At 59.4% G+C, this 225422-nt stretch carries 224 protein-coding genes and 7 pseudogenes (1 of these 231 running past the window's edge); 118 read left to right on the top strand and 113 right to left on the bottom strand.

The genetic code is table 11. The features are described 5' to 3' along the window. Nucleotides 1-441 precede the first annotated feature (441 nt). From DR88_RS15515 to DR88_RS15485, 7 genes are all read left to right on the top strand, one after another. Nucleotides 442-1356: a LysR substrate-binding domain-containing protein gene (locus tag DR88_RS15515; RefSeq protein ID WP_004190428.1), complete on the top strand. Its 915-nt coding sequence runs from the start codon at nt 442-444 to the stop codon at nt 1354-1356. Nucleotides 1357-1524: 168 nt separating this feature from the next. Continuing rightward, nucleotides 1525-2784, top strand: a complete 1260-nt coding sequence (locus DR88_RS15510; protein WP_004148215.1) for a flavin-containing monooxygenase — start codon at nt 1525-1527, stop codon at nt 2782-2784. 24 nt (nt 2785-2808) lie between these two features. Beyond that, nucleotides 2809-3243, top strand: a complete 435-nt coding sequence (locus DR88_RS15505; RefSeq protein ID WP_004190423.1) for a RidA family protein — start codon at nt 2809-2811, stop codon at nt 3241-3243. Beyond that, on the top strand, nt 3240-3914 hold the full coding sequence (locus DR88_RS15500; RefSeq protein WP_016532663.1) for a DUF1028 domain-containing protein: 675 nt from the start codon (nt 3240-3242) through the stop codon (nt 3912-3914). The genes DR88_RS15505 and DR88_RS15500 overlap by 4 nt, the downstream gene beginning before the upstream one ends. Next, nucleotides 3892-5064, top strand: coding sequence for an acetylornithine deacetylase (gene argE, locus DR88_RS15495; protein ID WP_371920491.1), 1173 nt, complete (start codon nt 3892-3894; stop codon nt 5062-5064). Before DR88_RS15500 ends, argE begins: the two co-directional genes overlap by 23 nt. A 24-nt stretch (nt 5065-5088) precedes the next feature. Beyond that, nucleotides 5089-5907 carry a phytanoyl-CoA dioxygenase family protein gene (locus tag DR88_RS15490; RefSeq protein WP_025862295.1) on the top strand — a complete coding sequence of 273 codons (819 nt, stop codon included), beginning with the start codon at nt 5089-5091 and terminating at the stop codon, nt 5905-5907. Nucleotides 5908-5929: 22 nt separating this feature from the next. Further along, nucleotides 5930-6913 carry a zinc-dependent alcohol dehydrogenase family protein gene (locus DR88_RS15485; protein ID WP_004148217.1) on the top strand — a complete coding sequence of 328 codons (984 nt, stop codon included), beginning with the start codon at nt 5930-5932 and terminating at the stop codon, nt 6911-6913. A 2-nt stretch (nt 6914-6915) separates the two neighbouring features. On the opposite strand, the gene tynA is transcribed toward DR88_RS15485, so the two are convergent. Continuing rightward, a complete protein-coding gene (tynA, locus tag DR88_RS15480; protein WP_004148218.1) occupies nt 6916-9183 on the bottom strand; it encodes a primary-amine oxidase in 2268 nt (755 codons plus the stop codon). A gap of 476 nt (nt 9184-9659) precedes the next feature. Beyond that, nucleotides 9660-11705, bottom strand: coding sequence for a phenylacetic acid degradation bifunctional protein PaaZ (paaZ, locus tag DR88_RS15475; protein ID WP_004148219.1), 2046 nt, complete (start codon nt 11703-11705; stop codon nt 9660-9662). A gap of 286 nt (nt 11706-11991) precedes the next feature. Here paaZ and paaA point away from each other — a divergent pair, with 286 nt between their 5' ends. From paaA to DR88_RS15405, 14 genes are all read left to right on the top strand, one after another. Further along, nucleotides 11992-12921 (top strand): 1,2-phenylacetyl-CoA epoxidase subunit PaaA, encoded by a 930-nt coding sequence (gene paaA / locus DR88_RS15470; RefSeq protein ID WP_004176377.1) that lies wholly within the window; start codon nt 11992-11994, stop codon nt 12919-12921. A gap of 11 nt (nt 12922-12932) precedes the next feature. Further along, the gene (gene paaB / locus DR88_RS15465; protein WP_004224492.1) at nt 12933-13220 is read left to right on the top strand and encodes a 1,2-phenylacetyl-CoA epoxidase subunit PaaB; all 288 of its coding nucleotides are present in this window, start codon (nt 12933-12935) and stop codon (nt 13218-13220) included. Between the two features lie 7 nt (nt 13221-13227). Then, the gene (gene paaC / locus DR88_RS15460; protein ID WP_004224493.1) at nt 13228-13983 is read left to right on the top strand and encodes a 1,2-phenylacetyl-CoA epoxidase subunit PaaC; all 756 of its coding nucleotides are present in this window, start codon (nt 13228-13230) and stop codon (nt 13981-13983) included. Between the two features lie 11 nt (nt 13984-13994). Continuing rightward, entirely contained in the window at nt 13995-14492 is a 498-nt protein-coding gene (paaD, locus tag DR88_RS15455) for a 1,2-phenylacetyl-CoA epoxidase subunit PaaD (protein WP_009486374.1), read from the top strand. A 7-nt stretch (nt 14493-14499) separates the two neighbouring features. Beyond that, nucleotides 14500-15570 carry a 1,2-phenylacetyl-CoA epoxidase subunit PaaE gene (gene paaE, locus DR88_RS15450; protein ID WP_004148221.1) on the top strand — a complete coding sequence of 357 codons (1071 nt, stop codon included), beginning with the start codon at nt 14500-14502 and terminating at the stop codon, nt 15568-15570. Further along, nucleotides 15567-16334, top strand: a complete 768-nt coding sequence (gene paaF, locus DR88_RS15445; protein ID WP_032438501.1) for a 2,3-dehydroadipyl-CoA hydratase PaaF — start codon at nt 15567-15569, stop codon at nt 16332-16334. Before paaE ends, paaF begins: the two co-directional genes overlap by 4 nt. Before the next feature lie 2 nt (nt 16335-16336). Further along, nucleotides 16337-17125 (top strand): 2-(1,2-epoxy-1,2-dihydrophenyl)acetyl-CoA isomerase PaaG, encoded by a 789-nt coding sequence (paaG, locus tag DR88_RS15440; RefSeq protein WP_025862049.1) that lies wholly within the window; start codon nt 16337-16339, stop codon nt 17123-17125. After that, entirely contained in the window at nt 17126-18550 is a 1425-nt protein-coding gene (locus DR88_RS15435) for a 3-hydroxyacyl-CoA dehydrogenase (RefSeq protein ID WP_004148222.1), read from the top strand. It begins immediately after the preceding gene. Then, nucleotides 18540-18962 (top strand): hydroxyphenylacetyl-CoA thioesterase PaaI, encoded by a 423-nt coding sequence (gene paaI, locus DR88_RS15430; RefSeq protein WP_025862048.1) that lies wholly within the window; start codon nt 18540-18542, stop codon nt 18960-18962. The genes DR88_RS15435 and paaI overlap by 11 nt, the downstream gene beginning before the upstream one ends. Further along, entirely contained in the window at nt 18962-20167 is a 1206-nt protein-coding gene (gene pcaF, locus DR88_RS15425; RefSeq protein ID WP_004148223.1) for a 3-oxoadipyl-CoA thiolase, read from the top strand. Before paaI ends, pcaF (DR88_RS15425) begins: the two co-directional genes overlap by 1 nt. A 26-nt stretch (nt 20168-20193) precedes the next feature. Beyond that, on the top strand, nt 20194-21510 hold the full coding sequence (paaK, locus tag DR88_RS15420; protein WP_004148224.1) for a phenylacetate--CoA ligase PaaK: 1317 nt from the start codon (nt 20194-20196) through the stop codon (nt 21508-21510). Nucleotides 21511-21621: 111 nt separating this feature from the next. Further along, nucleotides 21622-22548: a phenylacetic acid degradation operon negative regulatory protein PaaX gene (gene paaX, locus DR88_RS15415; protein ID WP_025862046.1), complete on the top strand. Its 927-nt coding sequence runs from the start codon at nt 21622-21624 to the stop codon at nt 22546-22548. 9 nt (nt 22549-22557) lie between these two features. Next, nucleotides 22558-23154: a phenylacetic acid degradation protein PaaY gene (gene paaY, locus DR88_RS15410; protein ID WP_002902883.1), complete on the top strand. Its 597-nt coding sequence runs from the start codon at nt 22558-22560 to the stop codon at nt 23152-23154. 8 nt (nt 23155-23162) lie between these two features. Then, nucleotides 23163-23573 carry a GFA family protein gene (locus tag DR88_RS15405; RefSeq protein ID WP_024940864.1) on the top strand — a complete coding sequence of 137 codons (411 nt, stop codon included), beginning with the start codon at nt 23163-23165 and terminating at the stop codon, nt 23571-23573. Between the two features lie 36 nt (nt 23574-23609). Here the strand turns inward: DR88_RS15405 and azoR are convergent, their stop codons facing one another. Continuing rightward, on the bottom strand, nt 23610-24215 hold the full coding sequence (gene azoR, locus DR88_RS15400) for an FMN-dependent NADH-azoreductase (RefSeq protein ID WP_002902889.1): 606 nt from the start codon (nt 24213-24215) through the stop codon (nt 23610-23612). 204 nt (nt 24216-24419) lie between these two features. Here azoR and hrpA point away from each other — a divergent pair, with 204 nt between their 5' ends. Further along, a complete protein-coding gene (gene hrpA, locus DR88_RS15395; RefSeq protein WP_004148226.1) occupies nt 24420-28322 on the top strand; it encodes an ATP-dependent RNA helicase HrpA in 3903 nt (1300 codons plus the stop codon). Nucleotides 28323-28382: 60 nt separating this feature from the next. On the opposite strand, the gene DR88_RS15390 is transcribed toward hrpA, so the two are convergent. The 6 genes and pseudogenes from DR88_RS15390 to DR88_RS15365 all read right to left on the bottom strand — a co-directional run bounded on the left by DR88_RS15390 (nt 28383) and on the right by DR88_RS15365 (nt 34686). Continuing rightward, nucleotides 28383-29057, bottom strand: a complete 675-nt coding sequence (locus DR88_RS15390) for an O-methyltransferase (protein WP_004151576.1) — start codon at nt 29055-29057, stop codon at nt 28383-28385. Beyond that, a complete protein-coding gene (locus tag DR88_RS15385) occupies nt 29058-30437 on the bottom strand; it encodes an efflux transporter outer membrane subunit (protein ID WP_004148227.1) in 1380 nt (459 codons plus the stop codon). Beyond that, entirely contained in the window at nt 30434-31519 is a 1086-nt protein-coding gene (locus DR88_RS15380) for an HlyD family secretion protein (RefSeq protein ID WP_002902965.1), read from the bottom strand. Before DR88_RS15380 ends, DR88_RS15385 begins: the two co-directional genes overlap by 4 nt. A gap of 28 nt (nt 31520-31547) precedes the next feature. Next, nucleotides 31548-33200 (bottom strand): annotated as a pseudogene (locus DR88_RS15375) (efflux MFS transporter permease). Further along, complete coding sequence (locus DR88_RS15370; RefSeq protein ID WP_002902969.1) at nt 33200-33631, bottom strand: MarR family winged helix-turn-helix transcriptional regulator; 432 nt, start codon at nt 33629-33631, stop codon at nt 33200-33202. Before DR88_RS15370 ends, DR88_RS15375 begins: the two are co-directional and overlap by 1 nt. 107 nt (nt 33632-33738) lie before the next feature. Then, nucleotides 33739-34686 (bottom strand): LysR family transcriptional regulator, encoded by a 948-nt coding sequence (locus tag DR88_RS15365; protein ID WP_004148230.1) that lies wholly within the window; start codon nt 34684-34686, stop codon nt 33739-33741. Nucleotides 34687-34786: 100 nt separating this feature from the next. On the opposite strand from DR88_RS15365, the gene DR88_RS15360 reads away from it, so the two are divergent. Further along, nucleotides 34787-35785, top strand: a complete 999-nt coding sequence (locus tag DR88_RS15360; protein ID WP_004148231.1) for an aldo/keto reductase — start codon at nt 34787-34789, stop codon at nt 35783-35785. A 155-nt stretch (nt 35786-35940) separates the two neighbouring features. On the opposite strand, the gene DR88_RS15355 is transcribed toward DR88_RS15360, so the two are convergent. Together DR88_RS15355 and DR88_RS30600 are read right to left on the bottom strand one after the other, a co-directional pair. Then, a complete protein-coding gene (locus DR88_RS15355; protein WP_004151574.1) occupies nt 35941-37215 on the bottom strand; it encodes a Glu/Leu/Phe/Val family dehydrogenase in 1275 nt (424 codons plus the stop codon). A gap of 212 nt (nt 37216-37427) precedes the next feature. Further along, nucleotides 37428-37574 (bottom strand): hypothetical protein, encoded by a 147-nt coding sequence (locus DR88_RS30600; protein ID WP_032443864.1) that lies wholly within the window; start codon nt 37572-37574, stop codon nt 37428-37430. A gap of 169 nt (nt 37575-37743) precedes the next feature. Between DR88_RS30600 and DR88_RS15350 the strand changes: the two genes are divergently transcribed. From DR88_RS15350 to DR88_RS15325, 6 genes are read left to right on the top strand one after another with little or no spacing between them, the layout of a single operon-like run. Continuing rightward, nucleotides 37744-38949 (top strand): bifunctional succinylornithine transaminase/acetylornithine transaminase, encoded by a 1206-nt coding sequence (locus tag DR88_RS15350; protein ID WP_032443865.1) that lies wholly within the window; start codon nt 37744-37746, stop codon nt 38947-38949. 18 nt (nt 38950-38967) lie between these two features. Beyond that, complete coding sequence (gene astA, locus DR88_RS15345; protein ID WP_004140076.1) at nt 38968-39990, top strand: arginine N-succinyltransferase; 1023 nt, start codon at nt 38968-38970, stop codon at nt 39988-39990. Then, the gene (gene astD / locus DR88_RS15340; RefSeq protein ID WP_032443866.1) at nt 39981-41447 is read left to right on the top strand and encodes a succinylglutamate-semialdehyde dehydrogenase; all 1467 of its coding nucleotides are present in this window, start codon (nt 39981-39983) and stop codon (nt 41445-41447) included. Before astA ends, astD begins: the two co-directional genes overlap by 10 nt. Nucleotides 41448-41468: 21 nt before the next feature. Continuing rightward, nucleotides 41469-42809: an N-succinylarginine dihydrolase gene (gene astB / locus DR88_RS15335; protein ID WP_004148240.1), complete on the top strand. Its 1341-nt coding sequence runs from the start codon at nt 41469-41471 to the stop codon at nt 42807-42809. 10 nt (nt 42810-42819) lie between these two features. Continuing rightward, on the top strand, nt 42820-43815 hold the full coding sequence (gene astE, locus DR88_RS15330; RefSeq protein WP_025862301.1) for a succinylglutamate desuccinylase: 996 nt from the start codon (nt 42820-42822) through the stop codon (nt 43813-43815). A gap of 9 nt (nt 43816-43824) precedes the next feature. Next, on the top strand, nt 43825-45255 hold the full coding sequence (locus DR88_RS15325; protein ID WP_004148242.1) for an amino acid permease: 1431 nt from the start codon (nt 43825-43827) through the stop codon (nt 45253-45255). 205 nt (nt 45256-45460) lie between these two features. Here the strand turns inward: DR88_RS15325 and DR88_RS0125665 are convergent. Next, nucleotides 45461-46786: pseudogene (locus DR88_RS0125665) on the bottom strand (MFS transporter). Nucleotides 46787-47166: 380 nt separating this feature from the next. On the opposite strand from DR88_RS0125665, the gene DR88_RS15320 reads away from it, so the two are divergent. Further along, nucleotides 47167-47967: a YdcF family protein gene (locus tag DR88_RS15320; RefSeq protein ID WP_020316474.1), complete on the top strand. Its 801-nt coding sequence runs from the start codon at nt 47167-47169 to the stop codon at nt 47965-47967. Between the two features lie 61 nt (nt 47968-48028). On the opposite strand, the gene DR88_RS30605 is transcribed toward DR88_RS15320, so the two are convergent. Further along, on the bottom strand, nt 48029-48166 hold the full coding sequence (locus tag DR88_RS30605; RefSeq protein WP_004140057.1) for a hypothetical protein: 138 nt from the start codon (nt 48164-48166) through the stop codon (nt 48029-48031). On the opposite strand from DR88_RS30605, the gene aldA reads away from it, so the two are divergent. After that, on the top strand, nt 48165-49604 hold the full coding sequence (gene aldA / locus DR88_RS15315) for an aldehyde dehydrogenase (protein WP_025861995.1): 1440 nt from the start codon (nt 48165-48167) through the stop codon (nt 49602-49604). The two genes, DR88_RS30605 and aldA, sit on opposite strands and share 2 nt — an antisense overlap. A gap of 48 nt (nt 49605-49652) precedes the next feature. Here aldA and gap read toward each other — a convergent pair whose 3' ends face one another. Further along, a complete protein-coding gene (gene gap / locus DR88_RS15310; RefSeq protein WP_002903227.1) occupies nt 49653-50651 on the bottom strand; it encodes a type I glyceraldehyde-3-phosphate dehydrogenase in 999 nt (332 codons plus the stop codon). Nucleotides 50652-50933: 282 nt separating this feature from the next. Here gap and DR88_RS15305 point away from each other — a divergent pair, with 282 nt between their 5' ends. After that, complete coding sequence (locus DR88_RS15305; protein ID WP_002903230.1) at nt 50934-51092, top strand: YqaE/Pmp3 family membrane protein; 159 nt, start codon at nt 50934-50936, stop codon at nt 51090-51092. Nucleotides 51093-51126: 34 nt separating this feature from the next. Here the strand turns inward: DR88_RS15305 and DR88_RS15300 are convergent, their stop codons facing one another. The 4 genes from DR88_RS15300 to DR88_RS15285 all read right to left on the bottom strand — a co-directional run bounded on the left by DR88_RS15300 (nt 51127) and on the right by DR88_RS15285 (nt 53665). Then, a complete protein-coding gene (locus DR88_RS15300) occupies nt 51127-51519 on the bottom strand; it encodes a DUF1398 domain-containing protein (RefSeq protein ID WP_004224558.1) in 393 nt (130 codons plus the stop codon). A gap of 250 nt (nt 51520-51769) precedes the next feature. Continuing rightward, a complete protein-coding gene (gene yedF / locus DR88_RS15295) occupies nt 51770-52003 on the bottom strand; it encodes a sulfurtransferase-like selenium metabolism protein YedF (RefSeq protein WP_002903233.1) in 234 nt (77 codons plus the stop codon). Beyond that, complete coding sequence (yedE, locus tag DR88_RS15290) at nt 52000-53208, bottom strand: selenium metabolism membrane protein YedE/FdhT (RefSeq protein WP_004148247.1); 1209 nt, start codon at nt 53206-53208, stop codon at nt 52000-52002. The genes yedF and yedE overlap by 4 nt, the downstream gene beginning before the upstream one ends. Before the next feature lie 103 nt (nt 53209-53311). Next, nucleotides 53312-53665, bottom strand: a complete 354-nt coding sequence (locus tag DR88_RS15285) for a DUF1304 domain-containing protein (protein ID WP_002903236.1) — start codon at nt 53663-53665, stop codon at nt 53312-53314. A 197-nt stretch (nt 53666-53862) separates the two neighbouring features. On the opposite strand from DR88_RS15285, the gene DR88_RS15280 reads away from it, so the two are divergent. After that, entirely contained in the window at nt 53863-54381 is a 519-nt protein-coding gene (locus DR88_RS15280) for a hypothetical protein (RefSeq protein ID WP_004190341.1), read from the top strand. 69 nt (nt 54382-54450) lie between these two features. Here the strand turns inward: DR88_RS15280 and ydfZ are convergent, their stop codons facing one another. Next, on the bottom strand, nt 54451-54654 hold the full coding sequence (gene ydfZ / locus DR88_RS15275; RefSeq protein ID WP_004151566.1) for a putative selenium delivery protein YdfZ: 204 nt from the start codon (nt 54652-54654) through the stop codon (nt 54451-54453). A gap of 311 nt (nt 54655-54965) precedes the next feature. Between ydfZ and DR88_RS15270 the strand changes: the two genes are divergently transcribed. Next, nucleotides 54966-55994 (top strand): CorA family divalent cation transporter, encoded by a 1029-nt coding sequence (locus DR88_RS15270; RefSeq protein WP_004148250.1) that lies wholly within the window; start codon nt 54966-54968, stop codon nt 55992-55994. Between the two features lie 13 nt (nt 55995-56007). On the opposite strand, the gene DR88_RS15265 is transcribed toward DR88_RS15270, so the two are convergent. After that, entirely contained in the window at nt 56008-57180 is a 1173-nt protein-coding gene (locus tag DR88_RS15265) for a MalY/PatB family protein (protein WP_004148251.1), read from the bottom strand. Nucleotides 57181-57231: 51 nt separating this feature from the next. Continuing rightward, complete coding sequence (malX, locus tag DR88_RS15260) at nt 57232-58824, bottom strand: maltose/glucose-specific PTS transporter subunit IIBC (protein WP_004148252.1); 1593 nt, start codon at nt 58822-58824, stop codon at nt 57232-57234. A gap of 172 nt (nt 58825-58996) precedes the next feature. Here malX and DR88_RS15255 point away from each other — a divergent pair, with 172 nt between their 5' ends. Next, on the top strand, nt 58997-60025 hold the full coding sequence (locus DR88_RS15255; protein WP_004148253.1) for a Mal regulon transcriptional regulator MalI: 1029 nt from the start codon (nt 58997-58999) through the stop codon (nt 60023-60025). 39 nt (nt 60026-60064) lie between these two features. Here the strand turns inward: DR88_RS15255 and DR88_RS15250 are convergent, their stop codons facing one another. Beyond that, a complete protein-coding gene (locus tag DR88_RS15250) occupies nt 60065-61624 on the bottom strand; it encodes a YdgA family protein (RefSeq protein ID WP_004190339.1) in 1560 nt (519 codons plus the stop codon). A gap of 86 nt (nt 61625-61710) precedes the next feature. Beyond that, nucleotides 61711-62889, bottom strand: coding sequence for a mannose-6-phosphate isomerase (gene manA, locus DR88_RS15245; protein WP_002903312.1), 1179 nt, complete (start codon nt 62887-62889; stop codon nt 61711-61713). A 201-nt stretch (nt 62890-63090) separates the two neighbouring features. On the opposite strand from manA, the gene fumA (DR88_RS15240) reads away from it, so the two are divergent. After that, nucleotides 63091-64737: a class I fumarate hydratase FumA gene (fumA, locus tag DR88_RS15240; protein ID WP_004148257.1), complete on the top strand. Its 1647-nt coding sequence runs from the start codon at nt 63091-63093 to the stop codon at nt 64735-64737. Between the two features lie 339 nt (nt 64738-65076). Continuing rightward, nucleotides 65077-66477, top strand: a complete 1401-nt coding sequence (fumC, locus tag DR88_RS15235) for a class II fumarate hydratase (RefSeq protein ID WP_025861996.1) — start codon at nt 65077-65079, stop codon at nt 66475-66477. Here the strand turns inward: fumC and tus are convergent. From tus to rstA, 4 genes are all read right to left on the bottom strand, one after another. Next, complete coding sequence (gene tus, locus DR88_RS15230) at nt 66467-67399, bottom strand: DNA replication terminus site-binding protein (protein ID WP_004148259.1); 933 nt, start codon at nt 67397-67399, stop codon at nt 66467-66469. The genes fumC and tus overlap by 11 nt on opposite strands. 75 nt (nt 67400-67474) lie before the next feature. After that, nucleotides 67475-68776, bottom strand: coding sequence for a two-component system sensor histidine kinase RstB (rstB, locus tag DR88_RS15225; protein ID WP_004140030.1), 1302 nt, complete (start codon nt 68774-68776; stop codon nt 67475-67477). A 256-nt stretch (nt 68777-69032) separates the two neighbouring features. Then, nucleotides 69033-69395, bottom strand: coding sequence for a hypothetical protein (locus tag DR88_RS15220; protein ID WP_025861997.1), 363 nt, complete (start codon nt 69393-69395; stop codon nt 69033-69035). A 253-nt stretch (nt 69396-69648) separates the two neighbouring features. Continuing rightward, nucleotides 69649-70368, bottom strand: coding sequence for a two-component system response regulator RstA (gene rstA / locus DR88_RS15215; RefSeq protein ID WP_002903377.1), 720 nt, complete (start codon nt 70366-70368; stop codon nt 69649-69651). 128 nt (nt 70369-70496) lie between these two features. On the opposite strand from rstA, the gene DR88_RS15210 reads away from it, so the two are divergent. Further along, nucleotides 70497-70832 (top strand): GlpM family protein, encoded by a 336-nt coding sequence (locus tag DR88_RS15210; RefSeq protein ID WP_002903379.1) that lies wholly within the window; start codon nt 70497-70499, stop codon nt 70830-70832. Here the strand turns inward: DR88_RS15210 and folM are convergent. From folM to ydgH, 3 genes are all read right to left on the bottom strand, one after another. Further along, nucleotides 70829-71551 carry a dihydromonapterin reductase gene (gene folM / locus DR88_RS15205; RefSeq protein WP_015874751.1) on the bottom strand — a complete coding sequence of 241 codons (723 nt, stop codon included), beginning with the start codon at nt 71549-71551 and terminating at the stop codon, nt 70829-70831. The genes DR88_RS15210 and folM overlap by 4 nt on opposite strands. Nucleotides 71552-71587: 36 nt before the next feature. Next, complete coding sequence (locus DR88_RS15200; RefSeq protein ID WP_004148261.1) at nt 71588-72970, bottom strand: amino acid permease; 1383 nt, start codon at nt 72968-72970, stop codon at nt 71588-71590. Nucleotides 72971-73147: 177 nt separating this feature from the next. Next, entirely contained in the window at nt 73148-74098 is a 951-nt protein-coding gene (gene ydgH / locus DR88_RS15195; protein WP_002903384.1) for a DUF1471 family protein YdgH, read from the bottom strand. 521 nt (nt 74099-74619) lie between these two features. On the opposite strand from ydgH, the gene pntA reads away from it, so the two are divergent. From pntA to DR88_RS15180, 3 genes are all read left to right on the top strand, one after another. Continuing rightward, the gene (gene pntA, locus DR88_RS15190; protein ID WP_004148265.1) at nt 74620-76149 is read left to right on the top strand and encodes a Re/Si-specific NAD(P)(+) transhydrogenase subunit alpha; all 1530 of its coding nucleotides are present in this window, start codon (nt 74620-74622) and stop codon (nt 76147-76149) included. A gap of 10 nt (nt 76150-76159) precedes the next feature. Continuing rightward, nucleotides 76160-77548, top strand: coding sequence for a Re/Si-specific NAD(P)(+) transhydrogenase subunit beta (pntB, locus tag DR88_RS15185; protein WP_002903386.1), 1389 nt, complete (start codon nt 76160-76162; stop codon nt 77546-77548). A gap of 148 nt (nt 77549-77696) precedes the next feature. After that, nucleotides 77697-77885: a YdiH family protein gene (locus DR88_RS15180; protein WP_002903388.1), complete on the top strand. Its 189-nt coding sequence runs from the start codon at nt 77697-77699 to the stop codon at nt 77883-77885. Nucleotides 77886-77994: 109 nt separating this feature from the next. Here DR88_RS15180 and uspE read toward each other — a convergent pair whose 3' ends face one another. The 3 genes from uspE to ogt all read right to left on the bottom strand — a co-directional run bounded on the left by uspE (nt 77995) and on the right by ogt (nt 80543). Continuing rightward, nucleotides 77995-78942, bottom strand: coding sequence for a universal stress protein UspE (uspE, locus tag DR88_RS15175; RefSeq protein ID WP_004148267.1), 948 nt, complete (start codon nt 78940-78942; stop codon nt 77995-77997). A gap of 138 nt (nt 78943-79080) precedes the next feature. After that, nucleotides 79081-79833: a fumarate/nitrate reduction transcriptional regulator Fnr gene (gene fnr, locus DR88_RS15170; RefSeq protein WP_002903394.1), complete on the bottom strand. Its 753-nt coding sequence runs from the start codon at nt 79831-79833 to the stop codon at nt 79081-79083. Nucleotides 79834-80027: 194 nt separating this feature from the next. Further along, entirely contained in the window at nt 80028-80543 is a 516-nt protein-coding gene (gene ogt / locus DR88_RS15165; protein WP_004224598.1) for a methylated-DNA--[protein]-cysteine S-methyltransferase, read from the bottom strand. A gap of 292 nt (nt 80544-80835) precedes the next feature. Between ogt and DR88_RS15160 the strand changes: the two genes are divergently transcribed. Continuing rightward, nucleotides 80836-80994 carry a hypothetical protein gene (locus tag DR88_RS15160; protein ID WP_002903398.1) on the top strand — a complete coding sequence of 53 codons (159 nt, stop codon included), beginning with the start codon at nt 80836-80838 and terminating at the stop codon, nt 80992-80994. A 32-nt stretch (nt 80995-81026) separates the two neighbouring features. Here DR88_RS15160 and abgT read toward each other — a convergent pair whose 3' ends face one another. The 3 genes from abgT to DR88_RS15145 all read right to left on the bottom strand — a co-directional run bounded on the left by abgT (nt 81027) and on the right by DR88_RS15145 (nt 85428). After that, a complete protein-coding gene (gene abgT / locus DR88_RS15155; protein ID WP_002903400.1) occupies nt 81027-82553 on the bottom strand; it encodes a p-aminobenzoyl-glutamate transporter in 1527 nt (508 codons plus the stop codon). A gap of 119 nt (nt 82554-82672) precedes the next feature. Further along, nucleotides 82673-84118, bottom strand: coding sequence for a M20 family metallopeptidase (locus DR88_RS15150; RefSeq protein ID WP_032443867.1), 1446 nt, complete (start codon nt 84116-84118; stop codon nt 82673-82675). Further along, nucleotides 84118-85428 (bottom strand): M20 family metallo-hydrolase, encoded by a 1311-nt coding sequence (locus DR88_RS15145; protein WP_004148272.1) that lies wholly within the window; start codon nt 85426-85428, stop codon nt 84118-84120. The genes DR88_RS15150 and DR88_RS15145 overlap by 1 nt, the downstream gene beginning before the upstream one ends. A gap of 166 nt (nt 85429-85594) precedes the next feature. On the opposite strand from DR88_RS15145, the gene DR88_RS15140 reads away from it, so the two are divergent. Together DR88_RS15140 and smrA are read left to right on the top strand one after the other, a co-directional pair. Next, entirely contained in the window at nt 85595-86503 is a 909-nt protein-coding gene (locus DR88_RS15140; RefSeq protein ID WP_004148273.1) for a LysR family transcriptional regulator, read from the top strand. A gap of 101 nt (nt 86504-86604) precedes the next feature. Then, nucleotides 86605-87168 (top strand): DNA endonuclease SmrA, encoded by a 564-nt coding sequence (gene smrA, locus DR88_RS15135; RefSeq protein WP_004143055.1) that lies wholly within the window; start codon nt 86605-86607, stop codon nt 87166-87168. Here smrA and DR88_RS15130 read toward each other — a convergent pair. Next, entirely contained in the window at nt 87165-87971 is an 807-nt protein-coding gene (locus DR88_RS15130; RefSeq protein ID WP_032443868.1) for an IclR family transcriptional regulator domain-containing protein, read from the bottom strand. The two genes, smrA and DR88_RS15130, sit on opposite strands and share 4 nt — an antisense overlap. A 169-nt stretch (nt 87972-88140) precedes the next feature. Here DR88_RS15130 and DR88_RS15125 point away from each other — a divergent pair, with 169 nt between their 5' ends. The 6 genes from DR88_RS15125 to pcaC are packed head-to-tail and all read left to right on the top strand — an operon-like array spanning nt 88141 to nt 93205. Next, a complete protein-coding gene (locus DR88_RS15125; protein WP_025368161.1) occupies nt 88141-88827 on the top strand; it encodes a 3-oxoacid CoA-transferase subunit A in 687 nt (228 codons plus the stop codon). Nucleotides 88828-88837: 10 nt separating this feature from the next. Continuing rightward, on the top strand, nt 88838-89494 hold the full coding sequence (locus DR88_RS15120; RefSeq protein WP_004151559.1) for a 3-oxoacid CoA-transferase subunit B: 657 nt from the start codon (nt 88838-88840) through the stop codon (nt 89492-89494). A gap of 10 nt (nt 89495-89504) precedes the next feature. After that, a complete protein-coding gene (gene pcaF / locus DR88_RS15115; RefSeq protein ID WP_025368159.1) occupies nt 89505-90707 on the top strand; it encodes a 3-oxoadipyl-CoA thiolase in 1203 nt (400 codons plus the stop codon). 9 nt (nt 90708-90716) lie between these two features. Beyond that, a complete protein-coding gene (locus tag DR88_RS15110) occupies nt 90717-92069 on the top strand; it encodes a 3-carboxy-cis,cis-muconate cycloisomerase (protein ID WP_004148275.1) in 1353 nt (450 codons plus the stop codon). Further along, nucleotides 92059-92823, top strand: coding sequence for a 3-oxoadipate enol-lactonase (pcaD, locus tag DR88_RS15105; RefSeq protein ID WP_004151556.1), 765 nt, complete (start codon nt 92059-92061; stop codon nt 92821-92823). Before DR88_RS15110 ends, pcaD begins: the two co-directional genes overlap by 11 nt. Beyond that, nucleotides 92816-93205, top strand: a complete 390-nt coding sequence (gene pcaC / locus DR88_RS15100; protein ID WP_004143067.1) for a 4-carboxymuconolactone decarboxylase — start codon at nt 92816-92818, stop codon at nt 93203-93205. The genes pcaD and pcaC overlap by 8 nt, the downstream gene beginning before the upstream one ends. A 755-nt stretch (nt 93206-93960) precedes the next feature. On the opposite strand, the gene DR88_RS15095 is transcribed toward pcaC, so the two are convergent. The 3 genes from DR88_RS15095 to DR88_RS15085 all read right to left on the bottom strand — a co-directional run bounded on the left by DR88_RS15095 (nt 93961) and on the right by DR88_RS15085 (nt 98958). Beyond that, nucleotides 93961-95577 carry a mechanosensitive ion channel family protein gene (locus tag DR88_RS15095; protein WP_004148276.1) on the bottom strand — a complete coding sequence of 539 codons (1617 nt, stop codon included), beginning with the start codon at nt 95575-95577 and terminating at the stop codon, nt 93961-93963. 162 nt (nt 95578-95739) lie between these two features. Next, on the bottom strand, nt 95740-97392 hold the full coding sequence (fumA, locus tag DR88_RS15090) for a class I fumarate hydratase FumA (RefSeq protein WP_004148277.1): 1653 nt from the start codon (nt 97390-97392) through the stop codon (nt 95740-95742). A 54-nt stretch (nt 97393-97446) separates the two neighbouring features. Then, nucleotides 97447-98958, bottom strand: a complete 1512-nt coding sequence (locus DR88_RS15085; RefSeq protein WP_004148278.1) for an anion permease — start codon at nt 98956-98958, stop codon at nt 97447-97449. A 641-nt stretch (nt 98959-99599) separates the two neighbouring features. On the opposite strand from DR88_RS15085, the gene DR88_RS15080 reads away from it, so the two are divergent. Both DR88_RS15080 and DR88_RS15075 read left to right on the top strand, forming a co-directional pair. Further along, entirely contained in the window at nt 99600-102377 is a 2778-nt protein-coding gene (locus tag DR88_RS15080; RefSeq protein WP_032443869.1) for a flavocytochrome c, read from the top strand. Between the two features lie 67 nt (nt 102378-102444). Further along, the gene (locus DR88_RS15075; RefSeq protein ID WP_004148285.1) at nt 102445-103395 is read left to right on the top strand and encodes an FAD:protein FMN transferase; all 951 of its coding nucleotides are present in this window, start codon (nt 102445-102447) and stop codon (nt 103393-103395) included. Here the strand turns inward: DR88_RS15075 and dcuR are convergent. Together dcuR and DR88_RS15065 are read right to left on the bottom strand one after the other, a co-directional pair. Beyond that, nucleotides 103376-104095: a two-component system response regulator DcuR gene (gene dcuR, locus DR88_RS15070; RefSeq protein WP_004176303.1), complete on the bottom strand. Its 720-nt coding sequence runs from the start codon at nt 104093-104095 to the stop codon at nt 103376-103378. The two genes, DR88_RS15075 and dcuR, sit on opposite strands and share 20 nt — an antisense overlap. Continuing rightward, nucleotides 104092-105708, bottom strand: a complete 1617-nt coding sequence (locus DR88_RS15065; protein ID WP_023285090.1) for a sensor histidine kinase — start codon at nt 105706-105708, stop codon at nt 104092-104094. The genes dcuR and DR88_RS15065 overlap by 4 nt, the downstream gene beginning before the upstream one ends. 155 nt (nt 105709-105863) lie before the next feature. Here DR88_RS15065 and DR88_RS15060 point away from each other — a divergent pair, with 155 nt between their 5' ends. The 4 genes from DR88_RS15060 to DR88_RS15045 all read left to right on the top strand — a co-directional run bounded on the left by DR88_RS15060 (nt 105864) and on the right by DR88_RS15045 (nt 110308). Continuing rightward, nucleotides 105864-106220: a hypothetical protein gene (locus DR88_RS15060; RefSeq protein WP_004176301.1), complete on the top strand. Its 357-nt coding sequence runs from the start codon at nt 105864-105866 to the stop codon at nt 106218-106220. A 163-nt stretch (nt 106221-106383) separates the two neighbouring features. Next, nucleotides 106384-107304: an N-acetylmuramic acid 6-phosphate etherase gene (locus DR88_RS15055; protein ID WP_004179719.1), complete on the top strand. Its 921-nt coding sequence runs from the start codon at nt 106384-106386 to the stop codon at nt 107302-107304. Nucleotides 107305-107613: 309 nt separating this feature from the next. Continuing rightward, nucleotides 107614-109224 carry a malate dehydrogenase (quinone) gene (gene mqo, locus DR88_RS15050; RefSeq protein ID WP_230871204.1) on the top strand — a complete coding sequence of 537 codons (1611 nt, stop codon included), beginning with the start codon at nt 107614-107616 and terminating at the stop codon, nt 109222-109224. A gap of 157 nt (nt 109225-109381) precedes the next feature. Then, nucleotides 109382-110308: a LysR family transcriptional regulator gene (locus DR88_RS15045; protein ID WP_004148289.1), complete on the top strand. Its 927-nt coding sequence runs from the start codon at nt 109382-109384 to the stop codon at nt 110306-110308. On the opposite strand, the gene mdcH is transcribed toward DR88_RS15045, so the two are convergent. From mdcH to DR88_RS15000, 9 genes are all read right to left on the bottom strand, one after another. Beyond that, nucleotides 110298-111200 carry a malonate decarboxylase subunit epsilon gene (gene mdcH / locus DR88_RS15040; protein ID WP_002903633.1) on the bottom strand — a complete coding sequence of 301 codons (903 nt, stop codon included), beginning with the start codon at nt 111198-111200 and terminating at the stop codon, nt 110298-110300. The genes DR88_RS15045 and mdcH overlap by 11 nt on opposite strands. Beyond that, nucleotides 111200-111817 (bottom strand): malonate decarboxylase holo-ACP synthase, encoded by a 618-nt coding sequence (locus tag DR88_RS15035; protein ID WP_025862200.1) that lies wholly within the window; start codon nt 111815-111817, stop codon nt 111200-111202. The genes mdcH and DR88_RS15035 overlap by 1 nt, the downstream gene beginning before the upstream one ends. A 3-nt stretch (nt 111818-111820) precedes the next feature. Further along, entirely contained in the window at nt 111821-112780 is a 960-nt protein-coding gene (locus DR88_RS15030) for an AEC family transporter (protein ID WP_004148291.1), read from the bottom strand. A gap of 136 nt (nt 112781-112916) precedes the next feature. After that, nucleotides 112917-113717 carry a biotin-independent malonate decarboxylase subunit gamma gene (gene mdcE / locus DR88_RS15025; RefSeq protein ID WP_004224637.1) on the bottom strand — a complete coding sequence of 267 codons (801 nt, stop codon included), beginning with the start codon at nt 113715-113717 and terminating at the stop codon, nt 112917-112919. After that, nucleotides 113717-114550, bottom strand: coding sequence for a biotin-independent malonate decarboxylase subunit beta (locus DR88_RS15020; protein WP_004143105.1), 834 nt, complete (start codon nt 114548-114550; stop codon nt 113717-113719). Before DR88_RS15020 ends, mdcE begins: the two co-directional genes overlap by 1 nt. Beyond that, the gene (mdcC, locus tag DR88_RS15015) at nt 114543-114842 is read right to left on the bottom strand and encodes a malonate decarboxylase acyl carrier protein (protein WP_004143106.1); all 300 of its coding nucleotides are present in this window, start codon (nt 114840-114842) and stop codon (nt 114543-114545) included. Before mdcC ends, DR88_RS15020 begins: the two co-directional genes overlap by 8 nt. Before the next feature lie 17 nt (nt 114843-114859). Further along, a complete protein-coding gene (locus DR88_RS15010; RefSeq protein ID WP_004143107.1) occupies nt 114860-115702 on the bottom strand; it encodes a triphosphoribosyl-dephospho-CoA synthase in 843 nt (280 codons plus the stop codon). Next, nucleotides 115702-117357: a malonate decarboxylase subunit alpha gene (mdcA, locus tag DR88_RS15005; protein ID WP_025862197.1), complete on the bottom strand. Its 1656-nt coding sequence runs from the start codon at nt 117355-117357 to the stop codon at nt 115702-115704. The genes DR88_RS15010 and mdcA overlap by 1 nt, the downstream gene beginning before the upstream one ends. Nucleotides 117358-117581: 224 nt before the next feature. Beyond that, a complete protein-coding gene (locus DR88_RS15000) occupies nt 117582-118616 on the bottom strand; it encodes an AI-2E family transporter (RefSeq protein ID WP_002903679.1) in 1035 nt (344 codons plus the stop codon). A 243-nt stretch (nt 118617-118859) separates the two neighbouring features. Between DR88_RS15000 and DR88_RS31845 the strand changes: the two genes are divergently transcribed. From DR88_RS31845 to kpnF, 3 genes are all read left to right on the top strand, one after another. After that, a complete protein-coding gene (locus DR88_RS31845; RefSeq protein WP_463728799.1) occupies nt 118860-118940 on the top strand; it encodes a hypothetical protein in 81 nt (26 codons plus the stop codon). A gap of 118 nt (nt 118941-119058) precedes the next feature. After that, on the top strand, nt 119059-119421 hold the full coding sequence (kpnE, locus tag DR88_RS14995; RefSeq protein ID WP_002903681.1) for a multidrug efflux SMR transporter subunit KpnE: 363 nt from the start codon (nt 119059-119061) through the stop codon (nt 119419-119421). After that, nucleotides 119408-119737 carry a multidrug efflux SMR transporter subunit KpnF gene (gene kpnF / locus DR88_RS14990; RefSeq protein ID WP_002903683.1) on the top strand — a complete coding sequence of 110 codons (330 nt, stop codon included), beginning with the start codon at nt 119408-119410 and terminating at the stop codon, nt 119735-119737. Before kpnE ends, kpnF begins: the two co-directional genes overlap by 14 nt. A 43-nt stretch (nt 119738-119780) precedes the next feature. Here kpnF and DR88_RS0125695 read toward each other — a convergent pair whose 3' ends face one another. The 5 genes from DR88_RS0125695 to DR88_RS14980 form a co-directional block, all read right to left on the bottom strand. Beyond that, nucleotides 119781-119897, bottom strand: a complete 117-nt coding sequence (locus tag DR88_RS0125695) for a hypothetical protein (protein ID WP_002903685.1) — start codon at nt 119895-119897, stop codon at nt 119781-119783. A gap of 13 nt (nt 119898-119910) precedes the next feature. Then, nucleotides 119911-120723, bottom strand: coding sequence for a trypsin-like serine peptidase (locus DR88_RS14985; RefSeq protein WP_032443870.1), 813 nt, complete (start codon nt 120721-120723; stop codon nt 119911-119913). A gap of 786 nt (nt 120724-121509) precedes the next feature. Beyond that, nucleotides 121510-121593 carry a small membrane protein YdgU gene (gene ydgU / locus DR88_RS31850; RefSeq protein ID WP_049244021.1) on the bottom strand — a complete coding sequence of 28 codons (84 nt, stop codon included), beginning with the start codon at nt 121591-121593 and terminating at the stop codon, nt 121510-121512. Nucleotides 121594-121661: 68 nt separating this feature from the next. Next, entirely contained in the window at nt 121662-122081 is a 420-nt protein-coding gene (gene asr, locus DR88_RS0125710; protein ID WP_002903693.1) for an acid resistance repetitive basic protein Asr, read from the bottom strand. Nucleotides 122082-122245: 164 nt separating this feature from the next. Next, nucleotides 122246-123733 (bottom strand): carboxypeptidase M32, encoded by a 1488-nt coding sequence (locus DR88_RS14980; RefSeq protein ID WP_002903695.1) that lies wholly within the window; start codon nt 123731-123733, stop codon nt 122246-122248. 216 nt (nt 123734-123949) lie between these two features. Between DR88_RS14980 and DR88_RS31460 the strand changes: the two genes are divergently transcribed. Continuing rightward, nucleotides 123950-124042 carry a KPN_01571 family protein gene (locus tag DR88_RS31460; RefSeq protein WP_004206050.1) on the top strand — a complete coding sequence of 31 codons (93 nt, stop codon included), beginning with the start codon at nt 123950-123952 and terminating at the stop codon, nt 124040-124042. A gap of 30 nt (nt 124043-124072) precedes the next feature. Here the strand turns inward: DR88_RS31460 and ynfM are convergent, their stop codons facing one another. Further along, nucleotides 124073-125323, bottom strand: a complete 1251-nt coding sequence (gene ynfM, locus DR88_RS14975; RefSeq protein WP_002903698.1) for a multidrug efflux MFS transporter YnfM/SxtP(Kp) — start codon at nt 125321-125323, stop codon at nt 124073-124075. Between the two features lie 130 nt (nt 125324-125453). Here ynfM and ynfL point away from each other — a divergent pair, with 130 nt between their 5' ends. The 3 genes from ynfL to bioD all read left to right on the top strand — a co-directional run bounded on the left by ynfL (nt 125454) and on the right by bioD (nt 128523). Continuing rightward, nucleotides 125454-126356 (top strand): multidrug efflux transcriptional activator YnfL/SxtR(Kp), encoded by a 903-nt coding sequence (ynfL, locus tag DR88_RS14970; protein ID WP_021469331.1) that lies wholly within the window; start codon nt 125454-125456, stop codon nt 126354-126356. Between the two features lie 123 nt (nt 126357-126479). Then, nucleotides 126480-127700, top strand: coding sequence for a sugar metabolism global transcriptional regulator Mlc (mlc, locus tag DR88_RS14965; protein ID WP_002903701.1), 1221 nt, complete (start codon nt 126480-126482; stop codon nt 127698-127700). A gap of 127 nt (nt 127701-127827) precedes the next feature. Beyond that, entirely contained in the window at nt 127828-128523 is a 696-nt protein-coding gene (gene bioD, locus DR88_RS14960) for a dethiobiotin synthase (protein ID WP_002903703.1), read from the top strand. Here the strand turns inward: bioD and clcB are convergent. From clcB to DR88_RS14930, 6 genes are all read right to left on the bottom strand, one after another. Beyond that, entirely contained in the window at nt 128476-129771 is a 1296-nt protein-coding gene (gene clcB, locus DR88_RS14955; protein WP_004148305.1) for a voltage-gated ClC-type chloride channel ClcB, read from the bottom strand. The genes bioD and clcB overlap by 48 nt on opposite strands. Nucleotides 129772-129904: 133 nt before the next feature. Continuing rightward, a complete protein-coding gene (gene dmsD / locus DR88_RS14950; RefSeq protein ID WP_032443871.1) occupies nt 129905-130513 on the bottom strand; it encodes a Tat proofreading chaperone DmsD in 609 nt (202 codons plus the stop codon). A 41-nt stretch (nt 130514-130554) separates the two neighbouring features. Further along, nucleotides 130555-131412 (bottom strand): DmsC/YnfH family molybdoenzyme membrane anchor subunit, encoded by an 858-nt coding sequence (locus DR88_RS14945; RefSeq protein WP_032443872.1) that lies wholly within the window; start codon nt 131410-131412, stop codon nt 130555-130557. A gap of 1 nt (nt 131413) precedes the next feature. After that, nucleotides 131414-132031, bottom strand: a complete 618-nt coding sequence (locus tag DR88_RS14940; RefSeq protein ID WP_032443873.1) for a DMSO/selenate family reductase complex B subunit — start codon at nt 132029-132031, stop codon at nt 131414-131416. Nucleotides 132032-132041: 10 nt separating this feature from the next. After that, complete coding sequence (ynfE, locus tag DR88_RS14935) at nt 132042-134477, bottom strand: selenate/tellurate reductase subunit YnfE (protein ID WP_004148307.1); 2436 nt, start codon at nt 134475-134477, stop codon at nt 132042-132044. Between the two features lie 150 nt (nt 134478-134627). Next, nucleotides 134628-134897 carry a DUF1161 domain-containing protein gene (locus tag DR88_RS14930; RefSeq protein WP_002903714.1) on the bottom strand — a complete coding sequence of 90 codons (270 nt, stop codon included), beginning with the start codon at nt 134895-134897 and terminating at the stop codon, nt 134628-134630. Nucleotides 134898-134998: 101 nt separating this feature from the next. Here DR88_RS14930 and DR88_RS14925 point away from each other — a divergent pair, with 101 nt between their 5' ends. Beyond that, the gene (locus DR88_RS14925; RefSeq protein ID WP_004183934.1) at nt 134999-135709 is read left to right on the top strand and encodes a YnfC family lipoprotein; all 711 of its coding nucleotides are present in this window, start codon (nt 134999-135001) and stop codon (nt 135707-135709) included. Here DR88_RS14925 and speG read toward each other — a convergent pair. Beyond that, complete coding sequence (gene speG / locus DR88_RS14920; protein WP_025862255.1) at nt 135703-136263, bottom strand: spermidine N1-acetyltransferase; 561 nt, start codon at nt 136261-136263, stop codon at nt 135703-135705. The two genes, DR88_RS14925 and speG, sit on opposite strands and share 7 nt — an antisense overlap. 78 nt (nt 136264-136341) lie before the next feature. Beyond that, the gene (locus DR88_RS14915; RefSeq protein ID WP_025862254.1) at nt 136342-136683 is read right to left on the bottom strand and encodes a DUF1283 family protein; all 342 of its coding nucleotides are present in this window, start codon (nt 136681-136683) and stop codon (nt 136342-136344) included. Between the two features lie 108 nt (nt 136684-136791). Between DR88_RS14915 and DR88_RS14910 the strand changes: the two genes are divergently transcribed. The 3 genes from DR88_RS14910 (at nt 136792) to DR88_RS14900 (ending at nt 140268) form a co-directional block, all read left to right on the top strand. After that, entirely contained in the window at nt 136792-137154 is a 363-nt protein-coding gene (locus DR88_RS14910) for a YnfA family protein (RefSeq protein WP_072143281.1), read from the top strand. 113 nt (nt 137155-137267) lie between these two features. Beyond that, nucleotides 137268-138551, top strand: a complete 1284-nt coding sequence (locus tag DR88_RS14905; RefSeq protein ID WP_004148309.1) for an MFS transporter — start codon at nt 137268-137270, stop codon at nt 138549-138551. Nucleotides 138552-138804: 253 nt separating this feature from the next. Further along, on the top strand, nt 138805-140268 hold the full coding sequence (locus tag DR88_RS14900) for a mannitol dehydrogenase family protein (RefSeq protein WP_032443874.1): 1464 nt from the start codon (nt 138805-138807) through the stop codon (nt 140266-140268). Nucleotides 140269-140463: 195 nt separating this feature from the next. Here the strand turns inward: DR88_RS14900 and DR88_RS0125715 are convergent. Further along, nucleotides 140464-141161, bottom strand: a protein-coding gene (locus DR88_RS0125715) for an IS1 family transposase (protein ID WP_172458414.1) whose coding sequence is annotated in 2 segments (ribosomal slippage) — nt 140464-140912 and nt 140912-141161 — 699 coding nt in all. Because the reading frame shifts where the segments join, the coding sequence is not laid out codon by codon here. 147 nt (nt 141162-141308) lie between these two features. Between DR88_RS0125715 and DR88_RS14895 the strand changes: the two genes are divergently transcribed. Then, nucleotides 141309-141740, top strand: coding sequence for a universal stress protein (locus DR88_RS14895; RefSeq protein ID WP_002903728.1), 432 nt, complete (start codon nt 141309-141311; stop codon nt 141738-141740). Nucleotides 141741-141790: 50 nt separating this feature from the next. On the opposite strand, the gene DR88_RS14890 is transcribed toward DR88_RS14895, so the two are convergent. Next, nucleotides 141791-142477, bottom strand: a complete 687-nt coding sequence (locus DR88_RS14890; protein WP_002903730.1) for a GntR family transcriptional regulator — start codon at nt 142475-142477, stop codon at nt 141791-141793. A 91-nt stretch (nt 142478-142568) separates the two neighbouring features. Beyond that, nucleotides 142569-143318, bottom strand: a complete 750-nt coding sequence (ydfG, locus tag DR88_RS14885) for a bifunctional NADP-dependent 3-hydroxy acid dehydrogenase/3-hydroxypropionate dehydrogenase YdfG (protein WP_002903733.1) — start codon at nt 143316-143318, stop codon at nt 142569-142571. 130 nt (nt 143319-143448) lie between these two features. Between ydfG and dcp the strand changes: the two genes are divergently transcribed. Next, a complete protein-coding gene (gene dcp, locus DR88_RS14880; RefSeq protein WP_004148314.1) occupies nt 143449-145494 on the top strand; it encodes a peptidyl-dipeptidase Dcp in 2046 nt (681 codons plus the stop codon). A 77-nt stretch (nt 145495-145571) separates the two neighbouring features. Here dcp and DR88_RS14875 read toward each other — a convergent pair whose 3' ends face one another. Further along, complete coding sequence (locus tag DR88_RS14875) at nt 145572-145958, bottom strand: nuclear transport factor 2 family protein (RefSeq protein WP_004179737.1); 387 nt, start codon at nt 145956-145958, stop codon at nt 145572-145574. 99 nt (nt 145959-146057) lie between these two features. Between DR88_RS14875 and DR88_RS28065 the strand changes: the two genes are divergently transcribed. Further along, nucleotides 146058-146828 (top strand): AraC family transcriptional regulator, encoded by a 771-nt coding sequence (locus DR88_RS28065; RefSeq protein WP_223175053.1) that lies wholly within the window; start codon nt 146058-146060, stop codon nt 146826-146828. A gap of 50 nt (nt 146829-146878) precedes the next feature. On the opposite strand, the gene DR88_RS14870 is transcribed toward DR88_RS28065, so the two are convergent. Continuing rightward, nucleotides 146879-147553: an SOS response-associated peptidase gene (locus DR88_RS14870; RefSeq protein ID WP_032443875.1), complete on the bottom strand. Its 675-nt coding sequence runs from the start codon at nt 147551-147553 to the stop codon at nt 146879-146881. Between the two features lie 171 nt (nt 147554-147724). Here DR88_RS14870 and DR88_RS30625 point away from each other — a divergent pair, with 171 nt between their 5' ends. Together DR88_RS30625 and DR88_RS30630 are read left to right on the top strand one after the other, a co-directional pair. Continuing rightward, the gene (locus DR88_RS30625; RefSeq protein WP_004219446.1) at nt 147725-147853 is read left to right on the top strand and encodes a hypothetical protein; all 129 of its coding nucleotides are present in this window, start codon (nt 147725-147727) and stop codon (nt 147851-147853) included. 54 nt (nt 147854-147907) lie between these two features. After that, nucleotides 147908-148030 carry a small membrane protein gene (locus DR88_RS30630; RefSeq protein WP_004143611.1) on the top strand — a complete coding sequence of 41 codons (123 nt, stop codon included), beginning with the start codon at nt 147908-147910 and terminating at the stop codon, nt 148028-148030. Here DR88_RS30630 and DR88_RS14865 read toward each other — a convergent pair. The 3 genes from DR88_RS14865 to DR88_RS31675 all read right to left on the bottom strand — a co-directional run bounded on the left by DR88_RS14865 (nt 148027) and on the right by DR88_RS31675 (nt 149168). Further along, nucleotides 148027-148662, bottom strand: a complete 636-nt coding sequence (locus DR88_RS14865; RefSeq protein WP_023328604.1) for a helix-turn-helix transcriptional regulator — start codon at nt 148660-148662, stop codon at nt 148027-148029. The two genes, DR88_RS30630 and DR88_RS14865, sit on opposite strands and share 4 nt — an antisense overlap. A 67-nt stretch (nt 148663-148729) precedes the next feature. Then, complete coding sequence (locus DR88_RS30635; protein ID WP_004148318.1) at nt 148730-148852, bottom strand: hypothetical protein; 123 nt, start codon at nt 148850-148852, stop codon at nt 148730-148732. A 220-nt stretch (nt 148853-149072) separates the two neighbouring features. Beyond that, nucleotides 149073-149168, bottom strand: a complete 96-nt coding sequence (locus tag DR88_RS31675) for a YnaM/YnfT family protein (protein WP_271229884.1) — start codon at nt 149166-149168, stop codon at nt 149073-149075. Here DR88_RS31675 and DR88_RS30640 point away from each other — a divergent pair. The 4 genes from DR88_RS30640 to DR88_RS14855 all read left to right on the top strand — a co-directional run bounded on the left by DR88_RS30640 (nt 149128) and on the right by DR88_RS14855 (nt 150826). Continuing rightward, complete coding sequence (locus tag DR88_RS30640; protein WP_223174880.1) at nt 149128-149229, top strand: hypothetical protein; 102 nt, start codon at nt 149128-149130, stop codon at nt 149227-149229. The two genes, DR88_RS31675 and DR88_RS30640, sit on opposite strands and share 41 nt — an antisense overlap. A gap of 225 nt (nt 149230-149454) precedes the next feature. Then, on the top strand, nt 149455-149652 hold the full coding sequence (locus tag DR88_RS28075) for a hypothetical protein (RefSeq protein WP_071531369.1): 198 nt from the start codon (nt 149455-149457) through the stop codon (nt 149650-149652). A 22-nt stretch (nt 149653-149674) separates the two neighbouring features. Then, entirely contained in the window at nt 149675-150148 is a 474-nt protein-coding gene (locus DR88_RS14860) for an Hsp20 family protein (protein WP_004183942.1), read from the top strand. A 165-nt stretch (nt 150149-150313) separates the two neighbouring features. Further along, on the top strand, nt 150314-150826 hold the full coding sequence (locus DR88_RS14855) for a 2-oxo-tetronate isomerase (protein WP_002903810.1): 513 nt from the start codon (nt 150314-150316) through the stop codon (nt 150824-150826). Nucleotides 150827-150846: 20 nt separating this feature from the next. On the opposite strand, the gene DR88_RS14850 is transcribed toward DR88_RS14855, so the two are convergent. After that, the gene (locus DR88_RS14850; protein ID WP_004143607.1) at nt 150847-152064 is read right to left on the bottom strand and encodes a diguanylate phosphodiesterase; all 1218 of its coding nucleotides are present in this window, start codon (nt 152062-152064) and stop codon (nt 150847-150849) included. 400 nt (nt 152065-152464) lie between these two features. Between DR88_RS14850 and DR88_RS30645 the strand changes: the two genes are divergently transcribed. Beyond that, nucleotides 152465-152584 carry a small membrane protein gene (locus DR88_RS30645; RefSeq protein ID WP_004195995.1) on the top strand — a complete coding sequence of 40 codons (120 nt, stop codon included), beginning with the start codon at nt 152465-152467 and terminating at the stop codon, nt 152582-152584. Between the two features lie 30 nt (nt 152585-152614). Here DR88_RS30645 and kbvR read toward each other — a convergent pair whose 3' ends face one another. Then, nucleotides 152615-153205 carry a LuxR family transcriptional regulator KbvR gene (gene kbvR, locus DR88_RS0125745; RefSeq protein ID WP_227499851.1) on the bottom strand — a complete coding sequence of 197 codons (591 nt, stop codon included), beginning with the start codon at nt 153203-153205 and terminating at the stop codon, nt 152615-152617. A 331-nt stretch (nt 153206-153536) separates the two neighbouring features. Between kbvR and DR88_RS0125750 the strand changes: the two are divergent. After that, a pseudogene (locus DR88_RS0125750) lies at nt 153537-154464 on the top strand (helix-turn-helix domain-containing protein). A 26-nt stretch (nt 154465-154490) separates the two neighbouring features. Here DR88_RS0125750 and DR88_RS14845 read toward each other — a convergent pair. Genes DR88_RS14845 through ltnD form a run of 5 tightly spaced genes read right to left on the bottom strand, consistent with a single transcriptional unit; the run spans nt 154491 to nt 159492 of the window. Next, nucleotides 154491-155855, bottom strand: coding sequence for a GntP family transporter (locus tag DR88_RS14845; RefSeq protein WP_002903916.1), 1365 nt, complete (start codon nt 155853-155855; stop codon nt 154491-154493). Between the two features lie 57 nt (nt 155856-155912). Further along, nucleotides 155913-156695, bottom strand: coding sequence for an HPr family phosphocarrier protein (locus tag DR88_RS14840; RefSeq protein WP_032443876.1), 783 nt, complete (start codon nt 156693-156695; stop codon nt 155913-155915). Between the two features lie 4 nt (nt 156696-156699). Next, nucleotides 156700-157320, bottom strand: coding sequence for a 3-oxo-tetronate 4-phosphate decarboxylase (gene otnC, locus DR88_RS14835; protein ID WP_032443877.1), 621 nt, complete (start codon nt 157318-157320; stop codon nt 156700-156702). Then, the gene (gene otnK / locus DR88_RS14830) at nt 157313-158578 is read right to left on the bottom strand and encodes a 3-oxo-tetronate kinase (protein ID WP_004148325.1); all 1266 of its coding nucleotides are present in this window, start codon (nt 158576-158578) and stop codon (nt 157313-157315) included. The genes otnC and otnK overlap by 8 nt, the downstream gene beginning before the upstream one ends. Before the next feature lie 11 nt (nt 158579-158589). After that, entirely contained in the window at nt 158590-159492 is a 903-nt protein-coding gene (ltnD, locus tag DR88_RS14825; protein WP_004148326.1) for an L-threonate dehydrogenase, read from the bottom strand. A 261-nt stretch (nt 159493-159753) separates the two neighbouring features. Here ltnD and DR88_RS14820 point away from each other — a divergent pair, with 261 nt between their 5' ends. After that, nucleotides 159754-160515: a DeoR/GlpR family DNA-binding transcription regulator gene (locus DR88_RS14820; RefSeq protein WP_002210513.1), complete on the top strand. Its 762-nt coding sequence runs from the start codon at nt 159754-159756 to the stop codon at nt 160513-160515. Nucleotides 160516-160535: 20 nt separating this feature from the next. Here DR88_RS14820 and DR88_RS14815 read toward each other — a convergent pair whose 3' ends face one another. Next, nucleotides 160536-161396, bottom strand: a complete 861-nt coding sequence (locus DR88_RS14815; protein ID WP_001620095.1) for a broad-spectrum class A beta-lactamase SHV-1 — start codon at nt 161394-161396, stop codon at nt 160536-160538. 296 nt (nt 161397-161692) lie between these two features. Here DR88_RS14815 and DR88_RS14810 point away from each other — a divergent pair, with 296 nt between their 5' ends. Together DR88_RS14810 and DR88_RS14805 are read left to right on the top strand one after the other, a co-directional pair. Next, nucleotides 161693-161953, top strand: coding sequence for a hypothetical protein (locus tag DR88_RS14810; RefSeq protein ID WP_004176262.1), 261 nt, complete (start codon nt 161693-161695; stop codon nt 161951-161953). 86 nt (nt 161954-162039) lie between these two features. Then, nucleotides 162040-163128 (top strand): AAA family ATPase, encoded by a 1089-nt coding sequence (locus DR88_RS14805; RefSeq protein WP_025862028.1) that lies wholly within the window; start codon nt 162040-162042, stop codon nt 163126-163128. Nucleotides 163129-163158: 30 nt separating this feature from the next. On the opposite strand, the gene DR88_RS14800 is transcribed toward DR88_RS14805, so the two are convergent. Then, nucleotides 163159-164424: an MFS transporter gene (locus DR88_RS14800; protein WP_004176258.1), complete on the bottom strand. Its 1266-nt coding sequence runs from the start codon at nt 164422-164424 to the stop codon at nt 163159-163161. Nucleotides 164425-164478: 54 nt separating this feature from the next. Next, entirely contained in the window at nt 164479-167586 is a 3108-nt protein-coding gene (locus tag DR88_RS31295; protein WP_004148330.1) for a beta-galactosidase, read from the bottom strand. 196 nt (nt 167587-167782) lie between these two features. On the opposite strand from DR88_RS31295, the gene DR88_RS14790 reads away from it, so the two are divergent. Both DR88_RS14790 and DR88_RS14785 read left to right on the top strand, forming a co-directional pair. Then, nucleotides 167783-168847, top strand: a complete 1065-nt coding sequence (locus tag DR88_RS14790; protein ID WP_025862029.1) for a LacI family DNA-binding transcriptional regulator — start codon at nt 167783-167785, stop codon at nt 168845-168847. A 254-nt stretch (nt 168848-169101) separates the two neighbouring features. Continuing rightward, a complete protein-coding gene (locus tag DR88_RS14785; protein ID WP_004176252.1) occupies nt 169102-169542 on the top strand; it encodes a GNAT family N-acetyltransferase in 441 nt (146 codons plus the stop codon). Nucleotides 169543-169594: 52 nt separating this feature from the next. Here DR88_RS14785 and DR88_RS14780 read toward each other — a convergent pair whose 3' ends face one another. After that, nucleotides 169595-169810 carry a DUF4177 domain-containing protein gene (locus DR88_RS14780; protein WP_004205985.1) on the bottom strand — a complete coding sequence of 72 codons (216 nt, stop codon included), beginning with the start codon at nt 169808-169810 and terminating at the stop codon, nt 169595-169597. Then, complete coding sequence (ftrA, locus tag DR88_RS14775) at nt 169779-170876, bottom strand: transcriptional regulator FtrA (RefSeq protein ID WP_025862030.1); 1098 nt, start codon at nt 170874-170876, stop codon at nt 169779-169781. Before ftrA ends, DR88_RS14780 begins: the two co-directional genes overlap by 32 nt. A 67-nt stretch (nt 170877-170943) precedes the next feature. Between ftrA and DR88_RS14770 the strand changes: the two genes are divergently transcribed. The 7 genes from DR88_RS14770 to urtE all read left to right on the top strand — a co-directional run bounded on the left by DR88_RS14770 (nt 170944) and on the right by urtE (nt 178248). Continuing rightward, on the top strand, nt 170944-171342 hold the full coding sequence (locus DR88_RS14770) for a rhodanese-like domain-containing protein (protein ID WP_025862031.1): 399 nt from the start codon (nt 170944-170946) through the stop codon (nt 171340-171342). A 148-nt stretch (nt 171343-171490) separates the two neighbouring features. After that, entirely contained in the window at nt 171491-172594 is a 1104-nt protein-coding gene (locus DR88_RS14765) for a cobalamin-independent methionine synthase II family protein (protein ID WP_004148338.1), read from the top strand. A gap of 171 nt (nt 172595-172765) precedes the next feature. Further along, nucleotides 172766-174037, top strand: coding sequence for an urea ABC transporter substrate-binding protein (gene urtA, locus DR88_RS14760; protein ID WP_004176249.1), 1272 nt, complete (start codon nt 172766-172768; stop codon nt 174035-174037). A 61-nt stretch (nt 174038-174098) separates the two neighbouring features. Then, nucleotides 174099-175673: an urea ABC transporter permease subunit UrtB gene (urtB, locus tag DR88_RS14755; protein ID WP_004148339.1), complete on the top strand. Its 1575-nt coding sequence runs from the start codon at nt 174099-174101 to the stop codon at nt 175671-175673. Continuing rightward, complete coding sequence (gene urtC, locus DR88_RS14750; protein ID WP_004148341.1) at nt 175673-176746, top strand: urea ABC transporter permease subunit UrtC; 1074 nt, start codon at nt 175673-175675, stop codon at nt 176744-176746. The genes urtB and urtC overlap by 1 nt, the downstream gene beginning before the upstream one ends. Beyond that, a complete protein-coding gene (gene urtD / locus DR88_RS14745) occupies nt 176746-177543 on the top strand; it encodes an urea ABC transporter ATP-binding protein UrtD (protein WP_004148342.1) in 798 nt (265 codons plus the stop codon). The genes urtC and urtD overlap by 1 nt, the downstream gene beginning before the upstream one ends. Nucleotides 177544-177552: 9 nt before the next feature. Continuing rightward, nucleotides 177553-178248, top strand: a complete 696-nt coding sequence (urtE, locus tag DR88_RS14740) for an urea ABC transporter ATP-binding subunit UrtE (protein ID WP_025862032.1) — start codon at nt 177553-177555, stop codon at nt 178246-178248. Nucleotides 178249-178283: 35 nt separating this feature from the next. Here urtE and DR88_RS14735 read toward each other — a convergent pair whose 3' ends face one another. Both DR88_RS14735 and ydeE read right to left on the bottom strand, forming a co-directional pair. After that, the gene (locus tag DR88_RS14735; protein ID WP_002904389.1) at nt 178284-178766 is read right to left on the bottom strand and encodes a helix-turn-helix domain-containing protein; all 483 of its coding nucleotides are present in this window, start codon (nt 178764-178766) and stop codon (nt 178284-178286) included. 129 nt (nt 178767-178895) lie between these two features. Continuing rightward, complete coding sequence (gene ydeE / locus DR88_RS14730) at nt 178896-180092, bottom strand: efflux MFS transporter YdeE (RefSeq protein WP_032443879.1); 1197 nt, start codon at nt 180090-180092, stop codon at nt 178896-178898. A 195-nt stretch (nt 180093-180287) separates the two neighbouring features. Between ydeE and eamA the strand changes: the two genes are divergently transcribed. Next, nucleotides 180288-181187: an O-acetylserine/cysteine exporter gene (eamA, locus tag DR88_RS14725; protein WP_004143566.1), complete on the top strand. Its 900-nt coding sequence runs from the start codon at nt 180288-180290 to the stop codon at nt 181185-181187. Nucleotides 181188-181236: 49 nt separating this feature from the next. Here the strand turns inward: eamA and marB are convergent, their stop codons facing one another. The 3 genes from marB to marR are packed head-to-tail and all read right to left on the bottom strand — an operon-like array spanning nt 181237 to nt 182325. Continuing rightward, nucleotides 181237-181455 carry a multiple antibiotic resistance protein MarB gene (marB, locus tag DR88_RS14720; protein ID WP_002904394.1) on the bottom strand — a complete coding sequence of 73 codons (219 nt, stop codon included), beginning with the start codon at nt 181453-181455 and terminating at the stop codon, nt 181237-181239. A gap of 40 nt (nt 181456-181495) precedes the next feature. After that, on the bottom strand, nt 181496-181870 hold the full coding sequence (gene marA / locus DR88_RS14715) for an MDR efflux pump AcrAB transcriptional activator MarA (RefSeq protein ID WP_002904397.1): 375 nt from the start codon (nt 181868-181870) through the stop codon (nt 181496-181498). Nucleotides 181871-181890: 20 nt separating this feature from the next. Next, nucleotides 181891-182325 (bottom strand): multiple antibiotic resistance transcriptional regulator MarR, encoded by a 435-nt coding sequence (gene marR, locus DR88_RS14710; protein ID WP_025862033.1) that lies wholly within the window; start codon nt 182323-182325, stop codon nt 181891-181893. Nucleotides 182326-182414: 89 nt separating this feature from the next. Between marR and DR88_RS30665 the strand changes: the two genes are divergently transcribed. Both DR88_RS30665 and DR88_RS14705 read left to right on the top strand, forming a co-directional pair. Continuing rightward, nucleotides 182415-182543, top strand: a complete 129-nt coding sequence (locus tag DR88_RS30665) for a hypothetical protein (RefSeq protein WP_004217987.1) — start codon at nt 182415-182417, stop codon at nt 182541-182543. Nucleotides 182544-182586: 43 nt separating this feature from the next. Then, nucleotides 182587-183255 carry a MarC family NAAT transporter gene (locus tag DR88_RS14705; RefSeq protein ID WP_032443880.1) on the top strand — a complete coding sequence of 223 codons (669 nt, stop codon included), beginning with the start codon at nt 182587-182589 and terminating at the stop codon, nt 183253-183255. Between the two features lie 68 nt (nt 183256-183323). On the opposite strand, the gene DR88_RS14700 is transcribed toward DR88_RS14705, so the two are convergent. Next, nucleotides 183324-184520: a sugar transporter gene (locus DR88_RS14700; protein ID WP_004148349.1), complete on the bottom strand. Its 1197-nt coding sequence runs from the start codon at nt 184518-184520 to the stop codon at nt 183324-183326. 200 nt (nt 184521-184720) lie between these two features. Between DR88_RS14700 and DR88_RS14695 the strand changes: the two genes are divergently transcribed. Continuing rightward, nucleotides 184721-185512 (top strand): PhzF family phenazine biosynthesis protein, encoded by a 792-nt coding sequence (locus DR88_RS14695; RefSeq protein ID WP_021465467.1) that lies wholly within the window; start codon nt 184721-184723, stop codon nt 185510-185512. Between the two features lie 63 nt (nt 185513-185575). Here DR88_RS14695 and DR88_RS0125760 read toward each other — a convergent pair. Next, nucleotides 185576-185782 (bottom strand): annotated as a pseudogene (locus DR88_RS0125760) (SDR family oxidoreductase); the annotation flags it as partial. Here DR88_RS0125760 and DR88_RS29790 point away from each other — a divergent pair. After that, a pseudogene (locus DR88_RS29790) lies at nt 185751-185864 on the top strand (DeoR/GlpR transcriptional regulator); the annotation flags it as partial. The pseudogenes DR88_RS0125760 and DR88_RS29790 overlap by 32 nt on opposite strands. A 14-nt stretch (nt 185865-185878) precedes the next feature. Here the strand turns inward: DR88_RS29790 and DR88_RS14690 are convergent. Next, nucleotides 185879-186823: an L-lactate dehydrogenase gene (locus DR88_RS14690; RefSeq protein WP_002904491.1), complete on the bottom strand. Its 945-nt coding sequence runs from the start codon at nt 186821-186823 to the stop codon at nt 185879-185881. Nucleotides 186824-186967: 144 nt separating this feature from the next. Between DR88_RS14690 and DR88_RS14685 the strand changes: the two genes are divergently transcribed. Then, nucleotides 186968-187450, top strand: coding sequence for a GNAT family N-acetyltransferase (locus DR88_RS14685; RefSeq protein ID WP_002904493.1), 483 nt, complete (start codon nt 186968-186970; stop codon nt 187448-187450). On the opposite strand, the gene ptrR is transcribed toward DR88_RS14685, so the two are convergent. Beyond that, nucleotides 187404-188282 (bottom strand): putrescine utilization regulator PtrR, encoded by an 879-nt coding sequence (gene ptrR / locus DR88_RS14680; RefSeq protein WP_004143535.1) that lies wholly within the window; start codon nt 188280-188282, stop codon nt 187404-187406. The genes DR88_RS14685 and ptrR overlap by 47 nt on opposite strands. Before the next feature lie 101 nt (nt 188283-188383). Here ptrR and sad point away from each other — a divergent pair, with 101 nt between their 5' ends. The 7 genes from sad (at nt 188384) to DR88_RS14645 (ending at nt 195559) form a co-directional block, all read left to right on the top strand. Continuing rightward, on the top strand, nt 188384-189772 hold the full coding sequence (gene sad / locus DR88_RS14675; protein ID WP_004179780.1) for a succinate-semialdehyde dehydrogenase: 1389 nt from the start codon (nt 188384-188386) through the stop codon (nt 189770-189772). A gap of 59 nt (nt 189773-189831) precedes the next feature. Beyond that, on the top strand, nt 189832-190779 hold the full coding sequence (glsB, locus tag DR88_RS14670) for a glutaminase B (RefSeq protein WP_004143533.1): 948 nt from the start codon (nt 189832-189834) through the stop codon (nt 190777-190779). After that, a complete protein-coding gene (locus DR88_RS14665; RefSeq protein WP_002904598.1) occupies nt 190779-191147 on the top strand; it encodes a DUF4186 domain-containing protein in 369 nt (122 codons plus the stop codon). The genes glsB and DR88_RS14665 overlap by 1 nt, the downstream gene beginning before the upstream one ends. A 114-nt stretch (nt 191148-191261) precedes the next feature. After that, entirely contained in the window at nt 191262-192686 is a 1425-nt protein-coding gene (locus DR88_RS14660) for a GGDEF domain-containing protein (RefSeq protein ID WP_004148352.1), read from the top strand. Nucleotides 192687-192763: 77 nt separating this feature from the next. Continuing rightward, a complete protein-coding gene (locus tag DR88_RS14655; RefSeq protein WP_002904601.1) occupies nt 192764-193294 on the top strand; it encodes a GNAT family N-acetyltransferase in 531 nt (176 codons plus the stop codon). Between the two features lie 113 nt (nt 193295-193407). Next, complete coding sequence (locus DR88_RS14650; RefSeq protein ID WP_004148353.1) at nt 193408-194859, top strand: tagaturonate reductase; 1452 nt, start codon at nt 193408-193410, stop codon at nt 194857-194859. A 253-nt stretch (nt 194860-195112) separates the two neighbouring features. Continuing rightward, nucleotides 195113-195559, top strand: a complete 447-nt coding sequence (locus DR88_RS14645) for a GNAT family N-acetyltransferase (RefSeq protein WP_025861914.1) — start codon at nt 195113-195115, stop codon at nt 195557-195559. 210 nt (nt 195560-195769) lie between these two features. Here the strand turns inward: DR88_RS14645 and DR88_RS0125765 are convergent. Further along, a pseudogene (locus tag DR88_RS0125765) lies at nt 195770-195955 on the bottom strand (tautomerase family protein); the annotation flags it as partial. Between the two features lie 173 nt (nt 195956-196128). Here DR88_RS0125765 and DR88_RS0125770 point away from each other — a divergent pair. The 3 genes and pseudogenes from DR88_RS0125770 (at nt 196129) to DR88_RS14635 (ending at nt 197546) form a co-directional block, all read left to right on the top strand. Continuing rightward, nucleotides 196129-196846 (top strand): annotated as a pseudogene (locus tag DR88_RS0125770) (hypothetical protein). Between the two features lie 4 nt (nt 196847-196850). After that, nucleotides 196851-197045 carry a hypothetical protein gene (locus DR88_RS14640; RefSeq protein WP_002904612.1) on the top strand — a complete coding sequence of 65 codons (195 nt, stop codon included), beginning with the start codon at nt 196851-196853 and terminating at the stop codon, nt 197043-197045. An 18-nt stretch (nt 197046-197063) separates the two neighbouring features. Continuing rightward, nucleotides 197064-197546, top strand: a complete 483-nt coding sequence (locus tag DR88_RS14635) for an Hcp family type VI secretion system effector (protein WP_032443882.1) — start codon at nt 197064-197066, stop codon at nt 197544-197546. Between the two features lie 48 nt (nt 197547-197594). Here DR88_RS14635 and DR88_RS14630 read toward each other — a convergent pair whose 3' ends face one another. The 6 genes from DR88_RS14630 to DR88_RS14605 form a co-directional block, all read right to left on the bottom strand. Beyond that, nucleotides 197595-197975 carry a tautomerase family protein gene (locus tag DR88_RS14630; RefSeq protein WP_023341532.1) on the bottom strand — a complete coding sequence of 127 codons (381 nt, stop codon included), beginning with the start codon at nt 197973-197975 and terminating at the stop codon, nt 197595-197597. Next, on the bottom strand, nt 197966-198286 hold the full coding sequence (locus tag DR88_RS14625; RefSeq protein WP_004143517.1) for a carboxymuconolactone decarboxylase family protein: 321 nt from the start codon (nt 198284-198286) through the stop codon (nt 197966-197968). The genes DR88_RS14630 and DR88_RS14625 overlap by 10 nt, the downstream gene beginning before the upstream one ends. A 160-nt stretch (nt 198287-198446) precedes the next feature. After that, on the bottom strand, nt 198447-199208 hold the full coding sequence (tam, locus tag DR88_RS14620) for a trans-aconitate 2-methyltransferase (protein ID WP_025861915.1): 762 nt from the start codon (nt 199206-199208) through the stop codon (nt 198447-198449). A 208-nt stretch (nt 199209-199416) separates the two neighbouring features. Further along, nucleotides 199417-199707 (bottom strand): hypothetical protein, encoded by a 291-nt coding sequence (locus DR88_RS14615; protein WP_002904624.1) that lies wholly within the window; start codon nt 199705-199707, stop codon nt 199417-199419. 228 nt (nt 199708-199935) lie between these two features. After that, the gene (locus DR88_RS14610; RefSeq protein ID WP_004148359.1) at nt 199936-201123 is read right to left on the bottom strand and encodes an MFS transporter; all 1188 of its coding nucleotides are present in this window, start codon (nt 201121-201123) and stop codon (nt 199936-199938) included. A gap of 155 nt (nt 201124-201278) precedes the next feature. Beyond that, the gene (locus DR88_RS14605) at nt 201279-201701 is read right to left on the bottom strand and encodes a VOC family protein (RefSeq protein WP_021462571.1); all 423 of its coding nucleotides are present in this window, start codon (nt 201699-201701) and stop codon (nt 201279-201281) included. 207 nt (nt 201702-201908) lie between these two features. Between DR88_RS14605 and DR88_RS14600 the strand changes: the two genes are divergently transcribed. Then, nucleotides 201909-203066, top strand: coding sequence for a YbfB/YjiJ family MFS transporter (locus DR88_RS14600; protein WP_004148360.1), 1158 nt, complete (start codon nt 201909-201911; stop codon nt 203064-203066). On the opposite strand, the gene DR88_RS14595 is transcribed toward DR88_RS14600, so the two are convergent. Next, entirely contained in the window at nt 203063-203908 is an 846-nt protein-coding gene (locus DR88_RS14595; RefSeq protein ID WP_025861917.1) for a LysR family transcriptional regulator, read from the bottom strand. The two genes, DR88_RS14600 and DR88_RS14595, sit on opposite strands and share 4 nt — an antisense overlap. Before the next feature lie 89 nt (nt 203909-203997). Between DR88_RS14595 and DR88_RS14590 the strand changes: the two genes are divergently transcribed. Next, nucleotides 203998-205056 (top strand): NAD(P)H-dependent flavin oxidoreductase, encoded by a 1059-nt coding sequence (locus DR88_RS14590; protein ID WP_023285110.1) that lies wholly within the window; start codon nt 203998-204000, stop codon nt 205054-205056. A gap of 10 nt (nt 205057-205066) precedes the next feature. Here DR88_RS14590 and DR88_RS14585 read toward each other — a convergent pair whose 3' ends face one another. From DR88_RS14585 to DR88_RS14570, 4 genes are read right to left on the bottom strand one after another with little or no spacing between them, the layout of a single operon-like run. Further along, the gene (locus tag DR88_RS14585; RefSeq protein WP_021440109.1) at nt 205067-205726 is read right to left on the bottom strand and encodes a methionine ABC transporter permease; all 660 of its coding nucleotides are present in this window, start codon (nt 205724-205726) and stop codon (nt 205067-205069) included. Continuing rightward, nucleotides 205723-206514, bottom strand: a complete 792-nt coding sequence (locus DR88_RS14580; RefSeq protein WP_002904635.1) for a methionine ABC transporter ATP-binding protein — start codon at nt 206512-206514, stop codon at nt 205723-205725. Before DR88_RS14580 ends, DR88_RS14585 begins: the two co-directional genes overlap by 4 nt. Beyond that, nucleotides 206511-207317 carry a MetQ/NlpA family ABC transporter substrate-binding protein gene (locus DR88_RS14575; protein ID WP_004143504.1) on the bottom strand — a complete coding sequence of 269 codons (807 nt, stop codon included), beginning with the start codon at nt 207315-207317 and terminating at the stop codon, nt 206511-206513. Before DR88_RS14575 ends, DR88_RS14580 begins: the two co-directional genes overlap by 4 nt. 23 nt (nt 207318-207340) lie before the next feature. Beyond that, on the bottom strand, nt 207341-208369 hold the full coding sequence (locus DR88_RS14570; protein ID WP_004148362.1) for an isopenicillin N synthase family dioxygenase: 1029 nt from the start codon (nt 208367-208369) through the stop codon (nt 207341-207343). A gap of 282 nt (nt 208370-208651) precedes the next feature. Between DR88_RS14570 and DR88_RS14565 the strand changes: the two genes are divergently transcribed. The 3 genes from DR88_RS14565 (at nt 208652) to DR88_RS14555 (ending at nt 210180) form a co-directional block, all read left to right on the top strand. Further along, nucleotides 208652-208915 carry a VF530 family protein gene (locus DR88_RS14565; RefSeq protein WP_002904643.1) on the top strand — a complete coding sequence of 88 codons (264 nt, stop codon included), beginning with the start codon at nt 208652-208654 and terminating at the stop codon, nt 208913-208915. Between the two features lie 21 nt (nt 208916-208936). Then, complete coding sequence (locus tag DR88_RS14560; RefSeq protein WP_023283696.1) at nt 208937-209248, top strand: cupin domain-containing protein; 312 nt, start codon at nt 208937-208939, stop codon at nt 209246-209248. A 176-nt stretch (nt 209249-209424) separates the two neighbouring features. Continuing rightward, nucleotides 209425-210180 (top strand): VOC family protein, encoded by a 756-nt coding sequence (locus DR88_RS14555; protein WP_025861918.1) that lies wholly within the window; start codon nt 209425-209427, stop codon nt 210178-210180. A 9-nt stretch (nt 210181-210189) separates the two neighbouring features. Here the strand turns inward: DR88_RS14555 and DR88_RS14550 are convergent, their stop codons facing one another. Further along, complete coding sequence (locus DR88_RS14550) at nt 210190-211134, bottom strand: AraC family transcriptional regulator (protein WP_004148363.1); 945 nt, start codon at nt 211132-211134, stop codon at nt 210190-210192. Between the two features lie 105 nt (nt 211135-211239). On the opposite strand from DR88_RS14550, the gene DR88_RS14545 reads away from it, so the two are divergent. Then, nucleotides 211240-212448: an MFS transporter gene (locus DR88_RS14545; RefSeq protein WP_004148364.1), complete on the top strand. Its 1209-nt coding sequence runs from the start codon at nt 211240-211242 to the stop codon at nt 212446-212448. Here DR88_RS14545 and hpxE read toward each other — a convergent pair. Continuing rightward, nucleotides 212425-213399, bottom strand: coding sequence for a molybdenum cofactor-independent xanthine hydroxylase subunit HpxE (hpxE, locus tag DR88_RS14540; protein ID WP_032443883.1), 975 nt, complete (start codon nt 213397-213399; stop codon nt 212425-212427). The two genes, DR88_RS14545 and hpxE, sit on opposite strands and share 24 nt — an antisense overlap. Nucleotides 213400-213410: 11 nt before the next feature. Then, on the bottom strand, nt 213411-214448 hold the full coding sequence (hpxD, locus tag DR88_RS14535; protein ID WP_004148366.1) for a molybdenum cofactor-independent xanthine hydroxylase subunit HpxD: 1038 nt from the start codon (nt 214446-214448) through the stop codon (nt 213411-213413). Nucleotides 214449-214573: 125 nt separating this feature from the next. Here hpxD and hpxR point away from each other — a divergent pair, with 125 nt between their 5' ends. Beyond that, the gene (hpxR, locus tag DR88_RS14530; protein ID WP_002904781.1) at nt 214574-215497 is read left to right on the top strand and encodes a LysR family hpxDE operon transcriptional regulator HpxR; all 924 of its coding nucleotides are present in this window, start codon (nt 214574-214576) and stop codon (nt 215495-215497) included. Here the strand turns inward: hpxR and hpxO are convergent. Then, on the bottom strand, nt 215478-216632 hold the full coding sequence (gene hpxO, locus DR88_RS14525) for an FAD-dependent urate hydroxylase HpxO (protein ID WP_025861919.1): 1155 nt from the start codon (nt 216630-216632) through the stop codon (nt 215478-215480). The genes hpxR and hpxO overlap by 20 nt on opposite strands. Nucleotides 216633-216976: 344 nt before the next feature. On the opposite strand from hpxO, the gene DR88_RS14520 reads away from it, so the two are divergent. The 5 genes from DR88_RS14520 to DR88_RS14500 all read left to right on the top strand — a co-directional run bounded on the left by DR88_RS14520 (nt 216977) and on the right by DR88_RS14500 (nt 221011). Further along, nucleotides 216977-218356, top strand: a complete 1380-nt coding sequence (locus tag DR88_RS14520; protein WP_032411468.1) for a nucleobase:cation symporter-2 family protein — start codon at nt 216977-216979, stop codon at nt 218354-218356. Next, a complete protein-coding gene (gene uraD, locus DR88_RS14515; protein WP_025861920.1) occupies nt 218334-218834 on the top strand; it encodes a 2-oxo-4-hydroxy-4-carboxy-5-ureidoimidazoline decarboxylase in 501 nt (166 codons plus the stop codon). The genes DR88_RS14520 and uraD overlap by 23 nt, the downstream gene beginning before the upstream one ends. Next, on the top strand, nt 218831-219157 hold the full coding sequence (gene uraH, locus DR88_RS14510; protein WP_025861921.1) for a hydroxyisourate hydrolase: 327 nt from the start codon (nt 218831-218833) through the stop codon (nt 219155-219157). The genes uraD and uraH overlap by 4 nt, the downstream gene beginning before the upstream one ends. A 265-nt stretch (nt 219158-219422) precedes the next feature. After that, nucleotides 219423-219689, top strand: a complete 267-nt coding sequence (gene hipB / locus DR88_RS14505) for a type II toxin-antitoxin system antitoxin HipB (RefSeq protein ID WP_002904790.1) — start codon at nt 219423-219425, stop codon at nt 219687-219689. After that, a complete protein-coding gene (locus tag DR88_RS14500; RefSeq protein ID WP_004148372.1) occupies nt 219689-221011 on the top strand; it encodes a type II toxin-antitoxin system HipA family toxin in 1323 nt (440 codons plus the stop codon). Before hipB ends, DR88_RS14500 begins: the two co-directional genes overlap by 1 nt. 16 nt (nt 221012-221027) lie before the next feature. Here DR88_RS14500 and DR88_RS14495 read toward each other — a convergent pair whose 3' ends face one another. The 3 genes from DR88_RS14495 to DR88_RS14485 all read right to left on the bottom strand — a co-directional run. Beyond that, the gene (locus tag DR88_RS14495) at nt 221028-222320 is read right to left on the bottom strand and encodes a glycoside hydrolase family 10-like protein (protein ID WP_002904794.1); all 1293 of its coding nucleotides are present in this window, start codon (nt 222318-222320) and stop codon (nt 221028-221030) included. A gap of 141 nt (nt 222321-222461) precedes the next feature. Next, nucleotides 222462-223466 (bottom strand): fimbrial protein, encoded by a 1005-nt coding sequence (locus DR88_RS14490; RefSeq protein ID WP_004148373.1) that lies wholly within the window; start codon nt 223464-223466, stop codon nt 222462-222464. After that, nucleotides 223454-225422: the 3' portion of a fimbria/pilus outer membrane usher protein gene (locus tag DR88_RS14485; RefSeq protein ID WP_004148374.1), read on the bottom strand. The gene runs 533 nt beyond the window's last position; 1969 of the gene's 2502 nt are visible here — the last part of the coding sequence; its start codon lies beyond the right edge, outside the window; the stop codon is at nt 223454-223456. Before DR88_RS14485 ends, DR88_RS14490 begins: the two co-directional genes overlap by 13 nt.

Genomic DNA, 225422 nt, shown 5'->3' on the forward strand with positions numbered 1-225422 from the left:
GTGCCGTAATGGGGAGCCACCGGTATTCATCGTGCGAATACACTATGCTGGCAGGATGCTTTCAGAGGCAATTAGTAAATTTTTGGCCTTTAAGTTTAAAAAAACTATACAACGATATTAACGATATGGAATTTAAAGTGATTGCTGAGATACTTTGTGTAAACAATTTAAAAACAATGACAGTAATTCAATAACGCTATTTTGTGGGGGAAGGGTATTTTGCGCGAAACTGGGGCAGCTGCTGCCTGTCTGGCGTGCAGCGTGGCGCATGATGGTGCAACGGCGGAAATAAACCACGCGGGCGTAGAGCAATAATAAATATTGCCGCCCCTTGTCGGGCAACGCGCCGCTCTTTTCCGGGGGTGGCACGCGGATTGCTTGGGACTTAGAGGAAAACTATTCCCCACGTGCGCCGGACCATATTTTATCAATGGTGATGCTATGAACCGATTTACCCTGAAGCAGCTCAAATATTTCGTCACCGTGGTGGAGACGGAGAGTATCGCCGAGGCCTCCCGCCAGCTGCACATTGCGCAGCCGTCGATTTCGATTGCCATCAAGAATCTGGAGAGCACCTTCGACCAGCAGCTGTTTATTCGCCACCACGCGCAGGGCGTTTCGCTCACCTCCAGCGGTCGGCGGATCTACGATAAAGCGAAAGAGCTGCTGCGCCTGTCCTGGGAGTTCGAACAGAATTCGCGAGCGGATAAAGAGCTGGTTTCTGGCATGATCTCCATCGGTTGCTTTGAATCGGTGGCCCCGCTGTATATGCCGAAGCTGGTGGCCGGGTTTAAGAAATGCTATCCGGAAATCACCCTGCATCTGTACGACGGCGAACAGCATGAGCTGATGCATGGCCTGCACCGCGGCCGCTTCGACCTGGCGCTGGTCTACGATCTGGAGCTCGGCCATTCAATCAATAAAGAACGGCTCAATGCCCCGCATAAACCCTACGCGCTGCTGCCCGCCGCGCATCCGCTGGCGCAGAAGGCGCAGGTGACGCTGCAGGAGCTGAGCCGTGAGCCGATGATCCTCCTCGATGCGGTCCCCAGTAAAAATTATTTTATCTCCATCTTTAAGGAAAAGGGTTATCACCCGGAAGTGGCTTACAGTTCCCCCTCCATTGAAATGGTGCGCTGTATGGTGGGTCAGGGGTTGGGTTTTTCGGTACTGGTCACCCGGCCCTGCTGCGACATGACCTACGATGGTGAAAGAGTGGTGCAGCGGGATATTGCCGACGAGATGCCCGCCTCGACCTTAATTATGGCGCATCTCGCGAATAATGAGCCCACGCGGCCGACGCAACTGTTTATGGATTATTGTCGCAGCATCGAATTAACCCCAACTCACGCCTGAAATAACGCCTGTCGATCCGGCAGGCATTATTTTTTGTCGTCACTCAGCCTCGCAAAATTCTATTCAGTCGATCGTTTTATAATATTTTACCAATTCGTCACAGTTAAATAACCTGAAAGCCGTCAATTCCGGCGACGTCGTCGGCAACTGTGCTTGAAGGATAGCGAAATGACTGAACAGATTACCGAGATCGATACCCTGGTGGTGGGCGCGGGGCAGGCGGGCGTCGCCATGAGCGAGCATCTGACCCGGCTGGATATCCCCCACCTGGTGCTGGAAAAGCAGGGTATTGCCCAGGCCTGGCGCAGCGGACGCTGGGATTCGCTGGTCGCCAACGGCCCGGCCTGGCACGATCGGTTCCCGGGGATGGTGTTCCCGGACTGCCCGGCAGACAGCTTTGTCGGCAAAGAGCAGGTGGCAGACTATTTTGCCGCCTATGCCCGCAGCTTCAATGCGCCGATCCGTACCGGGGTGGAGGTTTTCAGCGCCGAACGCCTCGTCGGACGGCCGGGCTTTCGTATTGACACCTCGCAGGGGGGGATTGAAGCGCAGCGGATCGTAGCGGCCACCGGGCCGTTTCAGCGGCCAGTGATCCCGGCCATCGCCCCACAGAGTCAGGCTATTCAGCAGCTCCACTCCGCGCACTATTTTAACCCGCAGCAGCTACCGGAGGGCGGTGTGCTGGTGATTGGCGCAGGATCCTCCGGCGTGCAGATTGCCGATGAGCTACAGCGAGCCGGACGCGCGGTGTGGCTGTCGGTGGGAGCGCACGACCGCCCGCCGCGTCGCTATCGTCAGCGCGATTTTTGCTGGTGGCTCGGGGTGCTGGGAATGTGGGATGCCGCGGCCAATGCGCCGGGTAAAGAGCATGTCACTATCGCGGTGAGCGGCGCGCGCGGCGGCCATACCGTCGATTTTCGCCAGCTGGCGCATCAGGGGGTCACGTTAGTGGGGCAGACCCGCGGCTTTGACGGTGACAAAGCACTGTTTCACCCCGACCTGGCGGAGAATATCCGCCGCGGCGATGCCTCCTACCTTGCGCTGCTCGACGCCGCGGACGCGTGGGTGGCCCGCAACGGCATGGACCTGCCCGAAGAGCCCTCCGCCCGCGAATTTCTGCCCGATCCGGCCTGCGTTACCGACCCGCTGCTCAGTCTCAATCTGGCCGAGGCCGGGATCGGCACCATCATCTGGGCGACGGGCTACACCACTGACTATCGCTGGCTGAAGGTCAACGCCTTCGATGACGCACAGCGGCCACAGCATCACCGCGGCGTATCGACGGAGCCGGGCGTCTATTTCCTCGGCTTGCCGTGGCTCTCGCGGCGCGGGTCCACCTTTATCTGGGGCGTCTGGCACGATGCCAAATATATTGCCGACCAGATCGCCATTCAGCGCCAGTACCAGCGTTACCAGCCGTCCTGTTAACCGTTTTCCTTAAGGAGTGCTTTGATGCCAACTCATACCCGTATTCGCATGTTTAACACCAAAGAGACCTACCCGAACCAGGCGCTGAACAACGATCTGTGCCAGGCGGTGCGGGCCGGCAATACCGTCTACGTTCGCGGCCAGGTTGGCACCGACTTCGCCGGCAATCTGATTGGCCTCGGCGACCCGCGGGCGCAGGCGGAGCAGGCAATGAAGAATGTTGAACAGTTGCTGAAAGAGGCGGGAAGCGACCTCTCGCATATCGTCAAGACCACTACTTATCTGATCGATCCCCGCTATCGCGAGCCGGTCTATCAGGAGGTGGGCAAATGGTTAAAAGGTGTCTTTCCCATCTCCACCGGGGTGGTGGTGTCGGCCCTCGCGCAGCCGCAGTGGCTGATGGAGATTGACGTTACGGCGGTGATCCCTGACGACTGGCAGGGGGAGGCAGCAGAATGACTCTCTCTATTAGCGCCCGCTGCCCGGAATCAGGTCAGCTCGGCATTGCCATTAGTTCGTCGAGCATGGCCGTGGGATCGCGCTGTCCGTGGCTATTGCCCGGCGTCGGCGCGGTCGCCAGTCAGAACATAACCCTGCCGTCGCTGGGGCCGCAGATCCTCAGCGCGCTCGAAGCGGGGGCCAGCGTTGAGCAGGCCCTGAACCTGGCCCTGGCGGAGGATCGCTTCCGCGAATATCGCCAGGTCGCGGCGATTGACGCCAACGGCGACACGGCGGTGTTCAGCGGGGAGTTCACCCTCGGGATCGGCGGCGCCCTGGCGGGGGATAACTGCGTGGCGGCGGGTAACATGCTGGCCGGTCAGGGGGTAATCGCCGCGATGGTGGGCGCCTTTGAGGCCGCCACCGGAGAGCTGGCCAGCCGGCTGCTGGCCGGGCTGCGCGCCGGGATCGTCGCCGGGGGCGAGGCCGGGCCGGTCCACTCGGCGGCGGTGAAGGTGGTGGACGATTACCCGTGGCCGGTGGTCGACCTGCGCATTGACTGGGCGGAGGTGGATCCGCTGGCGGCCCTTGAGCAGCTGTGGCTGGCGTGGGAGCCGCAAATGGAGGCCTATATTACCCGGGCGCTCGACCCGCGAGAGGCGCCGGCCTATGGCGTGCCTGGCGATGAATAACACGCCGGGAGCGATCCTTGCCGCGCTGCTGGCTTTTGACACCACCAGCCGCCATTCGAACCTGGCGATGATCGACTGGATCGCCGATTTTCTCGCCGCCCGCGGCGTGGCGTCCCGCCGCTTTTATGACCCGTCGGGCGGTAAGGCCAATCTCTACGCCCGGCTGGGGCCGTCCGGCGGCGGTGGGGTGATGCTCTCGGGCCACACCGACGTGGTCCCGGTGGACGGCCAGGCCTGGAGCGTTCCGCCTTTCAGCCTGACCGAGCGCGATGGCCGCTACTATGGCCGCGGCAGCGCCGATATGAAGGGGTTTCTCGCCTGCGTGCTGGCGGCAGTGGATGACTTTCTGGCGGCGCCGCTGCATCTGGCCTTCTCCTATGACGAAGAGGTCGGCTGTCTCGGCGTGCGCAGCCTGGTGGATTTTCTGCAGGCCTCGCCGGAGAAACCGGCGCTGTGCCTCATCGGCGAGCCGACAGAGATGCAGCCGGTGTTCGGTCATAAAGGCAAACTGGCCATGCGCTGCTGCATCGAGGGGCAGGCCTGCCATTCGGCCTACGCCCCGCAGGGGGTGAACGCCATCCGCTACGCGGCCAGGCTGATCAACCACCTGGATCGGCTGGGCGTGCGTCTGGCCCGGCAGCAGGACAGCCGCTTTTCGCCGCCCTTCAGCACGCTACAGGTGGGCACCATTCAGGGTGGGGCCGCGCTGAACATCGTTCCGCAGTCCTGCCGCTTTGATTTTGAAATCCGCTACCTGCCGGGGATGCGTCCTGAAGCGGTCACCGAGGCGCTGGCGGCCTACGCCCGCCGCCGACTGCTGCCGGAGATGCGCCGGGTCGGCGGCGGGAGCGACATCCAGTTTCAGCTGTTGAGCCACTACCCGCCGCTGCTCAGCGATCCACAGTCCGACTTCGCCCACTGGCTGGCGCAGTGGTGCGGCAGCGATCGGTTTTCCACCGTGGCGTTCGGCACCGAAGGGGGACTGTTCGATGAGATGGGCGTCGCGACCCTGGTCTGCGGGCCGGGCAGCATGGCCCAGGGCCATAAGGCCGATGAGTACATCAGCATCGACCAGACCGAACGCTGCATGGCGATGCTGGGCCAGCTTTGCGCCTGGATGCGCGCCGAACCGGCGGAACCGCTTACCTGATCCACCCACACAGGAACCCAAGCGATGCACAATCAACACTCTCCCCATATCGATCAAGCGACTGTCGACCGCTGGCAGGCGGACGGCGTGGTATTACTGAAGGGCGTTTTTACCCACTGGGTCGAGCGCCTCGCCGAGGGGGTCACGGCGCTGATGGCCAGCCCCAGCGAATATGGTCATGCGCGCACGGTGATCCCCAAAGATGGTTCGCGGCCTTTTTTTCAGGATTACTGCAACTGGGCGCGGATCCCGGCGTTTAGCGAGTTTGTCTTCCAGTCGGCGGCCGCGGAGATCGCCGCGGCGCTTATGCAGTCGCAGACGGCGAAATTTTTCCATGAGCATACGCTGGTCAAACCCGCCGGGGGCAGCACGGTGACTCCCTGGCATCATGACCAGCCTTACTATTGCGTCTCCGGCAGGCAGAACGTCAGCTTCTGGATCCCGCTGGACCCGGTGGCGGAGGCGACCTCGCTGCGCTGCATTCGCGGGTCGCATCGCTGGGAGGCGGAGTACAGTCCTACCCGTTTCAATGGCACTAAGCTTTACGAGCACACCCGGTTCAGCGCGCTGCCGGATATCGACGCCCATGAGGACGAGTACGATATCGTCAGCTGGGCGCTGGAGCCGGGGGATGCGGTGGCCTTCCATTTTCGCACCGTCCATGGCGCCCGCGGCAACCCCGGGGCGCGGGCTCGACGGGTCTTCTCCGCCCGCTGGGTGGGGGATGACGCCGCGTTTGCCGACCGCGGCGGCGTGACCTCGCCGCCGTTCCCCGAGCTGACCCTGCGGGACGGCGACCCGCTGGATTCCCCACTGTTCCCCCAGGTCTGGCCACCGGCGTAAGCGGCTTCGGACGGGATCTGCTATGATCCCGACTTTCGTTGTCTGGAGCCAGTCGATGTTCAACGACGCCATTGTTTATGACCGCTACGGGCCGCCGTCCGCGGTGCTAACGCTGAAACGCCTGCCGCTGGCGCCGCTGGCGGGCGGACGGGTGCGGGTCAGGATGCGCTTTGCCCCGGTGAATCCTTCGGATCTGATCCCCGTGACCGGCGCCTATCGCCATCGCACCCGACTGCCGGCCGTCGCCGGCTATGAAGGCCTTGGCGAGGTGGTCGCCGCGCCATACGGCAGCCGGCTGTGCGCGGGCCAGCGGGTGCTACCTCTTCGCGGAGGCGGCACCTGGCAGCGGTTTATCGATCTGGATGAGACCTGGCTGGTGCCGGTGCCGCCGGCGGTTGACGATCTGCTGGCCGCACGCGGGTATATCAATCCGCTGACGGCTATGCTGATGCTCAAGCGCTGGCCGGTTGCCGGAAAACACCTCGTGCTGACCGCGGCATCGTCCTCCTGCGCCAGTCTGCTGGGACAGTGGGCGCTGGCGATGGGCGCCCGCTCGGTGAGCGGGATTATTCGCTCGCCGCAGCATCGGGCGCGCCTGGAACAGGTCGGGATCTATCCGATCCTCGATACCGACCGGGCGCTGATGGAGAAGGTCAGCCAGCACAGCGATCTGGTGTTTGACGCGGTGGGCGGCGAACTGGCGAATACGCTGCTGTCGGTGCTGCCCGGGTCGTCGACCCTGATCTCCTATGGGCTGTTATCCGGGCGGCCGCTGACCCAGACGAGCGGTAGCGCGACGGTGCGCAAGTTTCATCTGCGGGAGGCGCTGCCAACACTCAGCGTGGCGGCGTGGCGGGCAGCGTTCGACGAAATCTGGCAGCGCCTGCCGACGACCTCCCAGCCGCCGGCCCAGCGTATAGCGTTGAACGACTGGCGGGAGGCGATTGCCGCCGCCGGCCAGCCGGGAAGAGGCGGTAAGATCCTGCTGGATTTCACCGCTGGTTAAGATTACTTTTTCTTTTCGCCCAGAGTAGGGGTTTCGTCAAAGAAGTTCCACGGCTTGAGCAGCGCGTGCGCCCACTCGGTCGGCATGATCGGCCACTCTTCGGCGCGCGCCACGTGGGTGGTGCCGGTGGTGATCCACACGACGTCATCGTGGTTAGTCAGCGACTCATCATCCTTCGCGTACTGGCCCAGGCCGGTATCGTGGGCGGAACGGTTCGGGTATTTCCCTTCCGGATATCGCTCTGTCGGGTGGTAGCGCGTCACCCACAGCTGTTTATCCATAAAGCTCAGGCGATGATATATCCACTCGTCCGGGGCGAATTTGGCACCGGTCGCCGCCGGGTGCGTGCCGCCGGCGTAAGGGATAATCTGGTATGAGACCGGGTTGCCCATGCGGTTCTCTTTGCTGGTGTTGCTCAGCAGGCGGATAGTGCCCGGGTCGAATTTCTGCGCCGCTTTCTGCTCGCTATCGATTGTGTACTGATTCACCTGCATGGTGCTGGTGCGCGGGCCGCCGGCGGTGTTGGGCTTCACTTCAGGATCCATCGCCACCAGGGTGTTGTTCTCGCCGTCCACATCGAGGTCGAGGCGGAAGTTATAGATGTGCTGGTGAGTGGTGCCGACAATATTATGGTCGATCAACGTTCCGTAGCGGGTATCCTCTTTGGCACTGGGGTCATGCATGGTCTTCGCCAGCACGCCTTTCACCGCTTCAATGCCGGTGGCGCCGGCATCGATACCGATGGTGCCGTTGTCGTGGAACACCCAGTCAAAGATATAGTCGTAGTTGCCGACGGTGCTGATCCAGCGTACCACCAGTTCCCGGCGTTCGGTGCTGACGTTGGGTTTGCCCATCTCCAGGTGCTTATACTCAGGCCCGGCATAGCGTTCGAATATGGCCACCGCGCCTGGAATAGTGGTTGGTTTGCCGGTGTAATCGGCGATAGTTTCGTCCAGCAGTACCGCATTTGACGGCGCATCTTTACCGCGTACAATCGGCGAGGTCAGGGTGCCCATGCCATAATCGCCGGAGTCCAGATAGGCTTTGAAATACCAGCCGACGTCCGGGTCGCCGTAGGGGACGATCATCCCGCCCAGGGAACCTTCATACATCACCTGGCGTTTTGTGCCGTTATCGTTGTAAGTCACCGTTGAGAGGATTGGCCCGACGCGCGAGTTCAGGCGCAGATGAAAATCCCAGTTCTGCCAGTGAATGGTATCGCCGGTGATCGTGTAGTTTTTGCCTTCCGGTTCGGTTATCTCCAGCGGTTTCACCGCCGGGGCGTTGCGGTCGCGACCATCATACGGACGGGGCTCCATTGGGACCGGGATCACCGGACCTTCTTCGATTTTGATGATTTTCTTCGCTTCAAGGTCGACCACCGCCACCAGGTTTTCAATCGGGTGCGCCCAGTAGTTGCCGTCGCCGGTATCCAGATAACTGACCACCTTCAGCAGACGCGCATCCTGCTGCAGGCCATCTTTGCCATCAAAAAAGCCAACGGTGAGCGGGGTGGTGACCACTTTGCCAGGATCGGTAATACCGTGCTTTTTCAGCACCTCAGCGAATTCGCTGCTGATATTGATGATGTTCTGCACGCTGACAAAATCATCGAGCAGCACCATCCCGTGGGCGCCTTTGATCGGCGTCCAGGAAAGGATTTTTTTGTTTTGCAGATCGACCACGGCTTCAATGACGTGTTTGCCATCGAGCATCACCACATCGGCAGTGCGGGGAGCATCGACCGGCGTTCCCTGCAGGGCAAAGGCCCATACCGCCGCCTTGTCCGGCTCGTGTAAGGAAATCTCAGTAAAGCGGGTATTCGGCTGAAACTCCGGCGCGGTTTTGACAATGGTCACCGCTTCACTGATTTCCGCCGCCGAGAGCGAGTTTAACGGGTGCGGGCGCTTTTCCACCTGGAAGGTCTGATCGAGACCGGACTGGAAGACATCGTTGATAAAGGTATCGGAAACCCAGGCTTTACCTTCCTTCATTACCACAGGCACCTGTAGGTCAAGGGATTTACCGTTGACGATCGCCGTTTTGGCGCCGGGCTTTACTTTGACGTAAGCGCCGTCTTTTATCAGGGTGAACATTTGCGCGTAGTCATCCCACTGCACATCGGCGCCGAATTCCTGCAGCGTTTTATCCAGCGGTACCATGTGGGCTTCGCTACCGTGAGCGAAGACCGGTGATTGCCAGGCGCAAACCACCGCCACGGCCAGCGCCAGCGCGGTTTTACGAGGAGAAAATTTCAAGCCGTTTGCCATTGTGACCTCATCTTATTGTTGTGTTGTCTCTTGCCGCTGCGAATGTCGGCTTTGTCATCCTTAAGCTACCAGCCAGCGGCGCCGGGGCGTTTGTTTGCTTTTGCCAGCTTGTTTGTCAGTTTTGCCAGACGGGCGTAAAAAATGCCTCCGCAGAGGCATTGAGAACGTGCGCTGATTTTTTTGCCGGGTGGCGGCTGACGCCTTACCCGGCCTGGGGTCCGTGCGGCCTGCCGTTAATTTATTCACCATTCTTGCTGGCCCGAGCCCGGGGGTACAGGGGGCGGCGGCGACTGGCCGCCCCCTGTGCGCTCCCTGCGCTATGCCAGGCATAACGCAGACGATTAACCGGGAGCGCAATGTGCGCTGAAGCCACGGATAACATAAAGGACTTCCCGGGGCGAAACCGTTGCAAACCGATTGCAGTATCAATGGCTAAAGGGTCGGCCAACAGAGCGCCAGCGGTCTATTTTTCGCTATCACGCCGGGAAATCTCCCTGTTGACGCGCCACCAGGGTCAGAATGGAATACAGCGCCACCGCCTGCTGGTGCTGATTGAAAATCTCCACCGCCCATTCCACCACGCCGGTGGCTTTCTCATCGGCGCTGCGCTGACGTTTGACCGTTTTCCGCTTACAGGTGAGGCGAACCTGAATGGTGTCGCCCGGTTTGACCGGCTCAATAAAGCGCAGGTTTTCCATGCCGTAGTTGGCGATAACCGGCCCGACGCCGGCATCGACGAACAGCCCGGCCGCGGCGGAGATCAGGAAATAGCCGTGGACCACCCGCTCGCCAAAAATCGACTCGGCGGCGGCGATTTTGTCCATATGCGCGTAGAAATGATCGCCGCTCAGGCAGGCGAAGTTAACGATATCCGCTTCGGTCAGGGTTCGGCGCGGGGTTAATAAGCTGTCGCCAGGCTGAATCTCTTCGAAATATTTGCGGAACGGGTGAATACGGTCTTCGTTCACCTGGGCGCCGCGCACCCACTGTTGACCGATGGTCGCCAGCATCGTTGGGCTGCCCTGGACCGCGGTACGCTGCATATAGTGTTTCACCGAACGCAGCCCGCCAAGCTCTTCTCCGCCGCCAGCGCGGCCGGGGCCGCCGTGCACCAGCTGCGGCAACGGCGAACCGTGGCCGGTTGATTCTGCGGAGGATGCTTCATTCAGTATCTGAATACGGCCATGGGCGCGGGCGGCGCCGAGGATAAACTCACGCGCCAGCTCGCCGCTGGCGGTGACCAGCGTCCCCGCCAGACTGCCGCCGCCGGCGCGCGCCAGCGTCAGCGCATGCTGGCGGTCGCGATACGGCATCAGCGTCGCCACCGGACCAAAAGCTTCAATGGCGTGAACCGCCGGCGTTTCATCCGGCTGTGAGCAGTACAACAGGGTCGGCGGGAAAAATGCGCCGGCCGCGCTGAGGTCCGCCTCTCCACCGAGCAGTACTTCGCAGCCAGCGGCTATCAGCTTATTGACGCTCTCCTGTACGTCCTGACGCTGTTCGCTATTAACCAGGGCCCCCATCTTAACGCCCTCCTGCGCAGGGTCACCGACGGTTACTTTATGCAGGCGGGAGATCAGTGCATCGCTAACCGCATTAATCTGAGCCAGTGGCACAATGATTCTGCGGATAGCGGTACATTTTTGCCCGGCTTTCGCCGTCATCTCGCGGACCACTTCCCGAATAAACAGCGCGAATTCCGGTTGCTCCGGAGTGACGTCTTCGCCTAACACGCAGCAGTTGAGTGAATCTGCTTCCATGGTAAAGGGAATGGATTTGGCTACCAGGTTAGGGTGCGCCCGTAGCTGCTGGCCGGTGGCGGCTGACCCGGTAAAGGTAACCACGTCCTGGCTATCGAGGTGGTCGAGCAGATCGCCCGCGCCGCCGCAAATCAGGCTGATGGCGCCCTCCGGCACCAGGCCGCTGTCGACAATCGCTTTCACCATTGCCTGGGTGAGCTGGGCGGTAGCGGTTGCCGGTTTAATGATAGCCGGCATACCGGCAAGCCACGTGGGCGCCAGTTTTTCCAGCATTCCCCAGCAGGGGAAGTTGAAGGCGTTGATATGGACGGCGACGCCTGATTTTGATGTCAGCACATGACGCGCGGCAAAACCGCCCTGTTTGGAGAGCGGGATGAGCTCGTCTTCCGGCCACAGGATATCGTCCGGTAATTCTTGACTACCGAGCCCGGCATAGGTGAAAAGGGTACCGATACCGCCTTCAATATCCACCCAACTGTCGGCGCGAGTGGCGCCGGTTTGCGCGGAGATGGCGTAGAACTGGTCATTCTGCTCCAGCAGGTGTTTCGCCACCGCTTTCAGCATCGCGCTGCGTTCAATAAAGGTCATCGCCTGCAGGGCTTTACCACCGCGCTCAATCGCGAAGCGGCGCGCCTGCGCCATATCCAGGCCTTCACTGGTCACCTCCCAAAGCGCCGCGCCGGTGATGGCGTGATGGATAGTACGGGCGCGGCCCCGGCCGGTCTGCCAGGCGCCGGATAAGTAGCTGGCTAACTGCTGCATCGCAAATCTCCAAATGTGTTACGTGTGATATCTATAAATAGTTCTTTTATGAATCATAAAATGCAAGCCCGTATTTAATAAATTATTAACATTGTGATCGCGATGGCGTTACGTCTTATGCTTAACTTACTGTATTAATTGTGGTTTACAAAAGGTTTTGCGGAGATTATCACAAAAAGAGCAAACAAAATTTGTGGTTTTATTTAACCAATATGTAACCTTCAATAAACAAAGCGATTCACATAAATGTTTTTGTTGTGAATATCGGAATCATAAAGGTGATGACGTGACAGAAGAACAACGCTTTGACCAGCGCATCGCGCAGGAAACGGCCATCGAACCGCAGGACTGGATGCCGGATGCCTACCGTAAGACCTTGATTCGGCAGATAGGCCAGCACGCGCACTCGGAGATCGTCGGCATGCTGCCGGAAGGCAACTGGATCACCCGCGCGCCGACGCTGCGCCGCAAAGCGATCCTGTTGGCTAAGGTACAGGATGAGGCTGGACACGGGCTGTATCTCTATAGCGCCGCGGAAACCCTTGGCTGCGCCCGGGAAGACCTGTATCAGAAGATGCTCGACGGGCAGATGAAATACTCCTCCATTTTTAACTACCCGACCCTCAGCTGGGCGGATATCGGCGTGATCGGCTGGCTGGTCGATGGCGCGGCCATCGTCAACCAGGTGGCGCTGTGCCGGACCTCCTACGGCCCCTATGCCCGGGCGATGGTCAAAATCTGCAAAGAAGAGAGCTTTCACCAGCGTCAGGGATTTGAAGCCTGCATGGCGCTGGCGCAGGGCAATGACGCGCAGCGGCAGATGCTGCAGGACGCCATTAACCGCTTCTGGTGGCCGGCGCTGATGATGTTTGGCCCCAACGACGACAACTCGCCGAACAGCGCCCGCAGCATGGCGTGGAAAATCAAACTGCACTCCAACGACGAGCTACGTCAGCGCTTCGTCGATAACACCGTGCCGCAGGTAGAGATCCTCGGTATGACCGTCCCGGACCCGGATTTGCAGTTTGATGAAGCCAGCGGCCACTACCGCTTCGGCGAAATCGACTGGCAGGAATTTAACGAGGTGATTAGCGGCCGTGGCATTTGCAATCACGAGCGGCTGGCCGCCAAGCGTAAGGCCTGGGAAGAGGGCGAGTGGGTGCGCGAGGCCGCGCTGGCCCATGCGCAAAAACAGCAGGCCCGCAGCGCGGCATGAGGAGAGACAACATGAGCAAAGTTTACTGGCCGTTATATGAAGTGTTCGTTCGCAGCAAACAGGGGTTATCCCATCGTCACGTCGGCAGTCTGCACGCCGCCGATGATCAAATGGCGCTGGAGAATGCCCGCGATGCCTATACCCGCCGCAGCGAAGGCTGCTCAATTTGGGTGGTGAAGGCCAGCGAAATCGTTGCTTCGCAGCCGGAAGAGCGCGGCGAATTCTTCGACCCGGCGGAAAGCAAAGTCTACCGTCATCCGACTTTCTATACCGTGCCGGATGGCATGGAACATATGTGAGGCGGCGATGAATATCCCTAACCCCGTAGCCACCTACGCCCTGCGGCTTGGCGACAATGGTCTGGTTCTGGCCCAGCGTTTAGGCGCCTGGTGCGGCCATGCTCCCGAGCTCGAGATCGATCTTGCGCTGGCCAACATCGGCCTCGACCTGCTCGGCCAGGCGCGCAATTTTTTAAGCTATGCCGCCGAGCTTAACGGCTGCGGCGACGAAGATACGCTGGCTTTTGGTCGCGATGAGCGCCAGTACAGCAACCTGCTGCTGGTGGAGCAGCCAAACGGCAATTTTGCCGACACCATCGCCCGCCAGTTCTTTATCGATGTCTGGCACGTCGCCCTGTACAGCCGGCTGGTGAACAGCCGCGACGCGCAGCTGGCGGCCATTGCCGCCAAAGGGCTGAAAGAGGTGCGTTACCACCTGCGCTTCAGCCGCGGCTGGCTGGAGCGTCTGGGTAACGGCACCGAGTTATCAAATCGCAAAATGCAGCAGGCGGTCGACAATCTGTGGCGCTTCACCGGCGAACTGTTCCTTGCCGATGAAGTGGAGCTCAGCCTGGTTGAGCAGGGTATTGCGGTTGATCCGCGTGAGCTTCAGGCCGAATGGCAAAGCGCGGTACACACGGCGCTGCTCGACTCCGGCTTACAAATCCCGCAGGAAGCGGCCTTCCGCAGCGGCGGCAAACAGGGGCTGCACAGTGAACATCTCGGCCCGCTGCTGGCGGAGATGCAATATCTGCAGCGTTCGCATCCCGGACTGCAGTGGTAAGTGAGGTGACTATGCAACGTCTTGCCGATATCGCTCCTGCAGAGGTTCGCACCATCTGGGGATTATTAAGCGCGATCCCGGATCCGGAAGTGCCGGTACTCACCATCACCGACCTCGGTATGGTACGCAGCGTCGCGCGCCATGGCGATGGCTGGGTGATTGGCTTTACCCCGACCTATTCGGGCTGTCCGGCGACGGAGCATCTGCTGGGGGAGATCCGCGCGGTCATGAGCGAGCATGGCTTTCAGCCGGTACATATCGTCCTGCAGCTGGATCCGCCGTGGACCACCGACTGGATGAGTCAGGATGCCCGCGAGCGCCTGCGCCAGTACGGCATCAGCCCGCCCCAGGGGCACGCCTGCCATGCGGATATGCCCGCTGAGGTGAGCTGTCCGCGCTGCGGCAGCGCCCATACCTCGCTGATTAGCGAATTCGGTTCCACGGCCTGCAAAGCGCTCTATCGCTGCGACAGCTGCCGGGAACCTTTTGATTACTTTAAATGTATTTGAGGTTGCCATGACGACGTTCCATTCGCTTAAGGTGGCGAGAGTCGAGCCGGAAACCCGCGATGCGGTGACCATCACTTTTGCGATCCCGCAAGCCCTGCAGGCGGAATACTGTTTTCGCCCGGGCCAGCATCTGACGCTAAAAGCCCGTCTGGGCGGCGAAGAACTGCGCCGCTGTTACTCCATTTGTCGCAGCCGCACGCCCGGCGAAATTAGCGTCGCGGTCAAAGCCATCGACGGCGGGCGCTTCTCGCGCTACGCCCAGCACGATATCCAGCAGGGTATGGAGCTGGAGGTGATGGTGCCGCAGGGGCATTTCGGTTATCAACCGCAGGCCGAACGGCAGGGTGAGTATCTGGCGATTGCCGCCGGCTCCGGGATCACGCCGATGATGGCGATCATTAGCGCAACGCTGGCGACCGAGCCGCAAAGCCGCTTTACGCTGATCTACGGCAACCGCAGCAGCCATAGCATGATGTTCCGCCAGGCGCTGGCCGATTTAAAAGACCGCTATCCGCAGCGCCTGCAGGTGATCCACCTGTTTAGCCAGGAGTCGATGGACAGCGATCTGCTCCAGGGGCGCATTGACGGCGACAAACTGCGCCAGCTCGCTGACCATCTGCTGGATTTCAGCCGTTTCGACGAGGCCTTTATCTGCGGGCCGGCGGCGATGATGGACGAGGCGGAAGCGACGTTACGTGAACTTGGCGTAGCGGAGAAATCGATTCATCTCGAACGCTTTAATACCCCAGGCGGCAATGTGAAGCGGGTCGCTGGAGTGCAGGCGGAAGGGCGCACGGTGACCATCCGCCAGGACGGGCGCGATCGGCTTATCGCCCTCAGCGCCGAAGACGACAGCATCCTGGATGCCGCATTGCGTCAGGGCGCCGATCTGCCGTTCGCCTGTAAGGGCGGGGTATGCGCCACCTGTAAATGCAAAGTGCTGCGCGGCGAAGTGGCGATGGCCGCCAATTACAGCCTGGAAGCGGATGAGCTGGCGGCGGGCTACGTGCTGAGCTGCCAGTCGCTGCCGACCAGCGGCGATGTGGTGGTCGACTTTGACGCGCGGGGGATAGCATGAGCGACCTGCTGATCCACCGTCATGGCCGGGTGCTACAGCTAACGCTAAACCGCCCGCAGGCCCGCAACGCGCTGAACAATGCCTTATTAACCCAGATTGCCGAGGCGCTGGAGGCGGCGGCAGTTGATGACAGCGTCGGCGTCTGCGTTATTCGCGGAAACCCGCGTTTTTTCGCCGCCGGGGCTGACCTCAATGAAATGGCGGAAAAAGATCTTCCTGCCACCCTTGATGATATTCGCCCACGGTTATGGGCGCGAATCGATGCCTTTACTAAACCGCTCATCGCTTCGGTCAACGGCTACGCGCTCGGCGCCGGCTGCGAGCTGGCTCTGCTGTGCGACCTGATTGTCGCCGGGGACAACGCCCGCTTTGGCCTGCCGGAAATTACCCTCGGCATAATGCCGGGCGCGGGCGGCACCCAGCGGCTGATCCGCAGCGTTGGCAAGGCGCTGGCCAGCCGGATGGTGCTGAGCGGCGAGAGTATTGACGCCCGCCAGGCGCAGCAGGCCGGGCTGGTCAGTGATATCCATCCGGCGGCGTTAACCGATGAGTATGCCCTGAAACTGGCAACCACCATTGCCCGCCATTCGCCGCTGGCGCTACGGGCGGCAAAACAGTCGCTGCGCCTGTCGCAGGAAGTCAGCCTGCAGGCCGGTCTGCAACAGGAGCGCCAGCTGTTTAGCCTGCTGAGCGCCACCGAGGACCGCCGCGAAGGCATCGACGCCTTCTTACAAAAACGTACCCCGGAATTTAAAGGACGCTAATCGTGGAAGCTTTCATTCTCAGCGCAGTGGAACAGGGCGTCATGACCATTACCCTCAATCGCCCGGACCGCCTCAACAGTTTTAACGATCTGATGCATCACCAGCTGGCGGAATATCTGAAGCAGGCCGAGCGCGATGATGGCGTGCGCTGCCTGCTGATCACCGGCGCCGGCCGCGGTTTTTGCGCCGGCCAGGATTTGAACGACCGCAATGTCGATCCCAGCGGCCCGCCGCCGGATCTCGGCATGTCGGTAGAACGCTTTTACAACCCGTTAGTGCGCCGTCTGGCGGCGCTGCCGAAACCGGTTATCTGCGCGGTTAACGGCGTGGCCGCCGGCGCTGGCGCCACCCTGGCGCTGGTCTGCGATATCGTGCTGGCCGCGCGTTCGGCCAAATTTGTGATGGCGTTCAGCAAGCTCGGCCTGGTGCCGGACTGCGGCGGCAGCTGGTTCCTGCCGCGGGTGGCCGGCCGTGCGCGCGCGATGGGGCTGGCGCTGCTGGGCGACAGCCTCAGCGCGGAACAGGCCGCGCAGTGGGGGATTATCTGGCAACTGGTGGACGATTCAGAACTGGCGGATACCAGTCTGCAACTGGCGCGCCATCTGGCGGCGCAACCGACGTTTGGTCTTGGGCTGATTAAAAAGGCGCTGCTGGCCTCTGAAACCAACAGTCTCGACGCGCAGCTGGACCTGGAGCGCGATTATCAGCGTCTGGCCGGGCGCAGCGATGATTACCGCGAAGGGGTCAGCGCGTTTCTGGCCAAACGGCCACCACAGTTCAGCGGGAAATAGATGATGACGACATCCTTAGCCACCGTGGCGGTGATCGGCAGCGGCACCATGGGGGCCGGCATCGCCGAAGTGGCTGCCGCCGCCGGGCATCCGGTGCGTATTTTTGATATTAACCCTAAGGCTGTAGACCTGGCGATAGAGGGTATCGCCGGGCGTCTGGCGTCACGCGTTGCGCGGGGCAAACTGGCGTCAGAGCAGGCTGATGCGCTGCTGGCGCGCCTGCATCCGGCTCACGATTTAGCCGCACTTGCCGATGCGGATTTAGTAATTGAAGCGGCCTCTGAACGGTTGGAAGTTAAAACGGCGCTGTTCGCGCAGCTGGCGGCGATCTGCGCGCCGTCAACGCTGTTGACTAGTAATACCTCGTCTATTTCGATTACCGCTATCGCCGCCGGGGTCAAAAACCCGGAGCGGGTGGCCGGACTGCATTTTTTTAATCCGGCGCCGGTGATGAAGCTGGTCGAGGTGGTGAGTGGTCTTGCGACCTCCACCGAAGTGGTGGAGCAGCTGTGCCAGTGCGTAAGCGGCTGGGGGAAACAGCCGGTGCGCTGCCGCTCAACGCCCGGTTTTATCGTTAACCGCGTAGCGCGTCCGTTCTACGCTGAGGCCTGGCGGGCGCTGGAAGAGCAGGTCGCCGCCCCGGAGGTTATCGATGCCGCTTTGCGTGACGGCGGCGGCTTCCCGATGGGACCGCTGGCGTTGACGGACCTGATTGGCCAGGACGTCAACTTCGCCGTGACCTGTTCGGTGTTTAACGCCTTCTGGCAGGACCGCCGCTACCTGCCATCGCTCCTCCAGCAAGAGCTGGCGCTGGCCGGGCGACTGGGTAAAAAGAGCGGCCACGGCGTCTATCGCTGGCCCGCTGAGACACTGCCGGACGCGGCGCTGCCGCCGGTAATGATGGGTGCTGAATCCGTTACCGCCAGAAGTGACAACGTCACTGAATTAGACGATGTCTTGCTGCTGGAGACTGAAGGCGAGACCGCCCTGGCGCTGAGTATTAAGCATCACCGCCCGGTGGTGGTGTATGACCTGTGCGCCAGCGATACGGTGGTGCTGGCCGCAGCGGCAACCAACGCGCCTGCGGCCACTGATAAGGCCGTGCATTACTTCCAGCAGCAGGGCAAGAAAGTGCTGCGTATTGCCGATTATCCCGGCCTGCTGGTGTGGCGCACGGTGGCGATGCTGATTAACGAAGCGCTGGATGCGGTGCAAAAAGGCGTCGCCAGCCCGCAGGATGTCGATACCGCGATGCGCCTTGGCGTCAACTATCCGCATGGCCCGCTGGCATGGGGAGAACGCCTTGGCTGGCGGCGGGTGCTGCAACTGCTGGAGAACCTGCAACACCATTATGGCGAGGAGCGCTATCGCCCCAGTTCCCTGCTGCGCCAGAAGGCGCTGATGGAGAAGCACCATGAGCAATGATCCGTGGCGCAACGCGCGCGTGATGTACGAAAAAGATACCTGCGCCAGAAAGATGGGGATCGAACTTATCGAAATGGACGACGGTTTTGCGCAGATGAGTATGACCGTCTCGGCGGACATGCTTAACGGCCATCAAACCTGTCACGGTGGTCAGCTATTTACGCTTGCCGATACCGCTTTCGCCTACGCCTGTAACAGCCAGGGGCTGGCGGCGGTGGCCTCGGCGGCAAGCATTGATTTTCTTCGTCCGGCGTTTGCCGGCGACCGGCTGGTCGCCACCGCCAGAGTCAAACAGCAGGGCAAGCTGACCGGCGTCTACGACATCGAAATTGTTAATCAACAGCAAAAGAATGTGGCCCTGTTCCGCGGCAAATCACACCGCATCGGCGGCACAATCACGGGAGACGTGTAATGCGCGACGCCTTTATTTGTGACGGGATCCGTACGCCGATTGGCCGCTACGGCGGCGCGCTGGCCAGTGTGCGCGCCGACGACCTGGCGGCAATCCCGCTGCGTGAGCTCCTGAGTCGTAATCCTGGGCTCGACCCGGCAGCAATTGATGATGTGATTTTCGGCTGTGCGAATCAGGCCGGGGAAGATAACCGCAACGTGGCGCACATGGCGACGTTGTTGGCCGGTTACCCGCATACCGTGCCGGGCACCACGATTAACCGCCTGTGCGGATCGGGTCTGGATGCCATCGGCTTTGCCGCCAGGGCGATCAAAGCCGGCGATGCCGATCTGCTGATTGCCGGCGGCGTGGAATCGATGTCGCGTGCGCCTTTCGTGATGGGAAAAGCCAGCACGCCGTACCAGCGTCAGGCGGAACTCTTTGATACCACGATTGGCTGGCGTTTTGTGAACCCGCTCATGGCGCAACACTTCGGAACTGACAGCATGCCGGAAACGGCCGAGAATGTAGCTGAATTGTTAAATATCAGCCGGGCCGATCAGGACGCTTTCGCCTGGCGCAGCCAGCAGCGCACGGCGCAGGCCCAGCGCGACGGCATTCTGGCGCAGGAGATTGTGCCGGTGCAGATTGTCGGCCGGAAAGGGGCGGTTAGCGACGTGCGCGAGGACGAGCATCCGCGCCCGGAAACCACGCTTGAGCAGCTGGCGAAACTGAAAGCGCCGTTCCGCCAGGGCGGCGTCATTACTGCGGGCAATGCTTCAGGCGTCAACGATGGCGCCGCGGCGCTGATCATCGCCAGCGAACAGCAGGCCGCTATCCAGGGGCTCACGCCGCGGGCGCGTATCGTGGCGATGGCGACGGCGGGTGTCGAACCGCGCCTGATGGGACTGGGGCCGGTACCGGCGGTGCGTAAAGTGCTGGAGCGGGCGGGACTCAATATTAACGATATGGATCTGATTGAGCTGAATGAGGCCTTCGCCGCCCAGGCGCTGGGGGTGCTCAGACAGCTCGGCGTGCCGGACGATGCGGCGCACGTGAATCCCAACGGCGGCGCCATCGCGTTAGGCCATCCGCTGGGCATGAGCGGCGCGCGGTTAGCGCTGAGCGCCAGCCTTGAGCTGCAACGCCGGGGCGGGCGCTATGCGCTGTGTACGATGTGTATTGGCGTGGGTCAGGGCATTGCCATGATCCTCGAGCGAGTGTGAGCTAATTTACCTGCGAGTACCCTACAATGATAACTACTACAAAATTAGATCCGATTGAAACCGCATCGCGTGACGAACTGCAGGCCCTGCAAACCCAGCGCCTGAAATGGACGCTGAAGCATGCGTACGAAAATGTGCCGATGTATCGCCGCAAATTCGACGCCGCCGGCGTGCACCCTGACGACTTTCGGGAATTAAACGATCTGCAAAAATTCCCCTGCACCACCAAACAGGATCTGCGCGACAACTATCCCTTCGATACCTTCGCGGTGCCGATGGAGCAGGTGGTGCGCATTCACGCCTCTTCCGGCACCACCGGCAAACCGACGGTGGTGGGATATACGCAAAACGATATTGATAACTGGGCCAATATTGTCGCCCGTTCGCTGCGCGCGGCCGGTGGTTCAGCAAAAGATAAAATTCACGTCGCCTACGGCTACGGCCTGTTTACCGGCGGCCTTGGCGCGCACTACGGCGCGGAACGTTTGGGCGCGACGGTGATCCCGATGTCCGGTGGACAGACCGAAAAACAGGCGCAGCTGATCCGCGATTTCCAGCCGGATATGATCATGGTGACGCCGTCCTACTGTCTGAATCTGATTGAAGAGCTGGAGCGCCAGATGGGCGGCGATGCCCGCGGCTGTTCATTGCGGGTCGGCGTCTTTGGCGCTGAGCCGTGGACGCTGGCGATGCGCGCGGAAATCGAGCGCCGGCTGGGGATCACCGCCCTGGATATTTACGGTTTGTCGGAAGTCATGGGACCGGGCGTAGCGATGGAGTGTCTGGAAACCGTTGACGGCCCGACTATCTGGGAAGACCACTTCTTCCCGGAAATCGTCAACCCGGACGACGGTACGCCGCTGGAAGATGGCGAGCATGGTGAGCTGCTGTTTACCACCCTGACCAAAGAAGCGCTGCCGGTGATCCGCTATCGTACCCGCGATCTGACGCGCCTGCTGCCGGGAACCGCGCGGACCATGCGCCGCATGGATCGCATCAGCGGACGCAGCGACGATATGCTGATTATCCGCGGGGTTAACGTCTTCCCCTCGCAGCTGGAAGAGGAGATCCTCAAGTTTGAACACCTGGCGCCGCACTATCAGTTAGAGGTCAATCGCCGCGGTCATCTGGATTCGCTGGCGGTGCGCGTTGAGCTGAAAGAGAGCGGGCTGGCGCTGAGTCATGAACAACGCTGCCAGATTTGCCATCAGTTGCGTCACCGCATTAAGTCGATGGTCGGGATCTCCACCGATATTACTATCGTCAACTGCGGCAGCATTCCGCGCTCGGAAGGGAAAGCCTGTCGGGTATTCGACCTGCGAAAAGCGGTGGTTAGCGGTTAATCCTCTCTCCGGCTGCGCGGCAGGCACCCGGCTGAAGCGTTTGCGCCGTCAGCCGGGGAGTTTCCTGTGCTATGATTCATAAAGGAAAAATATAACACCAGAATGAATCAGATGAGTAAACTCGACGCCTTTATTCAACAAGCGGTGACGGCGATGCCCATCAGCGGCACGTCATTAATTGCCTCGCTGTATGGCGACGCTATATTACAACGCGGTGGGGAAGTGTGGCTGGGCAGCGTCGCGGCGCTGCTGGAAGGATTAGGCTTCGGCGAGCGCTTCGTACGCACCGCGCTGTTTCGCCTCAATAAAGAAGAGTGGCTTGATGTTGTCCGCATCGGCCGACGCAGCTTCTATCGCCTGAGTGATAAAGGGTTGCGCCTGACCCGGCGCGCGGAGCATAAAATTTATCGCGCCAGTGCCCCGGAATGGGACGGTACCTGGCTGCTGCTGCTTTCGGAAGGCCTGGAGAAAAATGTGCTCGCCGACGTTAAAAAGCAGCTGCTGTGGCAGGGGTTTGGCGCGCTGGCGCCGAGCCTGCTGGCCTCGCCGTCGCAAAAGCTGGCCGATGTCCAGTCTCTGCTCCACGAAGCGGGCGTCGCCGAAAACGTCATCTGTTTTGAAGCCCATTCGCCGCTGGCGCTCTCCAGAGCGGCCCTGCGCAGCCGGGTGGAGGAGTGCTGGCATCTCACCGAACAAAATGAGATGTACGAGGCGTTTATCGCCTTGTTCCGACCTCTACTGCCGCTGCTGCGCGATTGCGACCCGTCAGAGTTGACGCCGGATCGCTGTTTCCAGATCCAACTGCTCCTCATCCATTTCTATCGCCGGGTGGTGCTCAAAGACCCGCTGCTGCCGGAAGAGCTCCTGCCGGCGCATTGGGCAGGGCAAACCGCCCGCCAGCTGTGTATCAATATTTATCAACGCGTGAGTCCCGGTGCGCTGGCGTTCGTCAGCGAGAAAGGTGAGAGCTCGGTGGGCGAGCTCCCGGCGCCGGGTCCGCTCTATTATCAGCGCTTTGGCGGTTTGCCGGGCGCATAAGGAGGTTGCATGCCGATATATCAGATTGATGGACTGACGCCGGTGGTGCCGGAGGAGAGTTACGTTCACCCGACCGCGGTGTTGATTGGCGACGTGATCCTCGGCAAAGGGGTCTATGTTGGGCCCAACGCCAGCCTGCGCGGCGACTTCGGGCGCATCGTGGTCAAAGACGGCGCCAATATTCAGGATAACTGCGTGATGCATGGCTTCCCCGGCCAGGATACGGTGGTGGAAGAGGAGGGCCATATCGGCCACGGCGCTATTCTGCACGGCTGCGTGATTGGCCGCAACGCGCTGGTGGGCATGAGCGCGGTGATTATCGATGGGGCGGTCATTGGCGAAAACAGCATTGTCGGCGCTTCGGCCTTTGTCAAAGCCAACGCCGAGATGCCCGCCAACCATCTGATTATCGGCAGCCCGGCAAAAGCGATTCGCACCCTGAGCGAACAGGAGCTGGCGTGGAAAAAACAAGGTACCCGTGAATACCAGGCGCTGGTGGAACGCTGTAAGCAGACGCTGCACCAGGTGGAGCCATTACGGGAAGTCGAAGCAGGGCGTAAGCGGCTGGCGTTTGATGAAAACCTGCGGCCAAAAGCCGCAACCTGAGGGGTAAAATTATGGCAGAGAAATTATCCGCTCACTGTCACTGCGGTGCGGTGGCGTTTACCGTGGAACTCAGCGACGGCTTCAACACCGTTCGGCGCTGTAACTGCTCATATTGTCGCATGCGTGGGGCGGTCGCGGTCTCTTCGCCGCGTTCAGGAATAGAGGTGGTACGCGGAGGGGATAAGCTCACAGAGTATCGCTTTAATACAGGGGAAGCCGTGCACTTTTTCTGCTCGGTATGCGGGATCTACACCTTTCATCAACGGCGATCAAACCCACAGCAGTATGGGGTGAATGTGGCCTGCATTGACGGCGTTTCGCCTTTCGATTTCCCTTGCGTGGAGGTCAACGACGGCGTGAATCATCCAAAGGATGGCGGCGGAGGCGTGGTGGGGTATTTACGCTACGAGAAAAAGTAAAACTCTCCTCCCGCAGGAAGCGAGAGGAGTGAAATATTAGGCTGCAACCACGCTGTCGATGGCCGCTTTCGCGTCAGACTGCGCTTTGGCCGCGACTTCCGGGCCGTAAGCGATACCTTCGGCGAACACAAAGTTCACGTCGGTGATGCCGATGAAGCCGAGGAAGGTGGACAGGTATGGGGTGACCAGGTCGGTCGGAGTATCTTTATGGATACCGCCGCGGCTGGTAACGACGACCGCGCGTTTACCGGTTACCAGACCTTCCGGCCCTTTCTCGGTGTAGCGGAAGGTGACGCCGGCGCGAGCCACCAGGTCGAAATAGTTTTTCAGCTGCGTCGGGATGTTGAAGTTGTACATCGGCGCAGCGATAACAATCACATCGTTGCCTTTCAGTTCGGCGATCAGCTCGTCGGAAAGGGCCAGCGCTTCCTGCTGACGCGGAGTGAGCGGCGCGTCGCTCGGACGCAGGGCGCCAACCAGTTCGCCATCCAGAACCGGGATCGGATTGGCGGCCAGGTCACGCACGGTGATCTCATCGCCAGGGTGTTTTTCCTGCCATTGTTCAACAAAATAGTCGGAAAGCTGACCAGATTGTGAGTACCCTGCCAGAATACTGGATTTCAGAACTAATACTTTGCTCATGGGTGTTTCCTTTTTTTAATGTGATTGACGGGTCAATGCCCTGGTGCTTGTTGACACTGTATTCACAATCGCGCCACAGAGATAGCGCAATATATCGAATCCTATGTTCAGATTATTTGAACAAGGCACGAATGACACAGATGTGGTACTCTAAGGCAATACTTCAAAAGAGATTTTCCCGGCAGAGCTCTGCCCGATAACGCTATGACAGAACAACAAAAAATCACCTTCCCCCAGCTTTATCAACAGCTCGACGGCCTGATGCTGCGCGACAAAACGCGCTTTGCCCGCCGTCTGCACGGCGTGAAGAAGGTTAAAAATCCTGAATCGCAACAGGCCATTCTGCAGGAGATGGCTCTGGAGATAAGCCAGGCAGCCGGTAAAGTCCTGCTGCGCGAAGCGGCGCGTCCGGCCATCACCTATCCGGAAAACCTGCCGGTTAGCCAGAAAAAACAAGAGATTCTCGAGGCGGTGCGCGACCACCAGGTGGTGATCGTCGCCGGGGAGACCGGTTCGGGTAAAACCACCCAGCTGCCCAAAATCTGCATGGAGCTGGGCCGCGGGCTGAAAGGACTCATCGGCCATACCCAGCCGCGTCGCCTGGCGGCGCGGACCGTCGCCAACCGTATTGCCGAAGAGCTGCAGAGCGAGCCGGGCGGCTGCATCGGCTATAAAGTCCGCTTCAGCGACCACGTCAGCGAAAACACCATGGTTAAGCTGATGACCGACGGTATCCTGCTGGCGGAGATCCAGCAGGATCGTCTATTGATGCAGTACGACACCATCATTATCGATGAGGCGCACGAGCGCAGCCTGAATATTGACTTTCTGCTCGGCTATCTGAAAGAGCTCCTGCCGCGCCGCCCGGACCTGAAAATCATCATTACCTCGGCGACCATCGACCCGGAACGTTTCTCAAAGCATTTCAATAATGCGCCGATTATCGAAGTCTCCGGGCGGACTTACCCGGTGGAAGTGCGCTATCGGCCGATAGTGGAAGAGGCGGACGATACCGAGCGCGATCAGTTACAGGCGATCTTTGATGCGGTTGACGAACTGGGGCGCGAAGGGCCCGGCGATATTCTGATCTTTATGAGCGGTGAGCGGGAAATTCGCGATACCGCCGATGCGCTGAATAAGCTGGATCTGCGCCATACCGAAGTGCTGCCGCTGTACGCCCGCCTGTCCAACAGCGAGCAGAACCGCGTCTTCCAGCCGCACAGCGGACGACGCATCGTGCTGGCGACCAACGTGGCGGAAACCTCGCTGACCGTGCCGGGCATTAAATACGTTATCGATCCCGGTACTGCGCGTATCAGCCGTTACAGCTACCGCACCAAGGTGCAGCGCCTGCCGATCGAGCCGGTTTCCCAGGCGTCCGCCAACCAGCGTAAGGGCCGCTGCGGCCGCGTTTCGGAAGGGATCTGTATTCGTCTTTATTCAGAAGACGATTTCCTGTCGCGCCCGGAGTTTACCGACCCGGAGATTCTGCGCACCAACCTGGCGTCGGTCATCCTGCAGATGACCGCCCTGGGCTTAGGCGATATCGCCGCCTTCCCGTTTGTCGAAGCGCCGGATAAGCGCAATATCCAGGACGGCGTACGCCTGCTGGAAGAGCTGGGCGCCATCACCACCGATGCGCAGGCAACGGCTTATAAACTAACCCCGCTGGGCCGCCAGCTCAGCCAGCTACCGGTGGATCCGCGTCTGGCGCGCATGGTGCTGGAGGCGCAGAAGCACGGCTGCGTGCGGGAAGCGATGATCATCACCTCCGCGCTGTCGATCCAGGACCCGCGCGAGCGGCCGATGGACAAACAGCAGGCCTCTGACGAAAAACATCGCCGCTTCCACGATAAAGAGTCCGATTTCCTCGCCTTCGTCAATCTGTGGAACTACCTCGGCGAGCAGCAGAAGGCGCTGTCGTCGAATCAGTTCCGCCGCCAGTGCCGGGTCGATTTTCTTAACTATCTGCGCGTGCGCGAGTGGCAGGACATCTACACCCAGCTGCGCCAGGTGGTGAAAGAGCTTGGCCTGCCGATCAACAGTGAGCCGGCGGGATATCGCGAGATCCATACTGCGTTGCTGACCGGTCTGCTGTCGCACATCGGCATGAAGGATGCCGATAAACAGGAGTATACCGGCGCCCGTAATGCGCGGTTCTCTATCTTCCCCGGCTCCGGTCTATTCAAGAAGCCGCCGAAGTGGACGATGGTGGCCGAGCTGGTCGAGACCAGCCGCCTGTGGGGGCGTATTGCCGCGCGCATTGAGCCGGAGTGGGTGGAGCCGGTAGCGCAGCACCTGATCAAGCGCTCATACAGTGAGCCGCACTGGGAGCGGTCGCAGGGCGCGGTGATGGCGACGGAAAAGGTCACCGTTTACGGCCTGCCGATCGTTGGCGCGCGTAAGGTCAACTACAGCCAGATCGACCCGGCGCTGTGCCGCGAACTGTTTATCCGCCACGCGCTGGTGGAGGGCGACTGGCAGACGCGTCACGCCTTCTTCCGCGATAACCTGAAGCTGCGCGCGGAAATCGAAGAGCTGGAGCATAAGTCGCGCCGTCGCGACATCCTGGTTGATGACGAGACGCTGTTCGAGTTTTACGACCAGCGCATTAGCCACGATGTCATCTCCGCTCGCCACTTTGATAAGTGGTGGAAGCAGGCCAGCCGCGAAACGCCAGACTTGCTCAATTTTGAAAAGAGCATGCTGATTAAAGAGGGGGCGGAGCATGTCAGTAAACTGGACTACCCGAATTTCTGGCATCAGGGCAATCTTAAACTGCGTCTTAGCTATCAGTTTGAACCTGGCGCCGATGCCGATGGCGTAACGGTGCATATTCCGCTGCCGCTGCTCAACCAGGTGGAGGAGGCCGGATTTGAATGGCAGATCCCTGGTCTGCGTCGCGAGCTCATTATCGCGCTGATAAAATCGCTGCCGAAGCCGGTACGGCGCAATTTCGTCCCGGCTCCCAACTATGCGGAAGCGTTTCTTGGCCGGGCGGCGCCGCTTGAGCTGCCGCTGCTCGATTCGCTGGAGCGCGAGCTGCGTAAGATGACCGGCGTGACCATCGACCGCGAAGCCTGGCAGTGGGATCAGGTGCCCGATCACCTGAAAATCACCTTCCGGGTGGTGGATGATAACAACAAGAAGCTGCAGGAAGGGCGCTCGCTGCAGGCGTTGAAAGACGCCCTGAAGGGCAAAGTGCAGGAGACGCTGTCGGCGGTCGCTGATGACGGTATTGAGCAGAGCGGGCTGCATATCTGGAGCTTTGGCACCCTGGCGGAAAGTTACGAACAGAAGCGCGGTAACTATAAGGTGAAAGCCTGGCCGGCGCTGGTGGACGAGCGCGACAGCGTGGCCATCAAGCTGTTTGATAATCCACAGGAACAGCAGCAGGCCATGTGGCGCGGTCTGCGTCGCCTGCTGCTGCTCAACATCCCGTCGCCGATTAAGTATCTGCACGAGAAATTACCGAATAAAGCCAAGCTTGGGCTCTACTTTAACCCGTACGGCAAAGTGCTGGATCTGATTGACGATTGCATCTCCTGCGGCGTTGATAAGCTTATCGACGAGGCGGGCGGTCCGGTGTGGACGGAAGAGGGCTTTAGTCAGCTGCACGATAAAGTGCGAGCCGAGCTCAACGACACGGTGGTGGAGATCGCTAAACAGGTCGAGCAGATCCTCACCGCGGTGTTCAATATCAACAAACGGCTGAAAGGCCGGGTGGATATGACCATGGCGCTGGGGCTGTCGGATATCAAAGCGCAGATGGCGGGTCTGGTGTATCGCGGCTTTGTCACCGGCAACGGTTTCCGCCGTCTTGGCGATACGCTGCGCTATCTGCAGGCGATTGAAAAGCGTCTGGAGAAGATGGCTATCGATCCGCATCGCGATCGGGCGCAGATGCTTAAGGTGGAGAGCGTGCAGCAGGCGTGGCAGCAGTGGCTGAATAAGCTACCGCCGAACCGCCGTGAGGACGACGATGTCCGGGAGATCCGCTGGATGATCGAGGAGCTGCGGGTCAGCTTCTTCGCCCAGCAGCTGGGCACCCCGTATCCTATCTCGGACAAGCGAGTGTTGCAGGCGATGGAGCAAATTACCCCATAGCCTGGCTGGTTGTCCCCGGTGGCGCTGCGCTTACCGGGGCTACTGGTCAGGCGTCCACGCTTAAGCGTTTACCCACGCCAGAGTAAAGCCGTCCCAGCCTTTAGTGCCCACGGTTTGCAGCGCCGTTGCCGTCAACCGTGGCTCGGCGCCCATCATCTCAATGAACTGACGCACACCCTGAACGCGCTCGTCGGCGCTCTGTGGGTTGACCACTTCGCCGTCGCGTACCACGTTATCGCCAATAATTAAGGTTCCTGGGCGGGAATAACGTAGCGCCCAGCGCAGATAATGGGGGTTATTCGGCTTATCGGCATCGATGAAGATCAGATCGAAAGCGGGACATTCGCCAAGCGACTCCAGGGACTGTAGCGCGGGTCCCTCCCGTAGCGTGACCCGCTGGTCAACGCCCGCCAGCTGCAGATTCTCCCGCGCCACCTGGGCATGATGCGCGTCGGCCTCCAGGGTGAGGAGTTGGCCGTCTGCAGGAAGCTCGCGCGCCATCCAGATGGTGCTATAGCCGCCGAGGGTGCCGATCTCCAGTATCCGCTTAGCCTGGGTTAGCCGTACCAGCAGGGCGAGAAACTGACCCTGATTGGCGGCGACATCGTGTGCCGGGAGCCCGGCACGATGGTTGTTTTCCAGTACCCGATCGAGTACAGGATCGCCGGGAATTAAGGCCTTAATCAAATAATTGTCTACTGCCGACCACTGTTGTTGCATATGACGCTTCCCCATTTAGCTCCCTGATGAGTCAGACCAGCCGCCTCCCAGCGCCCGGTACAGATCGATCTGCGCCAGCAGCAGGTTGTTCTTCACCTGCACCACGCTAAGCTGGGTGGAGAACAGCGTTCGCTGGGCATCAAGCACATCCAGATAAGAAGAGTAGCCGTTACGGTAGCGGTTTTGTGCAATACGTAAGGTTTCCTGGGCAACGGTCTCTTGTTCCTGAAGCTCGGATAACTGTTCGCCATAGCGACTGATGGCGTCCAGGCTGTCATTGACCTCTTTGAACGCGCTGCGCACCGTTTTCTCATAGCTATAGAGCGCCTGGTTGCGCTGGGCCATGGAGACGTCCACCTGGGCATTTAACGCCTGGCGGTTTAGCAGCGGCGCCAGAATACTGCCGCCAAGACTCCACAGCCGCAGCGGGTTATCCAGCAGATCCGGCAGCGTCCGGTCCTGCAGGCTGCCGGTAGCGGTCAGGTTAATAGAGGGCAGCAGCTGCGCCTGCGACGAGGTCAGCGTGGCGTCGGCGGCCACCAGCTGGCGCTCGGCCTGAGCGATGTCCGGACGGCGGTTGAGCAAGGTGGACGGCAGCTGCGACGGCAGACGCAGCGGGGTAAGCTGGGCGAACTCGCCGCGTTTTACCGCGCCAGGGTTATCGCCGAGCAGCACGCTGAGCGCATTTTCCTGCTGCGCAATCTGGTGCTGTAGCGGCGGGATCTGCGCCCGCGTTGACCGCAGCTCCGAATCCGCCTGCATCAGCTCAAGGCGTGAAGTATACCCGGTTTCAAACTGACGTTTGGCCAGGCGCCACGCGTCTTCCCTTGATGTTAGCGTCTGCTGGGTCACCCGCAGCTGCTCATCCAGCGACAGCAGCGTGACGTAGCCAACGGCCACCGAGCTGGCGACGCTCAAATTGGCGGCGGCGGCGGCGGCTTTCTGCGCCTCAAGGCTGGCCCCGGCGGCGTTGGCCGCGCTGCGGTTCGCTCCCCAGATATCGACATCATAGCTGGCGGTCAGGCCGCCCTTATACAGTGTGCTGTGGATCGGCAGGCCGGTGGCGGCGGACTGCGTCCGGGCGCGGGTGCCGGTGAGGCTGGCGTCCAGTGACGGAAACAGGCTGCTGTCGGCGGCGTAAGCGCGCGCCTGATACTCATTCACCCGCTCGCGGGCGATCAGCACATCGCTGTTATAGCGCAGCGCCTGGTCGACATACTGATTGAGGGTACTGTCATGAAAATTGCGCCACCATACGCCCTCCACCGGGCTGGCCGGGCCAACGTCGGCCCGCCAGGCGGCAGGAATGGTCAGGGTCGGCTGCGCGCGTTGCACATCGGCGGATTGACAGCCGACCAGCGCCAGAACGATAGCAAGGGCGACCGGGCGGATCATGGTTGTTTCTCCGCACGGGTATCAATAGTCACCTGCACCGACATCCCCGGCCGCAGGCGTTCGCTGTTGTTTTGCCCGTCGTTGACCGTAATACGCACCGGGATGCGCTGGGCGATCTTGACGAAATTGCCGGTGGCGTTGTCCGGAGAGATGGCGCTGAACTCCACCCCGGTCGCCGGGGAGATACTCTGCACCTTGCCGTGGAAGGTCTCGCCGTTGAGCGCGTCTACGGTGAAGGTGACCGGCTGGCCAACGCGTACTTCGGCCAGCTGGGTCTCTTTGAGGTTGGCAATCACCCAGTGCTGCGGCGGAACCAGCGAGGTCAGATGGGTTCCGGCGCTGACATAGGCGCCAAGACGCACCGAGATCTGCCCCAGCTGGCCGCCGGTGGGGGCGATAATCTGGGTATTCTGCAGGTCGATCTGCGCCAGCTCAAGCGCCGCTTTGGCGCTGGCCACGTCGGCCTCCAGCGAATCGCGATTGACGATGGTCGATTCACGGTCCTGGCGCGACATCTCCAGCGCCGCTTTCGCCTGCTCAATATCCGCCGCCCCTTGCGCCGCGCTGGCCCGCGCCGAATCACGTTCGCGGATCGACAGCGAACCGTCGGCGGTTAACTGCTGGATGCGTTTTAAATCGGCCTGGATTTTCAGATTCTGCGCGCGGGCGTTTTGCAGCGCGGCTTCATTCTTGGCGATCGTCGCCTCGGCGCTTTTGCGCTGTTGCAGGTTATTGCGCAGCGCGGCCTCTTTCATCGCCAGGGTAGCCTGGGCCTGATGCACCCGCTGTTTATAGATGCGATCGTCTATCTGGAACAGCACCTCGCCCGGCTGGACAATCGCGAAATCTTTGACGTTGACGGCGGTGATATAGCCGTTGACCTGCGGGCTAATAAAGGTGGTCTGCCCGCGCACATAGGCGTTGTCGGTAAACTGGCTATGGCGAGTGAACGGCGGCAGTTGCCAGGCGTAGAGGATCACCAGCACGCCGACGAGGCCTATCGCCGCGGCAGTAAAAATGGAAACCACGCGAATATTATTCCGGGTGTTGGCCTGTTGTTTGGCCGCATCCTGCTGACTCATAACGACTCCAGAGATGAAATGATGATAATTATTTGCTGCCGGTAGCGCGTTGCAACGCGATACGGGCAGTCAGTCGTAAGCGAATTAAGCGCCAGAAAACCCACACTAGTGTCCCGGCGGAGATCGCCGCCGTCAGCAGATAGGTATCATTCCAGGCGAGAATATTGGCCTGCAACGTCGCGGCGTTTTGCAGCAGGGTGGTGGCCTGAACGTTGAGCAGCGTACTGTCGCCAATCTGGCTCTGATACATCTGGCTGTACTGCTGCAGCCGCTCGACGATCAGCGGGTTCAGGGTGGTTATCTGGTCCGCCAGCTGGCTGGAGTGGAATTTCTCACGCCAGGTCTGGAAGGTGCCGAGGATCGCCGAGCCGAGCAGCCCGCCAATGTTCTGGCTCATGCCGAACAGCACCGAGAAGCTGACCAGGTTGCGCGGGTCGGCAAACACGCCGCCAATCCCGGCGAGCATCGCCGGGGCCAGAAAGAAGGCGCTGCCGAAGCCGAGTAAAAACTGGCTGAACATTAATTGTTCCGGACGGGTGAGGGCGTTGGACTGGCTGTCGAGCAGCGAGGCTATCATGATCAGCGCCAGCGCGGTGGCGGTCGGCCAGTAGAGCTTCTGCGGGTTGAGCGTCAGACAGCTGGCAATGATCCCGCACAGAATACCGGCGAAAATCGACCACGCGAGGTTAGTCATCTGTTCGTTTTGCAGGCCAACGTACTGCAGCCAGCCGATGACCCCGGTGTTCTGCTCCGCCAGCACGATGCGGAACAACAGCATAATCAGGCCCAGACGCACGATGCTGCCGCTGGAGAGCCATTTGGTATTGAGCAGGGGGTTGCTGCGGTTATGCTCGAAGGTAATCGCAGCGACGATCAGTATTACCGCCGCCGCCAGCGCCCAGCCGATCCACGGCGCTTCAAACCACCACTCGAGCCGCCCCAGCGACAGCACGGCGCACACCAGCGCCATGCCGGGCGCCAGCAGAAAGAAGGTAATGAAATCCTTTTTTTCAAACACTTTTTTACGATCGCTTGGCGGCAGTTTTAGCGCGATGACGCAGGCCAGCGACACCAGCGCCAGGCCCAGTTCAAAGAAGTAGATACCGCGCCATTCATCGGTCTGCAGCAGTTCGGTGGAAAAGAGGCGCGCCAGGGGAATGGCCAGCGACGAGCCGGTGATGCCGATAGTCAGCCCTTTCAGGCGATGGCGCGCAGGCCAGGCCTGTACCTGGTAGTAAATCCCCAGCGAGCTGAGCGCCGCGGCCACCATGCCATGGGCGGCGCGAACCATCATCGCTGAGCTGAGATCGTTGACGAAGAGGTGGAAAAAGGTGACCAGCACATAGAGCACCAGAAAGCCTTCGGTGAAAGCGCGCAGGCCAAACTGCTGGCGGAATTTCACCAGCAGCAGGTTGATGGAGACGTTGGTCATCACGTATACCGCCGGCAGCCAGGCGATTTCTGTCGACCAGGCGGCGAAGGTACCCTGCAGCAGCTGCAGGTTGGCGGTGACCACTGCGTTGCCCAGCGCGCCGGTGAGACATACCAGCAGACCGACCACGCCGTAGGCAAGGCGTTTCGCCGGACTGTGCAGCGGCGTCGACGGCGAACCGAGCAGAGCCGGTTTTTCATGCGGCGCCCAGTCATGCGGGGCGTAGGGGTTATCCTGGCGACGGGGCATTATTTCTTCTCCACTTCGCGCAACAGCTTTTCCAGCACCCGTTGGGTTTGCTCCTGCTCCTGTGGGGTAATCGCCGTCAGGATCTCTTCGCGCAGATCGTCAGCCACCGTTTTGACCTGTTCATAGAGGGCCTTCCCTTTGTCGGTGACCACCAGCAGTCGCTTACGTTTGTCGCTAGCGGTGGTGATGCGCTCAACCAGTCCGAGGGCGACCAGACGATGGATCAACGGCACAATGGTCGGGCTCTCCACCCCCAGCTCCTGCGCCAGTTCGCTTTGCGACAGCGGCTGCTGGTGGCGGGCGATGGACGCTACCGCCACCCAGCTGGCCTGGCTGAGACCGAGATTTTTCAGCCGACGATTGACCGCCAGCCGCCAGTGGTGCGCGGTGAGGTATAAAAGATGAGAGAAGGTAAGCTGTCGATTGTCCATAGGTCGTCTGTCAATATCGTTAGAGCTCTAACGATTTTATGCCGGATAACCGCCGGAGTTCAAGATGAAAGATAGAAATTGGTTAACGGTATGTACGTTAATTGTAGTTAATCTTCCGGCCGCGATCCGTGTCGTGCGGTCTGCTGACCGAGGATATTTTTATTCAGCGCCATCACCCAGGCGATAAAGGCCCGCAGGGGGGCGGGAATATGTTTCCGGCTTGGGTAGTAGACGCAGAAATGGTCGGCAGGATAGCGGTAGTCGGGTAACAAATGGACCAGGCTGCCCGCGCTCAGCTGCTGCGTCACCAGCGACTGATAGACAAAGGCGATGCCTAATCCGCTCTCCGCGGCCTGGATCATTGCGCTATCGGCATCGACGACCAGATCGCCTTTAACCGCGACCTCGCTAAGCTCGCCGCTGGGGCCAATAAACTCCCAGCGGTACTTCTCACCATCAGGAAAACAGCGGTTAATGCAGCGGAAATTAACTAATGACTGCGGGGTGTCGGGCTCTCCGGCTTCGCGTATATAGTCCGGGCTGGCCACCGGGATCAGCGATAGATTCTCGCCAAAGGGGATGGCAATCATCTCTTTGGGCACATCCTGCGAATAGCGAATGCCGGCGTCAAAACCGGACTCGATAATATTGATTTTCCGATCGGTGGCATACAGTTCGAGCGTCACATTGGGACAGGCGTTTTTAAAGGCGATAAAATAGTCTTGAAAAAACAGGTCAATAACAATGCGCGGTAAATTAACTTTCACCACGCCTTCCGGAGTCAGACGGTGATAATTCAGACTGTCCACCACCCGGCGATAATCATTGACCACCGGCGTTATATTATTAAGAAATTCCTCACCCACTGCGGTTAATGACAAACTGCGCGTTGAGCGATTTAGCAGGCGCACGCCTAACTTTTCTTCCAGATGATTAATAGCGACGGTAAGGGCCGGTGGGGAAAGGTTTAACGCTTTAGCGGCCTGACGAAAACTGCCATGTTTCACTATGAGTATTAATATTTCTATTTGTTGCAGATCGGGCAAGGTTTTCATTGTTAATTTCCAGCTAACACCGCGTTCGGAATAGATTAATTGTTATCAATATGAAAGGGAAGTATATATTTAATGCCATTCAGCAATTAAGGAAAATAAGATGAAAACACGTTATCTTGGAAAAGAGAAGTTTCAGGTTTCCGCATTAGGTCTCGGATGTATGGGGATGAGTTTTGCCTATGGCGGCGCTGAAACGTCGCAGGCGATAAATACGATCCATGCCGCCATGGACATGGGCGTGACCTTCCTGGATACCGCCGAAGTATATGGTCCTTTCGATAATGAAGTTCTGGTCGGAAAAGCGATTAAAGGTTTTCGCGATAAGGTGCAGATTGCCACCAAATTTGGATTTCGTATTTTGCCGACCGGCCAGGGTCTGGAGCGGATGGCCGGCGTTGACAGCCGTCCGGCACATATTCGCGAATCAGTGGAAGGGTCGCTGAAGCGACTGAATGTCGAGACCATCGATCTGCTCTATCAGCACCGCGTCGATCCCGCGGTACCGGTGGAAGAGGTGGTGGGCACTATGGCCGATCTGGTTAAAGAGGGTAAAATTCGCCATATCGGTCTGTCGGAAGTATCTGCTCAGACGCTGCGCCGGGCCTGCAAGGTACATCCGATCGCTGCCGTGCAGACGGAATATTCGCTATGGAGCCGCGAGCCGGAGGCCGGTATTCTCCACACCTGCCGCGAGCTGGGGGTCGGCTTTGTGCCATACAGCCCGCTTGGCCGCGGCTTCCTGACGGGGACAATTACCGATCCCGGCGTTTTGGCAGCGGATGATTTCCGCCGCCATCTGCCGCGCTTCCAGGCCGAAACCATGCGCAAAAACCAGCTGCTGCTTGAGCGCCTTCAGCAGGTGGCCACCCGCTATGACGCGACCCTTGCGCAGATTGCCCTTGCCTGGGTGATGAGCAAAGGCGAGGATATCGTGCCTATCCCGGGGGCGAGGAAAATTGCTCACCTGCGCGACAATGCCGGCGCCGCGAATATTACCCTCGCGCCGGAGGACATCCTCACCATCGAACATATTTTCACTGCCGACAACGTCACTGGCTTACGCTATACCCAGGGCGACTTTGATTTAATCGAAAAATAATCCCCTACCGGCAGCGGATGGTTATTACTTGCGTGACGTTGTCACCTTTGCCGAACAACTCCTCGTCAGATAGCGCACATCCTCGGCGGTTAACGGCGCGGCAAAGAAAAAAAGGGGCGGCGCAAGGCCACCCCTGATGCGGTTGCTGATGGGGATCAGCCCGGGTAGATGCCGCGGTCTTTACGCGCCATCAGGATGCGCTCGCAGGCCACGATATAGGCGGCGGTGCGCAGCGTACACTCTTTCTCGGCGGCTTTATCCCAGACGTGCACGATAGCGTCGGTCATAATGCGGTCCATCTTGGCGTTGATCTCCTCTTCACTCCAGAAGAAGCTGGCCATGTCCTGTACCCACTCAAAGTAGCTGACGGTCACCCCGCCGGCGTTGCAGATAACGTCCGGCACCACGATCACGCCGCGCTCGGCCAGCACGTCGTCCGCTTCCGGATAGGTTGGGCCGTTGGCCCCTTCCAGGACCAGTTTGCAGGTCAGCTTCTCAGCGCGCTCGCGGGTGATTTGCCCTTCCAGCGCCGCCGGGATCAGGATGTCCATCGGGGTGGTCCAGAAGGCGTCTTTATCGATCTCCTGGGCGCCCGGGAAACCGGCAATCTGCTTTTTCTCCGCCTGCCAGGCGGTGAGGGCGGCCATATCGATTCCGCCTTCGTTATACAGGGTCGCGGTATGATCCTGAATAACCACGATACGAGCGCCGACGCCAGCGAACAGGCGGGCCGCTTCGCTACCGACGTTACCAAAGCCCTGCAGCGCCACTTTGGCGCCTTCAATTTCGATACCGGCGCGACGGGCAACTTCCCGGCCGGTGACAAACACGCCGCGTCCGGTGGCTTTTTCACGACCGAGGGAGCCGCCGAGGTGGATCGGTTTGCCGGTGACCACGCCGGTGATGGTGGTGCCATGGTTCATGGAGTAGGTGTCCATCATCCATGCCATCACTTTGCCATTGGTGCCGACGTCCGGCGCCGGAATATCTTTCTGCGGCCCGATAATAATGCCGATTTCGCTGGTGTAGCGGCGGGTCAGACGCTCCAGTTCACCTTCCGACAAGGAGAAGGGGTCGACGCGGATGCCGCCTTTGGCCCCGCCGTAAGGAATATTGACCGCGGCGCACTTAATGGTCATCCAGGCAGAAAGTGCCATGACTTCGTTAAGATCGACATCTGGATGGTAGCGAACACCACCTTTACCCGGTCCGCGCGACAGATTGTGCTGAACGCGATAGCCCTCGAAGTGGCGGATGGTGCCGTCGTCCATTTGCACAGGAATGTCGACGATCAGCGCGCGCTTCGGATGGCGCAGGGTTTCCACCCAGTAGGCAAGATCGCCGAGATAAGGCGCGACGCGGTCGATCTGGCGCAGGTAGGTGGTCCATGGAGATGTACTACTTTCAGATGCGTAAGATAACTTTTCCATAAGAGTCCTGTTTCTCAGTGTTATTTATGTCGTGTAAAACCGTGGAATAGCTACAGCAGTAAACTCTGTGCAATGAATGGTATCACCAATTTTATAAAGCGGTATTTGACGGCAATTCCGATTTTTATATTTTTGTTAGATTTTTTATTTTTTAAGTGAATAACTACGCACGTCAACCACCCGCAAACTGTGCATTTTAATTCACTTTTTATTCACTTAAGTGCATAAGAAAATATTTTTTCTATGTTTTTCATTATCTTGATGATCTTCAAAAAGTGAATAAATTGCTTTTGCCCGTATTGATAATCTTGTTGTTCACAGGCCAGCATTAGCCCACACAACAACATGGCATTAACCATGAATTAACAATTACCCGTAAAAAGAATAGGGCTTTATTTTTCTGTGGTGAGTATTTTTACCATCGCAGCGGGCGCGCTCGTGCCCAAAATAAGCCGAGGGGCAGGGTTGATGTCGATTGTCCAACGCGACGGGAGCGTTTTCCGTCGTCTTACGTTCCGGAGATAAATTATGTCAGGCAGTATGACTCGCGAAGATTTTGACGCTTACCTGGTTCCCTGTTTTGCCCCCGCGCCGTTTATTCCGGTCAGAGCTGCGGGCTCCCGCGTCTGGGACCAGCAGGGGAAAGAGTATATCGATATGGCGGGCGGCATCGCAGTGAACGCCCTGGGCCATGCTCACCCGGCGCTGGCTCAGGCCCTGCAGGATCAACTGGCGAAACTGTGGCATATCGGCAATGGCTATACCAACGAGCCGGTGCTGCAGCTGGCGAAAACCCTCGTGCAGTCGACCTTTGCCGACAAGGTGTTTTTCTGCAACTCCGGCGCCGAAGCCAACGAGGCGGCCCTTAAGCTGGCGCGGAAATATGCCCACGATAAGTTTGGCGGTGAAAAAAGCGAACTCATCGCCTTCAACCACGCCTTCCACGGCCGCACGCTGTTCACCGTCTCCGTTGGCGGCCAGCCGAAATATTCCAGCGATTATGCTCCGCTGCCGCAGGGCATTACCCATCTGCCCTATAACGATATCGAGGCGGTCACCGCGGCGATCTCCTCGCGCACCTGCGCGGTGATCGTCGAGCCGATTATCGGCGAAGGCGGGGTGATCCCGGCGGACCCGGCGTTCCTGCAGGCGCTGCGTACCCTCTGCGATCGCCATCATGCCACCCTGATATTCGATGAGGTGCAGACCGGCGCCGGGCGTACCGGCCATCTCTACGCCTACCAGCATTACAACGTCGTCCCGGACATTCTCACCAGCGCCAAAGGGCTGGGGGGCGGCTTCCCGATCGGCGCGATGCTGGCGAAAGAGGCCTGGGCGCAGGTCTTCCAGCCAGGCACTCATGGCACCACCTTCGGCGGCAACCCGCTGGCGGCAACCGTCGCTAACGCCGTGCTGGCCCATCTCGATGCGCCGCTGCTGGCGGGCGTTGGCGAGCGCCATGCGCTGATCGTTGACCAGTTGAATGCGATCTCTGCCCGTTACGATGCGTTCAGCGCCGTGCGCGGCACCGGTCTGCTGATCGGCGCTGAGCTGGCGGGGCCGCTGCGCGGCAAGGCCAAAACGTTGACCAACCTGGCGGCGGAAGAGGGGCTGATCGCCCTGATTGCCGGCCCGGACGTGCTGCGCTTCGCGCCGGCGCTCAATATCCCGCTGGCGGATATTGCGGAAGCCTTCGTGCGCCTTGATCGCGCCGTTGCCCGCTTAACCCGCTAACCGGGAGGACGGCCTGTGATGCTATTTCGTCCCGTACGGGAAAACGATCTCGACGACATCGTCCGCCTCGCCGCGCGGGCGGGGGTCGGCATGACCTCTTTACCGCATGACGTCGGGCGCCTGGCGGCCCGGATCCGGCGCAGTATCGAGACCTTCGCCGGCGAACTGCCGCGCAGCCAGCAGGGTTTCCTGTTTGTGCTGGAGGACACCGCGCTGGCGCGGGTGGTGGGGGTGAGCGCCATTGAGGTCGCAGTGGGCCTGGACGAGCCGTTTTACAATTTTCGCATTCAGAAAACGGTGCGCGCCTCGAAAGCGCTGGGAGTCTATAAGCCCCAGGAGCTGCTTAATCTCAGCTATGACCACACCGGGCACAGCGAACTGTGTACGCTGTTTCTCGACCCGGCGTATCAGCGCAACCGCAATGGTCTGCTGCTCTCCAAGGCGCGCTTTTTATTTATCGCCGCCTTTCGCGAGTGGTTCTCCCCGCACCTGTTTGCCGAACTGCGCGGCTGCAGCGATGAGCAGGGACAGTCGCCGTTCTGGGATGCGCTGGGCCATCATTTCTTCGACATCCCGTTCGCCGATGCCGACCGGCTGACCGGCACCGGCATGAAAACCTTTATTGCCGAACTGATGCCGGCGTACCCGATCTATATCTCACTGCTGCCGGAAGCGGCCCGCGGGGTCATCGGTCAGGTGCATCCCAATACCGCCCCGGCGCGGGCGATCCTCGAGAAAGAGGGTTTCAGCTGGCGCGGCTCGGTGGATATTTTCGATGCCGGTCCGGTGCTGGAGGCGGACACCGATCAGATCCGCGCCGTGCGCGACAGCCAGCGCCTGCCTGTCCGGCAGCTGATGGGCGACCTGCCGGCGCCGACCCTCGTCGCCAACGGTCAATTCGACAACTTTCGGGCGCTGCTGGTGGCCCACGAAGAGCAGGTCTCGCTTGACAGCGCCGCGCTGGACGCGCTGCAGGTCAGTGAAACCGACCGCGTTTATACGGTAACCCTGAATCCAGAGGACAACAGATCATGGCGGTAAAAGCACAGTTTATAGCCGGGCAGTGGCTGCCAGGCAGCGGCGCAACGATGAGCAAACTGGCCCCGGAGGATCAGTCGCTGCTGTGGCAGGCGGCCAGCGCGGGGGCTGACGACGTCCAGGCGGCCTGCGCCGCGGCGCGCGCGGCGTTTTATCCCTGGTCGCACCGGCCGCTGGCCGAGCGTATTGATGTCGTACAGCGTTTTGCCGCGCTGCTGGAGACGCATAAAGAGGCGCTGGCGACCCTGATTTCCCGCGAGACCAGCAAGCCGCTGTGGGAGACCCGCGCCGAAGTGCAGGCGATGATCGGCAAGGCCGCGATCTCCATCGAAGCCTATCACCAGCGGACGGGCTTTCATGAGTCGACGCTGCCGGACGGTAAAGCGCTGCTGCGCCACAAACCGCACGGCGTGATGGCGGTCTTTGGCCCCTACAACTTCCCGGGCCACCTGCCCAACGGACATATCATTCCGGCGCTGATCGCCGGGAACACCATTGTGTTTAAACCCAGCGAGCTGACGCCGGCTACCGCTGAAATGACCGTCCAGCTGTGGCAGCAGGCGGGCATCCCCGACGGGGCGATCAACCTGCTGCAGGGCGGAAAAGCCACCGGCCAGGCGCTGCTGGAAAATCGTGATATCGACGGCGTGCTGTTCACCGGCAGCGCGGCGGCCGGTTTCCACTTCCATCGCTACTTCGGCGGCCAGCCGGAGAAGATGCTGGCCCTCGAGATGGGCGGCAACAACGCACTGATCGTCGCCGACGCGGCCGATATCGATGCGGCGCTGCATGTGATTATCCAGTCGGCGTTTATCTCTGCCGGGCAGCGCTGCACCTGCGCGCGCCGGCTGCTCGTGCCGCGCGGCGAGCAGGGGGATGCGCTGCTGCAGCGGCTGGTAGAGGCCAGCGCGCAGATCCGCGCCGGCAAGTGGGATGATCAGCCGGCGCCGTTTATGGGCGGGGTGATCTCTCTCGACGCTGCGCAGAACATGCTGGCGGCGCAGCAAAAACTGGAGGGGCTCGGCGGCAAGGTGCTGCTGCGCATGCGCCAGCCTGACCCGCGCTCCACGGTGCTGACCCCGGGGATCGTCGACGTCACCGGTATTGAGGTGCCGGATGAAGAGTACTTTGGCCCGCTGCTGACGATTATCCGTTACGACGGCTTCCCGGAGGCGATTCGCCTCGCCAATCAGACCCGCTATGGCCTGGCCGTCGGGCTGATCTCCAGCGATGCGGCGCAGTTTGATCAGCTGGCGGACGAGGCGCGAGCCGGGATCGTCAACTGGAACAAGCCGCTGACCGGCGCATCGAGTAAAGCGCCGTTTGGCGGGGTGGGCGCCTCCGGCAACCATCGCGCGGCAGCGTGGTACGCCGCCGACTACTGTGCCTGGCCGATGGCCTCTCTGGTCAGCGATACGCTGACGCTTCCGGCGACGGTATCGCCGGGCCTGCCATTCTGATAACGGATCCTGTGAGGACATATGTCTGGTTTTGAAGCAAACTTTGATGGCCTGGTCGGCCCGACGCACCACTACGCCGGACTCTCCGTCGGCAATGAAGCCTCGCAAAATAACCGCGATGGTCTCTCTAACCCTAAAAAGGCGGCGCTGCAGGGGCTGTATAAAATGAAAGCCCTGGCCGATCGCGGCTTCGTGCAGGGCATTCTGCCGCCGCAGCCGCGGCCGAATCTGCGTCTGCTGCGCGAAGTGGGTTTCCAGGGCAGCGATGAGCAGGTTATCCGGCAGGCGGCCCACGCGGCGCCGCAGCTGCTCTCCGCCTTCAGCTCCGCCTCGTCGATGTGGACCGCCAACGCGGCGACTGTCTCACCGTCGGCGGACAGCGCCGATGGCAAAGTCCATTTCACCGTCGCCAACCTGAACAATAAGCTGCACCGTATGCAGGAGGCACCCACCACCTCGGCGATCCTTGGCGCCACGTTCGCCGATCCGCGCTACTTTGCCCACCATGCGGCGCTGCCGCAGCATGGCGACCTCGGCGATGAAGGGGCGGCCAACCACAACCGCTTCTGCCGGGAATATGACCGGCAGGGAGTGCAGTTTTTCGTCTATGGTCGACGCGCCAGCGGCGGTATCGCCCCGGTGAAGTATCCGGCGCGGCAGACCCTCGAGGCCAGCGAAGCGGTGGCCCGCCTGCATCAGCTGGATCCGCGCTACACGGTGTTTGCCCAGCAGGCGCCGCAGGCTATCGATCGCGGCGTGTTTCATAACGACGTCATCGCGGTCAGCAATCGCCATGTGCTGTTCCACCATCAGCAGGCGTTTGTCGATCAGGCTACAGTGCTGGCCACGCTGCGGGCTAAAAGCGACAGTCTGGATATCCCGTTCACCAGCGTGGAAGTGCCGGACGAGCGGGTTTCGCTCGACGACGCCGTGGCCTCTTACCTGTTCAACAGCCAGCTGCTGAGCAAACCAGACGGCAAGATGCTGATCGTGGTGCCGGAGGAGTGCCGCCAGCGGGAAAACGTCTGGCGCTATCTCAGCGATCTCGCCGCCGATAGCGCATCGCCGATCGATGAAGTGGCGGTCTTTGACCTGCGGGAAAGCATGCGCAACGGCGGCGGCCCGGCCTGTCTGCGGCTGCGGGTGGTGCTCAACGAGGCGGAGCGCCAGGCGGTCAACGCCCATAGCCTGATGAACGACGAACGTTATCAGCAGCTGACGGCATGGGTGGAAAAACACTATCGCGACCGGCTGCATGCCCGCGATCTGGCGGACCCGCAGCTGCTGCGCGAGGTTTATCAGGCGCTGGATGAGCTGACGCAGATCCTGCGCCTGGGCGCGGTCTATGATTTTCAGCGTTAAGGAGCGGCAGATGGAGCACCTGGTTAACGATTTACTGCACTGCCGCCTGCAGGCGTGGACCTTTCCGGCGGGCATCGAGGCCCGCTGGCTGGGCGAGGGCATTTTACAGCTGCTGCCGACGGCGCCGTGGCGCCAGGCGACGATCCTCTCCGCCGGCGTGCATGGCAATGAGACCGCGCCGATTGAACTGCTGCTGCAGCTAACCCACGATCTGAGCCAGGGGCGGCAGCCGCTCACGCAGGCGCTGCTGATCGTCTTTGGTAATCTGCCGGCGATCCGCGCCGCGCGCCGCTATCTGCATAACGACCTGAATCGCCTGTTCGGCGGCCGCCATCTGGCGGTCACCCCGGGAAATGAGTCGCGGCGGGCTTTTGCGCTGGAGCAGGCGGTGCAGGCTTTTTATCGCGCCGCCGATGCGGCGGGGCCGGTCAACCGTGGTCATCTCGATATGCACACCGCCATTCGCGGATCGTTGTATCGCCAGTTTGCGCTGCTCCCGGCCCACGCCGGGGATTTTTCGCCCGATTTCTATCAGCTGCTGCAGGCCAGCGGGATGGACGCCGTCGTGCGCCATACCGAAGCGGGCGGCACCTTCACCCATTTCACCTGCGAAAAGTTCGCCGCGCAAAGCGCCACCCTGGAGCTGGGGAAAGCGATGCCGTTCGGCGCCAACGATCTCAGCCTGTTCGCCGCCGCCGACGCGGCGATCCGGGCCTGGATCGCTGATGCGCCGCTGCCGCCGCGCGACAAAGCGCCGGTGGACTACTTCCTGGTCGAGGAGAGCATCATCAAGCGCGAGGGGGAATTTACGCTTAATCTCGCGGCAGACGTTGAAAACTTCACCGCGCTCCCGGCAGGGTATGAGATCGCCCGCCAGGCAGAGAAACGTTGGGTGGTGCAGGCCCGGGCCCCCTATATCCTCTTTCCCAACGCCGGGGTCGCCACCGGCCAGCGCGCCGGGCTGTTGCTCCGCGCCGCTGACCTTCGTCTCCCGCAACCAGCCTGAGGAAACACCATGACTGAACATCAACATCAGGCGTCACCTGCCGCCGGAGGTGAAGGCGCGTCACAGCTTAAGCGCGGGCTCAGCGCCCGCCATATCCAGGTGATTGCCCTCGGCGGCGCCATCGGCACCGGGCTGTTTATGGGGGCGGGGCGCAACATCGCCGTCGCCGGCACCTCGATCCTGGTTATCTATGTGCTGGTCGGGTTCTTTACCTATATGGTGATGCGGGCGATGGGCGAGCTGCTGCTCACCCGCCATGACTACCGCTCGTTTGCCGACTTTGTCGGCGAGTATCTCGGGCCGCAGGCCAGCTTTTACCTCGGCTGGACCTACTGGCTAAGCTGGGTGGTGACCTGTATCGCCGACGTAGTGGTCTGCGGGAGCTATATGCAGTACTGGTTCCCGGAACTGTCGGCGTGGATGCCGGCCCTCAGCATGCTGGCGATTCTGTTCCTGCTTAATCTGCTGTCGGTGAAAATGTTTGGCGAGGCGGAGTTCTGGTTCGCCCTGATCAAGGTGATCACCATTATCGCCCTGATCGGCACCGGCGGCTGGATGATTGCCACCGGCTGGACCTCCCCGGACGGCGTGACGGCCTCCCTCAGCCATCTCACCGACCCGACGGCCTTTATGCCCCACGGCATCACCGGCTTTTTCGCCGGCTTCCAGATAGCGATCTTCTCCTTTACCGGCATTGAGCTGCTGGGCACCATGACGGCGGAGACCCGCGATCCGCAGCGCATTTTGCCCAAGGCGATCAATGCTCTGCCGCTGCGGATTATCATCTTCTATCTGCTGTCGATGGTGGTGATCATCGCTGTCGCCTCGTGGCCGGGGGTGTCGGCGGAGACCAGCCCCTTCGTGACGCTGTTCGCCAAGGCCGGGCTGCCTGCCGCCGCGGCGGTGATTAACTTTGTGGCGCTGACCTCGGCGATGTCCTCGGCCAACAGCGGGGTCTTCTCCAGCACCCGCATGCTGTACGGCCTGTCGGTGGAGAAGCATGCGCACTGGCAGTTTCGTATCCTGTCGCGCAGTACCCGCATTCCGGTGCGCAGCCTGCTGTTCTCCTGCTTCTGCATGCTGATCGGCACGCTGTTGCTGTTTCTGGTGCCGAACGTGATGACCCTGTTCACCATCGTCTCGACCCTGGCGGCGATTATGGTGGTGTTCAGCTGGGGGATGATCCTCGTGGCCTATCTGGTTTACCGCCGTCAGCGTCCGGACCTGCACGCCGGGTCGATCTTTAAGATGCCCGCCGGGGTGGTGATGAGCTGGGTGAGCCTGCTGTTCTTCGCGTTCGCTATCTTCATCATGATCTTTGACCCGGACACGCTGCTGGCGCTGTTGGCTTCTCCGCTGTGGTTTATCGCGCTGTGGGGCTTCTGGAAGCTGAAGCAGCGGCGCGAGGGGCAGCTTCAGCTGGACAACCAGAGCGCCTGACACCCGCCGGCCCTGGCGGCCGGCTAAGCAGGGGGGGAAAACTTGACGCCTGTTTCGGCCCGGTGGCGGCTGGCGCCTTACCGGGCCCATGCTTACCGGACTTGGGATAAGCGGTATCCCCCGCAGCGCGATCCCCCCAGGCCCGCGCACGCGCAGCGCCGCCGGGCGGGATAGTCGACTCCGTAGTAGCCCTGGCGGGCTGCGGTCAGGCGCTTTCCGCCCGGGAGGGGGCCGTGCCCAGCGCGGACTTCATCCGGCTGGCGCAGAATATCGCCAGGAGCGAAATCGCCACCGTAATGCCCAGATAAATGGCCACCGGCCGCCAGTCACCGTCATATTTTGCCAGCAGACCGGTGGCGATAAGCGGCGCGGTGCCCCCGGCCAGCGCGGCGCCCAGCTGGTAGCCGAGGGTGATCCCGGTATAGCGCACATTGGCGCTGAAAATCTCAGAGCACAGGGTGCCGAGCACCGCGGTTACCGGCGCCCACAGGATGCCGAAGGCAACGATCGTCGCCAGCATGATGCCCCAGCCGGTGCCGGTGTCGAGCAGCAGGAACCACGGGACGATAAACAGCCCCAGCAGCACCACGCTCAGGGTGTACATCTTTTGCCGACCCACCTTGTCTGACAGCAGCCCCATCAGCGGGATCATCACGGTGGCCACCAGCGCGCCCAGGGTCACGGATTCCAGCGCCTGCGACTTCTGATAGCTCAGGGTGGTGGTGGCGTAGCTGACTACAAAGGTGGAGAAGATTTAGAAGGGGGCGGTCTCCACCACTTTCAGGCCGGCGGCGATCAGCACTTCCCGCCAGTGGTGCATGAGCGTATCGCGCAGCGGGGCCTTCGCCACCTGGCCGGATTTTTTCACCTGCTTAAAGGCGGGCGTTTCGTCGATATCTTTACGGATCCACAGGCCGAGAAAAACGAGGACGGAGCTGAGCAGGAACGGTATGCGCCAGCCCCAGGCGAGAAACTGCGCCTCATCGAACAGCGTCATCAGCGAGACGATAAATGTCGCCATCAACATGCCGATGGTCACCCCGGCCTGGGGAATGCTGCCGAAAAAGCCTTTCCGCTTTTCCGGCGCGTATTCATAGGCCAGCAGCAGCGCGCCGCCCCATTCGCCGCCGATACCCATGCCCTGAATAATGCGCAGGATAATCAGCAGGGCCGGCGCCCAGAGGCCCACCATCTCGTAGGTGGGCAGCAGGCCGATCGCCACCGTGGCGCTCCCCATCAGCGACAGGGTCAGCACCAGCGTCTTCTTGCGGCCGATGCGATCGCCGATATGGGCGAAAATCACGCCGCCGATGGGGCGGATAAAAAACGTCAGCGAGAAGGAGAGCCAGGAGAGGATCAGGCCGATAACCGGGTCGACCATCGGAAAGAAGATTTTGTTGAACACCAGCGCGGCGGCGGTGCCATAGAGAAAATAATCGAACCATTCGATGGCGCTGCCTGTCAGGCTCGCGATCAGTACCTTCTTGTTTTTCTGCAGAATGGATGCAGTGTTGTCTTGTGGATTGCTCATTACGAAACGTTCTCCCGCCACGGTAGATAGGTCAGGTGTCACTCTGTACGAGCAGGGTGCAACCTGATGTGAAAAGGTTGTGTAATTGTTAAGCAACTTAGGGTTGAAGGTTACAATTGGCAAGTTTATGGCTGGCAAACTGGGCGTTATGGCGCGGTTTGAACTGGTATAACCGCGACGCTATTTTTTATTTTCCACCTGATTTTGCTGTTTTTTGTTATTTTCATAGTGAGTTGTTCAGGTGCAACCCGCCTGTTTTTAGATGTTTCTTGTTATTTCAAAATGGTTACAAATCGACGCCGCTATGCCTCCCGGCAGGCGGCGTTTATGATAGCGAAAGCATCCTCTCCGCTCGTCTGAGAGAGGATTAAGGAGACAGAATGGCAGAACAATTTCCTCCGCTGTCGGCAGCGACGCTGGCGGCGGCTAACCAGGTCGGCGCCTGGCTGGCGCAGGACGATCTGGCGACGCTGCCCGCGCTGCCGCAGGTGGACGTGGTAGTGCTGGCCGGCAACGCCGTGATCCCAACCATCGACGCCGCCTGCCGTCTGGCGGCGGCGCAGGCGGTCCCGCTGCTGATCAGCGGCGGCGTGGGACATTCTACGGGCTATCTCTACGAGGCGGTGCGCCAGGATCCCCGTTACCGTACGTTGCCGGTGGATGGCCGCCCGGAAGCGCATGTTCTGGCCGACATTGCTCATGACTACTGGCACATCCCCCATTCGCGGCTGGTGGTGGAGGACCAGTCAACCAACTGCGGTGAGAACGCCCGTTTTACCCGGACCACGCTGGAGAGCCGGGGGCTCGCCCATCGTCGCGGGATCGTCATTCAGGACCCGACTATGCAGCGGCGAACCATGGCTACCTTCGCCCGCGTCTGGCAGGGGGCGACGACGCCGCCGCAGTGGTTGAGCTTTCCCGGCTGCTCGCCGGTGCTGGAGCAGACCGATGGCCAACTGGGGTTCGCGGGCGGCGGAGCGGGGCTCTGGCCGGTCACCCGCTACCTGGGGCTGCTGCTGGGCGAGCTGCCGCGCCTGCAGGATACCCCTGAAGGGTACGGTCCGCGGGGAAAAGACTTCATCAGCCATGTCACCTTCCCGCCGGAGATCCTCGACGCCTGGCGACAGCTGCGGGAGGACGCCCAGCTTGCCGGGGCGCTGCAGGCCCGCACCCTCGGCTGAAAAATGCCCGTTTACGGCAGATTCGTCGCAAACGGGCAATTTGTGTTATTAAAATGTAACCTCAAGCGGGCATTTTTGGCCCGTTTTTATGAATCAGCTCACAGAACTGCGTCAATGTGCTGCCGAACAGCGGCTTATCCGCCCGATATTTAACAAAAAAATCACCTGTTAAATACAAATGCACCACAGGAGCAGCCATGACAGCACCCGTTCAACACCCGATGTATATTGATGGCCAGTTCGTTTCCGGTCGCGGCGACGGCTGGATCGACGTGCTTAACCCGGCGACCGAAGCGCTGCTGTCGCGGATCCCGGACGGGACTGCCGAAGAGGCGCGGCTGGCGATTGACGCCGCCGAGCGCGCCCAGCCCGGCTGGGAAGCGCTGCCGGCCATTGAGCGCGCGGGCTGGCTGCGCAAAATTGCCGCCGGTATCCGCCAGCGTGCCGACGAGATCGCCGGGCTGATCGTGGCTGAAGGCGGCAAGATCCAGCAGCTGGCGGCGGTGGAGGTTGCGTTCACCGCGGACTATCTCGACTATATGGCAGAATGGGCGCGCCGTTACGAAGGCGAGATCGTGCAGAGCGATCGCCCGGGGGAGAATATCCTTGTCTTTAAACGCGCGCTGGGGGTGACCACCGGGATCCTGCCGTGGAACTTCCCATTCTTTCTTATCGCCCGCAAGCTGGCGCCGGCCCTGATCACTGGAAATACCATCGTCATTAAGCCCAGCGAATTTACGCCCAATAATGCCATCGCCTTTGCCGAGATTGTCCATCAGGTTGGGTTGCCGAAAGGGGTCTTTAACCTTGTGCTTGGCCGCGGAGAAACCGTTGGCCAGGAGCTGGCCGGCAATCCGAAGGTGGCGATGGTCAGCATGACCGGCAGCGTGGCGGCGGGAGAAAAAATTATGGCCGCTGCGGCGAAAAATATCACCAAAGTGTGCCTCGAGCTCGGCGGCAAAGCGCCTGCCATTGTAATGGACGATGCGGATCTGGAGCTGGCGGTGAAAGCGGTAGTGGACTCGCGGGTGATTAACACCGGGCAGGTGTGTAACTGCGTCGAGCGGGTCTATGTTCAGAAGGGAATATACGACCGCTTCGTCAACCGCCTCGGTGAGGCGATGAAGGCCGTGCAGTTTGGCGACCCGGCGACGCGAGATGACATCGCGATGGGGCCGCTGATCAACGCGGCGGCGCGGGACCAGGTGGCGGGCAAAGTGGCGAAGGCGGTGGCGCAGGGGGCGCGGGTGGCGCTGGGCGGTCAGCCGCTGGAGGGCAAAGGCTATTTTTATCCGCCGACCCTGCTGCTGGATGTACGTCAGGAGATGGACATTATCCATGAGGAAACCTTCGGTCCGGTGCTGCCGGTGGTGGCCTTTTCGACCCTCGATGAGGCGCTGGCGATGGCCAATGACAGCGATTATGGCCTGACCTCCTCAATCTATACCCGCGATCTGAACGTGGCGATGAAAGCGATTAAGGGACTGAAGTTTGGCGAAACCTATATCAACCGTGAGAACTTTGAGGCGATGCAGGGGTTCCACGCCGGCTGGCGTAAGTCGGGGATCGGCGGCGCAGATGGCCGCCACGGCCTGAATGAGTACCAGCAGACCCAGGTGGTCTATCTGCAGGCCTGAGGCACTCCACACAGAACCGGCGGACAGCGCAGGCTGTCCGCCGTTCACTTAGCGGGCAAATTTCTCCAGCACGCGGATCAGTTGGGTGACAAAGCCGTATTCGTTATCGTACCAGGCGACGGTTTTCACCAGCTGTACGCCGCCGGCCTCCACAATCTCCAGCTGGGTAGCATCGTAGATCGAACCGAAATGGCTGCCGATGATATCGGAAGAGACGATCTCCTCTTCGGTGTAACCAAAGGATTCGTTACCCTCGGCCGCCTGCCTCATCGCCTGATTGACCTCATCCGCAGTCACCTTTTTCTCCAGCACCGATACCAGCTCCGTCACTGAGCCGGTTTTGGTCGGTACGCGCTGGGCATGGCCTTTCAGCTTACCGCTCAGGGCAGGGATCACCAGGCCAATGGCTTTTGCCGCGCCGGTAGTGTGCGGGATAACGTTTTCCGCCGCCGCCCTGGAGGCGCGCAGATCTTTTCCGCGCGGCCCGTCCACCAGCGACTGGGTGCCGGTATAGGCGTGGATGGTGGTCATGGTGCCTACGGTGATGCCGAAGGCATCCTGCAGAACTTTGGCCATCGGCGCCAGGCAGTTGGTGGTGCAGGAGGCCACGGAGATGATGGTGTCATCCGGGGTCAGGGTGTCATCGTTGACGTTGTAGACGATGGTTTTCATCTCGCCGGCGGGGGCGGAAATCAGCACTTTGCGCGCGCCGGCCTGGAGATGGGCTTGCGATTTCTCGGCCGAGGTGTAGAACCCGGTACACTCCACAATCACCTCGGCGCCTGCCGCCTGCCATGGAATATGCTGCGCCTCTTTTTCGGCATACACCGTAATGGTTTTGCCGTTGACGATCAGCGCATCTTCGGTAAAGTCGACGCTCCACGGGAAGGGGCCGTAGTTTGAATCATGCTTCAACAGGTAGGCCAGCACCTTTGGCGAAGTGAGGTCGTTGATAGCCACCACTTCCAGGCTGCTGTCGACTTCTAATAAACGACGTAACACCAGACGTCCGATACGACCAAATCCATTAATCCCAAGTTTACTCATGGATATTCTCCGGTTGGTAAAACGACTCGATGTGATGAAACTCCTCCAGGCTTAGCCCTGTCCCCCTGATTGGTCAACTGACAATCTGTGCGCTTTGCCAGGGCCTGCGGGCCGGAGAGGGGAAAAGTGAATGTTTTCCCGGTCTTTTTTGCCCGTGACGGCAGGGAATGATTTTTGTTACCAGAGATGAGGGGGCTGCCTGCTGGCGAAACGACGAAAAGCGTCTATGCTTAACTATTGAATAGCTTAGTAAAAAATTGACGTTAGACGAAGGGAGAGGTTATGGGATTCTGGAGAATCGTTTTCACTATCATTCTGCCGCCGCTGGGTGTGCTGCTGGGAAAAGGCTTCGGCTGGGCGTTTATTCTCAATATCATTTTGACCCTGCTGGGCTATATTCCTGGCCTGATCCACGCCTTTTGGGTGCAGACCCGCGATTAAAGGCTGACCCTCGCCGCCTCCCCCTGAGACCTGTTCAGGGGGGCATCAGGCACTCTTTATATAACAGCGTATTATCCTTCGACCAGTAGTGCCGGGTCTCCTCTTCCAGATCGACGATCCACTTAAACACCCCGGCGCTGGCGAGATCCCGGCAGTACTGTTCAAAGTTAATGGCCCGGGCAAAGTGGCGGATAACGGCGGCCCTGGTCAGACAATGGCTGGCCTCAGCGCGAACGCGCAGCAGCCCGCGGGCGCTTTTTACCGAGACCACCTCGTCGTTTGCCATTACGAAATTCATATTGCCGGTGGAAACAAAATAGATGTAGTAGGAGACCTGATGCCGACGCAGTTCATTGGCGAAGGTGGCATAGTCGGCGTCAGAACGCGCTTGCTCAAAAAAATGACCCAGCCTGACCAGCAGTTCCATTTCGATCCTTATCGTGTCGCTGTGTGCGGCTTTGGCCGATAGCGGCAGAAACCATTCACTAAATAACTTATTCGCATTTTAATAATATAGGCGCGTTATATTAATGGTGATTGCGTAACTGGAACACGGTTTCAAGTGTTACAATCTATTGCAATCGTTTGGCTACCTGGTCAGCGATGCGTAAGCGAACGGCGAGGCGGGAACGAGGAGACAAGCGCCGGCGGGGAAGGCCGCCGGCGGGAAAACGGCGCTACTTCTGGATCAAATAGCGAATGGTTGGGCCATCCTGTTGAATATCCAGCACCGTGTAGCCGTGGTTCCTTGCATCAAGCGGAATGTTATTGATCGACTGCGGACAGTCGCTGACCACTTCGAGGATCTCGCCTTTTTGCAGGGAAGGCATTGCCTCCAGGGTAGCGACCGCCGGATACGGGCAGGGTTCGCCGACCATATCCAGGCGATAATCAGGGATGATGTTTTTCATGCGCTCTCCTTCACGGTCCGGACCGCCGCCTGGCGGCGGAAAAAATGTCTCTCCCAGACGATCACCAGCAGCAGGGCGATCAGCAGCAGTAGATAGGTGGCCAGTAGTCCGCCAAAGGGACCGAAGGCGTTCAGCAGGTTGACTTTCTGCCAGTGGGTGGCGAGCGGGGCGGCGATATCGTCCCAGCACCAGGCGAGCAGCGTTGAGCCGATGACGTTGCCCAGCCCAACCCACCAGTAGTGAACCTGGCCCTCCACCGCCCGGTACATCCAGCCGGTCTCACAGCCGCCGGCCAGCACGATGCCAAAGCCAAATAGTAGCCCGCCAATCGCCGCATTAGGACCGGCCCACATAATTTTCGGCGCCATCCCCAATTGCACATAGCTGAAGATACCGATGGCGCTCGCCGCCATGCCGAAGATAATCGCCTTCGCCATCACCGTCCGGCCGGTGATCCACATATCGCGAAAGGCGGAGGTAAAGCAGATCTGCGCGCGCTCGATAAGCAGACCAAAGCCAATACCGAACAGCATCGCCAGGCCGAGCGCCGGGTGGTCTGCGGCGGTGAGCAGGCCCCAGCCGATCATGGCGAAAAAGACCACCATCCCCAGGCGGAAACGGCGGCGCGCCTGCTGCGGTTTTTGGGTTAACGGCGAGGCGGTGGACACCTTTTGTATTTTTACCGGGATGCGAAAAAGGGGCAGCAGCGTGAAGCGGGCGCCAAACCAGGAGCCGATGGCGGTGGCGATGGCAAACAGCCAGGCGTGCAGGGAGAACTGCGGAATGCCGGTGAAGAAGGCCGCCAGGTTGCAGCCCATCGCCAGCCGTGCGCCGAACCCGGCGATGATGCCGCCCGCCACGGCCTGCGCAATGCGGATCCGGCTGCGTGGCAGGCGCAGTTTGACGTTATTCGCCCACAGCGCGGCGGCCAGGCAGCCGCCGAACATGCCGATGATCATCCTGCCATCGATGCGGGTCAGCGGCGACCCTTCGAGATGTATCAGCTGGTAATAGCCCCACTGTTCGCTGTGGACGCCCAGCAGCTGCAGCAGCTGACCACCCCAGCGGGTGAATTCGCCGGTCACCGCCCAGAAGGTGCCGGTGATGCCAAAATAGTAGGTAGAGAGAATGCCCGCGGCAATGACCGCCGGGACAGGAGACCAGAACCGGATAAGCCAGGCCTGTTTGAAGGATTGCCATGTCATAAAAATGCCTCTGAACTCAGAAGGTATTAACGGTCGATGACCGACCAAAGGGGGCAAATAGTACCCGCCTTAGCGCCTGCTTTCTCTGTTTTGGATCAAGGCCCTACGCTTGCGTCAGCACGGCAACCAGCGCCAGCAGCGCGGGCAGCGCCTGAATATAGAGAATTTTGCGGCTGGCGGTCAGCGCGCCGAAAATCCCGGCGGCCAGCACGCAGGCCAGGAAAAAGATAACCACCTGCACCCCCGGCGCCCCCAGCCACAGCCCCCATGCCAGGCCGGCGGCCAGAAAGCCGTTATACAAGCCCTGGTTGGCCGCCAGCACCCGGGTCTGCCGGGCGAAATCGGCGCTGAGGTTAAAGGCCCGGCGCCCGGCGGGGGCTTCCCAGAGAAACATCTCCAGCACCAGGATGGCGAGATGAATAATAGCGACCAGCGCAACGAGGAGAGTGGCTAACACAGCGGTCCTTAACGATTAGGGGAATGTTTCTCCAGTATAACCGCAGGCGCTCACCAGGCTAGAGGGCGACTGCTATAGTGCAGATAGCGTCATATTTTCCCGCCGCGAAGAGCGTCGGTTTATCTGATTGCCCTTTGGTTTAGCTAAGCGGTGCTAGCATGCCGGGTTCTTTTTACGGGTATGGCATAGGTTACTGAATGGTAAATAAATTATGGATTTTGTTATCAGCGCTACTAATGGTTGCCATGCCGTCGGCGCAGGCCGGGGAATTAAACCTCTATTCGATGAATACCGGTTCCTATGTCTATCATATGACGGGTAACCACGGACAATATAACGAACATTTCAATAACAACTTTTTCTCGGTGGAGCGCAAGTTTTCTCAGGATTCAAAATACAGCGTGCTGGTCGGAACGATGAAAAACAGCTTTGACGATCGTTGCCTGACCCTCGGCGTGCGCCGCGACTGGCTGAAAAACGATACCGGCTGGGTACTGAAAGGGGTGTATGCCTATACCGGGGAATTTTTCTTTGATGCCTTCAGCCACTGTGGGGATTCCGGCACCTACCGCACCGCCAAAAAAATCACCGGCATCGGTTTTTCGCCCTACCTCTATCATGGCCTGCAATATAATTTCACCGATTATTTCGGTGTGGAAGGCGGCATTATTGTGCCGGCGATCTTTGTGATGAGTGTTCAGTGGAGCTTTCGCTAGACGCTTTATTTCCCGGGAAAAGAGCAGGCCACCACAGGTGGCCTGATACTAACGACCTGGCGGCAGGAATTAATGGAAGCCGAGACGGATCAGATCCAACGGGCAGAAGCGGCCCTCGCAGCCGTCGATTTCAACGCAGTCCGCCCGGCGCAGCTGCTCAGCGGTTTTCCCCTCGCCATGGATAGCTTTAATCACGCCCGTCGTCCCGTTACCGGCGATCATTACCATGCTGCCGGTAGCAATAGCGTTACGATTACGGTCATAGGTTTTCATGGTCTCCTCCTCAATAAACCTGGGTGAAAGCAATGATTAAGCGCGCAAATTAATACCGCTTTCTGCCTAAAAAAGTTTTGAGGATAATCAAATTTATTTTAATAACCGCCTGAGCATAAAGGCAAGAAGACCTTCTGTTCGCCTCCATCGCATCGCCTGCGCGGCGAGGGGATGAAGCGTGATACTGGCCGTCATATGTCAGCCAGGTTACTGTTTTATGACCAGATTATTAACCTTGCCAGCCCGCGGAAAATAGCGAAAGATGACAATATTCGGGCATCAACGGTGCCAGTGCCTGTCCTGAGGGAGCCATGAGTCAAGACGTCACCGCGAAGATGTTAAAGCCCGATTTTGATAGTGAAGTTTCCGGCCTGGTGCATGGCTATTTGTTTCATGAACAGCGCCCCCCGCAGCCGATCGCCTCTGGCGAGGTATGCGCCCGCTATCAGGCGCTCGCCGATGACAAGGCGTTTATCTGGTTACACCTGAATATTAATCATGCCACCGCCGAGAAATGGTTAACCAGCCACTTTCCGGTGGCCGATTTTTTCTTCGAGGAGATCCGCAGCGGCTCGCACACCACCCGCATTGAGCGACAGGGGGAAAATCTGTTCGCTGTGCTTAACGATGTGCTGTTTCGTCCGCAGGATACCAGCGCGGAAACCGCCACGCTGTGGCTCTACTGTAGCCCCAGGCTGGTGGTGACGGCGCGCTTCAAACCGTTGCGGTTTATCGAATGGATGCTGCCGCGCTTGCAGACGCTCAGGGTGAACACGTCTACTGAGCTGCTGGCCTTTCTGCTGGAGGAGCAGGAGGAGGTGCTGGAGCAGGTCGTCCGCCAGGCCAGCCGCCATGTTGACCTTATTGAAGAGCGTCTTCTGAGCAATCACGTGCAGCGCAACCGGGCCGATCTGGCGCGGCTACGGCGGATGCTTTTACGCTTCCAGCGGCTGCTGGCGCCGGAGCCGGCGGCGATGTTCCGGCTGCTTAACCGGCCGCCGGCGTGGATGGATCGCGCGGTGGTGCAGGCGTTTCGTCAGTTCACCGAAGAGTTTAGCGTGGTGCTTAACGATCTGTCGGGCCTGATCGAGCGCATCAGTCTGCTGCAGGAGGAGATTGGCGCCCGCCAGCTGGAGCAGAGCAATCGCACCCTCTATACCCTGACGGTGATCACCGTCCTCGCGCTGCCGATTAACATCGTCGCCGGTTTCTTCGGCATGAACGTCGGTGGGATCCCGCTGGCAAGCAACCACCACGGGTTTATCCTGCTGGTGGTGATTGTCGCTGTCTTTACCCTCGGCGCCGGTTACCTGGCGTTTCGCCGGCGCGATGACCTGTAGATTGCGCGTCGAATCAGCTGAGGCTGCGCAGGGCGGCAATCAGTCCTTCGACACCGCGTTCCAGCTTCTCGCGCGGGCAGCCGACGTTGAGTCGCAGAAAGCCGTTGCCCTCAGCACCATAGGTATAACCCGGCATAATCGCCACCTTCTGTTCGGCGATCAGCGCCTGCTGTAGCGCGCGATCGTCAACGTTGAGCGGGCCCAGGTCGATCCATGCCAGGTAGGTGGCCTCCGGCGGCTGCCAGCAGAGCGCGGGGAAGGCGTTGTTGAGCGTGTCGGCGACATAGCGCATATTCGCCTGCAGGTAGTCGCGCAGGGCATCGAGCCAGGGAGCCCCGTCGCGGTAGGCGGCGATATGGGCGACCAGCGCCGGCACGGAAGGGGAAGAGAGCCCGTCGCGACCCTTTAGCGTCTGCAGGTAGCTGTCGCGCTCGTTCTCTTCCGGGATAAAGCCGTAGGCCCCGGTAAAGGCCGGAATATTGAAGCTCTTCGAACCGGAGGTGAACAGCGCCCATGGTCCCTGAGCGACCTCGCTCCACGGGATATGGCGGTGTTCGCCCCAGGTCATGTCCATATGAATTTCATCGCTAATCACCCTGACGCCATGTTTTTTACACAGGGCCGCCATAGTCTCCAGCTCCTCGCGACGCCAGACTTTCCCCGTTGGGTTGTGCGGGCTGCACAGCAGCAGCAGGGTATTCTTTGGCTCCGCCAGCGCCGCCTCCAGGCGGTCCATATCGCAGCGCCACCGATTATCCTTCAGGATCAATGGCACCGGGGCAATCCGCCGCCGGTTAGCGGTGATGGTGTTATAGAACGCATCGTAGGCAGGGGTGTGGACCACGACGCCGTCGCCTTCTTTCGACCACTGGCGGATGGTTTCCGCCACCATATAGATAACCGACGGTCCGTAGACCACAGATTGCAGATCGATGTCGCTGTTAAAGCGGCTGGCGTACCAGTGGGCAATCGCCCCGAGAAACGCCTCGTTGCGCCAGCGGCTGTAGCCGAACACCCCGTGGGCCAGCCGCTGGCTAACGGCGTCGAGAATACAGGGCGCGGTGGCGAAATCCATATCGGAAATAGTGAACGGCAGCAGATCGGCGGCGCCAAACCGGTCGGCGACATAGTCCCATTGCGTGCACCAGGTGCCGTGGCGATCGATAGGGGTGGCAAAATCAAACATTGGAGCTTCCTTAGCGAGCGCCCCCTCCGTAGCGGAGGGGGACTAGTGGGATCAGGCCTGCACGGTATTCATCAGCATGGCCATCTCATCTTTTACCGACTGTACCTGCGGGCCAATAACCACCTGCAGATTATGCTGGTTGAGCTGTACCACCCCGATGGCGCGATGGGCTTTCAGCGCGGCGGCGTCCACTTTGCTCATATCGTGCACCGACAGGCGCAGACGGGTAATGCAGTTATCCAGCGAAACAATGTTCTCTGCGCCGCCGAGCGCCGCCAGAATCGCCGGTACGTTATACCCGGATTTGCCGATGGTACCGGCGACGGCTTTCTCCACGCTGGCGGCAGTGTCGATGTCGCGGCCCGGCGTTTTCAGATTGAAGCGGGTGATGGCGAAGCGGAAGATGGCATAGTAGACCGCGAACCAGATAGCCGCCACCACCGGCACCAGATACCACTTGGTCGCCAGGCCATGCAGAATGCCAAACACCACGAAGTCGATGATATTGCCGTCGGTGTTGCCGATGGTTACCCCGAGCACCGCCATGATGGTAAAGCCGAGACCGGTCAGCAGCGCGTGGATGACATACAGGACCGGCGCGACAAACAAGAACAAGAACTCCAGCGGCTCGGTGGTGCCGCCGACCACGCAGGCGATGACCCCGGAGATCAGCAGGCCTTTAATTTTATGTCGGTTTTCCGGACGGGCGCAGTGGTACATCGCCAGCGCGGCTCCCGGCAGGCCGCCGAGGAATGCCGGCATTTTACCCTGCGACAGGAAACGGGTGGCGCTTTCGGCGAAGCCGTGGGTCGTCGGACAGCTCAGCTGCGCCTGGAAGATGGTCAGCGCGCCGCTGACGCTGTGGCCGCAGACGTCGAGGGTGCCGCCGGCTTCGGTAAAGCGGATCAGCGCCACCAGAATATGGTGCAGGCCAAACGGCAGCAGCAGTCGCTCGCCGGTGCCGAAGATTATCGGCCCAAAATCCCCGGCGCTGTTGATCATCTTCCCGAGGGCGTTGATCCCCATAGCGAAGACTGGCCACACCAGCGGGATCGCCAGCCCGACCAGCCCCAGCACCACGGTGGTGACGATCGGCACGAAGCGGGTGCCGCCGAAGAAGGCCAGGGCGTCCGGCAGGCGAATGTTATGGAAGCGTTCATGCAGCAGCCAGACGATAATTCCGGCGATCACCGCCCCGAGGATCCCGGTATCGATTGACGGAATGCCGATAATGTTCTGGATATTGTTGGCCTTCAGGATCGCGGCGTCGGTGGTGGGCAGAATACCCTTCGCGGTCAGCCAGAAGTTGACCGCCAGGTTCATGACCGCGTAGCCAACGAAGCCGGCGAAGGCGGCGACGCCTTTGTTCTCTCGCGCCAGACCCAGCGGGATGGCGATACAAAACATGACCGGCAGGAAGCTGAAGGCAAAGGAGCCGACCTTGCTCATCCAGATAAAGATGGCCTGCAGCAGCGGCATATCCAGCCACGGCAGCAGAGTCAAAACATCGTGACTGCTTAGCGAGCTGCCGATCCCCAGCATGATCCCGCAAAACGAGAGCAACGCTACGGGCAGCATGAAGGTTTTTCCCAGCTGCTGGAAAAATTCCCATAAGGTGATTTTTGGTGCTGTTTTCGCCGTCATAGCACGGTTCCTGATTCATAAGTGGTCGGGAGAACTAACGCCACGGCAAGATAAAACGTTTTACCACTTTTTAGTGCGATAAAAATCACATATTCAAGCGATAATAAGGTTTATAAAGATCGCACAATGATAAAACGATTTATCGACAGGCAAGGGAGTCAGCCAGCAGGTTATGGCAATCGCAAAAAAGATCACCATCAATGATGTGGCGCTGGCTGCCGGCGTCTCCGTGAGTACCGTTTCACTGGTACTGAGCGGCAAAGGGCGCATCTCCAGCGCCACCGGCGAGCGGGTTAATCAGGCTATCGAACAGCTGGGATTTGTGCGCAACCGTCAGGCGGCCTCGCTGCGCGGTGGGCAGAGCGGGGTGATTGGCCTTATCGTCAGTGACCTGTCAAAACCGTTTTATGCTGAATTAACCGCCGGCCTCACCGATGCCCTGGAGAGGCAGGGGAAAATGGTATTTCTCACCCAGGGAGGCCGCAGCGGCGAAAAGATGGCCCAGCGGTTTGATACGCTGGCGGCGCAGGGGGTGGACGGGGTGATTATCGCCGGGGCGATCGACCGCGGGAGCGAGCTGCGCGAGCGTGCGGCGGAGGCGGGGGTGCCGCTGGTGTTTGCTTCCCGCGCCAGCTATCTTGACGATGTCGACCTGATCCGCCCGGACAACATGCAGGCGGCGCAGCTGGTGACGGAGCATCTTATCCGCCGCGGCCATCAGCGGATCGCCTGGCTCGGCGGGCAGAGTGCTTCGCTGACGCGCGCCGAGCGGGTCGGCGGCTATTGCGCCACCTTGCTGAAATACGGCCTGCCGTTTCACAGCGAATGGGTGCTGGAGTGCGAGTCCAGCCAGAAGCAGGCGGCGGAGGCGATGACCGGCCTGCTGCGCCAGAATCCGACCATCACCGCGGTGCTGTGCTACAACAACGTGGTAGCCACCGGCGCGTGGTTCGGTCTGTTACGGGCTGGAAGACAGAGCGGGGAAGATGGCGTCGAGAGCTACTTTGAGCAGCGGGTGGCGCTGGCGGCGTTTGCCGACGTGCCGGAGGCCGCCCTCGACGACCTGCCCCTCACCTGGGTGACCACCCCGGCGCGGGAAATGGGGAAAAGCCTGGCGGATTCGATGCTGCGGCGGCTGGAAGAGGGGACTGGCGAGACGCGAAACCAGATTATGCCCCCGCGGCTGGTGACGCGAAAATGAGGGAGACGGCGCGCGCTGGCCGTCTCCTGTACCGATAAGTTACGGCTGCGGGGCGGCGTCATCCTGCTGAGGAGCGGCGTCATCCTGCTGCGGCTGGCCTTCCTGCGGCGCGCTGTCCGGCAGCGAAGGCGCTTCCAGACCAAACATCGCGGCAAAATCTTGCAGCGGCATTTTCTGTCCGTTCAGCGTCACCTGGCCGTTCGCGTACTGCAGACTGCTGCTGATGGCGTTATCTTCCATGGTGGTAATGCGGAACATCTGGCCCATCGCCGCCAGGCCTTTGACCTGCTGATCGGCGAGTTTGGCGGCATCGGCCGGCTGATAGCCTTCCAGACCGGCGATCTTAGTCATAAACTCCGTCGCCATATCCACCGGGATCACCACTTTGCCGTCCAGGGACTGCACCACGCGATCCAGGCTGTCCGCCAGGGTCTGCGGCGGAGCGGTCACCTGGGCCGGATCTTTCAGCAGAACCGAGAGGTTGAGGGTGCTTTCGCCTTTGGCATTGCGCCAGCTCAGCGGAGAGATGGTCACCGACGGGTTGCCTTTGAGCAGGATCGGCAGCGCATTGAACAGCGTTTCGGTGAGGGCCTGCTGATACAGCTCCGGATTCTGCGCCAGCTCCGGTTTCGCCAGCAGCGCCTGAGACTGCGCGCTGTACTGCTGACTGAACTGGTGCCACGCCTGACCGTCGACGTTATCCACTTTCAGCGTGAGTTTGCCGCTGCCCATATCCTGCCCCTGCAGCTTGAGGCTGTTGACAGTGTAGTTCACCTGGCTGTTCACGCCTTTGCCGTCCTGGGTCAGCGTCGAGCCGCCGTCCAGCGCCATGCCGTCGATCAGCGCCAGCTCTTTGCCTTCGACGCTGATGGCCAGTTTATCGAGGGTCATTTTTTGCTGGCCGATACGTTCGTTGAAGCTGGCCAGCTCGGTGGCGCCGTCGGTGGTCAGGTTGACGAAGCGCAGCTGTACCTTCTGATTATATTCGTTGAGCGCATCGATCTGCCCGCTGCCGGCCTGGCCCTTCAGGCTGATGTTTTTGCCGTCGCGGTCGGCGTCGAGCTGGAACTGACCGCCGCTGAAGGTGACTTTCTCATCGCCTTTAGCGTAGTCGAGGGCGTTAAGGACGATAGCCGACTGGCTGTCGCCGCTGTAGGCAATGCGCGTATCGACGGTAAAGGGGGTGTCGCCTTTGGCTATCTCGAACAGCGCCTGGCTGGCGTCGTTTTTCACCAGCGTGGTGTGGACGGAAGCCATTGCCGGCGCCAGATTAAAGGCTTTTAACGAGGCCAGCGGGAAGGGGCCATGATCGACCACTTCGTCAAGCACCACGCTCTGCCCGGCGGCCAGCCAGCCGTTAGCCTGACCGGCGATCGGCTTCACCACCAGCTGCAGATGGCTGCTGAACAGCCCGCGCTGGTAGTCCTGATAGCTCAGCTCCAGACCTGACTCCGGCGCGCTGCTGCGCAGCTGGGCGTTTGCCTGCTGCACCATATCGGCGATCCGGCCTTCCAGCTGTTTACCAGTGAACCAGGCGCCGCCTGTCCATACCACGCCCAGCGCCACGATGACTCCTGCTGCGACCAGCGATTTTTTCATAGCATTTATCCATAAATGAAGCCAGGCGGAGAGACCGCCTGGCTGAGTTATCACCAACAGTAAGCGCGACCTGAAGGGGCAGTCGCTTACTGGAGCTTATTGAAAACGCGCGCCACGCGGCCGCGGCCGCTGACCTGCACCGGCGATTCACTGGCGGCCACGAAGGCCGACTCGCCCGGCTTGAGGGTCAGGCTCTGGTCGCCTTTGCGCAGTACGGCTTCGCCGTCGACGCAGAACACGATCGCCGCGCTTGCCTGGGCCAGATCGCTGGCCTCGGCGGAGAGGTCATGCAGGGAGAAGGCAAAATCTTCCACCGGGATCGGGAAGTCGAGTTCCGCGCCGTGACGCTGCGGCTGGGTCAACAGCTCACCCGCCGGTTTAGCCTCGAACTTGACGTTAGCAACCAGCTCAGGAATATCAATGTATTTCGGCGTCAGGCCGGCGCGCAGTACGTTATCCGAGTTGGCCATCACCTCCAGCGCCACCCCCTGCAGATAGGCGTGCGGCGTTTCAGCAAACAGGAACATCGCTTCGCCTGGGTTCAGCTTCACCACGTTCAGCAGCAGCGGGGAGAAGAGGCCGCTGTCGTCCGGATAGAATTCCGCGATCAGGCGGATAGTCTGCCACGGTTCGCCTTGTTCACGGGCCAGTACGTCGCGCAGCACCTGCAGCGCCTTGGCCTTTTCCTCACCCTGCATATTTAGCAGGCTGGCAAACAGCTGGCTCAGGTGAGTCGCGTCCGGCTGCTGCAGGAAGGCGCCGATTGCCGGATGCGCGCTAGCCACCGGCTGCAGCAGGGTGACAATCTCGCTGAACTCGCGAAATGCATTCATCGCCAGGAACGGCGTCAGGGCAAAAACCAGCTCCGGTTTGTGGTTCGGATCTTTGTAGTTACGCTCGGCGGCGGAGAGCGGGATACCGGCGGCGTTCTCGCGGGCGAAACCTTCTTCCGAGGCCTGCTTGTTGGGATGCACCTGAATTGAGAGCGGCTGAGCGGCGCACAGTACCTTAAACAGGAACGGCAGTTCACCAAAGCGGGCGGCAACCTTGTCGCCGAGCAGAGCGGCTTTATCCGCGTCAATCACCTCGCGCAGCGAACGCGGCTGGCCGTCGGCCGCCAGGATCTGCGAGCTGCTCTTCGGATGCGCCCCCATCCACAGCTCTGCCATCGGCAGATTGTCCGGGTTGGCGATGCCATACAGTTCAGTTAAGGCGGTGTGGCTTCCCCATGCATAGTTCTGCACGGCGTTAATCAGCTTTTGCATTCTCAGTCCCTGTTTCAAACAAAGTAAATTTTATCGCCCTATTAAACCAGCAAACGGTGGAGAAGCAACTGCTGAAAGAAAAAGTCGTCCTTGTCTCAGTTTTTGTTAAAAAATTGTGTAAGATTGTTCGACTCGCTTTTCTACAGGCACATGGAGTCCCTGCCTGAAACATAATCAGCCAAAGCAGTAAGTGAGAGTACAATGTCGAATAAACCGTTTGTTTACCAGGAACCTTTTCCGCTCAAAAAGGATGACACCGAGTATTATCTCCTCAGCAGTGATTACGTCTCCGTCGCCGAATTCGCCGGCCAGGAAGTGCTAAAAGTTGACCCTCAGGCGCTGACCCTTCTGGCGCAGCATGCTTTCCACGACGCCTCCTTTATGCTTCGCCCTGCGCATCAGCAGCAGGTGGCGGATATCCTTAACGATCCGGAAGCCAGCGAAAACGATAAATACGTCGCGCTGCAGTTCCTGCGCAACTCGGATATCGCCGCCAAAGGTATTCTGCCCACCTGCCAGGACACCGGCACCGCGATCATCATGGGTAAAAAAGGCCAGCGCGTGTGGACCGGCGGCGGCGATGAAGCCGCCCTGGCGCAGGGGGTGTATAACACCTATATCCAGGACAACCTGCGCTACTCGCAGAACGCGCCGCTGGATATGTATAAAGAGGTTAACACTGGCACCAACCTGCCGGCGCAGATCGATCTCTATGCTACCGATGGCGATGAGTACAAATTCCTCTGCATCGCCAAGGGCGGCGGCTCGGCGAACAAAACCTATCTGTACCAGGAAACCAAAGCGCTGATCACCCCGGCGAAGCTGAAAAATTACCTCGTCGAGAAGATGCGCACCCTCGGTACTGCCGCCTGTCCACCGTACCATATCGCCTTCGTGATCGGCGGTACCTCGGCGGAAGCGACGCTGAAGACCGTGAAGCTGGCGTCCACCAAATACTACGATGGCCTGCCGACCGAAGGTAACGAGCACGGCCAGGCGTTCCGCGACGTGCAACTGGAGCAGGAGCTGCTGCTGGAGGCGCAGAACCTTGGTCTCGGCGCGCAGTTCGGCGGCAAATACTTTGCCCACGATATCCGCGTGATCCGTCTGCCGCGTCACGGCGCTTCCTGCCCGGTAGGGATGGGGGTTTCCTGTTCCGCCGACCGCAACATCAAAGCCAAGATTAACCGCGACGGTATCTGGATCGAGAAGCTGGAGAGCAACCCGGGGAAATATATCCCTGAGCATCTGCGCCAGGCCGGGGAAGGCGAAGCGGTGAAGGTAAATCTTAACCAGCCGATGAGCGAGATCCTGGCGCAGCTGTCGCAGTATCCGGTGTCCACCCGCCTGTCGCTGAGCGGGACTATCATCGTCGCCCGCGATATCGCCCACGCTAAGCTGAAGGAGCTTATCGACAACGGCGAGGCGCTGCCGCAGTACGTCAAAGATCACCCGATCTACTACGCAGGTCCGGCCAAGACGCCGGACGGTTACGCCTCTGGCTCTCTGGGGCCGACCACCGCAGGCCGCATGGACTCTTACGTTGATCTGCTGCAGTCCCATGGGGCGAGCAAGATCATGCTGGCGAAAGGCAACCGTAGCCAGCAGGTCACCGTCGCCTGCCACAAACACGGCGGCTTCTACCTCGGCAGCATCGGCGGCCCGGCGGCAGTGCTGGCCCAGCAGAGCATCAAGAGCCTCGAGTGCGTGGCCTATCCGGAGCTGGGTATGGAGGCTATCTGGAAAATTGAAGTGGAGGATTTCCCGGCCTTTATCCTCGTTGATGATAAAGGCAATGACTTCTTCCAGCAGATCCAGACCTCGCAGTGCGCTCGCTGCGTGAAGTAACCCACGCCGCCCTTCGGGGCGGCGCTGGTCGATGACAAACCTGTTTTCGTTAGGGTGAGCGCCTTTCTGCCGGGCGGCGGCTTTCGCCTTACCCGGCCTACGAAAAACAGCAATATCAATAAGTTATGCGGTTCTCTGTAGGCCCGCGCAAGCGCAGCGCCGCCGGGCAATCCCGACGATTGCATTTTGTCAGCGGTCTGGGCCGCCCCTCGGGGCGGCTTTTTTTATGTCGCTTCGCGGCACGAACCACCAAAACAACTTATCAATCTGGCCAATACTTAGTCTTTTAAGCAGGTGAGCTTTGTCGCTATGACGCACTTTTCATCCAAGGAGAAAGTAATGACAACGCATCGCAGTGAAAAAGACTCGATGGGCGCCATCGAGGTCCCGGCCGATAAACTCTGGGGCGCCCAGACCCAGCGCTCGCTGGAGCATTTCCGCATCTCGACCGAAAAAATGCCCGGGGAGCTGATATACGCCCTGGCGCTGACCAAGCGGGCGGCGGCGAAGGTTAACCAGGATCTCGGACTGTTGACGGCGGAGAAAGCCGGGGCGATCGTCGCCGCCGCTGACGAAGTGCTGGCCGGAAAGCACGCGCAGGAGTTCCCCCTGGCTATCTGGCAGACCGGCTCCGGCACCCAAAGCAATATGAATATGAACGAGGTGCTGGCCAACCGCGCCAGTGAACTGCTCGGCGGAGAACGGGGGATGGCGCGAAAAATTCATCCCAATGACGATGTGAATAAGAGCCAGAGCTCAAATGATGTATTCCCCACCGCCATGCACGTCGCGGCGCTGATTGCCCTGCGGGAAAAAGTGATCCCGTCGCTGCAGGCGCTGCGGGCGACGCTCAATGAAAAAGCGGTGGCCTTCAGGGATATCGTCAAGATCGGCCGCACCCATCTGCAGGACGCCACGCCGCTCACCTTAGGCCAGGAGATCTCCGGCTGGGTGGCGATGCTGGACCATAGCCTGAAGCACATTGAAGCCAGTCAGCCGCATCTTGCCGAGCTGGCGCTGGGCGGGACGGCGGTAGGCACCGGGCTGAATACCCATCCGGAATATGCCGTACGCGTGGCGGCCGAGCTGGCGTCGCTCAGCGGACAGCCATTTGTCACCGCGCCGAACAAATTCGAAGCGCTGGCCACTGTGGATGCCCTGGTCCATGCCCACGGCGCGCTGAAAGGCCTGGCGGCCTCGCTGATGAAAATCGCTAACGATGTCCGCTGGCTGGCCTCCGGCCCCCGCTGCGGCATTGGTGAAATCGCCATCCCGGAAAACGAGCCAGGGTCATCGATTATGCCGGGCAAGGTTAACCCAACCCAGTGCGAAGCTCTGACCATGGTCTGCTGCCAGGTGATGGGCAACGACGTGGCGGTGAATATCGGCGGTGCTTCCGGCAACTTTGAGCTTAACGTCTATCGCCCGATGGTCATCCACAACTTCCTGCAGTCGGTGCGTCTGCTGGCGGACGGTATGGCGAGCTTTAACGAGCACTGTGCGGTGGGTGTTGAACCGAATCGCGAGCGGATCAGTCAGTTGCTCAATGAGTCGCTAATGATGGTTACTGCGCTGAATACCCATATCGGCTACGACAAGGCGGCGGAAATCGCTAAAAAAGCGCACCATGAGGGGCTGACTCTCAAAGCCTCGGCGCTGGCGCTGGGCTACCTGACGGAAGCCGAATTCGACAGCTGGGTGCGCCCGGAAGAGATGGTCGGCAGCCTGGCTATTCGCTAGCCAGCCAGAGGTGCAGGCGCGGGATAAGCAATCTCAGCGACTGCGCCTCCGGTTTGTAGCGATACTGCACATTGTCGGCATCATAGTTCAGCAGCTCGCCAATATCCGGTACGCTGACCCCCCGGCTGCCGGACATCAGGGCGATCAGCGGGCTGGGGCAGGCGTACTGTACCTGTTTCTGCTCGCCGGCGTACCAAACGCGGGCGATCGGCTGGACTTTCACCGGTCGTTTTATTTTCAGCCGCGCCCGCTGCGGCAGGGCGGCGATATCCTGATACTCCCTTTCCAGTTTGCTCTGCCACTGCTCCCGGGTCCACGGCGGCACCGCCCGCGGCGCTTGCAGGCTTTTCTCCAGCATCATCAACACCTGGTCGCGGGTCAGATTCTTGATGACGTGCTTATTGGCCCAGCCGAAGCGGATGGTGCTCGGGTCGACGAGGGGCGTCAGCGTGCGGTAGGCGCTTAGGGTGATCAACCCCGGCAAATGACGGTGTACCCACTCAAAACGGGCGGTGGGGGGCAGGCCGGAGTCGACGGTGACGATCTTCTCGAAGGTGGCCTTCAGGGCATTGATATGCTGAATACGCGCCAGCAGATCCTGCTGCTCCGCGGCGGTAACCTGCAGGCAGATAGCCCCCGGCAGGCGTACGGCGGCCTTGCTGCTGCGGTTTTCCGATTGCTGCTGGATAAACAGATGGCTGTAGTGGCGCAGGGCGCGCGCCAGGGCCGTCTTGCCGATGTGCTGCACCACCGGAATGGTGGCCAGCGGATCGTGCTCGGCATCCTTACCGATCGCCGGCAGTTCAAATACCCGGCCCGCCAGCAGACGGCAGTCACTTAACGCCTGCTGGAGCGCCTGCAGCTCCAGCTCGATCTGGCGAAAGGTATTATTCAGACGTTCAACGAGGTCGTAGCTGGCCATTATTACCACCTTAGTTACAACATACTATTAGATTTTTGCAGCATACCCAGCCCGCGGCTTCTGCGCAAGTTTTATTCAGGCAGAGGTGAAATCAGGCAGCTGATGATAGACCGGCCAGCTAAAGCAGAAGCGGGCGCCGCCGAGTGGGCTGGCCTCGCAGCGCACCTCGCCGCCCATCGCCTGGGCGATACTGTGGACAATCGCCAGGCCGAGGCCGCAGCCTCCTGTCGCCCGGTCCCGGCTGGGGTCAAGGCGGACAAAGGGCTCAAACACCCGCTCGCGCTCCTCGGGGGCGATTCCCGGGCCGTCATCCTCAACCAGCAACGATGCGCGCGAACCCTGCAGCGTCAGGCTGACCGCCACCCGCTGGCTGCTGTAGCGCAGGGCGTTATTGACCAAATTATCCAGCACCCGCTCCATCAGTCGCATATCCAGCGCGCCGTAGTTACCGTGGGTCAGCGTCGCCAGGGCGACCTCGCGCTGTGGGTTAACCATCTGAATATCCTCGACGTGATCGCTGATCCAGGCGGGAAAATCGGGAGTCGTCAGGCTGAGCTCCGTCTGCGGGCGGTCGAGGCGGGCGTAGGTCAGGAGCTCTTCAATCAGCGCCTCCAGCTGACCGATATCGCGGTTCAGCGCCTGCGATTCCGCCTCGCTGAGATTCTCGCTCATCTCCAGACGGTAGCGCAGGCGTACCAGCGGTGTCCTGAGTTCATGGGCGATGCCGTCAATCAGCTGCTTTTTGCTGGCAATAAGCGCATTAATGTTATCGGCCATTTGGTTAAAGGCCACCCCGAGCCGCTCGAAGCTGGACATACTGTCGAAGTGAATGCGCTCGCTGAGGTGACCTTCGCCAAAGCGCTGGGCGGCCGTCTCAATGCGCAGCATGTCCTGCCAGTGCGGGCGCATCCAGATAAACACCGGAAAGGCCAGCGAGATAGCAATAAACGCCATCAGCGCCACGTCCAGCAGGCGCATCTCATGCAGAAAATAGAGATAGGGCACCGGACCCACCGACAGCACATAGTGGCTGCGGGGAATGCGCTGAATAAAGGTGTACTGATCGTCGAGGGCGACGATATCGCCGGCGCGCAGGTGCTGCATCGAGCTTTCCGACAGCTTAAATTTGCTGATCGGCTCGATGTGCAGATCAAACGATAAATTCAGGTCCAGCTCTTTAAGGGTCTTGCTCCAGTCGCGCGGCGGTATCTCCCGCAGCTCGCTGCGCATCAGATACAGCGAGCTTTTCATCAAATCGTCAAGCGACTGCCGTCCGGCGCGCTCCGCGGTAAATTTATAGACCAGACCGACCAGCATGGTCATCACCAGAAAGCAGACGAAGAGCAGAAGATAGAACTGCACGAACAGCTTTTTCATTACATTACCGCGTATTCAAGAGAAACCTGTCTGGCGCCCCAGGGGCATCTTCTGCGCGTCGGGGAGTCAATGTTATCGATATCCCCGGGCGAGGCGCGGGGATATCATAGATACGCTATCAAAGCAGGGTTTATGCCCCCTGACAATAGCCAGCCTGGAGACAGAACGGTGAAAAGGTGACAGTGTCACTCGATGCGGTGATTTCTTCACCCTCGGTGGGAGCAGGGCAATCGTATTTTGTGCGTCGATGGATACGCTACTCACGATAATAAGGAATGTCTACCGGATAGGTGGTCGTCAGACTCAGCAGCCGACAGCGCACCAGTTTTTCCGTTTGGGCATACCAGTAAGCAAACTCGCCGGTGGTCTGGTGGTAAATCATCTGATCGAGGTTGGCAAACGGGATCACCAGCAGCGGCCCCTGGCGAACGTGGCCGCCGCCGGTTTCAAAGTGATGCTGCCCCCAGGATTGCTGGGTATGTTCATAGCGATGAAGGATCACCTCGATTTGCCCGCGCTGCGGACAGAGGAGTCGAATATCGGCGTTGTCGAGGGAAAAAGCCCAGCCAGAGAGAGAAGTGAACAGTGAGAGTGCCAAAAGTACAACGTATTTCATCATGCAAAAGTCCTGTGTTTTCAGGCTTTATGCCACTCTGACAGCGGTAAGTCCTTGAGCACAATCATATTGAGGAGTTATGTGATGGGGTTCTGTACGGCTAATTCTATTGATTTAATCAATATGACAAGTTCCGGTGATGAATGTGCGCGCCAGGGACGAACGCAGCAGGCAGCAAACGTGATAACTTTGCCGCCGGCGAGCGCGCGATGAGCGGGCCCCTCGCAGGGCCGCAGAAGGGCTGCAGAAGGGCTGCTTAGTTATCCCAGGCGTGAGGGGCGAACAGGTAGCCTTTGTTGCGAACGGTCTTAATACGATAGGGCTCCGTGGCGTTGTCGAGCAGTTTTTTGCGCAGGCGGGAGATAGCCACGTCGACGCTGCGATCCATCCCGTCATAGGTAACGCCGCGTAAATTTTTCAGCAGTGCGTCGCGGTCCATAATCTGCCCGGCGTGGGTGGCCAACTCCCACAGCAGATCGAAATCGGCGGTCGACAGGGCGACGTTTTCTCCGCCAAGCAGCACCTGGCGGTTGACCGGGTCAATGGTCAGCGAGCCGAAGGAGATGGTTTTATGTGGCGTGAGCGTTGAGGAGGCGGATCCGGCGCCTGCCGGAGCAATATGCTGGCGCAAATGCAGACGCAGTCGCGCGAGAAGTACCGCTGGCGGGGTGGTTTTCAGAATATAATCGCTGGCGCCCATCTCCAGGGAGAGGATATGGTTCATATCGCTGTCGAGCGAAGTCAGCAGGACAATCGGCCCTTGCCATTGCCCGCGCAGATCGCGACAGAGCGTCATTCCGTCCTTGCCGGGCAGCATAATGTCCAGCAGCACCAGATCCGGTTTCTCCCGCGCGATCACCTCCTCAGCGCGGTCGCCGCGAGGCTCGACCACCACATCCATATCATGCTTGCCGAGATAGGCGGCGATCAGCGTGCCTACCTCAGGGTCATCCTCAACAAAAACGATTTTATTCATGTCTATTGCACATCAGTAAAAGAAGTAACATACACCGCACTTATTTTACCCGCCATTACTCTTTTATAAACAGCGTTAAATCCGCTATGCTGCCCTAACTTATTGATTCACTGTTAAGGCATACGGGCATGGGGCTGTTAATCAAAGGGCTGTTGGGAGCGCTGGTGGTGGTGCTGATTGGCGTGCTGGCGAAAACCAAAAACTACGCTATCGCTGGCCTGGTCCCGCTGTTTCCCACCTTTGCGCTCATCGCTCATTATATTGTCGCCAGCGAGCGGGGGATCGAAGCCCTGCGCGCGACCATCGTATTCGGCATGTGGTCGATTCTTCCCTATTTTATCTATCTGCTGTCACTGTGGTATTTCACCGGGATCATGCGCCTGCCGTTGGCGCTGGCAGGCGCAGTGGGATGCTGGGGGCTGTGCGCCTGGCTGTTAATCCTCGGCTGGAGCCGTTTCCACTAGCGCAGCGGGCGGCCGCCGTCGACAGCGAATGAGCGGCCGGTAACGTAGCGGCTGGTAAACAGGTAATCGATGAGATCGCTAATCTCTTTTTCGCCAGGGGCGATTTTCATCAGCGATTTATCCAGCGCCTGCTGACGATAAGCCTCGTCGTCACCCTCATTAAACATGATTAGCGACGGCGCGATGGCGTTGACCTTAACCTCTGGCGCCAGCTTGCGAGCGAAGGAGCGGGTCATGTTATCCAGGGCGGCTTTGCTGGCGGCGTAGGCGATATGTTTGTCGCTCCCGCGCTCCACCACGTAATCGGTGATATGGATAATGTCGCTGGCGGCATGGCCGTGGCCGCGCAGCAACGCCTCCAGCGCATGGTTGAGCAGATAGGGGGCGTGGACGTGGATCTGCATCATGCGGTTGATGACGGCGCTCAGCGGGACGCCCGGCTTTTCCGCCATCCAGTCGCTGGCGTTATGGATGATGGCGCGCAGACCGTCGGTGTGTGATTTGACCGCTTCAGCGAAGGTCAGAATGCCGTCATCGCTGCTAAAATCGGCCTGCAGGCAGAGCGCGCCCGCTTCGCGCAGGCCGTCAATCGCCGGATAGGGCGTACGATAGCTGACGATGACCGGCTGGCGCTGCTGCAGAAAATGGTGTGCCAGAGCGAGGCCGATGCGGCGGCCTGCTCCTGTGATCAGAATCGGGCGGGGCTGTTGTTCAGCCATGGGTATCTCCTATGCGTTCTGCGGCAGGGCGACCGCTTACCCCACCAGCATCCACGTTGCCGGCACAGCGGCAACCAGCAATAAACCAATTAGCGCCACTTCGCGGCGTTTGAGCGAACGATCGTGCTGGTGCGTACGTCGGGCGTACAAAAAGACCAGAAGACCCGGAGCGTAAAGTACCACCGACAACAGCAAATGCACAGGCCCCGACGCGTATAATAACCATATGCCATAAATACAGGCGCCCATAGCCACCGCTTTATGCAGCGGGCGAGTGGCGATTTTCAGCAGAAAGGCGCCGACCAGCAGATAAGGCACGAGGATCATTTCTGACGCAATAGTCAGCAGCGTGCCGTAGTCCGACCCGGTCAGCCAGATCAGCACCAGCGATACCTGAACGCTGATATTGGTCAACCACAATGAGGCGGAGGGGGCGTTGTTGCTATTCTGACGGGCAAACAGGCGCGGGAAGGCTTTATGAGTGGCGGCGAGGAAAGGCACCTCCGCGGCCATGATGGTCCAGCTGAGATAAGCGCCGCACACCGACACGATCAGCCCGGCGGCAATGACGATCTCCCCCCATGACCCCATCAGCCTGACCATCAGTCCCGCCATCGACGGGTTGCGCATTTCGGCCAGTTCGCTGCGCGGCACGACGCCCAGCGACAGCAGGGTGACCAGCAGATACACCGCGAGGGCCGACAGCACCGCCAGCAGCGTCGCGCGGCCAACGTCGCGCTTGTGTCGCGCCCGCGCGGACACGACTACCGCCCCCTCCACGCCGATAAACACCCACAGGGTGATCAGCATGGTGTTTTTGACCTGCTCCCATACCGGCACGCCCAGCGCCAGGCCGCTAAAATCGAGGCGGAACGTATCCAGCTGAAAGGCCAGGGCGGCGAGCGCGACGAAGGCGCCCAGCGGCAGAAGCTTGGCGAGGGTGGCCACCAGGTTAATCCCCGCTGCCGTCTGGACACCGCGCAGGACCAGAAAGTGGACGACCCACAGCAGAACCGACGCGCCAACGATAGACTGCCAGGTATTACCATCGCCAAACAGGCGCAGCTCAGGGGTATCGGTGAAAAAACTGAGCGCCGAAAAGACGATAACCAGATAGGAGACATTGGCGATCACCGCGCACAGCCAGTATCCCCAGGCGGAGCAGAAGCCGATCAGTTCGCCGAATCCTTCGCGAGCGTAGGTGAAGATCCCACCGTCGAGGTCGGGACGAATACGGGTCAACAGCAGCATGGCGAAAGCGAGAAACAGGATCCCGACGCCGGTGATGGCCCAGCCAATGAGCAGAGCGGAGGGGCTGGCCACGGCAGCCATATTTTGCGGCAAACTGAATACGCCAGCGCCGAGCATTGAGCTAAGGACCAGGGCGGTCAGGGCGCTCAGGCCCAGTTTCTTTTCCATTGCATTCCCGAGGTGAAAATGGCTGTTCCAGAATATTAATTTTGCGAAATCGCATAAAAATGGAGGATTGCGCTAAGGCGCGGGATTTTACGGAGTGTCCGGGGGCCATGCAATGGCGGGGGATGAAAAAAAATGAAAAGGCGGCAATGCGCCGCCTTTTTAGCCAGCCAGCAGCGATTATTTGTACAAATCGGCGCTGATGGTGATGTTGCCGCCGCGTTCCTGCCACTGGCGGGTGATGTGGTAGTACTTCGCCCCTTTCTTCGCCGCGCGTTTCGCCGTCTGATAGGAGATTTCGGTCATGTTGCCGTAGTTGCCGGTGAACTGGATGTTATCGAACGGCACCATTTGCGCCGCAGTCACTTTGTTCACTTCTTCGACCTTAGTGCCGTTCGGCAGAGTGACAGTGTAACGTCCACCTTTCGAAGACTGAGTCTCAAAGAAACGCCCAACGCCGGTACCCGAACCCACCGCGGCGGTGGTGGCAACGCCCGGAATTTCCACGTTCTTCGCCGCTTCGCCGCCTTTGGCCAGCGCTGCGCGGCCAGCTTCAGAGTCAGCCGGGATAGCGTCCGGGCTCTGCAGCACGCGTTTTTCAGCATCTTTTTTGTAGATATAAGCGGTAATGCGCTGGTTGCCGCCCTGGTTGGCGTCAACCTGGCGGACGATAAAGAACGCATAGGCGCCTTTTGCTTTCGCCGCTTTGGTGATGGCGTCGTTGACTTCCGGCTGGCTGCGATAGAAGCCCTGAACGGTGACGGTGTCGTAAGGCATCAGCTCAACGGCCTGATCTTTCGGCAATTCCATCACGCCGTTGATAATGCGATTCTTCGGCGCATCCGCTTTCGGCGCGTCTTCTTTATAAAGGTCAGCCGTGACGCGCCAGTTGCCGCCATTGCCGTAGTCCGACGTGTCGACAACATAGAATGAGGCCGCGCCGTCTTTGTCGGCTTTGCGCGATACTGCCTGTACCGCATCGCCAATGGCATTAAACCGGCCGGTGACGACAACGCGATCGTAGGGCTTCAGCGCAGCCGCCTGCTCCGGGGTCAACTCGGTCGCTGCATGGGCAGACAACGTGGCGGTTGTCAGGAGAGCAGACGCCAGGAGGGTGTTTTTAAGCTTCATAAAAATAATCCTTTGCCTTGCGCAAACCATATACTGGTGTTGTTGTTGACTGAAAACGTTTGATTATTGCATTTTATCGCCGTGACTGTCTGCGTCATTTTTTGCTTGCCGCCCGAATCGTATACTACGGAAAGATAACATTTTTCGATATGTTGAAAAAACAGGCACTTGACCAGCAAAAACGATAATCAATACCACTTTTATTAGTTAATGTAATGTTAACACAATGATCTCAATGGCGATAAATGGCGTTTTATACCGCAGGATAAGCGGATTATCAGGCCTGAGCGGCAAATTCAGGTAAATATTGCTGCCCGGACCCATCTGAGCTGACAATAAGCAATAAAATCAAAATTTGTGTTTTATCGCAGTAGATCACAATCGGTATTTTCAGTAGGTTATAAAAAGTTTGTTACTGTTTCATTTTGTAGACAGCGAAAGATGGCGAGGAAGATTTTGCCGTCCTGGTGTTGTTGGGCAGAAAAGTAAACCATCATCAAAAACCGATGGAAGGGAAAACTATGCGTATTGGTGTACCACAAGAAAGGCTAGCCCAGGAGACCCGGGCCGCCGCCACGCCGAAGACCGTTGAGCAATTGCTCAAACTCGGCTTTAGCGTCGCGGTAGAAAGCGGCGCCGGGAAGCTGGCCAGCTTTGACGATGAGGCCTTTGCCGAGGCAGGAGCTGAAATCGTGACCGGCGACGAGGTATGGCAGTCTGATGTCATCCTTAAGGTCAATGCTCCGAATGACGATGAAATTGCCCTGCTGAATCCGGGGACCACGCTGATTAGTTTTATCTGGCCGGCGCAAAACCCGCAGCTGATGGAAAAACTGGCGGCCCGTAATATCAACGTAATGGCGATGGATTCCGTGCCGCGTATTTCCCGCGCCCAGTCGCTGGATGCGCTCAGCTCAATGGCCAACATCGCCGGGTACCGCGCTATCGTTGAAGCGGCGCATGAATTTGGTCGATTCTTTACCGGGCAGATTACGGCGGCAGGCAAGGTTCCGCCCGCCAAGGTGATGGTCATTGGCGCCGGGGTAGCCGGTCTGGCGGCGATTGGCGCCGCCAACAGCCTGGGCGCTATTGTTCGCGCCTTCGATACCCGTCCGGAAGTGAAGGAGCAGGTGCAGAGTATGGGCGCCGAGTTCCTCGAGCTGGACTTTAAAGAGGAAGCGGGCAGCGGCGATGGCTACGCTAAGGTGATGTCTGAGGCCTTTATTAAGGCTGAAATGGCGCTGTTCGCCGCGCAGGCGAAAGAGGTCGATATCATTGTCACCACGGCGTTAATCCCGGGCAAACCGGCGCCGAAGCTGATCACCCGCGAAATGGTCGACTCCATGAAATCGGGCAGCGTGGTGGTCGATCTGGCCTCGCAAAACGGCGGCAACTGTGAGTACACCGTACCGGGCGAAGTGGTGACCACCGCCAACGGCGTGAAAATCATCGGTTACACCGATCTTCCTGGCCGTCTGCCGACCCAGTCCTCCCAGCTCTACGGCACCAACCTGGTGAACCTGCTGAAGCTGCTGTGCAAAGAGAAAGACGGCAATATCGTTATCGATTTCGATGACGTGGTAGTGCGCGGCGTGACCGTTGTTCGCGAAGGTGAAATCACCTGGCCGGCGCCGCCGATTCAGGTCTCCGCTCAGCCGCAGGCCGCGGCGAAAAAAGTGGAAGCACCGAAAGAAGCGGTGAAACCGGCGTCGCCGTGGCGCAAATATGCGCTGATGGCGCTGGCGATTATTCTCTTCGGCTGGCTGGCCAACGTGGCGCCAAAAGAGTTCCTCGGCCATTTCACCGTCTTCGCGCTGGCCTGCGTGGTGGGTTACTACGTGGTGTGGAACGTCTCCCATGCGCTGCATACGCCGCTGATGTCGGTGACCAATGCCATTTCGGGCATTATCGTGGTTGGCGCGTTGTTGCAGATAGGCCACGGCGGCTGGGTCAGCTTCCTGAGCTTTATCGCGGTGCTGATCGCCAGCATTAATATTTTCGGTGGTTTTACCGTGACTCAGCGCATGCTGAAAATGTTTCGCAAAGGATAAGGGGTAGCACATGTCTGGTGGATTAGTAACGGCTGCATACATTGTTGCTGCAATCCTGTTTATTTTCAGCCTGGCGGGCCTGTCGAAACACGAAACGTCGCAGCAGGGCAACTATTTCGGCATCGCCGGGATGGCCATTGCCCTGATCGCTACCATCCTGGGGCCGGACGCCGGCAACGTCGGCTGGATTATTCTTGCGATGGTGATCGGCGGGGCGATCGGTATTCGTCTGGCGAAGAAGGTCGAGATGACCGAGATGCCGGAGCTGGTGGCTATCCTGCACAGCTTCGTGGGTCTGGCAGCGGTGCTGGTGGGTTTCAACAGCTACCTGCAGCATGAAACCGGTATGGAGCAAATTCTGGTCAATATTCATTTGACCGAAGTGTTCCTCGGGATCTTCATCGGCGCGGTGACCTTCACCGGTTCGGTGGTGGCGTTTGGTAAACTGCGCGGCAAAATTTCCTCCAGGCCGCTGATGCTGCCCAATCGCCATAAGCTGAACCTGGCGGCGCTGGTGGTTTCCTTCATCCTGATGGTGATTTTTGTTCGCTCTGACAGCACCGGCACCCAGGTCCTGTGCCTGCTGGTGATGACCGCGATCGCGCTGGCCTTTGGCTGGCACCTGGTGGCCTCTATCGGCGGTGCGGACATGCCGGTGGTGGTCTCGATGCTCAACTCCTACTCGGGCTGGGCGGCAGCGGCGGCGGGCTTTATGCTGAGTAATGACCTGCTGATCGTCACCGGCGCGCTGGTGGGCTCTTCCGGCGCCATCCTCTCTTACATTATGTGTAAGGCGATGAACCGCTCCTTTATCAGCGTGATCGCCGGGGGCTTCGGCACCGATGGTTCCTCAAGCGGCGGCGATGAAGAAGTGGGCGAGCATCGCGAGATTAGTGCCGAAGAGACGGCGGAGATGCTGAAAAACTCGCACTCGGTGATCATCACCCCGGGCTACGGTATGGCGGTGGCTCAGGCGCAGTATCCGGTAGCAGAAATTACCGAGAAGCTGCGGGCGCGGGGTATCAAAGTACGCTTTGGTATTCATCCGGTGGCCGGGCGCCTGCCGGGGCATATGAACGTCCTGCTGGCGGAAGCCAAAGTGCCTTACGACATCGTGCTGGAGATGGATGAGATCAACGACGATTTCAGCGACACCGACACCGTGCTGGTGATCGGCGCCAACGATACCGTCAACCCGGCGGCGCAGGACGATCCGAAGAGCCCGATCGCCGGCATGCCGGTGCTCGAGGTGTGGAAAGCGCAGAATGTGGTGGTCTTTAAGCGTTCAATGAACACCGGTTACGCCGGCGTACAGAACCCGCTGTTCTTTAAAGAGAACACTCATATGCTGTTTGGCGATGCTAAAGCCAGCGTCGATGCGATCCTGAAAGCGCTGTAATGTAACATAATTGTTTTACAACGTTTGTTTATAAGCCGTCTCCTGTGAGACGGCTTTTTTATATGCAGGGGGATGCCTGGAATTGTTCATAAAATAAGCGGCAAGAGGTGATATAATGTTCCGGTTCTTACATCAGACAGAGGATATTATGGATACCGAGTTAACCCCAACGCAGATGGCCATCGAATTCTTACGCCGCGACCCCACCGTCATGACCCCAGCGCAGTATCTGAAAAAACTTAAACTGCTGGAGCTGGAGTTTGCTGACCTGATGGCGCTCTCCTCGCTGGAGCTGAAAGAAGAGATCGATCTGGCCTGGCGTCTGGGTATCCACTAAGCCATTCTCGCTGGACAGCGACAGGGGCCGCCAACGGCCCTTTTTTTGTGCCTGGCTGGCAGCAAGCAAAAAAATCCCCCGCGAGGCGGGGGAAGATGAGCGGTGGCGGTTAATCGTCGTCGTCGTCCAGTTCCACCGGCGTCTGGTAGGCCTCCGGTTTCAGCACCAGCAGGTCACAGCGCAGGTGGTCGACAACCTGTTCCGCGGTATTGCCGAGGAACGCCGCCGACAGGCCGGTACGTCCGACCGTTCCCAGCACCACGATCCCCGCCTGCAGATGCTCGGCGAGGTCCGGGATCACCTCTTCAGGCAGTCCTTTTTCGACGTGGGTGAATTTTTCATCGATGCCAAACTTCTGCCGCAGCGCTTTCATCGCCAGCAGATGCTGGCCGCGAATGGCGTCGTTGTAGACGCTGGGATCAAAATCCGGCAGTTCTATCGCGATATTGATCGGCGTCACCGGGTAGGCACCGATCAGGTGCACTTCAGTGTGGTTGACTTCTTCCGCCAGCGACAGCGTCTCGCGAACCAGCTTCTCGTTAAGGGTGTTGTGATAATTCTCTTCGCTGGCGAGATTGACGGCGACCAGCGCTTTGCCGCCTTCCGGCCACGGCTGGTCTTTGACCATCCACACCGGGCAAGGGCATTTACGCAGCAGATGCCAGTCCGTCGGGGTAAAGATCACCGCCTCCAGTTTGTCGTGCTGGTGGGCCATCTTCAGCAGCAGATCGTGTTTCTCACTGACCACCTCCTGAATAATCGCTTCGAAGGGACGGTTGTGCCACACCACTTTCACGTCAATCGGCACGCCCGATTCCAGGTAGAATTTCGCCTGCTCGCGGATCCAGGCCGTTCGTTGGGCAATGACGCCCTGGCGCATTGCCGTCCGCTCGTCCGGCGACAGCAGGGTGGTCATTTCATAGGAAAAATCATAGATCGGCAAAAAGGCTTTGATGCGTCCACCAATCCGTTGGTGCAGGTACACCGCTCGCCTTAGCGCCGGCTGGTCGTCCTGGTTAGGATCGATTACTACCAGCATGCTCTGATACTTCGCCATACAGGGTCTCCTTACAACTGCAGCTACCGTCAGTTATTAAAAAGATAACCTATATGGATGAATTGAAACAGGGGAGGAGCCTGGTCAGATCAACAAATCTGAAAAAATTGCCGATCGTGACCAGGTATTGCGCAGAGATTAAGCGACGTTGCGCGCCTGCCCGGCCAGCTGGGCCAGCAGATCGCTGTTTTCAATAGTGATATATTTGCCTTTCACCGCCAGCATGCCGCTTTTCTGAAAACGGCCCAGCAGACGGCTGATGGTTTCGACGGTGAGGCCGAGATAGTTGCCAATATCGCCGCGGGTCATGGTCAGCCGGAACTCACGTGGTGAGAAGCCGCGCTGGGCGAAACGACGAGAAAGGTTATAGATAAACGCGGCCAGGCGCTCTTCGGCATTCTTTTTGGAAAGCAACAGGATCATATCCTGGTCGCCTTTAATCTCACCGCTCATCAGGCGCATCATCTGCTGACGCAGATTGGGCATTTTTCCGGAAAGATCGTCAAGAGTTTCGAAGGGGATCTCGCAGACCATTGAGGTTTCCAGCGCCTGCGCAAAGCTCGGGTGCAGACCGGTGCCGATGGCGTCAAAGCCCACCAGGTCGCCCGCCAGATGGAAGCCAGTGATCTGCTCATCACCTTGCTCGGTGATGGTATAGCTTTTGATGGTCCCGGAGCGAATAGCGTACAACGACTTCAGCTCATCACCGGCTTTGAACAAGGTTTGACCTTTCTGGATAGGCTTTTTCCGCTCGATAATATTATCCAGCTGATCAAGCTCATGCTCGTTCAGAGTAAAGGGGATGCAGAGCTGGCTAATGCTGCAATCCTGACAATGGATTGCACAACCGCCAGACTGAATGCGTCGAATAATTCGCTTCTCAGGGATCATATGTCTGCTCAGGCCTTAATTGATATTGGTCAATTTTAACATCTTTTTGATCAGCAGGTAAGTCTTCAGGCCCGGAAACACGTAATATCAGCAGGGTAAATCAAATTGCTTGTGTATCTATTTGATTAAAAACAGATTATTACGCCACTTTTGATTGTAAAATTACCTGAAAATTCCAGAAAAGGCATTTTCAGTCAAAGCAACAGATAGCCCTCATGACGCAAAAGCCACTCTTTACGCTGTACGCCGCCGGCATAGCCGGTCATGGTGCCGTTGCGCCCGATGACCCGATGGCAGGGCACCACGATACTCACCGGATTGGCGCCATTGGCGGCGCCCACCGCGCGCGCGGCGCCGGGACGACCGAGCGCCTCGGCCAGTTGGCCGTAGTGCATCACCTGGCCACAGGGGATATCGCGTAACGCCTGCCAGACCTGGCGCTGAAAAGGGGTGCCGGCGGTGGCGGTAGGCAGAGTCTCGATAATGGCTAAATCGCCGGCAAAATAGTCGCTCAGCTTACTGCTGAGACCGCCGGGATTGCGGCAGTCGACGCGCTGATAGCCTTCCCGGCGATAGTGAACGTCGAGCAGCGTTTCCATCCGATCGCGGTGCTCGTCCCACTCGACGGCGCGCAAATTAAACTGTTCGTCGCAAAGCACCCACAACGGCCCCAGCGGGGTATCCATTTTATCCTGCAGCAAGGTCAACATCGTTTCTGTCATCCACCATCGTACATGAGAGGCACACGATACCACGCGCTGACGGCAGTCAACTATACTCCCAAAAGGTAAAACCGCATCGCCAGATAGCACGGCGGGCTATCCGCCGTGGAGGCATTCTGCGATCGCCACGATGATTTATTTTTGGATCGATCCTGGCGGGTTACCGGACAGGGTTTTTGCTACTTTTAAGCTGACGACGTCGGTCCTCCGCGCCGCTGTGCGCGCTCGGGAAAGTGCTACCGCGTCGGCGCGGCGCGGTTAATAACTCAGAGGTGGAGCTATGCAATATATACTGACTGGCGTAATCGTACTGATCTTCAGCGGTCTGGTTATTCACGGTATGTCGCTGTTGCTTGAGCGAGGGTATCGCGCGCTTTTCGGCATATTCGCCGGAGCCGGGGAAGCGACCCGTAAGTTCAAAGTGAAGATATCGCGTTAAGCTAAGGCGGCCGTCCCTGGCGCATCGGTGGGTTAAGACAGCCGCGGATAGATGCCAGGGCCGATCGGCAGTCCCACCAGATACCAGCCCACCAGCAACAGCAGCCAGACGGCGAGAAAAATCAGCGGGTAAGGGAGCACCAGCGAGTAGTAGGTGCCGAGGCGGGCATCCGGCCGGTAGCGCTGTAGAAAGCCGAGAAACAACGGCACAAACGGTGACACCGGCGCCAGCGGCAGCACCGATGAATCAGCGATACGAAACAGGATCTGCGCAAACGCCGGGTGAAAGCCCAACAGCATAAACATTGGCACGAAGATCGGCGCCAGAATCGACCAGATGGCCGAGCCGCTGGCGATAAACATACACAGAAAAGCCGACAGCAGCGCAAGACCGACAAACGCCGGAACACCGTTCATGCCTGAACTCTCCAGCAGATCCGTCAGCCCGACGGCCATAAACTTGCCCATGTTGCTCCAGTTGAACATCGCCACGAACTGCGCCAGCGGGAAGACCATCACGATAAACCCGGCCATCTCTTTCATCGGCTCAATCATCAACTGCGGCAGGTCGGCCTGGCGGCGAATTTTGCCGGTGGCGATGCCGTATGCCAGCGACACGACAAAGAAGAAAAAGATAATTAGCGGCACGATGCCTTTGATAAACGGCGAGGGCATGACCGTATGCTGAACCGGATCGCGAAGAATACCGTTTTCGGGGACCACCATCAGGGCGATGACCGCCACGAATACCAGCGTCGCCACGCCGGCGATGCGCAGGCCGAACCGCTCCCCGGGCGTCAGCGTCTGCAGCTTTTCATCACGACTGCCTTGCCACTGGCCCAGCCGCGGCTCGACCAGCTTATCGGTGATCAGTCCGCCGACGAGCGTCAGAACGATCACCGAGGTCGCCATAAAGTACCAGTTGTCGATCACGCTGACGTGCAAAGAGGCATCGATGGACTTTGCCGCCTCGGTGCTGATCCCGGAGAGCAGCACGTCGGTGGTGACAATCAGTAGATTGGCGGTAAAGCCGCAGCCCACGCCGGCTATCGCCGCCAGCAGACCAGCGACAGGATGCCGACCGACGGCAAGAAACATCAGCGCTCCCAGCGGCGGCATAATCACCAGCGCCGCATCGGAAGAGATATGGCTGAAAAAGGCGATAAACAGCACCATATAGCTGGCATAGCGGGCGCTGACGTGCGAGGCCATCTTGACCATCAACGCCGGTAACAGGCCCACCCGCTCGGCAAAGCCGGCGCCCAGCACCAGGGCGAGGATCGCGCCCAGCGGCGCGAAACCGCTGAAGTTTTTAATCACGTTCGGCAAAAACCAGTGCAATCCTTCCACGCTGAGCAGGTTTTTGACCACCACCCGCGAACCGTCAGTTGGGTTTTGTACCCCAACGTTGAGGGCGGAGAGGATTGCCGTGGCAGCGATCAGCACGGCGATGAGATAGATAAACAGCAAAAACGGGTGCGGGACCTTGTTACCGATCTTCTCTACCCAGCCATAGCGCTTTCCGCCGGGGGAAGATGACGGTATGGATGACATACTCATGGGCATTCCTCTGTTGTCGTTGTTGTGTTGGGCAGGCCTGCTCCCGTACTGCCGGCGGTTATTATGGGCGGTGCGTGCCGCGATCCGGTCAGCGTTGGCCAGGAGTAGCCTCTAAGTGGTTATCGTAAAACGGACGGACTCACCTCCGCCGGGATCGGGCAACGATAGGGGCGTTCGGCCAGTACCTGCCTGAGCTCTTGCTGGCTGGCCTCCAGCAGGGCGCTGTCGCTGAATAAACGGATGGCGGTCGCCGCGAGGACTTTCCCCGCCAGCAACATCCCTTTATGGGCAATGGAGGTTCTGCCCTGGCTCACCAGCTGCCAGCTGTGCAGCGGGGTACCCACCGCGAAGCACGGGCTGAAGCACTGGGCCACCGGCGCTTTCCAGCTAACATCGCCGACGTCGGTGGATCCGGCGAGGACGTTATCCGTGGCCGCCCAGGGCGCCACCTCATCAATCAGCAAGGTGTCGCGGTGGCGACGAGCGAACGTTTTGCCTTCCTCGCCACTGGTGCCGGCAATATTGTTCAGGCTGTTGTTAATATCGTTGGCGCTGAGAGTGGCGCGGATCGCCGCGGCAAAAGCGCGTTCCTCGTCGCTCCAGGCGGGGGGACCGTAATGACAGACCGCCTGATACATCGCCGCCTCAAGCGTGCGGTTGGGCAGATAGCTGGAGCAGGCTTTTTCAAAGCGGCAGCTGACCTGGGTCTCGGTCATCAGCGCGGCCCCCTGGGCAATCTTCTCTATGCGGGCGAAGATTTGCTGAGCGTCGGCCATCTCCGGCGCGCGGATCAAATACAGCACTTCCGCCTGCGCCTGCACCACGTTGGGCGAGACGCCGCCGGTATCGGTAATGGCGTAATGGACGCGCGCCTTCTCGATGATATGTTCATTGAGGAAATTGCTGCCGGTGGTCATCAGGGTGACGGCATCCAGCGCGCTCCGGCCCAGGTGCGGCGAATTAGCGGCGTGGGCCGCGGTGCCGGTAAATCGCCATGCCGCCTGAATGTTGGCGAGGGTGCGGGTGCTGAACATCCCGGCCCAGGCTTCCGGATGCCAGGTCAGCGCCGCATCGACATCATCAAACAACCCTTCGCGCACCATAAAGGTTTTTCCCGAACCGCCTTCCTCGCCGGGACAACCGTAGAAGCGCAGAGTGCCGCTGTCGCCGTGCTGCTGCAGCCAGCCTTTGGCGGCGACCGCCGCGGCGAATGCCGCGGTGCCGAGCAGATTGTGCCCACAGCCGTGGCCGTTGGCTCCCGGTGTCAAGGGCGTCGGTTCCGCGCTGTGGGCCTGCTGGCTGAGTCCCGCCAGGGCGTCAAATTCGCCGAGCAGGGCAATGACCGGTTGGCCCTCACCGACGCTGGCGATAAAGGCATTCGGGATCCCGCCGGCATCGCGGGTGAGCTGAAAACCTTCCGCCTCCAGGGCGTCGGCCAGCCGTTGGGCTGACCAGAACTCCTCAAAGCGGGTCTCCGGGTGGTCCCAGATGTCGTCGGCGATGGCGCAGTAAGTGTCGCGTTGTGCCTCAACCACCTCGTCCACAAACTGAAAAATGGCTTCCATTACCCCCCCCGCTGCCAGGGAAAGTTAAGCGCGACGCGCGCCAGGGTTTCGACCGCTACCGCCATCACGCTCTCGTCGAAGTCAAACTTTTCGTTGTGGTGACCGGCGCTGAGTTCAGTGCCGAAAATCATGTACGAGGCGAGGCCGCCGCGCGCCTGGACCCGGGCCATCATCAGGGTGGCGTCTTCCGAGCCCGCCGGGGCGGCGATGCGATCCACCGCCTGTTGCACGCCGGGCACCCGGGCGGCCTGTTCGCGCAGATAGTCCACCCACGCCGGCGACGGTGCGCTGGCGGTCGCCGCGCCCATCATGCGCAGTTCGTAGCGGGCTTCGTACATCGCCGCAGCCCCGGCGACGACGTGCTGCGCCCGCTCGAACACGTACTGATTAATGGCTTCGCTTTCGCCGCGGGTTTCCACTTTTAACAGCGCGGAAGAGGGCACCACGTTGCGCCCGGTACCGGCCTGCATCACCCCGACGTTGACCCGCGAGGCGCCGGCGCTGTGCGGCGGGATGGCGTGCAGGCCAAGGGCGGCCTGGGCGGCGGCCAGCAGCGCGTTGCGTCCGTCCTCGGGCTTGCCGCCGGCGTGGGCGGCCACGCCGCTGAACTGCACGTCGAATTTGGTGGTGGCCATAAAGTTGTCTCCACCGCAGACGACGGTACCTGCCGGCACGCCGGTCCCGATATGGATCGCCGTGAAATAATCCACGTCATCAACCACGCCGGCGGCCACCATCGCGCGGGCGCCGCGGGTACCCTCTTCAGCAGGCTGGAAAATCAGTTTAATGACGCCATTGAGCTGGGCGGCATACTGCTTGAGCACATGCGCCAGCCCCAGCCCGATGGCGGTATGGCCGTCATGGCCGCAGGCGTGCATCATGCCGGCGTTGCAGGAGGCGAAATGATCGCGATGGGGGCGGTGGCTATCGTCATGCTGTTCGTTGAGATCGAGGGCATCCATATCGACGCGAAAGGCCAGGGTTGGTCCGGGCCGCCCGGTGTCGAGCGTGGCCACCACGCCGGCGAAACCGCCTTCAAACGCCGGCAGCCAGCGCTCCGGCGCGCCCTGTTCGCGGGCGCGTTCGAAAGCCTGGGCCAGGGTCTCCTCGTCCGGCAGCCCCATCCGGCTGTCGGCATCGATGACGTCGCGGCCTAGCGCCAGCTGATAGCCTAGCCCGTCAAGAATATCCGCGACCTTACTGGCGGTGCGAAACTCCAGCCAGCCGGATTCAGCGTGCAGGTGAAAATCACGGCGCCATTGGGTCATGGAGGGCGCCAGCTGGCGGAGGTATTCATCAAGTTGCGGCATAGCTTATCCTGTCATAAGTAAAAAATGTGACGGTGTTCACGATGTGATAGCTTTTGTTTATCACTGACGCGCTACAGGCCTTAACACCCTTAACCTGCCACAGCCTGATGGATTACAGTAGATGTCATTTTCTTCTGTCTGATAAGCAACGGTTATCACTAAAAGCATGGCATTTCAGATTAAATTTCATCAAATTCGCGCCTTCGTCGAAGTAGCCCGGGAAGGCAGTATCCGTGGCGCCAGCCGGGCGCTGGCGGTCTCGCAGCCGGCGCTGACCAAAGCGATTAAAGAGCTGGAGGAGGGGCTTTCCGCCCAGCTGTTCGTCCGCCGCAGCCAGGGGGTGGCGTTAACCGACAATGGCGAAAGTTTTTATCAACATGCGAGCCTGATCCTTGAGGAGCTGCGGGCGGCGCAGGATGAACTGCTGCAGCGCCAGGGGGAACAGGCCGGGCAAATTAATATTGGCCTTGGCGCCAGCGTCGCCCGGTCGCTGATGCCGTCGGTGATCTGCCGCTTTCATCAGCAGCATCCGCAGGTGAAGGTGCGGATCATGGAGGGTCAGCTGCTGGCGATGATTAATGAGCTGCGCCAGGGGGAGCTGGATTTCACCATTAATACCTATTACCCCGGGCCGTACGACCATGAGTTCAGCTTTGAGAAACTGTTTGAGAAACCGTTCGCGGTGTTCGCCCGCGCGGGCCATCCGGCGGCGCAGGCCACCTCGCTGGGGGAATTGATGGATCACCACTGGACCATGCCGACGCCGCGCGGCAGCTACTTCAAGCAGCTGCAGGAGCGCTTCGAACAGCTGGGACGGGAGCCAAAGGTGGGGATCGTCTGCGAAACGTTCTCATCCTGCATCAGCCTGGTGGTGAAAAGTGATTTTCTCAGCATCCTGCCGGTGGAGCTGGGCAACGACCCGCTGATGGCCGACAAACTGGTGATGATCCCCATCCGTGAAGTGTTACCCACCGCCACCTATTATCTGATCCAGCGGCGCGATACCCGACAGACGCCGCTCACGGCGTCGTTAATCACCCTGTTCCGCCGCCAGAGCCGACAATTGTTTCCTTAATCGTTCGTCACGCTCACTTTGCCAGCGAACGCGGCTAAACGCGTTGAGAGGGGAGCGCGAGGCGGCTATAGTAGCTGGCGACAGCCGCTGGAGGAGAGCCCATGAACCTTGATGACAAATCCCTGTTTCTTGACGCCATGGAAGATGTCCAGCCTCTGAAACGTAATAATGACGTGCACTGGCATCCCGGGCGTAACAGCCGGGCCCCGCAACGCGTCGATACCCTGCAGCTGGATAATTTTCTCACCACCGGCTATCTCGATATCGTGCCGCTCGCCACGCCGCTGGAGTTTAAGCGAGAAGGGCTGCAGAGCGGCGTGCTGGATAAGCTGCGGCGGGGGAAATACAGCCAGCAGGCGAGCCTCTCCCTGCTGCGCCAGCCGGTGGAACAGTGCCGGCAGATGCTCTTCGCCTTTATGGTACAGGCGCAGAAAGAGGGGTTACGCAATGTGCTGATCGTTCACGGCAAAGGCCGCGACGACCAGTCCCACGCCAATATTATCCGCAGCTATCTGGCGCGCTGGCTGGAAGAGCTGCCGGAGGTGCAGGCCTTCTGCGCCGCGCTTCCGCATCATGGCGGCAGCGGCGCCTGCTATGTCGCGCTGCGTAAATCGGCGCAGGCGAAGCAGGAGACCTGGGAGCAGCACGCCAAGCGCAGTCGTTAGCGCGGAAGCAGCGTCAGCTCGCGGGCGGCTTTTTGCAGCTCCGGCAGCACGCGCTCGATCATCTCGCGGGCCGTCATCTGGCCCGCATGCACCCCGACGTTGAGCGCCGCCTGGACCTGCCCCTGAGCGTTAAACAGCGGGACCGCGAGGGAGCGCAGCCCCATCTCCAGCTCCTGATCGTTGAGGGCATACCCCTGCTGATGCACCCGTTTCAGTTCGGCGCGCAGCTTCGCCACCGAATCCACCGTCTGTGGGGTATAGCGGATCATGGTCACCCGGGCCAGCATATCGTTGAGCTTCTCCTCCGGCTGATGGCTCAGCAGCACCCGGCCCATCGAGGTCGCCCACGCCGGAAGGCGACTGCCGATATCCAGGTCGATGGTCATAATCCGCGAGCTGGAGGCGCGGGCGATATACAGGATATCGTCGCCGTCGAGGGTGGCGATGGAGCAGGACTCATTGAGCATTTCGCTCAGATGCCGCAGCACCGGCTGCGCCGAACGCGCCAGCGGCGTCGAGGCCAGCCAGGCGTGGCCCAGCGCCAGGATCCGCGGCCGCAGCTGGAAATTCTTACCGTCTTCGGCATACACGAACCCCAGCTTGCTCAAGGTATACAGGCAGCGGCGCACCGCGGCGCGCGGGATGCCGGTCTTCTGACTGATCTGCGAGATAGACAGCAGGGGCCGCTGCGGCGTGAACGCCTGAATCACCTCCAGACCCCGCGCCAGGGAGGCCATAAAGTTAGGATCGCCTTTAAACGGATCGCCGTCGCCGGTCAGTAAATCGTCTGGATGCTTGTCCATTTCTGTTCCCCATATTTGCCATCGATCACATTCTTTCGCTAATGATAACCGATGTTCGATTATCGCACCATATTTCGATTATCGCCCTTGACCGACATCGTTAAGCGGGTCACATTTTGTGCGAACAACGAATAACAGTGCGATTACCGCACATCACTGGAGCGACCTGATGATTGATAAAAGCGTATCGACGCTGAGCGAGGCCATCGCCGGGATCCACGATGGGGCGACTATTATGATCGGCGGCTTTGGCCCCGCCGGCCAGCCGACCTTTCTGATTGACGCCCTGATTGACCAGGGCGCTCGCGACCTGACCATCATAAATAACAACGCCGGCAACGGGGAAGTGGGTCTCGCCGCGCTGCTCAAGGCGGGCCGGGTGAGCAAAATGATCTGCTCCTTTCCGCGCCAGGTGGATTCGCAGATTTTCGATGATCTCTACCGTCGCGGCAAAGTGGAGCTGGAGCTGGTGCCGCAGGGCAACCTCGCGGCGCGGATCCAGGCGGCCGGCGCCGGGCTGGGGGCGGTGTTTACCCCCACCGGCTACGGCACGCCGCTGGCGGAAGGCAAGGAGACACGGGAAATCGACGGTCGCCACTACGTGCTGGAGTACCCGATCAAAGCCGATTTCGCGCTGATTAAAGCCCACCAGGGCGACCGCTGGGGCAACCTGGTCTATCGCAAGGCGGCGCGCAACTTTGGCCCGATCATGGCGACAGCGGCGAAAACCACCATCGTAGAGGTCTCGCAGCTGGTGGCGCTGGGCGACCTCGACCCGGAAAACATCATCACCCCCGGCATTTTCGTCCAGCGCGTCTTCTCGCTGGAAAACCTGACTGCCGCACAACGCGCCTGAGGAGCCCGACATGCAAAAACTGACCCGTGACGAAATGGCCCAGCGCGTGGCCCGCGATATTCCCGAAGGCGCTTACGTCAACCTCGGCATCGGCCTGCCGACCCGCATCGCCAATTACCTGCCCGCTGACAAAGAGGTGTTCCTGCACAGCGAAAACGGCCTGCTGGGGATGGGGCCGAAACCGCAGCCCGGGGAAGAAGATCCCGAGCTGATCAATGCCGGTAAAGAGTATGTCACCCTCCTGCAGGGCGGCTGCTATTTCCACCACGGCGACTCCTTCGCCATGATGCGCGGCGGTCATCTCGATATCTGCGTGCTGGGGGCCTATCAGGTCTCCGCCAGCGGCGACCTCGCCAACTGGAGCACCGGTGCGCCGGATGCGATCCCGGCCGTTGGCGGGGCGATGGATCTGGCCATCGGCGCCCGCCAGGTGTTTGTGATGATGGACCACCTGACCCGTGACGGCGAGTGCAAGCTGGTGGCGCAGTGCAGCTACCCGCTGACCGGCGTCGGCTGCGTCAGCCGGATCTATACCGACCTGGCGGTGATCGACATCACCGACCGCGGCCCGGTGGTGCGGGAAATCTTTAACGGCCTCTCTTTTGAAGAGCTGCAGCGCATCACTCCGGTGGCGCTGACCTTTCAACAACTGGCGGAAAGCGCGTAAGGAACCTATGATGAATCAGGCATTTATCTGTGATGCGGTGCGTACACCCTTTGGCCGTTTCGGCGGTGCCCTGGCGACGATGCGCGCTGACGACCTGGCGGCGCTGCCGCTGAAAGCGCTGCTGGCGCGGAACCCGGGACTGGATCCCTCGCACATTGACGATGTGATCTTTGGCTGCGCCAACCAGGCCGGGGAAGATAACCGCAACGTGGCGCGGATGGCGCTGCTGCTGGCCGGCCTGCCGGAGAGCGTGCCCGGGAGCACCATCAACCGCCTGTGCGGTTCCAGCCTTGACGCGATCGGCGTTGCAGCGCGGGCGATTAAAAGCGGGGAGACGCAGCTGATGATCGCCGGCGGGGTGGAGAGCATGTCCCGCGCGCCGTTTGTGATGGGGAAAGCGGAGAGCGCCTTTAGCCGCAGCATGCAGATGGAGGATACCACCATCGGCTGGCGCTTTATTAACCCGCAGATGAAAGCCCTGTACGGCGTGCATTCCATGCCGGAGACGGCGGAAAACGTCGCCGATGAGTTTGCCATCTCCCGTGCCGATCAGGACGCGTTCGCCTTACGCAGTCAGTTGCGTACCGCCGCGGCGCAAGAGGCGGGGCGTTTCGCCGATGAGCTGATCGCCGTCCAGGTGCCGCAGCGCAAAGGCGAGCCGCTGCTGTTTAGCCGCGATGAGCACCCGCGTAGCACCTCGCTGGAGGCGCTGGCTAAACTGCGCGGCGTGGTGCGCGCCGACGGCAGCGTTACCGCCGGTAACGCCTCCGGGGTTAACGACGGCGCCTGCGCGCTGCTGCTGGCCAGCGAGACGGCGCTGTCGGCCAACGATCTTCAGCCGCTGGCCCGGGTGGTCGGCGTGGCGACGGCGGGCGTGGCGCCGCGGATCATGGGCTTTGGTCCGGCGCCGGCGGTGCGCAAGGTGCTGGCGCAGACCGGCCTGACATTAGGCCAGATGGATGTCATTGAGCTGAATGAAGCCTTCGCCGCGCAGGCGCTGGCGGTGACCCGTGATTTGGGCTTACCGGACGATGCCGCCCACGTGAACCCTAACGGCGGGGCGATTGCGCTGGGCCACCCGCTCGGCGCCTCCGGCGGCCGGCTGGCGATGACCGCGGCTTATCAGCTGAAACGGACCGGCGGCCGCTACGCCCTGTGCACCATGTGCATCGGCGTCGGACAGGGGATCGCCCTGATTATTGAACGCGTTTAAGGAGCCAGAATGAGTTTGTTGACCCCGATGCTGCGCAGCAGTCCGCTAACCGACTGGTTCAGCGACGCGCAGCGGGTGCAGGGCATGCTGGATTTTGAAGCGGCGCTGGCGCAAGCGCAGGCCGCCTGCGGGATGGTGCCGCCGGAAGCGGTCGGGCCAATTGTGGCGGCCTGCCGCCACGAGGCCATCGATTTTGCCGCGCTGGGCGAGGCGGCGGTGGGAGCCGGTAATCTGGCCATCCCGCTGGTGAAACAGCTGACGGCCCAGGTAAAAGCGCGAGATCCCGAGGCTGCGCGCTACGTTCACTGGGGCGCTACCAGCCAGGACGCCATCGACACCGGACTGGTGCTCCAGCTGCGCGGGGCGCTGGATGCCGCTGAGACTCTGCTTGAGCAGCTGTTGGCGGCCCTGGCACTCCAGGCGGATCGTTATCGCGATACCGTGATGCCGGGACGGACCTGGATGCAGCACGCGCTGCCGGTGACATTTGGCCTGAAGCTGGCGGGCACCCTCGACGCGCTCCTGCGCTGGCAGCAGCGGCTGCGCGAGATGCGTCCGCGGCTGCTGGCGCTGCAGTTCGGCGGCGCCGCGGGCACTCTGGACGCGCTAAAAGAGAAAGGGCCGGCGGTTGGCCTGGCGCTGGCGCAGATCCTCGGTCTGTCGCTGCCGGATACTCCGTGGCACAGCCAGCGCGATCGGCTGCTGGAGGCGGGCGCCTGGTTTGCCGGCGTCTGCGGCACGCTGGGGAAATTCGCTAACGACTTTTCCCTGCTGATGCAGACCGAAGTGGCTGAGGTGGGCGAGCCGGTGGCGGAAGGTCGCGGCGGTTCGTCGACGATGCCGCATAAGCGCAATCCGGTGGCCTGCGCGGCGATCCTGACCGCCGCCCAGCGTACGCCGGGGCTGATGGCGACGCTCTACGCCAGCCAACTCCAGCAGCATGAGCGGGCGCTGGGCGGCTGGCAGGCGGAGTGGGAGACCCTGCCGGAGCTAATTACCCTGGTGGGCGGGGCGTTGGCGCAAAGCGAGGCGCTGGTGCGCGACATGCAGGTTTTCCCGCAGAAAATGCGCGCCGATCTCGATATCACCCATGGGCTGATTATGGCTGAGGCGGTGACTCTGGCGCTGGCGGAATTCATTGGCAAAGCCGAGGCGCATCATCACATCGAAGCGCTGTGCCGCCAGGCGCTGGACCGTCACTGCCCGCTGGTCGATCTGCTCGCGGCTGACCCACAGGTCAGTCAGTATCTCTCTCGTGAACGCTTAACCACGCTGCTGGACCCGGCAACGGCGACCGGCAGCGCCGAACGCTTTGTGCGCCAGGTGCTGGCGCGTTATCAGGAGCAACGTGATGAATCTTGATTATCAACTCGACGGGCCGGATGGCGCGCCGGTTATCGTCCTCTCCAATTCGCTGGGCACCACCCGGGCGATGTGGCAGCCGCAGATCGAGGCGTTAACCGCCCATTTCCGGGTGCTGCGCTACGACACGCACGGCCACGGTAAAACGACGAAAAATGGCAAAGTGACCCTCGCCCAGTTGGGTGAGGATGTGATTGCGCTGCTCGATCACCTGAATATCGACCGCGCCTGGTTCTGCGGGATCTCGATGGGCGGTTTGACCGGCCTGTGGCTGGGACGCTTTGCGCCGGAGCGTTTTCATGGTCTGGCGGTCGCCAACACCGCGGCGCGCATTGGCGATCAGGCCAGCTGGCTGTCGCGGGCGCGGGCCGTACGTCAGGAGGGGATGGCGGTGGTGGCCGCCGGAGCGGCAGACCGCTGGTTCACCCACGCGTTTCGCCAGAAGGCGCCGGAGGTGGTCGAGGCGCTTTGTCACCAGCTGACCCATACCGATGCTGAAGGCTATGCCGCCTGCTGTGAGGCGCTGGCCGCCGCCGACCTGCGGGGCGAAGTGGGGCAGATCCCGCTGCCGACGCTAATCATCGCCGGGGAAAGTGACCCTGTCACCACGGTCGGTGACGCTCATTTCCTGCAGCAGCAGATCCCCGCCTCCGAGGTGGTGGTTCTGGCGGCATCGCATCTGTCTAACATTGAGGCGCCGAAAAGCTTTACTTCGGCGCTGCTGAGCTTTTTCCAGGGGGAACGCCATGGATGATAAACAGCGCTATCAGGACGGGATGGCGGTACGGCGCAAAGTATTGGGCGACGCCCACGTCGACCGGACGCTGCAGCATCTGACGCCGTTGAATGATGAGTTTCAGGACTTTATTACCCGCTATGCCTGGGGCGAGACCTGGACGCGTCCGGGGCTCGATCACCATACCCGCAGCATGATCACTATTGCCATGCTGATCGCTCTCAATCGCGAGGCGGAGCTGAAGATGCATCTGCGCGCGTCGTTTAACAACGGGGTGACCCGCGATGAGCTGAAAGAGCTGATCATGCACTCTGCGCTGTACTGCGGGCTGCCGGCGGCCAATGCCACGATGCATCTGGCGCAGCAGGTGTTTGACGACATCGACGCCGCGCAGGGTTGAGTCGTCGTCCGAGTCGGATTGCCCGGCAGTCGTTGTAGGCCGGGTAAGGCGCGGCCGCCACCCGGCGAAATGGCGGGTATGGCGCCGATAGATTGCCCTCCGGCGCAGCGCTTGCCGGGCCTGGGAAGCAAAGATCGCCTGTAGACCCCGTAGGCCGGGTAAGGCGCAGCCGCCACCCGGCGAAATGGCGGGTACGGCGCCGATAGATTGCCCTCCGACGCAGCGCTTGCCGGGCCTGGGAAGCGAAGATCGCCTGTAGACCCCGAAGGCCGGGTAAGGCGTAGCCGCCACCCGGCGAAATAAAGGCACAACCGGAAATGTCCCTGTTCGCACTATGTTTGGCAGGGCCACAACGTTTGGCAGGGCTACAACTTCTATGTTAATTCCGGGCAGATTGCGCTCCCGGTTGATCTTCTGCGTTATGTCTCGTATGGCGCAGGGAGCGCACAGGGGGCGGCCAGTCGCCGCCGCCCCCTGTACCCCCGGGCTCCGGCCAGCAAAATCGCCACTGCGTGGTACCTTCGACTTATCCCTGCAGGCTGCGGGTCGGGCCGAGGCAGCGTCCCTGCAAAACACGGCCCTCAGCCCGCATCCATGCGGGCTGCCCCGGCCTTCCGGGAACGTCTCAGCGATTTTGAGGCCGCCAGCACCGGCAGTTTCAGTCGCGCAAGTGGGTAAATGAGTGACAGGCCGCACGAACCCCTGGCCGGGTAAGGCGCAGCCGCCACCCGGCGGAAATGCCGCTACGTTAACCCTTATTTCTCAGGCTCCTGCGGCGCGACGGCCGGGGCGGCGTACCAGGCTTCCTGCGGTACCACTACCGCCGCCTTTGGCTGCATCACACAGTTCGGCGACATAATCTGCACGCCGAATTCGTTAAACACATCAATAATGCTGCTATGCAATGCGTTGCGGCCATCCGGCAGCTTGGTTGTGGGGAGTAAGCGCACCTGCAGCTCATACGAGGTATACCAGTCGAGCAATCCCAGCTTACGCACCACCGGGGCAATTTGCTGATCGATCCCCGGGGTGCGTCTCGCCGCCAGCTCCAGCAGCGCATGGACCTGACGCCACGGCGTATCGTAGCCGATGGTGACGCTGGTGGTGAGGTTGACTCCACCGTCGGCGCTTTCGGCGCTGAGATTAATAATTTTCCCGCTCACCACCACCGCGTTCGGGACGGTAACGATGTAATTTTCGCGGGTGAGAATTTTGGTCGCCAGCACGCCAATCTCGCTGACCTGACCCTCATTATCGGCGAGGCGGATCCAGTCGCCTTTGCGCAGCGCCCGAGAGTAGATCAGCACCAGGCCGCTCATCGCATGGGTCATCACTCCGGTTGACCCGAGGGTCAGCATCAGGCCGAAGAACACGCTAATGCCTTTGAAGGCGAGAGAGTTGGCGCCGGGAAGGAACGGGTAGGCGGCGGAGAGGGCAAACAACCAGATGACCACCGAGATAAGCCGACGGGTGGCGCTAACGGTCTCCGGATGAATGCCGGGAACCTGAATGCGGCCGGCGGCGACCTGGTCGAGAACCACCTTCACCAGGCGAATGATAAGCCAGGTGAGAAGGAAAATAAGCACCACGATCATCAGCCCCGGCAGGGAGGCGACAATCGACAGAGAGAGGTCGCGGATCACCCCCAGCGACCAGTCGCCCAGCGATTCGCTCCACACCCGCGTCCAGGGAAACAGGCTGAAGGCCCAGCTCAGCCAGAGATAACAGGCCAGCATGCCGAGAAGGATGACCAGCACAGCATAGAGTCGAACTTCAATATTGCCGAGATAGCGCCGCCAGTGCTGCGGTATGGCGCTACGTTTTTCGAGGATCCGCAGCAGGAAAAAACGTCGCACCCGCCGCCAGGCGCGGAAGGCGCCGTAGTAAAACAGCGCCAGCAGCAGCGCCCCGGCCAGGGCTTTACCGGCGGAGATGAACAGATAGCGGTTGTTGAACTGCTCCTGGAGGCTGGTGCGCTGGGCTTCCATACGCGCCAGCACCCGCTGGGCTGCCTGGTCGAGGGTTAAATCATCGCCCTCGTCGAGATCCGCCTGGCTCAGCAGCAGCACCGGTTTGCCGTTCATCAGAAACAGTCTGCTTGGCTGACCATAGCGGATAACCGGCACGACCCGCAGCGGCTGGCGAATATCATCTTCGGTGAAGGCGCGCAGGGCGCTGCGGGTGCGCAAAACGCGCTCTTCGGGCGTGGTCTGGCCAAAGGTGGCCTGCAACATGACGACAGGTTGGTGGAAAATCGTGACCGTGCGTGCCTGCTCGCGCGCGGTTGGCTGCTGTCGCGGTTCGGCGGCCAGCGCCGGCTGGAGCACCAGCAGCGCCAGCGCCCAGAGGATAACGATGCTCATCCTGTTCATTGAGGCACCTGAGATAAGAATTATTGTTATTTTTCAGCAAAAAACGGAGGGCTTGTAGTTGAGCATAGCCTGGTGCGAAGTGAATTCAAGCTGGGTAAACGCGGACATAAAAAAGCCGTCGCCCAAACGGCGACGGCCTGATATCAGCGTCAGAGGATAGCGTTAGCCGTGCTGTTTACAGCCCGCGCACTGCTTATTCTGGATCTGCTGGAAGAAGTCGTTGCCTTTATCATCGACGAGGATAAACGCCGGAAAATCTTCCACTTCGATTTTCCAGATAGCTTCCATCCCCAGTTCCGGATAGGCCACGCACTCGAGGCTCTTGATACTCTGCTGGGCGAGCACTGCCGCCGGGCCGCCGATGCTTCCAAGGTAGAAGCCGCCGTGTTTATGGCAGGCATCGGTCACCTGCTGGCTGCGGTTGCCTTTCGCCAGCATCACCATGCTCGCGCCGTGCGACTGCAGCAGATCAACGTAAGAGTCCATGCGGCCGGCAGTGGTTGGGCCGAGGGAGCCGGAAGCGTAACCGGCTGGCGTTTTTGCCGGGCCCGCGTAGTAGATCGGGTGATCTTTGACGTACTGCGGCAGCGCCTCGCCGTTGTCGATAAGTTCCTTCAGCTTGGCGTGGGCGATGTCGCGGGCCACGATAATGGTGCCGTTAAGGCTCAGGCGGGTGGAGACCGGATGTGCCGATAGCTGCGCCAGGATCTCGCTCATCGGCTGATTCAGGTTGATGCTTACCACTTCGCCTTCGCCGGCCTGACGCAGATGTTCAGGAATATATTTTCCCGGATTGCTCTCCAGCTTCTCGATCCAGATACCGTCGCGGTTAATTTTGGCTTTGATATTGCGGTCGGCGGAGCAGGAGACGCCCATGCCGATCGGGCAGGAGGCGCCGTGGCGCGGCAGACGGATCACCCGGATATCGTGGGCGAAGTATTTCCCGCCGAACTGCGCGCCGAGGCCGAGGTTCCGCGCTTCCTGCAGCAACTCCTGCTCCAGCTGCACGTCGCGGAACGCCTGACCGTGTTCGTTGCCTTCGGTCGGCAGACCGTCGTAATAGCGGGTCGAGGCCAGTTTGACGGTCTTCAGCGTCGCTTCCGCCGAGGTGCCGCCGATCACAAACGCGATGTGGTACGGCGGGCAGGCGGCGGTGCCGAGAGTGCGCATCTTCTCAACGAGGTAGTTTTTCAGCTTCGCCGGGGTGATCAGGGCCTTGGTTTCCTGGTACAGATAGGTTTTGTTGGCGGAACCGCCGCCTTTCGCCATGCACAGGAACTTATATTCTTCACCGTCGACGCTATAGAGATCGATCTGCGCCGGCAGGTTGGTGCCGGTGTTAACCTCTTTATACATATCCAGCGGCGCGTTCTGTGAGTAGCGCAGGTTATCTTCGGTATAGGTGTTGTAAACGCCCTGCGCCAGAGCGGCTTCATCGCCGCCGCCGGTCCAGACGCGCTGGCCTTTTTTCCCCATAATGATCGCGGTGCCGGTATCCTGGCAGGTCGGCAGCACGCCCTTGGCGGCAATTTCCGAGTTGCGCAGGAACTGCAGGGCGACATATTTATCGTTATCGCTGGCTTCCGGGTCGAGCAAAATCGAGGCGACCTGTTGCTGATGGGAGACGCGCAGCATAAAGGCGGCGTCGTGGAAGGCCTGCTGAGCGAGCAGGGTCAGCGCCTGCGGCTCTACTTTCAGGACCTGCTGGCCGTCAAATTCGGCGACGGAGACGTGCTCTTTGCTGAGCAGATAGTATTCCGTATCGTCGTGCGCCAGCGGAAACGGATCCTGATAAACAAACGGTTTAGTCGACATAGTCACTTACTCCATAAAGATAAAAACCGCCGGGGTAGTCCCGGCGGTTATGAATCAGAACATCATGGACATCCACGGATAGCCAATCAGCAGCAGGGCGGCCAGGAAGATGGCGCCAAAGATGGTGCCGAGGCGCCAGTAATCTTTGGTCGGCAGGTAGCCGCTGCCGTAGTAGATTGGGCTTGGGCCAGTACCGTACGGGGTGATGATCCCCATCACGCCCAGCGAGGTGACCATCAGCAGGACAAACACTTCCATATTCATTCCCGGGATAGTCGAGGCAATGGTCAGCATGGCCGGCAGCAGCGCGGTGGTGTGCGCGGTAGTGCTGGCAAACAGATAGTGCAGCAGGTAGAACGCCAGCAGCAGGACGATGGTCGCCATCCCCGGGGAGATGCCGCTCATCAGCGCGCCGCCCTCTTTACCCAGCCAGGCGATAAAGCCGGTGGAGGAGAGGCCGTCGGCCAGTGCCACCAGGGTGGCGAACCAGACAAAGGTGTTCCATGCCGCTTTGTTGTTGGTGATATCGCTCCAGGAGAGCACGCCGGTCCACAGCATCAGCACGATAACCAGCAGGGCAGCCAGCGCCGGTTCGATCCAGTCGGCGGCGAAGATCCACATCATCAGCGCGAAGCAGACGAAGACCAGCAGCAGAATTTCATTGCGCGACAGTTTGCCCAGTTTTTCCAGTTCACGCGCGGCCCACAGTGGCACTTCGTTATTGACTTTCACTTCCGGCGGGTAGAACCAGTAGGCCAGCAGCGGCATGGCCAGAATCAGCAGGATACCCAGCGGCAGGAAGGCGATGAACCAGGTGCCCCAGGAGATATTGATGCCAACAATGCTTTTGACCAGCGCCAGGGCCAGCAGGTTCGGGGCCAGAGCCGACAGGAACATCGAGCTGGTAATACAGGCGGCGGTGATCGCTACCCACATCAGATAGGAACCGATTTTACGTGCGCTCGGATCGTTTGGCTTTGAACCGTACAGCGGCGGCAGGTTAGCGATAATCGGGTAGATAGTCCCCCCGCTGCGTGCGGTGTTAGACGGCGTAAACGGCGCCAGCAGCAGATCCGCGAAGGTGATGGCGTAGCCGAGCGTCAGGCTGCGACGGCCAAGATATTTCACCAGAATCAGCGCCAGGCGGCGGCCGAACTGCGTTTTATCGTAGCCGGCGGCGAACATGAACGCGCCGAAGATAAGCCACACGGTGGAGTTGCCGAAGCCGCTCACCGCCCACTTAAAGGAGGCGCCAGCCATTTTGAAGCCTGGCGCGGCCATCTGATCCGGGCTGAACAGCAGCCACTGGCTGCACAGGGCAATAACTACCACGCCGGTGATACCGATAACGGCGCCGGGCAGCGGTTCAAAAATCAACCCGACGATCACCCCGACAAAGATAGCGAAGTAGTGCCAGGCGTACGGCGGCAGGCCTTCGGGGACCGGGACGAACAATAACAGCACGGCAACGATAATCGGCAGCGCCATCATCAGGAGAGGTTTTTTATTCGCAGTCGTTGGCTTGACTGCACCGGCAGGCGGTATGGTTGTCTTTTTCTCTTTCATAATGAGTATCTGCAAGTTGTTGAAAATAACGTTTACGCCAGCGTCTTGCTCAGTGGTTTCTTTAATTACAAAAGTTACTTTAGTTTTTATTTTGCGTTTCTGAGTATCGACAGGGCGCTTATTTAACGCGTTTTATGAGGCGTCAAATTAAATTTGTTGGTTATTTATATATTGCGCTTTCAATGGCCATTGCAATTGATCAAGATCAAGAAAAGCCGGTGATTTCACTATTTTTTTATTATCAGTATAACCCTATATGATGAGGTGTTATTTTGGCGAAAATATCGATAGATGTTAAAAGAAAAATGAACAATAAATGCTGAAATTATTTTATGTTTTAGTATCTTTATGATTTTATTGTATTTTTTGTTGTTTTATTATCATTGTTTATGTTAACAAAAGTATCCTAATTGTTATCACGCATTTGTATTATGTAAATGCTATTTATTATTTTAATAATACAATAGAGGTAGCGATGTTATTGCTGGGGTTAAATAGTTTTATAACTAACGTAATTGGTTTAGTAATTAAAAAAGGCGCTATATTATTGGCATGACAACAGGAATTAAAAAACCAAAACCATTAATGATTCCGTCACCCCATTCTGAGCTTTTAATATTTTAAAATCTGGAGCGTAACTTATGACCAGTAACGAACGTATTTTGCAGCCATTTACTTTACCAAATGGTACCGAGCTGAAAAACCGTTTGCTCATGGCGCCAATGACCACCTGCACCGGTTATTTCGATGGTACTGTCACCAGCGAGCTGGTGGAGTACTACCGCGCGCGCGCCGGAAGCATCGGTACCATTATTGTCGAGTGCTGCTTTATTGATGACTACGGTCTGGCCTTCCCGGGCGCGATCGGCATTGATAATGATGAAAAAATTGCCGGCCTGGCGAAAATCGCTGAGGCGATCAAAGCCGAGGGTTCAAAAGCGATTCTGCAGATCTACCACGGCGGCCGTATGGTCGACCCGCAGCTGATCGGGGGGCGCCAGCCGGTGGCGCCGAGCGCTATTGCCGCGCCGCGTGAGGGCGCCGCCATGCCGCGGGCGCTGAGCGGAGAAGAAGTGGAAGGGATGATCGCCAAGTTTGGCGACGGCGTTCGTCGCGCCATTCTCGCCGGTTTCGACGGGGTCGAAATTCACGGCGCCAACACCTATCTCATTCAGCAGTTCTATTCGCCGAACTCCAACCAGCGCGATGACGAGTGGGGCGGTAGCCGCGACAACCGCGCCCGTTTCCCACTGGCGGTGCTGGATATTACCCACAAAATGGCCCGCCAGTATGCTGACGATGCCTTTATCATCGGCTATTGCTTCTCGCCGGAGGAGATGGAGGTCCCGGGGATCCGCTTTGACGACACCATGTATCTGCTGGAAAAGCTGGCCGCCCGCGGTGTCGACTATCTGCACTTCTCGGTGGGTGCCACCCTGCGTCCGTCTATCGTCGATACCAGCGATGCGACGCCGCTGATCGAGAAATACTGCGCGATGCGCTCTGACACCCTCGCCCAGGTGCCGGTGATGGGCGTCGGCGGGGTGGTGAACGCCGCTGATGCCGAGCAGGGCCTCGATCATGGTTATGACCTGATCGCCGTGGGCCGCGCCTGCATCGCCTATCCGGACTGGGCGTCACGTATCGCCGCCGGCGAAGAGCTGGAGCTGTTTATCGACAGCACCCAGCGTGAAGCGCTGCACATTCCGGAACCGCTATGGCGTTTCTCGCTGGTGGAAGCGATGATCCGCGACATGAGCATGGGCGACGCCAAATTTAAACCGGGGATGTTTGTTGAGACCGTCCACGATGACGCCAATGAGCTGGTGATCAACGTCAGCCTCGAAAATGACCATATTGCCGATATCGAACTGGCGGCGAGCCCGGTCCAGACTGTGGAATTCACCACCAGCTTCGAAGAGATCCGCGAACGTATTCTCACCGCCAATACCCCGCACGTCGATGCCATTTCCGGGGCCACCAGCCAGAGCGAGGCGGTGAAAAAAGCGGTCGCCAAAGCGATGCTGAAATCGAGTAAAGCGCTGGCGGCGGAAGAGGGCGGCAATGACGCCGCGCCGAAAAGCTATGATGTGGTGGTAGTCGGCAGCGGCGGCGCCGGTCTGGCGGCAGCCATTCAGGCACACGACGAAGGGGCCAGCGTGCTGATCGTTGAAAAAATGCCAACCATCGGCGGGAACACCATCAAGGCTTCCGCCGGGATGAACGCCGCGGAAACCCGCTTCCAGCGCGTGAAAGGTATCGAAGACAGTAAGGAGTTGTTCTATCAGGAAACCCTGAAGGGCGGCCACAACAAAAACAACCCGCAGCTGCTGCGCCGTTTCGTTGAAAACGCGCCGCAAGCCATTGAGTGGCTGGCGGACCGGGGCATTATGCTCAACGACATTACCACCACCGGTGGGATGAGCATTGACCGTACCCACCGTCCGCGCGACGGGTCAGCGGTTGGCGGCTATCTGATTAGCGGCCTGGTGCGCAACATCACCAAACGCGGTATTGACGTCCTGCTGGATACCTCGGTGGAAGAGATCCTGATGCGCGGGGATGAGGTTAGCGGTGTACGTCTGATCAACGACGAAAAAGAGGTCATTGAAGTACAGACCAAAAGCATCGTAGTGGCCACCGGCGGCTTCAGCGCTAACAGCGCGATGGTCGTGAAGTATCGTCCTGACCTTGAAGGCTTCGTCACCACTAACCACAAAGGGGCTACCGGGAGCGGTATCGCGTTGCTGGAACGCATCGGCGCCGGCACCGTGGACATGGGCGAAATTCAGATTCACCCGACCGTCGAGCAGCAGACCTCGTATCTGATTTCCGAATCGATTCGCGGCGGCGGCGCTATTCTCGTAAACCAGCAGGGGAACCGCTTCTTCAACGAGATGGAGACCCGCGATAAAGTCTCGGCGGCGATTATCGCTCTGCCGGAACACTATGCTTACATCGTCTTCGACGAGCATGTGCGGGCGAAAAACAAAGCTGCCGACGAGTACATCGCCAAAGGCTTCGTCACCAGCGCCAGCTCACCGCGGGAACTGGCGGAGAAACTGGGGATGGATTACCATGCCTTCCTCGCCACCCTCGAGTGCTACAACGGGGCGGTGGAAAAACAGCATGATGAACAGTTTGGCCGGACCACCGCGCTGCGCGCGCCGATTAACGAAGGCCCGTTCCACGCCATTCGCATCGCACCCGGGGTGCACCACACCATGGGCGGCGTGACCATTAATACCGATGGCGAAGTGCTGAATGTGGCGCAGCAGCCGATTCGCGGCGCCTACGCCGCCGGTGAAGTGGTGGGCGGGATCCACGGCGGCAACCGTATCGGCGGTAACGCGGTGGCGGATATCATCATCTTCGGTACCCTCGCGGGCCATCAGGCGGCGAAACGTGCCAGAGGATAACCTGTAACCTTGCTCCTGCCGGGTTGGCGCTTTCGCCGCCCGGCTTGCCCCTTCTAAGGAGAGCCCGATGTCCGATAACCGCGTCTATAGCTACTCCGCCGTGTTGATGGGCTCGCCCATCCTGCTCAAACTCTGTTCCCACGATGAGGCGATGGCCTCCCGCGTTTTCCAGCTTATCAAGCGCTATGAAGACCTGCTCACCGTTAACCGCGCCGAGTCGCAGGTGATGGATATCAACCATGCCGCCGGGCGTCATCCGGTCACCGTCAGCCGACCGGTCTTTCAGCTGATCCAGTGCGCCAAAGCCGCCAGCATGGTGCGCGACAGCGCCTTTAACCTCGCCATCGGCCCGCTGGTGAAGCTGTGGCGAATTGGTTTTCACGGGCACAGCGTGCCTGACGCGGCTGAGATCAGAGCCCGACTGGCGCTGACCCGCCCACAGGAGGTGATCCTCGATGAGGCAACCTGCAGCGTGTTTCTCCAACAGTCGGGGATGGAGCTGGATCTCGGGGCGATCGCCAAAGGTTATATCGCTGACCGCGTGCGCGATTATCTCCGTCAGCAGCAGGTGGAGAAGGCGCTGATCAACCTCGGCGGCAATGTGCATACCCTCGGCGAATGGGCCATTGGCCTGAAAAAACCATTTGCCGACGCGCAGGCGCTGATCGGTTCGCTGACGGTCAACGGGCAATCGGTAGTCACCTCCGGGACCTACGAGCGCTATTTCGAACAGGATGGCAAACGCTGGCACCATATTCTCGACCCGCGCAGCGGTTATCCGCTGGACAACGAACTCGACAGCGTGACGGTCATTTCCGCGGATTCTTTAGACGGCGACATCTGGACCACGCTGCTGTTCGGCCTCGGCGTGGAGAAGGGCTGCGCAGCGCTGCGTCAGCGGCAGGATATCGACGCGATTTTCGTTACCAAAAATCGCGACATTATTCTCTCATCGCCGCAGCGGCTGCGTTTTGCGCCGCTGGACAGCGGCTATCGGGTTATTGACTGTACTGCTTAAGCAAACTGTACTGTTCGGCGACCAGGCGGTAGCGATAGACCGGCCGCCCGGTAGCGCCGTAGTGGATAGTGGTATAGAGAATATTGATCTGCGCCAGCCAAATCAGATATTTGCGGCAGGAAACGCGGGAGATATTCACCGCCGCCGCCAGCTCATCGGTAGAGAATTCGACATCCGGATGGGCGTCAATCCACTGGCAGAGTGTGCGCAGCGTTTGCGCGGTTAACCCTTTAGGCAGCTTGCGCGCGTCGCTGGCCTCCGGCGCGCCGCCGTGCAGCAGGCGGTCGACATCGGCCTGTTCGTAATAGGGCTGGCCGGTTATTAGCTTGCGCTTCTCCCGCCAGGTGGTGAGCGCCTCTTCAAAGCGCGGAAACTGGAAGGGTTTGATCAGGTAATCGACCACCCCGTAATGCATCGCGGTCTGTACCGTGGCGGCATCCGCCGCCGAGGTAATCATGATAACGTCGATGGCGCGCCCCGACTCGCGGATGGTCGGCAGGAGATCGAGCCCGCTGTCCTGCTGCATGTAGACATCCAGCAGCACCAGATCGATCTCCTGCTGCGGATCGTTAATCATCTCCTGGGCCTGACTGAGCGTCGAAGCGCTCCCGCTGCAACGAAAGCCGGGAACCCTTGCCACGTACAGGCGATTCAGTTCGGCCACCATGGCATCATCGTCAACAATTAAAACATTTATCACGCAGGTTTCCTTTTACTATCCCAGGGGAGATGAACAAAAAATTGGGTAAATACGCCGGGTTCCGATTCGACGGCGAGGGTGCCGCCGAGCTCGCGCAACTGCTGGTTGGCAAGAAACAGCCCGACGCCGCGATTCTCGCCTTTGGTGGAGAAGCCTTTGTTAAAGATAGCGTCGATGTTGTTCTCCGGGATCCCCGGCCCATCGTCGCTCACTTCACCGCTTAGCCAGCCGTCCTGGTAGTGCAGCAGCAGGCCGATCTCACCCTCCGCCTGGCCGCTCATGGCGTCCAGCGCGTTCTCAATAAGGTTGCCCAGCACCGTCACCAGCACCGTGACCTGTTTCTCGTTCGGACAATCCGGCACCAGGCTCTCCTCCGCCAGCGTCAGGGTAAAGCCGCACTCTGTGGCGCGCTGAATTTTACTTATCAGGAAGCCGGCCACCACCGGGGATTTAATGCGATGTTGAATGTCGCCGATGTCCGCCTGGTAGCGGTGGGCGGTCTGCAGCACGTATTCCTCGAGTTTGCCGTAGCTTTTCATATTCAGCAGACCGAGGATCACGTGCAGTTTATTCATAAACTCATGGGAGGTGGTGCGTAGGGCATCCACATAGCTCATCATGCCGTCCAGTCGCTGCAGCAATTGGCTGACCTCAGTTTTATCGCGGAAGGTACAGATGGCGCCGACCACCGCACCCTGGCTGCGAATGGGCACTGTATTGCCGATCAGCAGCAGACCATTGCACCCCAGTTCGCGGTCGAACATTGGCTCGCCGCTCTGCAGTACGGTCTGCAGATCGTCGAGCAGGGGGCTGTGAACGAGAGTCTTATCCGGGCCGGAAAAGAGGATCTCTTCCGCCGCGGGGTTGATGAGATTTACCTCGCCATGGGCATCGACCGCCACCACCCCCTCCTTGAGGGCGTGAAGCATGGCCTGACGCTGCTGAAACTGGGTGGATATTTCGTGCGGCTCCAGCCCCAGCAGCACGCGCTTCAGGCCGCGAACCAGGCTCCAGGTGCCCAGCGCGCAGACCAGCGCGCTGAACAGGATGGTCAGCAGCACGTCCCAACGGCTGTTGGCGATCTGTTCGTCCACTTTACTCAGTGAAATGCCGACCACCACCACGCCGATTTGCTGATGCCGTTCGTTGAACACCGGCGTAAACACCCGTAGCGCCGGGGCCAGCACCCCGTGGTTGATGGCGACATTCTCTTTTCCCTGCAGCGTCGGCTGAATATCGTGGCCGATGAACGGTTTGCCGATGATTGAGCTGTCCGGATGCGAATAGCGAATACCCTGCATATCGGTAACGATAGCGTACAACAGGTCGTTGCGGCGGGTAATGGCCTGCGCCAGCGGCTGAATGATCTGCTGCTGCGGGGGCGCCTCCAGTCCGCGCTTCACCTGCGGCATATCGGCCATGGTGCGCGCCACCGCCAGCGCGGTCTCTTTCAGACCGTCGCGGGTGGCGTTGCTGATCTGCATATACCACAAGGCATACACCAGCAGCAGCACGGCGCCGATGACGCTGCCGATCATCAAGGACACGGCGGTGCTCAGCTTTAACGGTAAGGCGCGTTGGCAAACGCGAGGCGGGTGCTCTGAAGCCTTCATGACGACCCCGGGTAGATTCAGTGAAAGATTATTATCGCCGATAGCGCGGCATACATAAAGCCGTGTAATCAAAGCAAAAGGCCGCTTTTGCTACGGCAGACTCCTCCAGCGCGCGGTACACTGCGGCTTTTCGCCACAGGCTTAAGGGAGACACTATGGAACTGGCTTCTCTGGTCCGGGATATCCTCCGGCAGCGGCACGTTGAACGACTGGCGCAGCATCGTGAACAGGATAATGAAGCGGAAGCAGAGTGGGAGATCGCCCGCTGGCGGCATCGCAGCGGGGTGGTGATCCAGCGCCGCTATGAGCTCGAGATCGCGCAGCAGGATAGCGCATCCTGCCCGGAGTGCTGGATTGACTGGCAGGTTATCGACGCCGCCGGCCAGGAGATCAACCCGATGCGCAAACAGTTTTATAACCTTTGCCAGCAATCCTTCTGGCTGGCTATGCAGGCGGGTGGTGAAGATGAGACCTCAGACAGAATTGCTCAGATAACCGACAATCACCCGTAAACGCGCGTTGGGGACGGTAAACTGTGACCCCGACGGCGGTAAAGCGCATAACATTCCACTTATAGTGGCGGCAGAGGTTAAATAGTCCTGATGAATATAAGGATATGCATCAGGCCGCTGATTTTGCCGAGATGCGCTTTTTCTGTCGTAAATGGAGGTTGTTATGAGCAGTTCGCTAACCGCGTCAATGCAGGCTCGTCGTCACCCGGAGACCACCCACATCGATCGCCTCGCCACCGCCGATATGCTGGCGATGCTGCATCAGGATGATAAGCAGATATCGGAGGCGGTCGGCGCCTGTCTGCCGGATATCGCCCGGCTGATTGATATCGCCACCGCGACGATAAGCCGGGGAGGGCGCCTGGTCATTATTGGCGCCGGCGCGTCGGGCCGGACGGCCATTGAGGCGGTCAGCGACTATTCGCCGGAAGGTAAACACGCGCTGGTGGGGCTGATTGCCGGTGGGCAGACGGCGGCGATGGCCGAGCGGGAGACTGCGGCGAATAATTATGACCTGGGCGCCTTTGAGCTGCAGTCGCTGGACTTCAGCAACCGCGATATGCTGCTGGCGCTGACCGTCAGCGGCAAGACGCCATGGGTGTGGGGGGCGATGCGCCACGCCTGGTCGCTGGGCGCCCCGATAGCGGTCATCACCCAGCAGCCGACCAGCGAGGCGGCGCAGCTGGCGGATATCATTATTGCTCCGCAGACCGGGCCGGAGGCGGTGGCGGGGTTAGCCAATCCGAAGGCTCAGTTGGCCCAGAGGCAGATCGTCAATATGCTGACAACCGGACTCGCCATCCGTGACGGTCGGGTGTACAGCAATTTGCGGGTGGACGTGCAGGCTGACAATTCGCACTGGGCGGAGCGGCAGATAGCGATTGTGATGGCGGCCACCGATTGCACGCGCAGTGAAGCAAAGGCCGCCCTGGCCAGCTGCCATCAGCACTGCCGCACCGCGATCCTGATGCTGCTCAGCGGGCTTGACGCCTGGCACGCGCGGGAGCTGCTAACCAAACATCACGATCATCTGCGTCTCGCCCTGCGTGAAGCCCAGCGTAGCGCTGTCACTCCCGCCCAGTAATCCCTTCTCTGCCAGGCGCGCGATGAGCATGCGCGTCTGGACTTTTGTAATTAAAGAAATTCTTATCTTTTATTTTACCCGGCAATAGATATTGAATTTTCGACGTTATTTTTTTATCCGTCTTCGCTCTGTTTTTAAAATTGATTTTTTAAGTTAAATAACTGTTTGGTTTAAAATGCGAGAGTGTAAATGATATTTTAAAATAAAGTAAAAGTGCGTTAATATGCTGCCTCTTATGACCGTGTGCTACGTGATAATTCTATTATGCCTGCAATGAAAAAAACGATTATTTCCTTAACCGCATTAGCGATGTTCGTCAGCGCGGCGACGCATGCTGAAGCGGATACCTCGAAAAAAACCGACTTCCTGCTGATTGGCGGCGGGATCATGAGCGCCTCGCTCGGCACCTGGCTGCAGGCGCTGCAGCCGGACTGGGATCTGACCATGGTGGAGAAACTGGACGGCGTGGCGCTGGAGTCTTCCAACGGCTGGAATAATGCCGGTACTGGCCACTCGGCGAATATGGAGCTGAACTATACGCCGGAGCGGGCGGACGGGTCGATTGACGTCAGCAAAGCGCTCGATATTAACGAGCAGTTTATGATTTCCCGTCAGTTCTGGTCGGCACAGGTGAAACGCGGTATTTTGCACGATCCGCACTCGTTTATTAATTCCACGCCGCATATGAGCTTCGTCTGGGGTGATAATGTGAATTATCTGCAGAAGCGTTATAACGCGCTGCAGCAGACCACCTTATTCCAGGGGATGAAATTCTCCACCGATCACGCGCAAATTAAACAGTGGGCGCCGCTGGTGATGGAAGGCCGCGATCCGCAGCAGAAAGTGGCAGCCACCTGGACGCCGGTGGGTACCGATGTCAACTACGGCGAAATCACTCGCCAGCTGATCGGCAGCCTGAAGAAAAATAACCACTTCACCCTGCAGACCTCCTCTGAGGTAACGGATTTCAAACGTAATGCCGACAACTCCTGGCACGTAACGATTAAGAATGTGCAGAGCGGGGAAGCGCAGACTATTGACGCCAAATACGTCTTTATCGGCGCCGGCGGCGGCGCGTTGAAGCTGCTGCAAAAAACCGGTATTCCGGAAGCGGACAACTATGCCGGCTTCCCGGTGGGCGGCTCGTTCCTGATGACCGAGAACCCGGCGGTCACCGCGCAGCATCTGGAGAAAGTGTATGGCCAGGCTTCAGTCGGCGCGCCGCCGATGTCGGTGCCGCACCTTGATGCACGTTACCTCGACGGTAAGCGCGTGGTGCTGTTCGGGCCATTCGCCACCTTCTCGACCAAGTTCCTGAAAAATGGTTCGTTCTTCGACCTGCTCAGCACTACCACCACCAATAACGTGCTGCCGATGACCCACGTCGGTCTCGACAACTTCGATCTGGTGAAATACCTGGTTAGCCAGGTGATGCTCAGCGATGATGACCGTTTCGCTGCGCTGAAAGAGTACTACCCGGACGCGCGTAAAGAAGACTGGAAACTGATCCAGGCCGGCCAGCGCGTACAGATCATCAAGAAAGACGCAGAGAAGGGCGGCGTGCTGAAGCTCGGTACCGAAGTGGTGGTTGATCAGCAGAAAACCATTTCCGCGCTGCTCGGCGCTTCGCCGGGGGCTTCCACCGCCGCGCCAATCACCCTGAACGTGCTCAAGCAGATGTTCCCGCAGCAGTTTAACTCGCCGGAGTGGCAGAGCCGCATTCACGCTATTGTGCCGAGCTACGGCCAGAAGCTGAACGGTAACGTGGCGCTGACCCAGCAGGTTTGGGATGACACCGCTGCGACCCTGCAGCTGACGAAACCGCCGGTGATCCAGATGCCAGCGGCTGCGCCTACCGCGACCGCCAAGCCGGCAGAGACGCCGCGCGAGGCCTCGCCGCAGCACGATATGGCGCTGTAAAAGCAAACTCGACAGTGAACAAAAGGGAAGACCATGGTCTTCCCTTTTTTGCGTTATTTACCGGCTGAGGCCGCGCGCTGCCTGCAACTTTGGCGTCATAAAAGATATACTGGTTTGAATTGAAATAAGAAAATTAAACCAGGAGTGTGGAAGGGCTATGAAAGACGATATTAACCAGGAGATCACCTTCCGCAAGCTGTCGGTCTTTATGATGTTTATGGCGAAAGGTAATATCGCCAGAACCGCCGAAGCGATGAAACTCAGCAGCGTCAGCGTTCACCGCGCGCTGCATACCCTGGAAGAGGGGGTGGGCTGCCCGCTGTTTGTCCACAAAGGGCGCAACCTGCTGCCGCTGCAGGCGGCGTGGACGCTGCTTGAATACTGCCAGGATGTGATAAGTCTGATGAACCGCGGCCTCGAGGCGACGCGCAAGGTTGCAGGCGTCGGTCAGGGGCGGTTGCGCATCGGTACCCTCTATTCTCTGACCCTGGAAACCGTTCCGCGCATCATTATGGGGATGAAGCTGCGTCGCCCGGAGCTGGAGCTGGACCTGACGATGGGTTCAAATCAGATGCTGCTGGATATGCTGGAAGACGATGCCCTCGATGCCATCCTGATCGCCACCAACGAAGGGGAGTTCAATAATACCGCTTTCGACGTGGTGCCGCTGTTTGAGGACGATATTTTTCTCGCCGCCCCGGCGACCGAACGGCTGGATGCCTCACGGCTCGCCGATCTGCGCGATTACGCCGACCGCAAGTTTGTTTCGCTGGCGGAGGGGTTCGCCACCTATGCCGGATTCCGGGAAGCATTCCACATCGCCGGCTTCGAGCCGGAGATCGTCACCCGGGTGAATGATATTTTCTCGATGATTAGCCTGGTGCAGGCTGGCGTCGGTTTTGCCCTGCTGCCGGGGCGGATGAAGAAAGTGTATGAGAAGGATGTACAGCTGCTAAAGCTGGCGGAACCCTACCAGATGCGCCAGCTGATCTCTATCGTCTATTCGCACCATCGCGAACGCGATGCCGACCTGCTGGCGCTGGCAGCGGAAGGACGGATGTACGCCCGCAGTATTAATCGCTAAGCCGCTGCGCCAGATGGCGGGCGACGTCCAGGCCGCTGCGCTCCAGCGCAATGGTCTCCCCGCGCCAGCCCGCCTGGCGGGTCAGGCAGGTGAGCACCCCCCCGGGGGGCATCTCAATGGCTAAACGCGCATCGCGCTCATCGGCGGCGACCATCGCCTCCTGCCAGTGGACCGGGCGCGCCATGTTCATCGCCAGATCGTCGGCGATCCGCTGCGGATCCCACAGCACGCGCGCCGTCGAGCCGCTTAAATAGGCGCACCGTGGGCGCCTTAAGCTGGCGCCGGCAAAAGCTTTCGCCAGCTCAGCGGCTGGTTTATCCAGCAGCGCGCAGTGCGACGGCACGCTGACCGCCAGCCGCTGGGCTTTACTGGCGCCAGCCCGCAGCGCCAGCTGCGCCACCTCGGCCATTGCCTCATCACGGCCCGCAATCACGAACTGCGTTTCGGCGTTCAGGTTGGCGAGATAAACCTCGTGGCCCTGCATCAGCGCCTCAACCCGCGGGCGGGTCAGGCCCATAATCGCCGTCAGTCCGTAACCTTCAGGATACGCCTGTTCCATTAAGTCCCCGCGCAGGGCCACCAGCCGCAACGCGCTGGCGAAATCGAGCGCGCCGGCAATCACCGCGGCCGGAAACGCGCCGATGGACAGGCCGCTGACCATCTGCGGATCCACGCCCTGACGCTGTAGCTCGCGCGCCCAGGCGACACCGGCGATCAGCAGACAGAGCTGGACCGCACGGGTGTGTTGTAGCGCGTCGGCGCTATCGAGAGTAGCGACTTCATCCCCCAGCACGGCGCGCGCCTGGGTGAGGATCGCCTCGCGATCGGGGATCATCGCCAACATGCCGGGACGCTGGCCGCCCTGACCGGGAAAGGTAAATAAAATCTTCATTATTCCTCCCTGTGCCACGGCGTCGCGGTTAAGCGCGCGCCGCGGGACGTTTTCAGCAGCGCGCGCCCGTCGCGCAGCCATTCATTAAGGGCGAAGGCGCCGTACGGCGTTTCGAGCTGGGTATCAGCGCGGCATGGGAGTTGGGCCACCCGGGTCTGCCATTCCAGCAGCGCCTCGCGGTCCAGCGGCTGTGGCGCGCGGATCAGCAGATCCAGATCGCTGGCCGCATGCAGCACCGGGATCTCGGTTGCCAGCGCGTAGCCGGTACTGCCGGTGACGCCCCAGCCCCAGGGCCAACGGTGTAAGGTGAGGGCGATAGCCCCCTGGACCGGCGGCTGCGAGACAAACGGCGAGCAGAGTAATGCTTCGCGCTCGACAAGCATCTCCGGGGTGACGCTGCGCACGATATTGCGCGCCTGTACCCAGCCGGCGGCGCGCTGCTCGCGCTTCATGCCCCGCACCCCAACCGGGACGCGGGCCTGGTCGTCAACGTCGCGCCTCACCACCACCGGCAGCGCGGCTCGCCACTGCTGAGCCACCCACGGCTCGGCAATGTCTTCCAGGGCGCTGGCGTGGTTTAACCAAACTAAATCGTGGGGACACGGCGTTGCTGACATGGTTTACAGTCCTGAAGTCAAAGAGATAAACAGCGGTAGCGACAGGATACACAGAACCGAGCTCAACAGCAGCACGGCTTCAGCATCCGGAGACTGTACGCCGAAGCGGTTGCCGAAGACCACGCCGAAGAAGCCGGCGGCCAGGGCTATCATCAGGATCGCGGTAATGGCAATGGAACCGTGCAACCCAAGTAACATCACCAGACCCCAGGCAATAAACGGCTGCACCAGCAGTTTCACGATGGTTGATGTAGCGATCAGCGCATTGAGCTGCAGTTTACGCGCCGACAGGATCACCCCGGTGAGGAACAGCGCGGCGGCGGTGGCGGCCAGGCCCAGCGGTTTGATCGACGCCAGCAGCAGGTCCGGCATTTTAATGCCGATCGCGGAAAGCACCACCCCAAGCAGCGGGCCCCAGACGATCGGTTTTTTCACCGAACGCCACATCAGCACCGGCAGCATTGCCAGCGTAGAACCGCTGTTTTCACCCGCGGCGCGGGCTTTTTCACGCTCCAGAATCAGCAGGCAGAACGGGGTCATCAGCACCGAGCCGCAGGCGATAGAGACCGCCACCGACAGTGAGGTTGACGCGCCTTCACCCAGCACGCTGCCGAGGATCGGCAGACCTAGCGCGGCATAGTTTGGCAGGGCGACGGTGAGGGTCAGCACCGCGGCATCCTGCGGCGTGCGTTTGAACACGCTGGTGGCGAGGAAGTAGATCGCGGCATAGGTGATCCACATCGCGCCGGTCAACACCAGCACCAGCGGCGACTGGGCGACGATCCCGGCCCACGGCGTTTGTACCGTGGCGCTAAACAGCGTGGCGGGTAAGGCAAAATCCATTACAAAAATATTAAGCAGCGAGACGTTTTTGTTATCTACCATCCCGGCCTTACCGGCCCAGAAGCCCAGCAGCATGATAACGAAAATCGGGGCAAGAGCATGAATAATCACATAAGTCATAAATCACCTGTAAATAAGATAGAGTACTGGCGCGATTGTTATTTTTTCTAAAAGCCGTCCCTACCCGGCGCGGTTATTACGCGCTCCGGGGGACGGCTTCCGGCAGGTTTTCTTCTACTACTTACGTACGAACGTCTTACCAGCTGGCGCGCATGCGATCGCGAACCAGTTGCGAGCTGCGGCGGTTTTCCGCGCCCAGGCGGCACTTCAGTGAGGCATCGGTGCGCGCATCAGCGATGGCGTCGCGCAGCGTGTTGCTGACCAACGACAGATCGTGGTCGTCAGGGGCATCCGGATTATTAATATCCAGCAGGGCGGAGAGCAGGCCGAGCGTCGCATAGTTGCTGACGTCGTAGGCCATTGGCGGAATGGTAGCCGCCAGTTTCTCCAGCGCCTCTACGGTACGCAGCGTAATGCGCGCCGCCGACGCTTTACCCATCGCGTGGACCAGCACGCCGCTATCGTTAAAGGCGATCAGGCGGTTGGCCTGGTAGCCGTGGGCCAGAAACGCCCCGGACATCGCTTTGCCGACGATCAGGCCAATTACCGGGTGGCCGGCCAAACGGGCTTTGGCATAAGCGCCAGCCGCCCCGGCCAGCGCCTGGTGAATGCCGAAAGCTTCTTCGCGGCGGCCATAGGCCTGGCTTGGCACATCGATCACGGCGACGATCGGCCGTTTGACTGGCTGGTCGGCGTCGGCGGCAATGGTTTCATTAACCACTTTCGCCAGCGTCCAGCCTTCCAGCAGGCCAACTTCGCCGCCGGCGGCGCGCGGGTAGTGGTTGTTAGCATCCGGGACCACGGCGATAAAACGCACGTTTTCGCCATTAATCTGGCCGTCTGCCACCTGGACGGAAGGGCACAGGCCGCTCATCAGCGGCGCGTCGGGCGCCAGTTTGTTCAGCCACAGCGCGGCGCGGTTTGGGAACTGACTCATTATTTATCCTCCCGGGCAAAAAGCTGTTTAATCTGCGCGGTATCCGCCTGCTGGCGGGTGTCGAACTGGCTCAAGCGACGCAGATAATCGTCATAGTTGTCGCTGCGGTGCTGTACCGGTACGCCTTTGGCGATCGCCTCATTCATTGCGGTTTTAACGGCGTTAACGCCATCGTTAACCAGCGCGTCGACCAGTCCGCTGGCGGCGCGAATTTCGCCGCCGGTCATGCTCCAGATAAACGGCCGGTTGCGGGAGTCGTACTCTTCAATGCCGGCTTCCTGCTCGATAACCTGCGGGCCGTTGAGGCCGAGACGGGCTTCACGAGTGACGATAAGGTAACTGCACAGCGCGGCGGCGATAGACATACCGCCAAAGCAGCCGACGGTGCCGGCGATGATGCCGACTACCGGCGTGTAGCGGCGCAGATCGACAATCGCCGCGTGAATATCAGCGATGGCGGCCAGACCGAGGTTGGCCTCCTGCAGACGTACGCCGCCGGTTTCGAGGCACAGCACCGCCTGGGTCGGGATACCGTTGCGGTTATCTTCCGCCGCCAGCTCCAGCGCGGCGGCCATTTTGGCGCCGGACACTTCGCCCATACTGCCGCCCTGGAAGGTGCCCTCGATGGCAATCACCACCGCAGGCTGGCCGTTGATCGTGCCTTTGGCGACCACCATACCGTCATCGGATTGCGGGACGATGCCCTGGGCGCCGAGCCACGGCGACATAATACCGTCAAACGGATCCAGCAGTTCGCGGTAGCTGCCGTCGTCCAGCAGGGCGTGGGCGCGTTCGCGAGCGCGCAGTTCGATAAAGCTGCGATCGTTACGCATGAGCGGCCTCCTCAAAAACCTGTTCAATACGAATACGGGCGACGCCCGGCGTGGCGCCGAAGTCGTGGATAATCAACTGCCCGGCGGGCAAGCCGTTGATCAGGTTCAACCTGTCGAACAGCGCCTGCCAGCGCGCCTGGCTGTTATCCACTGAGGTGGTGATCTGTACGTTGAGCGTGGCGCTCTGTGCGGCGGTATAAAGTACTTCCATATCGCCTGAACCCACGACTCCTGCCAGCGCTCGGCCGCTGAGGGCGCGGCTGGCAGGAAATGACAATGTAATCTGTTCCATAACATCCTCTGAATGCGTTAGCCGGCAACTCTGTCGAGAAACAGGGTGGCGGCAAGGAGATCGGCGGCGCCTCCCGGCGAGGCGTTTAGCGCCAGCATGATTGCGTCCAGGCGGGCCAGGGCGGCGCGCCCGGCGAAACTGGCGCAACCGCCAGCCGCCAGCACCTCACAAGCGCCTTGCTGCATGGCCTGCAGCCCGGCCATACCGGCGCGCGACAGCACGCAGGTATCGCTCAGCGAGGTCATGATGGCCATCAGCGCATCAAGCTGCGCCTGCGGCTCACTGGCGCCTCGCGCCCGGCTGTGCTGCAGTTGCGGCAGCGCCAGGCGGGTGATATGCGGGAAACCACACTGCGCTTCCTCGCGGGCGCCTGGCACCTGCCAGCGGCGGCTGGCGCGAAGCCCTTTACTAAAGCTTTTCGGCGCGAAGCCGTCGGGCAGGCGGGCGAGGGCGGCGGCGGCGTCGGCGATCGCCTGTGACTGACCCTCTCCACCCAACATCGCCACCGCGCTGACCAGCAGGCCTAGCGCCCAGATAGCGCCGCGGTGGGTGTTAACCCCACCCGTCGCCAGCATCATCTGCGCTTCGCCTTCGCGGCCAAGGCGGCCGACGGTTTCGCGCAGCGCGATGTCCGCCGGGCGACGCCAGCTTTGCTCGGCCAGCGCGTGAAAGGTCGGCTGCAGGCTGCGGGCGGAGCGCTCCATCAGCGCCAGATTCAGGTCCTGATGCGCGCCGTTGCCGCGGCTATCCACCAGACCCGGTTTCGGGCTCAGACGGGCTTCGTCAATCAGACAGGCGCTGGCGGTATGCGCCAGCCAGCTGACGCGGCTTTCTGCGTGCAGGGGGGAGAGATTTTTCATTACCAGCTCCGGAATTTTGCCGGTGGGTTGTACAGTCCGTCGGACCACTCCACCAGGTCGGCGACGCTGCCGGCGGCCAGCAGGGAGCGGGTGGCATCGCTGCGGCGAATCCCGAGATCTTCCGGGTAGACCACTTTGCCGCTCTGACGCAGCGCGGCGACGCGTTTGGCGTCCACTCCAAGGCCGATATCGGTGATCCCGGCCACCGCGGCGACCATCGCCCGGCGCTCTTCAAGGCTCTCCGCACGGTACAGGTAGGCGATACCCTCTTCGGTCAGGACGTGGGTGACGTCATCACCATAAATCATCACCGGCGCCAGCGGCATGCCGGAGGTTTTCGCCACCTCAACTGCATCCAGCGTCTCAACGAAGGTTGGTTTCACGCCGGCCTGGAAGGTTTCGACCATCTGCACCACCAGCTTTTTCCCGCGCTGCATCGGGTCCGGCTCGGTGATCATATTGAGCCATGCCGGGGTGGCGTGGCGGCGACCGTGCGGGTCGTGGCCCATGTTCGGCGCGCCGCCGAAGCCGGAAAGACGGCCGCGGGTGACGGTCGAGGAGTTAGCCAGACCATCCACCTGCAGGGTTGAACCAATGAACAAATCTACCGCGTACTGGCCCGCCAGCTGGCAGAAGGCGCGGTTAGAGCGCATCGAGCCATCCGGGCCGGTAAAGAAGATATCCGGGCGGGCGCGGATGTACTCTTCCATCCCCAGTTCGCCGCCGAAGCAGTGCACGCTCTCCACCCAGCCGCTCTCGATGGCCGGGATTAAGGTTGGATGCGGATTCAGGGTCCAGTGTTTACAGATTTTGCCTTTCAGGCCGAGCTGCTCGCCATAGGTCGGCAACAGCAACTCGATGGCGGCGGTATTAAAGCCGATACCGTGGTTAAGCGACTGCACCTGATGTTCCGCATAGATGCCCTTGATCGCCATCATCGCCATCAGTATGTGTTCTTGCTTAATCAGGCGCGGATCGCGGGTGAAGAGCGGTTCGATAAAGAACGGCTTGTCGGCAACCACCACGTAATCGATCCACGAGCCGGGAATATCGACGTGCGGCAGATCGCATTCGTCGTCCACCAGTTCGTTGACCTGGGCTATCACAATGCCGTCGTGGAAGGCGGCGGCTTCGACCAGCGCCGGGGTATCTTCGGTACTCGGTCCGGTATACAGGTTGCCTTTACGGTCCGCTTTATAGCCGGCGATCAGCGCGACGTTTGGCGACAGATCGACGTACAGGCGGGAGTAGAGTTCAATATAGGTATGGATGGCGCCGATTTCGAGCAGGCCATCTTCCAGCAGCTGCGAGATACGCAGGCTCTGGGTGCCGGAGAAAGAGAAATCCAGCTTGCGGGCAATACCTTTTTCAAACAGGTCCAGATGCTCGCTGCGCCCGACGCTGGGCATAATCATATGCAGGTCGTGGATTTTTTGCGGATTAACTTCCGCCAGCATGCGCGAGAGGAAATCGGCCTGTTTCTGGTTGTTGCCTTCCAGCACAACCCGGTCGCCGGGGGCGAGCAGGTTTTCCAGTACGCTGACCAACTGGTCAGTCGGGATGACCTTACCTGGCATGTTCGCCTCGGCCAGCCGCCGCTGTTTTTCCGTTCGGCGACGGTTCCAGACCCGCCCCGTCGTTTGTTCGGCATTCATTAATAACCTCCTGATTCGACAAATCGTTTTGTTTGTCCTGGTGGAGATTAGTGTGCGACGCGAGGCTATGAGCATCAATTAAGCGCGGTGGCCGATCGTTAGCATCAGAGTAACGATTCCGCCGCAACGTTTGTGATGCGGATCAATAATACATAAGGCGTAGTGGTCTACGGAGAGAGTGTAGGGCAGGGAGCAGGCCGGCGAAGCGCCGGCCTGCGGAAGGACTACTGTTTACTGACATCGCTTAATAAGAAAGCGATACTCTGCCCGCCGCTGGTCTGCTCGAGGGCAATTTTGACGATAATCGTCAACGGCACCGAGAGCAGCATGCCAACCGGACCCAGCAACCATCCCCAGAAGATTAAGGACAGGAATACCACCAGCGTCGAGAGGCCCAGCCCGCGCCCCATGATACGAGGTTCGAGAATATTGCCGAATACCAGGTTGACGATCAGGTAGCCGGCCAGCACTACCAGCGCCTCGTACAGACCACCGAACACCAGCACCTGCAGGATCGGCGGAATGGCCGCCAGCACGGAACCGATATTGGGAATATAGTTCAGCGCGAAGGCCAGTAGCCCCCACATAAAGGCGAAGCGCACATCCAGCAGCACCAGCATGCCCCAGACCACCAGGCCGGTGATCAGGCTTATCGCAGTTTTCAGCACCAGATAATGCGATACGCTGTCGATGGCCCGCTGGATGGCGCCCATGCCTTCTACTGGTCTGGACATTAACTGCTGCAGCTTAGCGGGAAGCTGCGGCACCTCCAGCAGCATAAACACCACCGTCAGCAGCAGCAGAAAAATAGAGGACATGGCATTCGACAGCTGAGTGAGCAGGCTGGTGACCAGGGTCATTACGGCGTTAGGGTCGATGTACTTATTGAGCTCGACCACCGAAACGGTGAATCCCATACGCTGCAGCCAGGGCGCGATGGTTTGCATCGGCTCATAAAGATAGTTGCGATACTGCGGCAGGGTGCGCGCCAGCTCGTTGAGCGAGGTCCCCAGCGAGGCCAGCAGCACAATGGCTAACATAACAATCAGGCCAATCAGTAGCGAGATCGCCAGCACGCGCGGCACCCGGCAGCGGACCAGGAGCTGGACCAGAGGATTGATGATCACCGCCAGAAAAAGCGCCAGGATAAACGGGACGATTATGTCCGCCGCAAAGCGAATGCCGGTAAGGATGATCACCAGCATGCCCAACATGATGACCATCTTTAATCCGTTAAGTGTAATAATGGGTTTAGCCATAGGATCCCGACCTCAAACTTCCTTGCCTATTAACAGGTTGCGTTACATTAGCATAATGACGCTTTTTTGCAGAACAAACGCATTGAAGAAAAACCGCGGCGTAAAGAATTGCAAAGTCTTTGAATTAAATGTAGCACTATGCTACAAATCTACCTGTGTTTAACTACTGAGGACAATTTTCATCCGCACCGGACGAGAAGCAACACCGCGGATAATTGTAATTTTATGGACAATCAGTTCAGGATGTATATTTTAAATCACCCCGCAGTATCCCTCACTTTTTCCCGTTTTGCCGGCGAACAGCACTGGCATTCGGCGCTATAGTCACCTTCTTTCTGCCTGAGCTGGCGCCAAGCGCACAGCGATATCTACGTCAGAAATTTTCCTGTTTACGTCTCGCGTAAACGGTAATGGATTATATTCTCAAGCAGGAGAAGGGATCATGTTTTATTGGATTTTATTAGCTTTAGCAATTATTGCTGAAATTACCGGCACCTTGTCTATGAAATGGGCAAGCGTGAGCGGCGGGCACACCGGCTTTATTTTAATGCTGGCCATGATTGCCCTGTCATATATTTTTCTTGCCTTTGCGGTTAAAAAGATTGCCCTCGGTGTGGCCTATGCGTTGTGGGAAGGGATCGGTATTTTACTGATTACCTTGTTCAGCGTGCTGCTGTTTGATGAGAGTCTGTCCCTGCTGAAAATAGCCGGCTTGACCACCCTGGTGATAGGGATCGTCTTAATTAAGTCCGGCACCCAGAAAAAAGCGTCTTCCAAGCAGGAGGTGGCCCATGCAGCAGTTTGAGTGGATCCACGCCGCCTGGCTGGCAATCGCCATTGTGCTGGAAATTATTGCCAACGTCTTTTTGAAGTTTTCCGACGGCTTCCGCCGCAAGATCTACGGCATCCTGTCCCTGGCGGCAGTATTGGGCGCGTTCAGCGCCCTGTCGCAGGCGGTTAAAGGGATCGATCTCTCGGTCGCCTATGCGCTGTGGGGCGGCTTCGGTATCGCGGCGACCATCGCCGCCGGCTGGGTGCTGTTTGGTCAGCGTCTGAATAACAAAGGCTGGGCGGGGGTTATCCTGCTGGTAGCCGGCATGGTGTTAATTAAACTCGCCTGACGTCTCGCCGCCTGCAAAGCCAGGCGGCAAACGGAAACTTCCTTCACGCCTGGCCCCGCTGTAATTGTGTCAGGTGACGCTGAGGGCTGCGCAGGTTCACTGCTTTCGGCTGGCGGAAAATCATTTCCGCCAGGACGATGTCAATAATGATATTCTTCACCGGCCTCGGTCCATTACTCACCGGCAAGCGCCTCCAGCTTATCGCGAAAGCCAGTCACCGCAATGGCGCGATTGTCCGCCCGCCAGCGATCCTGCGGGCCGGGGGCCGAACTCTGCACGGCGATCACCTGCCAGCCGTCCTCCGTTTTCAGCAGCAGCGGCGAGCCGCTGTCGCCAGGCAGGGTGTCACACTGATGCGACAGTACGCTGGTTTGCGCCCACCCTGTCACGATGCAATCCTGGTGGCTGTAAAGATTATCGAGATGATCTTCAGGATAGCCAGACTGGGTAACTTTACGGTCCGCCGCCTTCAGCGCGGCGGTGAGATCGGCCTTGCTGCCCGGAAAGAGCGGGATCGGCGCAATGCCAGACGGAGCATAGCGCAGCACGATCAGGCCAAAATCGGACGGCGCCGCAGCGGAAGGGACAATCCAGCCGTCGCCATCGGCTTTCAGGCGTCTGCCTAAGCTGGGATCGACTCGCCCGTCAATGCCGTGGATCTCATAGACCCAGTTGCCCTTGCGGGAAATAAAGCGCAGGGCGACCGCTTTGTCCGGCTTGCCGCGCGGGGGCGTTAACAGACAGTGGCCCGCGGTCAGCGCCAGATGCGGAGAGATGAGCGTCGCCGTACACAGATTGCCGCTGGCGGTTTCCAACTGGCCAATCGCGTCCCACGGACTCTCCTCGGGGCGGTTCACCGCTTTGCGGTCATCGCGACCGAAAAACAACGTCTTAATATCTTTGGCGCTCAGTCCGCTATCATCGGCATGTGCGCCCAGAGGTAACAGATAAAATGAACACAGTAATAACAGAACGTCTCTACGCATATCACTCTCTGGGGAGGCTATGATGTCTATTGACAGTAGCAGGAGATTTAAGTTTTTGAAAGTAAACAATAATTCTAAACAGGCCAAACCGTATACCACATCAGCGCGCGGTGGGGTCTGGCGCTGGTAAAACCTCCTGATTTCAAGCGGTTAATACCAGTGTTCTGCTTGTGCTATTTCCGCAGAAAGTGGCGTCTTGCGCAACAAAATTCATGTATCAGAACGTACTGAATTCGGTTAATAATGCAGCAATTCATCCGTGGGATTATTCCTGGTTTGTCAGCATAATGCCCAAAAATAATACTTTTACCCACCAGATCTTCACCGGAATTCGCACTTCTTTACGCCTCTCGTAATTATTTTCAATGCGAAACATTTTCTCACCGAAAACGTTGTTACCGTCGCCCTGCCGTTGAGTAAATAGAGAGGTAGTACCGGCGATGATAGCCTGAACTCTATTTCCCCTGCGTTCGGAGGGCTTATGTCTAAAAAAGGTATTCGCGCACTGGTTTATGTTTCCCTGGTCTCAGTCGCTATCTGGGGCGCGACCGGCTATCTGGTGATGGAAGCAGTGCGTGCATTGTGATGGGCGCGCCACCCGGCAAGGGCCAGGCGTGCGCCATATTACGACTAACATGTCTGGCGTCTTCTGGCGCCGGACATTTTTTTGCGCCGCAGAGAGTCACAGGATAATGGGAAGCGGGGAGCGGGTCAGCGATAGCCGCACGGTATTCATTTTAATGAAAAGCTGGTAGAAGCAGCAAAATGCGAGCGCGGGATAAATAATTAAGAGAGGAAAAAACGGGTTGCAACCACTGCGCATATAATTAGCAGGATCAGGATGAGCTCAAAACGATAGCGCCGCAGCATAGTGCTCTCCAGAAAAAACGGCGCTGAAACAGCGCCGATTATTAAGAAGGTTGGTTCACCGGGAGGAATTATGCTGCCGGCTGTGCAGTCGGTTTAGCGGCCTGGTGTTTAGTGGTTTTGTGGTGTTTTTTCGCTGCCTGCGCTTTCTGGGCTGCCGGTTTAGCCGCAGCTTTGTGATGCTTTTTCGCCGCCTGAGCTTTCTGCGGAGCAGCTGGTTTAGCTGCTACTTTTTTGTGTTTTTTAGCGGCCTGGGCTTTCTGAGCAGCGGCTGGTTTAGCTTCTGCTTTTTTGTGTTTTTTGGCAGCCTGAGCTTTCTGCTCTGCGGCCGGTTTTGCCGCGGCTTTGTGGTGTTTTTTGTGATGGGTGGTCTTGGCAGCCGTGCTGTGGGTGGCAGCCGGTGCCTGAGTGGTGCTTACTGCGTCAGCAGCGAAAGCGGCGGAAGAGAGACCCATAGCAGCGGCAACGACCAGAGCTAATACTTTTTTCATTCTGATATCCTCGAAAAGTTTTCTTAATTTCAACCCCACTGCGGGGCCGGTGAAATCACTATATGCTTGTCTTTTCGAGCTTTCCGTGAGTGTTTGGTATCGGCGTGTAACCGAATGTACAAGGCAGGAACGACAGGACGCGCCGGGTAGCCCGGCGCGTATGATTACAGGTAGCGAGTGGTCAGGTGCTCGCGGAAGTAGCGGCTATTAAGATCCTCACCGGTGGCCTGCTGAATCAACTGCGAGGTGGTGAAGCGGCTGCCATGCTGCCAGATATTCTGCCGCAGCCAGTCGAACAGGGCGCTGAAATCGCCTTCCTCAATATCGCGATCTAACGTCGGCAGCGCGCGGCGGGCCGCGGCCATCAGCTGCGCGGCATACATCGCGCCCAGGGTATAGGAAGGGAAATAGCCGAATCCGCCGTCGGTCCAGTGAATATCCTGCATGCAACCATCCCGATAGTTGCCGGTGGTCGACAGCCCCAGCCAGTGCTGCATTTTCTCGTCCCACAGCGACGGGATATCATCTACCTCAATCTCGCCGTCGATCAGCGCACGTTCAATTTCATAACGCAGGATGACATGCGCCGGGTAGCTCACCTCATCGGCATCGACGCGAATAAAGCCGGGTTTCACCTGCTGATTCCAGGCGACAAAGTTGTCCTGGCTAAAGGCCGGCCGATCGCCAAACCGCTCGCGCACCGCCGGTAACAGGCGGTTAAGAAACCGCTCGCTGCGTCCCAGCTGCATTTCAAAAAACAGGCTCTGCGACTCGTGGATAGCGGTGGAGCGGGCGAGTCCTACGGGCTGGTCGACCCACGGGCGAGGTAGATTCTGCTCGTAGCGGGCGTGGCCGGTTTCGTGGATCACGCCGAACAGAGCGCTGAGCAGGTCGTTTTCGTTGTAGCGGGTGGTGATGCGCACATCCTGGGGTACGCCGCCGCAGAACGGGTGGGCGCTGATGTCGAGGCGCCCGCCGTCGAAGTCAAAGCCAAGAATGCGCATCGCCTGCAGGCCCAGCTCCCGTTGTTCAGCAATGGGGAAAGGCCCCTGCGGGGCGATTAGCGTCTGCTTCGCCTGCTTCTCCACCGCCTGGCTAAGCAGGGAAGGTAGCCACGATTTGAGATCGGCGAACAGGCTGTCCAGCCGCGCGCTGGTCATATCCGGTTCGAAAATATCCAGCAGCGCGTCGTAGCGTGAGCCGCCCCTGGCATCGGCGCGGATCTGCGCTTCCTGGCGGCTCAGTCTGACCACCTCGCGTAGGTTGTCGGCAAAGCCCGTCCAGTCATTGGCGGGACGCTGGCTGCGCCAGGCATGTTCGCAGCGGCTGCCGGCCAGCGATTTTGCTTCCACTAGGCTCTCCGGCAGCAGCGCCGCCTGATCGTACTGACGCTGCATTTCCCGCAGGTTGGCCTGTTCAACATCATTAAGATCCTGCTGGCGGGCCTCCTGTAACCATTGTCCCACTTTTTTATCGGTCAGGATTTGATGCTGCAGCACGCCGAGCTCGGCCAGCGCTTCGCCGCGGGCGACGCTCCCGCCCGGGGGCATCATCGCGAACATATCCCAGCCGGCGATGGCGGCGAGATGCGAAAAGCGCGACAGGCGCTGAAAGGTACGGGTAAGCTGCTGATAAGGCGTATTTTCAGTCATAGTGGCGTTCGGTCCGTGACAGGTGAATAAAGAGATTATCGCTTTGCCTCTACACTATCCTGATACGCCCGGCGGGTCGAGCGTTGCGCACAGGGGAAGGGAAAGACACATGGCGGGAGAATAAGCTCACCTCTGTGATCGGTGTGACAGAAAACGGTAACATATCGGTACTAAACTGTGATCGATTACACAGGTCTGGAGGTTCGGGGGTGGTTTATGAATCCGTTCACCTGGCTGTTTATTGCACTGCTGTCCGTTGATGCCGTCAGAGAGCTGATGGGCTTGTCTTCCATAATGGGCATGTGGTGAAACGTGGCCCGCAGGCCACGTCACACGCGACTATTTCAGTCGCTGATGTAAGCAGGTGCCGGTCAACAGCGCGGCAAGGAGCAGCAGCGCGATAAACCCACCGACGCCGTTCCAGCCGTAGTGATGCCAGAATACCCCGCCTAACGTCCCGGCAAGACTTGAACCCAAATAATAGCTGAACAAATACAGCGATGACGCCTGACCGCGGGCGCGGCGGGCGCGTGGGCCAATCCAGCTGCTGGCGACGGAATGCGCGGCGAAGAAGCCAGCGGAAAACAGCAGCATGCCGATGAAAATAAGCCACAGGGAAGAAAAGAGCGTCAGCAGCAGGCCGCAGAGCATCACCGCTGTAAAGCCAAGCATCACCGGCCCGCGGCCAAAGCGTACGGTCATGGCCCCTGCCTTCGGTGAACTCCAGGTCCCGGTGAGATAAGCTACCGACAGCAGGCCTACCACCGCCTGGCTTAACGACCACGGCGACATCATCAGCCGGTAGCCAATATAGTTAAACAGGGTGACAAAAGCGCCCATCAGCAGAAAACCTTCGATGAACAGCAGCGGCAGGCCACGGTCGCGCCAGTGCAGACGGAAGTTAATCAGCAGCGTTTTCGGTCGCAGCGAGGTCGGGCGGAAATGGCGCGACTCGGGCAGGATACGCCAGAACATAATCGCCGCGGCCAGCGCAAAGCCGCTGATCGCCGCCAGCGCCACGCGCCAGCCGAAGAAATCGGTAAAGACCCCGGTCAGCAAGCGGCCGCTCATGCCGCCGATGGAGTTGCCGCTGATATAGAGTCCCATCGAAAAGGCGACGAAACTGGGGTGGATCTCCTCGCTCAGATAGGTCATGCCGACCGCCGCTACGCCGCTCAGCGACAGGCCGATGAGAGCGCGCATAATCAGGATGCCGTGCCAGCTGGTCATCATAGTCGACAACAGTGAACAGCAGGCGGCCAGCAGCAGGGCGGTGACCATCACCGGCTTGCGGCCTATAGCGTCCGACAGCGGGCCGGTAAACAGCAAGCCCACCGCCAACATCGCCGTGGAAATTGAAAGCGAAATACTGCTGCTGGCCGGCGACACGCCAAACTCGTTCGACAGCACCGGCAGGATCGGCTGCACACAGTAGAGCAGGGCAAAGGTGGCCAGACCGGCGGAGAACAGCGCGAGAGTGACGCGCATAAACTGCGGGGTGCCACGCTTAATAAACGGATCCGGGCGGGATGCACCAGCGACGCTGACCTCGCCCGCCGGCACGGTGTCAACGGTTGTTGTACGACTCACAGAGAATTCCTTGCGTAGAAGTTGCTGCTTACCAACAGAGTGTTGTGACCATTCAGCTCACATTTTTAGGGTATGAAAATGTAAATATTCTGTCTAATATATTAATAATCTCAAATAAGACGTTTTAAATATGAATATCGAGTTGCGTCATTTGCGCTACTTTGTCGCCGTCGCCGAGGAGCTACATTTTGGCCGCGCCGCGGCGCGACTAAACATCTCTCAACCACCGCTAAGCCAGCAGATTCAGATCCTTGAGCAGCAGACCGGCGCTCGCCTGTTTGCCCGTACCAACCGCAGCGTCAGCCTGACGGCGGCCGGAAAGCAGTTTCTCGCCGATAGCCGACAAATCCTCGCCCAGGTGGATGAGGCGGCTGCTCGCGCCGCCCGTCTACACCATGGCGAAACGGGTGAGCTGCGCATCGGCTTTACCTCCTCAGCCCCTTTTATTAAGGCCGTCTCCGATACGCTATCGATGTTTCGCCAACGCCATCCGGATGTGCATATTCTCACCCGCGAGACTAACACCCGCGAACAGATAGTGCCCCTGAGCGAGGGGGCTCTGGATTTGGGGCTGCTGCGCAATACTCAACTGCCGGATACCCTGGCGTGGGAGCGGGTTCTGCGCGAGCCGCTGTTGGCGATGGTCCCGGCGAATCACCCGCTGGCCCGCCAGCCCTCGGTCAGCCTGGCGGCGCTGGCGCGCGAGCCCTTCGTCTTTTTCGACCCGCACGTCGGCACTGGCCTGTATGACGACATCCTCGGCTTGCTGCGCCGCTACGGCCACACGCCGAAGATTGCCCAGGAGGTGGGGGAGGCAATGACGATTATTGGTCTGGTGGCCGCCGGCCTGGGGGTATCGATCCTCCCGGCCTCCTTTCAGCGCGTCCAGCTCAGTGAAATGCGCTGGCTGCCGATCGACGAACAGGATGCGGTATCGGAGATGTGGCTGGTGTGGTCTAAACACCATGAGCAAGGGGCACTGGCAAAACGCTTTCGTGAGGCGCTGCTCTCCTGGAAAAGCGAGCATAATTGAGGCGAAAAGGGGCTGGAAATGTGCGGTAAATCACAAGGCTAAGTAAAAATTTGACGTTCACCGTCGAAGTGCTTCACCATAGCCGAAAGTTTATTTCGAAGCGCGAAAATAAGGGAGTCAATGGTGGTAGCGGATAGTCAACCAGGCCATATCGATCAAATAAAGCAGACCAATGCGGGCGCCGTGTATCGCCTGATTGATCAGCTCGGCCCGGTATCGCGTATCGACCTTTCCCGATTTGCGCAACTGGCGCCGGCCAGCATCACCAAAATCGTCCGCGAAATGCTGGAAGCGCATCTGGTTCAGGAGACCGAGATCCAGGAGCCCGGCAGCCGCGGCCGCCCGGCGGTGGGGCTGATGGTGGAGACCGAGGCATGGCACTATCTGGCGGTGCGCATCAGCCGCGGTGAGATCCATCTTTCGCTGCGTGATTTAAGCAGTCAGCTGGTGGTGGAGGATCAGCTGGAGCTGGCGCTCACCGACAGCACGCCGTTTCTGACGCGCGTTATCGACCATATTGATCGTTTCTTTATTCGCCATCAAAAGAAGCTGGAACGCCTTACCTCCATCGCCATGACGATGCCCGGTATTATCGATACCGAAAATGGCATTATTCATCGCATGCCGTTTTATGAGGATGTTAAAGATGTCCCGCTCGGCGAAGCGCTGGCCAATCATACCGGGGTGCCAGTCTATATTCAGCATGACATCAGCGCCTGGACTATGGCGGAATCTTTGTTTGGCGCCTCGCGCGGCGCCCGGGACGTCATTCAGGTGGTCATCGATCATAACGTCGGCGCCGGGGTGATCACCGATGGGCGCCTGCTGCACGCCGGCAGCAGCAGCCTGGTGGAGATTGGCCATACCCAGGTCGATCCCTACGGCAAACGCTGTTACTGCGGCAACCATGGTTGTCTGGAGACGATTGCCAGCGTAGAAAGCGTGCTGGAGCTGGCGCAGATGCGCATGGCGCAGTCGATGAGCTCGCTGCTGCACCAGCGTCCGCTGAGCGTGGAGTGGCTTTGTCAGGCGGCGCTGCAGGGCGATTTGCTAGCCCGGGACATCATCAGCGGCGTGGGTAATCACGTTGGGCGGATTCTGGCGATCATGGTCAATCTGTTTAATCCGCAGAAAATTCTGATTGGCTCGCCGTTCAATCTGGCGGCAGAAATTCTTTTTCCGGCAATTTCCAGCTGTATTCGGCAACAATCTCTCCCAGCCTATAGCCGGCATATTACCGTTGAAAGTACTCAGTTCTCCAACCGCGGAACGATGGCTGGCGCGGCGCTGGTTAAAGATGCGCTCTATAACGGATCCTTACTCATACGACTGTTACAGGGTTAACATTTTTTCATAGTCACACCAAAAATTGCGCTATCTCAAGCTGACCTCAGACGGCTTCACGTAGACTTTGCCCACCGTTGATTATTTCTCTCCCGTATATTTCATCGACAAAACTGTGGGGTTAGTGATGTTTAAGCGTTTCTTTATTACAGGTACAGACACCTCTGTCGGGAAGACAGTGGTTTCCCGTGCGCTGTTGCAGGCACTTGCTGCCAGAGGCAAAAGCGTGGCCGGGTATAAGCCTGTGGCGAAGGGCAGCAAAGAGACGCCGGACGGTTTACGTAACAAAGATGCGCTGGTGTTGCAGAGCGTCTCCACGCTGGCGTTACCTTATGAGGCTGTCAACCCCATCGCCTTAAGCGAAGACGAGAGCAGCGTGGCGCATAGCTGCCCGATCAACTACGGTCTGCTGTCCGATGGTTTGCAGCGTCTGGCCGCGCAGGTCGAACACGTGGTGGTTGAAGGCACCGGCGGCTGGCGCAGCCTGATGAACGACCTGCGGCCGCTCTCCGAGTGGGTGGTTCAGGAGCAGCTCCCAGTGCTGATGGTGGTGGGGATCCAGGAGGGGTGCATCAACCATGCGCTACTGACAGCCCAGGCGATCGCCAATGACGGTTTACCGCTGATTGGCTGGGTGGCCAATCGGATCAACCCCGGTCTGGCGCACTACGCCGAAATCATCGATGTCCTCAGCAAAAAGCTGCCGGCGCCGCTGATCGGCGAGCTGCCTTATCTACCGCGCGCCGAACAGCGTGAGCTGAGCCGCTACGTCGACTTAGACATGCTCGGCAACGTGATGGCGATAGATCGAATCCCGGCGTAACGTCCGCGACAGCACAGACGACACGACGCAGGTTATCAGCAGACCGGGCAGCAGCGTATACTGCCCGGTCATCTCGCAAATCATCAGGGTTGACATGATCGGCGCATGGGTCGTGGCGGCCAGAAACGCCGCCATGCCGGTCAGACCCATCATGATGGCCATTTCTTCACTTCCCGGTAGCCACAGCCTGCTGAAGCAGGCAAACAGCATGCCCATCGCCAGGCCGACAAACAGCGTCGGGGTGAAGACCCCGCCAGGCGCGCCGGAGCCGCTGCTGGCCAGCACCGCCAGCAGTTTGCAGATAAATACGCCCACCAGCAGCGCACCGGACGGCGGCAGCAGCAAATAGCTTTGCACTACGCTGTAGCCGTTGCCCCATACTGCCGGGGTGATGAGCGATAAGCCGCCGACAATTAGCCCGCCCAGCGCCAGCTGCCACGGCGGCGCCAGCTTTAGTTTAACGAACCCGCGGTGGCTGTAGTCCATCAGCCAGATAAACAGCGGCCCGCACAGCCCGGCCAGCAGGCCAGTCGCCAGCATTAAGCCATAGTGCAGGGCGCTGAGGTTTTGCTGTAACACGACGTGATACAGCGGCGCGGCGCCGCCATTAAGAAACTGCGTCAACAGCAGGGCGATCACCGCCGAGATCACCACCGGCCCAAGCGAGGCCAGCATCAGCGTACCAAAGAGAATTTCAGCAATAAACAGGCTGCCGGCCAGCGGGGCATGATAGGCGCTGGCCATCCCGGCAGCCGCGCCGCAGGCGACCCATAGCTTCCATTCACTCTGCGGCGTGAAGCGACGGGCAAACAGCGAGGCCGCCAGCGCGGCCAGCAGGATCATGGCGCCTTCCCGGCCAATCGCGCTGCCGGTCACCACGACCAGCAATGACGCCAGTGATTTCACCAGGCTTGCCGGCGTATCGAAACAGCCGTCGCCGGTCTCCAGGGCTTCCATATAATCGGTGGCGGCATGCGGACGCGCGACGCTGCGTCGTTGCCAGAGCCAGAGTAAGGTTCCCGCCGTCAGGCCGCCCAGCGCGGGGGTAACCAGCCGACGCCACGCCGGCAGCGACTGTGCGGCGTTGACCAGGCTCCCGCTGTCATTACTGAGCAACAGCGTTTCCAGCACCACCATAGCGTGGCGAAACAGCGCCACCGCCAGGGCGGCGAGAAGGCCAATCAGGGTGGCGATCAGCAGGCGGCGAAACATCACCTGCACATCAGGATAGGGATGAAGACGATGCATTAGTCACGGCGAGGTTCGGAAAACATTGGCTTATTGTGATAGGGAATAACCTTAGATGCAAAAGCGATAAGTGCGGGTGAAAGGCTGGGAAGCGGCAAAATAAAACCGCGCCGGATATCGGCGCGGCGAAGGGTTAACGATAGAGCGGTTTTTGCGCCACGGCGATCGGCAGACTCTCCTGCCACTGCGCCAGAGTCGCCTGCGCCAGCTGACCCAGCGCCTGATAGAAGGGGTGGGCGGCATGGTCGACAAAGACACTCAGGAAACGCCCGGACCACGGCAGCAGGTGCCAGGCCAGCAGCTGAGCGAACAACGCATCCTGCTCCGTTTCGCACAACCATGCCGCCAGGAGTAGCACGGTGCCGAAATGATCTTCCGGTTCGTTGCCATCGGCCTCCAGCGCGATACCGTTCTCGCGCATCCACTGGCGCAGAGCCAGCGTGGAATCGCCAAACAGCACAGACTCTTTATCCAGCCAGACAGAGCCCCAGGGCGGCGCCGGCAGGGCCCATGGCCCGATAAACAGGCGCTGCCAGGCTTCCGGCAACGTTTCTTCAGCCGATGCGGCAAACCCTGACGCCAGCAGGGCTGCGACCGGGAAGGGCCACTGCTGCTGCCAGCTCCCGTCCTGGAAGGCGGCGACCAGCGGCGCAATTTCCGCGCTATTCGGCGCATAAGAGAACAGCGCGCCCAGGGTGCGGGCGCTTAACGCGACGGCGTCGCGATTTGGGAACGGCATCATCACTTATTCCTTTCTGCGGCGCGCGCCTGCGCGCCGTCTCATTAACCGGCAACCGCCATACCGACGGTCATATGCAGACCATAAAACAGGCCGCGGCCAATACATTCGGCGATCAAGACCAGCAGCAGGCCGATCAGCAGCCTCGTAGCGCGCGGCGGCTGGCGGCGGATCAGCGGACATAGCCAGCAGCCGAGGCCCAGCGCCAGCAGTACCAGGCGTAGCGCCTGGAGTTTGCCGTAATCTGGCAGCAGGGTGGCCGCCTGCTGAACCGAGCTGTGAAGGGTACTGAGCCCGGCGCTTTGCATAATGATAACTGCGGCGCTGATGACCAGCGCGGCCACGCTCAGTCCGGCAAAAAACCAGCCGTTAAAGTCGACTTTCGCCAGCCGCAGCAGCAGGGCGGCAAACAGCGGCCCGCTGAGGAGCACCGTCAGAAAGAACGCGCTGGTGGTGTAGCCATTGTACCATGTTGGCACGGTATTGATTTGGTAAACCCGGGTCATTGCGAGGACAAACAGCAGCCCTAACAGCATGGCGATCGCCAGCCAGACTTTACCCAGCGTCGCCGGCATTTTTTCCAGCACCGCCAGCAGCCACCAGAATCCGCCCACGGCGAAGAACAGAGCGCCGCTGGCGATTGCGTTGCTCAGCGCCGAGGCGCCGATGCGGTTCAGCGAGTTAAACGCGCGCAGCGGTGAACCGAGATGCATCACCGAAGCAAGAAAACCAATGCCCATCAACAGCCAGATAAAAAACATATTGCGCACCAGCCGCCGCCGGGCTTCCCGTTGGTCCCCCAGCGCCAGCCAGCCAAGACCGCTGACGATGGTCGCGCCGACCACGCACTGACCCAGCACCGTAAACAGCACCAGCGGCCATTCATGCCATCCGTTTCCCATCTCACACCTCCTTCGGGTTCGCCAGGTAACCGGTGGTATCGCCACACGGCCGGGCATTGGCGTTAGGTTTGATAACGATACTCGGCCGGGTAAAGTGCGCCGACGGCAGCGGCGCTACCGCGGCCAGCTGGCCGTGCTTAGCGCGCAGTTCGGCAATTGGCCCGAAATCCAACGCCCGCAGCGGGCAGGACTCGACGCAGATCGGCTTTTTCCCCTCGGCGACGCGCTCGTGACAGCCATCGCATTTGGTCATATGGCCTTTGTCGGCGTTATACTGCGGGGCGCCGTACGGGCAGGCCATATGGCAGTAGCGGCAGCCAATGCATACCTCTTCGTTGACCACCACAAAACCGTCTTCGCGCTTATGCATCGCGCCGCTCGGACAGACCTTGGTGCAGGTCGGATCTTCGCAGTGGTTACAGGCGATGGAGAGGTAATAGGCAAACACGTTCTGCTGCCAGACGCCGTTGTCCTCCTGCCAGTCGCCGCCGGCATACTCATAGATCCGGCGGAAGCTGACCTCCGGAGTCAGGTTCTTGTAGTCCTTACAGGCCAGCTCGCAGGTTTTGCATCCGGTACAGCGAGCGGAGTCGATAAAGAATCCATATTGCGTGCTCATGGTTTACTCCTTAAACCTTCTCGATATCGACCAGGTTGGTATGCTGTGGATTCCCCTTCGCCAGCGGCGACGGGCGGTGGGTGGTCAGGGTATTCATGCAGGCGCCATGGTCGATCCGATCTCCGGTCATATTGGCGTCGTGCCAGGCGCCCTGGCCCATCGCCGAGACCCCCGGCATGATGCGTGGCGTCACTTTCGCCGGAAGACGGACTTCGCCGCGCTGATTAAAAACGCGCACCATATCGCCGTTTTTAATCCCGCGTTTTTCCGCGTCAAGCGGATTGATCCATACTTCCTGGCGACAGGCCGCTTGTAATACATCAACGTTGCCGTAGCTGGAATGGGTGCGCGCTTTATAGTGGAAACCAAACAGCTGCAGCGGATACTGGCTGCGCAGCGGATCGTCCCAGCCTTCAAATGTGGAGGCGTAGACCGGCAGCGGGCTGATAACTTCGTCTTTCTCCAGCTGCCAGCGGGCGGCAATCTCTGCGAGTCGGCTGGAGTAGATTTCAATTTTGCCGGACGGGGTTTTGAGCGGATGCGCTTCAGGATCGCGCCGGAAGTCGCGATAGGCGACGAAGTGGCCGTTCGGGTCTTTGCGCTTGTAGATGCCCATTCGCTTCAGATCCTCGTAGGCCGGCAGCGCCGGATCTTTCGCCACCATTTTGGCGTACAGATACTGCAGCCACTGTTCCTGGGTACGTCCCTCGGTAAAACGTTGATGCACGTCGTCGCCGAGTCGTTTCGCCACTTCGCTTAGGATCCAGTAAATCGGTTTGCGTTCGAACTTCGCTGAGGTGGCGGGCTGAATAAAAATCAGATAGCCCATATTGCCGGCGTAATCGTTAGGAATGATATCCTCCTGCTCAACGGTCATCAGGTCGGGCAGCAGCAGGTCGGCGTATTTCGCCGACGAGGTCATAAAGTTGTCGATAACCACAATGGTTTCGCACTTGCTTTCATCCTGCAGAATTTCGTGGGTCTTATTGATGTCGGAGTGCTGGTTGATGATGGTGTTGCCCGCGTAGTTCCACAGGAACTTGATCGGCACATCCAGCTTCTCTTTTCCGCGTACGCCATCGCGGCTGGCGGTCATCTCTGGACCGCGCGCGATGGCGTCGGTCCAGGTAAAGCAGGAGATGGCGGTCTTCACCGGGTTTTCCAGCACCGGCAGGCGCTCAATGGTGATGGTGTAGGTTGATTCGCGGGCGCCGCTATTGCCGCCGTTGATGCCGACGTTGCCGGTTAAGATCGGCAGCATGGCGATCGCCCGGGCGGTGAGTTCGCCGTTGGCCTGGCGCTGGGGCCCCCAGCCCTGGCAAATGTAGGCCGGCTTGCTCATGCCGATTTCGCGCGCCAGCTTAATGATGCGATCGGTGGGGATACCGGTTATACGCGAGGCCCACTGCGGCGTTTTAGCGATCCCGTCGTCGCCCTCGCCGAGGATATAGGCTTTGTAATGACCATTCGCCGGCGCCCCGGCCGGGAGCGTTTTCTCGTCGTAGCCAACGCAGTATTTATCAAGGAAAGGCTGGTCCACCAGATCTTCGTTAATCAACACCCAGGCGATACCGGCCACCAGCGCGGCGTCGGTGCCGGGGCGAATGGGGATCCACTCATCTTCCCGACCGGCGGCGGTATCGGTGTAGCGCGGATCGATGACGATCATTCGCGCGTTAGAGCGCTCGCGGGCCTGCTCCAGATACCAGGTAATGCCGCCGCCGCTCATCCGGGTCTCCGCCGGATTGTTGCCGAACATCACCACCAGTTTGCTGTTTTCAATATCCGAGGTGCTGTTGCCGTCGTTACTGCCGTAGGTGTAGGGCATGGCGCAGGCAATCTGCGCAGTACTGTAGGTACCGTACTGGTTAAGCGAGCCGCCGTAGCAGTTCATTAAACGCGCCACCGGCGACGCGGAAGGCGACGAACGGGTGATGTTGCCGCCGACGATCCCTGAAGAGTAGTTAATGTATACGGCTTCGTTGCCATACTGTGCTACCACGCTCTTCAGGCGGTCGGCGAGGGTATCCAGCGCCTCCTGCCAGCTGATGCGGACAAATTTGCCTTCTCCGCGCTTGCCGACGCGCTTCATGGGATAGTTAAGGCGATCCGGATGATTAATGCGCCGGCGAATCGAACGCCCGCGCAGGCAGGCGCGGACCTGATGGTCGCCGTAGCGGTCGTCGCCGGTATTATCCGTTTCGACGTAAACCACTTCATCATTACGCACGTGCAGCCGCAGGGCGCAGCGGCTGCCGCAGTTAACCGAGCAGGCGCCCCAGACAATGCGGGTTGTGTCGCCGGTAGCCTGTTGTACCGCCGCCGCGGCGCGGCGCAGCGTAAAGGGCAGGGTCAGCCCGCCGGCGGCCAGCGCCAGGGAGCCGAGGGCTGTAGATTTTAGTAGCGCGCGTCGGCTGACGCCGCCGGGAGATTCCTGATTCGACATTGCTCACTCCATGATAGTTATGCTGTGCGGAGAAGGACCGCCACGTCATTAACAGACGCAGGGGTGAGCGATAATACGTTATGGGTAGCCAGAAGACCTTATCCCTGGTCAATGCAGGGATAAGGTCTTTCATTTGAAACCGAAGAGGGCTTACTGAGCGTCGTTTTCGGCGGGACTGTCGCTGTTACGCGTATAGGTGATTTTGAAGGTGTCGTTGGCGCAATGACCGACCACCTGAACCCCGGGCTGGTCTGCCTGATCGTTTGGCACAATGGCCAGGCTGAAGGCGGTTTCCGGTACGCCATTGTTGATGATCTTCTGCTGGATGTCGCTTTTGACCCGTTCACAGGAGTCGGGAGCCGCCAGTACGGCCGTGGAGCACAGCAGTAGCGCAGCGCCGGTGCAGAGGGATAGCTTCATCTTACGCTCCTTATCGATGTTATCCAGATTTAAGCATAGCAGAACTGGTGTAAACAATTGTATTTGCTAATATGATCGGATGTACACAAAAGGAATCGTCTGTGAAAAGATTGTATTGGCTGATCCCGGCAGCGCTGCTGCTGACGGCATGCGACCGTAAAAGCGCCCCGGACGCCTTCACCCCGGAGATGGCGAGTTTTTCCAATGAGTTTGAGTTTGATCCCCTGCGCGGGCCGGTGAAAGATTTTAGCCAGACGCTGCTGGATGAACACGATGTGGTGGTCAAGAAGGTGAGCGCTCAGCTCTCCAGGGAAGGGTGTTTCGATCTGCTGACCCTGGAAGATGTGGAGAACAAAACCGGCGCCACGCTGCTGCTGGACGCCAACTATTACGTCGACGGGCGCACCCACGAGAAGCGGCTGCGCCTGCAGGGCAAGTGTCAGCTGGCGGAGATGCCTGCCGCCGGGGTGAGTTGGGAGACGGATGATAACGGTTTTATTATCAGCGCACGCGGCAAAGAGACCACCGCCACCTACCGCTATGACAGCGATGGCTATCCGCTGGGAAAAACCACCACCGCCAAAGAGGAGCGATTTACCGTCGCCTCAACGCCGTCAAAGGATCCGCGTAAGAAATTGGACTATACCGCCATCAGCACCTTCAACGATCGCACGCTGGGCACGGTGCGTCAGACCTGCGACTACGACGATCACGACAATCCGCTGAGCTGTGAGCTGCAGGTGATCGATGAAAGCGTCCAGCCGCCGCTGACCCGCCACTACACCATTAAAAACCGTATCGATTATTACTGAGCCGTCGGCTTCAGCAGGGACGGCCCGGTCGTTTTGTGCTCGGCCAGATACTGGTGCTGGAACAGGCACATGCGGATGGTGTTGCGGTACTCGCCGTTAATGAAAAACTCATGGATCAGTTCACCCTCGACCATAAAGCCGAGCTTGCGGTAAATATGGATCGCTTTTTCATTCTCTTTATCAACGATTAAATACAGCTTATACAGATTGAGCACGGTAAAGCCATAGTCCATCGCCAGGCGTGCGGCGCGGGTGGCGAGACCTTTTCCCTGGAAGTCGGGGGAGATGATGATCTGGAACTCGGCCCGGCGGTGCACATGGTTGATTTCAACCAGCTCCACCAGTCCGGCTTTATCGCCATTGCATTCGATGACAAAGCGGCGCTCGCTTTGATCGTGAATATGTTTGTCGTACAGATCGGAGAGCTCAACGAAGGCCTCGTACGGCTCTTCAAACCAGTAGCGCATGACGCTGGCGTTGTTATCGAGCTGGTGGACGAAGCGCAAATCTTCGCGCTCAAGCGGGCGGAGTTTGACGTGTAGCGCGTCGGTCATGGAGATTCCTGTGGTCAAAACGGAAAAGGGATTACAGAAAGGCGGCGCCCGCAGGCGCCAGCGTGGTCAGGGAGCGGCTCAGGGATTGATCGCGCGGCCGGTGCGACGGTCAAGACAGCGCAGGGTGTTTGGCTCCCAGTAGGCATTGACGTTGGCGCTCTTCTGGCAGTTATCCTGCGCGTCGAAAGCGACATCGGCTTTATCCCACTCTTTTTCCGCCCGTTTGTTCACCTTCTGGCGCAGGCTGCGGGTGTCGTTCCATTGCTCTTTTTCCATCGACGCCTGCTGACGGCTCTGCGCGCTGTCGCCAGATTCAATCACCAGCCGGTCGGTGGCGGCATAGGAGCTGGAGGTGTAGACCACAGCGCTTAACACCAGAATGGCGGTCAGGCACCAGCGTTTGTTCAGTGTCATGTTCATCACGATTTCCTTTAAGTGATGGGTTAACCCTCAGGTTCAGTTTACTACAGCTCTTTTGTCGGGCATAGCCGGCAAAACAGCGTGGGGCAGAGGCCATTATCGCGTAGAATGGTTCAACGCTTTGTCTCTTTTACGAATCTTTTAATGCTCAAAACAACGCTGCTGTTCTTTGCTACCGCTCTGTGTGAAATCGTCGGCTGTTATCTACCGTGGCTATGGCTCAAGCGCGGGGCAACGCCGCTGCTGCTGATCCCCACCGCCCTGGCGCTGGCGCTATTCGTCTGGCTCCTGACGCTCCATCCGGCCGCCAGCGGGCGGGTATATGCCGCCTACGGTGGGGTGTACGTTTGTACCGCATTGCTCTGGCTGCGGGTCGTTGATGGGGTCAAATTAACCCATTATGACTGGGCGGGCGCGGCCGTCGCCCTGTGCGGCATGCTAATCATCGTGGCGGGGTGGGGACGGGCCTAAGCTCGTCATGTGTGATCCCTGCCGCTTTTTTCAACCCTAACTCTTGTATGGTAGTCGACCTATTGCCTTACTTATCAGACATCCTATTTCATATGACTCTGTAAGGAACAACGATGGCTATCGAGACTCTTGCCGCCCGGACCGGGGCGACGCCGTTACGCATCCGTCGGGTGCAGAAGATCACCCTGACGCTGCTGTTTATCGCCGGTATCGTCAACTTTCTTGACCGCTCTTCGCTGAGCGTCGCCGGGGAGGCGATACGCGCCGACCTGGGCCTTAGCGCCACCGAGTTCGGGGTGCTGCTCTCCGCCTTTTCGCTCTCTTACGGCTTCGCGCAACTGCCCTCCGGTATTTTGTTGGATCGCCTGGGGCCACGGATTGTGCTGGGCGCCGGGCTGATTTTCTGGTCCGCAATGCAGGCCCTGACCGGGATGGTCAATTCGTTCTCGCATTTTATTCTGCTGCGCATTGGCCTCGGGATCGGCGAAGCGCCGTTTATGCCAGCCGGCGTGAAATCGATCAACGACTGGTATGCGCAAAGAGAGCGCGGCACGGCGGTGGGAATATTCAACTCCTCGACGGTGCTGGGCCAGGCTATCGCCCCGCCGGCCCTGGTCATCATGCAGTTGGCCTGGGGTTGGCGAACGATGTTTGTGGTGATTGGTTTAGCCGGGATCGTGGTCGGCCTGTGCTGGTATGTGGGCTACCGTAACCGTCGGCAGTTTACCCTGCAGGAGGAGGAGCAGCAGTATCTGGCCAGTGAGGAGGCGGCCCGCCCGGCGCTGAAGTTTAGCGAATGGCTGGCTCTGTTTAAACGGCGGACTACCTGGGGGATGATCCTCGGCTTTTCCGGTGTGAACTACACCGGCTGGCTGTATATCGCCTGGTTACCCGGCTATTTGCAGGCGCAGCAGGGGTTAAGCCTGGCCCGTACCGGCTGGGTGGCGGCGATCCCGTTTCTTGCCGCGGCGGGGGGGATGTGGGTCAACGGCCTGGTGGTCGATGCCCTGGCGCGCAGAGGCTACGATCAGGCGAAAACCCGCAAAACGGCGATTGTTATCGGTCTGGTGCTGTCGGCGCTGGGCACCTTGCTGGTGGTGCAATCGTCCACGCCAGCCCAGGCGGTGGCTTTTATCTCCATGGCGCTGTTTTGCGTTCATTTTGCCGGGACGTCCGCCTGGGGGCTGGTGCAGGTAATGGTGGCGGAGCATAAAGTGGCTTCGGTGGCGGCGATCCAGAACTTCGGCAGCTTTGTGTTTGCCTCCTTCGCGCCGATCGTGACCGGCTGGGTAGTGGATACGACTCACTCTTTCAATCTGGCGCTGGTGATCGCCGCCGGGGTGACCTTTGCCGGGGCGCTGTGCTACTTCTTTATCGTCAAAACTCGCATCGATTAACAACGCTCGGCGATTCGTCAACAGCAGGCCCGCAGGGACGCGCGGCCGCCATGTTCTTCTCCTGCGCTATCCTGTCACTGCGGCGATTGCAGCCACGTGCCCCGTGCTTTATCAGGCGAGATCTTCTTGTATGGTAGTTGATAGAAATCAAAGATGTTATACCAATTGCGTGAGATGGTTGAGGCACAAAGGCATTCTCCTCGAGAGTTCTCCCCGAGAATGGTTGATGGGCTACATAACAACGAGAGTCATCATGGAAAACACCCTCTTAACCGCTAACGCCACGCTGCCGACCTACGATCGCAGCGCACTGATCCCCCGTATCGTTCATCTTGGTTTTGGCGCGTTTCATCGCGCTCATCAGGCTGTGTATGCCGATATACTGGCCAGCGAGCACGGCAGCGACTGGGGCTACACCGAAGTTAATCTGATTGGCGGCGAGCAGCAGATCGCCGATCTCCAGCAGCAGGATCTGCTGTATACCGTCGCCGAAATGTCCGCCGACGCCTGGACCGCGCGCGTGGTTGGTGTGGTGAAGCAGGCGCTGCACGCCGGGGTTGATGGTCTCGAAGCGGTGCTGGCGGCGATGTGCCAGCCACAGGTGGCCATTGTCTCCCTGACGATTACTGAGAAAGGCTATTGCCATTCGCCAGCCAGCGGCGAACTGCAGCTCGATCACCCGCTGATCGCCGCCGATCTGCATAACCCGCACCAGCCAAAATCGGCGGCGGGGGTAGTGGTGGAGGCCTTATCTCGCCGCCGGGCGGCCGGCCTGCCTGCTTTTACCGTGATGTCCTGCGATAACATGCAGGAAAATGGTCACGTGATGCGCAACGTCGTCTGCGCCTACGCCCGGGCTTTAGACGAGGATCTTGCCGCATGGATAGAGCAGAATGTCACCTTTCCGTCGACGATGGTGGACCGGATTGTCCCGGCGGTGACTGCCGAAACCCTCGATAAAATTACCCAGCTGACCGGGGTGCGCGACCCGGCCGGGGTGGCCTGCGAACCTTTCCGTCAGTGGGTGATTGAGGATAACTTTGTTGCCGGACGTCCGCAGTGGGAGAAAGCGGGAGCGGAACTGGTCGCCGACGTGGTGCCTTTCGAAGAGATGAAGCTGAGAATGCTCAATGGTAGCCATTCGTTCCTCGCTTATCTCGGCTATCTGGCCGGTTATCAGCATATCAACGACTGTATGCAGGACGATAACTACCGTCGCGCGGCGCTGTCGTTGATGCTGGACGAACAGGCACCAACGCTGAAGGTGCAGGGGGTGGATCTGTCACGCTATGCCAGTTTGCTGATTGACCGTTACTGCAATCCGGCGCTGAAGCACCGCACCTGGCAGATAGCCATGGACGGCAGCCAGAAGTTGCCCCAGCGCATGCTGGACTCCATACGCTGGCATCTGGTGCATCAGCGTGATTTTACACTGCTGGCGCTGGGCGTGGCAGGGTGGATGCGTTACGTTGGCGGCGTTGACGATGCGGGCCAGGCAATCGAGATATGCGACCCGTTGTTGCCGGTTATCCAGCAAGCGGTGGCTGCCAGCGCCGATGGCGAAGCGCGAGTCAAAGCGCTGCTGGGTATTGAGGCTATTTTCGGCGTCGAACTGCCGCAGGAGTCACGCTTTGTCACGGCGGTGACCCGCGCCTACTTAGCGCTGCAGCGGCAGGGGGCTAAAGCTACCGTCGCCGCGTGGGCCGCCGCGCAATAATCTTTTTCCGGTGTCGGTCCCGGGGTCGACACCGGCTCTTCAGTTATTTCTACGATACTCCGCTGATGTCTATTTTTTGCTAGCGATCGGTTTTAGCAGACGCAGAATATGATCGAACGCAATGTCTATACATAACTCTATATTTCCCTGATTTACTAAAGATAATTAGCTGTTATTTTTGGTAATGACTCCAACTTACTGATAGTGTTTTATGTTCAGATAATGCCCGATGACCTTGTCATGCAGCTCCACCGATTTTGAGAACGACAGTGACTTCCGTCCCAGCCTTGCCAGATGTTGTCTCAGATTCAGGTTATGTCGCTCAATGCGCTGAGTGTAACGCTTGCTGATAACGTGCAGCTTTCCCTTCAGGCGTGATTCATAAAGCGGCCAGCCATCCGTCATCCATACCACCACATCAAATACCGACAGCAGCTCCAGAAGACGCTCCAGTGTGGCCAGAGTACGCTCACCAAAGACGTGTGCCACCACCGTCCTGCGCATCCTGTCATAGGCGTAAAATAACCAGCGCTGACGTGATTTAGCCCCGACGTAGCCCCACTGTTCGTCCATTTCCGCGCAGACAATGACGTCACTGCCCGGTTGTATGCGCGATGTTACCGGCTCCGGCCTGAGTTTTTTAAGTGCCGTAAAATCGTGTTGAGGCCAACGCCCATAATGCGGGCACTGGCACGGCACCCAACCCCATTCATAGCCATATCAATGATTTTCTGATGTGTACCGGGTTGAGAGACGGTGTAAGTGAAGCTGATTTGCCATGTTTTACGGCAGTGAGAGCAGAGATAGCGCTGATGTCCGGCAGTGCTTTTACCGTTACGCACGACGCCTTCGGTAGCTGAACAAGTGGGACATCTGATGGAAATGGAAGCCACGCAAGCACCTTAAAATCACCATCATACACTAAATCAGTAAGTTGGTAGCATTACCTTATTTTTCCGAACAATGGCTGGTATTTCACCGCAATAATGGCATAGTTAAGTTATTGAAAAAGAACTTTCTCTGCAAAAGGAGTACGGGCCATGTATAAAAAAATTTTATTGCCTGTTGATGTCTTTGAAATGGATTTAAGCGATAAAGCGGTGCGTCACGCGGAATTTCTCGCTTCGGCCGAAAATGGCGAGATCACCTTGCTCAACGTTCTGCCGAACAGCAGCCGTTCGCTATTGCGCGGTTTTACGGCGGATATTCGTAAGTTTGAAGCCTATATGAAAGAAGAGTCGGAGAAAAAAATGCGCGAGGTGGCGCGACTGTTCGCCATCCCCATGACGCGGATCCATACCCGCGTAGTCTTTGGCAACGTGCGTGACGAAATTCTGGCTATCAGTAACAACGAAGAGTTCGATGTCATTGTGATTGGTTCCCGCAAACCGGGGATCTCCACCCATCTACTGGGCTCCAACGCCGAGTCAATTCTGCGCTACGCCAAAACGCCGGTATTGGTCGTTAGATAATCCCTTCAATGAGGACGGCTGCGTCGGCCATGCCGGCAGCCGTCTGACTCTTATTCTTCACTAAACCAGTCGCGGTTCTCCTGGCGAATCAGCAGTACGGATTCGCTGATTTCATGCAAATGGATACTCATGGCTTTTTCTACCGCCTCGGCATCGCGTTTTTCCAGCGCGGTGAAAATCTCATGATGCTGGCGCAGAAGCATCTCAGGAGAGGTGACATGGTCCAGACTCATATAGCGGACGCGATCGATGGCGGCTTTAATATTTTCCACTGTCTCCCAGGCCAGCTGACAGTCGGCGATAATCGACAGCTTCTGGTGAAATTCATCATCGAGCAGGAAAAAGTCGTTTAACTGCTGCCGATCAACGGCAATACGCTGCTGGTGAAGATTCTGTTCCAGCTGATAAAGTTGCTCTTCGTTAATCATGCCGGCGGCACGGCGAACCACCGCGCACTCAATCGCCTGGCGGACGAAGCAACCATTACGCACCTGCGACAATGAGATTTTATTGACGTAGCTACCGCGCTGGGGACGAATCTGGATAAGTCCGTTTTCCGCCAGCTTAATGAAGGCTTCGCGCACCGGCTGACGAGACACCGCAAAACGCACGGAGACTTCTTTCTCCGACAGCGGTGTACCCGGCGGGATCAGGCAGTGAACGATATCCCGGCGGAGGATGCGATAAATTTGCTGATTGACGGGTTGCGTCGGATTCAGTTGCGATTCTGCGGCCATTGATGGTTACTTTTTAGGGGGTTATGCGCACTATTTTACGCGTTTTTTGCGTTTCCGCCCATACCCGGCCCGCAGGCCGGGTGGCTGACGGTTAGCCCTGACGGTGAACGCTGAGTCCGGCAAAGCTCTGACTCACCGGCATCATCTCCAGGGTGTTGATGTTGACATGTTTCGGCAGGGTGGCGACCCACCAGACCGCCTCGGTCACATCTTCCGGCGTTAGCGCTTGGGTATTTTCGTAAGCTTTTTCGGCTTTAGCGTCATCGCCCTTAAAGCGGACGTTAGAAAACTCGGTGCCGCCCACCAGACCCGGCTCGATGTCGGTCACGCGCACCGCGGTGCCGTGCAGGTCGGTACGAAGATTGAGGCTAAACTGACGGACAAAGGCTTTGGTCGCCCCATAGACGTTTCCGCCGGCGTAAGGCCAGCTGCCTGCCGTAGAGCCGATATTGATGATATGGCCGCGATTGCGCTCAACCATCCCCGGCAGCACGGCGCGGGTCATGTACACCAGCCCTTTATTATTGGTGTCGATCATATCTTCCCAGTCTTCCACACTGGCGCGGTGCGCCGGCTCCAGACCAAGCGCCAGGCCGGCGTTGTTCACCAGCACATCGATAGCCTGCCACTCGGCGGGCAGGTCAGCAATCAGCGTCTCAATGGCGGCGCGGTTGCGGACGTCAAGTTGCGCGATATAAAGGTTATCGCCCAGCTCGTCTTTCAGCGTCTTCAGGCGCTCTTCACGACGACCGGTGGCAATCACTTTATGACCGTTAGCGATAAAACGGCGAGTAATACTTTCACCAAAACCGGCGGTGGCGCCGGTGACCATGATAATCATCTTACTGTTCCTCAACGCTTTTTGTGTTTTCATACCATAGCACGCACAGGCGGCGACCGGTAACGGAAATCATTGCGACCCCTTAAGGAGAGGCCTAATCTTACAGCATTAGCCTGTACAGGAGAGAAAGATGTCCGAACGAAACCCCTTTTTTAGCGTCAGTACGTTGCCTTACCAGGCGCCGCCGTTCGATGTGATTGACGACAGCCACTATCGCCCGGCGTTTGATGAGGGCGTCCGGCAGCAGCGGGCCGAAATTCGCGCTATTATCGACAATCCGCAGCCGGCCAGTTTCGCCAACACGCTCGAGGCGCTGGAGCAGAGTGGTCAGCTGCTGGCGCGGGTGACGCGGGTCTTTTTCGCCATGGCTGGCGCCCATACCAATCCTTATATTCAATCACTGGATGAACAATTTTCCGCCGAACTCGCCGAGCTGGGGAATGACATCTGGCTTAATGCGGCCTTGTTTCAGCGCGTGAACAGCGTCTACGAGCAGCGCGACGCGCTGGCGCTGGACAGCGAGTCCTATCGTCTCCTGACCCTGACGTGGCAACGTTTTGTTCACGCCGGGGCGACGCTGGCTCCCGAGCAGCAGGCGGCGCTGCGCACACTGAACACCGAAGCGGCTACGCTGCAAAGTCAGTTCCAGCAGCGACTGCTGGGAGCGGCAAAAAGCGGCGGCCTGGTGGTTGATTACCGGCATCAACTGGCTGGCCTGAGCGATGAGGAGATAGCGGCGGCGGCTGACGCAGCGCGTGAAAGAGGGCTTAGCGACCGCTGGTTGCTGACGCTGACCAATACCACCCAGCAGCCGCAGCTGCTTGCGCTGCGCGACCGGCAAACGCGGGAGAATCTCTTCGCCGCCGGCTGGACCCGCAATCAGCAGGGCGATGAGCATGATACGCGTGACCTGGTACTGCGGCTGGCGGCGATCCGCGCGCAGCAGGCTGAGCTGTTGGGAGCCGCTGATTACGCCAGCTGGGCGCTGACCGATCAAATGGCGGCTTCCCCGGCGGAGGCATTGGGCTTTATGCGCCGGATAGCGCCGGCGGCGCGGGCGAGGGCGGAACGAGAGCTGGCGGACATCCAGCAGGTGATCGACAACGAAGGCGGGGGTTTTCGCGCGACGGCATGGGACTGGCTTTACTACAGCGAGCAGGTGCGGCGGGCTGCCTATGCCATTGATGACGCGCAGCTCAAACCCTATTTTGCCCTCGAGCGGGTGCTGCACGACGGCGTCTTCTGGACGGCAACGCAGCTCTTTGGGCTGCGCTTTGTTGAGCGCTTTGATATACCGGTCTATCACCCGGATGTGCGGGTCTGGGAGATCTTCGATCACAACGGCGAAGGGATGGCGCTGTTTTACGGTGACTACTACGCTCGTGACTCAAAGAGCGGCGGCGCATGGATGGATGTGTTTGTCGAACAGTCGACTCTGCGCGCGCAGCGCCCGGTTATCTACAATGTCTGCAACTACGTCCGCCCGCAGGCAGGGCAAAGCGCGCTGCTGTCGTGGGATGAGGTGATCACCCTGTTTCATGAGTTCGGCCATACCCTGCATGGGCTGTTCGCCAGCCAGCGCTACGCCAGTCTCTCGGGGACCAATACGCCGCGCGATTTTGTCGAATTTCCTTCGCAGATCTTCGAACACTGGGCCAGCCAGCCGCAGGTGTTTGCCCACTACGCGAAGCACTACCAGTCCGGGGAGCCGATGCCGCAGGCGCTACGCGACAATATGTTGCGTGCGGCAACCTTCAATAAAGGGTATGACATGAGCGAGCTGTTGGCTGCTGCGTTACTCGATATGCGGTGGCATAGCCTGTCGACCTCGGCATTACCGGAGGAGGTGGACGCGTTTGAGCAGCTGGTGCTTCGGGAAGAGAACCTGGATCTGGCGGCGGTCCCCCCGCGCTATCGCAGCAGCTATTTCTCCCATATCTTTGGCGGCGGCTATGCGGCAGGCTATTACGCCTATCTGTGGACCCAGATGCTGGCCGACGACGGCTATCAGTGGTTCGTGGAGCACGGCGGTTTGACCCGTGAGAACGGTCAGCGTTTCCGTGAGGCGATTTTATCACGCGGGAACAGCACTGATTTAGCTGAACTGTATCGCCAGTGGCGCGGACACGATCCGCAGATTGAGCCGATGCTGAAAAATCGCGGGTTGAGTGCGTAGGGCAATTTTAGTCTGACAAGATAACCGGGCGCGCTGCCCGGTTTTTTGTCTGATCTAGTCGTAACCTTATATTTCTTTTACCTCACGCTGCCTAAATCTTTATCGCTCTCTCTCCCTTTAAGCATTAGCGTGGCTTCTTCGATACGAATGAAGCGCCCGGAATCATCTATTTCAGCGAACATATAAACTTCCATGTCCACCTCTTCTCCGCTGCGCCTGGTGCACAGAACGCGATGCCTTGTGGCATAAAGATTCCCGTTACGAAGTTCGTCATGTAACTCAATTTTAGCGAAGGCGATAATTTCCCGGAGTCTACGCGCATGCTGAGCAAAGCCATCTAATCCTTCCCACTTGTTATCAGTACGCTGCCGATAACCGGGACTAAAATAACGACTGAGTATCCGATCCAGTGGTATCTGTTGGTGGTTGATAATGTCATCCAATACCCTAGTAATAGTAATCATTTTGATGGTTAGTCCTCTGTGAAAGTGATGAATACTTTACAATCGACTAACTGGCTTCAGTACGGTATAAAAGACATTAAACGCCTCAAACACGCCAATATGCATGATCCATTGATTCCATTCGAACCGGTATTTTCACCCCAGGGACCCACTTTACTCGTCGCGGTACGTCAGTCTGAGGTAATACGGGAGACTCCACGCCACCATCACAGCTGTGGGCAGTTAATCGGTGCCATACGTGGGCTACTTACGGTCGATGGCGGTGATTGTCGCTGGGTGGTACCGGCAACACATGCCGTCTGGATACCGCCAGGTGTTCCGCACGGCCTGCGCTCGCACGGTCCATATTCAGGATGGAGTGTTTATGTTTCTGCCAAAGCCTGTGGCGAGCTACCTGATAAGCCATCTGTTCTCTCAATGACAAATCTGCTGCGTGAAGCGATAACGCGAGCGGCTGCATGGCAAGGTGTAGAGCTTACTGCGTCCCAAAAACGTTTAGCTGGCGTTATTCTTGATGAAATTGGTTCCCTTCCCAGGGTTAATCTTGGGCTTCCAATGCCGCAAGATAGCCGATTGCTCAGAATCGCGCAGGCGCTGTCAGCAAACCCGGACGACGGGCGCAGGTTGGAAGAATGGGCAGCCTGGGCCGGCATGTCATCACGCACGCTCACGCGACGATTCCGAGCCGAAACGGGTTTTAGCTTCAATGAATGGCGACAGCGGATACGCTTACTCAGGGCTCTTGAGCTACTGGCTGCCGGCAAGCCAGTGACGGCGATAGCGCTGGATCTGGGATATGACAATGTGAGTGCCTTCATAGCCTTGTTCCGTCGGATGTTCGGCACTACTCCAGGGCGGTATAAACTTTAATTATCTGTTCACTGAATATGATGCGTTATCCGCCGCTTTGATTACGTTTGTCATGGGCTGAGAGGGGCAAGTAATTCGGGCCCCTGATTTTTCACATTGCCGACCGCCCGCGTTACCGGGTGCCAGGTAAAATCGTCGGCGGAAACGGCTCCGTCGCTGGCTATCTCCGCCGCTTCCGCGCCGGTGACATCCTGCCTCATCCATTCCCGGGCGGCTTCAGGCGCCAGGACCAACGGCCGACGGTCATGAATATCGACAAGACCGCAATCGGCGGCGGCCGTCACGATCAAGAATCCTTCGGCATGGTCCCCACGTTCGAACGGAGTCCGACCAATCGCGGCCATAAAAATTGGCTGGCCATCCTTACGCTGGATAAAGTATGGCTGCTTTGTATTTCCTTCCTTTTTCCACTCAAACCAGCCGTCGGCGAAGCAGATCGCCCGTCCGTGCTCCCACAGCGGCTTGAACATCCTGCTGGAGGCTGCAGTCTCAACCCGGGCATTAATCAGCGGCGGTTTATCCCACCATCCTGGCGCATAGCCCCAGTAAACGGCATCGAGATGGAGTTGCTCATCGCGTTCATTGAGGAGTAAAACTTTTGTCCCGGGCGCGACGTTATAGCGCCCGATAGGCGCCGGGTCCCAGGCAATATCTCGTTCGGCCGCTTCAACGAGATGCGCCAGGTATTCCTCCCGGCTTTGCGCTTGCGCAAAACGTCCGCACATAGCCACCTCCAGCGTGATGTCTGACTAACAGTATAGATCAGCTGCAAAACGGTGTTTTCACCTGCCCAAATACCACGCTCCTTCCACGTTAGTAGACCATTATTTCAGGCCGTCATCTTGCCTGACGTCGCGACAGTACAGGCTGGGCGTTAGGCCTGGCATCGTCCGTTTATGCTTCATCGTTATTACCCTAACGCCTGTCTGATAAAGGAAATCGTTTTTACTCTTTTTATTATCTTTCAGAATTATCGCACGGAGTTTTACCTTTGTCTGAAATGGTTGTCGCTGGGTTGTATTTGAAAACATCCATCCCTTATTATTTAAAAAGTCATCTTTATCTTTTAAAAGGTTGTTATGAGTAACTTACTATTATTAGTCCTGGCGGTGGTGTTATTGTTTACATCTTTGTTTTTTGGCTTGTCCTATGTTAGAGAAAGAAGAAAAATGAAGATGCGCTTTAATAAATTCCGACGCTAACCGATCCTTCCTGCGGAAAGCGCAAGAGCAACAGATGAGAATCTCGTTAACTCTTGTTTGGTAGCTATTTGGAATTTTTTCATAATATTGATTTTGTGAGAGAAGATCGTCTTATGACTGATGCCCAGTTTTTGCGCTATCTGCTGATTGTTCATTCCCGTTCTGATCGCATCGATAATATAAAGTTGTGATTTGGTCAAGGTTAACCGAGGGCATTTGACACAGCGTCTGCTGTCTTTTTCCAGCCCACCGCAACTAGATGTTGTCGACTCCGTCAGACGTTTTGCAATCTGATTTTTTACGCGGCGCAAGTCGCTGTTCATGCTGATAAAAGTGGCATCGCGTAGACAAAGTGGTAACTGTTCAACCTGCAAAGCGCTGTCGGTGGCGACGAAAATAAAAATAGACGTGTGCGGAGGAAGTTTTTTGAAAAACGGGTGGCATAGATAATGTTCACCAGCGGCCATTTCTGTGAACAGCATATCAATCGGACCTAATATATCTGTGGAACAGTCCACAACGGAATACGGTTCACGGATGTGTTCTTCCTTCGCGATCTCGCTAAGCAGTTCGCAAATTCCGCGATTAAGAAATATATTTTCAGTGTTAATTAAAATATCAGGCATAGTCATGGCGATCGTGAAAGTTGTCATGCATTTAAAGTGGAGAACATTAAATGCGTATGCCTTTAGGATATTTCTAATAATCAACAAATGCAATAAGTCTAATTTTGGACTTTGAGCTGGCGAGTAAAATTAATGGTATATTAATCAATGGCTTATTTTTTAGCGTTGCGCGGACATGACCGCTAATTTGGCACAAACTGCTTAAATTGCTTATATTGCATGCGTTAATTCTGGTCTCAAATATATTAATCAGAATGACTTATTCACTGTATGAATTGCTTTTTCAAAAATATCTTTTGCAGGCGCGGGTCCTTGAGGAGATTGCGCCTGAGCGAAACCTGGGGGTGGTCATTGATAAAAAGGGGCGGGGTAGACCCGCCGCTGCGGAGGGTGAACAGCAACGGCGTACAACAGAATCAGTTATCGGGATTGTTGGAAATGCTTTTCCACACCATTCCCAGGCCGATCAACATCGACGCGAAGAGGGCGAACAGGGTGGTTGAGATAAAAATGCTGGTCATGGCGGTGCCTCAGAAAGTGCGTATGCAGATCATTAGGCACGGTGTCGGATGAAAGGTTCCTTACCCGGCCGGGTATATTTTCACCAGCGGCGTCCGGTTGACGGCAACAAGGCGAATGCCACGTCGAAGCGCCGCTGTTGGCAAGGGGACCCTGACAGGCAGCCGTGTTGCTAAACGCACTGTTCATGGGGAGAATACACGACGGCAAAGGGGGAGCGATTCGGACGTTGACATCCCCTTAAACAAGTTATATATACATGTCGCTTCTGTTTATTGAATGTTAAACAGCATCAGTTATGGGACTCAGAAGCGCCACAGCCCCCGCCGTCGGGCGGGGGTAACTTCGCCACCGGCATGCTTATTTTTAACTGAGGCTGGCGAAGAAAAATTTTTTATTTCGGGTCTTGAAAAACGCGCCTTAGATATTATTTTATATAGCGGACAAGCAATGCTTGCCTTTATGTTGAGCTTTTGAATGGATATTCAGGAGGTTAATTATGGCACTCAAAACCTTGTCAGCACTCCCGGTATTTGCTGATTCTCTTTTTGCCGATCGCTTTAATCGTATTGACCGTCTTTTCAGCCAGTTAACGGGCGATACGCCGGTGGGCACTTTACCGGCTTATGATTTACAGAAAGTCGACGACAGCAATTTCCTGCTCAGCGTCAGCGTGCCTGGCTGGAAAGATGATGAGCTGGAAATAGAAACCGTAGGGGGGAATCTGCATATTTCCGGGAAACGCCAGGAAACCGATTCCTCGACAGACAGCGGTGAACGCTGGATTTATAAAGGTATCCGCCGCGCTAATTTCCAGCTCAGTTTCTCTCTTCCTGAACACGCCCAAATTAATCAGGCGCAGCTGGATAGCGGCATCTTAAAAATAGCCATCCACCAGGAAATCCCAGAGAGCGAAAAGCCACGTAAAATTGCGATCGAGAATCAGGGGCGCGTGATAGAACATAAAGTTTGATTCACCGTTGTTCCGAGGATGTTACCTTAAAGGCCCGCCCTGCGGGCCTTTATCCGTTCCCCCTGAAAATATAAATGGCCCCCCGACGACAAAGAAATCGATATGCTATTCTGTTAACAGACGCAGTGAGTCTGCTATTTCTTTCAATTTCGGCGAGGAGGAAGAATGACTGACGAGATCGATAGCGACGCAAACAATACGCATGAACTAACCGCTGAAGTGGCTCGGGCGCTGATCGCGCGCGGTTGGCGACTGACCACGGCGGAGTCCTGCACCGGAGGGAATCTGGCGGCAGCGCTCTGTGCCCAGGCGGATACCGCGGCATTTTATGATACCGGCGTAGTGACCTTCAGCGATGAAGCCAAGCGCAACGTGCTGCAGGTTCGCGCGGAAACCCTGGCGGTACACAGCGCCGTCAGCGAAGCCTGCGTTCAGGAGATGTCCTCTGGTATTCTGGCGCTCGCCGGGGCCGATATCGCCATCGCCGTCAGCGGCTACGCCGGACCGGAGGGCGGGGAAGATGGTACCCCCGCCGGCACGGTATGGTTTGCCTGGAATTTTCGCGGCCAGACTGAAACCAAACGGATGTGCTTTGCCGGCGACTGTGAGACCGTGGTGGCGAAAGCGGTACGATATGCCCTGGCGGCGCTGAGCGAAAAGCTTGCCCACTGGCAGTGACGATGCCCGGGGGCGCGGCCTTACAGGTCCATTGCCTGGCGCGCTACCGGCCAGCAAATCTCCCCGATGCCGTTAAGGCAGGGTCGGGAAAAGAGAAAGCCCTGAAACAGGCGTATGCCCACCGACTGCAGCCAGCACCACTCCTCCAGGGTTTCGACACCTTCAGCCACCACCGTAATGCCAAGATCCTCGCAGCAGCGGACGACCGAGGCGACAATCGCCTGTTTGGTGCCGCTAATATGGATATCGCGCACCAGTTCCGCATCCACTTTGATTTTATCAGGCTGAAAACGGGTCAGTAACGACAGGCCGGAATAACCTGCGCCAAAGTCGTCGATGGCCAGCTTCATGCCCGCGACGCGCAGGGCTTTGAGCACCTTGCGGAACTGGTCAAAGCAGGTGATCACCTCTGTCTCGGTCACCTCGATCAGTACCTGATCAGGTCTGAGGCCGGCCGCCAGCAGGCTGTCCATCAGCCAGCCTACGGCGTCAGGGTGGTGATACAGCGATCCGGGCAACAGGTTAATCGCCAGCTGATGTTTCCCGAGCGGCAGCTGGCCGGCGAGAGCGAATGCATACGCTTTGCTTTCAAGATCAAAACGGTAGCGATCCTCCGCCGCAATGGCGGCAAACATTTCCACGGGAGAGCCGCCGGTTGGGCTGCGGATCAGAGCCTCAAAGGAAGAAACTCGCTTTTTAGCCGGCTCGACAATAGCCTGCAGAGCAAACTGGCAAGGTTGACCGGGCAGGTGCTGCGGCGCGGCCGTACCTGACGCGGGCATCATCATCCAGCGAGAGGGCTGCAGCGGTTCGGGCAGGCAATAGCGGCCGCCGTCGGCAATGAAGGCGCTAAGCAGCCGGAACATCCGGTCGTTGACCGGTTCGGTGACCCCAAACGTGCTAAAGCGCAGAATTTCCTCCAGCGCGCCATCGGTTTCAAACAGCCGGAGATCCAGTATGCGCATTCCGGTGCCGTGAAAACGTCGGTAGGCTGAGTAATCGCGCATCAGCTCCACTACGTCGCGATGACGCGGGTCGCTTTGGATTTCGCTGAACAGCGACTCAAGTGCCTCCTCAGTCCCTTCCAGGACCTGGAAAAACTGCAGGCCGTTAAACAGCAGAATGCCGGTGATGCCAAGGGGCAAATTTTTACTGCTGGCGCGATGGACTAAAGCGTCGAGATCGACGGGCGGGCGGTCAGGATGAACCTGGCTGCGGTAAATCAGGGTGGTTAGCATAGTTGTTACGATCGCTCCCGCGGCGTAAGAACATCCGCGCTCAGCATGCAAGATGAGTATGGCCTGACCCTAAAGGAGGGCGAGGCTGATATGTACAAACATTCAACCAACCGTGATGTCCGCTACGCGGAACGCGAGCTTCACTTTGTGATTCCCTCCACTGTACAGGGAATTACACATTTGGCTATCTTTTTCTCATCCTCAATGCAAAAAGACGCTAACAGGCCTCTCATTCCCTCCTCAGACACTGGCGCTGCGTCTTATTTTACCTGTTAATATTCGCTACCAGGAATTATCCTACCATTCTATTTCCCACTCTCAAAAATGAGGCACTGGTCTTGCCTGAATATAATCGAGTGAATATTATCACTCTAAATTAAATTCTTTTGTCAGGTTTGATATGAGCGACTTCTTTATTATTTTGTGTCTGATTTTATGTCCCATCATTTCTTTATGGAGTGGCTTTTCCTATATTCAGGAAAGGCGCAAGAGACGGTATGTTTTCCGTTCCAGAAGATGATTGTTTGACAAAATAAAACGACGAGTTATATCAGCGTTTGGCGAGCAGTTGCACAAGGTTGTTAAACTGCTGACGGCTATTCAAATTAAATTTACTCATAATATTCTTTTTATGTGAATGAATCGTTTTGGGACTAATATTTAGCGCAGCGGCGACTTCATGCGGGCTCAGGCCAATACTGAACGCGTAAATGACTTTGGTTTGCGCGTCGCTGACCGACCTGCAGGCGCAATTAATGCAACGCCGCAGACGATTGAACGGCGGGTCTTGCCGCGGTAGCAGCGGACGCTCAATGGCGTTAGCTATCTCATCTTTCAGCCGCTGAACGCGAGCGTGAGGCGGCATAAATACCGCATGCTGCAGACAATTCGGTAAACCCTCATCTACGGTAGCGTGTTCATTGTCCGGGAAAATAAAAAGCGTATATTGTTCCGGGGCATGCTGAAAAAGATCCTGGCACAAGTACCACTCCCCCGCGACCATTTCCGTGAATATCACATCAGCTTGCGCCATCGATCCTGCATCCCATTGTTGAGAAAACTGATAGTGTGGCCGCCCGGCGGCCTTCATCGCTTCATCAACCAGTTCAGCAATAGCGACTCGCAAATAGTGATTTTTTATATTGAACTAAAAATTAGTCATATAACTTCCCTGTGGGCATTAAAAAACATATCTGGATAAATTAAAGAATATAATGATGATGCAGGTACTATTTTTAGCCGTGGTAATCTAAGGGATGTTTTCCATTAATGCAATATCTGGTGGGGAAAGTGAGATAACGGTATATTGATATGCGAAAGTTCCTAATAAACAAAACCTTAAGCATATATTTGTCACTATTTAAAGCCGTTTCCCGTTTTTTTATTTTTGCGATGCATAAAAAGCTTAGTGATAGCCGCGCTCTGTTGTTAAAATTAGCGGAGGACAAGAATACAGGATGTATGCCGTACTTATGAAGCAGATGCTCTATTTGAAAATGCTGGCGTGGCTGGAGGATAATATCTATTGTAACCCGGCGATCGATGACCTGGCGCAGTATATGGGCTATTCGCGTCGGTTTGTGTACGACGTGTTTTACCAGTATGGCCAGTTACCCATCGGGCAGTATATTCGTCTGCGGCGGTTGACCATCGCAGCGGTCAGTCTGCGCTTAACACGGCAACCGATCGCCGCTATTGCCTGGCAGTTAAGCTATGACTCGCCGCAGACCTTTTCCCGGGAGTTTAAGAAGCGCTTTTCGCTCTCGCCACGTGAATACCGTTGCGCGGCGCACTGGGACACGGCAAAGCTGTTGAAAAAGTTTCACCCGGACGGAGAGAGCCTACCTCTGGCTCGTTTTTTTTTCTCTGCCGGAACAGGTCTATTACGGCTATCCAATGAAGTATGAACTGCGCCTGTCGGATTTGGTGTTGCAAAGCACCGCTAAGACGAGCATCAGACAAAAGGTTGACCGTTTTTTCACCGCTGGCGGAGGCTCGCTTTCCGTACTTTCCGACTACGCCGCGGCGAGTAAAAATGAGCTTAACGTCGAGGTTAACGCTTTTGTCGGCTGTCATGAGGCGGGAAAGCTGCCCCCCGCGCTGGCCATGAACAGCTCGCTGACCACCCGGTCAGGGCTTTATGTCGGGGTTGAATTCTACGGCAGCTGGTCACGTTATGCTCGTTTATCCAGCGATCTGTATATGGAGCTGCTGCCATCCCTGGGGGTAAGTCGTCGGGACGGCTATGACATTGAATGTTTTATAACCCGCCATGCGGAAGGCGAAGAGGCAGGGGATAGGCGCTATCGCGTACGCTATTTTATCCCGGTGACGCTGTCGGCAGCGGGTCTGCGGTCTGACAGCGGTAGTGGGTCAGGGCCTTTGCCGGGGCGAAGTTAAGGTGGCCGGAGCCACCCAGGTTAACATCAAAGCGCAAACCACAGCAGCCAGGTGATGAGAAAGCCCGTCACCCCCATGATGGTTGTCAAGACGGTCCAGGTTTTGAGTCCATCCGGCACCGAGAGTCCGAGATAGCGCGTGACGACCCAGAACCCGGCGTCGTTGACGTGCGACAGCCCGAGCGAGCCGAAGCAGGTCGCCAGCGTCACCAGCACCAGCTGCAGCGGCTCCAGACCGACAACCGCCTGCGACAGCAGACCGGAAGTGGTGAGGATCGCCACGGTGGCCGAACCCTGCGAGGCTCTGAGCACCAGCGATAGCAGAAAAGCGGCGGGCATCAGCGGCAGATGTATTGTCTCCAGCGCCTCGGCTAAGGCATTACCGATGCCGGAAGCGACCAGTACGCCGCCAAAGGCGCCGCCGGCGCCGGCGACGAGGATCACGTCCGCCGACGAGGGGATCGCGCTGCCGGTGACTTCGCCCAGCTTTTTCAGGCTCATCCGCCGACGGATGCCCAGCGTCCAGCTGGCCAGGCCCAGGGAGATCAGCAGGGCGACCGGCGGGGTACCAATGACGGTCATCAGCTGGCGAACCGCGTTTTCCGGCAGCAGAAGCGCCTGACACAGCGTCCCGGAAACAATCAGCATGATGGGCACCACGATCAGCCCACCGATAACCAGCGCATTCGGCGGCGGCAGACGGGTCTGCTGCGCGTTAACCGAGAGATCCGGTACTTCCGCCGTTTGTTGCTGCTCCAGCACGTTAATCGACAGATGATAATGGCGCCGATTGATAAACCGGGCGACAAAATAGCCCACGATACCGACGACCACCGACACCCCAATCCCCGCCAGCATCAGCCAACCGACATCGCTATGCAGAATGCCTGCCGCAGCCGCTGCGCCAGGATGGGTGGGCAGCGCCACGTGGACGGTTAACATCACGCCGGCCATCGGCAGGCCAAACTTCAGCGGCGACACGTGGGCGACTTTGCTGAAGCCGTAGATTAACGGAATGATGATGATAAAGCCGACTTCAAAAAAGACCGGGGTGCCGAGAATAAAAGCCACAATGGTTAAGGCGGCAATGGTTCGTTTTGCACCCAGTACGCCGGTCAACGTTTTCGCCAGCGATTCGGCGCCGCCGGACATTTCAATCAGCACCCCCAGCATTGAGCCCAGAATAATAATGCTGGCGATGTGGCCAAGCAGGCCGCCCATGCCTTTTTCAATGGTGGTTATAATTTTATCTGCCGGAATGCCGGTGGCGAATGCCACCAGCAGGCTGACGATCAGGAGCGCCACAAAAGGATGTGCTTTCGCTTTGATCACTAACAGGAGCAACAGCACTACGCTGGCTAACGCAATAAGTAACAGCGCCGATGTCGACATAGGTTTGCCTCGGGTATTAACAGGTGTACAGAGAGTTATTTTTTTAGAAAACGGCGTTTATTTTTTCCGGTAGGGCGAGAACCACCCCAGCCCGGAAAGCGTGTCTGTCCGGGGGATATATTCGCAGCCGATCCAGCCGTCATAACCGGTTTTATCCAGTAGCACATAGAGCCACGGATAGTTTATTTCGCCCTCATTCGGTTCATGACGGTCGGGCAGGGAGGCAATCTGAATATGGCGATACTGGCCGGCATATTCGGTAATAAGATGGCTTAAATTGCCGTCCACCTTCTGCGCGTGAAACAGATCTAACTGCACCGCGACGTTCGGCCTGTCGACCCGTTTCACCATCGCCAGCGTCTGATATTGGCTGTGGTAGAGATAGCCCGGTTTGGTCTGCGGATTCAGCGCTTCGATGAGTATCCGCTTGTCGTGGCGGGCAAAGCACTCCGCCGCGTAGCGCAGATTATCGATAAGCACGGCCTCGCAGGCTGCGCGATCCAACCCCGGCTGTACCACGCCGGCCATGATATGCACCTGCGGGCAACCGAGCTGGCAGGCATACTCCAGCGCCAGCTCAATATCGCGTCGGGCCTCCGCGCTTCTCCCGGGGATGGCGGCAAGCCCCCATTCTCCGGCGTTGACGTCGCCGGGTGGGGTATTGAACAGCACCAGCTGCAGCTGGTTCTCCTGCAGGCGCTGTCTGATTTCCCCGGCGGCATACTCATAGGGAAACAGAAACTCAACGGCTTCAAATCCCGCCCGGGCAGCGGCGGCAAAGCGTTCCAGGAACGGCAGTTCGGTAAACAGCATGGATAAATTTGCAGCGAATTTTGGCATGGTTTTATCTCAGTTCTTTCACTTCGTCAGCGGTCAGGTAGCGGATCTCGCGGTTGCCGAGGGTAAATATCAGCCGTGCGGTCTCTTCCAGTTCCTCGGTATTGTTGGTGGCTTCGCGCAGCGATGAGCCAGTAACCACCGGTCCGTGGTTGGCCAGTAAAAAGGCGTTATAGCGGGGCGCCAGCCCGGCCAGCGCCTGGGCAATACGGTCATCGCCCGGCCGGTAGTAGGGAACCACCGGGACGTCGCCGACGCGCATCACCACATAGGGGGTAAAGGGGCGGATACAGTTGTGCGGATCGAGCCCCTGCAGGCAGGAGAGCGCGGTCAGATAGTGGCTGTGCAAGTGGACGATCGCCTTGCAGGCCGGGTTGTGCAAATAGACCGCCCGGTGAAAAGTGACCTCTTTCGACGGTTTGTCGCCGGAGATCCATTCTCCTTGCAGCGTCACCACCGACAACCGCTGAGCCTGCAGTTCGCCGAGGCAGGCGCCGGTCGGCGTCGCCAGCAGGTTGCCGTCCGGCAGCAGCAGCGACAGATTGCCAGCGGAGCCGGTGGCATAGCCGCGGCTAAATAACGAGGAGCCAATCTGCACCATTTCCTCTCGCAGTTGTTGCTCAGTCATGACGAAACTCCTGCTGGGCACGGGCAAAGAACTGGATATCGCCGAAGTTACCTGACTTCAGCGCCAGGGAGAGCGGCTGGCGGGTGTCACGCACCCAGGGCACGCCAGGGGAGATGGTCGGCCCAATATGGAACGCCTCAACCCCCAGGGTCTGCGCCACAATGCTCGACGTTTCCCCTCCGGCCACAATAAAGCGGGTAAATCCTTTCGCCTTCAGGGCGGCGGCAAGAGCGGCAAACAGCTGTTCCACCCGTTCGCTGCTGGCCTTGTCGCTATACTGCGCCTGGATCCGCTGCAGCGTTTGCGGCTCGGTGGTGGCATAGATCATCGGCGCCAGCGGCGCATCGCGCTGCGCGTCCACCCAGTCAGTCAGCGTCCTGACGTAGCTCTCCAGATCGGTAAAGCAGGCGCTTAAGTCGACGGCGCGGGCGGGGGCCTGTTGACGATAGGCCGCCACCTGGCTGTTGGTCATCACCGAGCAGGAGCCCGAGAGCACCACCGCCGGGCCGACCAGCGGCATGCCGGCCTGAGCGCTTTCACCCCGGGCGCCATGGCGCTGCGCCCAGTCGCGGGCGAGGCCGATGGCGAGGCCGGAACCGCCGGAGACCAGCTTCATCTCCCGCAGCGCCACGCCCTGGGTGAGCAGATCCTGTTCGCTGAGGGCGTCGAGCACCACATAGCGCACCGCCGGATCGTTGACTGCCGCCAGCGCGGCGGCGACCGCCTCCGGCCCCCGGGCGACAATCGGCCAGGCAATCAGCGCGGCTTTTCCGCGCCCCTGGCGCTCAATTAAGCGGCCCAGGTGCGCATCCTCCATCGGCGTCACCGGATGGTGGCGCATCCCGGACTCATTCAGCAGTTGCTCGCCGACGAACAGATATCCCTGATAGACCGTGCGGCCGTTAACCGGCAGCGCCGGGGAAATCACCGTCCGCGTCTCACCCAGCTCGGCCAGCAGGGCATCCAGCACCGGGCCAATGTTGCCCTGCGCGGTGCTGTCGAAAGTGGAACAGTACTTGAAATAAAACTGCTGACAGCCCTGGGCCTGCAGCCAGCGCAGGGCCGCCAGCGACTGGCTGACGGCCATTTCCGCCGGGCAGGAGCGGGTTTTCAGGCTGATGACCACCGCCTCGCTGGTCAGCGGAATATCGCGGGTCGGCACGCCATTCAGTTGCACCGTCGGCATGCCGTTGCGCACGAGGAAGCTGGCAATATCCGTGGCGCCGGTGAAGTCATCGGCAATGACACCAAGCTGCATGTTGTCTCTCCTCACTGTTTATGGCCCGGCAGGGTGATGCCGTTGAAAATCTTGATCACCGCGCTGTCATCTTCCCGACCGAATCCGGCATTACTGGCGGAGGTGAACATATTCAGCGCGGTAGTGGCGAGCGGCAGCGGGAAGGTCAGCGCCCGGGCAGTGTCATTCACCAGCCCGAGATCTTTGACAAAAATATCGACAGCGGATTTTGGCGAGTAATCGCCATCCAGGACGTGCTGCATGCGATTCTCAAACATCCAGGAATTACCCGCCGCGTGGGTGACCACGTCATACATCGTCTCCAGTGGGATCCCGGCGCGGGCGGCAAGCGCCATCGCTTCGGCGGCAACGGCGATGTGCACCCCGGCCAGCAGCTGATGGATAATTTTTACCGTCGAGCCAAGACCAATGTCGCTCCCGATGCGGTAGACTTTGCCGGCCACGGCGTCCAGCACCGGCGCGAGGCGGGCAAAGGCGGCATCGCTCCCGGAGGCCATCACCGTCATGTCGCCGGCGGCCGCTTTCACGGCGCCGCCCGATACCGGCGCGTCGAGCATCAATAGCTGGTACTCCTCCAGCGCCTCGGCAATGGCCTGAGCATCGGCGGAGGCGATGGTGGACGACACCATCACGACGGTGCCCGGCTTCAGATGGGCGGCGAGGCCGCTCTCGCCGAACAGGATCCCCCGCACCTGGGCGGCATTGACCACCAGCAGCACAACTGCATCCAGTTCCGCGGCGAACGGCACCGCGCTGGGGCCCGCGCCTTTGGCGCCCGCCGCCAGCAGTGCGCGACAGTTGTCGGGATTGATGTCAACGCCCCAGGTGTTCAGGCCCGCCTGCAGGCAGGCGCGGGCGGCGCCCATGCCCATTGAACCCAGTCCAATCACGCAGACGTTAGTGTGTGCAGCCATGCTGGTCTCCTTGTGAACATTAGTTAATTAATGTGATTTAATGATAGAATAAAGCGTTATCATGTGAATTTATGTGAGAGTTATCACGAATAACCCACATGAATATAAAAAATTCACAGGCGGAAAGAGGCTGCACAGCGGCGATTCTTGCCCTAAAATAGCGTAAAAAACAGCGGCAAAGCGCGATAACAACACCGGGTGTCGCCAGGGCCGTAGCCTGGGTGGTGACGCCTGGTGTGAAAAAATGGTAAGGGGAGAGCGGTGATTCCAATAGAACGACATCAGCGTATTTTAGCCCTGGTGGAGCAGCGTGGGGCGGTAAGCATTAACGAGCTGACGGAGATCCTCGGCGTGTCCCATATGACCATCCGTCGGGACGTTAGTAAACTGGAGGAGCAGGGGCTGCTGGTCAGCGTCTCGGGCGGCGTGCGCGCCGTCAGCCGGCTGGCCGCGGAACCCAGTCATCTGGTGAAAAGCACGCTGCAGAGTGAGGAGAAACAGGCGATCGGCGCGCTGGCGGCGAGTCATATCGCCAAAAACAGTTGCATCTATCTGGATGCCGGGACTACCACCCTGGCGCTGGCGCGGGCGATCCTCGACCGGAACGATCTCCAGGTGGTCACCAATGATTTTGAGATAACCCAGCTGCTGATCGATGCCAGTCAGTGCGGCGTGATCCACACCGGCGGCACTCTGTGCCGGGAGAACCGCTCCTGCGTGGGCGAATCGGCGGCGCGTACGTTACGCCACCTGGCTATCGATACGGCCTTTATCTCCGCCAGCGGCTGGGACAGCCGCGGGATATTCACCCCTGATGAGAACAAGGTTACCGTCAAGGAGACCGTCAGCCAGGTCAGCGCGAGAAGCATCCTGCTGTGCGACAGTTCGAAATACAATCAGGTGGCCACGTTCATGGCGTTACCTTTGACCCGGTTCACCACCATCATTACCGACCGGCATCTCTCCGATGCCGCCGCCAGTCATATCGCCCGGCACGCCTGCGAGGTGCTACGAGCCGGATAACGCGCGCGGCCACCGCCGGGTTAGCGTTGCCAGTGCTCGATCAGCGCCGCGCCGATCCCGGCGATTTGCTGATTTCGCTCGGCCATGCTCGCCGGCGTATCCCGCAGATAAATCACCACGATGCGCTCTGCTTTGTTATTCGGGCCAAGCAGGGCGACAATCCCGCGCGCACCCCGTTCGCCAGCTCCGGTCTTATCGGCGATAAACCAGCCCGCCGGCAGCACGGAGCGGATCAACGGTCCGGCGACTCGATCGTCCACCATCCACTGCAGCAGCTGCCGTTGCGAACGGGCGCTCAGACGCTGGCTGGTCAGCAGCTTGCGCAGGGTCGCGGCCATGCTGGCCGGGGTAGTGGTGTCGCGGGCGTCGCCGGGAAGCGCCTCATTCAGTTCCGTTTCCCAGCGGTCAAGGCGGGTGACGTTGTCGCCGATCTGGCGCAAAAAGGCAGTCAATCCTGCGGGGCCGCCGACGGTGGCCAGCAGCAGATTGGCGGCGCTGTTATCGCTCATGGTAATGGCGGCGGCGCAGAGTTCGCCGACCGTCATGCCGTCGGCAAGGTGTTTTTCGCTGACCGGCGAGTAGTCCACCAGATCCTGCTGGCGATAGTGGATCTTTCGCTCCAGCTGTTCGTCACCGGCATCCACCCGCGCCAGCACTGCGCCGCAGAGCACTACTTTAAAGGTGCTCATCATGGGAAAGCGTTCATCGGCGCGCCAGGCGGTCAGCGTGCGGCCGCTGGCCAGATCCATTTCTATCATGCCTACGCGGCCCGACAGCTGGCTTTCGCTTAGTTTAATTTGCTCAAGCGGCTGCGGGCTGGCGTGTACCGCCAGCGGCAGGGTGGCTAACAGGGAGATAATACACAGGCGAATATAACGCATAACCACATACATCCTTGAGTGAGGGCCGATAAAGGCGAGTAAAGAAGCGACAAATAAGAATAACCCGGCGTTTTGCTGATTCACAATTCCTCTTTTTTCCTTCATCATTTGTCATCTTTTATTTCGAATAATCAATATCTAGCCCTGCCTAAGCACGCTATTTTTTGACTCAAGGCCGTGATGAACTATAAGAAAGTACTAAATACCGCACTCTGTCGGGCGTCGCTGTTTGCCGATCACCACGCCCGCCGGTCCCTGCGGTTCGCCAACGCTATATGCCATCCCGGGAGGAACTGGTGCACCCGATAATTAAGGTCATGCTGGTGGGCGGTAAGGCGGACGGGCTGTTGGTCAGCGTCGCCGATGACGCGACCGAGGTCTCGGTGACGCCTGCGCAGTACGGTGCGCTATCCGGGCAACCGTTGAGCTACCGAATTGTTAGCCAAACCATTGACGATGAACGCTATTTTTTTGGCGTTTTCAGCGACGCCCATCAGGATAGCGATAAGCTGACGCGGGTCGCTCTGACCCGTGGAATGAAAAAAATGTTCTGTTAAACCCTGCCCGAAAGGGGGCGTAAGAGGGTATGCCGGGCGCCGCTGTGCTACTGTGGCAGCCTTCTATTTCCAGGGCCGGACGCATAATGATTCAGTACATTCGTATTCAAAATTTTCGCTCAGTGAAGGATATCGCGCTGGCGCTCGGGCCGCTGAACATTGTCTTCGGCCCTAACGGCTGCGGTAAATCCAATATTTATAACGCCATCCACCTGCTGACCGCTGCCGCTGAGGGCAGGCTTTCGGGGTTTATCAGCGAAGAGGGCGGTCTGGAGAATATGATGTGGTCCGGGGAGCGTTCGCCCCTCGATCGTCACCCCCGCCGGCTGCAAATCGCCTGCCGGACCGACAGCTTCGATTATGAGCTGCAGATAGGCTTCCCTGAAAAATTGCCCTATCCGACGCAATTCATGCTCGATCCTATCGTTAAAGAAGAGAATATCTGGCTGGCCGGCTACTCCCGCCGGCCTTCCTCCCGCGTACTGCAGCGCAAGAATCAGGCGGCGTTTCTCGTCGATGTCACCGGGGAGAAAAGTACTTTCACCGAGAGTATTTATGAAAATGAGTCGGTGTTCGGTCAGCTTGGCGAGCCGCACCGTTTTCCCGAAGTGTCGCGAGTGCGGGAGACCCTGCGCCGTTGGCGGTTTTATCATGAATTCGCGATTGGCCGTCATTCGCCGCTGCGTCAGCCGGCCGTGGGTTTCCGTTCGCCAGTCCTCGACAGCGATGGCCAGAATCTCGCCGCCGCCTTTCAGACCATTGTCGAGATCGGCGCGGAGGAGATTTTGCATGAAATCCTTGCCGACGCCTTTCCCGGCTGCCAGTTTTATTGTGAAAACGAGCACTCGCGTTTCGCTCTGAAAATGCGTCGCGAAGGGATCCGCCGCCCGCTGCTGGCGGCGGAGATGTCCGACGGTACGCTGCGCTTTTTGTGCCTCGCTGTCGCGCTGCTCAGTCCGTGCCCGCCGGCGTTTCTGGCGATCAATGAACCGGAGAACAGCCTGCATCGCGACATGTTGCCCGCGCTGGCCCGGCTGATTATCGAGGCCTCGCGCTACAGCCAGATCTGGCTGACCAGCCACTCGGCGGAGCTGGCGGAGCTTATCGCCGCCGGGGCGCCTTGTCAGCGCTATGCGCTGGAGAATCGCGGCGGGGAGACGCGGATTGTCGAGTGAAGCCCGTCATCCCTGACGGGGGCGCTGGAGTCAGGCGGGGCTCTGCGTCTCTGCGGTCGGCAGCAGACGGTTGCCGCCGCGTAGGGTGACGAACGAGAGCAGGGTGAAGCTCAGGGTTATGCAGCCGAGGATCAGATAGGCCTGATGGAAGCCGACGGTGTCGTACATCCGGCCCACCCAGGCGGAAAGCACCACCCCGGACAACTGTTTTGACAGATTAAAACCGATCAGGAACAGGGTGGCCGAGAGGCGCGGGTTAAAGGCGGAAGAGATATATTTAAAAGTTCCCACCAGCAGGAAGGGGATCTCAAACATATGCAGCATCTTGAGGATCACCACCTCGACTGCCGATGAGGCGAAGGACGACCCGAGAATACGCACCGACATGATCATCCCCGCGGTCAGCAGGGCGTTTTTGGCGCCGATGCGGTTAACGATGGCCGGCGCGCAGAACATGATCAGCGCGTTGAGCAACTCGCCGCCGGTGGTGACGAAGCCAAACACTTCGGTACCGCGCTGCGGACTGGCGAAAAAGCTTTTGAAAAAGTTGGCGAACTGCTGGTCAAACACGTCGTAGACGCTGGCGACACCCACCACATAGACGATAAAGCCCCAGAAGCGCGGCATACGCAGCAGCTCTGCCGCCGTACGCAGCGAAAAGGCCTGGCGATTGGCGCCCAGCGCCTCGATAACCTGGGCGCTGTTGCTGCTTTCCGGCCGCGACAGCCAGAGCAGCAGACCGAGCACCAGCGCAAAGCCGGAGGCGATCCAGAAGGTGATATTGGGATCGATGCCGAACAGCACGCCGGTTATCGAGGCGCATAGCGCCCAGCCGACGCAGCCTGCGACCCGCACTTTGCCATATTCAAAGCGGTTGGCCCGGCTGACGCGTTCGATATAAGCTTCCACCGCCCCGGAGCCGCTGGAGAAAACAATCCCCAGGTAGATCCCGCCTACCAGCGAACCAGCGATAATATTCATCTGCAGCAGCGGAGAGAAAACGAAAATAAAGAATGGCGCGAACAGAATTAACAATACCGTAATGGTCCACAGCAGATGTTTGCGCAGGCCGAGCTTATCCGACATCAGGCCGAACACCGGCTGAAAAATAATGGCGAATAACGAGATAGACGAGAAAACGATCCCGGTTTCCGTTTTAGTTAAATGGTTAACGTCCGCCAGCCACACCGGAAAAAACGGGAAGTAGGCCGACATAATGAAATAGTAAAAGAAAAAGAACAGCAGGAAATAGACGAAATTATGCCGTTCTCGTGGCGCCAGTTCTGAGAATTTCATCACCATGATCCCTTGTTATTCTGTTTGTGGGGTGGGGGCTGTCGCCCCCACGGATTAAAAGCAACGCAATGAGACCTCGTACTGCCAGCGCGTTTGGCTCAGGAGCCACTGCGGCAGCACGCTGGGGGTCCAGGAGTCATCGCCTCCCACCCCCATATGCAGGCCGTCGAGGGTGATCCACACGCCGTCTTCGGCCTGCATCTTGTGCCAGTGGTCGGTCTCCATCAGCTGACGGGTGCTCCATGGCTGAACGGAGAAGTGGAAATGACCGCTGATGTGCCAGCGCCCCCAGTCCAGCGCCTGGGTATCACAGCGCAGGCCGTTTTCCGTCGGGAAGATATAGGGGGTGGTCATCGCCGCCAGCGGCTGCTCCCAGCGGGCGAAGCAGGCGCTGCTCCGCCGGTCGGGGTAGTTCTCATGCGGCCCCAGACCCAGCCAGCTCACCGGCGCCTGCTGATCCGCCACCTGGAAGTGCAGCCCGACCCGCGGCAGCGGCGGCAGGGTTTCCGCCCGTTCGCCGTCCACCGCCAACCGCAGGGTTCCGTCAGCAGTGAAGTGCATGCGCCAGTGGCTGACAATCACTACCTCTTCGCCGCGCAGGTAGTGCCAGCGGCAGTCGACGAGGGTTTCATTTGCCAGGCGCTGCGCATCGCACTGGACGCAGTGCGCCTCAAGATCGTACAGGCCGGCGCTTCTCCAGCGCTCCACCCAGGCGTTGGGGTCGATACGCTCTACTTCGCTGACCCCGATGTCGTTGTCGAGCGGCGCGCGAATAAACTGGTCACGCAGGGGGGTCAACAGCTGCTCCTGACCGCCAACCGACCAGCGGCTCAGCAGACCCGTCCGGCGATCGATGGTCCAGCATTGCGAACCGGCGCGGATCTGCCAGACCTCATCGCTGACGATAAGATCCGGAGCGCCGGCAGACACGGTGGGCGCCGGCAGCGCCAGCGGGGCGGGCAGGGGAAACTGTTGCCAGGCGACGCGGTGCTCCGCTTCTGACCAGGCGGTCGCCTGGGGCTGGGTCACCTCCAGCGTCAGCCACACCGCGCGGGCGCCTTCAGGCAGGATCAGGCTATCGAGCAGCGTTATCTCGTCGCTGCCCTCAGGGGGCAGCGCCAGGGTCAGGTCGCCGTGATACAGGGGTTCACCGGCCGCCTGCACCTGCCAGCGCAGCACTTCGTTATCGGTTGGGCGGAACAGGTATTCGCTGATGATGCGCACCCGCAGCGGCGAGGTCGACAGCAGCGTGAACTGAAAATACTGCTGGGCGTGCTTCGCCTCCACCAGCGACGGATGCGGCGTGCGATCGGGAAACACCAGACCGTTCATACAGAACTGGCGATCGTTAGGCTTATCACCAAAGTCGCCGCCATAGGCCCAGCCGACGCTGCCGTCGGCAAAGGTTTTGCGGATCGCCTGGTCGGCCCAGTCCCAGATAAACCCGCCCTGCAGCCGCGGATACTCGCGAAAGGCCTGCCAGTAATCGGCGAAGTTGCCGAGGCTGTTGCCCATCGCGTGGGCGTACTCGCAAAGGATCAGCGGCCTCTGCTCACCGGGCAGGCTGATCCATTTTTTGATCCCCCATTTGGGGACCGCCGGGATCGGCTGGTCGCGTTCGACGCGGGCGTACATCGGACAGATAATATCGGTGGCGGTGGTATCCGCGCCGCCGCCCTCGTACTGCACCGGACGGCTCGGATCGTTGCGTTTCAGCCAGTGGTACAGCGCTTCGTGGTTGCCGCCGACGCCGGACTCGTTGCCCAGCGACCAGATGATAATGCACGGATGGTTGCGGTTGCTCTGTACCATCCGGGTGACGCGGGCGCTGAAGACTGGCAGCCACGCCGGATCGTCGGACAGCCGATTCATCGGCACCATCCCGTGGGTTTCAATATTGGCTTCATCGACCACGTACAGACCGTAGCGGTTGCAGAGTTCATACCAGCGCGGCGCGTTGGGATAGTGCGAGCAGCGCACGGCGTTAAAGTTGTTCTGCTTCATCAACAGAATGTCCTGCACCATATCCGCCTCGGTGACCACCTGCCCGCGCAAATGATGATGCTCATGGCGGTTAACGCCGCGGATCAGCAGCGGTTTACCGTTGAGACGCAGCAGGCCATCGGCAATCTCGATGCGGCGAAAACCGATGTCCCACGCTTCGGCCTCCAGCAGTTCGTCGCCGCGCCACAGGGTGACCACGGCGCGATAACAGTTCGGGGTTTCCGCGCTCCAGTGCGCCGGCGTCGCCACCGCCAGGGAGAAATCGACCCGTTCCGCGTAGTGGCCGCGCTCATCCACCGTCGGGGTACCTAACGGCTGCCGCCCGGCGGCGATCTGCTCCTCGCCGCGCCACAGGCTAACCCCGACGCTGAGCCCGGCAAGCGCCGCCTCAGTCGCTTCGATGGTCGCCTGGACCTGCAGAGTGCCGTCGCGATAGAGGGCGTCAAGGGCTGGCGTCAACTGCACGTCGCATAGCCGTTGCTGCGGCTTATTCAGCAGCCATACCGAGCGGAAAATGCCGCTCATCCGCCACATATCCTGGTCTTCCAGCCAGCTGCCGGCGCTCCAGCGCATGACCATCACGCACAGGCGGTTGTCGCCCGGACGCAGGAAGGGGCTGAGATCGAACGCCGCCGGCAGGCGACTGTCCTGCGAATAGCCGACCCATACGCCATTGCACCACAGATGAAACGCCGAGTTGACGCCATCGAAAATAATCTGCGTTTGCCCGTTCTCGCGCCATGTGTCCTCAACCGTAAAGTGCAGGGAGTAGCAGCCGGTCGGGTTATCCTCCGGCACCCGCGGTGGGGTGGTGTCGATGGGATAGCGGACGTTGGTGTAGATCGGCGCGTCATAGCCCTCCATCTGCCAGTTGGAAGGCACAGGCGTGCCGCGGCAGTCCGGTAGATCCTGCGTCAACCACTGCGCATCGACGGCAAACGGGCTGCGGGCGTAAGAGAACTGCCACTCGCCGTCCAGTTGACGGCGGCGGGATGAAGGTAGGTTATCGCGGGCGGCAAGCTCATCGCGCCAGCTGGCGAAAACGGGATGCGCTGGCAGGCGGTTAAGGTGGGTAATGGTCTGGTTCTGCCAGTCTTCACGGGCGAGGACGGCGTGAAAGTCAGGAGTGTGGCTGCGGCCGGTATCGCTAATTTGCATATTAAACCCCGGTAAGTCAGAAATTGTCGTTCGCTAAACAGGATGATTAACGTTATCGGGTAATTTGTTTTGTCCAGCAATCTCGGGGGAATCGAAATTAACAGACGATCACGAAAGCGGGGGAGAAGCGCTGTTTTTTGTCGCACGTTAAACATAAAATGTTAGCGCACGACATTGTTATTGCTGAGGAGAAAAGATGCCGCGTCGAACCGCAACCCTGGAGGATGTCGCCCGCGCCGCGGGTGTGTCCCAGCAGACGGTCTCCCGGGTGCTGAACCGTCCTGAGGTGGTGTCAGCCCGCACCCGCGAGCAGGTGATCCGCGCGATGCAGGCGCTGCACTATGTGCCTAACCGCTCGGCGCAGCTGCTTGCCGGCAAAGCGGCGCCCTCCATCGGGCTGATTACCGCCTCGCTGACGCTGCACGCCCCCTCGCAGATCGCCGCCGCGATAAAGAGCCATGCCAGCCTGCATCAGCTGGAAGTGGCGATAGCGATGCCGGCGCAGGCCGATTTTGTCGCGCTGCAGGCCCGGCTGGACGAGCTGCGCGCCCAGCATATTCGCGGGGTGATCGTCAGTCTGCCGCTGGAGAGCGCCACTGCCGAGCGGCTGGTGCAAGACAAACCGGATATGGCCTGCCTGTTTCTCGATGTCTCCCCGGAGGCCGATGTCTGCTGCGTGCGCTTCGACCACCGCGACGGCTGCGGGGCCTGCGTGCGCCACCTGTGGGAGCTGGGGCATCGCGAATTTGGTCTGCTGGCGGGACCGGAAAGTTCGGTTTCCGCCCGTCTGCGTCTCGCCAGCTGGCGCGAGGCGTTGCACAGTCTGAATATTGCCCGCTCTACTACGGTGTTTGGCGACTGGAGCGCCGCCAGCGGTTGGCATAAAACTTTCGAGCTCCTCCACCTGCAGCCGCGGATCAGCGCCATAGTGGTGGCAAACGATCAGATGGCGCTCGGCGTGCTCAGCGCGCTGGCCCAGCTCAATCGCAGCGGCAGCCAGGCGGTATCGGTGACCGGCTACGATGACACCGCCGACAGCCTTTACTTCCAGCCGCCGCTCACCACGGTGGCGCAGGACTTCGATCTGTTGGGCAAAAGGGCGGTGGAGCGGCTGATTGCCCTGATGGCGGCCCCGCAGCTGCGGATCCGCGAGCTGCTGCCGACCCGGCTCATCGTGCGCCAGTCGGCCTGGCCTGTCGCCGCCGCGGAGGACCGGCAGCAGACCCTGGCGCAGCTGAAAGCGCTGGTGGAGAAGCTTTAGCTGCTGGTCGTTGAGGCTTTATTGAAGTTGAGCATGCTAACTTCGGCAGCAAACGTAGAGAGGTAAAGCTTATCTGTCTGCGAAAAATGCAAAACACAATCTATCCATGCAAGCATTGATTTACCGCCAGTCATATGGCGGTTTTTTTTTGCCCCTTCCACCCTGTACCGACTGCTTCAGTCCGGCTTTCCATCTGGCATATCCTGCCGCGGCATGCTAGATCTTGCTTCCGGGAGACGACGGGAGACAAGGTCATGATGGTGATTGAGGGTAAAGAGGCGATCGCGCGGGTGGACTGGCAGCGAGTGCGAACGATCATTGCCGAGGCCGGGCTGAATGAGCGTGATGTTCAGCAACTGGAGCAGGCGTTCCGCCAGAGCACCTTCTGCTGGTTTGGCTATGAGAACGGTCAGCTGATTGCCGTGGCGCGAGCCATCAGCGACTGCACCTGGAGCAGCTATCTGGCGGATGTGGCGATCGTCCCCGCTCGTCAGGGACAGGGCTACGGGCAACAGCTGATGCTGGCCATCCGGGAGCAACTCCTGCCCTTTGGCAAAATATTTATCTATGCGGTGGCCGATAAAATTACGTTTTATCAGCGCTTTGGCTTTGCCATGTTGACTACCGGCATGGTCTGCGCCAGCGAGGAAGGCATGCAGAAAATGCAGGAGCAGGGCTATATCCGTCAGCCCTGAAAGGTGACGCTTAGAAACGCCTGGCTTAAACGTGTAAACCAGGCGCAGGCTGTCAGAGGGGGCGTTCGAGCACGAAAAGATACGCTTCCCGCGACCAGAACAGGGCGGTACGGCGGCGCTCCACCGACATGGTTTTCACTTCCCATCCCTCACGGGTATAGCTGCTGAGAAACTGGCTCATTTTGTCAGGGTCGGCCTTGGCTTCGCCAAAAAACAGACTGCCCAGCAGCCCCTCTTTATAGATCACTACCCGACACTCTTTCTTCATCATCGACCCTCCTGGCGACCGGTTTACTGTGGCCGTCTATTGTCCGTGGCTGCGACGATTTTGCAATCGGAGAAGGCGTAAACTGTTTACGGTACTGCAGCGGGCTGAGCGCGAAGTGCTGGCGAAAATGGTGGCGCAGGGGGCCGGCGCTGGCAAACCCGCAGCGCTCAGCGATCTGATCGATGCCCATCGTGCTCTCCGTCAGGTGCTGGCGGGCGCGCAGCAGTCGTTCCTCCAGCAGCCAGCGGGCGGGCGTTTTACCGGTGGCCTCCTCAAAGCGGCGCAAAAAGGTTCGCGTCCCCATGCCGGCGCGCTGGGCGAGGGAAGCGACGGTATGGCTGGCGGCAAGATGCTGGTGCAGATAGTCAAACAGCTGACCGAGGCGCAGGCTCTCCCGGCTGCGGGCTACCGGGCGCAGGACCTGCTGCGCCTGACCGCCGTCGCGATGGGGAGAGACGACCAGGCGGCGGGCGACGACGTTGGCGGCTTCGCTGCCGAAATCTTCACGCACCAGATGCAGACAAAGGTCGATCCCCGCCGCGCTGCCGGCGGAAGTCATCAGCAAAGCATCGCCCACGTAAAGGACATCCTCCACCACCTGGATCTGCGGAAAGCGGGACTGCAGCGCCGCGGTGTAGCGCCAGTGGGTTGTCGCCTGGCGGCCATTGAGCAGCCCGGCGGCGGCGAGAACGAACACCCCGGAACAGATAGAAATAATCCGACATCCGCGGGCGTGGGCGGAAGCCAGCGCGGCGCACAGCGCCTCGGGGACCGGGGCGTCGACGCCGCGCCAGCCGGGGACCACGATCGTATCCGCCTGGGCGAGAAGTTCAGGACCGCCGTCGGTCATCAGGCGGATGCCGCCGGTAGCGCACAGCGGCCCTTCATCGACGGCGGCGACGGCGAACTGGTACCAGTTGTCGCCCATTTCCGGGCGCGGCAGGCCGAAGATCTCCACGGCTACGCCAAACTCAAAGGTGCACAGGCCATCGTAGGCGAGGGCGACCACCTGATGATGTGACGGTGTCACAGAAGGGGTTGTCAGGATGTTAGCGTTTTCTGTCATGGTTGTCGGCAGATCAGGGTGATGGGCGTCAGTAAAGTAGTGTTATCACAGACAAGGAGAAGACGCCATGAGTGTAGTAACCCAATTTACCCCCGCCACCTCCGCTGAGGCTATCCGCTGGTTCAGCCATAAGCTGCATCTTGAGACCGACTGCGCCGATGTGCACAGCGCCCAGCGTGCCGGCGAGGTCGACTTCGTCCTGCTGCACGTGGTCGGCAGCGAGGAAGCTTTCGCCAGACGTCACCTGCCAGGCGCGCAGCATCTCCCGCACAGCCAGATCACCGCCGAGCGAATGGCGGCCTGGCCGGCGGATACCCTCTTTGTGGTCTACTGCGCCGGGCCGCACTGCAACGGCGCTGACGTTGCCGCGCTGAAGCTGGCCGAGCTGGGGCGGCCGGTGAAAATGATGCTCGGCGGACTCACCGGCTGGGAAGATGAGGGCTATGCGTTTGCTTCCGGTGATTGAAAATATTTCATGTACCATGAAATATTCTCGTTTGCGACCCACCACTCTGCATGCCAGTATCTGGACATATAGCCATCCAGAAGTCTAAAAATTCAAGTAATGAACTATCACGGTGGGCAACTAACGCGCCCACCGCTAAGGAGACAGCATGCAACGTCAACAGGCCCCGTTCCGCGCAGACATCGTCGGCAGTTTTTTGCGCCCGGACAGCATTAAACAGGCGCGTCAGCAGCTGGCTGAGGGGATTATCGACGCCGCTCAGCTACGCGAGATTGAGAATAACGCGATCCGTCATCTGGTTCAGCAGCAATGCGACTGCGGCCTGCATGTGGTCACCGACGGTGAGTTTCGTCGCGCATGGTGGCATTTCGATTTCTTCGATGGCCTGCAGGGCGTTGAACGTTACGATGCCGAGCAGGGGATCCAGTTCAACGGCGTGCAGACCAAAGCGCACGGCGTTCGCGTCACCGGCAAGCTGGCGTTTGGCGACCACCCGATGCTGGAGGATTTCCGCTATCTGAAAAGCATCAGCGGCGACGCGCAGCCGAAGATGACCATTCCCAGCCCGAGCGTGCTGCACTTCCGCGGCGGGCGGAAAGATATCGATGCCACGGTCTACCCGGATCTTAGCGACTACTTCGACGATCTGGCCACCACCTGGCGCGACGCCATCCGCGCGTTTTATGACGCCGGCTGCCGCTATCTGCAGCTGGACGATACCGTGTGGGCCTATCTGTGCTCCGATGCCCAGCGCCAGCAGGTACGTGAGCGCGGCGAGGATCCGGATGCGCTGGCGCGTATTTATGCCCGGGTGCTGAACCAGGCGCTGGAGGGTAAGCCGGCCGATCTGACGGTGGGCTTGCACGTCTGCCGGGGTAACTTCCGTTCAACCTGGATCTCGGAAGGCGGTTACGAGCCGGTTGCCGAGGTGCTGTTTGGCAGCGTTAATGTCGATGCCTTCTTCCTGGAGTACGACAACGACCGCTCCGGGGATTTCGCGCCGCTGCGCTTTATTCGTCCCGGCCATCAGCAGGTGGTCCTCGGGCTGATCACCACCAAAAACGGCGAGCTGGAGAATCCGCAGGGGGTAAAAGCGCGACTCGCCGAGGCCGCGCAGTACGTGCCGCTCGAGCAGATCTGCCTCAGCCCGCAGTGCGGTTTCGCCTCCACTGAAGAGGGGAATGCCCTCAGCGAAGACCAGCAATGGCAAAAGGTCCGTCTGGTGACCTCCATCGCCGCCGACGTCTGGTAATTGCTTTCTTAGCGCAGCGTTGCACCGTGATGAGGCAACGCTGCCATCCTCTTCGCCACTATCGCCCACCTGCGCCGCATCCCGCTGTTTTCACAACCTGGCACCTTTTTTGCCTTATCACCTCTGGTTAGCTGTTAATTCTTTATTTTTTGCGCTACTCAGGAGTGAATCATGCAACGTAGAACGTTATTAAAAGCTTTTGCACTCTCCGCCTCTGTTATGGCTATGGGTCTCTCCTTCCAGGCCTATGCCGCCGACACCATCAAAGTCGGGATCATGCATTCGCTCTCCGGGACGATGGCGATTTCCGAAACGCCGCTGAAAGACGTCGCGCTGATGGCCATCGACGACATCAACGCCAAAGGCGGGGTGCTGGGCAAGAAACTGGAGCCGGTGGTGGTCGACCCGGCCTCCAACTGGCCGCTGTTTGCCGAGAAGGCGCGCCAGCTGCTGGCCCAGGATAAAGTGGCGGTGGTGTTTGGCTGCTGGACGTCGGTCTCGCGTAAATCGGTCCTGCCGGTGTTTGAGGAACTGAACGGCCTGCTGTTCTACCCGGTGCAGTACGAAGGGGAAGAGATGTCCCCCAACGTCTTCTATACCGGCGCGGCGCCTAACCAGCAGGCTATCCCGGCGGTGGAATACCTGCTGAGCGAGGACGGCGGCGGCGCTAAACGTTTCTTTCTGCTGGGGACGGACTACGTCTATCCGCGCACTACCAACAAGATCCTCCGCGCCTTCCTGCATGCCAAAGGGATCCAGGACAAAGATATCGAGGAGGTCTACACCCCGTTCGGCTACAGCGATTACCAGACCATCGTCGCCAATATCAAAAAATTCGCCGCCGGTGGCAAAACGGCAGTGGTCTCCACCATCAATGGCGATTCCAACGTACCGTTCTACAAAGAGCTGGCTAACCAGGGTCTGAAAGCGACCGATGTGCCGGTGGTGGCCTTCTCGGTGGGGGAAGAGGAGCTGCGCGGCATCGATACCAAACCGCTGGTCGGCAACCTCGCGGCATGGAACTACTTTGAGTCCGTCGATAATCCGACCAACAAAGCCTTCGTCGCCGATTATCGCGCGTATGCCAAAGCGCACAAGCTGCCGAATGCCGATACGGTGGTGACCAACGATCCGATGGAAGCGACCTGGGTGGGCCTGCATATGTGGGCGCAGGCGGTGACCAAAGCGGGCACCACCGATGTTGACAAAGTACGCGAGGCGATGGCCGGGCAGACCTTCAACGCGCCGTCCGGATTTACCCTGACCATGGATGCCACTAACCATCATCTGCATAAGCCGGTGATGATCGGTGAAATTGAAGGCAACGGCCAGTTCAACGTGGTCTGGCAGACCGATAAACCCGTTCGCGCGCAGCCGTGGAGTCCGTGGATCCCCGGTAATGATAAGAAACCTGACCATCCGGTGAAAACCGTCAGCCAGTAAGCGCCACGGCCGGCGGGGCTGGAGCATAGCGCCCGTCGGCCGCTGACCAGAGGAGAACGACATGAACGCATTGCGTCTCATGAATGTGTTGGCGCTACTGCTGATCCTGCTGCCATGGCGGGCGCAGGCCGCGGAGGCGGACGACTTCGTTGCCGCCAGTCGCAGCCAGCAGGCGCAGCTGTTGACCCAGTGGGCGGCAGCGCCGCAGGCGGATCGTCTGCCGCTGCTGCGGGCGTTGACCACCGAGAGCCTGGTGATGGACGACGGAAAACATGCTTTCCGCACCCGACAGGGCGGATTACAGCCATTGGGCGCTGTCGCCGCGCCGCAGGGCGAAACCCGACCGGTCCGTCTGACCAACAGGCTGCGCAATCTGGCTGCCGGCGCGCTGGCCAGCCACCTTATTTTAAGTGACAACGTCACAGAGCGAGCTTCCGCCGCACGAACGCTACAGCGGGAAGCGACCCCGGCCATGGCCGCGCTGCTGCAACAGCGGCTGCAGGCGGAAACCGATGATACTGTGCGGGGTCTGCTGGAGGTGGCGCTGGCGCGCCTGCAGCTCGCTCAGCCTGAGGCCAGCGCGCGGCTGGCCGCCGTGACGCTGCTCGGCCATTCCGCGGACCCGGAAACCCAGGCGCTGCTGATCCCCTTTACCGATGCCCAGCATGAGCCGGATGCGGCGGTGCGCGAGGCGGCCAGCGATAGCCTGCAAAAGATCAAACATCGTCTGCTGCTCGGCGATCTGCTGGGCCAGGCCTTTATGGGACTGTCGCTGGGATCGGTGCTGTTGCTGGCCGCGCTGGGGCTGGCGATCACCTATGGCCTGCTGGGGGTGATTAACATGGCCCACGGCGAGATGTTAATGATCGGCGCCTACAGCTGCTGGCTGGTACAGCAGGCGCTGGCGCAGCTCGCGCCGCAATGGCTGGCCTTTTATCCGCTGGTCGCGCTGCCGGTGGCATTTCTGGTGACCGCCGGGATCGGCATGGCGCTGGAGCGCACCATTATTCGTCATCTGTATGGTCGGCCGCTGGAAACGCTGCTCGCCACCTGGGGGATCAGCCTGATGCTTATCCAGCTGGTGAGGATGCTGTTTGGCGCGCAGAACGTGGAGGTGGCAAACCCGGCCTGGCTCTCCGGCGGCGTGCAGGTCCTGCCGAACCTGATCCTGCCGTGGAACCGGCTGGCGGTGCTGGCGTTCGTCCTGCTGGTGCTGTCCTTTACCTGGCTCATCCTGAACCGCACCCGTCTGGGGATGAACGTCCGCGCCGTGACGCAGAACCGGGCGATGGCCGCCTGCTGCGGCGTGCCTACCGGGCGGGTGGATATGCTGGCCTTTGGCCTCGGCTCCGGTATTGCCGGGCTGGGCGGCGTGGCGCTGTCGCAGCTTGGCAACGTCGGGCCTGAACTGGGTCAGGGATACATCATCGACTCGTTTCTGGTGGTGGTGCTCGGCGGCGTCGGCCAGCTGGCCGGCAGCGTGGCGGCGGCCTTTGGGCTGGGCATTTTCAACAAAATTCTCGAACCGCAAATGGGCGCTGTGCTGGGCAAGATCCTGATCCTGGTGATGATTATTCTGTTTATTCAGAAACGCCCGCAGGGTCTGTTCGCGCTGAAAGGGAGGGTTATCGACTAATGAGCCAACCAATCACCTTAACGCTGGCGCAGCGCGCGCCGCGGCCTCTGCGCTGGCTGGGGATCCTGCTGGTGCTGGGGCTGCTGAGTATGCCATTCCTGGCGCTGCTGCCGGCCTCCCATCCGCTGGCGGTGCCGAGCTGGCTGCTGACGCTGAGCGGCAAAATCCTCTGCTACGCCATTGTGGCGGTGGCGCTGGATCTGGTCTGGGGCTACGCGGGCATGCTGTCGCTGGGGCACGGGATCTTCTTTGCCCTCGGCGGGTACGCCATGGGGATGTACCTGATGCGCCAGGCGGCGGGCGACGGTCTGCCGGCGTTTATGTCTTTTCTCTCCTGGAGCGAGCTGCCCTGGTTCTGGTGGGGCACGCAGCATTTCGCCTGGGCGATGGCGCTGGTGGTGCTGGTTCCCGGTCTGCTGGCCCTGGTTTTCGGCTGGTTTGCCTTTCGCTCGAAGATCAAAGGGGTCTATTTCTCGATCATGACCCAGGCCCTGACCTATGCCGGTATGCTGCTGTTCTTTCGCAACGAGACCGGGTTTGGCGGCAACAACGGCTTCACCGGTTTTACTACGCTGCTGGGTTTTCCGGTCACCGCCACCGGCACCCGCGCCAGCCTGTTTATGGCCACGGTTTTGCTGCTGTTGCTGACGCTGTGGCTGGGCGCGGCGCTGGCGCAGAGTAAGTTTGGCCGGATCCTCACCGCGGTGCGTGACGCCGAAAACCGGCTGATGTTCTGCGGGTACGACCCGCGCGGCTTCAAGCTGCTGGTGTGGACGCTGTCGGCGGTGCTCTGCGGTCTGGCGGGGGCGTTATATGTCCCGCAGGTGGGGATCATCAACCCCAGCGAAATGTCGCCGACCAACTCCATCGAGGCCGCCATCTGGGTGGCGCTCGGCGGGCGCGGCACCCTGATTGGCCCGGTGCTTGGCGCCGGGTTGGTCAACGGTGCGAAAAGCATTTTCACCGTGGCGATGCCAGAGTACTGGCAGCTGTTTCTCGGCCTCATCTTCATCATTGTGACCCTGTTTTTACCCCGCGGGGTGATGGGCCTGCTGCGTCGAGGAGACCGCTAATGCAACCGGATGAAGGACTATTTACCCGCCAGCTGCCCGGCGATCGCTTTCGCGAACAAACCGATCCGGTGCTGCAGCTGGAGAACATCAACGTCAGCTTTGACGGTTTCCGGGCGCTGACGGATCTGTCGCTGGCGATAGGCGTCGGCGAACTGCGCTGTGTGATCGGCCCTAACGGGGCGGGCAAGACCACCCTGATGGACGTGATCACCGGCAAGACCCGGCCGCAAAGCGGCAAAGCGCTCTATGACCAGTCGGTGGATCTGACCACTCTTGACCCGGTGGCCATCGCCCGCCAGGGCATCGGGCGCAAGTTTCAGAAGCCGACGGTCTTCGAAGCGCTGACGGTGGCGGAAAATCTCGCCCTGGCGATGAAGGGGGATAAATCGGTGTGGGCCAGCCTGCGCGCCCGGATAAGCAGCGAACAGGACGATCGGCTGAATGAGGTGCTGCGCCTGCTGCGTCTTGACGGCGAGCGCTACCGCCAGGCCGGTCTGTTGTCCCATGGTCAGAAACAGTTTCTTGAGATCGGCATGCTGCTGGTGCAGGAGCCGCATCTGCTGCTGCTTGATGAGCCGGCGGCCGGCATGACCGATGCGGAAACGGAGTATACGGCGGAGCTGTTTCGTACCCTGGCTGGACAGCACTCCCTGATGGTGGTGGAGCACGACATGGGATTTGTCGAGACCATCGCCGACCGGGTGACGGTCCTGCATCAGGGCCAGGTGCTGGCGGAGGGATCGCTGCGGGAGGTACAGGCCAATGAGCAGGTCATTGAAGTTTATCTGGGACGTTAAGGAGCGCCAATGTTACAGGTGAGTCAGCTACATCAATACTACGGCGGCAGCCATATTTTACGCGGGGTGGATTTTTCCGCCCGCCAGGGCGAAGTCACCTGCCTGCTGGGGCGCAATGGCGTCGGTAAGACCACGCTGCTGAAATGCCTGATGGGGCTGATCCCGGCGCGCAGCGGTGAGGTACGCTGGCAGGATCAGAACATCACCCATCGCAAACCGCACCAGCGGGTGCAGGCCGGGGTCGCCTACGTCCCCCAGGGGCGCGAGATATTTCCGCGCCTGACGGTGGAAGAAAACCTGCTGATGGGGCTGTCGCGCTTTCCCGCCCGCGAAGCGCAGCAGGTGCCGGAGGAGATCTACCAGCTTTTCCCGGTGCTCAGGACCATGAAGCAGCGGCGAGGCGGTGACTTATCCGGCGGCCAGCAGCAGCTGGCGATTGGCCGCGCGCTGGCCAGCCGCCCACAGCTGCTGATCCTTGATGAACCCATCGAGGGGATCCAGCCCTCGGTCATCAAAGAGATTGGCGAAGTGATCCGCCAGCTGGCCAGCCGCGGAGACATGGCGATCCTGCTGGTGGAGCAGTTCTATGACTTTGCCGCCGGGCTGGCGGACCACTACCTGGTGATGTCGCGCGGCGCCATCGTCCAGCAAGGCAAGGGTGGTGATATGGAGAGCGACGGCGTGCGCGCCATGGTGACCATCTGACCAGGCCGGCGGCGGTCGCGCCGCCGGTTTGCGGCCTATTTGCGCAGCAGCCGCTGCAGGCGCGCCTGGCGCCAGTTTTTAATCCATTCGCCGAACACGAACAGGCGTAATCCTCTCACCACCAGCAGGGCGCCCCAGATCAGGGCGACCCAGCCGGACCAGTAGTACTGTGGATTAGTGAAGCGGTTAAGCACCGCCAGCAGCACGCAAACCACCAGCGCCACCGACAGCGAACGGAAAAAGCGGCTCTCCTGATGCACCCGCGCTTTGGCTTCCTCTATGCGCAGATCCAGTGAGGCTTCCTGGCCCGGCGCGTCTTCCCGCCGGGCTTCGCCGCCGATCTCGGCCACCGTCACTTCAAAGACCGCGGCGAGGGCGCTGAGGGTCTCCAGCCCCGGGCGTTCGCCATTCTCAATGCGCTGGATCGTGCGGACGCTGAGACCCGCCATTTCGGCCAACTGCTCCTGGGACCAGGCGCGCTGCAGCCGTAATTGTTTGACCTGATTGTTGCTGTTCATATTCGTATGCTCCATAACGTTCTGCGGATGTAAACCTGTGATGGAGTATGGTGAACCGGGCCGCCAGCCACCACGACAGCGACCCGACAACGGCCCGACAGCAACCTGACAGCCGCATGCCAGCTGGCGTCAGGCGTTGGCCAGCGGAGAATCCGGTTGCCAGGGGCGGGCATTGATCCCGCGGAAAATCATCAGCCAGGCGGCGACAATCGCCACGATAAGAATGACAAAAAGCGACCAGTGCGGCAGATGGGTGAGGATCAACCCCGTCAGCATCGGGTTGAATGCCGCCCCCAGCCACCCCAGCGACTGGGCGGAGAAGTAGCTGGCCTTCATCCCCGGCGGGGCAATATGGTCAATCAGCATATACTCCCCGGGGGCATAAATCACTTCCCCGAGGGTGAAGATCGCCGCCGAGATCCCCCACGCCCACAGGCTGGCGCCAGAGAACATAAAGCCCACAAGGCCGATCACAAAGCAGACGGTGCCGAAGGTCATTAGCGGGCGGATATTTCTCGCGCTCAGCCGCCGGCCAACCGCGTACTGCAGAGCAACCACCACCGCGGCGTTGACCGGCAGCACCACGGCCACCACTTTCTCGGCGAAATCGCTGCTGGCGACCACCAGCACATACTGCGAGAGACAGGAGGCGAAGGCGCCGCCGACGAAGGAGGCCAGCAGCCCGGAGCAGGTAAACCACAGCAGCGCCCGGTCGCGCAGCAACACCGAAGGCGACCAGGGCGCGGCGCCCGGCTGGGCCGCTGCGGCGCCATCCCGCTGAAGAAACAGCTGAATAAACACCAGCGGAAAGGCGGCGCAGGCGGCCGCCAGCCAGAACGGCAAATTGATACTGTGCATTACCAGCAGGGTGCCGATGGGCGGCCCAACGGTCCAGCCGATGTTAAGGATGGTGTAGTTCAGCGAGAAGATGCGCGCTTTTTCCTCTGCCGTCAGCCGGTCGGCGAACCAGGCTTTCAGGACGGTGGAAAAGACCGAGTAGGCGCAGTTGATCAGCGCAAAGAAGATCACCACCAGGGGGGCGTTATTGATCAGCGGTATTGCGCTGAAGCCGAGAATAAATACCAGCACTGACCACACCATATAGCGCTTTTTATCGAACCTGTCAGCGAGGATGCCAAAACCCATGCTGAACAACACCCCAACCACCAGCGCCAGCGACAGGGCATAGCCAATCACATCCACCTCCAGCTGAAAGCGTCGGGTGAGATAGATGGTCATAAACGGCAGTGTGGCCCCGCGGCCGATAGTCAACAGTAACGACGATGCCAGCAGCGCGATGGTGGAGCGCCGGAGAGTGGTGATCATGATTTCCTTGCCTGTCATGTTGTTATAATTTTATGTCTTCGATCACAAATAACACGGCCATTACGCCTTGTACAGGTCATCGCGGTCGACGGGCGCACTTCCGGGCCTGCCAAAAATAATGATCTATCCCGGCGGCCGCTTTTTCGCTACTTTGATTTTGTTCACAAAAATTCCAATAACGACAGAGGCAGGGGTATGACGAGGAAAGATGGACTACTGGCGCTGCTGGTAGTGGTGGTGTGGGGGCTTAACTTTGTGGTGATTAAGCTGGGGTTGCACAATATGCCGCCGCTGATGCTGGCGGGGCTGCGCTTTATGCTGGTCGCCTTCCCGGCGCTGCTGTTTGTCGCCCGGCCAGCTATTCCGCTGCGCCTGCTGCTGGGCTATGGCCTGACCATAAGTTTCGGTCAGTTCGCCTTTCTGTTCTGCGCTATCGGCCTGGGTATGCCGGCCGGGCTGGCCTCCCTTGTGCTGCAGGCGCAAGCCTTCTTCACCATCATCCTTGGCGCCTTCGTCTTTGGCGAACGTCTGCAGGGCAAGCAGCTGGCGGGGATCGCCCTGGCGATCTTTGGCGTGCTGGTGCTGGTGGAGGGCAGCCTTGGCGGGGAGCATGTGCCGCTGGTGGGCTTTATGCTGACCCTCGCGGCGGCGCTCAGCTGGGCCTGCGGCAATATTTTCAACAAGAAAATCATGTCCCAGGCGAGCCGGCCGCCAATCATGTCGCTGGTGGTCTGGAGCGCGCTGATCCCGGTGCTGCCGTTTATGCTGGCCTCATTGTTGATCGATGGCCCGCAGACCATGCTGGCGAGTCTGCAACACATCGATCTGCTAACGATACTGTCGCTGCTTTATCTGGCGTTTATCGCCACTATCGTCGGCTATGGCATCTGGGGATCGCTGCTGGGGCGGTATGAAACCTGGCGGGTGGCGCCGCTGTCGCTGCTGGTGCCGGTGGTGGGAATGGCCAGCGCTGCGCTGCTGCTCGGGGAGACGCTGAGCGGACTGCAGCTCACCGGGGCGGTGCTGATTATGGCCGGGCTCTACATTAATGTCTTTGGCTTACGTTTGGTGCGGCCTGGCATGGCGCGCGGATAAAAAAAAAGCCCCTGAGACGGGGCTATACACAATTATGCGTGTAATGGCATCACAGGTCGTGCTGCTGGTAGTACGGCACGCCAAGTTCGTCAGATTTATCATTACCAGCCGCCATATGATTGAAATCAAACGGCGAATCATTATGTTCTGAAGGGATAATCATTGTATCACGCTGGTTTTGACGCACCGGCGTGGTGTTTTGCTCCGCATAGCTGAGGCTGGAGGCCAGCGACAAGAGTACGATAGCTGCGGCAGCGAATAGTTTCATGATTTCCTCAATACGTCTTTTATAGTGCAGGCGATTAACATCAGTTATTTAGCGGATGTAGATAGCGGGATTCGCCAGGTACATTCGTTATGCGATACTTGTGGGGCGGAACATCGAAATAGTTCTTGAACGTTCGCGTCAGGGTCTGCTGCGACTCGAAACCATAGCGTTCCGCCAGGTACAGGATTGGCTCATTGCTCTGCTTGAGCTTCTGCGCAATCTCCGTCAGCTTGCGGCTGCGGATGTACTGGCCGAGGGAATGGCCGGTCTCTTTCTTAAACATACGTTGCAGGTGCCACTTAGAGTAACCGGAGCGCTCAGACACTTTTTCCAGCGACAGGGGCGATTCCAGGTTATCCTCGATCCACGACAAAATACTATGGATAGTGATGGCGTCATTATTACGTCTGGACATCATCTTACCTCTTCTTATTTTTACGGCAGGACCTTCTTGAGCAGTTGCTCAAGCATGGCGACTTCGTCCGCCGACAGATTTTTCGTTAACTCCTGGTGTAACTTCTGACCCACAACCTGATGACACTGCTCGCAAAGGGCTGCGCCGTCCGGCGTCAACTGCACCAGCACGCCGCGCTTGTCAGCGGGGTTGGGTAACCGTTCAATCCAGCTTTTGCACGCCAGGCGGTCGAGCATGCGCGTCATCGCGCCCGGGTCGACGGAAAGCACGGTTTTCAGCTCAACGGGGGTAATACATACTTCGCAACGAATGGAGCAGAGCACGCGAAACTGGGTCGCGGTAATATCCATAGGTGAGAGGTAGTCATTGAGCAGGCGATCTTTTTTCTGGTTAACCATCTGGATCAAGCGACCCAGCGGGATCATTTCATTAAACAGGTCGCTGGTACTTTTCATAATGGTTGCCCAGGCAAGTAATTAGTTGCAGGTGATACTATTGCCCAGGCAATCATAAGTCAACATTATGAATTGGCCGATGCCACGATTTGCTAAAATGGAAAAGTACGATGTGGGTCACTCTTTATGATTTTTCTAACGCTTGTTATTTTTTTGCAGAAGTGATTTATCAGCAGGCTGGCGTCAAATTTGTTGAAGCCGATATACTCACGGAATGAAACCATTCTTAAAAAATGAATATTAACGGGACTTTAATTAACTATGTTCGATTTGTTTAAAGCAATAGGGCTCGGCCTGGCGGTGCTTTTACCGCTGGCGAATCCACTCACAACCGTGGCGCTGTTCCTTGGCCTGGCCGGTAATATGAACAACGCCGAGCGTAATAAACAGGCGTTAATGGCATCGGTGTATGTCTTCGCCATCCTGATGGTGTCGTGGTATGCCGGTCAGGTGGTGATGAATACATTCGGCATATCAATACCTGGGCTGCGTATCGCCGGCGGATTGATTGTGGCCTTTATCGGTTTCAGCATGCTGTTTCCCCAGCAAAAAGCCCACGATTCGATGGAAGCGAAGATCAAATCGGAAGAACTGCAGGATGAACCGACCGCCAATATCGCCTTTGTGCCGCTGGCGATGCCAAGCACCGCCGGTCCGGGCACCATCGCGATGATTATTAGCTCCGCCTCGACCGTTAAGCACGGCGTGGACTTCCCGGAGTGGGTGGTGCTGGCGGCGCCGCCGATCATCTTTTTGCTGTTAGGGGTGATTCTGTGGGCTTGTCTGCGCAGTTCCGGCGCGATTATGCGTCTGGTTGGCAAAGGCGGCATCGAGGCCATCTCGCGACTGATGGGCTTTCTGCTGGTCTGCATGGGCGTGCAGTTTATTATTAACGGCGTGCTGGAGATCATTTCGACCTGGCATCCCTGACCGCCCGCGATGCGCAGAGAAAAAAAGCCCGCCGGCGCGATACCGGCGGGCTTTTTTGTGCGACGGAATCAGGAGTGGTGCGGCTGATGGTCTTCCAGCGATACCGGCCAGCGACGGAATATCATCAGCGACCAGACCAGCGCGACCAGCGCCGGAATGGCGCCGACGTAGCCGACGGAGGCCATGGAAAGATGCAGACTCACCTGGCTGCCGACCAGCGCCCCGGCGCCTATGCCGATATTAAAGATGCCCGAGAACAGAGACATGGCGACGTCGGTGGCATCCGGAGCGGAGGCCAGCACTTTCACCTGCATGCCGAGACCGATAATCATGATCGCCACCCCCCAGAAGATGCTGAGCAGCATCAGGTGCTGCGGGTTATGCGAGGCCGGCAGCAGCAGCAGGCAGGCGAGCAGCAGGGCAATCGCCAGGCTTATCAGCCCCGACGCGTGCTGGTTACCGAGCTTACCGAACAGAATGCTGCCGATAATACCGGCCCCGCCAAGGATCAGCAGCAGTACGGTGGCAAAGTTGCCGCTCAGGCCCGCTACCGTCTGGACAAAGGGCTCGATATAGCTGTAGGCGGTATAATGAGCGGTCACCACCACCACGGTCAGAATGTACACGCTGACCAGCGCCGGGCGGCGGAACAGCACCGGCAGGCTTTTCAGCGAGCCAGAATGTTCGCTCGGTAGGGTCGGCAGCAGTTTTACGAGGCAGGCCAGGGTGGCTAACGCGCCGAGGCCGATCGCCAGGAAGGTCATCCGCCAGCCAAAATACTGGCCGATAATGCGCCCGATCGGAATACCAAACACCATCGCCAGCGCGGTACCGGTGGCGATCAGGCTCAGCGCCTGCGCCCGTTTGCCCGGCGGGGCCATGCGGATGGCCAGTGCCGACGTTATCGACCAGAACACTGCATGCGCAAAGGCGATACCAATGCGGCTGATCACCAGCACGTCAAAATTCCAGGCAAAAAACGACAGGACGTGGCTGGCGATAAACAGAATAAACAGGCCGATAAGCAGGCGCCGGCGCTCCACTTTGCTGGTCAGCAGCATAAACGGCAGCGACATTAACGCCACCACCCATGCGTAGATGGTCAGCATCATGCCCACCTGGGCGGTTTCCATGCCGAAGCTGTCGGCAATATCTGACAACAGACCGACCGGGGCAAACTCTGTGGTGTTAAAAATAAACGCGGCGATGGCCAACGTCACGACACGTAGCCACGCTACCTTGCGTGAGACCGTATTCGTAGTCATAAGCTCTGGACTGGTGATTCAGGGAAAGATGTGACGCTGATCTTAAAACGATTGTTGGCGAAAAGACAATCATTTTGTGATCTGTGTCTCATTTCATTGCAAGGGGCTGACCGCGGTTAAGCGATTAATTTTGCTATGGATAGTGTCAAGGGGGCGCTTTTATGTCATGTTGAAGGAAAGAAAAAAAGTAAGGACAGGGTATGCAGGAAATTCAATTTTATCTGGTCGATGCTTTCAGCGATAAAAACTTTGGCGGCAATGCCGCGGCTGTCTGCCCGCTCAGCGAGTGGTTAGCCGACGATGTGCTCCTGAAAATGGCCCAGCAGCATAATCAATCCGAAACGGCTTTCTTTGTCCGTACCGACGAGGGCTATGAGCTGCGCTGGTTTACCACACTCGCTGAGATCAATCTCTGCGGCCACGCGACCCTCGCCGCTGCGCACGTTATTTTCGAATATCTCGACCATCCTTCGGCGACAATTCTCTTTAGCACCCGTTTTGTTGGTGAGCTGCGGGTCACCCGTAATGGCGACTGGCTGACGCTCGATTTCCCGGCGTGGTCGACCTCCCCGGTGCAAAACCCGCCGGCGGATCTGCTGACCGGGTTGGGACTCGAGGCCGCCGTTGAAGTTCGGGAAGGGCGCGATTATCTGGTGGTGCTGGCGGATCGCCAGCAGGTTGAAGCGGTGCGACCGGATATGGCGCGGCTGCGAACGCTTGGCAAAATGATCTGCGTCAGCGCGCCGGATGAAGAGTATGACTTTGTCAGCCGCTTCTTCTGCCCGGGAGAAGGGGTGCCGGAAGATCCGGTCACCGGCTCCGCCCATAGCATGCTGATCCCCTGGTGGGGCGAAAAGCTGGGGAAAACCACCATGATGGCGCGCCAGGTCTCCGCTCGCGGCGGCGACCTGCGCTGCCAGTGGCAGGGCGACCGTGTGCTGATTAGCGGCCAGGCCACCACCTATATGCGCGGAACGGTTTACCTGCGTTAATCATGGCCCCCGCGTCGCCCCGGAGAGCGGCAATCTACTTCCGCTCCCCGGGGCGACATAGCATTAGCCCAGCGATGCGCCGCCACACATCACCAGCTCCTGTCCGGTCATCGCCGATGCGCCCTCGCTCAGCAACCAGCTCACCAGAGAGACCACTTCCTGCGGAGTAATCAGTCGCCCAAGCGGCGGAAGCCGCGGCGGGGAACTTTCTCTGCCTGGCTGATGAAGCATCGGCGTATCGGTTGCGCCGGGGGCCACGACGTTGACCGATATCGTCACCGACGCCCACCTGCCGGATAAAACCCGCGAGGCGCTGGAGACCCTTTCCCCGCAGCTGATCATTGCCGACTGACTCGCAGGCTGCCGTCAGGGCAGACGGGCGATATTGGCCTTGATCACCGCGATCGACTGGCTGAACTTCGCCTGCTCTTCGCCGGCCAGCTGCAGTTCAATGATCTGCTTCACGCCACCCTGGGCCAGCACCGCCGGCACCCCAGCCGCCGCGCCGCTGACCCCGTACTCGCCGTCAAGAATGCAGGAGACCGCCAGCGCGCGGTGGCTGCCGGTGAAGATATTGCGGCAGATCTCGGCGATGGTCCCTGCCACGCCATATTCGGTGCAGCCTTTACCCGCATAGATCTCAAATCCCAGCTTGCGCACTTTGTCAGCCATCGCCTCGCGATCGAGCGGCAGGCCGGTGCGCTGCTGGTAGAGGTCGGCGATTGGCGTGCCATATACCGAGGAGTGCGACCACACCGGAAACTGGGTATCGCCATGCTCGCCGAGGATAAAGGCGTCGATGCTCTGGGCGCCAATCTCCAGTTCCTGCGCCAGCAGGCGACGCAGGCGGGTGGTATCCAGCCAGACGCCGGTGCCCAGCACCTGGCTGCGCGGCAGGCCGGAAAGCTGCCATACCTGCCAGGTGATGATGTCGCAGGGGTTGGTGGCCACCAGAAAGATGCCGTTAAATCCGTTGGCCATCATCGTCGGCACAATGCTCTTCACAATCTTCGCGGTGGAGGTCAGTTCATCCAGCCGGCTCTGGCCGGGGCGCAGCGCGCCGCCGGAGACGGTGATCACCGCGATATCGACATCGGCGCAGTCGCTGGCCTCGCGGGTGGAGATGGTCATCATCCCCGGCAGGTAGGCCGCGGCGTCGCTCAGGTCCTGAGCGTGGGCCTCAGCGCGCTGTTGGTTAAGGTCGACGAGGATCAGCTCCTCGCAAATGCTCTGGTTGAGCAGGGCGTAGGCCGCCGACGCGCCGACATTGCCGGCGCCAATAATCATCACTTTACGGGCTTTGGTGTGCATATTCAGATCTCAAGTACGAACGGCAGGGGATAAAATTACTGTGTTTCAGTGGGTTAGCGCAATAGGCGGGCGGCAATATAAGTTAATGCTATGTCGGGAAAAGCCGCCGGCCGCGCTACAGTGGGGTAAAAAAGGAGCTCACCTATGTACACCATTACCGACATCGCCCCTACCGACGCCGAATTTATCGCCCTGATTGCCGCCCTCGACGCCTGGCAGGAGACCCTCTACCCGGCGGAGAGCAACCACCTGCTGGACCTTAGCCAGCTGCCGCCGCAGACGGTCATCGCCCTGGCGATCCGCAGCCCGCAGGGCGAGGCCGTTGGCTGCGGGGCTATTGTCCTCAGTGAGGAAGGCTTTGGCGAGATGAAGCGGGTCTATATCGATCCCCAGCACCGCGGCCAGCAGCTGGGAGAAAAGCTGCTGGCGGCGCTGGAAGCGAAAGCGCGTCAGCGCGACTGCCATACCCTGCGCCTGGAGACCGGTATCCATCAGCATGCGGCCATCGCCCTCTACACGCGCAACGGCTACCAGACCCGCTGCGCGTTTGCGCCGTATCAACCCGATCCGCTCAGCGTGTTTATGGAGAAACCACTGTTTGCCGATCTTCGTTCAGCAGCGCTATAAACGCCTCCAGCTGGCGGGTTTTGGCGCCCCGGCGCCACACCAGCCAGGTGGTGAGCCAGCGCCACTCTTCGGCCAGCGGCCAGGCGGAAACCTGCTGATGGCCGGGCATACTCTCCAGCATGCTGCGCGGGATCAACGCCAGGCCGGCGCCGGCGATGACGCAGGCCAGCATCCCGTGGTAAGACTCCATCTCGTGGATCCTGCCCGGGGTCGCTCTGTCGGCATGAAACCAGCTCTCAAAATGCCGGCGATAGGAACAGTTGGCGCGAAAGGCGTAGACGTTGGCCCCGTTCACTTCGCTGGCGCGGGTGATGGGTGCGTGGCCGTAGGGGGCGACGATCATCATCTCTTCAGGGAACACCGGCAGCCCCTCCAGGCCCGGATGCACCAGCGGGCCGTCGACAAACGCGGCGCTCAGGGCGCCTTCCAGTACGCCGTCGATCATCGTCCCGGAAGGGCCGGTTGAGAGCGCCAGATGAATTTTCGGGTAGCGCTGATTAAAGTGGGCCAGAGTGCTGGGGATCCGTACCGCCGCGGTGCTCTCCAGCGAACCAAGTGAAAACAGCCCCTGGGGTTCGTCGCCCGCCACCACCATTCGCGCCTCGTCCACCAGGGCGAGGATCTGCTGGCTATAGCGCAAAAAGCTGTGTCCCGCAGGCGACAGGCGCAGGCGCTGGTTCTCGCGGATAAACAGCTCAACGCCGAGGTCGGCCTCCAGCTGGCGGATGCGGGTGGTGAGGTTGGACGGCACGCGATGCACTCTCTGCGCCGCCTGGGTAATGCTGCCGGTGCTGGCGACAGCGTTAAACATCTCTAGCTGAGTCAGGTCCATGATATTCTTCTTTTGTGAATGTGTTGCTTAATATTATTCATTTTCAATGAATGGAAAGGTAAGCCAGAATACGGACACTTCGCAAGCAACGAGAGAGAATAATGATGAATTTATCTGCAACGCACGCCGTCTCCGTCAATCCGACTACCGGTGAGGTGGTCTCCTCGCTGCCGTGGGCCAGCGAACGCGAGGTCGACGCGGCCATCGCGCTCGCCGCGGCGGGCTATCGCCAGTGGCGTCAGACGCCGCTTGCCGACCGCGCCGACGCCCTGCGCCGCATCGGGGCCGCGCTGCGCGCCCGTGGCGAAGAGGTGGCCCAGATGATCACCCTTGAGATGGGCAAGCCGATCGCTCAGGCGCGCGGCGAGGTGGCGAAATCGGCCAACCTCTGCGACTGGTACGCTGAACACGGCCCGGCGATGCTGGCGACGGAAGCTACCCTGGTGGAAAATAACCAGGCGGTAATTGAGTATCGTCCACTGGGCGCCATACTGGCGGTGATGCCGTGGAACTTCCCGGTCTGGCAGGTGATGCGCGGCGCGGTGCCGATCCTGCTGGCCGGCAACAGCTATCTGCTGAAGCATGCCCCGAACGTGATGGGCAGCGCCCGTCTGCTGGGCGAAATTTTTGCCGCCGCCGGCCTGCCGGATGGTGTATTTGGTTGGGTGAACGCCACCAATGACGGCGTTTCGCAGATTATCAATGACGACCGCATCGCGGCGGTGACCGTCACCGGCAGCGTCCGCGCCGGGAAGGCGATTGGCGCCCAGGCGGGCGCGGCGCTGAAGAAATGCGTGCTTGAGCTTGGGGGATCCGATCCCTTTATCGTGCTCAACGATGCCGATCTCGATGAAGCGGTGAAAGCCGCCGTCACCGGCCGCTATCAGAACAGCGGCCAGGTGTGTGCGGCGTCGAAACGCTTTATTCTCGAAGCCGGCATTGCCGAGGCCTTCACCCGCAAATTTGTCGACGCCGTGGCGGCGCTGAAGATGGGCGACCCGCGCGATGAGCAAAACTACGTCGGACCGATGGCGCGGTTCGATTTACGCGATGAACTGCACCAGCAGGTAACGGCGACCCTTGATGAAGGAGCGACTCTGCTGCTGGGCGCGGAAAAAATCGAAGGGGCGGGCAACTACTATGCGCCAACGGTGCTGGGCAACGTCACCGCCGGGATGACCGGCTTTCGTCAGGAGCTGTTTGGTCCGGTAGCAACCCTGACCACCGCTCGCGACGCTGACCATGCACTGGCCCTCGCCAACGACAGCGAGTTTGGCCTGTCCGCCACGGTCTATACCACCGACGAGGCGCAGGCCCAGCGCTTTGCCCGCGAGCTGGAGTGCGGCGGCGTCTTCCTCAATGGCTACTGCGCCAGCGACGCCCGCGTGGCCTTCGGCGGCGTGAAGAAGAGCGGTTTTGGCCGCGAGCTGTCGCATTTTGGCCTGCACGAGTTCTGTAATGCGCAGACCGTCTGGAAAGACCGTCGCTAATCAACGTTAGCCCCTGACGACCGTCGTCCACGTCTGCTATACTCGCCCACCGAATTTTGATGGTGGGCAAGGAGCCGCGTGTGGCGACGGTTATCAATAATGCAATGCTGGAAGCCATTCTGGCAGAAATCAGGCCGCTGATTGGCCGCGGAAAAGTGGCGGATTATATTCCGGCGCTGGCCAGCGTCAGCGGCGACAAGCTTGGTATCGCGATCAGTACGGTGGACGGTCAGCACTTTGCCGCTGGCGATGCCCATGAACGTTTTTCCATCCAGTCAATCTCCAAGGTATTGAGCCTGGTGGTGGCCATGAACCACTATCAGGAGGAGGAAATCTGGCAGCGGGTGGGGAAAGATCCTTCCGGCCAGCCCTTTAACTCGCTTCTGCAGCTGGAGATCGAGCAGGGCAAACCGCGCAACCCGTTTATCAACGCCGGGGCACTGGTGGTCTGCGACATGCTGCAGAGCCGGCTCAGCGCCCCGCGTCAGCGGATGCTGGAGATTGTCCGCCGTCTGAGCGGCGTGGCCGATATCGCCTACGATCCGGTGGTGGCTCGCTCAGAGTTTGAGCATTCGGCGCGCAACGCCGCCATCGCCTGGCTGATGAAATCCTTTGGTAACTTCCATAACGACGTCGCCACCGTGCTGCAGAACTATTTCCACTACTGTTCGCTGGAGATGAGCTGCGTTGAGCTGGCGCGAACCTTTCTGTTTCTCGCCGACCGCGGCATTGCCCCGCATCTCGACGCGCCGGTTATTGCGCCCATCCAGTCCCGCCAGGTGAATGCCCTGATGATGACCAGCGGCATGTACCAGAACGCCGGTGAATTCGCCTGGCGCGTTGGCCTGCCGGCGAAATCGGGCGTCGGCGGCGGGATCGTGGCGATTGTCCCGCAGGAGATGGCGATCGCCGTGTGGAGCCCGGAGCTTGACGACGCCGGGAACTCGCTGGCCGGCGTGGCGATGCTGGAAAAACTAACTCAGCGGATGGGGAGGTCGGTGTTCTGATGGTCGATCAGGATCGCTTGTTTGCGCGCCTGGCGCGCTCGACGTTTCGCTCACGCTTCCGTCTGGGGGGGAAAGAGCGGCAATATTGTCTCGATAAGGGACCGGAGGTCATTGATCGGCATGCCGCAGACTTTATTCGCCAGCGGCTGGCGCCCGCTGCGCCGATCAATGATGGCAAGCAGACGCCGATGCGCGGTCACCCGGTGTTTATCGCCCAGCACGCGACCGCTACCTGCTGTCGCGGTTGCCTGGAAAAATGGCATGCCATTCCCCATGGCCGCGCGCTGAGCGAGCCGGAGCAGGACTATATCGTGCAGGTCATCCACCGCTGGCTGGTGCTACAAATGAATGCGCCGTCTGTGCGCTAATTTGCATTTGATCGGCGCCGGAGTATGCCTGATAAATATTCTCATGTTATGATAATCCGCTAACTAACTATTAACATAATAATTTCCTGAAACAATTAGACGGATAATTACTGAATGTCTTCACTGTCGATTCGGTCATTTACGCTGTTTCGTGAAGAACAACCCGTGCGCGATGCATTGGTCTTATTTACGTTAACGCTACTGCTGCATTTTCTTGGCGCTATGCTGCGTCTGGTGCAGGAGCTCTCTTTCTTCTGGCCGCTCAATGCAGTGATGGCCGGGATTTTTGCACGCTATGTATGGCTTAACCGCAGCTATTTTTATGCCGTCTGTTTTGCAGCAATGCTGGTCTATGACGGATTAACCTCGCGCTGGGGAATGGGCTTTGCCTCATTGCTGATTAACTTTTCCAATATTGTCTTTATTGTGACGCTGGCGCAGCTGGTGCTGTGGGATAAACGTCGCGCCGACTCCATGCCGGGCCCGATAAACGCGCTTAATTTATTCTGTTTCTGCCTGTTAGCCGCCTTACTGTGCGCAGCGGTCGGCGCGCTGGGGTCGGTGGATGTTGAACGCGCCACCTTCGTTCCCCAGCTGGCGGACTGGTTTAGCGAACAGTTCTCAACGGCGGTATTAATCCTGCCCTTTATTCTGACCCTGACGCTGCCTTCGGCATTAAGCGGTTTTCGCTTTCGCCAGCTGCTGCCAGTGCTGGCGCTGGTCCTGTCAATTGCGCTTGGCGTGGCGGTAGGCGGCGCGGGCAGCATTACCTTCCCGTTACCGGCTTTGATCTGGTGCGCTGTACGCTATCCGCTGCCGCTGACCTGTCTGCTGACTTTTCTCACTGGCATCGGCGAAATACTGCTGGTCGCTAATTCGTTAATTCACTTTTCGCCAGATGCGCGAATGCAGCCGTGGCAGCTGTTCTCCACCCGCCTCGGAATTGCCGCCATGCTGATTAGCCCGGTGATTGTAGCATCCAGTGTCGAAGCGATTAACACGCTGGTGAAGCAGCTGGCCCTGCGCGCCGATTTTGACTTTCAGACCCGCGTCTATTCCCGTTCCGGACTGAGCGAAGCGTTGAAGCGTCAGACGCTGCCGGCGGATAAGCTGCTGACGGTGATGGTGCTGGATATCGATGGCTTCAAACGGGTGAATGATGCTCTGGGCCATGAAGGCGGCGATTGCGTGCTGACCCAGTTTGCCCAGCAGGTTCGACAGCTGGTGGGTGAGCAGGGGATGGTGGCCCGTATCGGCGGCGAAGAGTTTGCGGTGGCCGCCGTCGTCGACAGCGCCCAGCAGGGCTATTTGCTGGCGGAAAAGATCCGTCACGGGGTGGAGTCGCAGCCTTTCGGCCTGGGCCAGAACCCGATCCACCTGACCATCAGTCTGGGACTGGAGACGCGCGAGGTAGGCCACGCCCGCATCACCGAGCTGTTTAACCAGCTGCTGTTGGCGGCGGACGATGAGATGGTGAAAGCCAAACAGAGCGGTCGTAACCAAATTTGTATGCCGACGCTGACCGAAAGCGCGCCATAAGAAAATCCTATCGGGATCCTACTTGTGCTAATTTTTGGTTAAAAACATAGTGATGTGGTCGATAACAGGGAGCTTTTATGACCACATCCTTTTCACTGCGCACGCTCTCGCGTGACGATATTCTCCATCACCTCCCGGCATTAAGCGAGATCCTGGCAAGCTGTGTCAACGGCGGCGCCTCGGTGAGCTTTATGCTGCCTTTCGCGCCGCAAACGGCGATAACGTTCTGGCAACGCACTGCCGACAGCGTGGCGGCCGGGGAGCGCATTGTGCTGGCCGCCTTCGACGCGGAGGAACGTCCCGTTGGCACCGTGCAACTTATCACCAGTCAACCGGAAAACCAGCCCCATCGAGCGGATGTCGCCAAATTATTGGTTCACCAAAATGTCCGCCGCCAGGGGATCGCCCAGGCGTTGATGAGCGAGCTGGAGCGCATTGCCCGGCGGGAAAGGAAGACGGTGCTGGTGCTGGACACGGCGACCGGCAGCGGGGCGGAACAGTTCTATGCCCGCTGCGGCTGGGAAAAAGTGGGGGAAATTCCGCGCTATGCGCTGATGCCCGACGGCGAAATGACTGCCACCTCACTATTCTATAAGTTTCTGCCCTGACGGCCGCTATTGCAGATTGCTTTGATCAAAACAGGGTTTCACTGGTAGCAAAACCTGATAACTTATTGGACCAATTACTCAGGTTGTATGACTACTATTAGAGGGAACCCATTGTGAAAACTTTAAACCGTCGTGATTTCCCCGGCGCGCAGTACCCTGACCGTATCATCCAGTTTGGGGAAGGTAACTTCCTGCGCGCATTCGTTGACTGGCAGATCGACCTGCTCAACGAGCATACCGACCTGAATGCGGGCATCGTGGTCGTGCGGCCTATCGCCACAGATTTTCCGCCTTCGCTGAACACCCAGGATGGCCTGTACACGACTATTATTCGCGGCCTGAACGAGCAGGGCGAAGCGGTCAGCGATGCGCGTCTTATCCGCTCGGTCAACCGGGAGATCAGCGCTTACGCAGACTTCGACGCTTTTTTACGCCTGGCGCATAACCCGGAGATGCGGTTTGTCTTCTCCAACACCACCGAGGCGGGCATCAGCTACCATGCCGGGGATCGGTTTGACGACGCGCCGCCGGTCAGTTATCCGGCGAAACTGACCCGTCTGTTGTTTGAGCGTTACCAGCATTTCGCCGGTGCGGCCGACAAGGGATGGGTGATTATTCCCTGCGAGCTGATCGATTATAACGGCGAGGCGCTGCAGGCGCTGGTGCTGCGCTATGCTAGCGAATGGGAACTGCCGCAGGCATTTATCACCTGGCTGACCTCAGCGAATACCTTCTGTTCGACGCTGGTGGATCGCATTGTGACCGGCTATCCGCGTGATGAAGTGGCGGCTCTCGAGGCGCAGACCGGCTATAAAGATGCTTTCCTTGATACCGCTGAGCATTTCTACCTGTTCGTTATCCAGGGACCTGCCTCGCTGGAGGCCGAGCTGCGTCTCGATAAACTGCCGCTGAATGTGCGCATTGTGGACGATATCAAGCCGTATAAAGAGCGCAAAGTGGCGATCCTCAACGGGGCGCACACCGCGCTGGTGCCGGTGGCCTTCCAGGCCGGGATCGACACCGTGGGTGAGGCGATGAACGATGCGGAGATTTGCGCGTTTGTCGAAAAGGCGATTTATGACGAGATTATTCCGGTGCTGGATCTGCCGCGCGATGAGCTGGTGTCATTCGCCAGCGCCGTGACAGGGCGCTTCCGTAATCCCTATATTAAACATCAGCTGCTCTCGATTGCGCTCAACGGCATGACCAAGTACCGCACCCGTATTCTGCCGCAGCTGCTGGCGGGGCAGAAAGCGCATGGCGCGCTGCCGCCGCGTCTGACCTTTGCCCTGGCGGCGCTGATCGCCTTTTACCGGGGAGAGCGGGAGGGTGAGAGCTATCCAGTACAGGATGACGCCGACTGGATATCGCGCTATCAAACGCTGTGGGCCCGCCATCGCGATGGCCAGATGAGCACTCGCGAGCTGGTCACCGCCGTGCTCAGCGTGGCGGATCACTGGCAGCAGGATCTGAGCCAGATCCCGGGGCTGGTGGAGCTGGTGACTGCCGACCTTGACGCTATCCTGACCTGCGGTATGCGCGACGCCGTCAAACCTCTTTGCTGATAGTCCATCTATACACCCGGCTGCGGCCGGGTTGTGCAGGATTTTTATTAGTTACAACATACTATTATACTAACCTATAACAGCCGGTCAGTGGCTCCTCTGCATACGGCTTTTTAGTGCCAAATCGTTCCGAACAGCAGGAGAATTATGGCCGAAGCGCTTGAACAAATATCTGCGCAGGAAAATAATGGCCTCAACTCATATCTCCTGCCAATATTCGCAGGCTAATGCATTCATCTGTAAGGAAACTCTCATGGTCATCGATATCCGGGAAGTACGGCCCCACGACAAAGCCGAATGGCTTCAGCTTTGGCAAGGCTACACTCGTTTTTACGGTAGCCCGCAGCCGGAAGAGGTGACCGAATGCACCTGGCAGCGGATGCTGGATGTAAACTCGTCTGTATTGGGTAGAGTCGCGGTGGTGGATGATGCGGTGGTCGGCTTCGCTATCTGTGTTCTTCATGAGGGAACCTGGGTTACCACGCCGATCTGCTATCTGGAGGATTTGTTTGTCGATCCCGCCTTCCGTGGACAGGGTATTGCCAGAACCATGATTAAGTCGCTGCTAAGCGAAGGGGCGGACAAAGGCTGGTCGCGGCTGTACTGGCATACGCGCCGTGATAATCCCGCCCGTCATCTGTATGATGAGTTTACCCCGGCTGACGATTACGTACGCTACAGGATCACGCTTGAGTCCTGAAGCGGTAAGAGGTTGTTAAGCTTTTCCCGCTATAACAGGGGAAACAGGCTCAGGAGAAGCAACGATGGAAAAACGTCTTGAAACAGTGGTCAATGTGATTATGTTTCTTTCGCTATTGGCAACGGCCTGGGATCTCTCGCTGGTGCATCATCTCGCGTGGTAGTAAATTATATCATCTGAAACGCGGCGCCTCTTGCGGCGCCGCCTGTCTCATTCATCCGCCATCTTCCCTGGGCTAAAACTCCAGTCCTCCAGTTGGTTAAACTGGATAACCACCATCACGTCCTGCGGGCTGACCGCCATCTCATCGTCTAACCGTGCGCAGAGCCGACGATAGAGTCCTTGTTTCTGCGCCCGGCTGCGCGGTTTTCCAGCGAAAATATGAAACAATACGAAGTAATAGCTAACCGAGATATTTTAAACCGGGCAGGGTGCGAGGGAATATAAACAAAAGAGTAGAGTCAATATTACTATCAAGGCCATCGTTTTATAAGTATATTGAAAGGCCAGATGATCATAAGAAATATGTGCCGGAACAATGAATGATCTAATAAAGGAAGGATCTAATTATGTATTATAGGAATTTCATCATTACCTCAATCGAGGCGGAGCGTATTCTGGCCATGAAATTTGATGAAGCATTTGCTGGAGTAAAAAAGAATGTTATTGATACACTGAATCAAATGGGAAATGGTATAACCCGTGCTTCGTATTATACTTCCTGCTTAATGGATAATTATCAGGATGTTTGTTCTAAGTTAAAGCAAGAGGACACAAGATTTATTGCAGGGCTGGCGCAGTTAGTTAAAAGCCGTGATATCATTTTCCAAATGATTAAAATATATATAGAAACCTACTTTCAAAATAAAAAAAGAAGAAAAAGCTCAATATATTCTCAAGAAGCTTGTCGGCGCGGGAGTTTACATATCATCTTCAGGATTAACTAATCGTATTTTAATAATGGCAGTAGCAACCATGATTTGCCAGACTTCCAGGTTTAATACTGTTGTATATGGGCGTATCAACAGGGCAAGGTCATTAGTCCTTAAAGGGAGTGTAACTGCTACCGCAGTGGTATTAAACGTGTATGGATTGATTCAGGATGCCGCTAATAGCGCTGACAATTTGAAAATGCATAATTCATTTTATTACAATGCGTTATACGCTAACCATCTGGAGATGATGTACTTTCTCATCGAACCTGTCATCGCAGGCGTTCCTTATTTAAATCCGATGATTATTTCTGATGATGAACTTGCTGAATTACTTATTCAATTAATGAGGTGAATGGATGGATTTCTTGAAAAGATGGTTAAAAGAAGAATTCATTCTTTTTTTATGGGGATGGGGTATTGTATTATTAATCATTATATTTAGCATGATTGCAGTCTCTCTTTTTCCTGACATTGCCATTAACTTAATAGGACTTTTTGTTTTATTAATCATTGGGTTTCACGTTGTCGTTTGGTTTAAAGTTAAAAACTGATATGAAAGAGGAGGGGTAATGTCAAATCCAGCATATTTATGGTTAACTGATGAGAATGATTCGCCTATTATAGGTTCTTGCCTGATGCCCACACGCACGGGTTCCATCGAATTGCGCGCAGTGAATCATCATGTTTGGTTACCTACCGATAATAATACAGGAAAGCTGACGGGAACCCGTCTTCATACACCGGTTAAAATTCAAAAAGAGTTTGACAGAACAACACCTTTGCTATTTAGGGCTCTTTGTGAAGGTCGAACATTAAGATCGGCAACGCTAAAAATGTACAGAATAAATGAGGCGGGACTGGAGGTTGAATATTTTAACATAGCGATGGCGAATATTAAGATTACGACAATCACACCAAATTTACATCCGGCCGGAATGACAAGTACTCACCTTGAAGACATTGATTTCCGTTATGAGACGATCACCTGGATATACACAGAAGGGAACATCATGTATCGTGATTCATGGAACGATCGCTGTTGTGCATGGTAGCAAATGATATAGTGCTGAAACGCGGCGCCTCTTGCGGCGCCGCCTGTCTCATTCATCCGCCATCTTCCCTGCGCTAAAACTCCAGTCCTCCAGTTGGTTAAACTGGATAACCACCATCACGTCCTGCGGGCTGACCGCCATCTCGTCGTCTAACCGCGCGCAGAGCCGACGATAGAGTCCCTCTTTCTGCGCCCGGCTGCGCGGTTTTCCGGCGAAAATATGAAACAGCACGAAGCGGGCGCTGCGTCCTTCGCTGAGGTAGTGCGGGTCGTAAATGCGCTGCTCATCGGCGGCCCGTTCGATAAACTGAAATCTATCTGCTGACGGAACGTCGAACTCCGCCACCAGACACTCATGAAAGAGCGCCGACAATTGAGCAAACTCCGCGGGACGCCAGGCGGTGCCAAGCGAAATTCGGGTCAGGGGCATGACGCCTCCTGCGCGTTCAGGCAGGTCAGGGCGCTGGCCGCCGCCGGCCAACCGGCATAGAACGCCAGATGGGTAAACAATTCGACAATTTCTTCCCGGCTCAGGCCATTCTGATAGCCGAGCGCGATGTGCCACGGCAGCTGTTCAGTTTTGCCCTGCGCCGTCAGGGCGGAAAGGGTGATCAGGCTGCGTTCGCGGGGCGACAGCTCGCTCCGCGCCCAGATATCGCCAAACAGCACCGTTTCGGTCAGCTCGGCTAGCTTTGGCGCGATAGCAGCCAGCGTTCGGCGATCGACAGGAGGAGTACTCATAGTGATTCTCTTTGCAGGTTAAAGGAGTCATCACTGTCGCACGCTGACTAAGATATTGAATATCGCAACGTTCAGGATTATCAATCCTGAAAATCAGGATGGTATAGCCGATCCTTTACACCTTTCATCACTCCGCTTTTCTGCCCACCTATACCAACGGTCAGGCGGCGATCTTTCGCGCCACGATAAACAGCCGTGGGAAACGCAGGAGCACCTTCCCGTTACACTGTAACGGATAGTGTGCGGCCAGCAATGCGAAATAGCGTGTGAGAAACGCGCTTCCGGCCTGCTCGTCCAGGCCTGCCAGATAGGGGCGTAACCCGGTGCCCTGCAGCCAGTCGACAATCGCCTGATGAGAAGCAAGGGGATGAAAATAGGTGGTGCGCCAGATATCAACTTCGCAACCCTGGCGGCTGAGCAGATCGTACCAGGCGGCGGGCGGGAGTAACGGCTGGCGTCCACGGTCCGGCAACCCCATCTCGCTGGCAACCTGACGCATCAGGGTATGGGAAGGTTCCTGCCAGTTATCCGGCATCTGCACTGCCAGCGTTCCGTTGTCCGCCAGCTGGTTTACCAGATGGGGGAAAAGCGTCTCATGATCCGTCAGCCACTGCAGAGAGGCGTTGGCATAGATCACATCTGGCGGTTGCGCAGGCCGCCAGCGGGCAATATCGGCATCAATGAATTCGCAGTCGGGTAAGGCCTGCGCCGCCTGGACCAGCATGGCCGGGGAGTTATCGATACCGACGATCGTCGCCAACGGCCAGGCGGCGCGTAGCAGGCGGGTGCTGTTTCCCGGCCCGCAGCCGAGGTCGACGGCGTGCTCGACCTGCAGATGGGCAATACGCGAGAGCAGGTCGGCCGCGGGGCGGGTACGTTCAGCGTCAAATTGCAGATACAACGAAGGATTCCAGTCGGCCATCGGGTGCAGTTCCTGTGTGAGGAGGGAGACAGGGTAAAGCATAGAACGCGTCAGGCGGCATGTCAGCGGTTAATGAACCTCAGCGGTCACCTTTGTGCGTGACAGTGTCACAAAATAGAACGTGGCTGGATTCCGCCTGCGCTGTTGGCCGAACCTGGGATTGAGACATGGCAGGGAACGTCTCTGCGCCCGTGGCGGGCGCAGGAGCCTATTCGGCGTTTTTGAGCGCCTCGGCGCGGCTGGCGGTGGCGTAGACAAAATCCAGCATCGGCTCGAGATCGGTGTCATAGCCAGCCTGAATAATTTTTCCTCGCAGCCATTCGATTTCACTGGTGATATCGGGAGGAAAAATGTTGTTATCCTGCGCCCGGCGCAGCCATTTCAGCAGAAAGTTATTCTTTCCCCTGATACCACCCGCTTTTTTCGATTTTCCGTGCATCTTCAGCGCGACCAGGACGCAGTAATAGAAATGAACGCGCTGATTAAAACTTTGGTGCATGTCTGTGTTTCCCGCCAGAATCAGGAATTCACCGTGTGGGTCAGTGATTCGGATTGGACTACGGTACCGGGCTGGATCGTTGCGCGAACTCTGTTGTCTACCAGTACCGTCCATGCATCTGTTGCCAGACGCTGACGGGATGTTGGCACGGAAGCCGAATCGTCGTCAATTGCCGATTCATTTTTTGCCGGCGTCATCGGACCGCGGCGGCCCCCGAGCCGGGCCACACTACTCTCTGGCGACAAGCCGCTGTTGCCGATGTACGCGGAAAATCAGCAGGAATGCGAGCGCCACCACGATCGCCGCCAGCAGATACAGCGTGGCGAGATCGTAGAACCCGGCGACCCAGCCGGCCAGCGGCCCGGTCAGGCCCAGCGCCAGATCAAGAAACGCCGAGTAGGTGCCGAGGGCGGTCCCCTGATTTTGCTCTTCCACCTGTTTTACCGCCTCAACTCCTAAAGCCGGAAAGACCAGCGAGAAACCCGAACCGGTGAGAAAGGCGCCGACGCCGGCCATCCATGCTGATGGCGCCAGCCAGATAAGCAGCAGGCCGAGACTTTCGATGATGAAGCAGGCCAGGGAGACCGGGACTCCGCCAAAGCGGGTAATGGTATTTCCCAGCACCAGGCGAACGCAGATAAAGCCGACGCTGAACAGCGAAAGGGTAAACGCGGCGCCCTGCCAGCTATGCGCGGCGAAGTAGAGGGTGATAAAGGTGGCGATAACGCCGAAACCGACGGTGCCAAAGGCCAGCCCCAGGCCGTAAGGCCAGATTTTTCGCACCACCGAGTGAAAGGGCGCTCTGGCGCCGGCGATCACCTTGACGTCCTGGCGGGTACGAGCGAACAGCAGACCGATGGCCGCGACCAGCACTACCACCGTAGCAAAGCCGCTGATGCCAAAATAGTGATTGAGGGTAACTCCCAGCGGCGCCCCGACCGCCATCGCCACATAGGTCGCCACGCCGTTCCAGGAGATAACCCGTGACGTGTGGATCGCGCCGACGGTTTTGATCCCCCACAGGGTGGAGCCGGTGGCGGTAAAGCTCTCGCCGACGCCGAGAAACACCCGGCCCGCCAGCAGCGCGGCAATGGCCAGCATCGGCGTTGCCTGCAGGACTACCGCCAGTAGCGTGAAGGCGCCACTGAGCAGGCAGCAGACGATCCCAAGGCTGACCACTTTTTTCGGCCCCCAGATATCGGTATAGCGCCCGGCGTGCGGCCGGCTTACCAGCGTCGATATGTACTGCAGACTGATCACAATTCCGGCCACAAAGGTGCTGTAGCCCAGCTGATAGTGAATATAGCCCGGCAGTACGGCCAGCGGCAGACCAATGGAGAGATAGCAGATACAGGTAAAAACAACGATCGAAATAATGCGCAAATTGAGTTGTGTAGTGCTGACGGAAGTGCTCATAGGGATAAGAGGTTAATACAACGGGATGTGTAGCATAGCGCGCCGTGAGGACGCTGGCGAGGCGCGACAGCGTTTTATCGGTAACCGACGGGAACGATATTTATACGAATGTAAATAACCGCTTTTACAGCGCTTAACGCCCGCCTCGCTCAGCGTCAGCTCGCCGCCATACCCGACGAATCACACACCATGCCCCAGGCGCGGTTTTGCAATACCGTGCGGTAGCCGTCCCGGTCGACGAAAGTGACGCCATTGACCTCCCAGTAAGGGTTAAACGCCGTAACGCGCAGAAATCCGGCGGCGTCCATGGCTGCGCACTGTGCCTCCCATGCCGCCTGCTGCGGATAGTACAGCACCAGCAGATCTTCATCGCCTGCCGAGGGGGTGACGGGATGGTGGCGGCAGTGGGTGAATTCCAGATGCCAGCCCGCTTCGGGCGCGCCGAGCATTATCCCGCTGAATCCTTCATGATCGGTAAAGCTGCCGAGCTGCTCGAGTCCCAGCCCGGCGCAATACATGCTGGCGGTGGTGTCCAGTTCGCTGACCGGCCTGGCAATGCGCATATGACAGAACGACATAATGACTCCCGTGAGCATAAGTTGAGTTGATACTGTACCGGTAAATCGGCCCGGCGTGTGTTAAGCCGTGCCCAGGCGCCACCTTCTCTCTGTAAATACCATAGCGGATTAACATCCACCTTGCGCCAACAATACCTCTTCATCATAATAAAAAAAGAACTATAAAATATTATTGTTCTTAAATTGAGAAACATTGTGGGGTGGTGGATGAATAACCAATCGCGCCAGGCCTTATGGCTGGCACTGGCTGGATCGATAGTACTGATGATCGGCATGGGCTATGGGCGCTTTGCCTTCACCGGCGTGCTGCCGCTTATGCTTAATGAAGGTCTGTTAACCCTGCACGAGGGCAATCTCGCCGCGTCGGCCAATTACGCTGGCTATCTGGTCGGTGCGTTGCTGCTGGCGCGGGTGCAGCCTGGGGCCGCCACCCGACTGAGCATTATCTCCGCCGGGTTGACCATCGCCAGCCTGGCGCTGCTGGCCTGGGTGAGCTCGCCGTGGATCATTATTACGCTGCGCGCCGTCGCCGGCGCGCTGAGCGCGATAACGCTGATTGCAGGTTCGCTGTGGCTGCTGGAACATATGGGGCATCATCACGGGGCGCCGTTGCTGTATGCCGGGGTGGGGCTGGGGATATTTATCTCCGCGGAGGGGATCGCCCTTGGACATGCCCTGAACCTCACCAGCCAGCAGATCTGGCTGCTCTGCGCATTATGCGCCGGTCTGCTGCTGGCGCTGGCGATCCGTTGGCTGCTGACTCCGCCGGCTGCACTGGTGCGGGCTTCCCATGTTGAAACCTCCTCGCCTGCGTCCGGGAGCGATACCCGTCGCGCGGCGTGGCGACTCTTGATGGTTTACGGTCTGGCGGGCTTCGGCTATATCATCACCGCCACTTATCTGCCGTTGTTTCTGTCCGGTTCGCTGCAGAGCGTTGACCCGGTCCATCTGTGGGCGCTGTTTGGTCTGGCGGCCGCGCCGTCCTGCCTCATCTGGCATAAGCTGGTGCTAAAGTGGGGATACCGGCAAGCGCTGACCCGCAACCTGCTCGTCCAGGCGCTTGGCGTGATCCTTCCAGCCTGCAGCGCTTCATTGCTGTTTTGCGTGCTAAGCGCGCTTTTGGTGGGCTTTACCTTTATGGGCACCGTAACCATTGCGCTACCGAAGGCGAAAAGTCTCAGCCATCAGGTGAGCTTCAATATGATTGCCGCGATGACTGCACTGTACGGTGTGGGACAGATTGCCGGGCCGCTTATCGCCGGCGCGCTGTATCAGATCGCGGCTTCATTTAACCCGGCGCTCTATGCCGCGGCGCTGGCGCTGCTGATTGCCGCAGGGCTGGTCTTTACCGAACGCCAGGCTTAGCCAATCGCCACGCTTTGCAGCAGCTTGCGCCACTCGCTCAGGGCGGGGGCGCTCAAGCCGCTGCGCCAGATAAGCTGGGTGGTCGCCTCGCACAGCGGTTCGCTAAGGCAGTTTTCGGGAAGCGTCATCAGCGACAGCACGCTCTCCGGCAGCAGGCAGGCGTAGCGCCCGGACGCCACGCAGGCAAGCATGCTGTGATAGGAATTGACCTCATGCACCTCGACAGCCGCCTGCTGTTCCGCCAGCCAGCGTTCTCCCAGCGCGCGGTAGCTGCAGCCGCTGGCAAATGCCGCGAACCGCAGCGGACCCGGGGTCTGCGGACGGACCAGCATCAGGGTTTCATAAAACACCGGGGTGAATGCCAGCTCGGCGGGACAGGCCGGTTGCCCATCGGCCCCTGGCGGCAAGCAGACCAGCGCGGCATCAAGGGCGGCGGTTAACACCCCCTCGGTTAACTGGCGGGTCGGTTGGGTGATGAGGGTGATATCCACCTGTGGGCACTGCTGTTGGAAGCGGGTAAGCAGCGGCGGCAGCCGGCTGGCGGCGGTCGCCTCCATCGCGCCCAGACGCAGACTGCCGCCTGGGGTTGTCGGATGCAGAGCCTGCTTTGCCTCTTCCGCCAGGCTCAGGATCCGCCGGGCATAGCTGAGAAACTGCACGCCTGCCGGGGACAACACCATTTTTTTGTTGCCGCGAACGAAGAGCTCAACGGCAAGCTCCTCTTCCAACTGCTGAATGCGGGTCGTGATATTGGACTGTGCGCGGCCCAGCCGTTTTGCTGCCTGGGTGACGCTCTGCGTTTCTGCCACCTGAATGAAGATCTCGAGTGTGCTGTGGTTCATATTTTTCTTCTCAATACGATAATAATGTTGATCTTACCATCTTTAAAGGAGATGGTAAGCCTCCAGCATCGTTAATGCATGAGGAAACCATGAGCAACCCGCTGCTTTCGCTTCTTGATATTGATTATCCCCTGATTCAGGCCCCGATGGCGGGCGTCTCCACCCCCGCGCTGGCTGCCGCGGTAAGTAATGCCGGTGCGCTGGGCTCGCTGGGGCTGGGCGCTTCAACCGTTGCCCAGGCGGAAGCGATGATAGTCGCCACCCGCCAGCTGACGGACCGCCCGTTCAATGTCAATCTGTTCTGCCATGCGCCGCCCCGGCGCGACGCCCGGCGGGAAGCCGACTGGGCAACAACATTACGTCCCCATTTTGCCCGCTATGGCAGTACGCCACCGGATTCGTTAAGCGAGATATACCAGACATTTGTCGGTCATGCGCCGATGCTGGAGCTGCTTCTCGACATCTCGCCGGCGGTGGTGAGCTTTCATTTTGGTCTTCCTGAAGGTGAGACGATCCAGCGTCTGCGGCGGCAGGGGATCGTTACCCTGGCGACGGCAACCTCGCTCCAGGAGGCGCTGCTGATTGAACAGCAGGGGATCGACGTGGTGGTCGCTCAGGGCTATGAGGCGGGTGGGCACCGGGGGATCTTTGCTCCGCAGGCGCCTGACGCGCAGCTGAGCACCTTCACCCTGGTGCAACTTCTGCGGCGTCGACTAACCATCCCGGTGGTGGCCGCCGGGGGCATCATGGACGGAGCGGGGATCGCCAGCGTGATGCAGTTGGGGGCGCAGGGTGTACAGCTCGGTACGGCGTTTTTACTGTGTCCGGAATCGGCCGCCGACGCCGGCTACCGCGCGGCGATCCACAACAGCCTTGACGGGCGTACGGTGCTGACCTCCGCGATATCCGGGCGTCCGGCACGCTGTCTGGCGAATGCCTTCTGTGCGCTGGGGGAAGGCTATCCGGCGAGCGCCGTGCCGGATTATCCGCTGGCGTATGATATCGGCAAAGCGCTGGCCGCCGCCGCGAAAGCCCAGGGCGTCCATGAGTATGGCGCCCACTGGGCCGGGCAGGGGGTGGGGTTGATCCGCGAGTGTGACGCCGCCACTCTGGTCCGCCAGCTGGCGGCAGAGAGCGGCTGGAACTAATGACTGACGGCTAGCGGCGGTGGGCCAGGCGGCGCACCAGCCGATCGCCGGCCATTTGCACCCCCTGGACCATCGCCACCAGGATCAGCACTGTGCCAAACATGACTTCATTATTAAACCGCTGATAGCCGTAGCGGATGGCGAGGTCGCCGAGTCCACCGCCGCCGATCACACCGGCCATGGAGGAGAAACCAATCAGCATCACGATGGTCAGCGTGATCCCGGCCAGCAGCGTTGGCAGGGCTTCCGGCAGCAGGGATTTAAAAATGACGTGCCAGACGTTGCCGCCCATCGACAGAATGGCTTCAATTCTCCCGTAGTCCACCTCGTCGAGCGCGTTTTCCGTCAGACGGGCAAAGAATGGAAAGGCGCCGATGGTTACCGGCACGATGGCGGCGGTGCTGCCCAGCGTGGTGCCGACGATCAGGCGGGTAAAGGGGATCAGGGCGATCAGCAGTACGATAAACGGCAGCGACCTGCCGATGTTGATTACCGCGCCTAACAGCGCGTTCAGTTTCGGCATCGGCGCCAGCCCGTTGGCGCGGGAAATAAATAACAGCACGCCGGTGGGCAGCCCGATCAGCACGGTAAACAGGGCCGCCAGGCCCACCATATAAAGCGTATCCAGCGTGCCGTCGAGTAATAACGGCCACAAATCTTCCCAGCTCATGCTACTCCGCATAATGGCCTCCCCTGAACGCCGTGGCGGGTAAGAAATTCCTGTTCAGCCTGCGGGTCGTGCAGCAGCGACTGGCGCAGCCGCGACCATGGGGTCACCAGCAGGTCGGCAAGTTTACCGCTTTCGACAATCTCGCCCTGTTCCAGCAGCGCCGCGTGGTCACAGATGGTTTTCACCACCTCCAGCTGGTGCGTAATCAGCACAATGGTCAGATTGAGGCGCTGGTTAATATCCGCCAGCAGGGCCAGCACCGAGGCGGTGGTCTCGGGATCCAGCGCACTGGTCGCCTCATCGCACAGCAGCACTTCCGGCCGGGCGGCCAGCGCCCGGGCGATGCCGACGCGCTGCTTTTGCCCGCCGGAAAGCTGTGACGGGAAAGCAGCGGCCTTTTCGCTGAGATCCACCAGCTCCAGCAGTTCGCGCACCCGGGCCTCGCGAGCGGCCCTCGGCACTCCGGCAATCTCCAGCGGCACCGCGACGTTGTCAGCGACGGTGCGGGCATGCAGCAGATTGAAGTGCTGGAAAATCATCCCGGTGCGCAGGCGATAATCCCGCAGCGCCGCCTTGTTCAACTGGGTAATATCCTGTCCGTTCACCAGAATGCGGCCCGAGGTGGGCCGCTCCAGTAAATTGAGACAGCGGATGAGCGTACTTTTGCCGGCGCCACTGCGCCCGAGAATGCCGTATATTGCCCCTTTCGGTATCTGCAACGCGATATCGTTCAGCGCCGGTCGGCCGGTTCCGGCGTAGGTTTTGCTCAGCCCTTCGATGGTTATCATGACTGAGGGGCCACCGGGATCACCGAGCCGTTGTAGGTTTTACGGATAAACTCCGCCACCTGCGGCGAGGTCAGGTCTTTCGCCAGCGCCTTAATGCGCGGGTCATTCGCCAGGGCTGGGGTGGTCACCAGAATATTGGCGTACGGGTTATGCTCGGCGCTTTCCAGCCCCAGGGCATCCTTCGCTGGCACCAGGCCGGCTTCCAGCGCGTAGTTACCGTTAATCACCGCCAGGTCGACATCGTCGAGGGAGCGCGGGATCTGCGGCGATTCAATCTCCAGAATCTTCAGGTGTTTCGGGTTCTCGACAATATCCTTCGGCGTCGCCAGGGTGGTGGCCGGGTCGGTAAATTTGGGGTCCAGCTTGATAAGCTTCTGCGCCTGCAGCAGGAACAGCGCCCGGCTCAGGTTGGTGGTGTTATTCGGCACCGCCACGGTGGCGTTTTCCGGCAGTGATGAGAAATCTTTATGCTTATGCGAATAGATCCCCAGCGGCTCAATATGCACGGTGGCCGCGACGGCAAAGGTTTTACCCAGCGCTTTCTCCTGATCCTTCAGGTAAGGGACATGCTGGAAGTAGTTGGCATCCACATCGCCACTGGCCAGCAGTTCATTGGCGTTGACCCCGCTGGTCAGCTCCACCACCTTCAGATCGAGGCTGGGATCGATTTTTTTGATGTAGTTGAGGATCTCCGCGTGGGGAACCGGGTCCGCGGCGACGCGCAGCGCGGCAGCCTGGACAGACGTCCATGCCAGAGAAAGAGACAGTGCGACCCCTGCCAGTTTAAAAGCGGCATATTTCATGGTGTGTTCCTTTTTAGTTATGGTTAAACGATCAATTGCTCGGCGCGTTCGCGAAACACGTCCTGATAGTAGCGTTCCGCCACGTCCGGATGGGAACGCAGACGGCCCTTGAGATAATTCCAGCCGACATCGCGCAGCAGCGGATTGTGCGGGTCGCTGTCCGGCCCTCGCGCTTCACGCGCCAGCTCGGGCGGCAGGGTGTAAACCGGCACCACCGCGTCAAGCTGGGCGCCGAGGAAGAAGGCGATGGAGAGGCGCTGCTGCTGCGCCGGCGGCGACACCACGCGATGGACGGTAGCGCGCAAATACCCGTTGGTCGCCAGCTCCAGCAGTTCGCCAATATTGACCACAAAGCTGCCGGCCAGCGGCACGGCGTCGATCCATTCTCCAGGCGCGACCTCTACCTGCAGTCCTTTCTGCTCGTCCTGCAGCAGGAAGCTGAGAAATCCCGAATCTTTATGGGCGCCGACGCCCTGGCTGCTTTGGGTCTCCTGCTGGCCGGGGTAGCGGATCAGTTTGATATGCTCGTTGGGTTTGTCGCCGTAGAGCTGATCGAAAGCATTTTCCGGGAGCTGCAGGGCTTCGGCAAAGGCGCGCAGCAGGCGGATGCCCACCTGGGTCATCTGCTGTTGCCAGTGAAGTAATACCGGTTTAAGCGACGGCAGGGCGGCAGGCCACAGATTCGGACCCTGCAGGCGCTGCCAGCGCGGGGCGTCGTCGCTGAGGGTCAGCGCCAGACGTTCGGCGCCGATATCAAACTGTTCTCGCCAGTCAGGCTGGCCGCGCGTCAGCTCAGAGGCCGCGCGGTTATAGCCGCGAAAATGGGGGGAGTGGATCATCGCCACCTGCTGTTTTTGCGCCTCATCGAGAGCAAAAAAGCGCTGGGACTGGCGCTGAACTTCATATTGAAGCGCGTCGTCGACACCGTGGTTGATCAAATAGAAGAAGCCGATGTCGCGGGCGGCATGACGCAGGTCGGCCAGGAAGGCCGCTTTATCCGCGGGGTCCGCGTAGCGGGCCAGGTCGAGAATCGGCAGGGTGGTCGCGTTCATTGTGTTCTCCGAAAACGGGGTAATAAGTTATGGGTTGATTAAGGTTCTGGGTTCGGGCACAACAGCAGCGCATGGTGATTTCCTCTGTCCGGGGCTGAACACAGCTTGCCTCAAGGCCAAATAAGCAACCAATAACGTTATTTTCTAATTTATGACCGCGCGGGGTTCAGTGCTTTTGCGTTAAATAGATATAGGCGCGAAGCGCGTAATGAAGCCGGTTGCGCCCGTCGGTGAGAGCCAGTAAGGTAAGCGCACTTTTTAATGCGGAACGGACGTATCGTAATGCACAGCTCGAAAGATCCCCTGCACGGCGTGACGCTGGAAGCGCTGCTCAATGCCCTGGTGGCGCGCTATGGTTGGGCGGAAATGGCCCGCCAGGTCAACATTAACTGCTTTAAAAGCGATCCCAGCATTAAGTCCAGCCTCAAATTTCTCCGCCGGACGCCGTGGGCGCGCAAAGAGGTGGAGGCTATGTATCTCGCCTCCCTTGATGATGACGCGCCGGTGGAGAAAGCGGATCCCTGGGCAAACTGGCAGAAAAAATAACCCTTACCACAGGACACCATCATGCAGAGCTGGAGCAGTAAAGATTTCACCGCCGAACGCGCGTGGGGCGCGCTGGATATTGCCAATTTTTCCGGCACCACCGTGCGTCTGCACTGGACCGACCAACCCTATATCTGGCACATCAATGATGGTCAGGAGGTGTTTGCCGTGATGGATGGTCAGGTGGCGATGCATGTGAAAGTCGACGGCGAGGAGCAGATCATCATGCTAAACGCCGGCGATATCTTCTACGCCGGGGTGGGATGCGAGCATGTCGCTCACCCGCAGGGGGCGGCGCGTATTCTGGTGATTGAGAAAGAAGGGTCGGTCTGACCCCGCGGCGGGCGGTTCTTTGCCCGCCGTTTCATCGCCTGTCAGATGCGACATACCGCGTTGATATAAATTACCTATCCTGCTTTCGATATATTTAATTCTTGTTTGCCATTCCCTTCACCCCAGCACTATCTTTTGCCGCAGGCGCCTGACCAGGCACAATCGCGGGAGAGATCATGGCAACCTTGCAGTGGGACCACGCAGTACAGTTTGTGAATCAGCCGGAAGCGGCGATTGATATCTTTGCCGGGCAGCTGCTGCGGGCGGTGGCCGGAGGGCGGCATCCGGGGTGGGGAACCCGTAATGCGCTGAGCTATTTTGGCCTGACCTATATCGAATTCCTCGCCATTGCCGACCCGGACGAACTGCGCGCCGCGACGGACAAATTCCTCCTTTCGCGCGACGCCGCACGGCTGCTGCCGGAGAATGAGGCGCTGTTTCGGGTGGCGCTGCGCAGCGACGACATCGACGCCACCTATGACCAGTTGCGTCGTACAGGGGTGACAGTGTCACCGATTGTCGATGGCCAGCGCAACGATCCGCAGGGCAATATCATCCGCTGGCGGATCTTCACCATCGATGGCGACACTGCCGGGCTGGTCTATCCCTTTGTGCTGCAGTGGGGAGAAGACGACGCCACCCGGCTGACGCAGCTGCGCGCCCAGAGGCTGGACGCGCCGCATCCGCTGGGCGACATTGCGCTTGAGCAGGCGGTGTTCGAGGTGGTCAATCCGCAGGCGGTGCGCGATCGCTGGCAGGCGCTGCTGGGCTTTCCGCCACTGGGGGAGCAGGGACTGGACGTGGGCGGCCAGCAATTTATCTTCCGTGAAGGGGCTGCCAACCAGCTGACCGAACTGGTGTTCCGCGTCGCCAACCCGGCGCTTAAGGGGCAGCGCTTTCGTGTCGGCAACGGCGTGTATCGCTTTACATAAAGGCTGACTCTAGCGTGCCGTGGCGCGCAGGGCCCCCGGCGGCTGGCCGGTGATGCGTTTGAAAGCCCGGCTGAAGGCCGCCAGCGATTGATACCCGAGGCTGAAGGCGACTTTTTCCAGCGCCTGGCCTTCATGGGTGATGTACTGCACCGCCAGCCGCATACGCAGCTCGGTGAGATAGCGGGCGGGGGTGGTGCCGGTGGCGGCGAGAAAACGTTCCGCGAACAGCGAGCGTGAAAGACCCGCCTCCCGCGCCAGATCTTCCACTTTCCAGTTGACCCCCGGGCGCTGATGCATGGCGTAGATCGCTTTCGCCAGCCGGGGATCGCGCAGGACCTGTACCCAGCCGGTGGCGTTGCCGCACCCGCACGCTACCCAGCCGCGGACAATCAGCGCGGCCACCACGTCCGCCAGCCGGGCGAGGATCCCGGCATAGCCTGCCTGGCGGGTGAGCGATTCCCGCTCCATCGCCGCCAGCAGCGGCTGGATCTCCGGCCAGGTGTTTAGCAGGCTGCTGACCTGCATCACCTCGGGCATGGCCTTGACCAGCGGCTGCATGCCGCCGAGCTCAAAGTCCATACAACCGCTGAAAATGACGGCGCGCTCCGGGCAGTCAGGCTGGTCGCCAGCGTTGATACAACTTACCGTGCTGCACACCGTTTCGCTGGGCAGCTGCGCCACATTGACCACCGTGGCCTGCGGATCTGAGAGCAGGGCGTGCCCGTCGCCGTTGGGAATAAATAGCGCATCGCCGCTCTCGAGGGTGAACTGTTCTCCGCTGGCCATGCGCAGCAGCACCGGCCCGCGGCTGAAGAAATGGAACTGGGCTTTACCCGCCACGGCGCTAAAGCCGACGCCGAACGGGCGTGCGGTTTCGATGCGCCGGTAGTTAACGCCGGAGAGGCGCATACCGCGCAACAGTTCGCTGGTCAGGTCGATGGCAGGCTGGCTCATGGTAATTCCGGACGAATAATCAATAACTGAAGAGTATGCATCATATATCGTCCGAAAGTAAGTCCCTAAGATGACCAGGATGTTAATAAACCTGGAGAGTTGTATATGAGTTCCTGCATAGCTGCTGACGCGAGCCTGTCTCCCGCCAAACCTGCCTGGCGCGCCGTCTATGCCCTGGCCCTCGGGGTGTTCGGCCTGATCGTGGCCGAGTTTCTGCCCGCCAGCCTGTTAACGCCGATGGCCAGCAGCCTCGGCGTCAGTGAAAGGATGGCCGGACAGGCGGTCACCGCGACGGCGCTGGTGGCGTTAGTTACCGGCCTGCTGATCGCCACCGCCACCCGCAATATCGATCGCCGCTGGGTGCTGATGTTCTTTTCCGTACTGCAGATAGTCTCCAGCCTGATGGTCGCTTTTGCCGATTCGCTGGCGTTTCTCCTGCTGGGCCGTCTGCTGTTGGGGATCGCCATCGGCGGCTTCTGGGCGATGTCCACCGCCACGGCGATGCGTCTGGTGCCGGCGGCCCATGTGCCAAAGGCGCTGGCGATCATCTTTTCCGCGGTGTCTGTCGCCACGGTGGTGGCCGCGCCGCTCGGCAGCTACCTCGGGGAGCTGATCGGCTGGCGCAACGTGTTTATTCTCTGTGCGATACCCAGCCTGCTGGCGCTGCTCTGGCAGCTGTGGGGGCTGCCCTCCATGCGCCCGGAGAGCGTCGGGACCTTCTCCACGCTGTTCAGGGTGCTGCGCCGTCCCGGTATGCTGGGCGGCATGCTGGCGACGATCCTGATTTTCAGCGGCCATTTCGCCTTCTTTACCTACCTGCGGCCGTTCCTTGAGACCGTCGCGCAGGCCAGTATCGAAGGGGTTTCGCTGATATTGCTCGGCTTCGGTGTCGCTAACTTTATCGGCACTTCGGTGGCGAGCTATCTGCTGAGCCGTAGCCTGCGCCTGACCCTGGCGCTGCTGATGGTGACGTTTGGCCATCTGACCGTGCTGGCCGGGCTGCTGGTCGCCCTGTGGGGATTTGCCTTCGGCCTGGTGCCGGTGGCCTGGTCCACCTGGCTTGCCACCACCGTGCCGGATGAAGCAGAAAGCGCGGGCGGTCTGCTGGTCGCCTCTATTCAGCTGGCCATCGGCGCCGGGGCCGCCGGCGGCGGGGCGGTGTTTGATTTGCACGGCGCCAGCGGCGTCTTCACCGGCAGCGGTCTGCTGCTGTTGAGCTCGATGGTGATTGTCTTCGCCGCCGTACGGGTGAAACCGGTCGCCCGCGCCGACCAGCCGGTGACGGGCCGCTTATCCCGCGAGATCGATAACTAAATTGGCCGACAGGCTGCGGGAGCAGCACAGCGCAATATGCTGCTCTGCGGCCTGTTTTTCCGCCTCCGACTGCACGGTATCCCGGTGGTCGACGGTTCCCTCGCGTACCGGCGTCAGGCAGGCGCCGCAGATCCCCATCTCGCAGGAGAGCGGCACCGCGACGCCATGCTCCTGCAGCACCTGGGCGATGGTTTTGTCCCCCGGCACAGGCCAGCGCTCCCCGGTGGAGGCGAGGGTGATGGTGAAGGTTCCGTCCGCCGCCGACGCCGCCGTCGGGGAGGGCGGCTGGAACGCTTCGCTGTGCAATTGTTCCTCTCCCCATCCGACCGCCCGCGCGGTATCGCGAACCCGGGCCATAAATCCGGGCGGACCGCAGAAGTAGACCCGGGTGTCGGCGTCCGGAGCCCCCAGATCCTGCGCCAGCCGCTGGCGCGGACTCTGCCCCTCGTCTGAGCAGTGGATCTGGCAGATTCCACCCGTTAGCTGGCGGGCGATCTCGGTGGCGAAGGCGGCCTCCTGCGCACGGCTAACGTAATAGTGCAGCGTAAAGCTGGCGCCGGACGCCGCCCGGGCATGGGCCATCGCCAGCAGCGGCGTAATACCGATCCCGGCGGCGAGAAGCACCACATGGCCGCCCTCGTGCAGCGGAAAGTGGTTGCGCGGGGCAGAGATCATCAATGGCTGTCCCGGGCGCAGGGTGTCATGAATATAACGGGAGCCACCGCGAGACTGCGACTCGCGGGCGATGCAGAGCAGATAGCGATCCCGTTCGGCCGGGCTGCCGGTCAGGGAGTACTGACGGATCAGCCCGCAGGGAAGATGGAGATCGATATGGGCGCCGGGCGTCCACGACGGCAGCGGTTGCCCCTCGGCGCTCACCAGACGAACGGCCAGATTTTTCGCGCCCTGGCGCCACAGGCCATCGACCACCACCGGGAGTATGTCGCGCATATGACCTCCACTCATACCAGAAAGAAATCGCCAAAACCCATCTTCTTCAGCCCGCGCCGGTAGGCGATAGAGCTGCGGTCTGCCGGAATATGCGCCTCCAGGGTCAGATCCAGCGGCAACCGTTCCGGACGCTGGGTCTCGACCATCAGGCGGTCCTCTTCGAACACCCGCAGGTTGAACGCATGTACGTCTTCCACCGGCACGTGCAGATCGAAGTTGCGGGCAATAGGGGCAAACATCCGCGTCACCCGGGACGACACCGGCGAGGCGGCGTTCATGATCACCAGCCTGGCGTCGGCGGGAAAATGGATGGTCAGCGTAGCGGTGAACGGCAGATGCATTTCAAAGTGACGCAGCCACTGGAATCCTTCCGGCGCGCGGAAATCAGAGCTGGCCGGGTAATTGCCCACCGAGCTCCAGTAGTCGGCAACAAAGCCGAACGGCGTCTCCTGCGGGGTATAGTCCGGCACCTGCTGGTTGTCCGGATCGGCGAAGGTGTCGGTGTGGATCCACGCGAAGTGGGCGACATCGAGAAAGCCTTCGACCTGGCGGCCGGCAAATCCCTTTACCTCGAAGGCCGGGCAGTTGATTTGCTGAAAGCCGGCGTCGTCCCAGTGCGGCATGGTCGGTAACGGCGGCGGATTGTCCGGATCGCAGGCCAGGCAGGTCCAGATCAGCCCGTAGCGCTCCTCCACGGCGAAGCTGGTGAGATGCAGTTTGGCCGGAATGGGTTGCCCCGGACTGGAGGGGATGCGGTTGCAGCGGCCATCCTCGCCAAAGCGCAGGCCATGATAGGGGCAGACGATGCCTTCCTCTTCATGAAACCCCAGGGTCAGCGGCACCCCGCGGTGCGGGCAGACGTCGCGGGCGACCACCACCTGGCCTTTAATACGGTAGATAACCAGCTGTTCGTCCAGCAGGGTGGCTTTCACCGGGGCGCCGGTAATATCGCAGGCGCGGGCCACCGGGTGCCAGCAGCGGGCCAGCCGCAGCCAGTCCTCTGGATCAAAGGTGCAATGGGCGGGGGGCGTGGGGGTGATTGTCTTCATGATTTCTCTTCCTGCTCACATCGGTGATTGTTTTATTGTTGTGAGATTATTGTTGTCATATTAGGGTGTTCACATCCATCACCATTAATTCACTCTGCTGTTGCAAAAAAGAGTACAGGGGCGCCATGAGTCCATTTTCCCGTTTCGCGCACTATTTCATCGCCGTGGCCCGCTGCGGCAGCTTGCGCCGGGCCGCCGAGCAGCTGCATATCTCCGCCTCGGCAATTAACCGCCAGATCCTGCAGGCCGAGGAGGCCTTCGGTACCCCGCTGTTCGAGCGCCTGCCGGAGGGACTGCGGATGACCACCGCCGGTGAGTTGCTGTATGACAATCTGCTGCGCTGGCAGAAGGAATTTCGTCAGACCCGACAGAAATTTGATGAGCTGCAGGGGATGAAGCGCGGAAGCGTTAGCGTTGGCATGGTGCAGGCGCTGGCGGAAGGGGGCTTCGCCGCCGCGCTGGCGGAGATCATCGCCAGCTGGCCGTGGCTGGAGCTGGATCTGCAGGTGGCTGACAGCCACACCGTCAGCCAGAAAGTGCGTCAGGCGGACCTGGACGTCGGCCTGATCCTCGATCCGCAGGGGCAGGCTGGACTCAGCGTGCTGGCCTTTGCCGAACTGGAGGTGGGGATTGTGATGCGTCCGGACCATCCCCTGGCGGGGGCGAAGGCGCTGTCTTTGGGCGAGCTCAGCCTGGAGCGGCATATCGTGCCCGGCGCGCCGCTGATCGTCCATGAGCGGGTGGCGCTCCTCTATCGCCACCATGACTTTGCGCCGGAGAATACCATCAGCTGCAATGATATCCGGCTTATCAAGTCGTTGGTGCTACGCGGCAGCGGCGTGACGCTCCTTAGCCTGCTCGACGTGCTGGACGAGGTCCAGCGTGGACAGCTGGCCTTTGTCCCGCTGCGCAGTACGCTGCTGCGACCGCTGACCCTGGCGCTGTGTACTGCGCCCTCGCGTCAGCTTTCGCGGCCAGCGCAAATGGCCATTCAGACGCTGAGTGCGGTGATCGAATCCATGGCGACGGTCAGCCCAGCGGCCCGCTGAGGATGGTGTCGCACATGCCGTTGATAATGCGCTCCCCGGTCTCCTCGCGCAGCTCCTGGTACCAGGCTTCGGTGAGCTGCATATCCTTCCCGTGGGTAATATCGCACCGCTTGCGCGCCTTCAGCACCAGGTCACGAACCCGGTCGCAGCGCTGGGCTTCGTACTCGCGCAGGGCGGCCGCAATATCTCGGGTCTGGCGGAAAACGGCGCCCAGCACCACCGCATCTTCCATCGCCGCGCAGCCTCCCTGGCCAATATCCGGGGTGGTGCTGTGTCCGGCATCGCCGAGCAGCGCGACGCGGCCGCGCACCAGGCGGCTGAAAGGTTCGATATCATGGATTTCAATGCGGTTGGTGGTCTGCGGGTCGAGGGCGGCGATCAGCTTCTGCACCGGCGGCGCCCAGCCGGCAAAGTAGCGGCTGAGGTCAGCGCGCAGGGTGTCACGATCCTCCGCCAGACCCGCCGGCAGCGGCACATCAAAGAAAAAGTAGAACCGGCCGGCGGAGACCGGCATCAGCGAGACGCGCTTGCCTTCGCCGACAAAGGTGGTCCACTGATCGCCGGGGGCCAGCGCTTCATCTATCTCCACCAGACCGTTCCAGTTGACGTAGCCGGCGTAGCGGCGCTGCGGGGTAAAGCCCAGCACCCACGGACGCAGTGCGGAATGGCTGCCGTCGGCGGCAATCAGCAGATCGCTGCTGGCGCTGCTGCCGTCGGTAAACCATACCGTCACGCCGTCGGCGTCTTCTTCACAGCGGGTGACGCGTTTGCCGAACTGCACGCTGTCCCGTCCCCAGTAATCCAGCATTTCCCGCTGCAGTTCTGCCCGGGAGACCGGGCAGGGGCGGCTGCCGGTGCGTTCGATCAGCGGGGCGAGACTGAACTGGGTCATGTTCTCGCCGCTGCGGAAATCACGATACGCCATCCGGCGCAGCGGCCCGCCGAAGGTCTCCATGATGTCGCCCATGCCGAGGTGGGCCATGCACTTCACGCCGTTGGGCCACACGGAAATCGCTGCGCCGACCGGTTTGATCTCTTTCACCGCTTCATAGACGTCGCAGTCGATCCCCGACTGTTTGAGCGCCACTGCCGCGCTTAAACCGCCGATGCCGGCGCCAATCACGATTGCTTTCATTTTTTCTCCTTCTCCCGATGTTGTGACTGACTACAGCAATTTGCGTACCAGTTCGCTGGAGGGAGGAAAACCGCCTGCCTGAGGCACAGCGATGGCTCATGACGCACCGCATCGGTGCAATGTGAGGTATTGGTTGCCTTTTTATGAATCAAAAGTTTCTGCATGTTGCATTAAGAATCTATCGTTTCAGACGCCTGGTTCAGCAGCGGAGAGGGGTGATGCATCACGAGCGTAATCTAAGTTGATGATTTTGGAGTGATAATAAATTTATTGGTGCCCTTTTGTCGTCTCTGGCCTGCTTTGTGCACTAGCCCATGCACTTCTCTTTGCTACGGGATATCACTATGTCTGACGAACATCACAGTGGCCTGCTTTACGGCCTTGAACAGCGGATCCCACCGCTTCCGGCCTTTTTCAGCGCTCTCCAGCATGTGCTGGCGGGCCTGGTGGGGATCATCACGCCGCCGCTGATTATCGGCGCTACCCTCGGGCTTGGCGACTGGCTGCCGTATCTCATCAGTATGTCGCTGCTGGCCTCGGGCATCGGCACTTTTCTGCAGTCCAATCGGGTATGGGGCATCGGCGCCGGGATGATCTGCATGCAGGGCACCAGTTTTGCCTTCCTCGGCGTGACGGTGGCCGGAGGGATGTGGGTAAAAGCGCAGGGCGGCGGGCCGCAGGATATGATGGCGATGCTGTTTGGCGTTAACTTTGTCGCCGCTCTGGTGCCGGTGATTGTCAGCCGCTTTATCGAACCGCTGAAGAAAATCTTTACTCCCATCATTACCGGCAGCGTGATTGCGCTGATCGGCATCAGCCTGATCAAGGTCAGCGTCATCAACTGGTGCGGTGGGGAAAAGGCCGAGGATTTCGCCAGCATGAACAATATCGCGCTCGGGGCGGGCACCCTCGGGGTTATCGTCCTGCTGAGCTGCGCCAAAAACCGCTGGCTGCGGCTCTCCTCGGTGGTGGTGGGCATTGCCGTGGGCTGCATCGCAGCGGGGCTGAGCGGTCAGTTCCATCTTCACAGCCTGGGCGACACCCTGTTTCGCCTGCCGACGCTGTTTCCGTTCGGCTTTCAGTTTAACAGCGCGATATTTCTGCCGGTCGCCCTGGTGTCGCTGGTCTGTATTCTGGAGGCGGTGGGCGATCTGACGGCCAACTCGCTGATTTCACAACAGTCTGTTGACGATCGCGCTTTCCGTAACCGGCTGAAGGGCGGTATCCTGGCGGATGGCGTCAGCTGTATGGTGGCGGCCATGCTCTGTGCTTTTCCGAACACCACCTTCGCGCAGAACAACGGCGTGATCCAGATGACCGGGGTGGCCAGCCGCTATGTCGGACGCTACATTGGCGTGATTCTGATCCTGCTCGGGCTGTTCCCCCCGGTGGGCGAACTGCTGCGGCAGATCCCGGCGCCGGTGCTGGGGGGCGCCACGATGGTGATGTTTGGCTGCGTGGTGGCGGCCGGGATCCGGATTATTACCCAGACCCCGCTGAGCCGTCGCGATGTGCTGATCGTGGGGCTGGCGTTTGGCGCGGGTCTTGGCGTGGAGTCGGTGCCGGCGTTTCTCAGCCATTTTCCGCCGATGGTCGGCGATCTGTTCGGTTCGGCGGCCACCAGCGGTGGGCTGGTAGCGATAGCGCTGAACCTTATTCTGCCGCAGGAGCAGGCGGCGACGAAATCGTTAAGGAGTCAGGATGATCGCGCTGAGTCAGTTTAACAGCCTGAGCAAAGATGAGGCGGCGGGGCTGCTGGCCCCTTGCGTGGCGATCCCGGCCTGGGGCGAGACGCTGGTGAGCTTGCGACCTTTCGCCAGCCGCCATGCGCTGCTGCAGGCCGCCCGTAAGGCGATGGCTAACTGGGGAGAGGATGAGCTGAACGCGGCGCTCAGCGCCCATCCGCGGATCGGTGAGAAGCCGACCGGCGGCCAGGCGCATGCGGCGCTGTCGTGCCAGGAGCAGTCGACGGTGGACAGCGAGAATGAGCGGCTCGCGCAGGCCCTGCGGGAGGGGAATGCCCGCTACGAAGCCCGCTTTGGCCGGGTGTTTTTAATCCGCGCCAAAGGGCGCAGCGGCGATGAGATGTTGCAGGCGCTGACGCACCGGCTGCAGCATACCGCCGACGAAGAAGTGGCCGAGGCGCTTGCCCAGCTGCGAGAGATTACGATGTTAAGACTGGAAGGAGTGATTGGCGAATGAGCATCCTGAGCACCCATATTCTGGATATTTCCACCGGTACGCCGGCAGAAGGCGTAACGGTCAGCCTGAGCCGGGAGGGCGAGACGCTGGCGAACCTGGTGACCAACGCCCAGGGGCGTATCGCCACCTTTAGCGCCGAGCCGCTGCCGGCGGGGCGCTATTGCTTAACAGCGGAAACCGGGGCGTGGTTTGCCCGCGCCGGGCGCGAGAGCGTCTTTACCCGGGCGCAGATTGATTTTGTTATCGGCGAGGCGGCAGAGGACCATTTCCATCTGCCGTTTCTCATCGCCCCGGGCGGGTGGTCGACCTACCGCGGCAGCTAAGCGCGGCTGCCCGCTGCCGGGCGGCGCGGCCCTTGCCCGGCCTGGATCGTTACGGAGCGGTGAGAGACAGCCCGTAGGCCCGGTAAGGCGCAGCCGCCACCGGGCATGTACAGGTGGCTCCGGCGATCATCCTTCCTGTTTTATCCCCACACAAGGATGATTATTCTATTATCCCCACCAAGGGATATCCTTGACATTATCCCCTGTAGGGTATAAAACCAAGTTTATCCCGACAGGGGGATAAATGATGGTGAGGAACAAGGCGATGAATTCCCCGCAGATATACAGTCCCGTGCAGCTGGCCAATTACCTGAAGCTGCTGCGCCAGCAGAACCACTGGACCCAGGATGCGCTGGCCAGGCGGATCGGCATTAAGCAGGCCACGCTGTCCAATTTTGAAAATCACCCCGACAAAACCACCTTAACCACGCTGTTTAAGATCCTCCAGTCGCTGGGGGTGGTGATGACGCTGAACGCCAAAGCTGCTGAGACGGCGCCGGCTCCCGATAACAACACGGACCTTGACTGGTAATGGCGACGCTTACCACCTGGATGAACAATGTGCGCGTGGGAACCTTAACCCGCCAGGCTAACGGGGCGCACAGTTTTCGCTATGACGAAGAGTGGCTGCGCAGCCTGCGCGCCAGACCGCTCTCCCTCTCACTGCCGCTGCAGTATGGCAATATCACTGCCGACGCGGTGTATCACTATTTTGATAACCTGCTGCCCGACAGCCCGCAGGTCCGCGACCGGATCGTCAGGCGCTATCAGGCGCGCTCGAAGCAGCCGTTCGATCTGCTGGCCGAAGTCGGGCGGGATAGCGTAGGGGCGGTGACCCTCCTGCCGCCGGGGGAAGAGGCGCACCTGGAAGGATTACGCTGGCAGACGCTGGACGAGGCGCAGCTTACCGCCTTGCTGACCGCTTACCAGTCGGATATCCCCCTCGGGATGATTACCGGCCAGGACGATTTCCGTATCTCGGTGGCCGGCGCCCAGGAGAAAACGGCGCTGCTGCGGATGGGCGAGCAGTGGTGTATTCCGCAGGGCGCCACGCCGACCACGCATATCATTAAGCTGCCCATCGGCGAGATAAAGCAGCCCAATGCGACGCTGGATCTGCGTGAAAGCGTGGATAATGAGTATCTGTGCCTGGCACTGGCCAGAGAACTGGGCCTGGCGGTGCCGGAAGCGGAGATCATCGCCACCCCGCGGATCCGCGCCCTGGCGGTAACCCGCTTCGACCGGCGCTGGGCGCAGGAGGGACGGGTGCTGCTGCGTCTGCCGCAGGAGGATCTGTGTCAGGCTTTTGGTCTTCCTTCAGCGATGAAATATGAGTCTGACGGCGGGCCGGGTATCGCCGCGATCATGACCTTTCTGCTGGGCTCGAGTGAAGCGCTGAAAGATCGCTATGACTTTATGAAGTTCATGGTCTTCCAGTGGCTGACGGGGGCGACGGACGGTCACGCAAAAAACTTCTCAATTTACCTGTTGCCCGGCGGCAGCTACCGCTTAACACCGTTCTACGACATTATTTCGGCGTTTCCGGTGCTGGGCGGCACGGGACTGCATCTGCGCGATCTGAAGCTGTCGATGGGGCTCAATGCCACAAAAGGGCGTAAAACAGAGATTAACGCCATCTATCCGCGTCATTTTCTGGCGACGGCCAAAGCGGTGAACTTTCCCCGGGAGCAGATGCTGGCGATCCTCCAGGAGTTTGCCGGGCATGTGCCGCAGGCAATCGAAAGCGCTCGCCGGACGCTGCCGGCGGACTTTTCCAGCCACGTCTGGCAGGCCATTACAGAGAACATGCTGAAGCTGCACGCCCGCCTGCAGCAAGGGCTGCAGGCGCTATAGCAGAGCCGGCTGGCGGCTAGCTCTGCGGCTGCCCCCAGCGGCTGCGCAAATAGTTAACCGCCTGCCGGGTTTGCGGCTGATTGAGGTTGTTTTCGCGGAACAAGATGGTGCCCTGGATCTGCGGCAGAGTCTCATTGAGATCGAGCTGCTTTTTCAGCTCCGGCACGCCGCCATCCACCGTCCAGTCAGGCTCGTTTTTGGACGGTTCACCCACCTTGTACAGCGCCACGCCGATATACAGCCGGGTATGGGTCGGTTTAACCACCTCGGCCCACCAGTTGGCCAGCACATCATAGCGCGCGGCATCGCGGGCAAACGGCCAGTAGATCTGCGGCGCGATGTAGTCGAGCAGTCCCTGCTGCACCCAGCTGCGGGTATCGGCATAGGATTCATCATAGGCGGCCGCGCCCCGGGTATCCGACCCCGCCGGATCGTGGGAGCGGTTGCGCCACACCCCGGCCGGGCTCACGCCAAACTCGACGTTCGGATTGAGCTTTTTGATGGTGGTGGAAACCTGGGCTATGAGCTGCTGGGTGTTATGCCGCCGCCAGTCGCCCTTCGAGGCATAGCCCTGCCCGTAACGGCGGAAAGTCTCGTTGTCGTTAAGCGGTGAAGAGGCGGTTTCGGTGTAGAAATAGTCGTCGAACTGCACGCCGTCAATCGGGTAGTTCTGCACCACTTCAGCGACGATGCTGGTGATCCAGTCCCGTGCTTCGGGAATGCCCGGGTCGAGGACAAAGCGATCGCTGGCGGTGCGGATCCAGTTACGGTGCAGGACGAACACGCTGGCCGGTACCTGGGTGAGGGTGTTGTTCAGCTCGGCAATCGTCGACGGTTTGGTGTTGACCGAGACGCGGTAGGGGTTAAACCACGCGTGAACCTTCATGCCGCGCTTGTGCGCTTCATCCAGCATAAACTGCAGCGGATCGTAGCCAGGGTATTCGCCGATTTTGCCGGTCAGCATATCGGACCACGGCAGAATATCCGACCGCCAGAGCGCCGTACCGTCCGGTTTCACCTGGAAAAAGACGGTGTTGATCCCCAGGCGCTGCAGGTTATCGAGTTTAGCGATCAGCGCCAGCTTCTGCTGCGTGATGCGGCTCTCCGGCGTGCTGGCGATAATCGACCCGACCGGCGGCCAGTCAAGGCGCGAAACGGTGGTGAGCCACACGCCGCGCACCGGCTCCCGGTGCGCCTGCCCGGCTTTGACGGCGGCAGCGTTCGGCGGCGTGACAAGGGATTTAGGGGCTTTACTGGTGCAGCTGAACAGCATGCCAGCGGCGATGAGCGCCGCGCCTGCCAGCGCCACTTTGCTGGCTAAGGGGAATCGACGAGAATGGCTGATGATGAACTCCCGTGTACTCAGATCGTCGCGTGTAGGCGCTATTCTCTTACGATTCGCCGGTCAGAGCAATTCCTTCATCCGCTTCATCCGTCGGTTCGCCATCGCCTAGTCATAATGCAAGGTATAGGTCGCGACGGCCGACACCTGACCGGCGGTGATCCGGGAACGTGTCTGGTAGTAGCGGGCAGTGAGCGGCAGGGTAAACCGGCCCGCGCTCGCGCTGCCCAGCGTCATCTCATGATTCAGTACGACCGGCTGACGATGGTAAAGCAACTGCACGCCAATACCCTGCGCCCGATCGTCGGTGGCGTCATTGCGCAGAACGCCATGCCCCCGGGCGGAGAGGGGCTCCGCGCCGTCAACTCGCAGGAAAATCGTGACCGCGCTGTTGCAATCCAGCTGCAGCGCGAAAGGGGTGTCGCCGGTGGTTTTGCCGACGCCGCCGAAGTGGTCAAGCATCGCCGCAGGGAGCTTGATCAGGGCTGGCGTGGCGTCATTCACTGAACATCCCGCGGTGCTGATCCTGCCGGTTAAGTCTAACGCGGCCAGCGGGGTATGCTCCGCCATTAAAAAGCGCTCGCTGTGATACTCAAGCTCGCCCGGCGTCGCCGCGGGACCGGTTTTAATGAGCTCAATCGTCAGGCGGAAATAGCCCAGTTTCCACACCGCATCGGGCAAGGCGGCGGGATTGTCCACCCGTTGGCTAAACGGCGAGGGCGTCGGCCGGTCAGGAAAGCCGCCATAGCCGCCGATAGCGCGCAGCGATACGCGAACGCCAATGCCGGCGAGGTTAGTTTGATAAACCGTCGGTCGCGTCACTCCCCCGGACAGCAGACTGTCCAGCAGCAGCGGTGACAGCCCGTGCGGATCGTCCGCGCAGCGGATCCACTGTTCGCCGCCGTCGCTAAGGCGGTTCCAGGCGAAACTTTTATGATACAGCGGGGTGCCGGGTCTGGCGTCAGCCGGAACCGTGAACTGCCCCACGTTCAGCCGAAGGGGGGAGGCCTGGCCGCGGACAAACACTGGCGTACAGGCCCATCCGCTGGCGGCCGGTAACAGAATAAATAACAGCGTCATGGCGACCCGACGCAGGAGAGTTAAAAAGGACATGATAACGTCTGCTGTAAAATGAGTGGATGGGGGGGCTGCGCCAGCGTCGGGGTGAGATCGTAGCGGGCGCTACAGCGCTGCTGAGGGCCCGGCCCCCATTGCGCATAAAGGGTGCCTTTTGGCGCCAGGCCGGCCAGGTACACCTGACCCTCGCTGGCAACGATGCTGTTGGTGTCTTTGGCGCGTACTTCGCTGCCAAAGGGCAGCGGTTGTCCCCGCGACTGCAGCGTAAACAGCGCCTTATAGCCAACGTGGGTGTGAAAGCGCGCCAGAACCACCGCGTCTTTGGTAGGGACCAGCGTCGCGGTGCTGTTGGCCAGATCCACATTCTCCGGCAGCGAATGGCTGTCGAGAGAGACGTCGTTGCGGTGATAGGCGGTGGCGAAGGGCAGCACGGCGTACCCGTCACCATTGGTGGCGATGGTTTTCTGGTTGGCGAGGGTCACACCCCCGGCGCCACCGGCGTCAATCAGGACGACAGCGCCATTCATTTCCGGTGTAAAGACTACCCCGTGGCGGTGAATCAGAATGCCCCCGCTGGCGCCGTAGTTCAGACGAGCGGCCTGCGAATCGTGGCTGTAGCCGAGATTCAGATCGCCCCTTCCACTGCTGTACCCGGCCGTCAGGCTGCCGCTGGACCCGTTTTGCCGATCGCGGGTTTGGCTGACGGCGTAGCTAAGCGCGTGATTGTCCAGCAATGTGCCGTTGAGGCTGACCATCTGACTGCCAACGCTGTGGCGGGAGGAGGTCAGGGTATAGCCGGCATAGCTCCCCGGCAGCAGGTGGCTCAACGGCACGGAAAGTGACAACGTCACCACTTTGTCGGAATGCGGCTCGTCATCCTCCTCGTCACCGTGGCTACTGCGGGAGTCGCTGTAGCTGAGCGACCACGCGATACCGTGAACCTGGCTGCTGATCCCCATATTGGCGGTACGCTGTGAGGCGCCCCCTGACCAGTAGCTGTCCTGGTCGAGGCTCAGATAGAGGGTGATATCGTACGGCAGGCTCTGGCTGGCGGTGATTTGCAGGGTCGTTTTTTTGTTGTCGTTATCCCGCGAGTCGGCGTCGGGATCCGGGCTGGAATACGCCTCGCTCAGCGTGGCATAGCGCTGATGCGAATAACGCCAGCCGGTGAAAGTGAACTGCGTGCCAAGACGATCAAAACCTTTGCTGTACTGGAGCTGCCAGGCCCGGCCATCGATCGGATCCTGCTGGTGCCGGTCGCGGGCGTTTAACAGCTGCAGCGAGAGCGCCCCGGCTTCTCCCAACCCCTGTCCTGCGCCGAGCGAGAGGTTATGGTATTGCGCCGCGCTCTGCAGTCCGCCAAACAGCGTCAGGTTATGGGCGAACCCGCGCATCAGCGACAGCTGCATCATCAACGGCCGCTGGCTGGCATCGTCGCTATGGTAGCGCCCGGCGACCAGGTTGTATTTCAGGCTGCCTTCGCGCTGCATGCTGGTCACCGAAGCATACGGCTGGGTGAAGCGGCGGATTTCGCCATCCGACTCTTTGACGGCAACCTCAAGATTGCCGCTGCTGGCGGTGGGATAAAGATCGTCAATCACGAACGCGCCGGGGGTGACGTAGGTTTGATACAGCACGTAGCCATTTTGCCGAACCGTGACCTGGGCGTTGGTTCTGGCAATCCCGCGGATGGTCGGGGCAAAACCTTTCTGCGAGTCCGGGAGCATTGCATCGCTGGAGGCGAGGGATATTCCCTGAAACTGTACCGCGTCAAACACATCGCCCGACGTGAAGGTATCCCCGAGGGTCAGTTCACTCTGCCAGCGCGTCAGGTCGCGCTCAAGCCAGGCGCCGCTGGTCGTCCACTGGGGCTTATCATCGCTGTTGGCGGTCAGGCTATTGCTGGCGCGCAGGCGCCAGGCGCCGACGTTCACGCCGCTTTTCAACATCAGATAGTTATCGCGCTCGGTGCTGCCCTCGCGGGTACGCTGG

This window comes from Klebsiella pneumoniae (genome assembly GCF_000742135.1).
Classification (GTDB): Bacteria; Pseudomonadota; Gammaproteobacteria; order Enterobacterales; family Enterobacteriaceae; genus Klebsiella; species Klebsiella pneumoniae.

Coding starts and splice junctions, on each gene's coding strand:
- DR88_RS15515 (WP_004190428.1), top strand. CDS start 442: ATGAACCGATTTACCCTGAAGCAGCTCAAATATTTCGTCACCGTGGTG.
- DR88_RS15510 (WP_004148215.1), top strand. CDS start 1,525: ATGACTGAACAGATTACCGAGATCGATACCCTGGTGGTGGGCGCGGGG.
- DR88_RS15505 (WP_004190423.1), top strand. CDS start 2,809: ATGCCAACTCATACCCGTATTCGCATGTTTAACACCAAAGAGACCTAC.
- DR88_RS15500 (WP_016532663.1), top strand. CDS start 3,240: ATGACTCTCTCTATTAGCGCCCGCTGCCCGGAATCAGGTCAGCTCGGC.
- argE (WP_371920491.1), top strand. CDS start 3,892: ATGGCGTGCCTGGCGATGAATAACACGCCGGGAGCGATCCTTGCCGCG.
- DR88_RS15490 (WP_025862295.1), top strand. CDS start 5,089: ATGCACAATCAACACTCTCCCCATATCGATCAAGCGACTGTCGACCGC.
- DR88_RS15485 (WP_004148217.1), top strand. CDS start 5,930: ATGATCCCGACTTTCGTTGTCTGGAGCCAGTCGATGTTCAACGACGCC.
- tynA (WP_004148218.1), bottom strand. CDS start 9,183: ATGGCAAACGGCTTGAAATTTTCTCCTCGTAAAACCGCGCTGGCGCTG.
- paaZ (WP_004148219.1), bottom strand. CDS start 11,705: ATGCAGCAGTTAGCCAGCTACTTATCCGGCGCCTGGCAGACCGGCCGG.
- paaB (WP_004224492.1), top strand. CDS start 12,933: ATGAGCAAAGTTTACTGGCCGTTATATGAAGTGTTCGTTCGCAGCAAA.
- paaC (WP_004224493.1), top strand. CDS start 13,228: ATGAATATCCCTAACCCCGTAGCCACCTACGCCCTGCGGCTTGGCGAC.
- paaD (WP_009486374.1), top strand. CDS start 13,995: ATGCAACGTCTTGCCGATATCGCTCCTGCAGAGGTTCGCACCATCTGG.
- paaE (WP_004148221.1), top strand. CDS start 14,500: ATGACGACGTTCCATTCGCTTAAGGTGGCGAGAGTCGAGCCGGAAACC.
- paaF (WP_032438501.1), top strand. CDS start 15,567: ATGAGCGACCTGCTGATCCACCGTCATGGCCGGGTGCTACAGCTAACG.
- DR88_RS15435 (WP_004148222.1), top strand. CDS start 17,126: ATGATGACGACATCCTTAGCCACCGTGGCGGTGATCGGCAGCGGCACC.
- paaI (WP_025862048.1), top strand. CDS start 18,540: ATGAGCAATGATCCGTGGCGCAACGCGCGCGTGATGTACGAAAAAGAT.
- pcaF (WP_004148223.1), top strand. CDS start 18,962: ATGCGCGACGCCTTTATTTGTGACGGGATCCGTACGCCGATTGGCCGC.
- paaK (WP_004148224.1), top strand. CDS start 20,194: ATGATAACTACTACAAAATTAGATCCGATTGAAACCGCATCGCGTGAC.
- paaX (WP_025862046.1), top strand. CDS start 21,622: ATGAGTAAACTCGACGCCTTTATTCAACAAGCGGTGACGGCGATGCCC.
- paaY (WP_002902883.1), top strand. CDS start 22,558: ATGCCGATATATCAGATTGATGGACTGACGCCGGTGGTGCCGGAGGAG.
- azoR (WP_002902889.1), bottom strand. CDS start 24,215: ATGAGCAAAGTATTAGTTCTGAAATCCAGTATTCTGGCAGGGTACTCA.
- hrpA (WP_004148226.1), top strand. CDS start 24,420: ATGACAGAACAACAAAAAATCACCTTCCCCCAGCTTTATCAACAGCTC.
- DR88_RS15390 (WP_004151576.1), bottom strand. CDS start 29,057: ATGGGGAAGCGTCATATGCAACAACAGTGGTCGGCAGTAGACAATTAT.
- DR88_RS15385 (WP_004148227.1), bottom strand. CDS start 30,437: ATGATCCGCCCGGTCGCCCTTGCTATCGTTCTGGCGCTGGTCGGCTGT.
- DR88_RS15380 (WP_002902965.1), bottom strand. CDS start 31,519: ATGAGTCAGCAGGATGCGGCCAAACAACAGGCCAACACCCGGAATAAT.
- DR88_RS15370 (WP_002902969.1), bottom strand. CDS start 33,631: ATGGACAATCGACAGCTTACCTTCTCTCATCTTTTATACCTCACCGCG.
- DR88_RS15365 (WP_004148230.1), bottom strand. CDS start 34,686: ATGAAAACCTTGCCCGATCTGCAACAAATAGAAATATTAATACTCATA.
- DR88_RS15360 (WP_004148231.1), top strand. CDS start 34,787: ATGAAAACACGTTATCTTGGAAAAGAGAAGTTTCAGGTTTCCGCATTA.
- DR88_RS15355 (WP_004151574.1), bottom strand. CDS start 37,215: ATGGAAAAGTTATCTTACGCATCTGAAAGTAGTACATCTCCATGGACC.
- DR88_RS30600 (WP_032443864.1), bottom strand. CDS start 37,574: ATGGTTAATGCCATGTTGTTGTGTGGGCTAATGCTGGCCTGTGAACAA.
- DR88_RS15350 (WP_032443865.1), top strand. CDS start 37,744: ATGTCAGGCAGTATGACTCGCGAAGATTTTGACGCTTACCTGGTTCCC.
- astA (WP_004140076.1), top strand. CDS start 38,968: ATGCTATTTCGTCCCGTACGGGAAAACGATCTCGACGACATCGTCCGC.
- astD (WP_032443866.1), top strand. CDS start 39,981: ATGGCGGTAAAAGCACAGTTTATAGCCGGGCAGTGGCTGCCAGGCAGC.
- astB (WP_004148240.1), top strand. CDS start 41,469: ATGTCTGGTTTTGAAGCAAACTTTGATGGCCTGGTCGGCCCGACGCAC.
- astE (WP_025862301.1), top strand. CDS start 42,820: ATGGAGCACCTGGTTAACGATTTACTGCACTGCCGCCTGCAGGCGTGG.
- DR88_RS15325 (WP_004148242.1), top strand. CDS start 43,825: ATGACTGAACATCAACATCAGGCGTCACCTGCCGCCGGAGGTGAAGGC.
- DR88_RS15320 (WP_020316474.1), top strand. CDS start 47,167: ATGGCAGAACAATTTCCTCCGCTGTCGGCAGCGACGCTGGCGGCGGCT.
- aldA (WP_025861995.1), top strand. CDS start 48,165: ATGACAGCACCCGTTCAACACCCGATGTATATTGATGGCCAGTTCGTT.
- DR88_RS30605 (WP_004140057.1), bottom strand. CDS start 48,166: ATGGCTGCTCCTGTGGTGCATTTGTATTTAACAGGTGATTTTTTTGTT.
- gap (WP_002903227.1), bottom strand. CDS start 50,651: ATGAGTAAACTTGGGATTAATGGATTTGGTCGTATCGGACGTCTGGTG.
- DR88_RS15305 (WP_002903230.1), top strand. CDS start 50,934: ATGGGATTCTGGAGAATCGTTTTCACTATCATTCTGCCGCCGCTGGGT.
- DR88_RS15300 (WP_004224558.1), bottom strand. CDS start 51,519: ATGGAACTGCTGGTCAGGCTGGGTCATTTTTTTGAGCAAGCGCGTTCT.
- yedF (WP_002903233.1), bottom strand. CDS start 52,003: ATGAAAAACATCATCCCTGATTATCGCCTGGATATGGTCGGCGAACCC.
- yedE (WP_004148247.1), bottom strand. CDS start 53,208: ATGACATGGCAATCCTTCAAACAGGCCTGGCTTATCCGGTTCTGGTCT.
- DR88_RS15280 (WP_004190341.1), top strand. CDS start 53,863: ATGGTAAATAAATTATGGATTTTGTTATCAGCGCTACTAATGGTTGCC.
- ydfZ (WP_004151566.1), bottom strand. CDS start 54,654: ATGAAAACCTATGACCGTAATCGTAACGCTATTGCTACCGGCAGCATG.
- DR88_RS15270 (WP_004148250.1), top strand. CDS start 54,966: ATGAGTCAAGACGTCACCGCGAAGATGTTAAAGCCCGATTTTGATAGT.
- DR88_RS15265 (WP_004148251.1), bottom strand. CDS start 57,180: ATGTTTGATTTTGCCACCCCTATCGATCGCCACGGCACCTGGTGCACG.
- malX (WP_004148252.1), bottom strand. CDS start 58,824: ATGACGGCGAAAACAGCACCAAAAATCACCTTATGGGAATTTTTCCAG.
- DR88_RS15255 (WP_004148253.1), top strand. CDS start 58,997: ATGGCAATCGCAAAAAAGATCACCATCAATGATGTGGCGCTGGCTGCC.
- DR88_RS15250 (WP_004190339.1), bottom strand. CDS start 61,624: ATGAAAAAATCGCTGGTCGCAGCAGGAGTCATCGTGGCGCTGGGCGTG.
- manA (WP_002903312.1), bottom strand. CDS start 62,889: ATGCAAAAGCTGATTAACGCCGTGCAGAACTATGCATGGGGAAGCCAC.
- fumA (WP_004148257.1), top strand. CDS start 63,091: ATGTCGAATAAACCGTTTGTTTACCAGGAACCTTTTCCGCTCAAAAAG.
- fumC (WP_025861996.1), top strand. CDS start 65,077: ATGACAACGCATCGCAGTGAAAAAGACTCGATGGGCGCCATCGAGGTC.
- tus (WP_004148259.1), bottom strand. CDS start 67,399: ATGGCCAGCTACGACCTCGTTGAACGTCTGAATAATACCTTTCGCCAG.
- rstB (WP_004140030.1), bottom strand. CDS start 68,776: ATGAAAAAGCTGTTCGTGCAGTTCTATCTTCTGCTCTTCGTCTGCTTT.
- DR88_RS15220 (WP_025861997.1), bottom strand. CDS start 69,395: ATGATGAAATACGTTGTACTTTTGGCACTCTCACTGTTCACTTCTCTC.
- rstA (WP_002903377.1), bottom strand. CDS start 70,368: ATGAATAAAATCGTTTTTGTTGAGGATGACCCTGAGGTAGGCACGCTG.
- DR88_RS15210 (WP_002903379.1), top strand. CDS start 70,497: ATGGGGCTGTTAATCAAAGGGCTGTTGGGAGCGCTGGTGGTGGTGCTG.
- folM (WP_015874751.1), bottom strand. CDS start 71,551: ATGGCTGAACAACAGCCCCGCCCGATTCTGATCACAGGAGCAGGCCGC.
- DR88_RS15200 (WP_004148261.1), bottom strand. CDS start 72,970: ATGGAAAAGAAACTGGGCCTGAGCGCCCTGACCGCCCTGGTCCTTAGC.
- ydgH (WP_002903384.1), bottom strand. CDS start 74,098: ATGAAGCTTAAAAACACCCTCCTGGCGTCTGCTCTCCTGACAACCGCC.
- pntA (WP_004148265.1), top strand. CDS start 74,620: ATGCGTATTGGTGTACCACAAGAAAGGCTAGCCCAGGAGACCCGGGCC.
- pntB (WP_002903386.1), top strand. CDS start 76,160: ATGTCTGGTGGATTAGTAACGGCTGCATACATTGTTGCTGCAATCCTG.
- DR88_RS15180 (WP_002903388.1), top strand. CDS start 77,697: ATGGATACCGAGTTAACCCCAACGCAGATGGCCATCGAATTCTTACGC.
- uspE (WP_004148267.1), bottom strand. CDS start 78,942: ATGGCGAAGTATCAGAGCATGCTGGTAGTAATCGATCCTAACCAGGAC.
- fnr (WP_002903394.1), bottom strand. CDS start 79,833: ATGATCCCTGAGAAGCGAATTATTCGACGCATTCAGTCTGGCGGTTGT.
- ogt (WP_004224598.1), bottom strand. CDS start 80,543: ATGTTGACCTTGCTGCAGGATAAAATGGATACCCCGCTGGGGCCGTTG.
- DR88_RS15160 (WP_002903398.1), top strand. CDS start 80,836: ATGCAATATATACTGACTGGCGTAATCGTACTGATCTTCAGCGGTCTG.
- abgT (WP_002903400.1), bottom strand. CDS start 82,553: ATGAGTATGTCATCCATACCGTCATCTTCCCCCGGCGGAAAGCGCTAT.
- DR88_RS15150 (WP_032443867.1), bottom strand. CDS start 84,118: ATGGAAGCCATTTTTCAGTTTGTGGACGAGGTGGTTGAGGCACAACGC.
- DR88_RS15145 (WP_004148272.1), bottom strand. CDS start 85,428: ATGCCGCAACTTGATGAATACCTCCGCCAGCTGGCGCCCTCCATGACC.
- DR88_RS15140 (WP_004148273.1), top strand. CDS start 85,595: ATGGCATTTCAGATTAAATTTCATCAAATTCGCGCCTTCGTCGAAGTA.
- smrA (WP_004143055.1), top strand. CDS start 86,605: ATGAACCTTGATGACAAATCCCTGTTTCTTGACGCCATGGAAGATGTC.
- DR88_RS15130 (WP_032443868.1), bottom strand. CDS start 87,971: ATGGACAAGCATCCAGACGATTTACTGACCGGCGACGGCGATCCGTTT.
- DR88_RS15125 (WP_025368161.1), top strand. CDS start 88,141: ATGATTGATAAAAGCGTATCGACGCTGAGCGAGGCCATCGCCGGGATC.
- DR88_RS15120 (WP_004151559.1), top strand. CDS start 88,838: ATGCAAAAACTGACCCGTGACGAAATGGCCCAGCGCGTGGCCCGCGAT.
- pcaF (WP_025368159.1), top strand. CDS start 89,505: ATGAATCAGGCATTTATCTGTGATGCGGTGCGTACACCCTTTGGCCGT.
- DR88_RS15110 (WP_004148275.1), top strand. CDS start 90,717: ATGAGTTTGTTGACCCCGATGCTGCGCAGCAGTCCGCTAACCGACTGG.
- pcaD (WP_004151556.1), top strand. CDS start 92,059: ATGAATCTTGATTATCAACTCGACGGGCCGGATGGCGCGCCGGTTATC.
- pcaC (WP_004143067.1), top strand. CDS start 92,816: ATGGATGATAAACAGCGCTATCAGGACGGGATGGCGGTACGGCGCAAA.
- DR88_RS15095 (WP_004148276.1), bottom strand. CDS start 95,577: ATGAACAGGATGAGCATCGTTATCCTCTGGGCGCTGGCGCTGCTGGTG.
- fumA (WP_004148277.1), bottom strand. CDS start 97,392: ATGTCGACTAAACCGTTTGTTTATCAGGATCCGTTTCCGCTGGCGCAC.
- DR88_RS15085 (WP_004148278.1), bottom strand. CDS start 98,958: ATGAAAGAGAAAAAGACAACCATACCGCCTGCCGGTGCAGTCAAGCCA.
- DR88_RS15080 (WP_032443869.1), top strand. CDS start 99,600: ATGACCAGTAACGAACGTATTTTGCAGCCATTTACTTTACCAAATGGT.
- DR88_RS15075 (WP_004148285.1), top strand. CDS start 102,445: ATGTCCGATAACCGCGTCTATAGCTACTCCGCCGTGTTGATGGGCTCG.
- DR88_RS15065 (WP_023285090.1), bottom strand. CDS start 105,708: ATGAAGGCTTCAGAGCACCCGCCTCGCGTTTGCCAACGCGCCTTACCG.
- DR88_RS15060 (WP_004176301.1), top strand. CDS start 105,864: ATGGAACTGGCTTCTCTGGTCCGGGATATCCTCCGGCAGCGGCACGTT.
- DR88_RS15055 (WP_004179719.1), top strand. CDS start 106,384: ATGAGCAGTTCGCTAACCGCGTCAATGCAGGCTCGTCGTCACCCGGAG.
- mqo (WP_230871204.1), top strand. CDS start 107,614: ATGTTCGTCAGCGCGGCGACGCATGCTGAAGCGGATACCTCGAAAAAA.
- DR88_RS15045 (WP_004148289.1), top strand. CDS start 109,382: ATGAAAGACGATATTAACCAGGAGATCACCTTCCGCAAGCTGTCGGTC.
- mdcH (WP_002903633.1), bottom strand. CDS start 111,200: ATGAAGATTTTATTTACCTTTCCCGGTCAGGGCGGCCAGCGTCCCGGC.
- DR88_RS15035 (WP_025862200.1), bottom strand. CDS start 111,817: ATGTCAGCAACGCCGTGTCCCCACGATTTAGTTTGGTTAAACCACGCC.
- DR88_RS15030 (WP_004148291.1), bottom strand. CDS start 112,780: ATGACTTATGTGATTATTCATGCTCTTGCCCCGATTTTCGTTATCATG.
- mdcE (WP_004224637.1), bottom strand. CDS start 113,717: ATGAGTCAGTTCCCAAACCGCGCCGCGCTGTGGCTGAACAAACTGGCG.
- DR88_RS15020 (WP_004143105.1), bottom strand. CDS start 114,550: ATGCGTAACGATCGCAGCTTTATCGAACTGCGCGCTCGCGAACGCGCC.
- mdcC (WP_004143106.1), bottom strand. CDS start 114,842: ATGGAACAGATTACATTGTCATTTCCTGCCAGCCGCGCCCTCAGCGGC.
- DR88_RS15010 (WP_004143107.1), bottom strand. CDS start 115,702: ATGAAAAATCTCTCCCCCCTGCACGCAGAAAGCCGCGTCAGCTGGCTG.
- mdcA (WP_025862197.1), bottom strand. CDS start 117,357: ATGAATGCCGAACAAACGACGGGGCGGGTCTGGAACCGTCGCCGAACG.
- DR88_RS15000 (WP_002903679.1), bottom strand. CDS start 118,616: ATGGCTAAACCCATTATTACACTTAACGGATTAAAGATGGTCATCATG.
- DR88_RS31845 (WP_463728799.1), top strand. CDS start 118,860: ATGTATATTTTAAATCACCCCGCAGTATCCCTCACTTTTTCCCGTTTT.
- kpnE (WP_002903681.1), top strand. CDS start 119,059: ATGTTTTATTGGATTTTATTAGCTTTAGCAATTATTGCTGAAATTACC.
- kpnF (WP_002903683.1), top strand. CDS start 119,408: ATGCAGCAGTTTGAGTGGATCCACGCCGCCTGGCTGGCAATCGCCATT.
- DR88_RS14985 (WP_032443870.1), bottom strand. CDS start 120,723: ATGCGTAGAGACGTTCTGTTATTACTGTGTTCATTTTATCTGTTACCT.
- ydgU (WP_049244021.1), bottom strand. CDS start 121,593: ATGCTGCGGCGCTATCGTTTTGAGCTCATCCTGATCCTGCTAATTATA.
- asr (WP_002903693.1), bottom strand. CDS start 122,081: ATGAAAAAAGTATTAGCTCTGGTCGTTGCCGCTGCTATGGGTCTCTCT.
- DR88_RS14980 (WP_002903695.1), bottom strand. CDS start 123,733: ATGACTGAAAATACGCCTTATCAGCAGCTTACCCGTACCTTTCAGCGC.
- DR88_RS31460 (WP_004206050.1), top strand. CDS start 123,950: ATGAATCCGTTCACCTGGCTGTTTATTGCACTGCTGTCCGTTGATGCC.
- ynfL (WP_021469331.1), top strand. CDS start 125,454: ATGAATATCGAGTTGCGTCATTTGCGCTACTTTGTCGCCGTCGCCGAG.
- bioD (WP_002903703.1), top strand. CDS start 127,828: ATGTTTAAGCGTTTCTTTATTACAGGTACAGACACCTCTGTCGGGAAG.
- clcB (WP_004148305.1), bottom strand. CDS start 129,771: ATGCATCGTCTTCATCCCTATCCTGATGTGCAGGTGATGTTTCGCCGC.
- dmsD (WP_032443871.1), bottom strand. CDS start 130,513: ATGATGCCGTTCCCAAATCGCGACGCCGTCGCGTTAAGCGCCCGCACC.
- DR88_RS14945 (WP_032443872.1), bottom strand. CDS start 131,412: ATGGGAAACGGATGGCATGAATGGCCGCTGGTGCTGTTTACGGTGCTG.
- DR88_RS14940 (WP_032443873.1), bottom strand. CDS start 132,031: ATGAGCACGCAATATGGATTCTTTATCGACTCCGCTCGCTGTACCGGA.
- ynfE (WP_004148307.1), bottom strand. CDS start 134,477: ATGTCGAATCAGGAATCTCCCGGCGGCGTCAGCCGACGCGCGCTACTA.
- DR88_RS14930 (WP_002903714.1), bottom strand. CDS start 134,897: ATGAAGCTATCCCTCTGCACCGGCGCTGCGCTACTGCTGTGCTCCACG.
- speG (WP_025862255.1), bottom strand. CDS start 136,263: ATGACCGACGCGCTACACGTCAAACTCCGCCCGCTTGAGCGCGAAGAT.
- DR88_RS14915 (WP_025862254.1), bottom strand. CDS start 136,683: ATGAACATGACACTGAACAAACGCTGGTGCCTGACCGCCATTCTGGTG.
- DR88_RS14910 (WP_072143281.1), top strand. CDS start 136,792: ATGGTTCAACGCTTTGTCTCTTTTACGAATCTTTTAATGCTCAAAACA.
- DR88_RS14905 (WP_004148309.1), top strand. CDS start 137,268: ATGGCTATCGAGACTCTTGCCGCCCGGACCGGGGCGACGCCGTTACGC.
- DR88_RS14900 (WP_032443874.1), top strand. CDS start 138,805: ATGGAAAACACCCTCTTAACCGCTAACGCCACGCTGCCGACCTACGAT.
- DR88_RS14895 (WP_002903728.1), top strand. CDS start 141,309: ATGTATAAAAAAATTTTATTGCCTGTTGATGTCTTTGAAATGGATTTA.
- DR88_RS14890 (WP_002903730.1), bottom strand. CDS start 142,477: ATGGCCGCAGAATCGCAACTGAATCCGACGCAACCCGTCAATCAGCAA.
- ydfG (WP_002903733.1), bottom strand. CDS start 143,318: ATGATTATCATGGTCACCGGCGCCACCGCCGGTTTTGGTGAAAGTATT.
- dcp (WP_004148314.1), top strand. CDS start 143,449: ATGTCCGAACGAAACCCCTTTTTTAGCGTCAGTACGTTGCCTTACCAG.
- DR88_RS14875 (WP_004179737.1), bottom strand. CDS start 145,958: ATGATTACTATTACTAGGGTATTGGATGACATTATCAACCACCAACAG.
- DR88_RS28065 (WP_223175053.1), top strand. CDS start 146,058: ATGCATGATCCATTGATTCCATTCGAACCGGTATTTTCACCCCAGGGA.
- DR88_RS14870 (WP_032443875.1), bottom strand. CDS start 147,553: ATGTGCGGACGTTTTGCGCAAGCGCAAAGCCGGGAGGAATACCTGGCG.
- DR88_RS30625 (WP_004219446.1), top strand. CDS start 147,725: ATGCTTCATCGTTATTACCCTAACGCCTGTCTGATAAAGGAAATCGTT.
- DR88_RS30630 (WP_004143611.1), top strand. CDS start 147,908: ATGAGTAACTTACTATTATTAGTCCTGGCGGTGGTGTTATTGTTTACA.
- DR88_RS14865 (WP_023328604.1), bottom strand. CDS start 148,662: ATGACTATGCCTGATATTTTAATTAACACTGAAAATATATTTCTTAAT.
- DR88_RS28075 (WP_071531369.1), top strand. CDS start 149,455: ATGTTAAACAGCATCAGTTATGGGACTCAGAAGCGCCACAGCCCCCGC.
- DR88_RS14860 (WP_004183942.1), top strand. CDS start 149,675: ATGGCACTCAAAACCTTGTCAGCACTCCCGGTATTTGCTGATTCTCTT.
- DR88_RS14855 (WP_002903810.1), top strand. CDS start 150,314: ATGACTGACGAGATCGATAGCGACGCAAACAATACGCATGAACTAACC.
- DR88_RS14850 (WP_004143607.1), bottom strand. CDS start 152,064: ATGCTAACCACCCTGATTTACCGCAGCCAGGTTCATCCTGACCGCCCG.
- DR88_RS30645 (WP_004195995.1), top strand. CDS start 152,465: ATGAGCGACTTCTTTATTATTTTGTGTCTGATTTTATGTCCCATCATT.
- DR88_RS14845 (WP_002903916.1), bottom strand. CDS start 155,855: ATGTCGACATCGGCGCTGTTACTTATTGCGTTAGCCAGCGTAGTGCTG.
- DR88_RS14840 (WP_032443876.1), bottom strand. CDS start 156,695: ATGCCAAAATTCGCTGCAAATTTATCCATGCTGTTTACCGAACTGCCG.
- otnC (WP_032443877.1), bottom strand. CDS start 157,320: ATGACTGAGCAACAACTGCGAGAGGAAATGGTGCAGATTGGCTCCTCG.
- otnK (WP_004148325.1), bottom strand. CDS start 158,578: ATGCAGCTTGGTGTCATTGCCGATGACTTCACCGGCGCCACGGATATT.
- ltnD (WP_004148326.1), bottom strand. CDS start 159,492: ATGGCTGCACACACTAACGTCTGCGTGATTGGACTGGGTTCAATGGGC.
- DR88_RS14815 (WP_001620095.1), bottom strand. CDS start 161,396: ATGCGTTATATTCGCCTGTGTATTATCTCCCTGTTAGCCACCCTGCCG.
- DR88_RS14805 (WP_025862028.1), top strand. CDS start 162,040: ATGATTCAGTACATTCGTATTCAAAATTTTCGCTCAGTGAAGGATATC.
- DR88_RS14800 (WP_004176258.1), bottom strand. CDS start 164,424: ATGAAATTCTCAGAACTGGCGCCACGAGAACGGCATAATTTCGTCTAT.
- DR88_RS31295 (WP_004148330.1), bottom strand. CDS start 167,586: ATGCAAATTAGCGATACCGGCCGCAGCCACACTCCTGACTTTCACGCC.
- DR88_RS14790 (WP_025862029.1), top strand. CDS start 167,783: ATGCCGCGTCGAACCGCAACCCTGGAGGATGTCGCCCGCGCCGCGGGT.
- DR88_RS14785 (WP_004176252.1), top strand. CDS start 169,102: ATGATGGTGATTGAGGGTAAAGAGGCGATCGCGCGGGTGGACTGGCAG.
- DR88_RS14780 (WP_004205985.1), bottom strand. CDS start 169,810: ATGAAGAAAGAGTGTCGGGTAGTGATCTATAAAGAGGGGCTGCTGGGC.
- ftrA (WP_025862030.1), bottom strand. CDS start 170,876: ATGACAGAAAACGCTAACATCCTGACAACCCCTTCTGTGACACCGTCA.
- DR88_RS14770 (WP_025862031.1), top strand. CDS start 170,944: ATGAGTGTAGTAACCCAATTTACCCCCGCCACCTCCGCTGAGGCTATC.
- DR88_RS14765 (WP_004148338.1), top strand. CDS start 171,491: ATGCAACGTCAACAGGCCCCGTTCCGCGCAGACATCGTCGGCAGTTTT.
- urtA (WP_004176249.1), top strand. CDS start 172,766: ATGCAACGTAGAACGTTATTAAAAGCTTTTGCACTCTCCGCCTCTGTT.
- urtB (WP_004148339.1), top strand. CDS start 174,099: ATGAACGCATTGCGTCTCATGAATGTGTTGGCGCTACTGCTGATCCTG.
- urtC (WP_004148341.1), top strand. CDS start 175,673: ATGAGCCAACCAATCACCTTAACGCTGGCGCAGCGCGCGCCGCGGCCT.
- urtD (WP_004148342.1), top strand. CDS start 176,746: ATGCAACCGGATGAAGGACTATTTACCCGCCAGCTGCCCGGCGATCGC.
- urtE (WP_025862032.1), top strand. CDS start 177,553: ATGTTACAGGTGAGTCAGCTACATCAATACTACGGCGGCAGCCATATT.
- DR88_RS14735 (WP_002904389.1), bottom strand. CDS start 178,766: ATGAACAGCAACAATCAGGTCAAACAATTACGGCTGCAGCGCGCCTGG.
- ydeE (WP_032443879.1), bottom strand. CDS start 180,092: ATGATCACCACTCTCCGGCGCTCCACCATCGCGCTGCTGGCATCGTCG.
- eamA (WP_004143566.1), top strand. CDS start 180,288: ATGACGAGGAAAGATGGACTACTGGCGCTGCTGGTAGTGGTGGTGTGG.
- marB (WP_002904394.1), bottom strand. CDS start 181,455: ATGAAACTATTCGCTGCCGCAGCTATCGTACTCTTGTCGCTGGCCTCC.
- marA (WP_002904397.1), bottom strand. CDS start 181,870: ATGTCCAGACGTAATAATGACGCCATCACTATCCATAGTATTTTGTCG.
- marR (WP_025862033.1), bottom strand. CDS start 182,325: ATGAAAAGTACCAGCGACCTGTTTAATGAAATGATCCCGCTGGGTCGC.
- DR88_RS14705 (WP_032443880.1), top strand. CDS start 182,587: ATGTTCGATTTGTTTAAAGCAATAGGGCTCGGCCTGGCGGTGCTTTTA.
- DR88_RS14700 (WP_004148349.1), bottom strand. CDS start 184,520: ATGACTACGAATACGGTCTCACGCAAGGTAGCGTGGCTACGTGTCGTG.
- DR88_RS14695 (WP_021465467.1), top strand. CDS start 184,721: ATGCAGGAAATTCAATTTTATCTGGTCGATGCTTTCAGCGATAAAAAC.
- DR88_RS14690 (WP_002904491.1), bottom strand. CDS start 186,823: ATGCACACCAAAGCCCGTAAAGTGATGATTATTGGCGCCGGCAATGTC.
- DR88_RS14685 (WP_002904493.1), top strand. CDS start 186,968: ATGTACACCATTACCGACATCGCCCCTACCGACGCCGAATTTATCGCC.
- ptrR (WP_004143535.1), bottom strand. CDS start 188,282: ATGGACCTGACTCAGCTAGAGATGTTTAACGCTGTCGCCAGCACCGGC.
- sad (WP_004179780.1), top strand. CDS start 188,384: ATGATGAATTTATCTGCAACGCACGCCGTCTCCGTCAATCCGACTACC.
- glsB (WP_004143533.1), top strand. CDS start 189,832: ATGGTGGGCAAGGAGCCGCGTGTGGCGACGGTTATCAATAATGCAATG.
- DR88_RS14665 (WP_002904598.1), top strand. CDS start 190,779: ATGGTCGATCAGGATCGCTTGTTTGCGCGCCTGGCGCGCTCGACGTTT.
- DR88_RS14660 (WP_004148352.1), top strand. CDS start 191,262: ATGTCTTCACTGTCGATTCGGTCATTTACGCTGTTTCGTGAAGAACAA.
- DR88_RS14655 (WP_002904601.1), top strand. CDS start 192,764: ATGACCACATCCTTTTCACTGCGCACGCTCTCGCGTGACGATATTCTC.
- DR88_RS14645 (WP_025861914.1), top strand. CDS start 195,113: ATGGTCATCGATATCCGGGAAGTACGGCCCCACGACAAAGCCGAATGG.
- DR88_RS14640 (WP_002904612.1), top strand. CDS start 196,851: ATGGATTTCTTGAAAAGATGGTTAAAAGAAGAATTCATTCTTTTTTTA.
- DR88_RS14635 (WP_032443882.1), top strand. CDS start 197,064: ATGTCAAATCCAGCATATTTATGGTTAACTGATGAGAATGATTCGCCT.
- DR88_RS14630 (WP_023341532.1), bottom strand. CDS start 197,975: ATGCCCCTGACCCGAATTTCGCTTGGCACCGCCTGGCGTCCCGCGGAG.
- DR88_RS14625 (WP_004143517.1), bottom strand. CDS start 198,286: ATGAGTACTCCTCCTGTCGATCGCCGAACGCTGGCTGCTATCGCGCCA.
- tam (WP_025861915.1), bottom strand. CDS start 199,208: ATGGCCGACTGGAATCCTTCGTTGTATCTGCAATTTGACGCTGAACGT.
- DR88_RS14615 (WP_002904624.1), bottom strand. CDS start 199,707: ATGCACCAAAGTTTTAATCAGCGCGTTCATTTCTATTACTGCGTCCTG.
- DR88_RS14610 (WP_004148359.1), bottom strand. CDS start 201,123: ATGAGCACTTCCGTCAGCACTACACAACTCAATTTGCGCATTATTTCG.
- DR88_RS14605 (WP_021462571.1), bottom strand. CDS start 201,701: ATGTCGTTCTGTCATATGCGCATTGCCAGGCCGGTCAGCGAACTGGAC.
- DR88_RS14600 (WP_004148360.1), top strand. CDS start 201,909: ATGAATAACCAATCGCGCCAGGCCTTATGGCTGGCACTGGCTGGATCG.
- DR88_RS14595 (WP_025861917.1), bottom strand. CDS start 203,908: ATGAACCACAGCACACTCGAGATCTTCATTCAGGTGGCAGAAACGCAG.
- DR88_RS14590 (WP_023285110.1), top strand. CDS start 203,998: ATGAGCAACCCGCTGCTTTCGCTTCTTGATATTGATTATCCCCTGATT.
- DR88_RS14585 (WP_021440109.1), bottom strand. CDS start 205,726: ATGAGCTGGGAAGATTTGTGGCCGTTATTACTCGACGGCACGCTGGAT.
- DR88_RS14580 (WP_002904635.1), bottom strand. CDS start 206,514: ATGATAACCATCGAAGGGCTGAGCAAAACCTACGCCGGAACCGGCCGA.
- DR88_RS14575 (WP_004143504.1), bottom strand. CDS start 207,317: ATGAAATATGCCGCTTTTAAACTGGCAGGGGTCGCACTGTCTCTTTCT.
- DR88_RS14570 (WP_004148362.1), bottom strand. CDS start 208,369: ATGAACGCGACCACCCTGCCGATTCTCGACCTGGCCCGCTACGCGGAC.
- DR88_RS14565 (WP_002904643.1), top strand. CDS start 208,652: ATGCACAGCTCGAAAGATCCCCTGCACGGCGTGACGCTGGAAGCGCTG.
- DR88_RS14560 (WP_023283696.1), top strand. CDS start 208,937: ATGCAGAGCTGGAGCAGTAAAGATTTCACCGCCGAACGCGCGTGGGGC.
- DR88_RS14555 (WP_025861918.1), top strand. CDS start 209,425: ATGGCAACCTTGCAGTGGGACCACGCAGTACAGTTTGTGAATCAGCCG.
- DR88_RS14550 (WP_004148363.1), bottom strand. CDS start 211,134: ATGAGCCAGCCTGCCATCGACCTGACCAGCGAACTGTTGCGCGGTATG.
- DR88_RS14545 (WP_004148364.1), top strand. CDS start 211,240: ATGAGTTCCTGCATAGCTGCTGACGCGAGCCTGTCTCCCGCCAAACCT.
- hpxE (WP_032443883.1), bottom strand. CDS start 213,399: ATGCGCGACATACTCCCGGTGGTGGTCGATGGCCTGTGGCGCCAGGGC.
- hpxD (WP_004148366.1), bottom strand. CDS start 214,448: ATGAAGACAATCACCCCCACGCCCCCCGCCCATTGCACCTTTGATCCA.
- hpxR (WP_002904781.1), top strand. CDS start 214,574: ATGAGTCCATTTTCCCGTTTCGCGCACTATTTCATCGCCGTGGCCCGC.
- hpxO (WP_025861919.1), bottom strand. CDS start 216,632: ATGAAAGCAATCGTGATTGGCGCCGGCATCGGCGGTTTAAGCGCGGCA.
- DR88_RS14520 (WP_032411468.1), top strand. CDS start 216,977: ATGTCTGACGAACATCACAGTGGCCTGCTTTACGGCCTTGAACAGCGG.
- uraD (WP_025861920.1), top strand. CDS start 218,334: ATGATCGCGCTGAGTCAGTTTAACAGCCTGAGCAAAGATGAGGCGGCG.
- uraH (WP_025861921.1), top strand. CDS start 218,831: ATGAGCATCCTGAGCACCCATATTCTGGATATTTCCACCGGTACGCCG.
- hipB (WP_002904790.1), top strand. CDS start 219,423: ATGAATTCCCCGCAGATATACAGTCCCGTGCAGCTGGCCAATTACCTG.
- DR88_RS14500 (WP_004148372.1), top strand. CDS start 219,689: ATGGCGACGCTTACCACCTGGATGAACAATGTGCGCGTGGGAACCTTA.
- DR88_RS14490 (WP_004148373.1), bottom strand. CDS start 223,466: ATGTCCTTTTTAACTCTCCTGCGTCGGGTCGCCATGACGCTGTTATTT.